The organism is Rhizobium sp. 01T437 (assembly GCF_056398505.1).
In genome coordinates, this window is sequence record NZ_JBFTPM010000012.1 from 1 (window position 1) to 170,178 (window position 170,178).

At 59.0% G+C, this 170,178-nt stretch carries 136 protein-coding genes and 11 pseudogenes; 78 read left to right on the forward strand and 69 right to left on the reverse strand.

Annotated elements, in window-relative coordinates; translation table 11 throughout:
• The coding region (locus tag AC1DM5_RS23530) for an NUDIX hydrolase (RefSeq protein WP_477822461.1) at positions 1–255 on the reverse strand (255 nt) is incomplete at its 3' end.
• Between the two features lie 103 nt (positions 256–358).
• Here AC1DM5_RS23530 and AC1DM5_RS23535 point away from each other — a divergent pair.
• The 15 genes from AC1DM5_RS23535 (at position 359) to nuoG (ending at position 16,721) form a co-directional block, all read left to right on the forward strand.
• Entirely contained in the window at positions 359–1,807 is a 1,449-nt protein-coding gene (locus tag AC1DM5_RS23535) for a CYTH and CHAD domain-containing protein (RefSeq protein ID WP_477822456.1), read from the forward strand.
• A 533-nt stretch (positions 1,808–2,340) separates the two neighbouring features.
• Complete coding sequence (locus AC1DM5_RS23540; RefSeq protein ID WP_477975717.1) at positions 2,341–2,841, forward strand: NADH-quinone oxidoreductase subunit J; 501 nt, start codon at positions 2,341–2,343, stop codon at positions 2,839–2,841.
• Positions 2,841–3,143 (forward strand): NADH-quinone oxidoreductase subunit NuoK, encoded by a 303-nt coding sequence (gene nuoK, locus AC1DM5_RS23545; RefSeq protein WP_477822454.1) that lies wholly within the window; start codon positions 2,841–2,843, stop codon positions 3,141–3,143. The genes AC1DM5_RS23540 and nuoK overlap by 1 nt, the downstream gene beginning before the upstream one ends.
• Positions 3,144–3,148: 5 nt before the next feature.
• Positions 3,149–4,612: a monovalent cation/H+ antiporter subunit D family protein gene (locus tag AC1DM5_RS23550; RefSeq protein ID WP_477822453.1), complete on the forward strand. Its 1,464-nt coding sequence runs from the start codon at positions 3,149–3,151 to the stop codon at positions 4,610–4,612.
• Entirely contained in the window at positions 4,609–4,863 is a 255-nt protein-coding gene (locus tag AC1DM5_RS23555; protein WP_477822452.1) for a hypothetical protein, read from the forward strand. Before AC1DM5_RS23550 ends, AC1DM5_RS23555 begins: the two co-directional genes overlap by 4 nt.
• A complete protein-coding gene (locus AC1DM5_RS23560; RefSeq protein WP_477822451.1) occupies positions 4,856–6,631 on the forward strand; it encodes a Na(+)/H(+) antiporter subunit D in 1,776 nt (591 codons plus the stop codon). Before AC1DM5_RS23555 ends, AC1DM5_RS23560 begins: the two co-directional genes overlap by 8 nt.
• An 8-nt stretch (positions 6,632–6,639) precedes the next feature.
• Complete coding sequence (locus AC1DM5_RS23565) at positions 6,640–8,115, forward strand: NADH-quinone oxidoreductase subunit M (protein WP_477975719.1); 1,476 nt, start codon at positions 6,640–6,642, stop codon at positions 8,113–8,115.
• On the forward strand, positions 8,112–9,551 hold the full coding sequence (locus AC1DM5_RS23570; RefSeq protein ID WP_477822449.1) for an NADH-quinone oxidoreductase subunit N: 1,440 nt from the start codon (positions 8,112–8,114) through the stop codon (positions 9,549–9,551). The genes AC1DM5_RS23565 and AC1DM5_RS23570 overlap by 4 nt, the downstream gene beginning before the upstream one ends.
• 128 nt (positions 9,552–9,679) lie before the next feature.
• Positions 9,680–10,045, forward strand: a complete 366-nt coding sequence (locus tag AC1DM5_RS23575) for an NADH-quinone oxidoreductase subunit A (protein WP_008522877.1) — start codon at positions 9,680–9,682, stop codon at positions 10,043–10,045.
• A complete protein-coding gene (locus AC1DM5_RS23580; RefSeq protein WP_003582024.1) occupies positions 10,033–10,536 on the forward strand; it encodes a NuoB/complex I 20 kDa subunit family protein in 504 nt (167 codons plus the stop codon). The genes AC1DM5_RS23575 and AC1DM5_RS23580 overlap by 13 nt, the downstream gene beginning before the upstream one ends.
• On the forward strand, positions 10,533–11,069 hold the full coding sequence (locus AC1DM5_RS23585; RefSeq protein ID WP_477975721.1) for an NADH-quinone oxidoreductase subunit C: 537 nt from the start codon (positions 10,533–10,535) through the stop codon (positions 11,067–11,069). Before AC1DM5_RS23580 ends, AC1DM5_RS23585 begins: the two co-directional genes overlap by 4 nt.
• Positions 11,070–11,098: 29 nt before the next feature.
• On the forward strand, positions 11,099–12,313 hold the full coding sequence (gene nuoD, locus AC1DM5_RS23590; protein WP_477975723.1) for an NADH dehydrogenase (quinone) subunit D: 1,215 nt from the start codon (positions 11,099–11,101) through the stop codon (positions 12,311–12,313).
• Positions 12,314–12,329: 16 nt separating this feature from the next.
• The gene (gene nuoE / locus AC1DM5_RS23595) at positions 12,330–12,839 is read left to right on the forward strand and encodes an NADH-quinone oxidoreductase subunit NuoE (protein ID WP_477975725.1); all 510 of its coding nucleotides are present in this window, start codon (positions 12,330–12,332) and stop codon (positions 12,837–12,839) included.
• A gap of 4 nt (positions 12,840–12,843) precedes the next feature.
• A complete protein-coding gene (nuoF, locus tag AC1DM5_RS23600; RefSeq protein WP_477975727.1) occupies positions 12,844–14,109 on the forward strand; it encodes an NADH-quinone oxidoreductase subunit NuoF in 1,266 nt (421 codons plus the stop codon).
• Positions 14,110–14,141: 32 nt separating this feature from the next.
• Positions 14,142–16,721 carry an NADH-quinone oxidoreductase subunit NuoG gene (nuoG, locus tag AC1DM5_RS23605; protein ID WP_477975729.1) on the forward strand — a complete coding sequence of 860 codons (2,580 nt, stop codon included), beginning with the start codon at positions 14,142–14,144 and terminating at the stop codon, positions 16,719–16,721.
• 75 nt (positions 16,722–16,796) lie between these two features.
• Here the strand turns inward: nuoG and AC1DM5_RS23610 are convergent, their stop codons facing one another.
• The 4 genes from AC1DM5_RS23610 to AC1DM5_RS23625 form a co-directional block, all read right to left on the reverse strand.
• Positions 16,797–17,237: a CBS domain-containing protein gene (locus AC1DM5_RS23610; RefSeq protein ID WP_477822442.1), complete on the reverse strand. Its 441-nt coding sequence runs from the start codon at positions 17,235–17,237 to the stop codon at positions 16,797–16,799.
• 45 nt (positions 17,238–17,282) lie between these two features.
• Positions 17,283–17,849: an NADH-quinone oxidoreductase subunit I gene (locus AC1DM5_RS23615; protein ID WP_439018546.1), complete on the reverse strand. Its 567-nt coding sequence runs from the start codon at positions 17,847–17,849 to the stop codon at positions 17,283–17,285.
• A 10-nt stretch (positions 17,850–17,859) separates the two neighbouring features.
• Positions 17,860–18,861 carry an NADH-quinone oxidoreductase subunit NuoH gene (gene nuoH, locus AC1DM5_RS23620; protein ID WP_439018547.1) on the reverse strand — a complete coding sequence of 334 codons (1,002 nt, stop codon included), beginning with the start codon at positions 18,859–18,861 and terminating at the stop codon, positions 17,860–17,862.
• A 521-nt stretch (positions 18,862–19,382) separates the two neighbouring features.
• Positions 19,383–20,240 (reverse strand): GNAT family N-acetyltransferase, encoded by an 858-nt coding sequence (locus AC1DM5_RS23625; RefSeq protein WP_477975838.1) that lies wholly within the window; start codon positions 20,238–20,240, stop codon positions 19,383–19,385.
• A gap of 363 nt (positions 20,241–20,603) precedes the next feature.
• On the opposite strand from AC1DM5_RS23625, the gene argE reads away from it, so the two are divergent.
• From argE to AC1DM5_RS23655, 6 genes are all read left to right on the forward strand, one after another.
• Positions 20,604–21,728: an acetylornithine deacetylase gene (argE, locus tag AC1DM5_RS23630; RefSeq protein WP_477975732.1), complete on the forward strand. Its 1,125-nt coding sequence runs from the start codon at positions 20,604–20,606 to the stop codon at positions 21,726–21,728.
• 26 nt (positions 21,729–21,754) lie between these two features.
• Positions 21,755–22,678, forward strand: a complete 924-nt coding sequence (locus AC1DM5_RS23635) for a 2-hydroxyacid dehydrogenase (RefSeq protein ID WP_477975734.1) — start codon at positions 21,755–21,757, stop codon at positions 22,676–22,678.
• A gap of 24 nt (positions 22,679–22,702) precedes the next feature.
• Positions 22,703–23,059, forward strand: a complete 357-nt coding sequence (locus AC1DM5_RS23640) for a cupin domain-containing protein (RefSeq protein ID WP_477822437.1) — start codon at positions 22,703–22,705, stop codon at positions 23,057–23,059.
• A gap of 173 nt (positions 23,060–23,232) precedes the next feature.
• Complete coding sequence (locus AC1DM5_RS23645) at positions 23,233–24,696, forward strand: aldehyde dehydrogenase family protein (protein WP_477975736.1); 1,464 nt, start codon at positions 23,233–23,235, stop codon at positions 24,694–24,696.
• A 13-nt stretch (positions 24,697–24,709) separates the two neighbouring features.
• Complete coding sequence (locus tag AC1DM5_RS23650; protein ID WP_477975738.1) at positions 24,710–25,750, forward strand: tartrate dehydrogenase; 1,041 nt, start codon at positions 24,710–24,712, stop codon at positions 25,748–25,750.
• 23 nt (positions 25,751–25,773) lie between these two features.
• Positions 25,774–27,231, forward strand: coding sequence for an NAD-dependent succinate-semialdehyde dehydrogenase (locus AC1DM5_RS23655; protein ID WP_477975740.1), 1,458 nt, complete (start codon positions 25,774–25,776; stop codon positions 27,229–27,231).
• 69 nt (positions 27,232–27,300) lie between these two features.
• On the opposite strand, the gene AC1DM5_RS23660 is transcribed toward AC1DM5_RS23655, so the two are convergent.
• Both AC1DM5_RS23660 and AC1DM5_RS23665 read right to left on the reverse strand, forming a co-directional pair.
• Positions 27,301–28,575 (reverse strand): NAD(P)/FAD-dependent oxidoreductase, encoded by a 1,275-nt coding sequence (locus AC1DM5_RS23660; protein WP_477975742.1) that lies wholly within the window; start codon positions 28,573–28,575, stop codon positions 27,301–27,303.
• Positions 28,576–28,590: 15 nt separating this feature from the next.
• On the reverse strand, positions 28,591–29,259 hold the full coding sequence (locus tag AC1DM5_RS23665) for a haloacid dehalogenase type II (RefSeq protein ID WP_477822432.1): 669 nt from the start codon (positions 29,257–29,259) through the stop codon (positions 28,591–28,593).
• Positions 29,260–29,574: 315 nt separating this feature from the next.
• Between AC1DM5_RS23665 and AC1DM5_RS23670 the strand changes: the two genes are divergently transcribed.
• The 7 genes from AC1DM5_RS23670 to AC1DM5_RS23700 all read left to right on the forward strand — a co-directional run bounded on the left by AC1DM5_RS23670 (position 29,575) and on the right by AC1DM5_RS23700 (position 37,985).
• Positions 29,575–30,411 (forward strand): GNAT family N-acetyltransferase, encoded by an 837-nt coding sequence (locus AC1DM5_RS23670; RefSeq protein ID WP_477975744.1) that lies wholly within the window; start codon positions 29,575–29,577, stop codon positions 30,409–30,411.
• A 14-nt stretch (positions 30,412–30,425) separates the two neighbouring features.
• On the forward strand, positions 30,426–31,802 hold the full coding sequence (locus AC1DM5_RS23675) for an aminotransferase class III-fold pyridoxal phosphate-dependent enzyme (protein ID WP_477975746.1): 1,377 nt from the start codon (positions 30,426–30,428) through the stop codon (positions 31,800–31,802).
• Between the two features lie 238 nt (positions 31,803–32,040).
• Positions 32,041–32,754: an HAD-IA family hydrolase gene (locus AC1DM5_RS23680; RefSeq protein ID WP_477975748.1), complete on the forward strand. Its 714-nt coding sequence runs from the start codon at positions 32,041–32,043 to the stop codon at positions 32,752–32,754.
• Between the two features lie 78 nt (positions 32,755–32,832).
• Positions 32,833–34,443: an ABC transporter substrate-binding protein gene (locus AC1DM5_RS23685; protein ID WP_477975750.1), complete on the forward strand. Its 1,611-nt coding sequence runs from the start codon at positions 32,833–32,835 to the stop codon at positions 34,441–34,443.
• A gap of 85 nt (positions 34,444–34,528) precedes the next feature.
• Positions 34,529–35,479: an ABC transporter permease gene (locus tag AC1DM5_RS23690; protein ID WP_477975752.1), complete on the forward strand. Its 951-nt coding sequence runs from the start codon at positions 34,529–34,531 to the stop codon at positions 35,477–35,479.
• Complete coding sequence (locus AC1DM5_RS23695; RefSeq protein WP_477975754.1) at positions 35,476–36,330, forward strand: ABC transporter permease; 855 nt, start codon at positions 35,476–35,478, stop codon at positions 36,328–36,330. The genes AC1DM5_RS23690 and AC1DM5_RS23695 overlap by 4 nt, the downstream gene beginning before the upstream one ends.
• The gene (locus AC1DM5_RS23700; protein WP_477975756.1) at positions 36,330–37,985 is read left to right on the forward strand and encodes an ABC transporter ATP-binding protein; all 1,656 of its coding nucleotides are present in this window, start codon (positions 36,330–36,332) and stop codon (positions 37,983–37,985) included. The genes AC1DM5_RS23695 and AC1DM5_RS23700 overlap by 1 nt, the downstream gene beginning before the upstream one ends.
• Positions 37,986–38,030: 45 nt before the next feature.
• On the opposite strand, the gene AC1DM5_RS23705 is transcribed toward AC1DM5_RS23700, so the two are convergent.
• Entirely contained in the window at positions 38,031–38,507 is a 477-nt protein-coding gene (locus tag AC1DM5_RS23705; RefSeq protein WP_113182661.1) for an Lrp/AsnC family transcriptional regulator, read from the reverse strand.
• 233 nt (positions 38,508–38,740) lie between these two features.
• Between AC1DM5_RS23705 and AC1DM5_RS23710 the strand changes: the two genes are divergently transcribed.
• Complete coding sequence (locus tag AC1DM5_RS23710; protein WP_477975758.1) at positions 38,741–40,066, forward strand: NAD(P)/FAD-dependent oxidoreductase; 1,326 nt, start codon at positions 38,741–38,743, stop codon at positions 40,064–40,066.
• 199 nt (positions 40,067–40,265) lie between these two features.
• On the opposite strand, the gene AC1DM5_RS23715 is transcribed toward AC1DM5_RS23710, so the two are convergent.
• The 8 genes from AC1DM5_RS23715 to AC1DM5_RS23750 all read right to left on the reverse strand — a co-directional run bounded on the left by AC1DM5_RS23715 (position 40,266) and on the right by AC1DM5_RS23750 (position 48,047).
• Positions 40,266–41,207 carry an ABC transporter permease gene (locus AC1DM5_RS23715; RefSeq protein ID WP_477975760.1) on the reverse strand — a complete coding sequence of 314 codons (942 nt, stop codon included), beginning with the start codon at positions 41,205–41,207 and terminating at the stop codon, positions 40,266–40,268.
• A 1-nt stretch (position 41,208) separates the two neighbouring features.
• A complete protein-coding gene (locus tag AC1DM5_RS23720) occupies positions 41,209–42,186 on the reverse strand; it encodes an ABC transporter permease (RefSeq protein WP_477975762.1) in 978 nt (325 codons plus the stop codon).
• A 1-nt stretch (position 42,187) separates the two neighbouring features.
• Complete coding sequence (locus AC1DM5_RS23725) at positions 42,188–43,669, reverse strand: sugar ABC transporter ATP-binding protein (protein WP_477975840.1); 1,482 nt, start codon at positions 43,667–43,669, stop codon at positions 42,188–42,190.
• Positions 43,669–44,682: a substrate-binding domain-containing protein gene (locus AC1DM5_RS23730; protein ID WP_477975764.1), complete on the reverse strand. Its 1,014-nt coding sequence runs from the start codon at positions 44,680–44,682 to the stop codon at positions 43,669–43,671. Before AC1DM5_RS23730 ends, AC1DM5_RS23725 begins: the two co-directional genes overlap by 1 nt.
• Positions 44,683–44,829: 147 nt before the next feature.
• Positions 44,830–45,714: an SMP-30/gluconolactonase/LRE family protein gene (locus AC1DM5_RS23735; protein WP_477975766.1), complete on the reverse strand. Its 885-nt coding sequence runs from the start codon at positions 45,712–45,714 to the stop codon at positions 44,830–44,832.
• A gap of 3 nt (positions 45,715–45,717) precedes the next feature.
• Positions 45,718–45,909 carry a tautomerase family protein gene (locus AC1DM5_RS23740; RefSeq protein WP_113321086.1) on the reverse strand — a complete coding sequence of 64 codons (192 nt, stop codon included), beginning with the start codon at positions 45,907–45,909 and terminating at the stop codon, positions 45,718–45,720.
• A 112-nt stretch (positions 45,910–46,021) separates the two neighbouring features.
• Positions 46,022–46,759, reverse strand: coding sequence for a response regulator transcription factor (locus AC1DM5_RS23745; protein ID WP_477975768.1), 738 nt, complete (start codon positions 46,757–46,759; stop codon positions 46,022–46,024).
• A 1-nt stretch (position 46,760) separates the two neighbouring features.
• Entirely contained in the window at positions 46,761–48,047 is a 1,287-nt protein-coding gene (locus tag AC1DM5_RS23750; protein ID WP_477975771.1) for a GAF domain-containing sensor histidine kinase, read from the reverse strand.
• Positions 48,048–48,802: 755 nt separating this feature from the next.
• Between AC1DM5_RS23750 and AC1DM5_RS23755 the strand changes: the two genes are divergently transcribed.
• Positions 48,803–50,524: a flagellin N-terminal helical domain-containing protein gene (locus tag AC1DM5_RS23755; RefSeq protein ID WP_477975773.1), complete on the forward strand. Its 1,722-nt coding sequence runs from the start codon at positions 48,803–48,805 to the stop codon at positions 50,522–50,524.
• A gap of 123 nt (positions 50,525–50,647) precedes the next feature.
• Here the strand turns inward: AC1DM5_RS23755 and AC1DM5_RS23760 are convergent, their stop codons facing one another.
• The 3 genes from AC1DM5_RS23760 to AC1DM5_RS23770 form a co-directional block, all read right to left on the reverse strand.
• Complete coding sequence (locus AC1DM5_RS23760) at positions 50,648–51,379, reverse strand: copper chaperone (protein WP_477975775.1); 732 nt, start codon at positions 51,377–51,379, stop codon at positions 50,648–50,650.
• 1 nt (position 51,380) lies between these two features.
• A complete protein-coding gene (locus AC1DM5_RS23765; RefSeq protein ID WP_477975777.1) occupies positions 51,381–52,973 on the reverse strand; it encodes a tyrosinase family protein in 1,593 nt (530 codons plus the stop codon).
• Between the two features lie 260 nt (positions 52,974–53,233).
• Positions 53,234–53,944 (reverse strand): helix-turn-helix transcriptional regulator, encoded by a 711-nt coding sequence (locus tag AC1DM5_RS23770; protein WP_477975779.1) that lies wholly within the window; start codon positions 53,942–53,944, stop codon positions 53,234–53,236.
• A gap of 78 nt (positions 53,945–54,022) precedes the next feature.
• Here AC1DM5_RS23770 and AC1DM5_RS23775 point away from each other — a divergent pair, with 78 nt between their 5' ends.
• Both AC1DM5_RS23775 and AC1DM5_RS23780 read left to right on the forward strand, forming a co-directional pair.
• Positions 54,023–54,445 (forward strand): VOC family protein, encoded by a 423-nt coding sequence (locus AC1DM5_RS23775; protein ID WP_477975781.1) that lies wholly within the window; start codon positions 54,023–54,025, stop codon positions 54,443–54,445.
• A gap of 36 nt (positions 54,446–54,481) precedes the next feature.
• The gene (locus AC1DM5_RS23780) at positions 54,482–54,901 is read left to right on the forward strand and encodes a DUF1761 domain-containing protein (protein WP_477822412.1); all 420 of its coding nucleotides are present in this window, start codon (positions 54,482–54,484) and stop codon (positions 54,899–54,901) included.
• Positions 54,902–55,096: 195 nt separating this feature from the next.
• Here AC1DM5_RS23780 and AC1DM5_RS23785 read toward each other — a convergent pair whose 3' ends face one another.
• The 9 genes from AC1DM5_RS23785 to AC1DM5_RS23825 all read right to left on the reverse strand — a co-directional run bounded on the left by AC1DM5_RS23785 (position 55,097) and on the right by AC1DM5_RS23825 (position 66,094).
• Positions 55,097–56,872, reverse strand: coding sequence for a methyl-accepting chemotaxis protein (locus AC1DM5_RS23785; RefSeq protein WP_477975783.1), 1,776 nt, complete (start codon positions 56,870–56,872; stop codon positions 55,097–55,099).
• A 316-nt stretch (positions 56,873–57,188) separates the two neighbouring features.
• On the reverse strand, positions 57,189–57,920 hold the full coding sequence (locus AC1DM5_RS23790) for a helix-turn-helix transcriptional regulator (RefSeq protein ID WP_477975785.1): 732 nt from the start codon (positions 57,918–57,920) through the stop codon (positions 57,189–57,191).
• 1,070 nt (positions 57,921–58,990) lie between these two features.
• Positions 58,991–59,860 carry a D-psicose 3-epimerase gene (locus AC1DM5_RS23795; RefSeq protein WP_477975787.1) on the reverse strand — a complete coding sequence of 290 codons (870 nt, stop codon included), beginning with the start codon at positions 59,858–59,860 and terminating at the stop codon, positions 58,991–58,993.
• Positions 59,861–59,952: 92 nt separating this feature from the next.
• Entirely contained in the window at positions 59,953–60,600 is a 648-nt protein-coding gene (locus tag AC1DM5_RS23800; protein ID WP_477822458.1) for a nucleoside triphosphate hydrolase, read from the reverse strand.
• Between the two features lie 69 nt (positions 60,601–60,669).
• On the reverse strand, positions 60,670–61,518 hold the full coding sequence (locus AC1DM5_RS23805; protein ID WP_477822457.1) for a sugar phosphate isomerase/epimerase family protein: 849 nt from the start codon (positions 61,516–61,518) through the stop codon (positions 60,670–60,672).
• Between the two features lie 2 nt (positions 61,519–61,520).
• The gene (locus tag AC1DM5_RS23810) at positions 61,521–62,516 is read right to left on the reverse strand and encodes an ABC transporter permease (RefSeq protein WP_113182401.1); all 996 of its coding nucleotides are present in this window, start codon (positions 62,514–62,516) and stop codon (positions 61,521–61,523) included.
• Positions 62,513–63,529, reverse strand: coding sequence for an ABC transporter permease (locus tag AC1DM5_RS23815; RefSeq protein WP_477975790.1), 1,017 nt, complete (start codon positions 63,527–63,529; stop codon positions 62,513–62,515). The genes AC1DM5_RS23810 and AC1DM5_RS23815 overlap by 4 nt, the downstream gene beginning before the upstream one ends.
• Positions 63,522–65,012, reverse strand: a complete 1,491-nt coding sequence (locus tag AC1DM5_RS23820; protein WP_477975792.1) for a sugar ABC transporter ATP-binding protein — start codon at positions 65,010–65,012, stop codon at positions 63,522–63,524. Before AC1DM5_RS23820 ends, AC1DM5_RS23815 begins: the two co-directional genes overlap by 8 nt.
• A 113-nt stretch (positions 65,013–65,125) precedes the next feature.
• Complete coding sequence (locus AC1DM5_RS23825; protein WP_037107027.1) at positions 65,126–66,094, reverse strand: substrate-binding domain-containing protein; 969 nt, start codon at positions 66,092–66,094, stop codon at positions 65,126–65,128.
• 243 nt (positions 66,095–66,337) lie between these two features.
• On the opposite strand from AC1DM5_RS23825, the gene AC1DM5_RS23830 reads away from it, so the two are divergent.
• Positions 66,338–67,411 (forward strand): LacI family DNA-binding transcriptional regulator, encoded by a 1,074-nt coding sequence (locus tag AC1DM5_RS23830; RefSeq protein WP_477975794.1) that lies wholly within the window; start codon positions 66,338–66,340, stop codon positions 67,409–67,411.
• Between the two features lie 193 nt (positions 67,412–67,604).
• Here the strand turns inward: AC1DM5_RS23830 and dnaE2 are convergent.
• The 3 genes and pseudogenes from dnaE2 to AC1DM5_RS23845 form a co-directional block, all read right to left on the reverse strand.
• Positions 67,605–68,144 (reverse strand): annotated as a pseudogene (dnaE2, locus tag AC1DM5_RS23835) (error-prone DNA polymerase); the annotation flags it as partial.
• 395 nt (positions 68,145–68,539) lie between these two features.
• Positions 68,540–70,957 (reverse strand): hypothetical protein, encoded by a 2,418-nt coding sequence (locus AC1DM5_RS23840; RefSeq protein ID WP_477975796.1) that lies wholly within the window; start codon positions 70,955–70,957, stop codon positions 68,540–68,542.
• Positions 70,958–71,241: 284 nt separating this feature from the next.
• A complete protein-coding gene (locus AC1DM5_RS23845) occupies positions 71,242–72,273 on the reverse strand; it encodes a DUF3616 domain-containing protein (protein WP_477975798.1) in 1,032 nt (343 codons plus the stop codon).
• A gap of 849 nt (positions 72,274–73,122) precedes the next feature.
• On the opposite strand from AC1DM5_RS23845, the gene AC1DM5_RS23850 reads away from it, so the two are divergent.
• From AC1DM5_RS23850 to AC1DM5_RS23870, 5 genes are all read left to right on the forward strand, one after another.
• Positions 73,123–76,797 carry a S8 family serine peptidase gene (locus tag AC1DM5_RS23850; RefSeq protein WP_477975800.1) on the forward strand — a complete coding sequence of 1,225 codons (3,675 nt, stop codon included), beginning with the start codon at positions 73,123–73,125 and terminating at the stop codon, positions 76,795–76,797.
• A complete protein-coding gene (locus AC1DM5_RS23855; protein ID WP_477824138.1) occupies positions 76,790–78,334 on the forward strand; it encodes a hypothetical protein in 1,545 nt (514 codons plus the stop codon). Before AC1DM5_RS23850 ends, AC1DM5_RS23855 begins: the two co-directional genes overlap by 8 nt.
• Complete coding sequence (locus AC1DM5_RS23860) at positions 78,327–79,229, forward strand: hypothetical protein (protein WP_477824139.1); 903 nt, start codon at positions 78,327–78,329, stop codon at positions 79,227–79,229. The genes AC1DM5_RS23855 and AC1DM5_RS23860 overlap by 8 nt, the downstream gene beginning before the upstream one ends.
• Positions 79,230–79,464: 235 nt before the next feature.
• Complete coding sequence (locus tag AC1DM5_RS23865; protein WP_477824140.1) at positions 79,465–80,217, forward strand: hypothetical protein; 753 nt, start codon at positions 79,465–79,467, stop codon at positions 80,215–80,217.
• 27 nt (positions 80,218–80,244) lie between these two features.
• Positions 80,245–81,213, forward strand: a complete 969-nt coding sequence (locus AC1DM5_RS23870) for a hypothetical protein (protein ID WP_477824141.1) — start codon at positions 80,245–80,247, stop codon at positions 81,211–81,213.
• A 98-nt stretch (positions 81,214–81,311) separates the two neighbouring features.
• Here AC1DM5_RS23870 and AC1DM5_RS23875 read toward each other — a convergent pair whose 3' ends face one another.
• A complete protein-coding gene (locus AC1DM5_RS23875; RefSeq protein ID WP_477824142.1) occupies positions 81,312–81,524 on the reverse strand; it encodes a hypothetical protein in 213 nt (70 codons plus the stop codon).
• A gap of 189 nt (positions 81,525–81,713) precedes the next feature.
• Positions 81,714–84,923, reverse strand: a complete 3,210-nt coding sequence (locus AC1DM5_RS23880) for an NACHT domain-containing protein (protein ID WP_477824143.1) — start codon at positions 84,921–84,923, stop codon at positions 81,714–81,716.
• 234 nt (positions 84,924–85,157) lie between these two features.
• On the opposite strand from AC1DM5_RS23880, the pseudogene AC1DM5_RS23885 reads away from it, so the two are divergent.
• The 5 genes and pseudogenes from AC1DM5_RS23885 to AC1DM5_RS23905 all read left to right on the forward strand — a co-directional run.
• A pseudogene (locus AC1DM5_RS23885) lies at positions 85,158–85,427 on the forward strand (hypothetical protein); the annotation flags it as partial.
• An 813-nt stretch (positions 85,428–86,240) separates the two neighbouring features.
• On the forward strand, positions 86,241–86,858 hold the full coding sequence (locus tag AC1DM5_RS23890; protein WP_477975802.1) for a glycoside hydrolase family 25 protein: 618 nt from the start codon (positions 86,241–86,243) through the stop codon (positions 86,856–86,858).
• 54 nt (positions 86,859–86,912) lie between these two features.
• Positions 86,913–88,298, forward strand: a complete 1,386-nt coding sequence (locus tag AC1DM5_RS23895; RefSeq protein WP_477824077.1) for a hypothetical protein — start codon at positions 86,913–86,915, stop codon at positions 88,296–88,298.
• Between the two features lie 12 nt (positions 88,299–88,310).
• A complete protein-coding gene (locus AC1DM5_RS23900) occupies positions 88,311–88,790 on the forward strand; it encodes a hypothetical protein (protein ID WP_477824076.1) in 480 nt (159 codons plus the stop codon).
• 484 nt (positions 88,791–89,274) lie between these two features.
• Positions 89,275–90,375, forward strand: a complete 1,101-nt coding sequence (locus AC1DM5_RS23905; RefSeq protein ID WP_477824075.1) for a pentapeptide repeat-containing protein — start codon at positions 89,275–89,277, stop codon at positions 90,373–90,375.
• A 105-nt stretch (positions 90,376–90,480) separates the two neighbouring features.
• Here the strand turns inward: AC1DM5_RS23905 and AC1DM5_RS23910 are convergent.
• Positions 90,481–90,558 (reverse strand): annotated as a pseudogene (locus tag AC1DM5_RS23910) (LysR family substrate-binding domain-containing protein); the annotation flags it as partial.
• Between the two features lie 289 nt (positions 90,559–90,847).
• A pseudogene (locus AC1DM5_RS23915) lies at positions 90,848–91,174 on the reverse strand (transposase); the annotation flags it as partial.
• A gap of 5 nt (positions 91,175–91,179) precedes the next feature.
• Here AC1DM5_RS23915 and AC1DM5_RS23920 point away from each other — a divergent pair.
• The 3 genes and pseudogenes from AC1DM5_RS23920 to AC1DM5_RS23930 form a co-directional block, all read left to right on the forward strand.
• A pseudogene (locus tag AC1DM5_RS23920) lies at positions 91,180–91,470 on the forward strand (nucleotidyl transferase AbiEii/AbiGii toxin family protein); the annotation flags it as partial.
• Between the two features lie 21 nt (positions 91,471–91,491).
• Positions 91,492–92,166, forward strand: coding sequence for a hypothetical protein (locus tag AC1DM5_RS23925; protein ID WP_477824074.1), 675 nt, complete (start codon positions 91,492–91,494; stop codon positions 92,164–92,166).
• A gap of 393 nt (positions 92,167–92,559) precedes the next feature.
• Positions 92,560–94,911, forward strand: coding sequence for a methyl-accepting chemotaxis protein (locus AC1DM5_RS23930; protein WP_477824073.1), 2,352 nt, complete (start codon positions 92,560–92,562; stop codon positions 94,909–94,911).
• A gap of 333 nt (positions 94,912–95,244) precedes the next feature.
• Here the strand turns inward: AC1DM5_RS23930 and AC1DM5_RS23935 are convergent.
• Positions 95,245–95,436, reverse strand: a pseudogene (locus AC1DM5_RS23935) (LysR family transcriptional regulator); the annotation flags it as partial.
• Positions 95,437–95,696: 260 nt separating this feature from the next.
• Here AC1DM5_RS23935 and AC1DM5_RS23940 point away from each other — a divergent pair.
• Positions 95,697–95,921 (forward strand): hypothetical protein, encoded by a 225-nt coding sequence (locus AC1DM5_RS23940; RefSeq protein ID WP_477975804.1) that lies wholly within the window; start codon positions 95,697–95,699, stop codon positions 95,919–95,921.
• On the opposite strand, the gene AC1DM5_RS23945 is transcribed toward AC1DM5_RS23940, so the two are convergent.
• From AC1DM5_RS23945 to AC1DM5_RS23965, 5 genes and pseudogenes are all read right to left on the reverse strand, one after another.
• Positions 95,900–97,186, reverse strand: a complete 1,287-nt coding sequence (locus AC1DM5_RS23945) for a lanthionine synthetase LanC family protein (RefSeq protein WP_477824072.1) — start codon at positions 97,184–97,186, stop codon at positions 95,900–95,902. The genes AC1DM5_RS23940 and AC1DM5_RS23945 overlap by 22 nt on opposite strands.
• Positions 97,168–97,992 carry a T3SS effector HopA1 family protein gene (locus AC1DM5_RS23950; RefSeq protein ID WP_477824071.1) on the reverse strand — a complete coding sequence of 275 codons (825 nt, stop codon included), beginning with the start codon at positions 97,990–97,992 and terminating at the stop codon, positions 97,168–97,170. Before AC1DM5_RS23950 ends, AC1DM5_RS23945 begins: the two co-directional genes overlap by 19 nt.
• Positions 97,993–98,045: 53 nt before the next feature.
• The gene (locus AC1DM5_RS23955; protein ID WP_477824070.1) at positions 98,046–99,056 is read right to left on the reverse strand and encodes a phosphotransferase; all 1,011 of its coding nucleotides are present in this window, start codon (positions 99,054–99,056) and stop codon (positions 98,046–98,048) included.
• Positions 99,040–100,881, reverse strand: coding sequence for a S8 family serine peptidase (locus tag AC1DM5_RS23960; RefSeq protein WP_477824069.1), 1,842 nt, complete (start codon positions 100,879–100,881; stop codon positions 99,040–99,042). Before AC1DM5_RS23960 ends, AC1DM5_RS23955 begins: the two co-directional genes overlap by 17 nt.
• Positions 100,882–101,048: 167 nt before the next feature.
• A pseudogene (locus AC1DM5_RS23965) lies at positions 101,049–101,363 on the reverse strand (hypothetical protein); the annotation flags it as partial.
• 101 nt (positions 101,364–101,464) lie between these two features.
• Here AC1DM5_RS23965 and AC1DM5_RS23970 point away from each other — a divergent pair.
• The 10 genes from AC1DM5_RS23970 to AC1DM5_RS24015 all read left to right on the forward strand — a co-directional run bounded on the left by AC1DM5_RS23970 (position 101,465) and on the right by AC1DM5_RS24015 (position 112,168).
• Complete coding sequence (locus AC1DM5_RS23970) at positions 101,465–102,235, forward strand: SDR family NAD(P)-dependent oxidoreductase (protein ID WP_477824068.1); 771 nt, start codon at positions 101,465–101,467, stop codon at positions 102,233–102,235.
• A 283-nt stretch (positions 102,236–102,518) separates the two neighbouring features.
• Positions 102,519–103,847: a histidinol dehydrogenase gene (hisD, locus tag AC1DM5_RS23975; protein WP_477824067.1), complete on the forward strand. Its 1,329-nt coding sequence runs from the start codon at positions 102,519–102,521 to the stop codon at positions 103,845–103,847.
• Between the two features lie 4 nt (positions 103,848–103,851).
• Positions 103,852–104,865, forward strand: coding sequence for a zinc-dependent alcohol dehydrogenase (locus tag AC1DM5_RS23980; RefSeq protein ID WP_477975806.1), 1,014 nt, complete (start codon positions 103,852–103,854; stop codon positions 104,863–104,865).
• A 36-nt stretch (positions 104,866–104,901) separates the two neighbouring features.
• Positions 104,902–105,633 (forward strand): histidine utilization repressor, encoded by a 732-nt coding sequence (hutC, locus tag AC1DM5_RS23985; RefSeq protein ID WP_025670198.1) that lies wholly within the window; start codon positions 104,902–104,904, stop codon positions 105,631–105,633.
• Between the two features lie 35 nt (positions 105,634–105,668).
• Positions 105,669–106,958, forward strand: a complete 1,290-nt coding sequence (locus tag AC1DM5_RS23990; protein ID WP_477824065.1) for a hypothetical protein — start codon at positions 105,669–105,671, stop codon at positions 106,956–106,958.
• 3 nt (positions 106,959–106,961) lie between these two features.
• Positions 106,962–108,107, forward strand: coding sequence for an alpha-hydroxy acid oxidase (locus AC1DM5_RS23995; RefSeq protein WP_477824064.1), 1,146 nt, complete (start codon positions 106,962–106,964; stop codon positions 108,105–108,107).
• 132 nt (positions 108,108–108,239) lie between these two features.
• Positions 108,240–109,256: an ABC transporter substrate-binding protein gene (locus tag AC1DM5_RS24000; protein ID WP_477824063.1), complete on the forward strand. Its 1,017-nt coding sequence runs from the start codon at positions 108,240–108,242 to the stop codon at positions 109,254–109,256.
• A gap of 24 nt (positions 109,257–109,280) precedes the next feature.
• Positions 109,281–110,141 carry an ABC transporter permease gene (locus AC1DM5_RS24005; protein WP_477824062.1) on the forward strand — a complete coding sequence of 287 codons (861 nt, stop codon included), beginning with the start codon at positions 109,281–109,283 and terminating at the stop codon, positions 110,139–110,141.
• 1 nt (position 110,142) lies between these two features.
• Complete coding sequence (locus AC1DM5_RS24010) at positions 110,143–110,925, forward strand: ABC transporter ATP-binding protein (protein ID WP_477824061.1); 783 nt, start codon at positions 110,143–110,145, stop codon at positions 110,923–110,925.
• Positions 110,926–110,986: 61 nt separating this feature from the next.
• Positions 110,987–112,168 (forward strand): amino acid aminotransferase, encoded by a 1,182-nt coding sequence (locus AC1DM5_RS24015; protein ID WP_477824060.1) that lies wholly within the window; start codon positions 110,987–110,989, stop codon positions 112,166–112,168.
• Between the two features lie 250 nt (positions 112,169–112,418).
• Here AC1DM5_RS24015 and AC1DM5_RS24020 read toward each other — a convergent pair whose 3' ends face one another.
• From AC1DM5_RS24020 to AC1DM5_RS24030, 3 genes are read right to left on the reverse strand one after another with little or no spacing between them, the layout of a single operon-like run.
• Positions 112,419–115,682, reverse strand: a complete 3,264-nt coding sequence (locus AC1DM5_RS24020) for an error-prone DNA polymerase (RefSeq protein WP_477824338.1) — start codon at positions 115,680–115,682, stop codon at positions 112,419–112,421.
• Positions 115,682–117,196 carry a Y-family DNA polymerase gene (locus tag AC1DM5_RS24025; protein WP_477824335.1) on the reverse strand — a complete coding sequence of 505 codons (1,515 nt, stop codon included), beginning with the start codon at positions 117,194–117,196 and terminating at the stop codon, positions 115,682–115,684. The genes AC1DM5_RS24020 and AC1DM5_RS24025 overlap by 1 nt, the downstream gene beginning before the upstream one ends.
• The gene (locus AC1DM5_RS24030) at positions 117,117–117,875 is read right to left on the reverse strand and encodes an ImuA family protein (protein WP_477975808.1); all 759 of its coding nucleotides are present in this window, start codon (positions 117,873–117,875) and stop codon (positions 117,117–117,119) included. Before AC1DM5_RS24030 ends, AC1DM5_RS24025 begins: the two co-directional genes overlap by 80 nt.
• 175 nt (positions 117,876–118,050) lie before the next feature.
• Between AC1DM5_RS24030 and AC1DM5_RS24035 the strand changes: the two are divergent.
• Together AC1DM5_RS24035 and dinB are read left to right on the forward strand one after the other, a co-directional pair.
• A pseudogene (locus AC1DM5_RS24035) lies at positions 118,051–118,312 on the forward strand (hypothetical protein).
• Positions 118,313–118,315: 3 nt separating this feature from the next.
• Positions 118,316–119,407, forward strand: a complete 1,092-nt coding sequence (gene dinB / locus AC1DM5_RS24040) for a DNA polymerase IV (RefSeq protein ID WP_477824339.1) — start codon at positions 118,316–118,318, stop codon at positions 119,405–119,407.
• Here dinB and AC1DM5_RS24045 read toward each other — a convergent pair.
• Entirely contained in the window at positions 119,404–119,901 is a 498-nt protein-coding gene (locus AC1DM5_RS24045; protein ID WP_477824337.1) for an SOS response-associated peptidase family protein, read from the reverse strand. The genes dinB and AC1DM5_RS24045 overlap by 4 nt on opposite strands.
• A gap of 57 nt (positions 119,902–119,958) precedes the next feature.
• Between AC1DM5_RS24045 and AC1DM5_RS24050 the strand changes: the two genes are divergently transcribed.
• From AC1DM5_RS24050 to AC1DM5_RS24070, 5 genes are all read left to right on the forward strand, one after another.
• On the forward strand, positions 119,959–120,549 hold the full coding sequence (locus tag AC1DM5_RS24050) for an SOS response-associated peptidase (protein ID WP_477975810.1): 591 nt from the start codon (positions 119,959–119,961) through the stop codon (positions 120,547–120,549).
• A gap of 360 nt (positions 120,550–120,909) precedes the next feature.
• Entirely contained in the window at positions 120,910–122,574 is a 1,665-nt protein-coding gene (locus AC1DM5_RS24055; RefSeq protein ID WP_477821821.1) for a P-loop ATPase, Sll1717 family, read from the forward strand.
• Complete coding sequence (locus AC1DM5_RS24060) at positions 122,558–123,361, forward strand: FRG domain-containing protein (protein WP_477821820.1); 804 nt, start codon at positions 122,558–122,560, stop codon at positions 123,359–123,361. The genes AC1DM5_RS24055 and AC1DM5_RS24060 overlap by 17 nt, the downstream gene beginning before the upstream one ends.
• A 716-nt stretch (positions 123,362–124,077) precedes the next feature.
• The gene (locus AC1DM5_RS24065) at positions 124,078–124,710 is read left to right on the forward strand and encodes a glucosaminidase domain-containing protein (RefSeq protein ID WP_477821819.1); all 633 of its coding nucleotides are present in this window, start codon (positions 124,078–124,080) and stop codon (positions 124,708–124,710) included.
• Positions 124,707–125,555: a hypothetical protein gene (locus AC1DM5_RS24070; RefSeq protein WP_477821818.1), complete on the forward strand. Its 849-nt coding sequence runs from the start codon at positions 124,707–124,709 to the stop codon at positions 125,553–125,555. Before AC1DM5_RS24065 ends, AC1DM5_RS24070 begins: the two co-directional genes overlap by 4 nt.
• A 228-nt stretch (positions 125,556–125,783) precedes the next feature.
• Here the strand turns inward: AC1DM5_RS24070 and AC1DM5_RS24075 are convergent.
• From AC1DM5_RS24075 to AC1DM5_RS24100, 6 genes and pseudogenes are all read right to left on the reverse strand, one after another.
• Positions 125,784–126,117, reverse strand: a pseudogene (locus AC1DM5_RS24075) (LysR family transcriptional regulator); the annotation flags it as partial.
• A gap of 307 nt (positions 126,118–126,424) precedes the next feature.
• Complete coding sequence (locus AC1DM5_RS24080) at positions 126,425–127,741, reverse strand: HlyD family type I secretion periplasmic adaptor subunit (protein ID WP_477975812.1); 1,317 nt, start codon at positions 127,739–127,741, stop codon at positions 126,425–126,427.
• Positions 127,734–129,503: a type I secretion system permease/ATPase gene (locus AC1DM5_RS24085; RefSeq protein WP_477975814.1), complete on the reverse strand. Its 1,770-nt coding sequence runs from the start codon at positions 129,501–129,503 to the stop codon at positions 127,734–127,736. The genes AC1DM5_RS24080 and AC1DM5_RS24085 overlap by 8 nt, the downstream gene beginning before the upstream one ends.
• A 69-nt stretch (positions 129,504–129,572) precedes the next feature.
• The gene (locus AC1DM5_RS24090) at positions 129,573–138,044 is read right to left on the reverse strand and encodes a beta strand repeat-containing protein (RefSeq protein ID WP_477975816.1); all 8,472 of its coding nucleotides are present in this window, start codon (positions 138,042–138,044) and stop codon (positions 129,573–129,575) included.
• A 151-nt stretch (positions 138,045–138,195) separates the two neighbouring features.
• On the reverse strand, positions 138,196–138,933 hold the full coding sequence (locus tag AC1DM5_RS24095) for a helix-turn-helix transcriptional regulator (RefSeq protein ID WP_477975818.1): 738 nt from the start codon (positions 138,931–138,933) through the stop codon (positions 138,196–138,198).
• Positions 138,934–139,575: 642 nt separating this feature from the next.
• Positions 139,576–139,725 (reverse strand): annotated as a pseudogene (locus tag AC1DM5_RS24100) (helix-turn-helix domain-containing protein); the annotation flags it as partial.
• A gap of 309 nt (positions 139,726–140,034) precedes the next feature.
• Here AC1DM5_RS24100 and AC1DM5_RS24105 point away from each other — a divergent pair.
• Entirely contained in the window at positions 140,035–142,323 is a 2,289-nt protein-coding gene (locus tag AC1DM5_RS24105) for a transporter substrate-binding protein (protein ID WP_477975842.1), read from the forward strand.
• Between the two features lie 498 nt (positions 142,324–142,821).
• Here the strand turns inward: AC1DM5_RS24105 and AC1DM5_RS24110 are convergent, their stop codons facing one another.
• A complete protein-coding gene (locus AC1DM5_RS24110) occupies positions 142,822–143,712 on the reverse strand; it encodes a LysR family transcriptional regulator (RefSeq protein WP_477975820.1) in 891 nt (296 codons plus the stop codon).
• A 198-nt stretch (positions 143,713–143,910) separates the two neighbouring features.
• On the opposite strand from AC1DM5_RS24110, the gene AC1DM5_RS24115 reads away from it, so the two are divergent.
• The gene (locus tag AC1DM5_RS24115; protein ID WP_477975822.1) at positions 143,911–144,156 is read left to right on the forward strand and encodes a helix-turn-helix domain-containing protein; all 246 of its coding nucleotides are present in this window, start codon (positions 143,911–143,913) and stop codon (positions 144,154–144,156) included.
• A 433-nt stretch (positions 144,157–144,589) separates the two neighbouring features.
• Here AC1DM5_RS24115 and AC1DM5_RS24120 read toward each other — a convergent pair whose 3' ends face one another.
• The 7 genes from AC1DM5_RS24120 to AC1DM5_RS24150 form a co-directional block, all read right to left on the reverse strand.
• Positions 144,590–145,573, reverse strand: coding sequence for a GlxA family transcriptional regulator (locus AC1DM5_RS24120; protein WP_164043001.1), 984 nt, complete (start codon positions 145,571–145,573; stop codon positions 144,590–144,592).
• A 142-nt stretch (positions 145,574–145,715) separates the two neighbouring features.
• On the reverse strand, positions 145,716–146,345 hold the full coding sequence (locus AC1DM5_RS24125; RefSeq protein WP_164043004.1) for an HD domain-containing protein: 630 nt from the start codon (positions 146,343–146,345) through the stop codon (positions 145,716–145,718).
• A 96-nt stretch (positions 146,346–146,441) separates the two neighbouring features.
• Positions 146,442–147,200 carry a GNAT family N-acetyltransferase gene (locus tag AC1DM5_RS24130; RefSeq protein ID WP_164043006.1) on the reverse strand — a complete coding sequence of 253 codons (759 nt, stop codon included), beginning with the start codon at positions 147,198–147,200 and terminating at the stop codon, positions 146,442–146,444.
• Entirely contained in the window at positions 147,197–147,904 is a 708-nt protein-coding gene (locus AC1DM5_RS24135; protein WP_164043009.1) for a DJ-1/PfpI family protein, read from the reverse strand. The genes AC1DM5_RS24130 and AC1DM5_RS24135 overlap by 4 nt, the downstream gene beginning before the upstream one ends.
• A 10-nt stretch (positions 147,905–147,914) precedes the next feature.
• Positions 147,915–148,529 carry a carbonic anhydrase gene (locus AC1DM5_RS24140; protein ID WP_164043011.1) on the reverse strand — a complete coding sequence of 205 codons (615 nt, stop codon included), beginning with the start codon at positions 148,527–148,529 and terminating at the stop codon, positions 147,915–147,917.
• Between the two features lie 315 nt (positions 148,530–148,844).
• Positions 148,845–149,849: an alpha/beta fold hydrolase gene (locus AC1DM5_RS24145; protein WP_442082855.1), complete on the reverse strand. Its 1,005-nt coding sequence runs from the start codon at positions 149,847–149,849 to the stop codon at positions 148,845–148,847.
• A 519-nt stretch (positions 149,850–150,368) separates the two neighbouring features.
• On the reverse strand, positions 150,369–151,271 hold the full coding sequence (locus AC1DM5_RS24150) for an AraC family transcriptional regulator (RefSeq protein ID WP_164043015.1): 903 nt from the start codon (positions 151,269–151,271) through the stop codon (positions 150,369–150,371).
• Between the two features lie 426 nt (positions 151,272–151,697).
• Between AC1DM5_RS24150 and AC1DM5_RS24155 the strand changes: the two genes are divergently transcribed.
• From AC1DM5_RS24155 to AC1DM5_RS24170, 4 genes are all read left to right on the forward strand, one after another.
• Positions 151,698–152,579: an NmrA family NAD(P)-binding protein gene (locus tag AC1DM5_RS24155; protein WP_164043016.1), complete on the forward strand. Its 882-nt coding sequence runs from the start codon at positions 151,698–151,700 to the stop codon at positions 152,577–152,579.
• A 31-nt stretch (positions 152,580–152,610) separates the two neighbouring features.
• Positions 152,611–152,985 (forward strand): hypothetical protein, encoded by a 375-nt coding sequence (locus AC1DM5_RS24160; RefSeq protein WP_164043018.1) that lies wholly within the window; start codon positions 152,611–152,613, stop codon positions 152,983–152,985.
• Positions 152,986–153,048: 63 nt separating this feature from the next.
• The gene (locus AC1DM5_RS24165; RefSeq protein ID WP_164043020.1) at positions 153,049–153,765 is read left to right on the forward strand and encodes an SDR family oxidoreductase; all 717 of its coding nucleotides are present in this window, start codon (positions 153,049–153,051) and stop codon (positions 153,763–153,765) included.
• A gap of 160 nt (positions 153,766–153,925) precedes the next feature.
• A complete protein-coding gene (locus AC1DM5_RS24170) occupies positions 153,926–154,336 on the forward strand; it encodes a MarR family winged helix-turn-helix transcriptional regulator (protein ID WP_442085793.1) in 411 nt (136 codons plus the stop codon).
• Between the two features lie 256 nt (positions 154,337–154,592).
• On the opposite strand, the gene AC1DM5_RS24175 is transcribed toward AC1DM5_RS24170, so the two are convergent.
• A complete protein-coding gene (locus tag AC1DM5_RS24175; protein WP_164043022.1) occupies positions 154,593–155,159 on the reverse strand; it encodes a hypothetical protein in 567 nt (188 codons plus the stop codon).
• Between the two features lie 128 nt (positions 155,160–155,287).
• Positions 155,288–155,962: a transcriptional regulator gene (locus AC1DM5_RS24180; protein WP_442082854.1), complete on the reverse strand. Its 675-nt coding sequence runs from the start codon at positions 155,960–155,962 to the stop codon at positions 155,288–155,290.
• A 603-nt stretch (positions 155,963–156,565) separates the two neighbouring features.
• Between AC1DM5_RS24180 and AC1DM5_RS24185 the strand changes: the two genes are divergently transcribed.
• The 5 genes from AC1DM5_RS24185 to AC1DM5_RS24205 all read left to right on the forward strand — a co-directional run bounded on the left by AC1DM5_RS24185 (position 156,566) and on the right by AC1DM5_RS24205 (position 160,476).
• Positions 156,566–156,946, forward strand: coding sequence for a winged helix-turn-helix transcriptional regulator (locus AC1DM5_RS24185; RefSeq protein ID WP_442082853.1), 381 nt, complete (start codon positions 156,566–156,568; stop codon positions 156,944–156,946).
• Between the two features lie 336 nt (positions 156,947–157,282).
• Positions 157,283–158,035 (forward strand): SDR family NAD(P)-dependent oxidoreductase, encoded by a 753-nt coding sequence (locus AC1DM5_RS24190; RefSeq protein ID WP_130685661.1) that lies wholly within the window; start codon positions 157,283–157,285, stop codon positions 158,033–158,035.
• A gap of 73 nt (positions 158,036–158,108) precedes the next feature.
• Positions 158,109–158,528, forward strand: coding sequence for a nuclear transport factor 2 family protein (locus tag AC1DM5_RS24195; protein WP_130685662.1), 420 nt, complete (start codon positions 158,109–158,111; stop codon positions 158,526–158,528).
• Between the two features lie 58 nt (positions 158,529–158,586).
• Positions 158,587–159,885, forward strand: a complete 1,299-nt coding sequence (locus AC1DM5_RS24200) for an epoxide hydrolase family protein (RefSeq protein WP_477975830.1) — start codon at positions 158,587–158,589, stop codon at positions 159,883–159,885.
• A 189-nt stretch (positions 159,886–160,074) separates the two neighbouring features.
• A complete protein-coding gene (locus AC1DM5_RS24205; protein ID WP_130693339.1) occupies positions 160,075–160,476 on the forward strand; it encodes a DoxX family protein in 402 nt (133 codons plus the stop codon).
• 194 nt (positions 160,477–160,670) lie between these two features.
• On the opposite strand, the pseudogene bioD reads toward AC1DM5_RS24205, so the two are convergent.
• The 8 genes and pseudogenes from bioD to AC1DM5_RS24245 form a co-directional block, all read right to left on the reverse strand.
• A pseudogene (gene bioD, locus AC1DM5_RS24210) lies at positions 160,671–160,940 on the reverse strand (ATP-dependent dethiobiotin synthetase BioD); the annotation flags it as partial.
• 224 nt (positions 160,941–161,164) lie between these two features.
• Positions 161,165–161,656 carry a c-type cytochrome gene (locus tag AC1DM5_RS24215; protein ID WP_130685699.1) on the reverse strand — a complete coding sequence of 164 codons (492 nt, stop codon included), beginning with the start codon at positions 161,654–161,656 and terminating at the stop codon, positions 161,165–161,167.
• Between the two features lie 323 nt (positions 161,657–161,979).
• Positions 161,980–162,288, reverse strand: a complete 309-nt coding sequence (locus AC1DM5_RS24220; protein ID WP_442082851.1) for a hypothetical protein — start codon at positions 162,286–162,288, stop codon at positions 161,980–161,982.
• Positions 162,289–162,604: 316 nt separating this feature from the next.
• Positions 162,605–163,126, reverse strand: coding sequence for a cupin domain-containing protein (locus tag AC1DM5_RS24225; protein WP_130685665.1), 522 nt, complete (start codon positions 163,124–163,126; stop codon positions 162,605–162,607).
• A gap of 689 nt (positions 163,127–163,815) precedes the next feature.
• Positions 163,816–164,217 carry a hypothetical protein gene (locus tag AC1DM5_RS24230; RefSeq protein WP_130685666.1) on the reverse strand — a complete coding sequence of 134 codons (402 nt, stop codon included), beginning with the start codon at positions 164,215–164,217 and terminating at the stop codon, positions 163,816–163,818.
• A gap of 672 nt (positions 164,218–164,889) precedes the next feature.
• Complete coding sequence (locus AC1DM5_RS24235) at positions 164,890–165,612, reverse strand: winged helix-turn-helix domain-containing protein (protein WP_163884378.1); 723 nt, start codon at positions 165,610–165,612, stop codon at positions 164,890–164,892.
• 155 nt (positions 165,613–165,767) lie between these two features.
• Positions 165,768–167,102, reverse strand: coding sequence for a GAF domain-containing protein (locus AC1DM5_RS24240; RefSeq protein WP_130685667.1), 1,335 nt, complete (start codon positions 167,100–167,102; stop codon positions 165,768–165,770).
• The gene (locus AC1DM5_RS24245; RefSeq protein WP_442082849.1) at positions 167,083–167,574 is read right to left on the reverse strand and encodes a hypothetical protein; all 492 of its coding nucleotides are present in this window, start codon (positions 167,572–167,574) and stop codon (positions 167,083–167,085) included. Before AC1DM5_RS24245 ends, AC1DM5_RS24240 begins: the two co-directional genes overlap by 20 nt.
• A gap of 305 nt (positions 167,575–167,879) precedes the next feature.
• On the opposite strand from AC1DM5_RS24245, the gene tnpA reads away from it, so the two are divergent.
• The 3 genes from tnpA to tnpC all read left to right on the forward strand — a co-directional run.
• Positions 167,880–168,269: an IS66-like element accessory protein TnpA gene (tnpA, locus tag AC1DM5_RS24250; RefSeq protein ID WP_157629649.1), complete on the forward strand. Its 390-nt coding sequence runs from the start codon at positions 167,880–167,882 to the stop codon at positions 168,267–168,269.
• Complete coding sequence (tnpB, locus tag AC1DM5_RS24255; protein ID WP_477975834.1) at positions 168,266–168,613, forward strand: IS66 family insertion sequence element accessory protein TnpB; 348 nt, start codon at positions 168,266–168,268, stop codon at positions 168,611–168,613. The genes tnpA and tnpB overlap by 4 nt, the downstream gene beginning before the upstream one ends.
• A gap of 66 nt (positions 168,614–168,679) precedes the next feature.
• The coding region (gene tnpC, locus AC1DM5_RS24260) for an IS66 family transposase (RefSeq protein ID WP_477975836.1) at positions 168,680–170,178 on the forward strand (1,499 nt) is incomplete at its 3' end.

A 170,178-nucleotide genomic window follows, 5' to 3' on the forward strand; every position in this document is an offset into this window, starting at 1 on the left:
TGACCCGAAGACTTCCGGATCGACCTCTCCGGCGACGCCAGCCTCTTCGAACGCTTCCCGCAAAGCAGCGACAGAGCTGGTCTCGCCCGGATCGAGATGCCCTTTTGGGATGCCCCATCGGCCGTTCCGCAGGCTTGCGACCAGAAGCACCCGCAGCCGGCCACTTCCGTTGCGACGATAGCAGATGGCTCCTGCCTGCTGCAGGTCGCAGCCGGCATTGCCGGAACGCGATGCTTTGAGGTCCTTGGCAAGCATGGAGGTTGTCGATTTTCGATTTTGTTTCATGAAATCGCTGTATCATCGCACTATGACAGCACGCTCAGCGTTGAGGACCGCCCGCCAACAGCCGGAGTTCATCTTGTCATCGGAAATCGAAATCAAGCTCGATCTGTCAACGGAAGCCGTGAACGCTCTTCTCAGTTCCGATCTTCTTGGGAAACCCGACAAAGTTTTAAATCAAAAGTCGACTTACTTCGATACGGTCGATCGCACCCTATGGCGGAACGGATACACGCTGCGCATCCGGCAGGTTGGGGCGGCGCGGACCCAGACGGTGAAGGCCAGCGGTCCCAGCAGATCACTGTTTGCCCGTTTCGAATGGGAGACGCCCGTCGAGGGAGAAGAACCCGTCCTTGATCACACGAGCCCGCTGGTTGGAGAGTTCGGCGATAACCTGAGCCTCGAGCCCGTGTTCGACGTCGCAATCGAGCGGCAATTGTGGAACGTCGAGGAGAATGGCTCCCGGATCGAGGTCGTCATCGATACCGGCGAGGCGAATTCCGGCGACCGGAGTTCGTCGATCCGCGAAGCCGAGCTGGAACTGAAGGAGGGTGATCCAAGCGACCTTTTCGTCTTTGCCCGCAGGATCGATGCGGTTGCCGCATTCAGGTTCGGCATCCGCTCAAAGGCTGAAAGAGGCTTCGTTCTCATCGAAGCGCAGAAACCGGCCTACAAGGCCGAAAGTCTTCATCTTGACCGCGACATGACGGCCGTTACTGCTTTCCAGGCAATTGCGAGTTCCTGCCTCCGGCATTTCCGTCTGAACGAAGACGCTCTCCTTGAAAAGCGCAAGCCTGAAGCCCTGCACCAGGCTCGGGTGGCCCTGCGGCGTCTCCGCTCGGGATTCTCTCTCTTCAAGCCGATCGTCTGGGGTGACGAACCGGTGCGCCTCAACGGCGAACTGCGCTGGCTGGCTATGGTGTTGGGCGAGGCCCGCAACGTGGATGTCCTGCTGAGCAAGGCGCGGGACGCCGATCTCATCTCCAAGCTGAAGGCAGCCCGCCAGGCCACATATGAGGAAGCGATCGAAGCGTTGAATTCCACAAGGGCAAGAGCCCTGATGCTCGATTTACGCGAATGGCTCCAGTGCGCCGACCATCTTGCAAACAGCGGGCTCGTCCCGTCGGAAGTCCCAACTGCGCAGGATTTCGCTGCGCGCGTCCTGGAGAAGAGGCGCAAACGGCTGAAGAAGGACGGAAAGGCGCTTTCGACGATAGACGACGAGCACCGGCACGAAGTTCGCAAGGATGCCAAGAAATTCAGGTATGCGGCGGAGTTCTTCGGGTCGCTCTTCGATGACAAGCGCGGGGCACGCCGGCACAGGAAGTTTCTGAGCGCGATGGAAATGCTGCAGGACGATCTCGGCGCTCTGAACGACCTCGCGACTGCTCCTCACGTCCTGGAAAAGCACGGTCTGGCCGAACATCCAGCAAGAGACAGTGTCGTTCCGCATGCCGACAAGCAGGTTCTCATCGAAAAGGCACAGGCTTCGCTCGACGACGTGCTGGACACAAAGCGGTTCTGGTGATGATAAGCCTCCAGCGTAAACCGTCGTCGCTCATGTCGTGACCCTATGTCTTTCTCAATCGGGATTTACCGTCGGCGGCGGCCGCATGTCGGTGGGCGATCCAGGTTTGGCGCCATCGCCGCTCCTCAAGCTGAGGCAAAGCGGACTCTGACGATGGGGTCATCGAGATATGACCGTTACATCTGCTCGTGAGCCTGCCCACTTTCCGAAAACGCGCGATAGCGTGCAAGATCGGGGTCCCATCCATGTAGAGGTCGATGAAGCCTCGGTAGCCGAAGTCGCCCAGTCGGCCCGGAACGGTCTGCCCCAAACAGCCACGCTAGATCCACTTGCTATGGCGCTTTCGAGAGAGCGTGCTTCGCGAGCGGCCTTTACCACATCCGGACTGGTCGGGTTTTGCTCCGCCGATGACAATAATCTTGTGAAAAATCCGATACTAGGGCACAATTTGCGAAGGCATCTGAAGTTGCGGCGCAGTCTCAATTCCGGCCGTCTCGCGCCGAGTGACAGTTCGCGTCGGAGGGTCGGCGTCGATGGATCAGGGGTTCTTTCTTCTGTTCGCTACGGTATCCGTGATCACGGCCCTGACGGTGGTCCTGGCGCGCAATCCGGTTCACAGCGCATTGGCGCTGATGGCGTGTTTCCTGCAGGTCTCGGCAATCTTCGTCTTGCTCGAGGCACCGTTGCTCGCGGTCATCCAGATCTTCGTCTATGTCGGCGCGATCATGGTCCTGTTCCTGTTCGTGATCATGATGATCGATGTGCGCGAAGCAGTGTTGCAGCGGTTCTTGCCGGGCGGCAACCTCCCGGCTCTGGTACTGCTCGTCCTGCTCGGGCTCGAGATGCTCGTGCTGGTGCTCTGGAGCGACCGCTTTTCGCTCATGGAGCCCGTCGCCATGGGTGGCGGCGATGACGTCAGGCAGCTTAGCACAGCCCTTTTCGCCGACTATCTCCTGCCGTTTGAAACCGCCTCCGTAATCCTGCTGGCGGCCCTGGTCGGCGCCATCATGCTGGCGCGGAAGGAGCAGGGGTGATGGTTCCGCTCTGGTGGCATATTGTGCTCGGAGTGGTCCTGTTCGTGATCGGAGCGGCGGGCGTGCTGCTCAGGCGCAATATTCTCGTCGTCCTGATGTCGCTGGAGCTGCTGCTCAACTCGGTCAACATCAATTTCATCGCTTTCGGGCGTTACCACGCCGATTTCCGCGGGCAGATCTTCGCGATCTTCGTCATCGCAATCACCGCGGCAGAGGTTGCCGTCGCCCTCGGTATCCTGGTCGCCCTCGTGAGGAACAAATCCACCCTCAAGGTCGACGACGTGACGGTGATGAAAGGATAGCGGCTTTGGACCCGGTTGTATCGATCCGGCCGTTGCTTGCCATCACCGTCGCCGGTCTGGCGGCCCTAGCCGTTCTCCTTTTGAACAACCGCGAGCGACTTCGCGATCTGGTTTCGCCGTTGGCCGCGATCGCCATGTTCGCGATTGTCATGTCGATGGCGCCCACGGTGCTTTCGGGCGGGACGGTCGAATTGCGCCTGTTCGAGATTCTGCCGGGGATTGACTTTGCTTTCCGGGTCGATGCGCTCGGCATGGTGTTTGCCACCGTCTCGTCGCTGCTGTGGATCGTCGCGGCGATCTATTCCATCGGCTATATGCGGCATTTGAACGAGCATGCGCAGACCCGGTTCTTCGCCTGCTTCGCCAGCAGTCTTGCGGCCGCCGCCGGGGGCGCCTTCGCCGCCAATCTGTTTACGCTGGTGATCTTCTACGAAGTGCTCAGCCTCGTTACCTATCCGCTCGTCTACCACCACGAGGACGAAGAGGGCTGGAGGGGCGGTCGCAAGTACCTCGTCTATCTGATGGGCGCCTCGAAAAGCGCGCTGCTCGCCGCACTGGCGCTGACCTACCATATTGCGGGGTCGCTCGACTTTGTCGCGGGGGGGCTGCTGGCGAGGAGCGATGCCTCGGCGGCGCTGCTGACGGCCGTCTATTTCTGCTATCTTTTCGGCTTCGCCAAGGCCGCTGTGATGCCGATGCACGCCTGGCTGCCCGCCGCGATGGTCGCGCCGACACCGGTCAGCGCGCTTTTGCATGCAGTGGCAGTGGTCAAGATGGGCGTGTTCTGCGTGCTGCGGGTGGTGTTCCATGTCTTCGGCACGGGACTGGTGGGCGGGCTGGGCCTCGGCATCGCCACGGCCTATCTGGCATCGTTCACGATCCTGATGGCGTCGATTTACGCCCTGACGCGGGACGACCTGAAGGCCAGGCTCGCCTATTCGACGGTCAGCCAGCTCTCCTACATCGTGCTGGGCGCGGTTCTGTTGTCGCCGGTCGCGATGGTCGGCGGGATCATCCACATCGCGGCGCACGCATTCTCCAAGATCACGCTCTTTTTCTGCGCCGGGTCGATCTATTGCGCGTCGGGCAAGCGCAACATTAGCGACATGGCCGGTATCGGGCGCAGGCTGCCCTGGACGATGGGGGCATTTTTCGTCGCCTCGCTCAGCATGATTGGCGTGCCGCCAACTGCGGGCTTCGTCAGCAAGTGGTATCTGGCGAAGGGCGCCGTGGCGGCGGGAGAGACCGCGTTCCTGGTCGTGCTCCTGGTGAGCTCGATCCTGAACGCCGCCTATTTCCTGCCGATCAGCTATGCCGCCTTCTTCCAGGCGGAGAAGCAGGAGAGCCGCACAACGGTCCGTGAAATTCCGCTGGTCACGATTCCGCTGGTCGCAACGGCGATCCTGTCGGTGCTGATGGGCATTTTCCCGGGCTATTTTCTCACCCTGGCAGACGGAGTGATCCGATGATCAAGCGTGTCGTCGACTTCTTTGGTGACGAGCAATATGCGAGGCCGCGCCGCCGACTGTTCTACGTCGTGCTCGTCCTGATCGTCGTCGCCGACTTTCTGGTTTCTCGCGAACACGCCGAATATCTGTGGGACAGCCTGCCGGGCTGGTCGGCCGTCTACGGCTTCGTCTCCTGCGTCCTGCTTATCTTCGTTTCCAAGTTTCTCGGCCATCGGGTCGGGCTGATGCGGCGCGAGGACTATTATGACTGACTTCATCCATCCGGCTCTGCTCTTTATTGTCGGCGCCCTGCCGATCCCGTTCCTCAGCGGATCGGTCCGCAAGGCCTATCTGGTTCTGATCCCTGCGCTGGCGATCCTTGCCGTGCTTGCGATGGAGCCGGGCAGCTATGGCGAAACGCGGTTCATCGGGCAGGAGATCCTGATCGCGAAGGTGGACAAGCTCAGCATCGTCTTCGCCACCGTTTTCACCATCATGGCGCTGATCGGCATGGTCTACGCGCTGCATCTGACGGATGCCGGCCAGCACGTGGCCGCATTCGTCTATGTCGGCAGCGCGCTTGGCGTGGTGTTTGCCGGTGACTACCTGACCCTCTACCTGTTCTGGGAGGGCATGGCATTTGCTTCCGCCTATCTGGTCTTCGCGCAGCGTGGTGGGCCGGCGATCCGGGCCGGCTTCCGCTATCTCATGGTCCATATCACCGGCGGCGTCGTCCTGCTCGGCGGCATCATTTCCCACGGGCTCGCCACCGGTTCGCTGCTTTTCGGCCCGATCGGGGGCCCCCTCACCAACGGGGGAATGGGGGTCGGCGACTACCTGATCCTCGCCGGCTTCATCCTCAACGCGGCCGTGCCGCCGCTCAATGCCTGGCTGACCGATGCCTATCCGGAGGCGACCGTCACCGGGGCGGTGTTCATGAGCGCGTTTACCACCAAGACCGCCGTCTATGTGCTGGCGCGGGCGTTTCCGGGGACCGAGCTCCTGGTCTGGCTCGGCACCATCATGGCGCTCTACGGCGTCATCTACGCGGTGCTGGAGAACGATTGCCGGCGGCTTCTCGCCTATCACATCGTCAGCCAGGTGGGCTATATGATCGCGGGTATCGGCATCGGGACCGAGATGGCGGTAAACGGAGCCGCCAGCCACGCTTTCGCGCATATCCTCTACAAGGCGCTGCTGTTCATGGGTGCCGGGGCAGTCATCTACGTCACCGGCCGACGCAAGCTCACCGAGCTCGGCGGGCTTTACAAGACTATGCCGCTCACCGTGGCGCTTTACATGGTCGGCGCCTTGGCGATCTCGGCCTTCCCGTTCTTCTCGGGTTTCGTCACCAAATCGATGGTGATAGCGGCTGCAGGAGCAGATCACCGCGCGGTTGTGGTGCTGGCGCTGACGATGGCATCGTCCGGGACGTTCCTGCACACCGGCCTCAAGCTTCCCTACTACATGTTCTTCGGGACGGACCGGAAACTGGAGGCGCGGGAGCCGCCGCGCAACATGCTGATTGCCATGGGCATGGCGGCGGTGCTCTGCATTGCGATCGGGGTGTTCCCCCAGCCGCTTTATGCGCTTCTGCCCTATCCGGTGGATTTCGAACCCTATACGGGCTCGCATGTCATGGAGAGCCTCGGGCTGCTGATGTTCACCGCCCTGGGGTTCGTGCTGTTCCTCTGGGCGCTCGATCCGGAGAAGACGATCAGCCTCGACACCGACTGGTTTTATCGCAAGGGCGCGCGGGCTTTCATGTGGCTCGCCGAAAGGCCGCTGGCGCGCTATGAGCAGGCGGTGAGCAATGTCTCCGAGACCGCGGCGCTGCCCTTGCTGCACGGCGCGGCGCGGGCAGGACTCCGGCTCGATCTTGCCGGCGTGGATGCCGTCGTGAATGGCATTGCCCACTCGATCCTGCACAGCGGCGGGCGGCTCAGGCGGCTCCAGACGGGTGTCGTGACCCATTACGTGCTGGCGATGGTCGTCGGTCTGATCGCAGCCACCGCCGTCTTCGTCGTGGCGTGGCGGTAGGGGGTGCCATGGGCTTCCCGCTGCTCAGCCTCATCATATTCACACCCGTCGCCGGGGCCGCGGTTTTGATGTTCCTGCGCGCTGACGATGCGGCGCGGTGGACTGCGCTCTCTTTCACCGTCCTCGACCTTGCTCTCTGCATCGCCATGCTGACGGGCTTCGACACCACGACCCATGCCATGCAGTTCACCGAGACGCGCCCCTGGGTGCCCGCGCTCGGGATCAATTATGCGCTTGGCATCGACGGAATCAGCGCGCTCTTCGTGTTCCTGACCGCACTGTTGGCGTCGATCTGCGTGCTCGCCTCCTGGGTCGCGATCGACCGCAAGGTCAAGGAATTCATGATCTGCCTGCTCTCCATGCAGGCGCTGATGCTCGGGGTCTTCTGCGCGCTCGATCTGTTCCTCTTCTACGTCTTTTGGGAGGCGATGCTGATCCCGATGTATCTCATCATCGGCGTCTGGGGCGGCGAGGGTCGGGTCTATGCGGCGATCAAGTTTTTCCTCTATACGCTGGCGGGCAGCCTCCTGTTCCTGATCGGTGTCATCGTGCTCTATTTCTACGGTGGCAGGACCTTCGATATCCTCGCTTTGACAGAGCAGGACTTGCCGTTCCGGATCCAGTCCTGGCTGTTCTTCGCCTTCCTGATCGCTTTTGCGGTCAAGGTGCCGATGGTGCCGGTCCATACCTGGCTGCCGGACGCCCATGTGCAGGCGCCGACGGCGGGCAGCATTATCCTCGCCGGCGTGCTCCTGAAGATGGGCGCCTACGGATTCCTGCGGTTCTCGCTGCCGATGCTGCCGGAGGCATCGATGTATTATTCGACGCTGATGCTGGCGCTTTCGGTGCTTGCGATCGTCTATGGCGGGTTGCTCGCGCTGGCGCAGGACGATCTGAAGAAGCTGGTGGCCTATTCCAGCATCAGCCACATGGGCTTCGTGACGCTGGGGATTTTTGCGCTGAACCTCCGTGGGCTCGAGGGCGGGATCCTGCAGATGTTCAATCACGGCGTCACGACAGGCGCCCTGTTCCTGTTCGTCGGGCTGATTTACGAGCGGACCCATACCCGCAGCATCGCCGACTATGGCGGGTTGATGAAGGTGGCGCCGGTCTACACCACGTTTCTGGCACTGTTTACCCTGTCGTCGATGGCGCTGCCGGGAACGAATTCGTTCGTCGGCGAGTTGCTGGTGCTGTCAGGCGGGTTTGCGGCCAACCTGGTCGCCGGCTCGGCCGCCGTTTTGGGCGCATTGCTGGGGGCTGCCTATCTGCTTGGCATGTATGGGAAAGTCGCGCTCGGCCCGACCAGCGTCGGCGCCCGGTTGACGATACGCGACGTGAACGCCCGTGAGATGGCTGCGATCCTGCCGCTGGCCGTCTTCGTGCTCTGGGTTGGGCTCTATCCAAAACCCTTTCTCAACATAATCGATGCCTCGGTGAAGCATCTGCTGACGCAGGTGCAAAGTAGAGGGAGCGGCCCATGACCGCCGCCACGCTTTTCCAGTCGGCCCTGGCGAGCCTGCCCGAGATCGTGGTGATCACCGGCGCCTGCATCCTGCTGATCCTGGGACAGTTTGTGCGCAAGGGACAGGAACATTTCCTTGTCTGGGCGTCGGTCGCGGTCGTGTTGATTGCCGCCTTGGCGACACTGATGCTGGCAAGCGAGGTGCGGCCGGCCTACACGGGCATGTTCATCGCCGACCGCTTCGCGGTCTTCTTCAAGTTCGTTTTCTACCTGGCCACCGTTCTGACATTCCTCCTTTCGCGAAAATATGCCGATATCGAAGGGATCGGCAGCAGCGAATACTATGTCCTGCTGCTCTTGGCGCTTTCGGGCATGATGATCATGGCCTCGGCGACCGATCTCCTGTCGATCTATGTGGGCATCGAACTAATGGTGATTTGCACCTATGTGCTGACCGGCTTCCTGCGGCGTGAGCGGCGGTCGAACGAAGCAGCCCTGAAATACGTAATCCTTGGCGCGGTCTCGACCGGGATTTTCCTTTACGGCGTTTCGCTGGTCTACGGGCTCACCGGCACAACTCAATTGGACGGGATGGCTGCGGCCGTGACCGGCGATCGGCTCGATCCCGGATTGTTGCTGGCGGTGGTCTTCATCGTCGCGGGGCTGGTCTTCAAGGTCGGCGCGGTTCCCTTCCATATGTGGCTGCCGGACGTCTATGAAGGCGCGCCGACGACGATCACCGCCTTCATGTCGGTGGGGCCCAAGGCGGCGGGGTTCGCGGTGATCCTGCGGGTGTTCCTCAACCCTCTGGTCGCAGCCTCGGACGTCTGGATCATCCTCGCCGTCATTGCGGTGGTGACGATGGCGCTCGGCAGTTTCGTGGCGCTGGTCCAGGATAATTTCAAGCGTCTCCTGGCCTATTCCAGCATCGCCCATGCCGGCTTCGCCATTTTCGGCGTGGCCGCTGGCGGGGTCGATGGGATCGCCAGCGTGATGCTTTACCTACTGATCTACGCTTTCATGAATCTCGGCATTTTCGGCACCGTCATCATGATGCGGAACGGCGATTTCTCGGGCGAGGTCATCGAAGACTATGCGGGTTTTGCCAAGTCACATCCGGGGCTGGGACTTCTGATGCTGCTCTTTCTCTTCTCGCTGGCCGGCATTCCGCCGACGGCCGGGTTCTTCGCCAAGTTTTACGTGCTGGTCGCCCTCGTCGAGCGTGGTTTCGTCATGCTGGCGGTAATCGCAGTGCTGCTCAGCGCCGTCGCCGCCTATTTCTACATCCGCATCGTCATGGTGATCTACATGCGCGAGCCGAAGAGAGCGTTCGCCCCGGCGCTGACGCCTCTGGTCGGCGTGACACTCGCCGTTACCGCCGCCGGCACCATCGGCATCGGCCTGTTTCCGTCGTGGTTTCTGAAGCTTGCCCAAGATTCAGTCTTTGGTGGGTGAGCGATTGGATTTGCAATGATCACACCGACGGAATAGACTTGAAAGCGGAGAAAGGATTGCCCAAGTCGCGCCGCGGCGGACCGATTTACCGGTTCGCGACGAGGTCGGTGGGCAACCGGTGCAGTGATATGACTGCAATGGAATTCTTGCCCGTTCTTTTCATGGTCGCCGGAGTCGTTCTGGTGGTGGGGGTGACGTTGTTCGTTTCCTCGCTGCTGCGCCCATCCAATCCCTATCCCGCCAAGAACATGCCCTATGAATGCGGCATGGATGCAGCGGGCGAAGCGGCGGCGGGCCGCTTCAGGGTGCCGTTCTTTATCCTCGCGATCCTGCTGGTCGTTTTCGATGTCGAAGCGATGTTCCTCTTTCCCTGGGCCGTCGTCCTGAAAGAGATCGGGCTGGTCGGCTATGTCGAGATGATCGTCTTCATGGTGCTGCTTCTCGTGGGCTTCGCCTACGCCTGGCTGAAAGGAGCGCTGGAATGGGAGGCGTAAACAACGCGATCCGCGACAGCGTACTGTTCACCACGGCCGACAGCATCATCAGTTGGAGCCGGAGATCGGCGCTGTGGCCGGAGACCTTCGGCATTGCCTGCTGCGCCATCGAGATGATCTCGGCCGGTTGCGCCCGCTACGATCTCGACCGGTTCGGCGTGGTGTTCCGCCCTTCGCCGAGACAATCCGACGTCATGATCATCGCCGGCACCGTGACCCGGAAATTCGCGCCCGTTGTGCGGCGGCTCTACGACCAGATGCCGGAACCGCGCTGGGTGATCGCCATGGGCACCTGCGCTATTTCGGGCGGGGTCTACAACACCTATGCCGTGGTGCAGGGATCGGAAACCTTCGTGCCCGTCGATGTGCATGTGCCCGGCTGTCCGCCCCGGCCCGAGGCGCTGATGCACGGCTTCCTCCTGCTTCAAGAAAAGATCAAGAGATCCCGGGCGCTGGCCGGCACACCCCTGGATCGGGTTATAGCGTCATGAGTGCGAAGCCGTCCCTCAATCGCGCTTTGATCATGGAGCGCTTCGGAGAAACAATCGAGGACCTCGGCACTGCGCACGGTATCGACGCCTTTGCCGTTCCGCCGGAGAGGATCGTCGAGTTCTGCCGGTTCCTGAAAGAGCATCCGGCGCTGCAATTCAATTTCCTCTCGGACATTTGCGGGGTCGATCACTATCCCGAAACGCCGCGGTTCGAGGCGGTCTACCATCTTTATTCGCTGCCCAACAGGTGGCGGGTCCGCATCAAGTGCCGGCTTGGCGATCCTCCTGAAGTGCCTTCGGTCACGGGAGTCTGGCGCACCGCCAACTGGCATGAGCGTGAGGCCTGGGACATGTATGGCATCCGGTTCGAGGGACATCCCGATCTGCGCCGGATCTACATGTGGGAAGGCTTCGAGGGCTTTCCCCAGCGCAAGGATTTCCCCTTAAGGGGCTATAGGGACACGTTGAACCCCTTCGGGGCCGAAGGTCCGCCGCCAACGCAGCCCGACCTTGCCACCAGGGACATTCCGTAAGGGAGGCCGTTCTACGCCGGAACGTTGAGATGACCGAAGTCACCGAGCTCAGCAGGCCTGAGGGCGAAGCGCTCAATACCAGGGAAGTGCTTCTCAACCTCGGTCCGCAGCACCCCAGCACGCATGGGGTTCTTCGGCTCGTCCTCGAACTGGACGGCGAGTTCGTCGAGCGCGTCGATCCGCATATCGGCTACCTCCATCGCGGCACCGAAAAACTGGCGGAGAGCTTCACCTATACCCAGATTTTCCCGCTGACGGACCGGCTCGACTATCTCTGTCCGCCCTCGAACAACCTCGCCTTCGCGCTGGCGGTGGAGAAACTCCTCGGCATAGAAGCACCGATCCGGGCGCAATATATCCGCGTGATGATGGCCGAGCTGGCACGGATCTCCGGTCACCTCCTGATCACCGGCGCGCTGCCGATGGATCTCGGCGCCATGACCGCGCTGCTTTACGTCATGCGCGAGCGCGAAATGATCATGGACCTCCTGGAAATGATCACCGGTGCGCGCATGCACACGTCCTTCTGCCGGGTCGGCGGGGTGCGCGAGGACCTGCCTGACGGGTTCTTCCCCAAGATCCGGGAGTTTTGCGACATCTTCCCGAACCGGATCCGCGACTATGAGCGACTGCTCGAAAACAACCGGGTGTTTCTCAATCGCACGAAGGGGATCGGCGTGATCTCCGCCGAGGATGCTGTCGATCTCGGCCTCAGCGGCCCGAACCTGCGTGCTTCCGGTGTCGACTGGGACATCCGGCGCGATGAGCCCTACGAGATCTACGACCGGCTCGATTTCAACGTCATCACCCGTAACGAGGGCGATTGTTATGCACGCTGGCGATGCCGCGTCGACGAGATGCGCGAAAGCATGAGGATCATCGAACAGTGCATCGACCAGATGCCTGAGGGGCCGTTCCAGATCGACAATCCGACAATCGCCTTCCCGCTCAACAAGGATCGGGTGCATTGCTCGATGGAGGCGCTGATCCAGCATTTCGACCTGTCGGCCTACGGCTTCAAGGTGCCGAAGGGCGAGGTCTATTCGGCGATCGAGGCGCCAAAGGGCGAGCTTGGCTTCTACATCATCAGCGACGGGTCGCCAAAACCGTTCCGCATGAAGGTGCGGGCACCCTCGTTCGTCAATCTTCAGGCCCTCTTCGGGGTCACCAACGCCCGCTATCTGGCCGACATGATCGCCGTGCTCGGCAGCCTCGACCCTGTGATGGCGGAGGTGGACAAGTAGCAAGGATTTGAATGCGATGACCATGCGCGAAAAGATCGAAGAGGCGGCGGCGCGCTATCCCGACCAGCGCTCTGCGATCATGCCCGCGCTGCTGATCGCGCAGGAAGAACATGGCCATCTGCCTGGGCCAGTGTTGGAAGAGGTCGCCGACATTCTCAAAGTCGCGCGGATCTGGGTCTACGAGTTGGCGACTTTCTACACCCTCTTCCACACCGAGCCGGTGGGAATGTTCCACCTGCAGCTCTGTGACAATGTTTCCTGCATGCTGTGCGGATCAGAGGAGCTGCTAAACCACCTGGAAACGGTGCTGGGGATCAGGAAAGGCGAGACCACCCCGGACGGGCTGTTCACGCTTTCGACCGTCGAATGCCTCGGCGCCTGCGAGATGGCTCCGGTGATGCAAGTCGGCGACGATTACCACGCCAACCTTGATGTGGCGCGGATAAACGCACTGTTGGACAGCCTGCGGGCGACAGTGGGAGCGCCGAGCGTCGAGCACGCCTCTGCGCGGCTGCCGGGGGAGTAGCGCCATGTTCGAGCCGGTTCTTCTCAAAAATGTCGATGTGGCCGACAATCATTTGGTGTCGACCTACGAGGCTGGCGGCGGCTACCAGGCGCTGGAAAAGGCGCTGCGCGAGTACACGCCTGACGAGGTTGTCGACCTCGTCAAACGGTCCAACCTGCGCGGTCGCGGCGGTGCCGGATTCCCAACGGGCATGAAATGGGGTTTCGTGCCGAAGCGCACCGACAAGCCGACATATCTGTGCTGCAACGCCGATGAGGGCGAGCCGGGCACGTTCAAGGACCGGATCATCATGGAGCGCGACCCGCATCAACTGATCGAGGGGCTGGCGGTCAGTGCATACGCGATCGGGGCCGAAACCGCCTATGTCTACATTCGCGGAGAATATGTGACGGCGACCCGTCGTCTGGAGCAGGCGATCGCCGAGGCCCACGCAAAGGGCTATCTCGGAAAGCGCATTCTGGGCTCGGATTTCAATTTCGCCGTCCACATCCACTGCGGCGCCGGCGCCTATATCTGCGGCGAGGAGACTGCGATGCTCGAATCGCTCGAGGGCAAGCGGGCGCAGCCGCGATTGAAGCCACCATTTCCGGCCGTGGCCGGGCTCTACGCCAGCCCGACAGTGATCAACAATGTCGAGACGCTCGCTTGCGTGCCGCATATCGTCATATGGGGGTCGGACTGGTTTCGGGGCATCGGCCCGGACAAGAGCCCCGGCCCGAAGCTCTACTGCCTCAGTGGGCAGGTGCGCAAACCCGGCCTCTACGAGTTGCCGATGGGCATACCGCTGCGCGAACTGGTCGAGAACCACGCCGGCGGCGCGCTGCCGGGACGCAAAATCAAGGCGGTGATCCCGGGCGGGGTCTCAGCGCCGGTCATACCGGAGCACGGGCTGGAGGTGAGGATGGATTTCGACTCGCTGGCTGCCGCCGGCTCGATGCTCGGTTCGGCTGGCGTTATCGTGATCGACGACTCGACCTGCATGGTCAAGGTCGCCACCCGGATCATCGAATTCTTCCATCATGAGTCCTGCGGCAAGTGCACGCCATGCCGGGAAGGATTGAACTGGGTCGTCAAGGTCCTGCGCCGGATCGAGGCCGGCGAAGGTGCGCCCGGCGATCTGGAGCAGTTGGAGATGCTCTGCAAAGGCATTTTCGGCAATACGTTTTGTGCCTTGGGTGACGGGGCGGCGATGGGGTTGCGGGCGGCACTCGGCCATTTTCGCGATGAGTTCGTTGCCCATATCGAGGACCGCAGGTGCCCCTTTCACTGAAGGCGTGCGCTGCGACAGGACTGCGAGGAAGTATGGTTAGCATCACGATCGATGGACAAACGCTGGAAGTTGAGGCTGGCTCGACAGTGCTGCAGGCCGCCCAGCGTTTGGGCATCGATATCCCGACCTTCTGCTATCTGAAGCGTCTGCCGGCGCTGGCCTCCTGTCGCATGTGCCTGGTGGAGATCGAGGGGCAGCGGCGGCTGCAGCCATCCTGCGCCACCGCCGTCACCGAGGGTATGGTGGTGCGGGCGAACACAGCTCTGATCGAGGAAACGCGCTCTTCCATGCTCGATATGCTGCTCGCCAACCACCCCCTCGACTGTCCGATCTGCGACAAGGGCGGCGAATGCGAGCTTCAGAACATGGTGATGGCCTACGGGCCCCGCGAGAGCCGATTCCGCGATGACAAGCGTGTGTTCCACTCCGAGGACATCCGTCTGAGCCCGGTCATCATCATGAACGTCAACCGCTGCATCCAGTGCCAGCGCTGTGTCCGGATGTGTGAGGAGGTCGTCGGCGCGGTCGCCCTCGGCACCATCGAAAAAGGCATGGATACCGCCGTCACCGGCTTCGAGGGCAGTCTCGCGGCTTGTGACCAATGCGGCAATTGCGTCGAGGTCTGCCCGGTCGGCGCGCTGATGAGCTTCCCCTATCGCTACAAGGCGCGGCCCTGGGATCTCATCGAGACCGACACGGTCTGCCCGCATTGTGGCACCGGTTGCCAGCTGACGGTGGGCACACGCAAGGGCGAGTTCATGCGGGTGCGCTCGAAATGGGACGAGGGGGTCAACCGCGAAACGCTCTGCGTTCGGGGACGCTTCGGCCTCGATTTCGTCGCGAGCCGGGACCGGATCAGGCGACCGATGATCCGTCGTGATGGCGCCCTGGTTCCGGTTTCCTGGGATGAGGCTGGGGACTATCTGCGCCGGCGGCTATCGGCCGTCGAGGGCAAGGCTGCCGGCGGGCTGGCCTCGCCCCGCCTCCCCAACGAGATGCTCTATCAGTTTCAGAAGCTGATGCGGACGGCATTCCGGACCAACAACATTGATTGTTCGTCACGCTGGTCCACGCCCTTCGATACGCTCGGCCCGCTACTGGCAGCCTTCAACAGCCGCGCACCGCTGGACGAAGTGATCGGCAACGACTGCGTGCTCGTCGTCGGCGGCAACGTCACCGAGGAGAACCCGGTCACCGAATACCTGCTGCGGGATGGCGTGCGGCGGCGGCAGACCGGATTGCTCTTGCTCTCGGCGCGGCCATCCCGTCTGGATGCCGATGCCAGGGTGGTGGTTCGCGTGCCGCCGGGCGGAGAAGCGGCAAGCCTTGCAGCGGTAGTGGCCGGTCTCGCAGCGGCAGTCGGTCAGGCCTTGCCGGACGACGTTCTTGCAGGCATCGCCGCGACAATCGGCAAACCGGCGGCCGAAACCGGCATTGACGGGTCGGATCGTCTGGCCGCGGCACTCAAGGAAGGCCGCAGCGTCACCGTGCTTGTCAGCGTCGACCTCCTGAGATCACCCGAAGCGCGCGCGACGCTGCAGCAGATCAATAACCTGCTGCAAGTTCTGCGCCTGCTCGGCAAGGGCCTGGCGATGCAGTTCCTCTTCGACCGTGCCAACCAGATGGGCGCCTGGGACATGGGAGTTCTGCCGGCGGCTCTGCCGGGGCTGCGGGCGGTCGCCGACGATGTGGCGCGCACAAGTCTTGCGCGGAACTGGGGCGCCGAAATCCCGTCTGACCCTGGCGCGGATCTCGACGCCATTCTGGAGCTCTGCGTCGGCGGGCGGATGGGCGCTCTCTACATCGTCGGAACCGACCCCCTGATCGCCTATCCCGACAGGGATTTCGTGACGCGGGCGCTTGGCGCCGCCGATCTCCTGATCGTGCAGGACGCCTTCCTCACGGATACGGCGGGCCTTGCCGAGGTCGTCCTGCCCGCGGCAGGTTACGGCGAGGAAACCGGTACGTTCACCAACAACGAGGGCCGGACCCAGACGGTCCGCAAATTCCGCGAACCCGCCTTCGAGGCGCGGAGCAATCTGGCGATTTTCGACTTCGTCGCAGCGCTTCGCAACCAGGCACTGCGGCCGTCGACGCAAGGCGAAATTTTCGACGAGATTGCACGGCTGGTTCCAGCCTATCAGGGCTTGACGCAGGGCGGACTTGGCGCCGACGGCGCATTTACCAAGGCGGTGCCGACGCCACCTGTGGCCAGGTTCTTTGCGCCGCCGCCCGTCCCGCCAGCAGCCGACCGGCTCATGCTGATCACCGGCGACTGCCTGTTCCACAACGGATATCTTTCCGAACGGTCGGACATCTTAAACACGGTCGCCAATGATCCCTATGTCGCGATGAGCGCGCAGGATACCGCACAGCTCGACCTTTTAGATGGCGATCAGGTCATTGTGCGTTCGGCCCAGGGCGAACTCACGGCGCAGCTCAAGGTCGACAGGCGGTTTCCCAAGGGCCTCGTCTTCGTTCCGGAAAACTATCGAGCCTTGCGTCTCAACGGCCTGATGCGGCGGGGCGAATACCCATGCCCGGTGAAGGTCCAGAAGGTGCAGGCCACTCTTGAGGCCGACCGCACGAGCCGGATCTGGCGTGGGGTCTGAAGATTTGGGGTCGGGGCGCCGCAGGCCACCCGGCAGGCTGCCCTGCCCCAGCGTCTTCACATCAAGCTGGCGACGTCAGTGATACCTGGTCCCGCAGATGTAATCCTGCAGATCCTGCTCTGTGCGCTGCGCCTCGTCGAGCCTGTGTTTAACCACGTCGCCGATACTGACCACGCCGACAACGTCGCCTCCATCCAGGACCAGCACATGACGCGTACGCCGCTGGGTCATGATCCCCATCGCAACAGGTAGCAAATCCCGTGTCGAACAGGTCGCCACATTGCGGTTCATGACATCCGCGACCCGCATCATCGCCGCCTCGGCCCCGTATTCCGCCACCGCATTGCAGCAATCCCGCTCCGATAGCGAACCCAGGTACTCGTCGTTCGATTGGCTGACGACGACGAAGCCGATATTGTTGTCGCGAAACAGCCTCAAGACTTCCACCATCGTCTGATCGGGAGCGACAGCGATGACACCGACACCCTTGTTCTTCATAATTTCGCCGACAAGCATCTGAGCCTCCTGTCTGCGCGCTCCGGCTTGACGGATGGCGCGCGTTCACGTTCGCCGGATATTCCGCCACCAGTTGTAGCCCTGCATCTCTTTCGTCTCGACGAGCACGTCCTTCTGTGTATTCAGGCGCGCGGCGACCACGCCGCCGCCGGTTTCAGCCTTGCCCGGCTTGGCGAGCAGGTCGTCGCGCCCGATCACCAGGTCACGCGAGGAAAAACTCGAAAATTCGTACTGCTGGCCAAGCGCGATTGCATCCGCTGGGCAGGCGTCCTCGCACAGCCCGCAGAACAGGCAGCGAGCCGTGTCGATCTCGAATTTGGCCGGGTGCCGGTTGCCCTTCTCGTCCTCGTAGGGGACGACTTCGATACAGTCGCAGGGGCAGATCCGCGCGCAGAGTTCGCAGGCCACGCACTTGATCTCGCCCTCTTCATCACGCGTCAGGAAGTGATGCCCGCGATAGCGTGAGTAGGGTAGCCATTTTTCCTTGTCCGGATATTGCATGGTTACGGTTCTGGAGAACAGGTAGCCGAAGGTCAGAGCCAACGCATTCGCCAGGTCGGCGAAGAACGCCCAGCCAATCCATGTTCCAACTCTGTCCTGCGCGCGCGACATCGCCGCCTCGCTACGGAGCCGCTACGGCCCCTAAAAGTACACCGGTTATAATTATGTTCGCCATCGACAGAGGAAGCAAGACTTTCCATCCGATCGCCATCAGTTGGTCGTAGCGGTAGCGGGGGAAAGTGAAGCGGACCCAGATAAACACATAGACGAAGAATGCGACCTTGAGCACAAACCAGAGGAGTGGTGGCAAGGGGATCAGTACACCGTTCCAGCCGCCGAAAAACAGGATCACCACCAGGACCGATACCAGCAACACGATGGCATATTCGCTGACCATGAAAAACGCAAAGCGGATACCGCTGTATTCGGTATGGAAGCCGGCCCCGAGATCTCCCTCCGCTTCCGAAAGATCGAAGGGAATACGCTGCGCTTCGGCCAATCCGGCGACGAAGAACACGAAGAAGCCTACCGGTTGGTAGACGATGTTCCAGACATCGGTCTGGGCCCGCACGATGTCGAGCAGGCTCATGGATTGCGCCAACATGACCACCCCGATCACCGCAAACCCCATCGGAATCTCGTAGCTGATCATCTGCGCGCAGGTCCTGAGGCTGCCGAGGACCGCGTATTTGCTGTTGGCGGCCCAGCCACCGAAGATGACGCCATAGACCTCGATCCCGATCACCGCAAAGATGAAGAGTAGCGCCACATTCATGTTGGAGACGTAAAGCGTGATCTCGGCGCCGAGGACCGAGATGCTTTCGCCGAAGGGGATCGCGACGAACACCACAAAGGGCGGGGTGAGCGCCAGGATCGGCGCCAGTTTGAACAGGAAGCGATCGGCCTCGGCCGGGATGTGGTCCTCTTTGGTCAAGAGCTTTATTCCGTCCGCCACCGGCTGCAGCAGCCCGTGCCACCCGACGCGCATCGGCCCCATCCGTTGCTGGATGTGCCCGGCGATCTTGCGTTCGAGCCAGGTTAGCGGCAACGGCAGCAGCAGCAGGATCGCAATCAGAAACGCGACCTTGAAGACAATCAGGCCAAGGGCGACGATAAGTTCCATGATCCGCGGCCACTTATTCATCGGGTTGAAGCGTGCGACCGGACTTTGGCTCCGGCTATAGACCGAGCACTTTGCGCAACCGTCAGGCTCCATGGTACAACGGCGACGCACCTCATACAATGCCATCGCAGTTTGCTCTTCGGCCGAACATTCGATGCGGAATATGTGTCTAGTCGGAGGTTTTTGAGACTATTCCGAACGCGCTGCGATCTCGCAGGCGCCTTCCACAACAATGAAGCGTATCGGAGCTTTCAGCATGGCGGCCGCACCATGGAGGGCGGGAAAGCGGGAATTCGCGTCACACGAGGGCGTGAGAAAAGGCAGCCGCAGGAGCTTCAGCGTCAGCGCTGCGCAGCAGAAGCGGGACCGACTGCCCCACGACCTCGTGTCCCGCTTTAAAGCCAGCGCGTAAACAATCGCCAACATCGCAATCGACGGCCGGCCGTCCCTCCGCTCACCTGCCCGACTAATGAAGCGACAGCCGGGCTCGCCTGCCGGCGATGCAGATCCAAAAATCCGGGTCAGCCAAGCGCGTGACCAGCCAATGCGTATATCTTCGGAGTGTCTGGATGCCCACGTTCCCGGACCGCCAGCCACGGGCGGCCGCGTGACATGGTGGTGACGGTATCGAAAACGGAAAGGCCACAATGGGCGAGGAAGTCGGAAAAAGCTCCGTTTTTCTCACGTGTGTCGAGCCGCAGGAATTTGCCCGTGTGCTCGATGACGTGCGGGCGGATGACGGCGATGGCGTCCGCATCGCTGGCTGCCGCCACCGGGCCGATGACATGTCCGCGGCCAAACTGCCGGCAGAAGGAGAAGGCTTCGATCTTTCCGTTGCGTGTCAACCCGAAGCCGCTGGACGAGGGAAGAATTCGGCTGAGGAGTGCGCTGCGATCCGCTCCGAAGGCCTCTCTATCCAAGGCGGCAATGGCCGTGAGATCGGAGATATCGAGCGTCCGAAGTTCGATGGTGGGCGGCGTTTCCGCAGGAGCGGGAGAACGAGCCTCGCCCTGACATTGGGAGACGACGGCTTCCGTGGTGAAGTCGAGGGATCGATAAAGGCGTCGCGCCGCCCGCGTGGCGTTGAGACCCAGATTGCATTGAGGAACCTGGGTGAGGACGTGGTCCATCAGCCATTGGCCGGCGCCCTGGGCCTGCAGGCGCGGCGAGGTGATAACGAGCCCGATCGTGGCGAAATCCTTGCCATAGGGAAACCACATGGCCGATCCCAAAACGCGCCCGACTTCATCCAGCGCCACGACACCCTTGCCGAGCTCACGAGCAAATTGCCAATCGTCGGCGCGGTGCGGCCAGCCGACGCCAATCGACAGGGCATGCAACTGTTCGAGATCGACCGTATTGATGTCGGTGATGCGCATCTCGAAGCTGTCGACCAGTCTCGATTTCCCAGCGACCACGCGCTTCCTCCAAATTGATCCCCACGGCAGTGCCGGCCAAACCATAGCCGGACGCCCTCTCCCAGCCAGACTATAGGAAACCTTCAAGCAGAAATCGCTGGTGAATCCCATGCCAACGAAACAATCAACCAAATCAGCGACGCTTTCGGCATCCAAAGCCTCGCGTCCTGGAAAAGATTCCAGTCGGCGGTGTCGCCGTTCACTCTAGAGGTTGAGAATGTCTCCCCCCGTCAGCGCTCGCTGCCCTTCCAAGGCTGTGCCGGACACCTCCAGCCTCGCCGCCCGCCTTGATGTCACCAGGGCGAACGGGCCGTGGGGATACCCATGCATGTAGTCGACATCCTCCGCAAGCTGGTCGGCCTCCCCTCGGTCGTCGGCATGTCTAATGGCGCTATCGTCGGTTGGATCGATGCCTATCTCCGCTCCTTCGGCATTGAAGCCCATATTCTTCCCGGTCCCGAGGGCGACCGGGCCAATCTCTTTGCGACCATTGGCCCCTCCGACAAACCGGGCTACATCCTCTCCGGCCATATGGATGTCGTCCCCGCGAATGAAGCGGGCTGGAGCGCCGATCCCTTCGTGTTGAGAGCCGCAGGCGAGCGGCTCTACGGTCGCGGCACCTCCGATATGAAGGGTTTCCTCGCCGCGGTCCTCGCCGCCGTCCCGGCGCTGACGGCGAGCCCCCTTGCCCGCCCGGTCCATCTTGCCTTTTCCTATGACGAGGAGGCCGGCTGCCGCGGCGTGCCCCACCTGCTTGCCCGGCTGCCCGATCTCTGCGCACCGCCGCTCGGCGCGGTGATCGGCGAACCGAGCGGCATGCAGGCCATCCTCGCCCACAAGGGCAAGGCCGCCGCCCGCATCACCATCAAGGGCCGCTCCGGCCATTCCTCCCGGCCCGATCTCGGGCTCAACGCCGTGCATGCCATGGCCGAGGTGCTGAGCGCGGCGATTGAAACGGCGCAGGATCTCTCCCTGGGCCCGTTCGACGATGCATTCGAACCGCCCTACTCATCTCTGCAGGCCGGAACCATCAGCGGCGGTCGGGCCGTCAACATCATTCCCGATCTCTGCACGCTGGAGGTGGAGGCGCGGGCGATATCCGGCATCGATCCCATCTCCCTGCTCGCCCGTCTGCGCGCGGCCGCCGAAGCCCTGAAGGCACGGGGTTTTGCCGTCGAATGGGACATCCTAAGTGCCTATCCGGCTCTCTCGCTGCCGCCGACAGTAGCGCTCGCCGACCTCCTGCGGGAACTGACGGGCAAGACACCCGTTGCGGCAGTCAGCTACGGCACGGAGGCCGGCCTCTACCAGCGCGCGGGCGTGGACGCGATCATCTGCGGTCCCGGCGACATAGCGCGCGCCCATAAGCCCGACGAGTTCATTCTGGCGAGCGAGCTTGCCGCCTGCCAGGCTATGGTAGAGGCGCTCGCCGCCCGCTGCCGCGCCTGAGCTTCCGAGACCAAGGATTCCGGACGATGACCTTTCTCTTCAATTCCGATACCGGCCGCGGCGCCGTCTTCCAGGAGATTTTCGCGCGCGAGCTGCCGGATCTGCCCTTCTCGATGGAGCCGGCGACCGTCGATCCTGACACCGTGCGCTACCTGATCAGCTGGACGGTCCCCGCCGACCTCGCGCGCTACCGCAATCTCGAGGCGCTGTTTTCCATCGGCGCAGGCGTCGATCAGTTAGAGATCGCCGCGGTGCCGGATCATGTGAAGGTGGTGCGCATGGTCGAGGAAGGCATCGTGCGCATGATGCAGGAATATGTGACGCTGGCCGTGCTCGCGCTTCACCGCAACCTGCCCGCCTATCTCGGCCAGCAGCGCGATCGAGTCTGGAAGGCCCTGCCCCAACGTCAGGCTAAGGGGCGTCGCATCGCCGTTCTCGGCCTCGGCGTGCTTGGCCGGGCCGTGCTCGAGGCGCTGAAGCCTTTCGGGTTTCCGCTGTCGGGCTGGAGCCGCTCAGAGCATGACATCGAGGGGGTGACCTGCCACACCGGGGATGCCGGGCGCAACGCCATGCTTGCCGGGACCGACATTTTGGTCTGCCTCCTGCCGCTGACCGATGAAACCCGCGGCTTCCTCAATGCCGATCTCTTCACCCGCCTGCCGCAGGGAGCGGCGATCGTACATGCCGGCCGTGGGCCACAGCTCGACCATGAGGCCCTGATTGTGGCACTGGATCGTGGTCATCTTTCCGGCGCCGTGATCGACGTGACCGATCCGGAACCGCTGCCGGCGAGCCACGCCTTTTGGAGCCACCCCGGCATATTGCTCACGCCCCATGTCGCAAGCGTCACCCAGCCCGATAGCGCTGCCCGCGCCGTCACTGAAAACATCAAGCGTATGCGCGCCGGCCTGGATCCGATCGGATTGATAGACCGCCGTCGCGGCTATTGACATTAATCCTCGAAAGGAAAAACCATGCCGCTTCTCAAGACCATCGACCCCAACCCTTCCTTTGCGCCGCGTGAAAACCTGCCGCTGCCGGAGCGGCTGATCTCAGGCAGTCCCGAGTTCAAGACCTGGGCGCAGGACGTTGCCCGCGGCGAGATGATCCATACCGGCATCTGGGAAGCCACTCCCGGCGTCACGCGCTCGACCAAGGGCGAGACATTCGAATTCTGCCACATCCTGTCCGGCATCGTCGAAATCACACCGGAGGGCGGCGATCCCGTCGTCTACAAGACGGGCGATAGTTTCGTCATGAAGCCCGGTTTCGTCGGTGTCTGGAAGACCATCGAAACGGTCCGCAAGATTTACGTCACCGTCATGGCCTGAAGGCTCGTGCGGGAAGCGCTTCGCTGCCGATGACGCCATGCCGATGAAGGCGCCAAACAATAAGCTGTGGGGCGGCGGCAGAACGGGTTTTTCCGCTGTCGTCTCGGCTTCCATCGGATCAAGCTACTTCGGCCGATCGGCTAGCCTTGCTCTCAGTGATGCGAGGTATTGCCATGACGCTGAGTTTCGATCCGGACAGCCTTTCCCTTCCCATCGGGCATCTCATTGGAGATTGCCTCATACCGGCGCAGGGCGTCATTCCCATGCGCCGGCCGTCCGACTCCAAGGCCTATGCAGATTGCCCTGTTGCCGGCGAGGATCTGGTCGATCAGGCCGTCCAATCGGCGAAAGCCGCGCTCAAGGCCAGCAACTGGGGCGGCGTTCGCCCGCGGGAACGCTTGAAGGTGCTGCACCGATGGGCTGACCTGATCGAGCAGGAGGCTCCTGATCTCGCAAGGCTGGAGGCGCTGTCGTCCACCCGTCCCGTCGGCCATCTCTTGGAGGGCGATATTGCGGTTTCGGCCGAACAGATCCGTTTCTTCGCGGAGTTCGCCGACAAGGAAGGAAGCGATCTCGTGCCGACCGACGACGGCAATCTCGGCATGATCATGACGGAACCCTATGGCGTCGTCGGCGCGATCACGCCGTGGAATTTTCCGGTATCGATGGCGGCATGGAAGCTCGGCCCGGCGCTTGCCGCCGGCAATGCCGTTATTCTGAAGCCGTCCGAGATGACGCCGTTTTCGACCATCCGCCTCGCCGAGATCGCGCTTCGCGCCGGCCTGCCGGCCGGGCTGATCAATGTCGTGCTGGGGGACGGCCCGGTCACCGGCACGGCGATAACAGGGCATCCCGGCATCAGCAAGGTGAGCTTCACCGGTTCCACGCGGGCGGGATCGGCGATCATGGAAAACATTGCCCGGAGCGGCATTAAGCCGATGACGCTGGAGCTTGGCGGCAAGAGCCCGCAGCTAGTCTTTGCGGATGCAGATATCGACAAGGCGGCCGCCGCAATTGCCGCCGGCATCATGAGCAACGCCGGCCAAGCATGTGTCGCCGGCTCCCGCCTCATCGTCGAGGAGGCCGGCGCCGGCCCGCTTGTGGAAGCGATCATTGCCCGGATGAAGACCGCCGTTGCCGCTCCGACCTGGGATGGCGCGGCACAATATTCCCCGATCATTTCAGAAAGGCAGCAGCATCGCATTCATTCGATCGTCTCCGCAGCGGTTAAGGCCGGTGGCGAATGCCTGACCGGCGGCAATCCGATGGATGCTCCCGGTTATTTCTACAGGCCTACTCTCATTTCCGGGATCGGCGGGAATTCGCCCGCCATCACCGAAGAGATTTTCGGTCCAGTGCTCACGCTTCAGACATTCCGGGACGAGGAAGAGGCGCTCCTGCTGGCGGACCATCCTACCTACGGTCTGGCGGCGGGGCTCTTCACCCGCGACCTTTCCCGGGCAATCCGGCTCACCCGCCGCCTGCAGGCCGGAACGGTCTGGGTCAATCGATACAACCGCTCACGCGATCATATCCTCCCGACCGGCGGCTACAAGCAGTCGGGCATCGGCAAGGATCTCGGCCGCGAGGCCTATCATGCCAACCGCAAGAGCAAGAGCGTCTTGATCAGCCTTTGAGGAGGATATTGCCATGACAAGCTACCGGATCGCTCTCATTCCCGGCGACGGCATCGGGCGCGATGTCACCGCCGCCGCCTGGACGGTGCTGCAGAAGGCGGCCGACAAGGCCGGCTTTACGCTCGATGGCCAGGAATTCCCCTGGTCCTGCGCCTTCTACAAGCAAACCGGCACGATGATGCTGGCCGACGGTATCGAGACGCTGCGCGGCTTCGACGCCATCCTGCTCGGCGCGGTCGGCTGGCCTGCGGAGGTACCGGATTCGGTATCGCTGCATGGCCTGCTGCTGCCGATCCGCAAGGCTTTCGTGCAATATGCCAATATCCGCCCGCATCGCCTGCTTCGGGGCGTCAAGGGACCGCTGAGGTCCGAGGGCTTCGACATTCTCTGCATCCGCGAAAACACCGAGGGCGAATATTCCGGCGCCGGCGGCCGTGTTCATCAGGGCACGGCGGATGAGGTGGCGGTCGAAACGTCGATCTTCACCCGCACGGGCGTCGAACGCATCCTGCGCTTCGCTTTCGAACAGGCGCGTGCCCGCCGCGGCAAGCTCGCCTCCGTGACGAAATCGAACGCGCAGAAATTTTCGATGGTCTTCTGGGATGAGATCGCCCGCAAGCTTGCCGGCGAATATGCCGATGTCGAGGTCACGAGCTACCATATCGATGCCATGGCGGCCCGCATGGTGATGGCGCCGGAAAGCCTCGACGTGGTCGTCGCTTCCAATCTTTTCGGCGATATCCTCACCGATCTCGGCGCCGCCATTCAGGGCGGGCTGGGCTTTGCGGCCTCCGCCAACATCAATCCGGATCGCAGCGCTCCGTCGATGTTCGAACCCGTGCACGGATCGGCCCCCGACATTGCCCATCTCGGCATTGCCAATCCCATCGCCGCCATCTGGTCCGGCGCCATGATGCTCGACCATCTCGGAGAAGAAGAAGCCGCCGGCGCCATCATTGCCGCGATCGAACGAACGACTGCCGGTGGCGTCGGCACGATCCCGGGCAAGGACAGGACCGAGGCGATCACCGCCGCCATTCTCGCTCAGCTTTAATTTTCTTCACCAGGGACAGATAGATGCAGAACTTGAAGGAAGCCGGCCTCTTTCGGCAACAGGCACTTGTCGGCGGAAGATGGATTCCGGCCGCCTCCGGCAACAGCGTCGACGTCATCGATCCGGCCACCCAGGCGGTCATCGGGACGGTGCCCGACATGGGAGCGGCCGAAACGCGCGCCGCTATCGAGGCCGCGCAAGCGGCCCATGGCCCATGGAAGAAGAAGACGCATGCCGAGCGTGCCGCGCTCCTGGAGGCATGGCACGCCCTGATGATCGACCATATCGAGGATCTGGCGCTGATCCTGACCACGGAACAGGGCAAGCCGCTCGATGAGGCCCGCGGTGAAATCCGCTACGGCGCCTCCTTCGTCAAATGGTTTGCCGAGGAAGCCCGCCGCATCGGCGGCCACACGATCCCCTCGCCAACACCGGACCGCCGCATCGTCGTCTTGAAGGAGCCGGTAGGCGTCTGCGGCATCATCACGCCCTGGAACTTCCCCAATGCGATGATTACCCGGAAAGTCGCACCCGCACTTGCCGCCGGCTGCACCGTCGTCATCAAGCCCTCCGAATTCACGCCCTACTCGGCGCTCGCCATCGGCTGGCTTGCGGAAAAGGCCGGCATTCCCGCCGGCGTGATCAACATCGTCACCGGCTTACCCGCCGGGATAGGCGACGAGATCATGGCCAACGAGACGGTTCGCAAGATTTCCTTCACCGGCTCGACCCGCGTTGGCTCGCTGCTGATGCGCGGTGCTGCCGACAGCGTGAAGCGGCTTTCCCTGGAACTCGGCGGCAATGCCCCTTTCATCGTCTTCGACGACGCCGACATCGACGCCGCCGTCGAGGGAGCGATCGCCTCGAAATTCCGCAACGGCGGCCAGACCTGCGTCTGCGCGAACCGCATTCTCGTCCAGGCCGGCGTCTATGACGCCTTTGCCGAAAAGCTGGCGGCCCGTGTCGACAGGATGAAGGTCGGCCCGGGCACACAAGCAGGCATTGCGATCGGGCCGATGATCAACGAAGCGGCGATCGCCAAGATCAATCGCCATGTCGAGGATGCGCTCGCCAAGGGTGCTGCGATCGTCACCAGAAAGGCGGAGCTGCCGCCCGGCCGGCAATATACCGCGCCCCTGGTGCTGACCGGCGCCACCACCGAAATGCAGCTCGCCAGCGAAGAGACGTTCGGCCCGGTGGCACCTCTCTTCCGCTTCGAGAGCGAGGAAGAAGCGCTCGCGATCGCCAACGGCACGCCTTACGGCCTCGCCGCCTATTTCTATACCGAGAGCCTGAAGCGCGCATGGCGCGTCGGCGAAGCGCTGGAATTCGGTATGGTCGGCCTCAATACCGGCGCCATCTCGACTGAAGTCGCCCCTTTCGGCGGCGTCAAGCAGTCGGGGCTTGGCCGCGAAGGCGCGCAGGCCGGCATCGAGGAATATCTGGAAATGAAGTCCTTCCATATCGGCGGGCTCGCCTGAGCAGGCAAAGTCGAGGGGTTGCGGAGGCAGCCCCTCGATCCGTTCCAAATGGAGAAAGGTGCAGCCGGCTTACCGGATCTTGTCGAGCATCTTGTAATAGAGCCCGACGAGCGGCAAGAACCAGGGTTTGCCGAAATGGCCGGGAACTGCCGGCCATTCCAGTCCCTTGAGCGGATTATGGTCCGGGCGGCCGAGCATCGCGTCGGCGATCGTCATTCCGAGATGGGTGGAGAACTGCGCCCCATGGCCGGAATAACCCATCGCAAACCAGGCACCGTCCTGATATCCGGCGCGCGGATAGCGGTCCTTGGTCATGTCGACCAGCCCGCCCCAGCAATAGTCGATCCCGACATCGGCAAGCTGCGGAAAGATCCGGCTGAGGCTGTCGTGCAATATCGCGCCGCTTTTGGCATCGGAACGCTGATCGGATGTGGCCGAGAAGCGCGCCCTCCCCCCGAAGATCAGCCGGTTATCAGGCGCCAGGCGCCAGTAGTTACCGATGTTCATCGAGTTGACGCAGGTGCGATTGCCGGGCATCGTCGCCGCAATTTCCGTTTCCGTCAGCGGTCGCGTGGCGATGATGAAGCTGCCGACCGGGATGATGCGACGGCGGAAATACCCGAAGTTGGGCGTCGTATAGGCCCCGGTGGCGATCAGCACCTGATCCGCTGTCACCATGCCCTTTATCGTCTTCAGCAGGTGTTTGCCGTCCGCCTGGCGATGGTCGGTGACGGAGGCCTTTTCGGCGATCGTCGCGCCATGGCGCCTGGCGGCCCCCGCCAGTCCGACGACATAGCGCCCCATATGCATCATCGCGCTTTTCCTAGACAGCATCGCGCCATGAAAGACAGAGCCCACCTCGCTTTTCAGGTCGCTCGCCGACAACAGGGCCGTCTCGGCATCCACTTCCGCGTGGACCGCCTCGAAATTGCGGGCGATCGCATCGTAATGCTGCGGCTTGGATGCGAGCTTGAGTTTTCCGGCCCGGCGGAAATTACAGTCGATCCCTTCCTCGGCAATGATCGCCTCGATGGTGTCGATCGAGGCATCGAACGCCCGATAGAGCGCGATGGCGCGCTCCTTGCCGAGCTCGGCCTTGGCGGCAAGGAAGCTATGGGCAAGGCCGTTGTTGAGATGGCCTCCGTTGCGCCCCGAGGCTCCGCATCCGACCCTTTCGGCCTCCAGCACGATGACGCGGACACCCGCCTTGGCGAGCTGGCGCGCCGCGGCAAGCCCGGTAAAGCCGGCGCCGACGACCGCAACGTCATAGTGGCCTTCCACAGGTCCTTGCGTGGCGTTGGCGAAGGGCGGAGCCGTATCGTGCCAGTAGGATTGGAGCTTCATCGCCACGGCTCTCCCTCAGAGCCCGACGACGCCGGGCAAGCCCGAAATATCAGCGATTTCGACATAGCCGTAATAGGGATTGGCAGGCTCGTGGCCGCGATTGACCCAGACCTTGTTCTTGATCCCGAGGTCATGGGCCGACATCAGGTCGTAGCGGAAGGACGACGAGCAATGGAGAATGTCCTCGGGACCGCAGCCCAGCATGTCGAACATGTATTCGAAGGCTTTGAAACGCGGCTTGTAGGCATTGGCCTGCTGAGCGGTATAGACCGCATGGAATGGCGCCCCGAGCTTTTCGACGTTCGACATGATCTGCGCGTTCATGGCGTTGGAGAGGATGACCAGCGGGATTTCCTTGGCGACTTTTGCAAGCCCCTCGGGAACGTCGGCATGCGGTCCCCAGCTCGGCACCCGCTCATAGACCATCCGTGCGGCTTCCTCGCGGAATATTATGCCGTTGCGCTTGCATGCCCGCTCGAGGGAATTGTGCACCACCTCGTTGTAGGGCTTCCAGTCGCCCAGGATCTCGTCGAGACGATAGGCGGCGAAGTTCCTGGTGAACTCCACCATCTGAGGTTCGCTCAGCTGTTCGCCGTAGAGATCGCGAGCGGCTTCGGCCATTTGGAAGTTCGTCAGCGTGCCGTAGCAGTCGAAGGTGATGTATTTCGGACGGAAGTGAGCCATGACGGTGTCCTGAATGTTCCAGCTGTTTCGCCTGCCTTCATCATAGGCTGCGCTCCAGCGGTCCGCTCGACTGAAATCCGGACCGCCGAAGCAGAATGTTTCGTATCGCGAGCCGGCTTTGGCAGAAGGTTGCGTGCGGGCGACGCCGCCAAGGCTCGTTTGCCGGAAAGGTGTGTGAAGCGATTGCGCCTGCCAGCATAAGATGCGGCGGGCCGTCCGGGCAACGCTATAAGATACTGCCGGGACCGGCGCCTTCAGACGATCTGCCGGTCGAACCTGCACCACACTTCCCGGCAAGAGAGGAAGGACATCGCAATGCAGACAAGTCAGATCGATCTCGTGGCATTCGGCCCCGAACACCTGGAGGCCGCCGTCCAGCTCTCCCGGCAAGCGGGCTGGCCGCACCGGCTGGAGGATTGGCAGATGGCCCTTGCCCTCAGCAAAGGCGCCGTTGCGATCGAAGGGGGCCGCGTCGTCGGAACCGTGCTGACGACGATCTACGAGGCCGACTGCGCCGCCATCAACATGGTGATCGTCGACGAAGCCATGCGTGGACGCGGCCTTGGCCGCAAGCTGATGGACGCCGCATTGGAGATTGCGGGCAGCCGCCCCCTCCGGCTGGTTGCGACCGAGCAAGGCCTGCCGCTCTATGAAAGGCTCGGCTTCCAGAAGACGGGCGCCATCCGGCAGCATCAGGGCGTGGCGGGAGAGATTGCCGCTCTTCCGGGGACGGAAGCGGCGGCCGACGGCGACATGGATGCGATCAACGGCCTTGACCGCCGCGCCTTCGGCGCTGATCGCAGGCAATTGCTCGCCTACCTCGCCAAGGCAGGTGAATTTGCGGTGATGCGCCGGGACGGCCGCGTTTGCGGCTTTGCCGCGCTTCGGACTTTCGGCCGCGGCGAGGTCATCGGTCCCGTCGTTGCCGCCGGCCTCGACGATGCCAAAGCCCTTGCCGCCCACTTCATCGCCCGGCGCTCCGGGCAGTTTTTGCGGGTCGATACGACCGTCGATACCGGGCTGGCGCCCTGGCTTGCCGCACAGGGCCTTGCCCATGTCGGAGGCGGGATCGCCATGGCAAAGCCGGCAATCCCACGCGGCGCCGATCCGGCCGCTGCCACTTTCGCACTCGTCAATCAGGCCCTCGGCTGAGGCAGGAGACCTTCATGTACAGCAATTCTCTCATCGCGCTCGACCGCGCCCATCTCGTTCATCCCGTTGCCTCCTATCGCGGCCATGAAGCGCAGGGCGTGCGGGTTCTCGCCTCCGCCAAGGGAGCGACGGTGACCGACGCCTACGGCCGCCAGCTGATCGACGGCTTCGCCGGTCTCTGGTGCGTCAATGCCGGCTACGGCCACCAATCGATCGTCGAGGCCGCAACGCGTCAGATGCGTGAACTGCCTTATGCGACGGCCTATTTCGGCCTGGGTTCGGAACCGGCCATCCGCCTTGCCGCCGAACTCGCCGAGCGCGCGCCGGGAGATCTGAACCACATCTATTTCACGCTCGGCGGTTCCGACGCCGTCGACAGCACCATCCGCTTCATCCGCTACTACTGGATCGCCCGGGGGAAGCCGCAGCGCGACCAGTTCATTTCGATGGAGCAGGGCTATCACGGCTCCTCGACGGCGGGAGCGGGATTGACCGCGCTGCCGAGCTTCCACGCCGGCTTCGGCATTCCCTTCGACTGGCAGCACAAGATTCCATCACCCTACCCCTATCGCAATCCCGTCGGCGACGATCCGCAATCGATCATCGCGGCATCGCTTGCAGCGCTCCGCGCCAAGGTCGAGGCGATCGGTGCGGACCGCGTCGCCGCCTTCTATGCCGAACCGATCCAGGGATCGGGCGGCGTCATCGTGCCGCCCAAGGGCTGGCTGAAGGCCATGCGCGACCTCTGCCGCGAGCTCGACATTCTTTTCGTCGCCGACGAGGTGATCACCGGCTTTGGCCGCACCGGGCCGCTGTTTGCCTGCTCGCAAGAGGAGATCGTTCCCGACTTCATGACAACAGCCAAGGGGCTGACCTCGGGATATGTGCCGATGGGCGCGGTCTTCATGGCCGACCACGTCTACCAGGTGATCGCCGATGGCGCGGGCGCTTCGGCGGTCGGTCACGGCTATACCTATTCCGCCCATCCGGTCAGCGCCGCCGTCGCCCTTGAAGTGCTGAAGCTCTACGAGGGCGGGCTGCTGGAGAACGGCGTCAAATCAGGAGCCCGGCTGATGGCGGGCCTTCAAGCGATGAGGGATCATCCCCTGGTCGGCGACGTGCGCGGTCGGGGCATGCTGGCCGCCATCGAACTCGTGACCGACAAGGCGGCCCGCACGCCGCTTCCCGCCGAGGCGCAGCCTGCCCGGCGCATTTTCGACCGCGCCTGGGAAAACGGTCTGGTGATCCGCGCCTTCGCCAACGGTGTTCTGGGTTACGCCCCCCCGCTTTGCTGCACCGATGCCGATATCGACGCGATCCTGGAAAGAACCCTCAAGACGCTCGACCAGACATTGGAGGACCCCGACGTCAGACGGGCGCTGAGGGATTGAACCGCAGCCGGCGAAATACCGCCGGATGCCGATATTCGGAATTTTGTGCCGCGTCATGGCGCCTATTCGGCGCAAACCATGCGCAGAAGGTGCCAAACTCCACGTGAGCAGAAGTCGAGCCCCCTGAAAAACAGGGGCTCACCATAAGGACCCGGCGCAAAGCCGGGCTGGGAACGACATAGATTTGGCCAAGCGGCTGCCTGCCTTGCCGCTTGCTGCCTGACACTGGGGACACGAAATGACGAAGTCTCTGCCTGAATTCAAATATATGAGTTTCGACGTCGTCGGAACGTTGATCGATTTCGAGAGCGGCCTGACGTCCTGCCTTCAGGAGATCGCCGCCGAAGCGGGTGTGACGATCGATGGCGAGGAGGCACTGTGTCTTTACCGCTCTGCCCGTTACAGCGAGGATGCGTCCCTGTTCCCCGATGATCTCGTGCGGGTCTATCTCGCGATCGCGCCCGATCTCGGACTGCCGGCCGATGAGCGCCATGGCGAGCGCCTGCGCGATTCCGCCAGGACATGGAAGGCATTTCCCGACAGCGCGGCTGCGATGGCGCGGCTTGCCCGCAACTACCGCCTGATCGCCATGACGAATGCCCGCCGCTGGGCTTTCGACCATTTCTCCGCAGAGCTCGGCAACCCGTTCCACGCCGCCTTCACGGCCGACGACACCGGTACGGAAAAGCCGGACCCGGCATTCTTCGAGAGTGTCTTCGACTTCGTGGCCCGCGAGGGCCTGTCCAAAAGCGATATTCTGCACGTGGCCCAGAGCCAATATCATGACATCGGCATCTCGCGCGCGCTCGGCTTGGCCAATTGCTGGATCGAACGCCGCCACGCCCAGACGGGATATGGCGGCACCATCGAACCTGCCGAATTCACGCAACCCGACTACCACTTTACATCAATGGCCGGCCTTGCCGAGGCCGTGGCCGCAGCGCGGAACTGATCTGCGGTAAGACCCGACCAGGGCCAAGCCCGCGTGGAGACGGGCAGCCCCCAACCAGACGACAAAAAGGGGAATGACATGAACGATAGAACCACCAACTGGACTGCGTCGGACGACGCAAAGATCGAAAACGCCATCCGCCGCGGGGCGACCCGGCGGGAGCTTCTTCAGATGATGCTGGCAGGCGGCGTCGCGATGTCGGCCGGCGGGCTGATCCTCGGCCGCGCGTCAAAGGCGGTCGCAGCGACGCCCGTTGCCGGCGGCGCGCTGAAGGCGGCAGGCTGGTCGTCTTCGACGGCCGACACGCTCGACCCGGCCAAGGCCTCACTGTCGACCGACTACGTGCGCTGCTGCTCCTTCTACAATCGCCTGACCTTCCTCGATAAGACGGGCACGCCGCAGATGGAGCTTGCCGAGGCGATCGAATCCAAGGATGCGAAAGTCTGGACCGTCAAGCTGCGCAGCGGCGTGACCTTCCATGACGGAAAGCCCCTGACCGCAGACGACGTCGTCTTCTCGCTGAAGCGTCACCTCGATCCGGCAGTCGGCTCCAAGGTCGCCAAGATCGCCGCGCAGATAACCGACGTAAAAGCGGTGGACAAACAGACCGCGCAGATCACGCTCGCCAATCCGAACGCCGATCTGCCGACGATCCTTTCGATGCACCACTTCATGATCGTCGCCGCCGGCACCACCGATTTTTCCAAGGCCAACGGCACCGGCGCCTTCGTCAGGGAAGTGTTCGAGCCCGGCGTGCGCTCGGTCGGCATCAAGAACAAGAACTACTGGAAATCCGGCCCGAACGTCGATTCCTTCGAATATTTCGCGATCAGCGACGACAATGCCCGCGTCAATGCGCTGCTATCGGGCGACATCCATCTTGCCGCCTCGATCAATCCGCGCTCGATGCGCCTGATCGAGAGCCAGGGCGAAGGCTTCGTGCTGTCGAAGACGACTTCCGGCAACTATACCAATCTCAATATTCGCCTCGACATGGAGCCCGGCAGCAAGCAGTCCTTCATCGAAGGCATGAAATATCTCGTCAATCGCGAGCAGATCGTGAAATCGGCGCTGCGGGGCCTGGGTGAAATCGGCAACGATCAGCCGGTTTCTCCCGTCAACTTCTATCGCGACGCCAATCTCAAGCCGAAATCCTTCGATCCTGACAAGGCGAAGTTCCTCTTCCAGAAGGCCGGGGTCCTCGGACAGTCGATCCCGATCGTCGCTTCGGAAGCGGCGAATTCCTCGATCGACATGGCCATGATCATCCAGGCCTCGGGTGCGGAGATCGGCATGAAGCTCGACGTCCAGCGGGTCCCGTCGGACGGTTACTGGGACAATTACTGGCTCAAGGCGCCGGTCCATTTCGGCAACATCAATCCGCGCCCGACGCCCGACATTCTGTTCTCGCTGCTCTATGCCTCAGACGCGCCCTGGAACGAAAGCCAGTACAAGTCCGAGAAGTTCGACAAGATGCTGCTGGAGGCGCGCGGCCTGCTCGACCAGGAGAAGCGCAAAGCCATCTACAACGAGATGCAGGGCATGATCGCCGAACAGGCCGGCACGATCATTCCGGCCTATCTCTCCAATGTCGATGCGACCACCGCCAAGCTCAAGGGCCTGGAACCCAGCCCGCTCGGCGGCCAGATGGGTTACGCCTTCGCGGAATATGTCTGGCTCGAAGCCTGATAAAGAGAGCAGCCGGGGACGAAAATTGTCCCCGGCCCGCTTTCCCCCGCGTTATATTAGTCTCAATGCCAAAGGGAGCGCGCGCGTGAACAAAGAGGTGCTGTCTCTCATATCGAGCCGGTTGCTCATCGCCCTGATCACCCTGATGATCGTCTCCTTCGCCGTGTTTTTCGCCACGACGATGCTGCCGGGCGACACGGCGACGATCCTGCTCGGGCAAGCGGCGACGCCCGAAGCCGTCGAGGGCCTGCGCAAGGCCATGCATCTGGACCAGCCGGCTATCCTGCGGTTCCTCAGCTGGCTTTTCGGCCTGCTGTCGGGTGATCTCGGCACGTCCTATGCCAACGACATGCCGATCAGCCAGCTGATCGGCGGCCGCTTCGTCAATACGCTGAAACTCGCAGGCGTGACCGCACTGTTTTCCGTGCCGATCGCACTCACGCTCGGTATTACCGCCGCGATGCTGCGCGGCTCCGTTTACGACCGGATCGTAACGATTGTGACTATCGGCGTGATATCCGTGCCCGAGTTCATGGTGGCGACCTCGGCCGTGCTGGTCTTTGCCGTCTATCTCCGCTGGCTGCCGGCGCTGTCGCTTGCCAATGAAGTCCACTCCCTTGCCGATATGCTGCGCGTTTATGCCATGCCTGTCATCACGCTCACCTTCGTCGTTTCCGCGCAGATGATCCGCATGACGCGCGCCGCGGTCGTCGAAACCCTGAACACGCCCTATGTCGAGATGGCCCTCCTGAAAGGCGCGTCGCGAACCCGCATCGTCCTGAGACACGCCCTGCCCAATGCTCTCGGTCCGATCGTCAACGCGATCGCCCTGTCCTTGTCCTATCTCCTCGGAGGGGTGATCATCGTCGAGACCATCTTCAACTATCCCGGCATTGCCAAACTGATGGTCGATGCGGTCGCCACACGCGACCTGCCGCTGATCCAGAGCTGCGCGATGATCTTCTGCCTCGGCTACCTGATCCTCATCACGCTTGCCGACATTGTTGCCATTCTTTCCAATCCGAGGCTGCGATGACATCCCATATCGAACAGCGCCCCGTCGTGACGCGCCGGCCCGGCTACCGCTTCAATCTCGTCGGGCTGCTCGGGCTTGCCGTCATTCTCTTCTGGGCCTTCACCGCGATTTTCGCGCCCTTGCTGATCCCTTACCCCGTCGGCGAGATCGTCGATACCGATTATTTCGGCCCGATATCCCAGCAATTCTGGATGGGGTCGGATTATCTTGGCCGCGATGTCTTCTCGCGCATCGTGATGGGCGCGCGCTATACGGTCGGCATCTCGCTGGCGGCGGTGACCATCGCCTGCTTCAGCGGCGTCGTGCTCGGAATGATCGCGGCGGTCACCGGAGGCTGGCTCGATACCCTGCTCTCCCGCTTCCTCGATGCGCTGAATTCCATCCCGGGCAAGCTCTTCGGTCTCGTCGTGGTCGCGGCCGTCGGTTCGTCGATCCCGGTGCTGATCCTGACGCTTTCGGTGATTTACATACCGGGGTCCTACCGCTTCGCCCGGGCGCTCGCCGTCAACGTCAATTCCATGGACTTCATCACCGTCGCCCGTATCCGCGGCGAAAGCACCCTTTATCTCATCCGCTCGGAAATCCTGCCCAATATCGTGGGTCCGGTGCTTGCCGATCTCGGACTGCGCTTCGTCTTCATCGTTCTCCTGCTTTCCGGCCTTTCCTTCCTTGGGCTTGGCGTGCAACCACCCTATGCGGACTGGGGGGCGCTCGTGCGCGAAAACATCGGCGGCCTGCCTTTCGGGGCTCCCGCCGTCATGTTCCCGTCGCTTGCGATCGCCAGCCTCACGATCAGCGTGAACCTCTTGATCGACAACCTGCCGCAGAAAATCCGAGATCGGAGCGAGTGATGGCCAATCTCGTCGAAATCCGTGACCTCAGGGTCGAAGCGACCACCGATTCCGGCCGTCGCGTCGACATCATCCGGGGCGTCAGCCTCGACATCGCCGAAGGCGAGATCGTCGCGCTGATCGGCGAAAGCGGCTCCGGCAAGACGACGATCGCGCTGAGCCTGATGGGACATTCGCGGCCGGGCTGTCGTATTTCGGGCGGCAGCGTTTCGCTTGCCGGCAAGGACATGGTCCGGCTTGGCGAGAAGCAGCGCGCCAGGTTGCGCGGCACCGAGGTGGCCTACGTCCCGCAATCGGCCGCCGCCGCCTTCAACCCCGCCATCACGATCATGGAACAGGTGATCGAGGTCACCCGCATCCACGGGCTGATGTCGGCCGACGAGGCAAGAAGCCGTGCGGTCGAACTCTTCCGGGCGCTTTCTCTGCCCGAACCGGAGATCATCGGAACACGCTACCCCCACCAGGTCTCCGGCGGCCAGCTGCAGCGCCTTTCGGCGGCGATGGCCCTGATCGGCGACCCGAAGCTGATGATCTTCGACGAGCCGACGACGGCGCTCGACGTGACGACGCAGATCGAAGTGTTGCGCGCCTTCAAGTCGGCCATGAAGAAGGGAGCCATTGCCGGCGTTTACGTCTCGCATGACCTTGCCGTCGTCGCCCAGATCGCCGACCGGATCGTCGTGCTGAAGGGCGGCGAAGTCCAGGAGACCGGCACGACGGAAGAAATCCTGACCGCCGCGAAACATCCCTACACGCGCGAACTGCTCGCCGCTTTCGAGCCGAAGGCACGCAATCCCGACGCCAATGTCAAGGCAGCGCCGGCGGCGCTCTTGACGATCGAAGATGTCGTTGCCGGCTACGGCCGGCGGCAGGCCGACGGCCGGCCCCTGGTCTGTGCCGTCCAGCAGGTGAGCCTCAGGGTCGAGAAAGGGCGCAACCTCGGCATTATCGGCGAATCCGGCTGCGGCAAGTCCACCCTTGCCCGCACCATCGCCGGCATCCTGCCCGCCGCCTTCGGCAAGATCGTCTTCGACGGCAAGGAACTCGGCCACAGCGCTCGCGAACGCTCGCGCGATCAATTACGCGAGATGCAGATCGTCTTCCAATATGCCGATACGGCGCTCAATCCGGCAAAATCGGTCGAGGACATACTCGACCGGCCGCTCGTCTTCTACCATGGCATGCCGGCCAAGGCGCGCAGCGCGCGCATCGACGAATTGATGGACATGGTCCGCCTGCCGCGCAGCCTTCGCCATCGCCGGCCGGGAGAGCTTTCGGGCGGGCAAAAGCAGCGCGTGAATTTCGCCCGGGCGCTTGCCGCCGATCCGAAACTGATCCTGTGCGACGAGATTACCTCGGCTCTCGACACAGTTGTGGCAGCCGCCGTGATCGATCTCCTCAAGGAATTGCAGCGGGAACTCGGCCTCTCCTACATCTTCATCAGCCACGATCTTTCGGTGGTGGAGGCGATCTGCGACGAGATCGTCGTGATGTATGACGGCAGGAAGGTCGAGGAAATCACGCCAGCGAAAATCAAGGCAGCGCAGCATCCCTACTCCCAGCTGCTCTTCTCCTCGGTGCCGAAGCTCGATCCGGCCTGGCTCGACGAGCTGACGCAGGATCCGGAACTGGTGCGTGCCTATAGCAGGGGTTAGGATCGGCGCTGCGATCCCATGCCCCGCGCACCTTGGCCGGACGGCTCAGAGCGGAAACAGGCTCGTCAGCGGCATATGCGCTCTGACGATCGGCGATTTCAGGACGACGAAGCTGAAATATTTGTCGATGCCGACATCCATGTCGGTGAGACGTTCCATGATCGTCTGATATTCGCCGATCCCCGACGTGACGAATTTGACGAGGTAGTCATAGCCACCGGACACCAGATGGCACTCGATGACCTGCTCGACCTTTTCGATCGCCGAAAGGAAGCGGGCAAAATCGATCTGCCGATGGTTCTTCAGGGTGATCTCGGTAAAGACCGTCAGGGTCTGGCCAAGCTTGCCGACGTTGATCTGCGCCGAATAACCTTCGATGTAGCCCTCCGCCTGCAGCTTTTTCACCCGCATCAGGCAAGGGCTCGGGGACAGGGCGACGAGATCGGCCAGTTCCACATTCGTGATGCGCCCGTTCTTTTGCAGTTCGTGGAGGATCTTGACGTCGATTCGATCGAGTTTCACGAAGCACCTTTTCGGGTTGCGACCGCCGGGATGCGGCAGATTATGCTGCAGCCCTGCCTTGATCGAAGGTAACACATTGCCCCTGCCTGTCTATTTCGTTTTGCGTGTTGGCGCCAAGCACAACTGTCTGCCTACTTCCGGCAAGACGGCATGTTCTGCTGCAAGCCGGTCGAACTCCAGCAACGCCGTATCCGCAATCCCCGCTAGATTATGCCGTAACCGGAGAGCGCTTCATGCCAGCACCCCTGAAATTCGTTGAGTCACCCCTTGCACTTCCCGCGGCTGCCGATGCCGTGGTGATAGGCGGCGGCATCATCGGCGTCTTTACCGCATACTACATGGCGCTGCGGGGCCTGAAGGTCGTTCTCGTCGAGAAGGGCCGGATCGGCGCGGAACAGTCGAGCCGGAACTGGGGCTGGTGCCGCCAACAGAACCGCGATGCGCGGGAGCTGCCGATGGCAACGAAGAGCCTCGATCTGTGGGAACGTTTCGCAGCCGAATCCGGTGAGGATCCCGGGTTTCGGCGCTGCGGGCTTCTCTATCTGAGCAACAGCGACGAGGAGCTGGCCGGCTGGGCGCGTTGGCGTGACTTTGCCCGCACGGCCGGTGTCACCACCCATATGCTCGACGGCGCTCAGGCGAACGAGCGCGGCCGTGCGACGGGCAAATCGTGGAAGGGCGGCGTCTTCTCCCCGACGGATGGGACCGCCGACCCGGCGAATGCTGCTCCGGCCGTCGCACGCGCGATCCTGAAGCTCGGGGGCACCGTGCGCCAATCCTGTGCCGCCCGCGGCATCGAAACCGAGGGCGGGCGTCTTTGCGCCGTCGTAACCGAACACGGCACCATTCGCACCAGGACTGCGGTTCTCGCCGGAGGCGCCTGGGCTTCCTCCTTCTGCCATCAGCTCGGCATACGCTTTCCGCAGGCCTCGATCCGCTCGTCGATCCTTTCGGTTTCCCCCCCTGCCGCAGCCCTGCCCGATGCGCTGCACACCTCCGCCGTCTCCGCCACGCGCCGCGGCGACGGCGGTTATACGCTCGCCATTAGCGGCGGCGGTCGCGTCGACCTGACGCCGCAGCAATTGCGTTATGCGCCGCAGTTTCTGCCGATGTTCATCCGGCGTTGGCGAAGCCTGGCCCCCGGCGGATGGGAGGGAATGAGATCCGGCCACGAAACCTTGAGGCGATGGCGGCTGGACGCACCCACCCCGATGGAGCGGATGCGTATTCTCGATCCGAAGGTCGACCAGGCGACGATCCGGCGCACCCATGCGCGCGCACTGGAGCTTCTGCCTGACCTCGAGACGACGCAAATCACCGCCGCCTGGGCAGGCTATGTCGACAGCACGCCGGATGGAGTGCCCGGGATCGGCGAGATCACGTCGATACCTGGCTTCATTCTGGCGGCCGGCTTCAGCGGTCATGGCTTCGGCATCGGTCCCGGCGCCGGCCATCTCATCGCCGATATCGTCAGCGGCAACACGCCGATCGTCGATCCCAGGCCCTATCATCCCGAGCGGTTCAAGAGATCGGTCTGGGGCAAAGTCGCCGATTTTTAGGCGCGCTTTCCGCCAGTCATTTATTCCCCGTCTGCGACGTCCAAATGGCCAGTCGAATCTCGTCTGGTTCGGACTGTATTCTCGTCCAATCCGGATTATTGAAGCGGCCAGATCGGAATGTCACGAGTTCGCGCCTGAGCCAATGATCCCGAAATCTGGGCTTGGGGTCGCTTAGGCGGGGCGCGCGCGCCTGACTATCTTATGAGCGTTTGCCTCCAGCAGCGGTGATGACGCCGACGATGATGAGGCCGGTGAGCAGCAGGCGCACGCCGGCGCTGACGCCGAATGTGTTGAGCATGGTGAGCAGAAGCACGAGGAAAAGGGCAGCCCCCCAGATGCCGGGAACATTGGCCTTGCCGCCCGCCACCGAGGTGCCGCCGATGACGACGACGGCGATCGAGGAAAGCAGATATTCATTGCCGATATCGACATTTGCGCCGCGGAAATAGCCGGCAAGCAGCGCCCCGTTCAGACCGCCGAGCGTACCCGAGAGTGTATAGGTGAGGAAGCGGATGCGCGCGACAGGAACACCCGCAAGCCAGGCGGCGCGGATATTCTGCCCGATCGCCAGCACCGAGCGCCCGTAGATCATCCGATGGAGCGCAACACCGGCGCCCAACGTGAACAGGATGGTGACGAGCGCCAGCACGGGAACGCCGAGAATCTGCAGATTGGTGAATTCGGCAAAACCCGGCGGTGGCTTGATCTGCAGGCCGCGGCCATAGCTGATGTCGATCGACTGGATGATGAAGCTTGCCGAGAGCGTGGCTATGATCGGCGGAATGCGCAGCGCCCAGATCAGCAGGTAATTGGCGGCACCGACCGCAGCACCGCTGGCGAGTGCCGCAAGCAGGCCGATTGCGATCATGCTGTCCTGCCCGTCCATGGTCTTCATCGCGACGGCGCTGGCAAGCCCGATATTGGCCGGCAGCGAGAGATCGACATTGCCGGGGCCGAGCGTGATGACGAACATCTGCCCTGTACCGACGATGACCATGAAGACGGCGAGCGAGAAGGCCGCCGTCAGCATGCCGCCGGCGCCGTATCCGCCGGTAAACGCGATGGTGGCGAGCCAGGCGGCGAGAGCGCCGATGAAGGACCAGATCCAGGCTTTTGCGGCAAGCGCCTTCAATTGCGCCATGTCATGCCTCCTTGCGGCTGATGAGCGCGCGTGCGGCAAGCACGATGATGAGGATCGCGCCATTCGCTGCCACCTGCCAGTCCGGCGGAATATGCATGAAGGTCAGGAGCGACGAGGCGGCGAGCGCCAGCGTCAGCGCGCCGATGACCGCGCCGATCGGCGACACGCGCCCACCCATGAATTCGCCGCCGCCGAGAATGACGCCGGCGATCGATAGCAGCGTATAGCCATTGCCGATATTGGCATCGCCCGACGAGGTAATGCCGATCAGCGTCATGCCGGAGAGCACGCCGAAGCTTCCGGCCAAGGCAAAGAGTGTGATCTTGGTACGCAAGAGCGACCAGCCGGCCCGCGCTAGCGCTGCCGGATTGCCGCCCGAGCCGCGCAGGATGACGCCGTAGGAGGTGCGCATCAGGCCGAAATAGACGACGGCGGCAATGACGATCGCAGCGACGATCGGAAAAGGAATGAAGGGCGGTTTGAAGGAGGTGATCGCCTGCAGCCACTCCGGTGCCTTGCCGCCGGGTTTGGGCAGCACGAGGATCGCCAGCCCCTGCCAGACGAAGCTCATGCCGAGCGTCACGACGATCGACGGCAGGTTGCGCAGGTGGATCAGCGCGCCGAGCAGCGCATAGACACCAATCGAACCAAGCAGCACGACGATGCCGAGCAGCGGCGCGTCGCGCAGCCAGGTGGCGGTGACGCAGCCGACGAAACCGACGAAGGTGCCGATCGAAAGATCGAGCTCGTTGCCGGCGATGACGAACATCTGAGCGATGGTGGCGAGCGCAATCGGGATCGCGAGGTTCAGCATCAGGCTGAAGCCGAAATAGGAGATGGCGCGCGGATTGAGCCAGGCGATCGCAATCAGCACCAGAGCCAGCGAGAGCGCCGGCAGCATGGCGCGCAGGGTGCGTGCCCTTCCGGCGCTGCTGCGGGCCGGGCGCATGAGGGAATTGTTCAGCGAAACGAATGTCATCTCAGCTTGCCTCGACGAAGGAGGATTGGATGATCTTCTCCTCGGTCAGCTCGTCGCGCGTGAGGTTGGCGACGATGCGGCCGTTCTTGAAGACGTAGACATGGTGACAATTGTCGAGCTCTTCCGTCTCGGTCGTATACCAGATGAAGGTGCGGCCATTGGCGGCCTCCTGGCGGATGAGATCGTAGACTTCGAGCTTGGTGCCGATATCGACGCCGCGCATCGGATCGTCCATTAGAATGATCTCGGCATCGGAGCCGAGCGCACGGGCAAAGAGCGCCTTCTGCTGGTTGCCGCCCGAAAGCGACAGGATGTTGTTGTTCATGTCGGGCGTGCGGATGCCGATCCGGCGCTTCCACGCATCGGCAAGCTCGGCCTCGCGCTTTTGCGAGATGAGCAGGCCGGCTCGCAGCCGCTTCAGCGACCGGATGCCGATATTCTCGGCGATCGACCATTGCGGGAAGATACCGTCGGACTGCCGGTCGCCGGCAACAAGGGCCACCGGTGCTGTCACCTCGATACCGATCTTGCTGCGGCGCGCGCCATTGAAGATCGCTAGCAACAGATCGGTCTGGCCGTGACCGGCAAGCCCGGCAAGGCCGATGATGGAACCTGATTGGGCAACGAGTTCGGCGCCATCGCCCTGACGTGCCGGTCGTGCCCGCACGCGCGGCGCACCTGTCGGCTTGGCGGCGACGGTTTGCGTTGCGCCTTTCTCGCGATGGGCAGCCCCACCCATGGTCGCGACCAGCCGGTCGCGGTCATAGGCACGTGCCGCATCGGCGGCCACGACCTTGCCGTCGCGCATGACGACGATGCGGTCGGCATTCTGCAGCACCTCGCCAAGCACATGCGAAATCAGGATGCAGCTGCCGCCGGCCGCAACGAAGCGCCGGACGAAGGCGAGCAGCTGGCCAGCGGTCTGGGCATCGAGCGAAGAGGTCGGCTCGTCGAGGATGACGAGGTTCAGCGGGTCCTCCGTCACCGTGAAGGCGCGGGCGACCTCCACCATCTGCCGTCGCCCGATCGACAGATCCGCGACGATATCGGAGGCATCGATGCCGTGCTCGGGAAAGATCTCGTCGAGCTTGGCGCTAATCAGTTCGGCGGCACGCCCGTGCCAGCCGAAACCGCGCAGTGACGGATGGTTGATGCGGGTATTCTCTGCAACGGAAAGATTGGGACAGAGCGACAGTTCCTGGAAGACGCAGCGGATGCCGAACCTCTGGGCGCGGATGACAGAATAGTTCTCCTTGACCGCCTCGCCGACCGTCATGCTGCCGCGGTCGAGCACCAGCGTTCCCGCCAGCATGTTCATCAGCGTCGACTTGCCGGCGCCGTTATGGCCGACGAGCCCGACGCATTCGCCGGCGCGAACGTCGAAATCGACGCCATCAAGGGCCCTCACGGCGCCGAAATGTTTTTCGGCGCCGCGGAGGCTGACGATGATCCGGTTGGCCACAGCCTGCACCGGCGCGATCATCACTTGATATTGGCCTTTATGGCTTCGATGGCATCGGCTTGCGTATATTCCTTGGTGGCAACGCTGCCGACGGGAATATCCGTCAGATGCTTCTCGAAATCATCCTGCGTAAACGCGAGATAAGGCACCAGGAGATCGTGTGGGATGTCCTTGCGGCCGTCGAGCACCTGCTGGGCGACCCAGAAGGCGAGCGTCGAGACACCGGGCGCGATCGAGGCGGACCAGGTCTTGTAACCGTCCTTGGCCTTCTGCTCCTTCCACCATTGCAGCTCGTCCTGACGGTTCCCCATGATGATGGTCGGGCGCGGCTTGCCGGCGGCGGCAAAGGCCTGAGCCGCGCCGTAGCCGTCGCCGCCCTGGGTGATGACGCCGACGATATCGGGCAGCGAGGGGAGAACGGTCGCGACTGCTTTTTGCGCCGTCGTCTGGTCCCAGTTGCCGGTAACCGAATTGACAATCTTGAATTCCGGATGAGCGGCAACGGCTTCGATCAGGCCCTTGTGGATGGAATCGTCGATCGAGGTGCCGGCAAGGCCGCGGATTTCCAAGAGGTTCCCGCCTTCCGGATGAAACGCCATCATCTGCGCGATTTCCTGTTTGCCCATGTCCTCGAAATCAACGACGACGCGATAGGCGCAAGGCTCGTTGACGATACCATCAAAGGAGACGACGACGATGCCTGCTTCGCAGGCTTGCTTGACGGCGCCGTTCAGCGCATCCGGCGAAGCGGCGTTGATGACGATCGCGTCATAGCCCTGCAGGATGAGGTTCTGGATCTGGGCGGCCTGGGTTGGCACTTCCTGGTCGGCCGTCGTGAAGACGTCGGCCGCGCCCACGACCTTGTCGGCGACGGCCTTCTTGGTCACGATGTCATAGCTCTTGAGCATCGCCTGGCGCCAGGAATTGCCAGCATAATTGTTCGAGAAGGCGATTTTCTTGCCGCTCGTGTCGGCAAAGGCCGTGCCCGATGCGAGCAGTGCGGCAAGGCTGGCAAGTACGAAGACTTTACGCATTTCAATCCTCCCTAAGTTGTTTGGCCTTGAGTGAAAGGCTTTCACCCGGCGCCGGTCATTCTCCGGCAATCCGTCGATCGGATGCTTGGACATCCATGGCGCCGATCCTCCATCGGCAGCCACTCCTGCTAGCCGGTTTCCCGGATGTCAGAACAGTCTTAACCCCGGCACGCGCACCCTCAGCCTGTGCAGCGAACTTGAGGCGGTAATATACAGGCTCTTCAGATCCTCGTCACCGAAGGCGAAATTGGCGGTCGGCTCCGGCGTGCGGATGACGCCGAGCATATGGCCCGAAGGATCGAAGACATGGATGCCGCCCGGCCCGCAGCAATAGACGTTGCCGCAGCTGTCGATCTTCATGCCGTCAGGCGCACCCGGCGCCTCTCCTTTCGTCTCGGCCCAGACCGCCCCGCCCGTGAGCTCGCCCCGCGGCGAGATGGCAAAGACCCGGATATGCTGGCGCTCGGTGTCGTTGACGAAGAGGCGCGATTCATCAAGCGAGAAGCAGAGCCCGTTCGGCTGGGCGAAATCATCCACCAGCAGCGTTAAGTTGGAACCGTCGGGATCGACGCGGTAGACGCCCTGAAAGGAGAGGTCCTGCGGCCGTGGCACGCCATAATATTCCATCCGCCCATAGGTCGGGTCGGTGAAATAGATCGCGCCGCCGGTCGCAACGACGATATCGTTCGGGCTGTTGAGCTCCTTGCCCTTGTAATGCGTGGCGATGACACTCGTCGAACCGTCGCGCTCGAGCCTCGTGACGCGGCTCATCGCATGTTCGCAGGTGAGCAACCGCCCTTCGCGGTCCAGCGTATTGCCGTTCGCCTTGTTGCTCGGCCGGCGAAAATCCTCGATCGCGCCGGAAGGCCGGCGGATATACATGCGGTCTTCGGGCATGTCGCTGAAGACAAGCCATTTCTCGTAAGGATGCCAGACGGGACCTTCGGTGAAGCCGAGACCGTTTGCCAAGGTCTCCAGCGCCCCGTCGCCGACCACGTCGGCAAACCCCGGATCGCGGGTGCTCTTCGCCATGGCTCAGCTCTTCGAGGATTGGACGGATTTTCCGCCGACGAACCAGTCGGACGCCAGGACGTCCTCGAAGACGACCCAGATCGCCTCCTTCGGCAGTTCGGCCAGCTCGCTGACGGCAGCAGTGACGCGCCGCGCGATCTCGTCCTTGCGCTCCTGGGAATGGCCTTTGAGAATCTGGATGTTGACGAAGGGCATCGCGTGTTCTCCCGTCTGCTTTTTATTGCTTGTGCCCGAGTTAGCCACGGATGGAAGGGTTCGGCTACGTTTGAAGACGCAGATTTGAATGTGCAAACACACACTCGGATCTTCAGAGCTCCTTCGGCGGTGAAGCCTGGTCGATCCAGGCGTCGAGGCTCTCCTGCGCGCGCCTCAGCGCATCGACATTGATAAGGCCGCGGGCAAAGGCCAGATAGATCGCCCGCGTGCGGGAATTGAAGAGCGAGCCCTCGCCCGCCCCGTCCTCGGGCACGACGCCGAGCTTTTCGTAGAGATGGCGGATGCGCGCCTGCGCGCCGCGGGTAGAGAGGCCGCGGCGGGCGGCGATCGCCTTGTCCGTCAGCCCGAGCGCGACATCGATCAGGCTTTCATATTCGCTGTCTGTAATGCCCTCCAGGCGATCCTGCACGCGATGCTGGATGCCGCGTACCTCCCGGTCGATGATGCAGTGCCCCTCGGCAAAGACGCCGCGCAGGGCCGAGCGCATGCCCTCCTCTGAGGCCGATTTCAGCACATAGCCGTAGACGGTGCCCGGCGGCACGATACGGGCAACCCCGCGCACGTAGGATTCATCGGCGAAATTCGACCAGAAAAGGATGTGGGTATTGGCCCGTCGGCTCCAGATGGATCGCGCCACCTCGATGCCTGTCGCTTTCGGCAATTGCAGATCGAGCACCACATAGGGCGGCTCGCGGCGTCGCGCGAGATCGATTGCGACGTCGCCACTGCCTGCCTCGATCACCTCGACGTCACCCGGCCACAGATGCTCGATCGTGGCGCGCACGAACGCGCGATGCAACCCGTCATCCTCGGCAATCATCACCAGCATGTCAGAGCCTCCCCGGGGCGTTGGCTGCAGCGACCGCGCCGTCCGGCGGCAGCGTGCCGGTACTTATCGTCTCGCCAGCAAGCGGCACGTCGATTGCCACGCGCGTACCGCCCTTGCGGCTGGAGCGGCCGATGCGAAGCTGCGCGCCGATCAGCGCCGCGCGCGTGTGCATATGGCCGATGCCGCCGCTCGCCTGCGGGTCGGCCTGGACGCAACCTGACCCGTCATCGGTGACAACAATCTTCAGCAGCGACGGCGTCGCTTCGATGCGCACCTCGATGCGCCGCGGCGCTGCGTGCTTGACGGCATTGTTGATCGCCTCCTGGGCGATGCGGTAGATCGCCGTCAGCGTGCGCTCCGGCAGCATGTCGGCGGCGCCTTCGCTGGTATCCTGGATCCGCACCGCAATCGAAGGCGTTGCCCGGCTGACGCTGCGGTTGAGATGCGCCTCTATGGCATCGCGCAAGCCGAAGAGCTCGAGCACGCTCGGCCGCATATCGTCGACGATGTGGCGCAGTTCCGTCAGGCAGTTGACGATTTCCCGCTCGAGATCCGCAAGCTGGCTGACGCCGGCCATGCCATGGCGATGTAACGCGGAGACCTGGCGCACGACGCGGGCGAGGTCGGCGAGTGTCTGGTCGTGCAGGTCCATGGCGATGCGTCGCCGCTCCTGCTCCATGCCTTCGGTCAGCCGAGATGCGCCGACGCGCAGGATCTCTTCGCGATTGCGCGCATCGCTTTCTGCCATCATCGCCCGGCGTGCCTCCTCGCTCTGAATCAGCGCGAAGATATAGGGTGCAATGAATTCGGCGCAGTGCTGGGCGATCTCCAGATCGGCGGGCGTGTAGCAGCCGGGCTCGTGCCTGCTGATGTTAAGGGCGCCGATGATCTCGCCCCTTGCCCGCATCGGCACGACGATGCGGCTGCGTAACCTGGCGGTAAAGATCGGCTCGTCTATTGCGCCCGTGAAATGAAACCGCTCATCTCCGAGCGCATCGTCGCTCAAGAGATATGGCAGCTCGCCTCTGAGCACCGCCCGCACCGGGCTAAGTTCGACCGGCGGTGGACTGAGCGCCAGTTCGCTCCAGCTTGTCTGATAGCCTGTCTCGTAGCAAATGTGGCTCCGGCCACCGTTCAACAGAACGGCGACATCGATATGGTCATGCGGCAGCAACTTGAAGATCTCTGTTGCCGTTGCCCGAAACGCTGCTCCGGTCTCGGTATGTCCGGCAAAGGCACGCGAGATCGCGAGCATCCGGTCGAACAGCTCCGCATCGTGTCTGATCATCGTCACTCCTCCGACAATCGCGCTCCTCCTCGAAGCAAAGCATTAATGCCATGTTCCTCCGGCGATGACACTATTTGCGATCGTCCCTTCCGACACAAGCTGCTTTCCAAGCAGGAGTTTCCGATCGGGGAAAGCTCTACACGCTTCCTTTCAAAGAACATTCTCGCTCTCGATGACATTCACGACGCACATGAAATCGAAAAGAAATTCGTTCAGCTTCCCGCCGGCTTCGAACCCGAGTTGGCATTCGTCGCATCGGTGACACCACGATTCCGACGCTTCGATGGTGGCGCGTGATCACAGGCAAGCATCGCGGCGAAGAGTGATAAGGTAGGATCTTGCCACCCATAGAGAGGTCGCGCCGACGCCAGCACCTATTCGAGACGTTGGGCATACGCCGCCGCTCTCCGTCGAGATGACGTTCGATCGCGTCAACTTAGTTCCACACCCAGGATCTGCTGACGGCATTGGAAAAACGGGCAACCAGGAATAGAATTTTTCGCGCTCCGCGTAGTTGAGCTAACCTTTTTTTAACCATCTCCATTGCAAAAAGGTTCACGAAATTGCCGGTCTGATTGAGCGCCCGGCAATAGCCCTAGCACACTGATTTCGTTCGGTTTTGTGAGGGCGACGGTCCTGCCATGATCGCAGGCACCCTCGTGGTTAACCGTTAAATGTTCCGACATCGCCAGCTTTGTTTGCCGGACTGACGCGCTCAAGTCCGGGGGCTGGCCTATCCTCACGGGGCTTTTAACATGGCCAGCATTTTGACCAACACGTCCGCTATGACAGCGCTCCAGACGTTACGCAGCGTCAACGCCGGTCTCGAGAAGACGCAGCAGCAAGTCAGCTCGGGTCTAAGGGTCCAGAAGGCGTCCGACAATGCGGCTTACTGGGCGATCTCCACGACGATGAGGTCGGACAACAGGGCTTTCTCTGCGGTATCTGATGCCATCGAATTGGGATCGGCCACGGTCAATACCGCCTATGACGCAACCTCGTCCATCATCGATATCCTCAGCGAGTTCAAAGCCAAACTGGTTGCAGCCAAAGAGAATGGCGTCGACAAATCGAAAATCCAGCATGAGCTCGATCAACTAAATGCACAGGCCGAAACAACGGTGATCTCGGCGAGTTTTAGCGGCCAGAACTGGCTGAGCACCAATGCACCAACGCACCTGATGGAAACGATTGACTTCACAACCGACGTGGTCTCGTCATTCGTCCGATCAGAGAACGGAGCAGTGGCGGTTGCAACAAACAAGGTGAACCTCAAGTCGACCAGCATGCTGAACGCTGGAGGAGGCGGCATCCTCCAGAAAGAGATCGGCGGTGTTGGAGACATCGGTGGTTTTCGGAGCACCGGCATCAATTCCGTGGCACATGAGGGCCATGAGAGCCACCTGTTCACTGGTCCAGCGACATTTGGTGCAGCAGACTACATCACATTTGATCTGGTGGTCGACGCGGGGACTCACTCTGCGGGCGTCAGTTTCGCGGGATTGCGGATCGACAAGAGTGTCATAGATGTTGCTCTCGGCACCACGGATGGCACGATCCACGACGGCGCAGAAATGAGAAAGGTCTTGCAGAAGGTCTTCGCAGACAACTCGGTTCCCGCAACAGCCAACGCGACCATGTTCACAGGCTCACTTACAGCTCCAGGTGTCTTTGAAGTCGGCTCGCTTGAGACCTCGGGACATCCAGGCTCCAGCATCGATATCTCCAACGTCATTTCGCATCTCGCAAGCACCTATCCCGCCGGTTTTGCCATGGGCCTCGAAAATCCGCCGAATGCCAATCACGACAACATGTATCCGGAAGCCTTCTTCGATTTCACCAAACCATTCACCGTCTCGCCGAAATCCCAGATTTTCTTTGACGCACAGGTGGGACCGGGAGCTCCTCAATCCTTCACGATCGACCGGGCGACGGTGGATGCGGCCCTTGGAACGACGGATGGCTCTATCGGCAATGCGGCTGACCTTGCGACTGTCATTGGATTCGTCACGGCCGGACTGGGCCTGTCGATAGTCACCTCCGGCAGCCGCCTTACTTTTGCGGCCGACCAGACGGTCTATCCCAACGCGGGAAATCGCGCGGCGCGCGTCATGGTCGGAAACGTCAGCTCAAATCCCACATGGGCATTGGAGTTCGATCTTGCTGAAGTCGATGTCACGTCGTCGAACTTCACGATCGACGAATATCTTGTCGGCATCGAATATATGCTGCACCGGTCAACGACGAGCGGCAGTGTCCTTGGCTCCCTCAACAAGCGGCTCGACATGCAGTCGGATTTCGTTAGCCACCTGCAAGCCAGCATGACATCCGGGATCGGCCGTCTGGTGGATGCGGATATGGAAGAAGAATCCGCCAGGCTAGCAGCACAACAGACCCAGCAGCAGCTTGCCGTCCAGGCTCTTCAGATCGCAAACACGACCCCTGGCACAATCCTGCAGCTTTATTCAGGTCGATAGGCTCGTGTGGGGCACCATCGCGGCGTGCGATAGTGGCGGGGAGCGTCGCCGTGACGTCAAGGAGGTCGACATGGTCGTAGACGGGCATGCCCAATATCATGGAGAACCTCCTCGACACCCGGTTCAGAGCGCCAGCCGGACCCCGTTGAACCATGTTGCAGGCTGGGGGCCGCGTTTTCGCTCGAGAAGAGCAAGGATCATCGTGGCGGCCATGACAGCCCAATGAACGATGCCGCTGGAGACGAGGACCACGAGCATGAAGGCCCAGCAGGTCGCCGCGCATGACAGTCCGCGGGCCACACCAAACCGGAACACGTCGAGGTCGGCCTGCTTGCCGTAGGCCGCAAGCGGCGGCCTGCCATGGCAGGCGTTCAGGAACCATTGCTTGCTCGGCGTCACCTGCCAGACGAAGGCGATCAGCAGCGCGGGCAGGACTGGTGCCAATGCGACAGCCTGGCTCCAGGCATTCAGCACGATGGCGGCAGGAACGAGCATGGTCCCCGCCGCAATCCAGACGAGGAGATAGGCCACGACAAACGCACCGACAGCTCTTGGCCTGCGGCGGCTGAAACTGCGTCGCCAGACATGCAGCAATGGCCCGGCGAGCAGAGGCGGCATCATTGCCAGGATCATCGCGACCCAGGCCAACGCCGTCAAAAACAAGCCTTTGTCTGCGAGGGCGACATCGATCTGGGTCGTCAGTCGGCCTGCCACCGAGGGCGAGGAAAAGCAGAGGTCGGGCATGGCCGGCAAAACCTCTTTGCCCGTCATCACCATCCAGCCGAACAGCGTGGCGAGAAGAAGCGGCTTGGGAAGTCGCGTGATGAGACACCAAACGACGACGACGGTCCGCACCTTACTGCTCCTGTCGGTAGACGCTGATACGCCCGATGGAAATCCCTTCGCTTGTCACCCCCGGCACGGCCGAGACGAGCTTGACCGAAATCTCCTCCGCCAGTCCCTCTTGGGCAAAAGCGGCATCGATGATCCTGGTGATGTCGAAGGAGGCATTGATGCCGCTGCCGCCGGTCGGCCCTTCCCGCTTGCTTGCCTTGCTGACACCGAACATCGACAGGGTGCCGGCGAGATGCTCGGTATCGTCGGATGGATCGGCATCGCCGGGCAGGTTGACATAGACGTAAAACACCGCGGCGTCGGTCGGACTTTTGACATTCTCGAGGTTGAGATAGACCTTGTCCGGTTCCCTCTGGATGCTAGGCGAGATCGACAAGGTGGTGGACAGCCGCTGCTGCTGGTCCTTGTCCAGCCGCACTTTCGTCTCGACGACATCATCGCCAAGTTTGATCGTCCCGTTATTGGCTCCGAGGAGCTCTGCCTGTTTCGGTGGCGCCATTGACATAGCTCCTGCAACCTGGATTGCGACCTGCGGCGTTGCTCCGAGCCGCTCGAGGCGAGCGGCCACCACGGTCGTCAGGTCCTCGCCGGCCGGCTCGTCATCATAGATATAGTTGAGCGACCGCGATTGTGTATCGAGGACGTCCCGCGCCTTGAAATTATAGATCGTGCCATCGACGGCAGGCATCGCAAATTCTCGATCCTGTGGCCCATCGAGCCAGTCCGGATCAGTCGGATCGGCAAACACATCCGCACTGTCGTTCAGACGGCGCTTCTGGCGCAACCAGACATTCCAGAGGCGGTCGATATTGGCATGATGCAGCCAGAAGATCGGATCGAGGGCGGCGGTGTCGGGGTTGGTCATCCAGCCGATTTCCAGCGGATCCTGGCTGAGGCCGTTGCCCTTGAAGCCGCCGCCGACGAGAACATGGACGGGGCCGTGGGGTTGGGTTTCGAGCACGCCGAAGGTGCCGTCATTGCTTTCGTCGCCATGCCAGAAGGGCGTCTTGACGCCCCCGAAGCCCGCCGAACCGCCACCGGCCGAGCCTTCGAAAAACCGTTCGGCGAGCGTGTCGGTGATGGTAACGGCGCGGGGGTCGAGCACGATTGGCGATTGCACCTGAGGCACCTGCCCCGTACCGTAACGCTGGCCCACAAAGAGGTAGTTGCGCTGACCGCCGGCAAGCTTGTCCTTCGCGAAGGCGGGCGGCAATTCGCGGCTGCGCGCATCGGCCGAATAATTCCAGTAGGGGAGCGCCCAATCCTTCGGGCCGCCCAGGTCGATAATGGTGTTGCGGATGATACGCTCGAAGGCAAGCAGATAACCTCTGTGCCAGGGAAGGAAGTACCAGGTCAGATGCTGGCACTGCCGCCAAAGTGCCGTCTGCGCCGGGCCGGCCGGCAAGGCTGCGCCAGACGGGATGACGTTGAAACCTCGCCAGATCGGTTCGTCGATGCCATGCATGGCGGCAAGCGACCACCAGCTCGTGATATCGGAAAATGGCAGTCCCTGAAGACGCTCGACGGCGCGGCCATACCAAAGTAACGTTTGATCGCCACTTGGTAACTTCCAAACATCTTTGCGAACAAACATCATGACCTCCCCCGATCAGGCATTATTCTGGTAGAGTTTTAGGATGTGCTTGGATTATACATGCGGGATGCGGCATTACAATGCTAAATCGCAATCCGCTCATATATTCTATAATAACGCGTATTGAAGCACGCAAAAAGCCGAATGCCGGGCCGTGGCGGCCGGGTCATTGCCGACGGCAATCACCAGCACGCCGTTGTCGAGCGCCGAGCCGATTGCCGCGCGAACAGCTTCATCCTCGCTTGCGATATTGGCCGAGACTATCCCGAAAGTCGCCGTTTTTCATTCTCCTTTGCACTGAGCTTTGTCAGATATTCGCGCAACAAACTCGCCCGCCGGGGACGAAAACTGGCTCCGTTGCTTGAAAGGCTCTCGACCCGGTCGACCCTGAACATACGGAAGTCATCACGCAGACAGCACCACGCCAGAACCGTCAGGGCGTGATCGCTGTACATGATGGCAAGGGGGCGAATGATGCGCTGGCTGGCGGTGCCCGCTTGATCACGATAGCCGATTTCGATCTCCTGTTCCTCCCAACACGCCTGCCGTATCGCTTGCAGATGCGGATGCGAGCCGTAGCGACCACTTGGCCGATAGACATGGGATATTGAATGCAGCAATTGCTGCTCGCGATCGTCCGGCAAGGTTGCGGCAATCTTAGCGAGCACAGCCTCCGCGGCGCGCGCTAAGTCCGGGTCGCCCATCTGGCGCACTTCGCCTAGTCCCACGGTAATCGCCTCGATTTCCAGACGATCGAATGTTTGCGGCGGCAGAGCATAGTCCTCGATCAATCGATAGCCATAGCCGCGTTCTCCCTCAATTTGGGCGCCCGACAGCCGCAACAGTTCGATATCGCGGTAGATCGATCGTACCGACACGCCGCGTTCGACCGCCAGGCGTTCCGCCGTGATCGGAGGCGCCATGACGCGCATAAGCTGAAGAAGGCGCAGCAATCTATCGGGTCCGCTCATCGTCCAACTGCCGTGAAGTGTCAGTTGGGTACATCTATACCCGTTTCATCCATTTCACATAGCCAGAGGGCGAAGACGATGAGCATCCAGACCGTCGCACACATCAATTTCCGGGACGAAGCGCGCCCGGCACTGTCTTTCTACCAATCCGTCTTCGGTGGCGATCTGGTGCTGCTGACCCATGCGCAGATATATGGCACGACCGATCCGGCGGAAGCCGATCTGGTCAGTTGGGGTCGTGTAGTTTCGAAAGACGGCTTTGCCATCATGGCATACGACGCGCCGGCGAGCCGGGCCTACGATCCGGGTCAGAGCCCGTTCTTCATTTCCGTCAGCGGCGATGCCAGCGACGAAATCACCACCTATTGGGACAAGCTCAAGGTTGACGGTGAGATCCTGCAAGACCTTGCGCCGGCTGGCTGGTCCCCGCTCTACGGAATGCTCAAGGACAGATTCGGCATCACCTGGATTCTCGACGTGCAAAGCAGCGACGCCCATTGAGCGTCCCACGACGAGCTTTTAGCAAGAGAGTGAACCATGGTTTTCAGTGCATTTGCCCAGATCAGTCTCTGGGGCGTTCTTGCGGCCTCAGCGTTCGGCTTCGTGTTCGGGGGCGTATACTATGGCGCCCTAGTACCCAAATATTACGCAATAGCGCTGGGACGTGAGACCATGCCAGCCGCCAAGCTGGACATGCTTACCATCCTTGGCCCCTTCGTGTGCAATATCGTTATGATCGTCACGACGGCCGCGATCATGCGCATGATCGGCGTTGTCTCCCTTGCCGATGCCTTGTCGCTCGGGCTGGTGATCGGCGTCGGTTATCTCCTGGCGATGTGCATGACTATCGCGATCAATCCCAATTTCCCCAAGCCGTTCTACTACACAATGGTGAACGCGCCCTATTTTCTGGTCAGCAGTTTGGTGACGAGCGCCGTGCTATTTCTGTTGCAGTAGGCCCATGGAAATCCGTAGTCATTGTTGGCAAGTTCCGTCGTAACTGACATGTCGAGAGAGCCATCCGCCCGGCGAAAGACCCCGTAGATAATCCTGTCGACAATCTCATTATCGGCGTTCCCGCAAACGCAAGAGCAGCTTATCCACTTCGGCTCAATCTTCCGCAATCTCCGAGGTCGGTCATCAGAACTCCTCTCAGCTTTCGGCATTAATGGCGGCATTTCCCTGAAAGGCGTGAACTACCTTGGCAGTCATCTGCCGGACTGGGTTGGCTACCGGTCGGGTTGGCGCTCCCGTCGATCTCGGTGCCGACCGGTGTGAATGCGTTTCGGCACCGACATTAAATTGTGACAGAAGCTGGAACAGTGCTTCAGACTCCCTGGCGAGGCCGTGGGCAGCAGCAGATGTCTCCTCGACCATGGCTGCGTTTTGCTGGGTGCCCTGGTCGATGGTGTTGACGGCGGTGTTGATCTCTTTCAAACCGGTCGCCTGTTCGCGCGAGGCTTCGACAATCGCGCCGACGTTGCTATCGACGTGAACGACCTGTCCGACGATCTCCTCGAGCGCCTTACCGGTCTCGCCGACGAGTGCGACGCCATTCTTGACATGCCCATTGGATGCACCGATCAGATCCTTGATCTCCTTTGCGGCTTTGGCCGAACGCTGGGCAAGTTCGCGCACCTCTTGCGCGACAACCGCAAAGCCTTTGCCGGCATCGCCGGCGCGGGCGGCTTCAACGCCCGCGTTCAATGCGAGCAGGTTCGTCTGGAATGCAATCTCGTCGATGACGCCAATGATGTTGGCGATCTCTGACGCCGACGTCTGGATCTTATCCATCGCTTCGACGGCTTGACGTACCACCAGACCGGAGCGCTCCGCATTCTCTTTGGTCTTTCGCACAAGCTGGCCGGCTTCCTGGGCGCGATGACTGGAATCTGACACGGTTGTCGTGATTTCTTCGAGCGCAGCAGCGGTTTCCTCCACCGAAGCAGCCTGTTGCTCAGTCCGGCGAGAAAGGTCATCGGAGGCGGAACGGATTTCCTGTGACGCGGCGGCAATCGCGCCTGCATTCTGCGCCACGGCTTCCATAGCCGAGCGAAGCTTGGACGCGGCACTGTTGAAGTCGAGGCGGAGTTTTTCCAGTGTTGGCAGAAAGGGTGAGCCGAGTTGCTGGGTCAGATCACCTTCTGCGAGCCATTGCAGCGCAGATGCGAGGTGATCGACGTTTTCGACGCGCGTCGTAACGTCGGTTGCGAACTTGACGACTTTGAAGACCTTGCCGTTCATGTCGAAGATCGGGTTGTACGAGGCTTGGATAAAGACTTTCCTCCCACCCTTTCCAAGACGCAGGAACTCGTCAGCGACATACTCTCCGCCTGCCAGCCGGCTCCAGAAGCGGCGATAGTCGTCGCCGTGGGTATAAGCGGGTTCGCAGAACATCGAGTGATGCTTTCCCTTGATCTCGGACAGTTGATATCCGAGCGTGTTGAGAAAGTTCTTGTTGGCTGCAAGGATTTCGCCCGTAGGTGTGAACTCGATAACGGCTTGGGACCGCGACAGCGCATCGAGCTTGCCAGCGTCTTCGGCGCTCTTCAGCTTCTGGGCGGTAATATCGGTTGCAAATTTGACGACCTTATAGGGTTTGCCTCCCCGGAACACTGGATTGTACGAGGCTTCAATCCAGATCTCCTTGCCGCCCTTGCCGATGCGCTTGAACTGACGCTGGTGGAACTTGCCGGCGGCGAGATCGCTCCAGAACTGCCGGTACTCGGCGCTCGCAGCCTCTATTGGATCGACAAACATTCGATGGTGCTGGCCAACGATCTCGTTCAGTTCGTAACCGAGTGCCGCACAAAAATTCTGGTTGGCGGACCGAATCTTTCCCGTGAGATCGAACTCGATGATCGCTTGCGACTTGCTCATTGCGGCAAGCACGGCACTGGCATCGGACGAGAAACCAAAAGACATCATTCCCAAGATACGCTCCATGTCTGCCGAAGGCTCGTGTCCTGGACGATTTGCTGTCCGTTGGAATTATGGCCATGGCACTTCAGTTAGGATCAAGCCGGCGCTCATTCATCTGAGAGACGATGCCTTCTTTCCGGCACCCCCAGTTTTAGGGGCAAACCCCAAATGAAGTCTTAATGTCAGGAATGGCAGTTGGGCATTCGCTCAAAAAGTGCGCGCCCTGCCCAGAAATCAATCAAAGAATACGGGATAAAGTGCAGCCTCGAAGCCGCCTGCGGGACAGCAGTCGCTGTCGCGTCAATTGTGTTTGCGTTTTTGGCTAATTGATAAGTCCACGGCGGATCGCCTCTGCGATCGCATGAACGCGATTATCCGCGCCGAGCTTACGGATAGCGGTCTTGACATAGCTATTGACGGTGTCTGGTGTGTAACCGCTCGCCGCAGCGATCTCGTCAGTCGTCTTGCCGAGGCTGGCAAATCTCAGGCAGGCGATTTCGCCGTCTATTAATTTGAGAGTCTGTGCTGAGAACTTTTCCATGATTGGCCGCGTGATGACTCGGTGCATGACTTCCGAGATCTCGCCTAGGAAATCGACTTCCTCTCGCGTGAACGGCGCCGCACGCGCAAAGGCCACCGCTCCGAAGACGACGTCACCACGCCTGATGGGGAAGAGCGTTCGGTTAAGCACGCCGAACGTCCTGGCAAGATACTGTAGCCTCTGAGGCGGCGGTGTTTCAGCATAGACCTCCTCCTCAACAACTACCGTTGCCGCCGACATCGATGCTTTCACGAATGGATCTACTTTTAGGAGGTCATCGCCATAATAAGCGTCCAGGAACGCGGGCGGGACATCGGTATCGATGGAGTGTCCACTTCCAAAGCGATAGCCGTCCAGATCCAGCCCGGACACTGCAAAGAAATCGAACTGTACAGCCCCACGCAGTTTCTCGACAAAAGGGTGCGCAATGACCTGCCTTCGCGTAGGAAGCGAACGCAGATCGGGCGCCTCATCAACGGGGCTGCTAAGAGCAAGTGCGCGCGAGAATGGCAATCTCAATTCTCCAAATCGGATGTGACACCAGTTTCTGGAGGTGAATTCTTAATTTTTTCTAAACGCGCAACCCCACGTTTCGCCATGCGCGCGCCGAAAAGTCCCGCGTTCAGGGGCCAAATGCCAGATTGGGCGGACGATGCCGAATGCGAGTTCTTCAGCATCCAGCAATTGGCGCGTCTGAAAAGGAGGCTCGATTATGCCGAACACTGCATGGCCGAAGCTCAACAAGTCCACCTACAAAATTCAACTGTGCGGCATATTCGGCTTTCGGCATAAGACGCTTTGGACAGCTCCGGAGAGCCCGGCGGGCGCGATCTGTCCCACTAACGCCGTGTCAGCTCCCAGCGGAAATCAACAGACTCTGAACCCGGAGCGGCCAGGTCCTCGGCTCGCTGCAAGAAGTCATGGCTTCACAGGGACATTCGCTCTGGCTTGTTTTCCTAGGATGGAGCTGTGTCGGGGTATCTCTTAAACCTCCTGCCAACACCTGCGCGATGGCAATCAGGCCTCAGCGGTTGCACTTTCAGCCCCGATCGAGAAGCCGGACGGCGGCGTAGACGGGGAAGCCTGCCGGATGTCGCCCGGATGGCTTTCCCGTTGCCGTCGTGCGGTAATCAGAACTCTTCCCAACTGTCCGCCGCGCGCGTCCCCCACTTGCAGCTATCCTGAGTTTTGAGGCCGAATTCGGTTGCGAAACGTGTGAGACCGACTGTGCCATTGCTCGAGCCATCTGACGCGGCTCCGTAGTCTGGACTTTGCCGACGCTGAAGCTCTCACGACATCGTCCGACGATCTTTCGTGAGGTCCGACGCAACATGCTCATCGATAAACAGTTGCGCGATCTCAGCAGCTACCATTTTGCGACGGGGCATGGCCGGCCCGCCATGGACGGCCTCGTGCGAGCACTACAGGCGCTGCCCCACCTCACCCGTCGTTCAATCACCTTCGACCGTGGCACGGAGTTCACCGCCACCGACCACGGCTGTAGGATTCAGGCGGCCCGCCTCACTTGCATCTCGTTCAGGTACAGCGATAGCGATGCATGTCGGTTGACAGCGTCGGCCAGGTCAACCGCCGAGCACAAATCGAGAAAATGCCAAAGCGTTCCCCGCATCCTCGTCCATTTTCGCTTCGTCCGCGCCATCGCTTAGATCACGCCACACTCGGATGTCAGACCCGATCGTTCCGCCTGTCTTTACGAACGGTTCCATGACAACGGCACCCGAGTAATTGATATCGCGAAGAGCGAGACCGATCTCGTGCCAAGGTATTCTGCCTTTACCTGGGACGCGGCGATTGCTCTCGCCCGTGTGGAAATGTCCGAGCAACGGACCGGCGGTACGGATCGCCTCTCCGAAGCTGTCCTCCTCGATATTCATGTGGAACGTATCGAGCATCACTTTAACATTCGACTTGCCGACATCGTTCACGAATGCCACGCCTTCGGCGGCGGTGTTGAGAACGTGGTTTTCAAAGCGATTGAGCACCTCGATGCAAAGGTTGATACCCAAGTTTGCAGCGAAGTCTGCAATGCCATGAATGCCCTCGACCCCACGCGCCCGATCGCCCTCCTTGTCGACTGGCTTGGAGTAGTCCACCGGCCAGTAGGAATGGAGCGCACCACCAATTGTCTTGATATCGAGCTTTGCGACATTTGTGAGGGTTTGCTCGAAGAATGCCTTACCCGCCTCGCGCACCGCAATGTCCGGCGACGACAGATTCTTGGTCTTCGAAGGGCCGATCCCAGCCGTCAGGATGATATTGTTGTCCTTGGCAGTCTGTCTGATTTCTGCGAGCTCGGCATCGCTGTATTCATTGATATGATGTGCAGCTACCTCGATGACGTCGAAGCCAAGTTTCGCGACCTTTTCGACATAGGGGCCGAACTTGGCGCTCCACTCATGTTCCCAGTAGGAATAGTAAATCCCGTGTTTCATATGAGTCTCCAAATTTCAGTTGTAGATCCCGCCGATCATCCTTGGCGGGGTTGACGGTGGCCGACCGCAATGACTTCCGGTCGGCGTGGGGATCAGTTGTTGTCGATATGGAGATCGGGCTCGGCGCTTCCGGCTACGATTGCAAGACCGTTCGGCAGATCGTTTTCTTCGACCTTCCGCCGAATTTCCGCAGGGTCCAGGCCGTAGGTCTGCCAGCGGTTTTGAAGTCTCTGCCGCAGACGATCTTTGTCCACGTCAACGAACGCTGTGAAGTCGAAAATCTCCTTGAGCTTGTCCCAAGGAGTCTGTCGTGCAAGCAGGTAGTTGCCCTCGCAGACTATGATCTTTGTAGACTGAGGAATGAGGTTGCCGCCGGCGCGAGCAATCTCGATCGAGCGATCAAATACCGGGACGGCAACGACGTCGTCCTCATTGGCCTTCAGCCGCTTGAGCATGTGGCGCAAACCATGTGCATCGAACGTGTCGATTGCTCCCTTGTAGGGGCGGCGTCCCATCTGCTCCAAGACGGCATCGTCGTAGTGATATCCGTCCATCGGGAACAGAGCCGCTTCCAGATGGTGATCGTTGTTGATTGCCTGAACGGCGCGCTCTGCGAGCGTCGACTTGCCTGAACCCGGTGCACCCGCAATCGCGATAAGAACTCTTCGACCGCCGTTTTCCGCAAAGCGTTGAACCGCGATCTTTGCGATCTTCTGTGCGTTTTCGTCTATTTTGCTCAACAAGTTCCCCCATTGCCTCTTCGCGTTTTCGGCGGCTCACGCCGTCTACAAACGCGGACCATCTCGAAGTCATGCCAGTTGATATTGTGCGGCTTTGTTGCGTAGGAACGAGAGGCCGTTGCCCATGACTTCGTCCTCGTCACGCGCGACCGGGCGCCACGTCGATATGTCGCCGGCCATCTCCGGCGGCATGCTGACGAAGCTCTCCAAGGTCAGCGCCCCCTTGAAGCCGATCGCAGACAGGGCGGCGAAGATCGAATCCCAAGGGACGTTTCCTGCTCCAGGCGTTCCGCGGTCGCTCTCAGACAAATGCATGTACTTGAGATGCTCACGCGCAACGAGAATGCCGTTGGCAGCCCCCTTTTCCTCGATGTTCATGTGGAATGTGTCGAGGTGGACAAAGACGTTATCCATGCCAATGCGTTCGACCAGCGCCACGGCCTGTTCGGCCGAGTTGATCAAATGGCTCTCGTATCGGTTCACCGCTTCCACGCCAAATTGGATACCTTGGGCCTTGGCCTGCTTGGCTGCAGTTCCGAGCGCATGAGCAACGTTGTCATATTCCGCCTGGGTCGGCGGGAGGCCCGTGCGTTCGTTGGTGCCGCCGTAAGTGACGCCCGTAAGCGCCTCGGCTCCCATCAGAGCCGCCTTATCGATCGCCACCTTCAGGTGCTCAATTGCGGCCTCGGGCCGGACGGATGCCCAGGCGGCCTCGGGTAGCACGAGCGAGCATGCCGCACGCATGCCATGCTTTTCCAGGAGGTCACGCGTATGTCTGGCATCAACCGAGGCGGCGTCTGCGAGCGGAATTTCAATGAACTCCATGTTGTACTTGGCTGCACCGGCGATGGCTCGCTCTGCGCCTGCGCGGTCCCAGTTCATTGTCCACATGCTTGCGTGAATACCGAACCCTTGCACAGTCATCCCTTCTTTCTGCTCGACGCGATGTAGGTTGAAACGATGGTTCTTGCGGCCATAACGACGATCATCAGTACGCCCCAGAGGGCTGTTGCGAGGTGCTGGTTTGCGCCCATGAGATTGAGGCCGGAGGAGAGAAGCTGGAGCACGATAAGGGCTACGAACACGGGCAAGACACGGCCAAACCCTCCGAATGGATTGATGCCGCCGAGAAACGCCGCGAGCACCGTGATCAGCAGATAGGATTCGCCGTGGCCGACGCGGACGGAGTTGAAGCGGGCGAGCATGATGACGCCGGCGACCGCACACATGAGGCCCGAAAGCGTATAAACAAGAACGAGGATGCGGCGCGTGTTCAGGCCGGAGTAGCGGGCCGCCTCGATATTTGAACCGACCATCAGCAGCCCGAAGCCGAGTTTGAAGCGTGTCAGCAGGAGTTGCCACAGGCCAACGCAGGCAATGAAGATCAAAAGCGGGATCGGCAATCCCAGGATCGAACCATGCCCGATCGGGGCGATGAAGGAAGGGAACCCGGACACGTCACCGCCGCGGGTCAGAAACTCACCGAGGCCACGCAGGAAGATCATCATTGATAGGGTGACGAGAATTGGATGGGCCCGTGTGTAGGCGATCGCAGCGCCGGTCATGAGACCGGCAGCGCCACCGGTGGCGAGTGCGGCAAGGACACCGAGCAGGAACGCGCCTGGAGACGCGTCGGCCCCGCCGTACATCTGCATCACCGAGGCTGCTGCCAATCCGGAAAGATTTGCCGTGAAGGTGATGGAGAGGTTGATCCCGCCGGTCAGAAGTGGAAGCAGCATGGCGAGCGTGAGAAGCCCGAGTTCGGGAAGCTGGAAGGCAACCGAACCGAATGTTGCAGCGGAGATGAAATTGTTTGCGGCCAGACCGAAGATGACGATCACCGCCACGAATGCGATAGCTGGTCCGGTCATGTCGGCGCCGAAGGTGGCGTTGAACTTTTGAGCCATGGCCTTCATTGGTGCGTGCCCTTCCTCTTGGTGCTATCCGTGGCGAGAAACGGGAAAAGCTTGTCGATCCGTGCGGACGAGAGCGTGATGGCGATGAGGATGATCGCGCCGACGATCATCTTGAATGCAAAGGGCGACACGCCCATGAGGTTGAGACCGTTTTGGGTGATCGAGACCATCAAGACGCCGAGGACGCAGCCGATGACCGAGCCCTTGCCGCCACCGAGCCTCGCACCGCCGAGAACCGTAGCTGCCAGGACATCCAGCTCCCGGCCATAGAGGGCGTTCGGAACGACTTCCTCGGCATAATGGGCTTGCATCAGTCCGGCGATCCCGGCCATGAGCCCCAGCCAGCCGAACGAAATGTAGTGCATCGCTGCAATGTTGATCCCGAAGCGGCGTGCCCCTTCCGGGTTGTCACCAAATGCGTAGAGCTGCCGGCCGATGGTCGTGCGGGAAATCATGAACCAGGTCGCAAGGCAGCAGAGGATCATGACGACGACAGGCAGTGTAAGCTCGATCCAGGAGCCGTCAGCCATCTCGCGTTCGAAAAATACCACGCGCGTCGTCAGCCATTCCGGCAGGTCGTAGATCGACACGCCCTTGGTGAAGAACATCAGCAGCCCGAAGAAGATGTTGAAGGTCGAGATCGTTGCAACGATCGAGATGATATGCAGCCGGTAAACCAGGGCTGCGTTGATCAGACCCAAGCCAATGCCGATGGCGCCGGCGATCATGAAGCCTTCCGCCCAGTTGCCGCCGCCCAATGCGCCAAGGGCCAGCGCGGTAACGTATTGGGCCACCGAGGCGGCGACAGCAAAGGAAATATCGATCCCGCCCGAGATCAGGACGACGAGAAGGCCAACTGCAAAGATGATATTGACGGCCGAGACGTTCAGCACATCGAATGCGTTCGAGATCGTAAAAAACCGATCGGTGGCAAAAGACAGCCCGACGCAAAGCACGACCATGACCGCCAGAAGCGTAAATTCCGTTGTGTGTCCAAGGATCAGCCTACGCATAGACGGCAGACTCCAGTTCGGTGAGCGATAAATGTCGCGGGTCGTAGGTTGCGCGGATCCTGCCCTCGACCATGTGAATGATGCGGTCCGCATTGAAGTAGACTTCCGGCGGCTCGTCGGAGATCAGAATGATCGCAAGGCCCTGAGCGGCAAGCTTGCGCACGATCTCGAAAATGCCTGCGCGTGCGCCGACATCGACACCCACGGTCGGGGCGTCGAGAATGAGGATCTTCGGACCGATCGCGAGCCATTTGGCAATCGCGACGCGTTGCTGGTTGCCGCCCGACAACGTCCGGATGGGGTCGTCGGGTGTGCCGATCTTGACACCCAGCGCCGATATCCAATGGCTGACCACGCTCGCCTTCTTCGCCGGCGAGATCATTCCACCGGACAGAAGCTTATCGAGCGATGCCATGACCAGATTGTCGGCGATCGACTGCGGCTGATTGAGACCGAGAGACAAACGGTCTTCCGAGAGGTAGCCCACGCCGGCGCGAATTGCGTCGCGATTGGAGCTGAACTTGACGGTCTTGCCCTCGATGGCGATTTCCCCGGCCTGCGGACGGTGCATCCCGAAGAGCGTCAGCGCCAATTCGGTCCGGCCGGCGCCGAGGAGGCCGGTAATACCGAGCGTCTCGCCTCGGCGAAGGTCGAACGATATATCTTCGAACTCCGCTGCCCGCGTCAGCCCGCGGACGGAAAGTAGGACCTGCGCGTCGTCGTGATCGGCGGCGACGACGGAACTGTCGAAGTTTCTGCCGGTCATCAGCTCGGTCACCCGTGATTGAGTCATGCCCTCGACCGGGAAGACGCCAACGAGCGCTCCGTCACGAAGCACGGTTATGCGGTCCGAGATTTCGAGCACCTCCGCGAGACGGTGGGACACAAAGACCACGGCCACTCCCGAAGCGGAGAGGTTACGAACGATATCAATCAGATAGTCGGTTTCAGACTGTGTCAGCGAAGCGGTCGGCTCGTCCATGAAGACCAGGCGCGCCTCGCCGACAAGAGCGCGCGCGATCGCTACGATCTGGCGTTGGGCGATCGGCAGTTCCTTCAACGGAAGATGGATATCGATGCTGACGCCGAGACGGCTGAGCGCCTTCCTGGCTGCGTCCTCGATGGCACGTTTGTCGACGAGACCATATTTGCCCTTGAGCGCATACTGAAACCCGATGTTCTCGGCGACTGTCATTTCCCCGAACAGCGCCAGGTCCTGCCAGATCACCTGGATGCCGAGCGATTGCGCCAGCGTGGGCGTCATGGCCGAGATCGCCTTGCCATCGAAAAAGAACTCGGCGCCCTCCTGTGGCTTGTACACACCGGTTATGACCTTGATGAGCGTGCTCTTGCCGCAGCCGTTCTCCCCTGCCAGGCAATGCACCTCCCCCGGGTTTACTTCGAACGACACGCCCTTCAGCGCACGCACGCCGCCGAAGGTCACCTTGATGTTTTTGAGTGAAAGCAGCGGTTCGACGCTCATGGAGTATCCTCCTGTTCAGCCGCTGGAGAACGGCTGGTGCAGGTTTTTCCGATATTCGTAAAGTTGGGGGGCGCGGGAATTGTCCGCGACCCCCGGCTTGGGTCCAGGGAGGATTAGAGGCCCATGCCGACAAGCTTGTCGATGCTGTCCTTGTTGATCGCCAGCAACTGGTCGACGATGATGGTGTTGCCCTCGGGGTTGATCTTACCAAGGCCCTCGATATCGTCGCCGGCCTTCGGCGCCTCACCTTTGGAGATGCGATCGGCAAGCGTCACGAAGACTTCACCCGCCTGCTTGGGGTTCCACATGAAGCCACCGGTAAGCGCGCCGGACTTGATCAGCTTGGCGCCCTGCCCCGGAGAGAACGGACCGATCACGAACACCTTGCCGTCCTTGCGACGTTCTTCAACAGCGCGACCTGCACCGATTGGACCCTGCGAACCGAAGGCCAGGAAACCCGTCAGGTCGGCATTTGCCGCCATCAGGTCGAGCGCGGTCGAGCGGCTCTTGTCGACGTCCTCAGCCACGCCGTAGCGGTCACCGATGAGCTTCATGTCCGGGTAGTTCGCTTTGATATAGGCGATTGCTGCATCGGCCCATGCATTGTGCAGGGGAACGGTCAGCGAGCCGACAAAGACGGCATACGATCCCTTGCCGCCCATCTTCTCAGCGAGCAACTTGCCATGCGCCTCACCGAAGCCCTTGGCGGAGGCGAGCTCGAAATCCCAGTCGGCGCCGACCTGCTTAGGCGATTCATGGGTAATGACCTTAATACCGGCTTCTTGGGCCTTCTTCAAAACAGGTTCGAGAACCTTCGCATCATTCGGGACGACGCCGATATAATCGACCTTCTGAGCAATCAGGTCTTCGATGGCGCGAACCTGCAGCGCAGGGTCGGCGCTGGTCGGACCAACCATGAAGCCTTCAACCCCGAGCTTGGCGCTCTGTTCCTTGATGCCCGCCTCCATGGCATTAAACCACGGGATGCCGCCAATCTTAACGACAACACCAATCTTCGGACCAGCAAATGCCGTTGACGCGAGCAAGGACAGGCCGAGCGTGACCGCAAATAGCTTTTTCATTGGGTATTCCCTCCTCCACTGAGCCGGCAAGGAAGCACCGTTCGCGAAAGCCCCATGCTCTCGCGCTCAACGTTAGCCCCGCATTGCGGAACTCCTCCCTGTCGCTTTCCTCAAAGCCCCATCTCCATGCACAATCGGTCTTGCATTTATGCACCATCGATGGTGCAATTACCCTATCACGGAAAAGACTTTCGTCAAGAGGACTGCTGATCTAGAGAGAAAGAGCCACTGGAAGGTTTGCGGATGTCTGAAAAAGAACGAAAAAAAGCAACCATTTATGATTTGTCCGCCGTGTCAGGAGCATCCCCGTCGACAGTGGCCTCGGTGCTAAACGGCACATGGCGCAAGCGGCGCATCTCCGAAGAGACTGCGGCAAAGATACTGTCACTGGCCAGAGAGCATGACTACAAGGCGAACCTGCAGGCCCGCGCGCTGCGCAGCTCCCGTTCAGGCCTGGTAGGTTTGCTCTTGCCCGTCTACGACAACAGGTTTTTCTCATCGATGGCACAGACCTTCGAGAGCGAAGCGCGAAAACGGGGCCTGCTGCCGATGGTTGTGTCGGGCCGCCGCGACCCCGAGGAAGAACGTCGCACCGTGGAGTCTCTCATCGCCTATGCGATCGACTCGCTGTTCATTGCCGGAGCAACAGATCCGGATGGCGTCCACGAGATCTGCATGCGCGCAGGGCTGCCTCACGTGAACATCGATCTGCCAGGCAAGTTTGCATCATCCGTCATCGCGGATAACCGTCAGGGCGCTGAGGCGTTGACGTCAGCCATCATTCGTCATGCCGAAACATTGGGACCACTTCACTCCGGCGATGTCTACCTATTCGGCGGCCGCAACGACCACGCCAGTCGCGAACGTATCGCCGGTTTCCACGCCGTCAAGCAATCCGTATTTGGAGCGGTCACAAAAGGAGATATCGAGATCACAGGTTACTCGCCTAGCGCGACGGCGCTCGCGTTCGACCGTTTTTTCGACAAGCACGGGAGGCTGCCCAAGTGCTTCTTCATCAACTCATCCATCAACTTTGAGKGGCTATTGCGGTTCATGGGCCGCCACGACGGAGAGACGTTCGGAGATATCGTCGTCGGATGCTTCGACTACGATCCGTTCGCTTCATTCCTGCCCTTTCCTGTTTACATGATCCGGCCGAACATCTCGAAAATGCTGGAGCGGGGTTTTGATCTCCTGGAGGAGCCGAAGCCTCTGACGATCATGATCGAGCCGGAGTTGGTTCCTCCACGCACCGCATTGGAGGGTCCGCTTGATGCATTGAATGATCCTTCACCACCATTTGTGTTTGCCGACTGAACTCTCCAAAGCCTCACCCGAAGACCATCGCAGAGCGCTGATTACGGTGCATCCTTAGGGTCACCATCCCTGACGTAAATCCGGGCTTGAGTGGTTTCCTGCTATGAACGCTTCGCTGGCTTTTTGGAGTTGTTTAAGAATTGCGGCTCTTGATGGGAAGCGAACCCCGGACCCAGACGCAGGCCTTCGGCATTTACTGAAAATTCCAGCTCTTGATCTTCAGGGTATCGATATGAAGATCCGGCACGAACATATCTCTCGCCCGAAGCCCTGGCGCCGGCCGTTCGCGGGAATCCGGACTGCCCGGTGAGCCATGCGCGAACTCGTCGCAGCGCCCGGTCGGCGGCCGGAAGGCGCCATCGCGCTCGGCAAGGCTCGATAGATCGGCCGAGAGATCAAAGAGCTGCTTTGCGACCAGATGAACGACGTCCCCTTCTCGCTGAATCCTGCCATCGATCGCCATCATGCTGGCGCCGAGCACCACCCGGCGCGACCGCTCAAAGAGCTTTGGCCAGACAACGACGTTGGCCGTTTCATCCCCCATGGTGATGAACATCACCCCCTTCGCGGAGCCCGGCCGCTGGCGCACCAGCACCAGGCCGGCCGCCGTCAGCCATTGCCGGTCGCGCCCCGCCATCGCCTCGGCACAGGTGACGATCCGACGCTTAGTGAGATCGGCCCGCAGGAAACTCAAAGGGTGCTGCCGCAACGTCAGGCCGGTATGGTTGTAGTCCGACGACAAAGCGGCCGCAGTACGACGTCCTGTTTCTCCTCGACTGAAAATCAGTTTGTCTTTCCAGTATCACTGGCGATGCACGCCACACCATAGGAGTTTCTGTTGCTGTTAGAATCACGAATCCAGCGCTGCACCATTTCGCCAGCCCGACTGCACGCTTGATAATTATCAAACGGACCAGATTGACTGAGAGAGGGCGAACCGTCGGCCGCAAAGGAAACCATTACTAGAAGCCACTTGGTCATCGGTTTTTCGATCCCTGTTCGATTTACTGCTATCGATTGGCGACCCATTGAAGATCATTCAGTCTCAGGTGACGATGATGATCTGCACCTGGTCGCCCGCGGGCAAAGCGCCATCGCGACCAGCTAGTCAATCCGCTTGATGGGCGGTCAGAAAAGCGGTGGTTGATCAGCATCACGGAAGTCGAAATGCATATAGTCTTTCGTGCTGGTCGACGTGCCCAGCCAGCGAAGACCACCGCCGTCGGCCGCCGCCAGGCCACAAATCACTTCCGCAGGCAGGTTAATGAAGCCATGGCGGGCGGTCGTTGCTGCCGTGCCAGTAACTGCCGGCCTCAGGTTCGGCTTTTGGGACATGGTGAAGACCTGCATGGCATAGACCAGACGATTGGCCATCGCAGCCCGCTTCGAAGCGGCAACCCCGAGCGATGCGATCTTGTCGTTGAGGCCGTTAAGGTCCGGATGTGGTGGTGCCGCCAAAGCCAAAAGCTTGTTGGCATCGGCCGTCGAGATCACCAGCGTCAGAGCCCTCTGGAAACCGGCGCAGACGGCAGTAGCAAGATTGGAAAGGCCTTTGTTTGCTGCAACATAGTCGGCGTTGGCTCTGCAAAGTATGTTCACATCAGGAAGTGAAGCGTCATAGCTGCGGGGTGTTCTAAGCCGTTTGCTTTCATCACCATAGGGTCTAACTCCGCTCAGGAACTCTACCAGATCGGTCCAGCGCGCGAGCTCGGTTTCGGACATCGCCATGTTGGGGTTGATCGACGGATCGAGATCGATCGCAATCCCAAAAGAATGGAGGCTTGGTTTGCTCGCATCGTTGGCGTTTGGACGGATGTTGAAACCACCAATGTCAGAAACGGCAGCAAGCTTGTCAGCGGCCCCCTTGGCTATGATCAGGGACTGCGCCAATTGCATGCGCTGCGCCATCTTGGCATGAACCTTCATCGAGGCGCCGCCCTGCTGCAACTGTCCCAATACAAACGCACCATAATACGCGTTGATCCGCTGAATGGCCTTCGTCGGGTTGGTCGGCGCACCAAAGGCGTTGAGCATCATGCCACGCATGTTTGCCCAGTCCGAGATGCGGCCTTGGCCGATGTTTCGACGTACGAAGTCCGACAGGCTGTTCCATTCAGCAGTCAATGAACTTGGCGCGGCGAGCGCAGTCAGGGACGAGGCGGGCGCAAGCTTTGACCACGCGTGGTCAAAAGCAGCATCGGCGAGTGCACCAATGCCGCCTTTGCTTAGTCCTACGACCGCGCCAGCGAGGTCAGAAGCCGACAGTCCGGGAATGACAGCCGTCGCTGCGTGATCGTGCTGGGCGTGAAGGTTCTCGAGGACGCGCGGCCACATCCAGGCCAATGTCTCACGGTTCCCGGCGACCAGGCTTGCTGCATCGCCAATGATTTTGCTGGATTCGTCGCTCGACGCTACCGACAGTGCGGCGCCCGACAATTGCAGCGCCACTGACTTGCTGAGCGGCCATTTGGACGGCGGCGGCACTGTGGAAGTTATCGCGGCAAGAGCGTTCGCTTTAAGCTTCGGAACGACGGACTTGGGAACGGCCATGCCGTCGGGCGAATTGGCGAGCCGTTGCGCATAAGCTGCAGCGCCAGCGCCCGAGCCATTGTAAGTGCGCCACGCCACCAAAGCCCAATCCGCCCAAGTGATGTTGTTTTTATACGCGGCCTTGAGGTGATCGAAGAATTCGTTGGCTCCAGCCGCGATGTTGGACCTCCAATCCCAGGCCATTGGCGTTGTCAGCTTTGCCGGATTGGTAAATTGCGAAATGCCGACGCCGAAATCGAATGCGGCGACGGGAAAGTTCTGCGGATCGTCGGGCCAGTCGAAAAGCTTCTTGAACCCGTCTTCTCCGAATTTCGTCTGGGTTTGGCGTTTCGGTTCAAACTGCTTCATATTCGCTTCCCAAGCGAATATGGCATTCAACATGTTTTCGAGCGGGGCGGCATTCCGTCCAGCGACGATTTTTTTCACGTTCGACCGAATATCAGCTTCGGTCGGGTTCGTGCCGGTGATGCGTAGATGAACATAATCCTGCAGCCACGAGCCGCTCGGCTTTGCAGCAATAGTAAGCACCGCATGTCCGCCAGCGACACGGTCGTCCAGATTGTCATAGACGAGCCCGGCCGGGATCGCACCATCAGCAAACAATGTAAACGACGCGCTCTCGGACGAGCCACTCCATTCGCTTTGAAGCGGTACGACACGTGACTGGTAATGGTAACTGCCGACATTCTTGAAGCGCGCCAGAACGTGCAATGTTTGGAGACGCCAATAGATCGGCGTCGCCGAGCTTGGCGTGAAGCCCGCGACGTCGCAGTTGACCTTGATTGCCGGCATCTTGGCATCGGCCGAGATCGCCAGGACGTTTCCGTTAAAGTCGACGCCGCGCGGGACGCCGTTTGGCTGGTAGTTCGGCGGATCGGAGCGATCAAAATTGCTCAGTTCCAGGCGGATGCCGTCCTCATTGAGGTGTCGCGCTGGAAGGATGATACCCTTGTCGGCACCAACAAATTTGTCTTCATCGATCACCGGCTTGGCCATCACGTTCCCCATCGCGCGAAATAGTCTTCTCTGAAACTATTATTCCGAACGCCAACGCAACGTCCCCTCGTTGCCAGTCGGCGATAACTTGATTGGCGAAGTCATCCCCTAGATTTGCCTAGGCAAGCTAGGTACTTGAGCCTTTCAATCCGATCCGGTAGCCAGCCGGGAACGTGTTGACGATGGTTCCCTGGATTAACCCTGCGCCAAAAAATCCCCCCGCCCTGTCGTCCAGGAGTGCTGACTTGGGCATAATTGCGGGCTGCCCCGCTTGATACCACCGATTAGCGTGGAACTTCATAGACTGCGGGAGCCCCGTTGTTCGCGCCGTCGGACATGATCAAGACCTTGTAATGATCTGCAGTGGTTTCGAGCACCGTCAACGCTTCGGGCTTGCTGTCGGCCGGGCCAGCTTTTTTGATCTCGCGGCAAAGCTTTGCATCCCCACCCGGCTTCCAGAAACATATTCCTGCAGGGCCTGACATGTCTTTCTCGGGACCCCAAAGGATCAAAAAGCCCTCCCCTGCCGCGGCAATATCGCGAACACCCTGTCCTTTCCCGAGGTCGACAGAATAGGTTTTGAGTTTAGCTTCCGGATTGTCAAAAGCGTCGGAAACACTGAGCGATGCGATAAGTGCCTCTCCGTGAAGGAGCGGTCCCCGAAATCCCAGAAATACGGTGTCACCCGAGACAGCAAGACCTTCAATGTTGATGCCGTCCTTGTCCGGAATGTCCCCCTCATGTTTGGAGAGTTCTGGATCGCTATGGATGATCGCCTTGAGATTTGCGGATCGCTTTACTTGGGCCGATGGCTTTTCCTTCGACCCCAAGTCTGCAGCAAGCCCCGTGTCCGCATCAACGCTGACGCGGTAGATGAAGTATCGAGAGGGTTGAAGGTCCCCGCTCTTATTCAGCCCATGTGAGCCGGTCAGGAAATACGCTCCATTAAAAAAAGCGATACCTTCTCCATCAGTCTCGTCGAATTCCTTGGCTTCCTGACCTTCGGTATATTCCTTGGGCAGAAGAAACAGCTGTTTGCCGGGCACCAACGTGTCGCCCTTGAGGGTGAAGAACCTGGCATATTTCTTTTCGTCACCGATCAGCAGACAAGACGTGCCTTTCTCGCTTATGACGGCGCAAGCCGCTCCGCTGATGTTTTCGGCCTCCTTGGCGTCTGTCAGCGGTGGTTGAACCTGGAGAATTTGCGTCGGCGCCAGAGGCTTCTGAGCCGCGTATGACAAGTCGGCTCCTGCTGCGATAACCGCAGCCGCTACCCAGATCGATGCCGAAATGCCGAATTGATGGTGACGTGCCATGGCAATCCCTCCCCCACGAACGATCACACGCGTCAATATTACAATAGATTGAGCAAAAAGATGAAAGCAATTTACACGATAGGAAGTATTTCTACAATAAGCAGGCCGATATTTCAGTGCAGACCCCCAATATCAAACCTCTTGTCCAGTCTGTTTTCGGTGTTGCTGGATCCATCCGGCCTAAGATCTACGTCTCCCAGATAGAAGGAATTTCCTATTCCACACGAGCTCTGGAGAGATCTTGATCTTAACTAGACACGGCTTTTTTTGAAGTGTCATGAAGGTCTTGGCCAAAATTTCTGGGGCCCGTATTTGTGGCAATTCCAAAATGCAGTCGAATAGGCGGAATATTCGGGCGGCGAAGGCGATCTGAAATATTTCTCCTCGCATGACACGGCAACATCGACATCCCGCCGCTTCGGGCCATATTCACGTCTTAACGGAGGTTCCGAAGCTAGAATATTAGTCAGTGCCGGATTTAGTATTAAAAATAATTCTTGGTATGGATTAGCTGGCCTCTCCAGATGGTTGTGTTTTCATTCGTAATGTACTAAAACGAATATCGTTGGAAGAGGAATATCCATAAACTGACGTATTGACGCGCAATCTTTGGAGTTTGCGCGGTAGAACTTTGTCGTTCAGAGTTCTGAATCACTTCAGACGCACCTTGGTGCTTTGAAATACTTCAAGCGAGTGCGCGGGTGTCGCTGGAAACTCGACCTTTACGCTCTCCGCGCCAATGCACCCGACCAACGCGCGAAGTGATCACGACCACGCGTACGCATATTCGTGCATTCCATACACGAAATGACGCCAATTTCAGACGGCTTGCAACATGAGGAGGTTCCTGTGGCAGACGCTCCAACTTTACTGGTCAAAGTGTCCGGTGATGGAGGTCAGTTCATCAAATCGATGCAGCAATCCAAGGGTGTTGCGTCAATGCGGGCAGAACCAATCCTTACGGTTCCAGCAACAGGCACGCCCGGAGCCCCGCTTGCCGCCGCACCCGCCGGCCCCTCTACATGGCTGCGCATCAGCCAGGCCGACTCGACGGCCGGAAACCCGTGGGACCAGGCACACGCAATTCTCGATGCGGATCAGCCGCTATCGTTTTCAGGGCTTCCTGGCGTAGAGGCAATCGAGCCTGACCTTCCGCAACAGTGGCCGGTCGATCGCCAAAAACCAGGAAGCCCTTTCGCGGCCGCAGCCGATCAGGCAACCCTTTGCAATTTTGATGATCAGGACGGCGGCGGGCGGAAGGCGGTCGGTCCCGATGTCGCCTGGAACTTCGGCGACGACTACAGCCAACTCGCGGCTGCCCGGCAGGCTGTCGGCGTCAAGATGAGCAAGATCCTGATCGCTCACCTCGATACAGGCTACGATCCCTCACATCATCTCACCCAGCCGCAGAACCTGAAACTGGAGTGGCAGAGAAATTTTGTGTCTGGCGAAGGCAATGCGAATGACGCAGGCGACCATATTCCGGCAAACACAGCGCTCGCCAATCATGGACATGGAACCGGCACGCTCAGCCTGCTTGCCGGCAATAAGCTGAACGGCAATTCTCCTGGCTGGAAGTCCTTCAGTGACTACGTGGGAGGCGCGCCGCTCGCCAATATCCTGCCGGTACGCATCGCCGACTGGGTCGTACGCTTCACGACTGGCACAATCGTTCAGGGTCTCGATTATGCGCGTCAGCGAGATGCGAACGTGCTGTCCATGAGCATGGGCGGGTTTTCGTCACAAGCGCTCGCAGACGCCGTGAACCTGGCCTATGAGGCGGGTCTGGTGCTTGTTACGGCCGCCGGCAACAACTTCGTCAACCTGCCAGTGCCTTCGATTGTTTACCCGGCCCGCTTTCGACGGGTCCTTGCTGCATGCGGCGTGATGGCTGACGGTCGCGCTTATACCAATCTTGCACTTGGGACCATGCAGGGCAATTACGGACCTGACAGCAAGATGGACACCGCCCTTGGCGCCTATACGCCCAATGTTCCCTGGGCGCAGATCAGCTGCGGTAATGTCGTTGACATGGATGGCGCGGGAACCTCGGCGGCCACGCCTCAGATTGCTGCTGCTGCCGCTCTCTGGCTTGCTGAGCACTGGGACAAGGTGCAGAACTATTCCGAAAGATGGATGCGCGTTGAAGCGGTCAGGCATGCGCTGTTTACAGCTGCAACCAAGACCACGGCCAAAATGGACACCCAACAAACGAGGAAAACCATCGGTCAAGGCATCATGATGGCGGCCGACGCCCTGAAGATCGAACCGCCCTCAGAAGCGGAGCTCAAAAACAGGAAACTTCCGCCGGCATCCTCTACACTTGGCTGGCTGGACGGCGTCTTTGGCGGCGGCGTATCCGTTGCGCCGGATGATGTTGCGAGCAAACGACAAAAGATGCTGGCTCTCGAATTGACGCAGCTTTGCCAGCGATCCATTGAAGTGGATGGCGCGATCGACGATCCCGACGTTCCAATCGATCAGATCCCGGTCGATGCGCGTAATCGCTTTTTGGAAGCTGCCCTTGATGCAAAGCCATCGCGCAGGCTCGAAGCCTTCCTCACTTCCCTGCTCGGGCGATCCTCAACGGTTTCAATCGCCACGAAGCCGGGCTCCAGCGCAACGCCGGTGAAGCGAAAGGCATGGCGACCGCCGGTGCCAAACAGGCGGCTTCGCGTTTTCGCTCTCGATCCGAGCATTGCCCAGTCGCTTGCGTCAGTTGCGGTCAACGAGACGACCCTGTCGATCCCGTGGGACGACGCACCGGAGACGATTGAGCCGCTGCGTCCTGGCCCGGTCGGTGAATATATCGAGGTGGTCGATGTCGACCCCGCCTCCAATCGGTTCTATGAGCCCGTCGACCTTAATTCAAAGATCCTGCTTGCACAGGACGGGTGGTCACCATCTGAAGGCAATCCGCAGTTCCACCAGCAGATGGTCTATGCGGTCGCGATGACAACGATACGCCATTTCGAGCTTGCCCTCGGCAGGCGCGCGCTCTGGTCTCCACGGTTCGCAAAGATCAATGTCGGCGAGGAGAATGAGCGGCAGGAGATGTATGAGGTTCCGAAACTCAGGATCTATCCTCACGCCTTTCGTGGCCAGAATGCTTATTACAGCCCAGAAAAGAAGGCTCTGCTGTTCGGCTATTTTATCGCGAACTCACGCGAGGGCGATTCCACGCCGACGGGATCAATGGTCTTTTCGTGCCTGTCGAGCGACATCATCGCGCATGAGACGACGCATGCCCTCCTGGATGGCCTGCATCGCCGCTTCCAGGAGGCGTCCAACCCCGACGTCCCGGCGTTTCACGAAGCCTTCGCTGACATTGTCGCCCTGTTTCAGCATTTCAACGTAGCCGAGCTCGTCCGCTTCGAGATAGCACGAGCCAAAGGCAAGTTCGAAGCCCTCGAATTGTTGAGCGGCTTGGCAAAACAGTTCGGTGAGGGTGGGAGCAGAGGCGGGCCGCTCCGCGACTATGCGGATAACGGTCAAAAGCAGATGCGTTATGAGGACACGACGGAACCCCACGAACGCGGATCCATCCTCGTCTTCGCCGTCTATGAAGCGTTTCTCAACATCGTCAACCGCCGTGTCAGCGATCTCTTCCGGATTGCGAGCAATGGGACTGGCATACTGCCTGAGGGCGCGCTCCACCCAGATCTCGTCGACAGGCTGACGACGGAAACCTGTAAGACGGCTCAGCAGGTTCTGCGGATGTGCATTCGGGCGCTCGACTATCTTCCACCCGTCGATGTCACGTTTGGCGAATATTTAAGAGCCTTGATCACTGCCGATGTCGACGTCGTCCCGGACGATCCGTTCGGCTACCGCACGGCTTTCATGGAAGCATTCCGAAATCGCGGGATCCTACCTCGGAACGTCAGGACAATATCTCAGGAGTCCCTCGTTTGGGATTCTGCCTCCGACAGTCAGCCGGCGTGGCTGTCTGCGCTTCTTACGGGTCTCGATCTAAGTTGGGACCAGGGGGCAGACCGCCCCAAGTTGTTCAAGCAGAACCAGGAGAATTGTTGGGCGGTCTGGAACAGGTTGCATAAGATCTTTGCGGCCGATCCCGATGTCATGCAGGAGTTTGGCCTGGCTCCCGACGTCCCACGCTATGAGGAAAATGGCCATATACGCCGTGAGGCAAAGGGTGCCACGACGTTTGAGGTCCACAGCATTCGCCCCGCACGGCGGCTCGGGCCGGACGGCACATTCCTGACCGATGTCATTGCCGTTGTGACGCAGCGCCAGGCAAAAGCCTTTGACGGGCAGAATGTCGACAACGGTTTCTACTGGTTCCGCGGCGGCGCCACGGTCATCATCGAGCAACGCCCCAACCGGCAGCGCATCCGCTACATCGTCCTGAAAAACAGTGCGAGTGCCTCCCGCGATCAGAGGCAACAGGAGACCGTTCGCGACAACATCGGCTCGCCGTTGAGAAGCCTCTACTTCGGACGAACGGAGGCCGAGCCGTTCGCAATTCTTCATGCCGAACACGAGGTGCTCGACCATGGCTAAGACACCAACACACAAGGCGACTGCGACCGCCGACGGAACAAGGGCAGGTGCACTTGATCCCGTTGCACCCGTCATGACGGTCAGACATTATTGCCAGGGTCTCGGTGACTGCCACCTGATCCGCATTAAACGCGACAAACTCGACGACTTTTTCATGCTGATCGATTGCGGTGTCCATAGTTCCGTCAGCGGCGGCCCCGCAACGATCAACGCGATCGTCTCAGACATTTTGAGCGTCACCAAGAAGATCGACGTGCTTGTCGTGACGCATGAACATGTCGATCATGTTTCCGGCTTTCTCTCAGCCGCCGATAAGTTTGCGCAGTTCGCAGAAATCGGCGAAGTCTGGATGGGCTGGACCGAAAACCCCGCGGATCCGCAAGCAAGACAGCTCGACAAATTCAAGGGGCAAGCGCTTGCCCTGCTCAGCCAAGCCAGTCAACGCCTTTCAGCGGTTGGCGGGAATGACGGGTATATGGCGAACGTCCGGGACGGGGTTCAGAGTATCCTTGGGTTCAATTTTGGCGTGAAGGGGGAACGGGTTCGCAGGATGCGCGACGAGGCGGGAAAACTCGCCAAGACACAGCCCCCCGTCTATCTCGAACCCGGCACGCTGCGGCCGACCATCCCCGGTCTGGATGACTTGAGGATCTATGTCCTCGGGCCTCCGCGCGATGCTGCTCTTTTGAAGGTCACCGACCGGCAGTCGGAAATGTATTCACTTGCAAGCGCTTCGGCCGCGCCGATTGCAGCTGCCTTGCAAGGCTCCTTCGCTCTGACCATGGCCGGTGATCAATTCGTCGACGATCCAGCCGCGCCATTCGATTGGAATGTTGGACTTCCTCTCGATGGCCTGATGTCGGCTGAAGCGGATGGCGAGCTCGATCGCGCTGCTGTATCTTTCCTCGCGCAACATTATAGCGGTCAGCTACCCGCGCCGCCACGCACCAAGCGACAACGAAAGCCCGTGGATTCCAATCAAGTGGACCAATCCTGGCGGCGTATCGACCACGACTGGCTTGCCATGAGCTCGACGCTTGCAATGCAGCTTGACGACCAGACCAACAACACCAGCGTCGTCCTCGCCTTCGAGAATACCAAGACAGGGCGCGTTATGTTCTTTGCCGCAGATGCGCAGATTGGAAGCTGGTTGAGCTGGCAAAGCCTAAAATGGGATATCGGAGCAAACTCCGTGACCGGGTCCGATCTTCTGGCGAGAACGGTCTATTACAAGGTGGGCCATCACGGCAGCCAGAACGCGACCGCACAAGCCAAGGGATTGGAGCTGATGACCAGTCCCGATCTATCGGCATTCATTCCGACGAACCAGAAGGACGCGAAGAAAGTCGGATGGGGCGAGATGCCCTTCCACGGCATCCTCGACGCACTTGAGAAGAAGACGAGCGGTCGAACGGTGCGCGCAGACGACGTATGGTTGGGCACCGGTGCCTTCCCCCCTGCCCTGCAGACCCCCACCGGCTCGTTGCAGGCAGTCCGTTCCGGATCGCCGCTTTGGGTGGAGTTCGACATTGCGTGACGCGTCCGGGAAATCTTCTATGGGAAGAATGATCGTACGATACCTGCGTCATGCTGCGAGTGCTGCATTCATAGTGGCCGTACTCTATACGGCGGCCATGGCCGACGTCGCATGGGCGGCGGACGAAGCAACGCCGGCACTGGGGTTGTCGAACCTGGTCTATACGGCATCTGCCAAATCGCTCACCATGCTCTTTGTGACCGCCGTTGTTTTGGAGAGCGCATTTGCCGTCATCTTTAACTGGCGCGTCTTTCTCGCCTATTTCGACACAAAGGGCGTGAAGACCATCGTCATGATCGTGATCTCGGCGATCGTCGTATTCTATTTCAAGCTTGACGTATTTGCGAGCCTGATGGCCGCCTTCAGCCTTCCAAATCCGAGCGCCGATGCTGCCACCGTTGCAGCCAGCCTTCAAAATGAAGTCACAAACACGTCCGATACGTTGTCGAAGCTCATCACGGCTTTGGTGCTGGCCGGAGGCAGCAGTGGTGTTCATAACATGATGTACGCCCTTGGCTTCAGGAGCAACCGGGATACGGAGACAACAACCAAACCTGCACAAGACGAGGCCTGGATTTCAGTATCAGTGACATGCAGGACGGTTGACGGTCCGGTTCAAGTCAGCGTGCAAAAGATCGATGCCGCTCCAGATGGCATCGCTCCGCTCGCCCTAGCCGGTTCGGTCAGATTTCGGCGGCCAGCCCTCAAGGAGCTCTTGATGCGCAATCTCAATCGGTTTCCGCAGAACGGCGGATATGTCGTCGAGCCTGACAAGACCTATGCCATTCAGGCCGTGGGCGACAAACGGGGCGATTCGTCCGTTCAGGTCGCATCGCCTCCGCGATACTACAAATTTGCGCCGCGCGCTGTCGTGGATCTCGACATCGTCATTTAGGCTCTCAGGATGTCAAAGCCCGGTTCGCCTAGGGGCATCCGCTAGCTACTTCTGAGCGATCTTACGCGATCTATTCTCAAAACGGTGACGGAAATATCCAGCAAAAAGGCAAAGCATTTTTTTGCGCACAAGGTATAGGCAAATTACATTTGCCGTGCAATTCTACCGAGTACTGTCGTGGGGTGCCTTTTTTAAGAAATTCATTAGGGCGACAGTGGCCGGGGGGCGTTAAAAAATGCAGTTCTATTTTGTTGGCCATGCGGTACGTGCCGCGTGGAGTAAATCTGTGCATCTTTCAGTTCTCGTGGTGTGTTCAGTTGCTTTAAGCGGCTGTGTCGGCGCCGGTGATGTTGGACAATCTGAACTAGATATTCGGATCCGAAATTCGGATCCATCAATACAAAAGGCGGCATGCAGGAATACCTTTAGCTGCCCCACAATTGATGTTGGTCCTTCTTTTGCCGGGCGCGCCAACTATGCTGCTGCTCTCGCTGGGGAGTATATGCGATTGGCCGACGATGCTTCTCGCACTGAAGATCTTGCCGCGCTCGGTATCATATCGAGCGCTGGGGTGGCAGCGGGAGCTCTTCTCTATGACGCCAACGTCAATCTCCTGAAGGGAGCCGGCTTAAGCGCGGCTATGATCGCCGCTGGTCGCAACTATGCGAAACCGAGCGAGTCGGCTCAGCACCTGCTCAATGCAGCCGAAGGGATGCTTTGCGTGGCTAGCGCCGCCAGATCTACCGACCCTGCGGCCCAAGCCACCGCTGCTGGGCTTGTCGATGATGCGATTAATCGCATCAGGCTCGATTTGAGGAAACGATTGGCGCGGCAGGCGCCGAACTACCGCGACATTGTGGACGCCGCCAAAGCCTACGACGCCGACAAACATAGCGGAAAGCCCATGATGTTTTCGACACCCGAAAGTTTGGCAACAACGCTCGACGCCTGCGTCTCAAAGGTTGTGATCAATGGCGCTGCATCCTAGGCAGCTTGCAAGAAGGGGAGTTTGACCATGAAGCGACTTAGAGCGACCGTTGTGCTTCTACAGCTCGGTCTTTATTCGTCACCCGCGCTGACAGCCGACTTGTGCAATATGACGCAAATCGACACACATCGCGACGATCAACACACCAAGATCTATGCCTCCACGCACAAAGTGCGCTCGCTCTATTACGCCGCCGACATGGCGGTGAATACCGACGGCACACCGCGCTCCTATCATCCGGATGACCCTACCGCAAAAAAAGGACTGGCGTTTAACAACATAGCGAATGCCATTAACCGGCTCTACGACGCGAAAGGGGTTCGAATTACATGCGGTGACGACCCGAAAGATCGGCACGGCGCTTGCTATGAAACTTTTATCACTTCCTTCGAGGATGCTCGAGACTCCAAGTACAACCCATCTGGTCATGCTGTCATAAAGACCAAGGACATAATCCCTTGGAGACACGACGCGGCCTTGGGTCGCGATATGCCCTGCCTGAACACCGTCGAGCCATTTGTCGGTTATTTCATCTCCCAGACGTCGATCTCGGTCGATCCCGCAAAAGACGCCTGCGACCAAGGCCGTTATCTGGATAGTCTGAAATACAGGGCTGTGGTCCTGCCCTTAAAGGTTGACTGGAGAGCAGGCGGCATCAAAACGGATGACGGCGACCTCGTCATTATCAGGGATGTCGAGTCCGGCCGGATCGCCTTCGCCATTAATGGGGACAGGGGGCCGCCGGAAGGTATCGGCGAAGGCACGATTGCGCTCACTTCCTATCTGAGCGGGATAAAGGTTGCCGGGACCGAGACCTATGATGAGATAAAGAAACTCCATCGGGGCCGCGTCCAGTACATCACCTTTCCCGCTGACGACATAAGACCGAAGACCGGTGGTAAGTTCACACAGGATGACATCGATCGCGAAGCCGCCAAGCTCTTCAAAGATTGGGGCGGCGAAGAGCGTCTCAATGCGTGCGCGAAGCTGGATTAGCTGCGGTTATAACGAGACCGGCCATACGTGCTCCCGCTTCGAACCGCGGCGCTAACAGGCGCCTTCAGTTCTATATCGCGCTTCAGAAGGCGTTACGTCTATTTTTCTCGTGAGCCTGAGCAAAGCCACTGGTGGGGCGGGATCGAATATGATTCCATCCTGCCATGCCCGAGCAGATCGGCGACAATGCGCAACAGTTCGGTATAGTCCGATCGATTAATCAGTCCACGTTCTACGAGCGATTGCGTACATTGCAGCTCGTCTTCTACGACCTCTACCTGCTTTTGGGTGGCAGCCTTCTGTTCGCCCAAGCCAGTGAACGTTTGGTCAAGCTGTTCTGCGTTTGTTGCTTCTCGGAACTGGAGTAATCCCTACAGAGATCGACAAACGTCACGCCTTCCAGCCCGCCGATACGCTGGGCCGATCAGATTCGTGCCCGAGCTCCAGACCACGGACAATTGCAGGTCCACTATGCCGATCAATGTTCGAAAGTCGGGCAATTACAAAGAACTCTCATCCAGTTTCTTCAGCACCATCAGCAAATGTTCGACACCATAAGGGCGCTCTTGCGATCGGTTTTGAAGCATTGCGCGCGAAGTCGGAACATCGACAACTGCACTTACGACAGAAGACGCATAAAAGAGTGTGTCGCCGCTCGAGTCGGCCAGAAGGCGCACGCATTCGCCGGTTGACGCTGGCATATTGGCGAGCAGATTGGCGGCAATAATTGTCAGCCACCGAGATCCGTGATGAAACGCTTTCTCTACGAGATTTCGATCGAGACCCAGAGAACTTGCACGTGACCAATCGGGCTTGGAAATATCAGCCTGCCCAAGCTGGAAGAAGAGCGGTATGTGTGGGTTCCGGTCTAACCTGGAAATGATACTTCGGGCTTCTACGGCTAGGTCGACCGCGTCAATCTTTGACAGGCGAACCACCGCAATTACGGCTTCACGCACCGCGGCTTTGTCATATGCCGATTCCCATTTATAAACGTCTCTGGCTTCAACCTCAGCAAAGCCGACGAGGGCGGTGAGCGCGCTGAACTGCAACAGCCGTCGTGGTTCGTGGTCCATCTGTTTGGGCGACGCCGAGCTTCCATCCAAGATGGCCTCAGCTATCGCCCGCATGGCCTTATTGGCGGCCTGGGTCCATTCGTTGGGTTGGAGAAAACTTGCAATTGCGTCGACAGATGGCTGCCGTAAATTATGCGGATGTTGGCGGCTCAAGCCGTGAGCCTGCAGCACGGCCTCGATTTTTCCAATGAAGCCCATGTTGGTGAACGGCACAGCGGAGAAATAGCTTTCGACGAATTCAATCATATGCCCCACTGGCTGCGCTCTTAATGTCGCGATCGCGATGGACTGCAATAAATCCACATCGGTACTGGCTTGATGCGGAGGGAAAAGCCCCTTGAAACTGTACTTTGCTGGCTTGATCGCCAGTTTAAGCGTTCCGAGCACATGTTTAAGCCGGGAAGGATCGTAGAACTCCGCTCCTGCATTCACCGCGCAAGCCCAGGCAACGAGACGGACACTCACATTGTTGTCTTCCAGCCGTTGTGCAGCTAAGGGACCTACCGAATCCGGCCGGTTCTTTGCCAATGCTGCGAGAGCGGCACCAATGGAAAATCTGTCTGTCGAACCTGATGCGATTATAGTAAAGGCGATCGTGGCCAACTCGACGGCCTTGCTGGCATCTACTTCGGCGTCCCGGTCCCCTGCGAGCTCCAGCGCGCGCTCGATTTGACCTGCTCCACCCGAGCGCCACCGATCCACGTAAAGCTGTGCGAGTTCATTGCCGAGCCCAAGCCCACCCGCGAACGCTATCACCTCCTGGTACTCAGGTGCGTCGATGATCCGTTCGGCTTCCTGACGCCAGCCCGGTCCTATTGCGACTAAAAACCGGGCGGCGGCGAACTCCGCGAAGGTTTTGTGGACGAACGTCAGCAATCTTCTGTTCTCGAAGTTGAGTTTCTCGACTACTCCGGCGCGTTCCCAATGCAACAGACTTTGCTCGAACGGTTCCGCCGCACTTAGTGGCGGCAAGCCGAGTTCATTGGCGAGGCGGCTACGGATCTTTGCTTCGGTATCGCCCCAGCTCTGGATCGGATTGCCCGTAAGCTCCCACCCGAGAATGTCGAGGACACGCTCCGCAACCTTCGAGCTCACAACGCCCCTGCCCTCGGCGTCGCGAGCCTCGAAAAGGTCGATCATCGCCTCGTAGAGTTTCGTCTTGGTATCGGGAAGGCGTTTATCCCGGATGATGAGGGCAGCGGCCATTCCAAGCATTAAGGGCCGTGCAGCGATCGCTCTCCTGGCACCAACGGACGATAGTTCGTCTTTGATTTGTTGTCTTAGTGCCTCGTCGCCTTTATCAGCCCCTCCCGCTGCAACGATCAAATCGGCCAGGCTGCCTTCGGGATTATCGTCGCCCAGCGCATCCAGGCGATAATGTCGCCAGTCGGCAAGTCGCTTCGTATCATAGCCAATGGGCCTGGTCGTGACGACGATCGTCGCGCCTGGGTGACCAGCAGCGAAAGCCTCGAGCCTTCTGGCGACTTCGTCGTGAAGTGGGCCCGCTTCGTCCAATCCATCGGCTATCAAGACGAACCGACGAATCGCATAGCGGCGGAAGTCTGAAGCAGAGATATGCGCTCCGTCCAAGCCGTGCGCGAACAATGAGTCAGAAAAAGACCAGCCACCCTTTAACAAGGCGGCAACGCGTTTCAACGAAACGATCAGAACCGGAATGGTGTCGCTTGCGTATTCCCAGGCCAAGCGTTGGGCGAGCGTAGATTTTCCCATGCCTGGTCCGGCGACGATAACATTCAACCGATGGAAGCGCCCGATCCATTCACCATTGAACATCGCCGTGTCCGAACCGTGCTCGTCTCGTTCATGATACTCGAACAATGCAGTCAATGGGTCCCGTGTTTTGGGTACAGAGAGATCGAAGGGAAAAACGACTGGCGGCAGCATCGCAGCCACCTTAAGCTTCGCGACGGCCGCCGGAAGATGAATCGTTCCGTGGATAGTTTCCACCCAGGTAGCGAGCTTGACGATCATTCCCGAAGGAGTCTCGTCGTGTCGCAATCCAATGCCGGCGGCCCGAAGAAGTCTGACGATTGAGGGCAAGGTCCACCGTCCCCTCGCTTTCATCAGGGTTATCGCATCCTCGTAAAGGTGATTGAGGGAGTGCTCCGCATCTTCCTCTTTTAGGCAGACCCAACGCATTGCTTCCAAGGCGTTCCGCCGGTCCGCTCCATCGGTATCGGACACGCGAATGGTGACAATCCGCAGGAACGCGCAATGCGCCGGATTCCGGCCCGTTGCTTTCAGCCTGGCAAGCCACTCGCCGCCAATTTCGCTGAGCGAGCCTTCAACGCCCTGACCGATCTTGACGATGTCCTGCGCAAGTTTGTTCCGAATGTTGCCGCTTGACTCCCCGTTGACCAGTAGAATTCCGCAATCGATTTTCTTTCTGGCAATGCCGTCGACGAGTCCCTCGAGTGCGCCCCAAAGATCGTCCCCCTTCTGCAGGTTTTTCTTCGACTGAACCTCGACTTTTTCGCCCCCTGCCAATTCGAGGCCGATATCATCTCCGGGTCCTCCCGTCTCTGCCGTTATAGCGACCGGGGTGTCGTCAATGACCTTGTTTAGCCAACCAATCCTTGTCCCTCGTAGGAGGTGGGCAGCGGCGATCACCATCGCCTTTGCATGAAGCTCAGTCCCGCCCGCGAGACCAGTCCCACCTCCGCGACGATCCGGCTCTTCCTCTGTAGTTGCGGATGAAGCATCTTGATGATCGTTGCCCTGATGAACCATTCACCCTATTCCCTCCGCACAGCTCGAAATTGGCAGCATTCCGACAGCGCCATCCTGATCAGAATCGAGAGTTGTTTAGCTGCAAATGGTTGAGGATTTTACTGGCCCAAGAACCGGACGGCCTTCTATGGGGCTTGGCGTCTGGCCATCCAGCGCTACGGTATCTATAATCGCTATAGCGGTTGCGGTGCCACCAAAGGGCTATTGCCCCATGGCCCGCATAATGTCCGCGATGTCCTCGCCGCCTACATTCTGAAGCAGACCTGTTCGCATGAACAGGCAAGTTACGCGATCCAAGATACACCGGACATGATCCGGCAGCGCTACGGTCGGTTTTTGCCACAGGATAAGTCGGCGCTTGCAGCCCATATTCTGAATCAAGTCTGAGAGGCCGCCGCTTAACGTCAGCATGAGGGTTCTTGTCTGGAGGAAAGACGCTGTCAGCCTACTCCTGATATAAGCGGTCCTTCGTTTCGATCTTTAACTTATTGTTTTCGTTCATATGCGATCGAACGAAAGGTCGCCATTCTGACAAAACCATGATAAAAAATGAAAGCAGCAAGGGCTCCTCAAATCGCTTGGTTTATTCACGAGGTTGCGGGCAAGGGATCAGTGCCTTCGCTTAGGATCGCAAGGTACCGCCTATAACTGAAGACGCGACCTCGTTTACAGCCGGTCACCTCCTCAACCACACCAAAACCCTCTAAACGGAGGTTTCGACAAAGCGGCCATGCCGCTGACTGGGTTCGGAATCAGACATGGCGCGAGTATGATTTTGAGCCGCTATTTAAGCAAGCCGCCGTCTTTTTTAAATAAGGAAAACGCTAAGGTAAGCAGCCTTAAATAAGCGTCGCCCAATTCGGCAGAGAGCCTCTGACGGGAAAAGGAGATGATCTTCTTGGAGCGCAGCTCCTATACATCGATCTCGCCCTTCAGCGATAACGCACTGTCCTTGGCGACAGCCAGCAAATAGCGCCAGCATTCAGTGGCCAGCGGATCGCCACGCGTTTTTGTCAGTTTGCTGACGTTGTCCTAAAGCCAGAGGTAAGTTGTTACTTCATATCGTGATGACGTACTAAAGCAAAACAACTGGGTTTAAAAATCGAACCCTCTATATCTTCAGATATAACGCATTGACATTGAGTTGTATAAATGTAGATATATGTACAAAATGTATTGGTGCCGCTGGAGATCATTACGATGCAGGGCGCAAATGTTATCCTTGACATATCTCACCACAACGGAAAAGTAAAATTCGATAAACTCGCAGCGTTGGGTATTGTGGGAGTAATCCACAAAGCTACACAGGGACAGTCTGGAGTTGATCCAAATTTCGCTTCCAATAGAGCAAAAGCTCTCAGTGAGGGCTTGTTGTGGGGTTCTTACCACTTTGCAACCGGCAGTGACGGCCTTAAGCAAGCACAACACTTCCTTGATACTGTTCAAGATTTCGACACTACTGTATTGGTGCTCGATTTTGAACCCAACCCGACCGGCCCAAGCATGAGCCTCGAGGAAGCGCGAGCCTTTGTCACCCATGTCAAAGAAGTCACCGGCCGTTATCCGGGATTTTACTCAGGCCACTACATCAAGCAGCTCTTGGGCACAGGCAACGATCCGATCCTCGCACAATGCTGGTTTTGGCTTGCGCAATACGGGCCAACCCCCGTGGTTCCGCCGAACTGGCCAACATGGACGATGTGGCAATATACGGATGGAGCATTCGGTCCCGAGCCGCATGATGTAGGAGGAGTTCGGTTTGACCGCGATACCTTCAATGGAAGCGCGCAAGATTTGAAAAACTTTTGGGGAACTTGAGCAAACGGCACACTGTGAATCGATTTTGCGCCCGGTATCGACTGGAGAAGTAGTTTGCGAGGATTGTTGTGGTCGATTGTGGCCCTCATCGGATTTCAGCCTATCGCTTCTGTGAGCATGGCATCTGAAGGTCCGAATGCTCGGATCCAAGCAGTTTTCTTTGAAGCTCAATATTCGAACGCGGCTAATATTGCGCTCAGATCAATCCTTAGAAAAGATCCGGTCAAATCCTGTACGTTTTTCAATTATCGGATCGCCTGTGTCAGCCGATTTCTAACCGAAAAAGAGTGGGGGAAACTAAGGCATGTAGCGCACAAACTGGCTCCCTTCGCCGCGAGGCAAATCGCTCGCGAGAATGAAGGGCCGCCCTATAACCAGCTGTCCGTCGTCAATGCATGGCAAACTGCAAGCGAAGCACAGCTCGATAATCCGAAGCCTGTACTGGTTCTTCCACCCTATCCAGGGTTTGTGCCGTTTGCCGCGTATGGTGGCAAAATCGATCTCGACTATGAAAAAATGAATCGCGAGATCGGTTATTTGGACGACGCACCCGAGGAAATGCGCCCCGAGATGGAAGCCTTGGGCGAGGATTGGACATTCGGCCGCAGCCTTCTGACAGCAAACAGCGAAAGTCTGCCGGAGCTTAGCGTCACTGCGGGCCCGGACACCTTTGATACCCTTCTACACCATAGCTTTGATTACCGAGGCCATGATCTTTTTGGAGACTTCGCAACCGTCAGCGACGTGGCTGATGGTGACAAGATTGTCCAATTCTGGTCGGATTACGTGCGTTTTTCAGATACGGCTGATCTCAGCAAATGCTCGGAGGCCTGTAGCATAGCTGTCATACTCACCTCCAAGCGTGGCAAAATTCATTCAATTGCCGCCTGCACCGTAACGAGCGTCTCAGGCGTGCCAGGTGGTCCAGAGAACTGCTATACCGTTGTAACCACGGATGGGAAATCGACTTTCATCAGAGCCTCAATCTACCCGAATGCTTTGAACGGGCTCGACGGGATAGGTGGAGATGAACTCGTCTGCAATGCTGGTTCGGAAAAGCACGACATAGATCAACTGGCAACTGAGGTTGCCGACAAGCTCAAATCCGTCAATGGAATCGACCCAGACCCCTCGTACAACGTAGACATCGCGAAAAAGGGGGACCTTCGAACGGTCCTGATGACGAACAGATTTGGACCTTCGAAGTTGCTCGACGAGCACAAAGTTATGTACGAAATTTCGACGACCCGCGTCGATCTTTTTGCTGAAGACAGCGGACTTCAGGCGTCGATCGCGATTTCAGCTTCGGTTTCGCCAACGCACAGTTATTCGCAAGGAGATTACATGACCGTCGCGGACCAGCCGGCTGATAGAATGCGCAGACATATCATTGATCTTCTTAAAGGTTCGTTGACGTGTAAAGTTTCTCGCGGCAATTGATTGGAGAGGGCTATGACAGCCATTGAAGCTAGGCGAAAGCTGATAATATTAAGTCTTCTGACGACTGTAGTCTTCTCCATGTTATTGATAATAGCGCCGCTTTTTACCCCTTTCACCTCCAAGCAGTCACTGCAGGTTGTGCAGATTATTTTTCCAGTATTCGCCGGATATATAGGGGCTGCGGTACTATTTCTGTTTCGCGGGGATCCAAACAAAGGGAACGTCGCGGACCCCACTCTTTTGAAGATACTGATTTACGCGCCGTTCATAGTGTTCTGGTGCATAGCGGCAGCGATATTGATCGATTTCTATGTCTCTAATCAGCCCGGTTTTGGCGAAGGAATGAGCTTTTCGGACTTGACGACCTATGTCACGCTGATCGTATCGTTCATGAATATCACGACAGGAGCGATAGGCGCATTTCTGTTTCAATCTGAAGAATTGAAAGCAAGAGGCGATCAGGTCGGACAGGTCGCCAATCGCAGCGAATGACCTTCCTCGCCCGTGAGCAATTTCGAAATAGTCAGTGGGCTGCCCTCCGCAACTCCTCCGATTTGCGTAGTTGCTAGTTGCCTGATGCTGGTTGATATTGGAGGCACATACCTCCTATGGTCGCAAGTCCCGGCACTATGTTGATATGGGAGCATTGCGGACGTTTGACCTCTTCAACACGCTCTAGACGGATTCCGTGGGCTGGCCTGGTAAAGCAATTTTCTAGCAAAGTGTCTCCGGTGTCGAGCCGAGGCGTTCGACATGAACGAGAGTGCCGATCGCAGTTTTCATGGTTAGTGCGGATGTGCAAGGCGAACCCTATAAACGAAAGAAAGACCTGCGCCGTTACCGGCTTTGCTATCGCCGGCCTCATCGATTGTCTGGGTGCGGCCGACACCGGCATGATCTCGTATATACGCCGCAGGAAGCTGGGGAACGTGTTGGCATGGACACTTTTGAAGCGTGATAGCCGGGGAGAATGACGATGGTCGTAATTTTCGGACGGCTCACCGCGGCTCAAACCGCACTTCGTCAATGGATTTCATGGACACTGCGAAGCTTGCTATCGCTTTTGCGCCGTGTGATCTCACTGCCATTTGTTTGGATTCGGACCATAGCCTCCGAGATCTTGAGCCCAAGCGGATACAAAATGATCGGTGTCTTGTTGACCATCTACGTGTTTTTGTATCAGCAGCGATGGCAGACCTATCTCCTCGAAGTTCAACGCGACGAGCAAGCCTACAACAGCTTTCTTTCACTAGCGGCAAGTGGTGATCAGTCGGCTTTTCCCATCCTCATGCGTAGTGTCTTTGCGAAAGTACAACTTACCAAGCAATCGGCAGAACCCTCATTCTATTGGTGGTGGTGGGACGATACGACCACACAGCCTTACGCAGGCGAGCTCGGGCGATGGGTTGAGGTCCGGCTCGAGACATGTCGCCAGGAAAATTGTGGCGGCACGAGCGGACGACGCGTCGACCTTCGCAAGGCGGACCTTTTCGGAGCGCATCTGGGGGGCACGAACATGTCGCAGGCTGATATTTCGGACGCAATGCTGAGAACTGCCTTGCTCTCAAGCGTGGATTTCTCCGGATCCGATCTCAGCCGCGCCGACCTCGGCTTTACCAGCCTAAGCGATAGCAACTTCACCGGCGCCATCCTGGACTGTGCCGATCTACGCAACTCAACCGCATTGTCCCCCGACGAGGGAGGAGCGCCCCTGCGCTTTACAGACACGAAACTGCGCGGCGCCAACCTGGAGAATGTCGTCTTCACCAGTGCTCATATTGAACGGGCAGATTTCAGCGAAAAGGAATGCGGTCTGTTCAGATTTCAGACAAAACTTTCAAACGCGTCCCTCACCTATGCCGAGGTCATCGATACGTCCTTCAAAGGCGTCGATCTTACCAATGTCGATTTTTCAAACGCCCGCTTCAGGAACGTCAGAATTGCGGAGGCGATTACAGTCGGTACGGTGTGGCCTAAAGATATGGTCACGACGCCGGATGGGATTGCATCGACCAAGCCATGGATTTCGCTTACCAATGCGCTTCCATCGTCTCAGACCGAAAACTCCTCCCGATAGGCACAAATGTGCCCTTACGTGGCATCAGCTCAATTCGCTTCTTGAGTGAAACGATTGGAAGCCATCAGTACGGACAACGGCAATACCGTAGAGCAAAGGCGCCTCTCACCTGCCCGGCCGCACCAACGAGCGAGCGATATCGATGATGTCATCACGCGAAGCGGTCGGATCTTCCCGGTTCCATATGTGGACGGCTCCCACTTGCAAGCTTTTTCTGCAGATATTTTTGATCGGATCGCTTGCGTCCATATGTGCGGCCTTTGTGTGTGTGTGTGGTCTCACATGACCACTGGCCAAGATGGTTTCCGCAACGTGTGTTCCTAACAGGCAAGCGGCCTTGAATGGCCACTGGAACCGGCGGAGTGTCACGCGTTTTGGATCGATCGATCACACCATCTGCTTCTTTCTTGCAAGTTCACTGCTTCAGCTCACCACGGCGCATTTTTATCGTGCTCGCGTGGCGGCCAATTTGCTAAACTACCTGTGTTTGTCCCTCTGTCCGCCGATACGTTTCGCCGCTCACCATGAGCCGCCATGCGATCCGGGCGATCTTGTTGGCGAGCGCTATGGCAACCAACTTCGGTCTCTTCCGTTTCAGGAGTTCGGTGAGCCATTGGGAAGGATGTCTGCTCCGTCCTGCTCTGACATGCCGAAGAACAGCAGTTGCGCCAACAACCAATATGCTCCTCAGCATCTCGTCGCCAGCTCGGGTGATCCCCCCAAGCCTTAGCTTGCCTGCGGTCGAATGGTCTTTGGGCGTCAGCCCAATCCAGGCAGCAAAATCGCGACCCGACTTAAACATTCGACATTGGCCTCGCAGATAGCGCAATCTCCGATCGCGAACTCGCAAATGCGGTCGCCAAGCATAAGTCGATGTTCTTCTCGGAAAAAGCCGCCGACCGATCGCCAATCGACTACGAGACAGCGGTAAACGGCAACCTGATGCCGACGCCGGTCGGCGGGGGACTGAAAGCCCTCAAGGAAGATTACGCCAGGATGGTGGAGGACGGTCTTCTTTTCGATGACGCTGAAACGTTCGACAAGCTGCTCGAACGATGTGCTGCCATCTGTGAGAAGGCGAACGCTGCAGCCTGAGAACTGCTTGAGGGTTTTCGAATGGCAAAGCGCGATATGTCGAGAGAAGAGCTCTTCGGTTTGGTATGGGAACGCCCGACCAGCGAGATCACCAACGAACTCGGCATCTCCGACGTTGCAGTCGGAAAGCTTTGCGAGAAATTGCAGGTTCCCAAGCCTCCGCGGGGATATTGGGCGCGCGTGGAAGCCGGTCAGACGCCGCGGCCTCCGGCTTTGAAAGCATTTCGAGAGGAACTCGAAGCGAAACGCAAAAGCAGGATACAAGCCCGTACCGCCGGACATTTCACGGAACTTCAATCGAAATTCCTGAATGCCGCACTCGATGAACTTCGTAAGCGAGGCGTTGAACATCATGTCGATACCTCACGTCTGAGACATATCTCAAACCTCGATCAGGATATCGCCGCGCAGGTGCTACTTTTGATACAGGGGCAAGCACAAAAGTGGGCGGAGAGTGGTCGGGTTGCCGTCAACTGGGGGACGTCGGTCAGGGCAAGCATCGGAAAACTCGTCGAGCGATTGATGCCGCTTGCCCGTCCGCAGTTGCTGGCTTTCGAGACGGAAGGCAAGCGCCATTCGTTCTCGGCTGCAGGTCCGATTGTATTCGTCAGGTGGACGACAGAACTTCAGACCAGAATAGCAACGCTTGCGGGGAGGCATGATACGATTTTTGGGTGGCAGCCGAGGATTGAGTAGGCCCGGGAAGACATCCAAGAATGGTAGGTACCGTTGGTGGCAGGATAAACTGCACCTATGGAGATCTTGCGTGTCGTCTTGCCGGCGACCGACCGGGCGATCTCGGTCGGCAGGTACACCTCGCTCAAAATCCTGACCGCGCGATCGTGAAAGGCCGCTCCTGATCTATTGCGCGCAATTGGCTCACATTTCTAATTTTCTTAATGCTGTTTCAATGAAACCAGATCTATCCTGCGACACTATTGGACCTGGCCATGATGAGCCTGCGAACGAGTAAGAACTCGGCGGCCAGCGGATTGTCTTTTTTTGAAGCATCGACGCGAGCGGTTCCAGCACATTCAGCTGTCGTGCGCGCACCAGCGAGACGTCAGCCGCAACGCAAGTGGGGCGACTATGACTTTATCTATCCGCAATATCCTGGTTGGAATTTTTCTTCTTCTGAGCGCAGTGATCTGTGTGCTCACCGCGTCATCCGCGATGGACGCATACAACAAACAGCAGGTTTTCAGCGATGTATCGAAGCTTACCGCTCTTGACCGCGCACTTTTCCAGACACTTGCGACCTTTCGCAACGAGCGCGGTGATGGTTCATCCGCAGCAAACATGGAAATCGACGCACTCGCCGGCACGCTGGCTTCGCTGAAAAAGGATCGCGGGCTGGTGGACAGCGCCATGGCTAGCGCCAAGGCGATCTATGCCAATATCGACGACAAGGCGATCAAAGCGCAGATTGCCGACGTCATGAACGCGTTTGACCGGGTGCTGGCGTTTCGGACAAAGCTTGATGATCAGTTGACGAAAAAGCTGGCAGACCGCGACGCTGGACTGCAGGACAATGCCCTTAACCTCGGACAGGAGCTGCTGACGGCGCTGGAAACCGGCTCGACAGCAATCGAAGCCCGAATCCGCGAAAGCGATCCGTCGATGACGGCAATGATCCAGATCCGATCATTGGCATGGTCAACGCGTGCGCTTGCGGGGGCATCGAACCTCCAGCTCAATATCACGCTTGGCGCAGGCGCGACGATGACAGCTGCGGAGCTAGGCAAGATCCAACTCAACGATTATGCCGTAACCTTCGCCTGGAAGCAGGTCGGCGTCCTCGTGAACCACAAGAACACGCTTCAAATCATAAAGGACGCCTACCAGGCCGCAGAGACCGGCTATTTCGGGGGCAATTTTGCTCCCAAGCGCGCAGCACTTCTCGAGACCTTTTCGGCAGGCAAGAAGGCGCCGATGTCCCTCGACGTTTGGCGGCCGATGGGCAATGACGCCCTTCTCTTCATCACCAATACTGCGGCCGCTGCAGCGGACGGCATGGTGGCTGCAGCCGCTGCCAGTGAGTCTCAGGCATTCGCCCAGCTCATTCTCTATACGCTGATCTTCCTCATCGCTGCTATCGTCAGTGTTGTCGGCATCTGCGTCATCATCTTCCGCGTCACCAAGCCGATCGGCGTCATCACGCATTCGATGGCGGCCTTGGCGCAGGGCGATCTGAAGATCGAGGTGGCCGGTGTCGCTCGCCGTGACGAAATTGGCGAAATGGCTCGTTCCGTCGAGGTCTTCCAGCAGGCTGCTATCCGCAATAAGGCACTTGAAGAGCAAACGGCCGAGGCACGGGTTTCCGCAGAGCGCGAGCGTATCGAGATGCAGCGGCGCGCCGAGGCCGAAGCCGAAGAACGCTTGATACAGGCAACAGGCTCGCTCGCTGGAGGCCTGCGCCGTCTCGCAACTGGCGACCTCGTCTGTGAAATCGATACGGCTCTAGCGCCGCAGTTCGAGGCACTCCGTCACGACTTCAATACTTCGGTCAAGCAGCTTCGCGACGCCATGCGGGGCGTCGGTCAGGCTGCGGCATTGGTCAGCAGCGGCAGCGTCGAGATCTCGCAAGCGTCCGACAACCTCTCCAAGCGTACTGAACAGCAAGCCGCTTCGCTCGAGGAAACCGCCGCTGCACTGGAGGAGGTCACCGCCAATGTGCGATCGACCTCCCAGCGTGCCGGAGACGCCCGCGATCTCGTGCGCGGTGCCCGCTCTCGCGCGGAAAACTCAAGCCAGGTCGTTAACAACGCAGTCAGCGCCATGGGCAAAATCGAGCACTCGTCCAGGCAGATCAGCCAGATTATCGGGGTCATCGACGAGATCGCTTTTCAGACCAATCTGCTGGCGTTGAATGCCGGGGTGGAAGCTGCACGTGCCGGTGACGCCGGCAAGGGCTTTGCCGTTGTCGCTCAGGAAGTGCGCGAGTTGGCGCAGCGCTCCGCCAGTGCCGCGAAGGAGATTAAAAGCCTGATCGGCAATTCAGAGGTCGCTGTCAGCGAGGGCGTACGCCTGGTCAACGACACCGGCGAAGGCCTTTCTGCGATTGCCGAACTTGTGCAGCAGATCAACCAGCACATGGACGCTATCGCTACCGCCGCCCAAGAGCAGTCTATGGGGTTGTCGGAGATCAACAGCGCGGTCAACCACATGGACCAGGCGACGCAGCAGAACGCCGCAATGGTCGAACAGATGAACGCCGCCGGCACAGGTCTCGCGCAGGAAAGCAGCCGTCTGGGCGAATTGCTTGGCACTTTCCAGACCGGCGATGGAGGAACAGCCGCCGCCGGGCACCGTGCGTTGGGTCCTTCCAGGACATTGGCGCCAGCCCCCGTTAGAGCGTCAGCGCCTGTCTCTCGCCCGGTGCCTGCCTCACGCGGCAATACAGCGCTCAACAAACTGCAGCAGGAATGGTCGGAATTCTGATCAGAGCCAAGATAGCGCCAGCCCGGGCGGTAATGCCCGGGCTGTGTTCGTTTCAGCAAGCGCCATAGGGCTGCGGCGCGGCTTTGTGTGCTGGTCGCAAGAGAAGATCTGCCCAGCCAGTTTAGCCGCTTACTGGCACTCAACTTTCTTCCCGCGACTTCTCGTCGTGACAGGTGCACCAGTGTCCCGTATGCAGCTACTCCAAGAATCTGCGGCGATTACCTCCAAGCTGCATACCCCGCCTGCGCCACATCAGCGAAGCGTCCGGGAACGTTGCGCATTCCCACGTCTGCGGATTCGCCAATCTCACGGCCGCCTCAAGTAAGGTTCGCTTCACCTGCCTGGCCGCACCAGCGAGCGGGCGATATCGATAATGTCGTCGCGGCCAGCGGTCGGATCCTCCCGGTTCCAGGCAACACCGAGCCCGATCTTGAAATCGATCCCCCTCACCTTCTTCAATTCGAATCCGCGGTTCGGCAGATCCTGTGTCCATTCCGGCACGAAGCCGATGCCAAGGCCGGCCGAGCTGGAGTAGTCTCTCGGATCCCGTCGCTAGGCGGCATTGTCTGGTTGTACTGGCTGGCAAAAGCAGCAGTTACCTCAGACTGGATTCGTACCAACCACCCTCCACTTACGACGACTTCGTCTCAAAGCGGCCAAAATTTGAAGACCCGGTTTGAGAGCCAATTGTCGCGCATGAACTGCCAGAGGTTATCAACCGGCTTGAGTTATTTTCGGGGGGCAGACCACTTTATGGCGCATCCCATGTGGCGTATCGTGCAACCATGAAGCACCGTATCATCATCAGCCTGACGAAGGGTGCCGACGCGGCATCGGTCACACGCGCATTGTTGGCACTTGGCGCTGACGAAGTCACGCCAATGGAGGCTATGCCCGACGTCTTGGTGGCGATCGCGGATGACCGCGTTGCCGATAGCGTGGTAAAGGAAGCGAATAGCCTCGCTGGCGTTCGGCGTGCTGAGTTTGATCAGATGCGATTCACGTCATGATCGACATGAAGCATCGGCTGTCGTCCGGCGAGCATGGGTGAGCCAAGCGCGGCAGGATCAGCAAGACGCATGAATAACGCGGCAAGCCCGGCACGCCCAAGAAACAGCCCTGGCACGTCCCTTCCGCCGGGTAGGCCGACGGTCCAGCAATCGTCGTTATCGGCGCGGAGGCGCAAGATGAGATCACCGACTCGGCGCGCGGCGCGAAGGTGGTCGTTATTCCCAGTTGCTTCATGGGCAATCAGCATAAGTTCCGCCGCGCCCGCAAGCCCGTGACAGAGGGTCATATCCGCGATCTGGCCGACAGGGGTCCGCGCGGCGGCAACGACGGCACGGCGCGCGCGCCAGAGCGAGGCCGTCGCCCGCGCGAGCAATACCGGGTCGGGATTCCGTTGCCAGAGATGCCAGCGCACCGCACCGATGCCGAACGCGCCATGGCACCAAGCGTCCATCCAGCCCGGTGCGGCCGAGACGTCCGACTCGATGGTACGCAGGTCCGGCCATGTGCCTTGTACTGGATCGAACCAGCCATCCTCCCACCGAAGAACTTCCTCTCCCGCTACGCCAAGCCGCGCATCACCAAGGCGCTGTCCGGCTTCGATCAACGACCAGCCGATCCCCGAGGCCCCGTGGCCAAGGCCGCACAGCGCAACACCTGACGAGCCGGCCACGTATCGGCCCCACCAGCCGGATCGGCTGGCCGCGATGAGCTGTTCGCAAAGCAGGCGCGCGGCATCGCGGAATATCGGATCTCCAATCCGCGCATCGAACGCCAATAGGGAAATGATGATGCCGGCATGACCGGCGATAAGGTCCGATTCGACCAAACCTTGACGCCTCGCCTCGGTCGCGGCCTTCGTCAGGAGCCGCGCCGCACGTTTCTTGAGTGTTTTGTCTTCCAGCGCGATCCCGCCCTCCATTGCGGCAAGCGCCACGCCCGATGCGCCGCCATGGAGTGAGAAGGCATGTGCCGCGATCATGGCATCGCCGGCGGCAAGCGCGCCGCCAAGCGCCGCGCGCGCGCTTTCGGCAAGCTCGCTATGGTGAAGCCGACGGGACAGATGCGCGAGCACCCACCCGATGCCGGCGCTACCGCCATATAGATCATGTCCAGCTTCCCCGTGAACGACCACGTGACCGCCATCGGCGGCGGCGACGAGGCGATCGCTGGTCCAAAACACCCCCGATCCACCACAGGCACGCGTCAACTCTTCGGCAATTTCCAGCGCAACCTCGCGATAATGTGTCACGTCGCGCGTCTCCATGGCCTGCCCGCGTCGACACCGGCGTTCTGGAGCGCCGCACGCAACTTGGCGACAAGGTCTTGCAAGTCGGTCCATTCGCCAGCCACGACGGGTGCCAGCAATCGGCATCGGTGTTGGCCAAAGGATTGACCGTCGCCCGGATCCTCCGCGAAGCCCACGCCCGGAGCCAATTCGCGCGTCAGGGACGGCTGGCCGCGCCTCAGCACGGCCGCGAATTGCGCGATACATGCCATGGCGCGGTCTTCGATCGCGGTCCAGCCGGATTGGTCAAAATACAATACGAGCGCATCGGCGCGTGAAAATCCGCGGCTCGTCGCCGGACATTTCAGACTGAAGGGGATTCCATCCTGAACAAGCCATCGCGCCAAGGGCCCGATGGCTTGACCAACATGGGTCGCGGCGACATTCAGATAGAGGCGCACGAGTTGCTCCGGTGGCGGAGCTACGCTCCGCGCCGCCCATTGGCCCGTGGCGGCATCGAGCCAATGGAACAGTACGGGCGCCGCGACGCGATCGCCTGGAACAATTGGCATTCCAGGACGGTCCTTACCGGCAAATTGGCCAAGCGGCAGCAGGCGCTGAACCTGCCCGCGAGCCGCCAATATGGCACCGCCAGGAAGCACCGACTGAGCGATCCAATCATCCGACCAGGGCACCGCATGATCGACAACGGCGCTCAGCGCGCTACTCAAGCTATCGAATGGCGGCGGAGCGGCCTCCGGTTCGAATCCATCTGGTGGTGTCAGATACCAATCGCGATAGAGCCAGTCGGCGAGTGCGGCATCCGCCGCGTTGTCGGCCAGCACTGCGGAGGCTCCCGCTGCCATTGTCGCGAGCCGTTCTAGGTCGGCCTGCGCGCTCACGAGGCGAGTACCGCGGCAACGGAATCCTCGCTGTCGAGCAAAGATCGTGCCTGCTCGAATGCCGCGTCCATGGCATCGGCAAGCTCACAGGTGTCGGCCCATTCGCATGCCACATGAAGAAGCCGCGCCGCTCCAAGATGCACGATGTGGCGCCGCGAGGCGTCTTGATCGAAAGCGATCGGCCCGCCGGCGCGACGATACCCCTCGGCAAGGTCCGTAATCGCGTCCTGCACGTCCGCGGGCCAGACGGTGGCACGCGAGCCGGCGCGCAATCGGTCGAGAGCCGGCTCGACCATCGCGGCTGCAAAGTCCGCCGCGGGATCGCCACCACCCGACATTTCCCAGTCGATGAGGCGCAACGCGCCGTCCGGCATCGCCACCCAATGGTCCGGGCGCAAGTCTCCGTGAATCAGGCTGCGCGACACGTAATTTTCCTTCGCTAAGCGTAGCGACGGCGCGATCACCTCATCGGCCGCGATGCGGTGCATCAGCGCTTGTGTCGCCGGCGGTCGGCCGAGGCCGGTTACTTCGGGATGATCGGCCACTTCGAGAACACCCGCGGCCTGAGACATCGGAATGGCGAGGCCCAGAGTTGCCCCGTGAACGACGGCCAGCGTCTCTCCCGTGCGTCGCCAGAAATCGAGGATCCTGCGCGGCATCGCGCGGTCACGCGCGCCGGCCAGCGCTTCAAGCACCAGGATCTGCGCGGCCTCGTCGATATGCAGGGGCCGCGCCAGCACCCCGTCAAGCGCCGGGATCCAGCTTGCCATGCGGTAGACAAACATTTCCGGCGTCAGACCGCGACTGCCGTCCGCCTTGCGTTGCTTGACGACGGCTTCGGCGCCGTCGCTCCGCGTCGCAAGGTGAACGCTGTGCGAGGATGAGAGGTTTCGAATCCGCACCAGGCTTGCGCCTTCCGCCAGCCAGCCGCAGGCGCGCAACACCGCCGCCGGCGCGCGCACCTGCTCTTCTGGATATAGAACCCGATCCTCAACGCGACTGGTCAATTCCATAGTCCGGCGCATAGGGGTCATCGCTACCCAGTTCCGATGTCATCCCCAAACCACCTTCGCCTGGGAAGCCCGGATCTCCGCAGCGATTGCTGCCTGGATCGCATATCGGCCTTGATGGACACGCGAGATTGGAAGTCTGGCAGGGAACTTGGTTCGAGATGTGGCAAACGATCGACGTCGTGCACCCAAAAGTGTTCGTTGGGCACACCACCAGTGTGGACACTTGGTGGCAGATGATTTGACGGCTACAATTGAGCTGCAGCGTGGGGATGTTCTGACAGCCGGCGATCAGCAGCGAGTTTCGACAGGTGATCGGATTGGTCGTATCGCAGATGATCTGCAGCGAGGGGACCTTCTGACAGGTGATGGGGTTGGTCAGATGGCAGACGATCGCGGCGGAGACCGGTGGCGATGCGCGATTGAGCGCGGCCAGCGCATTGACGCACCCCCAGCCATAATTGTTGTTGGGGATGGGATCGCCCGGATTGTCCCGCAGCGGGTCAGCGGTTTGCCGCAGGATATCCGCGCATTCAGCTGCGGTGAGCGAGGGATTGATCGACAGGATCAACGCTGCGACGCCCGCGACATGCGGGGTTGCCATCGATGTGCCGGACATGGTGGTGAAGCTGTTGTCCCACACTGTGCTCAGGATACCGACGCCAGGCCCGGAAACGTCAATATGAGGTCCGGTCTGAGAGAATGAAGCGCGGTGATCGGACGAATCGATCGCGGCAACAGCAACGACATCGGAATAAGCGGCGGGGAAGCTGATTGGTGCTCCTGCACCCCCGTTGCCCATCGCTGCGCATACTACGACCCCGTGCGCGATCGCATAGGCTATCGCGTCACGCTCAACAAAGGTGTCGCTCGGGCCGCCAAGACTGAGATTGATGACGCGAGCGCCGTGATCGACCGCCCAGCGGATCCCGGCGGCGATATCAGCCGAAGACCCGGTGCCGCGGACGTCGGCTGGATTATTGTTGTTCACGATCCTTGCCAACACGCGCACCGGCATGATCCGGCATTGCCAGGTGACGCCGGCAACCCCGGTCGCGTTGTTGCTGAGGCAGGCGATCGTCCCGGCGACATGGGTGCCGTGACCGACCTCGTCCATCGGATCGTTGTCGACGATGTTGATATCGCCCTCGAAATGGAAGCCCGGCGGGGGTGTCGGCGAAACGCCAAGGTTGACGAGGTCGCGGCCAGGCACAAGCAGGGGTGCGAGTTCGGGATGATCAAGATCGACACCGGTGTCGATGACGGCGACGACGATGCTGTTGCTGCCCCTGCTGCGATCCCATGCCTCCGGGCAATGGATCCGCCTCAGCCCCCATTGCGAGGGGAACTGAGGATCATTCGGCGTCGTCGTGAGGGTCTCGCGATAGCGGATCGCCTCCACCATTTCGACACCTTCTACCGTCGAAAGAGACTCGACGACCTTGTCGACTGTCGTTGAGGCGGCATAGTCAATACGAAATGTTGACGCCATCGGCTCCGCGATCGCCGCGAGAGCGCCCACGGATGGCGCGAATGCCGGTGGGGAAGGCGGGTGCAACCGCGTGATTGAAGTCACCTTGAGGTTCGACAGTGCCTTGTCGAGGGCGGTCACGCCGAAACTCTTGGCCGACGATGCCGTGGCGGCCAAGGCCGGGCTTCGCCCGATATTGCTCGTAATCGCCCCAGCCGTCGCTTGATGAAGCTGCACGATCACCTGGCCGGGGACAATGCTGTTATCGGGCGTCAAGATGGGTTTGAGTATGTCGTCTTTGTTCTCGCCCAGACGAAGACGCCAATTATCGGCTTGAGTAAATGTACCCATTAGAGCCATCCTCCCAAAGATTAGAACGAACGAATATTTCACGCTCACTTCAGCATGTTCAGGTATTATGGGTAGTATTCGTGACAGCCCCTCCGGATATACTACGCCTGTCTAAACGCTACCGCAAGAGGTGCAATCCAATCTCCGCTCGCGCAAGAGTCGCTTCCCTCGATATGGCGGATAATGTCATCGGTGGTGCCGCTTTCGATATGCATGCGGATATCAGGATATTTGCGGGCAATACGCGCAAGGCGCGCAAGGAAGGACGGAAGCACGCCGATGGTGGCGGGATAGACGGTGCCGATCGCAATCTTGCGCGTCGTCTTGCCGGCAACCGAGCGGGCGATCTCGGTCGACAGATCGACTTCGCTGAGGATCCGGACCGAGCGTTCGTAGAAGGCTGCCCCGGCCCGCGTCAGTTCCACCCGTGCGGCTGCCGATCGGGATTTCTGGGCGTAGTGTCCTGTGGCAACTTTTGCCATGGCGCGTCTTTCATGCACAAATCGAACTGTCTCTTTGTCAATACATGTATAGACATCATTGTTGAACGGTGGTTCTATCCTGCAAAAGCAAGGGGATCATCATGGCCAATACGATGTTCGATCTGGCGGGAAGAGTGGCAGTTGTGACCGGTGCGAGCCGCGGCCTGGGCCAATGGATTGCGCTGGCGCTTGCCGAAGCGGGTGCCGATGTTTGCGTTACGGCGCGCGACCAAAATTCGCTAAGTGAAACCAAAGGGAGGATCGAGGCCCTTGGCAGGACCTGCATCACGAGCGCTCAGGATGTGACAGACATCTCGTCCATCGACGAAACGCTAAGCAAGTTCGAAAACATCACTGGCGCTGTCGATATTCTTGTCAATAATGCCGGGTACGAACAGGTCTCTCCCTCACTCGACGTCGACGAACAGATCTGGGACAAGATCATCGGCACCAACCTCAAGGGCGCGTTCTTCTGGTCGCAAGGCGCGGCGCGGCGGATGTCAAAACAGCCTCGGGGCGGAAGCATCATAAACCTTTGCTCACTTACCTCCTATATCGGCATCCCGACGGCCGTGCCCTATGGCTCCTCGAAGTCGGGACTGCTCGGTATGACCCGAGCGCTTTCGGCCGAATGGGCGCCGCTGGGCATCCGCGTGAATGCAGTGGCACCGGGCTATTTCCGCACAGCGATGACCGAGGGTTTTTATCAGGATGAGGGCTGGTCGGCCAAAATGCTGGACAAGATCCCACAAAAACGGTTCGGCGATGGCTCCGACATCGGCGGCGCCGTCGTCTTCCTCGCAAGTGGCGCATCGGCCTACATCACTGGCCAATGCATTCCTGTCGACGGCGGTTTTTTGGCGTCGATCTAGAAACGAAAGATGACGCTTGACAGCACACGAATGATCATATTGTCTATAGATGTATAGACAACTATAGACAATAAAAACGGGAACGAAGTCTTCGGCTTCCTGGGAATTTGCCGGATAACCATATCCGGCGTCCTCGCACGAATAGCTTGCAGGGTATTGCGCCGGTGGCCACCGACTTGCGGTGCGTTTCAGCATGAACTGTGAGCAAGTTGGAACGTCGTGCCGTCAGGGCGCGGACGATTGCCGTCGCGTGCCCCTTTGTGCGCCAAGAAGGATATGAGCAATGACCGAAGTCACTTTTCACGAATATTCGAAGCTTGAGCCCGATGAGAAGGCTGCGCTCTTGCGCCGATCCGAAACGGACATTTCCGGGTTCGTCGAGAAAGTGGCGCCGATCCTCGAGGCTGTGCGCACCGAAGGCGACCGCGCTGTCGCCCGCTTCGGCCGGGAGCTCGACAAGGCGGATATCACAGAAGCAACGATCAAGGTGACCGATGCCGAGTTCGATGCGGCGTTCAAGCTAGTCAGCCAGGACGTGATCGAAGCCATCACCTTCGGAATTCAGAATATCCGCCATTTCCATGAGGAACAGAAACCAGAAGCAATGTGGCTGAAGGAAATAAAGCCGGGCGCCTTCGCTGGCGACCGCTTCACCCCGATCAAGTCCGTTGCGCTCTATGTCCCGCGCGGCAAAGGTTCGTTTCCGTCCGTTACGATGATGACCTCTGTCCCGGCCGTTGTGGCAGGCGTTCCGAACCTGGCGATCGCCACACCGCCAGCCCCGGACGGTCGTGTGGACGCAGCAACGCTGGTGGCAGCACGTCTGGCCGGTGTGGAAACTGTCTACAAGGTCGGCGGCGCTCAGGCGGTTGCAGCCGTCGCCTACGGGACGGAAACGATCAAGCCGGCACTGAAGATCGTCGGGCCGGGAAGCCCTTGGGTGGTCGCAGCCAAGCGAAGCCTATCAGGCATCATCGATACGGGCCTGCCCGCAGGACCTTCGGAAGCGATCATCTTCGCTGACGACACGGTCCATGGCGGCCTCGCAGCACTAGATCTCCTGATCGAGGCCGAGCACGGCCCGGACTCTTCGGCCTATCTCGTGACCCATAGCAGGCGTGTGGCCGAGGAGGCCCTCGCCGCATTGCCCGAACACTGGGCACGCATGACGGAACAGAGGGTTCAGTTCTCGAGCGCAGTCCTTTCAGGCAAATGCGGTGGCATCATCCTCACCTCCTCGGTCGAGGAAAGCTATGACTTCGTCAATGCTTACGCACCCGAGCATCTCGAACTCCTGTCACAGGATCCTTTCGCCCATCTCGGACAGATCACCGAGGCTGCGGAAATCCTCATGGGTCCGCATACGCCCGTCAGCATCGCCAACTTCTGCCTCGGTCCAAACGCCGTGCTGCCGACGAGCCGGTGGGCGCGCACGTTCGGCCCGCTGTCGGTGACCGATTTTGTGAAGCGCAGTTCGATCGGCTACGTGACAGCGTCGGCATATCCCGAGTTTGCGAAGCACGCCCATAAGCTCGCGGAATATGAAGGCTTCTCATCCCACGCGCATGCAGTCTCGGCGGTCCGCGACAACTATCTGCCAAAACGAGGCTGAAAGGATGAAGGCGGTTCGGCTTTACGACGCGTTTGATCTTAGGGTCGAGGAAGTCGACAGACCTCCGCCGCCGCCCCCGGGCTACGTGACGATCGACGTTCGCGCCGCGGGAATCTGCGGCTCGGACGTTCACAACTACCGAACTGGCCAGTGGATCAGCAGACGTCCATCGACGGCCGGGCATGAATTCTGTGGGCGCGTTTGCGCAATTGGCGAGGGCGTCGAAGATCTCGCGATCGGTGACCTCGTCGCAGCTGACTCCCGCTTTTACTGCGGCCAATGTAAAGCATGCAGATCAGGTCGGACCAATATCTGCGAACATCTCGGTTTCGTCGGCGAGGTGTGCGACGGAGGGTTTGCCGAGCAGACCCAACTACCCGCGCGTCTCGTTTACAAGCACGACCCCTCACTTGATCCCGCAGTGGCGGCCATGGCCGAACCTTTGGCCGTCGCCCTTCATGCGGTACGACGGCTCAATCCGCCCCAAGGCGAAGCGATTATTCTCATCGGTTGCGGGACAATCGGCGGTCTCTGCGGTTTGCTGCTTTCACAACTCCACGATGGAAAGCTGTTGTTTGCGGATTTGAATGGCACCCGTGCCGAGATGGTGGCCGGCATCTGCGGAGGATCGGTGGTCGCGCTGGACAAATCGCAGGCAAGGACTGCTCTCGGCAACGCGCGACTGCGTTATGCGGTGGATGCAACGGGAAGCACGAAGGCCATCGCGCAAGGCATCGAACTTCTGGACGGGGGCGGCGCATTCGCTCTCGTGGGCATCAGCCACGGACAGCTAGATCTGGATCCCAATCTCCTGGTCGAGCGCGAGATTTCCCTCGTTGGCTGCCACGCCTTTGAAGACGAACTCGCCGAGGCCATCGCGCTGTTGCCAAAACTGCAGTCCTCACTTTCACAATTCATCGAGGTTCTGAGCTCACTCGACGAAATTCCTGATGCGTATCACCGACTGATCGATGGTCGCTCAACCAAACTAAAAACGATCATTCGAATAGCCGATTGATCGAGCACACGCCTCGGCGTGAGACGGAGATAGAAATTGCCCGGTCTTTCAAACACCGCGCTTCCGCTCTACGAAAAGGTCAAGGACTTCGTCCTCGACAATATCGGAAACGGCAATTGGCCACAGAATGAAAAGCTCCCGTCCGAGCATGAATTGACGTCTTCGCTCGGGGTCTCTCGCATGACGGTCCATCGCGCGCTTCGCGAACTGACCGCTGAAGGCTATCTGCGAAGGGTCCAGGGCGTCGGGACATTCGTGTCGCCTCCCAAGGCACAGTCGACCCTCATCGAGATCAGCAATATCATCACAGAGATCAAAGCGCGTGGAAGTCAACACCGCGCCGAGGTGATCCTGCTCGAGCGGATCGAGCGGCCGGATAAAATGCTATTGGACGCGTTCGAGTTCAAAAAGCTCTGCCCCGTCGATCACTCGATGGTCGTTCACTACGAGAATGGCGTGCCTGTTCAACTGGAGGAGCGATACGTCAATACAGAGCTCGTGAAGAACTATCTTGATCAGGATTTTACGTCCATCGGCACCTACGACTACCTGCAGCACAGTACGCCGCTCACCGAAGTCGAGCATCTCATCAGCGCCATCCCAGCAACGGAGAGACATGCACGCCTCCTGCACATTCGTGAGCGCGACAGTTGTCTGGTGTTGCATCGCAAGACGTGGACGGGGCAGACGATCGCCACGGTCAATACCTTCACCTATGTCGGAAGCCGCTACTCGCTTGGCAGCAGATATTTGCCGCCCAAGAAATGAAAAGTCTTCGCGTCATTCCAGGAGTGAGAGAAATCATGGGGCAGCCCAACAGTCGGACCGCAGCCATTCGGGAGAAAGCCAAGACGCGCGACGGTAGTGCCGAAGCTCTTCTTGCCGACCTGCTGCGAGATTTGTTTGGGGTCGAGGCACATGATCTGGCAATCAACCACGATCAATACAGCCTCAATTCGCTGAACGGTTTCTTTGAGGCCGACGGAAAGCCGTACTTCTTCAAATTCCATCAGGAGGAAAATGAGGAGGAGATGAGCGGCGAGTACTATCGTGCCGATATCCTTGCCAAGGCCGGCCTGCCGGTAGATCAGCCGATCATGATGTCGACCCTTCCGGGCGAGCAGATCCTCGTCTATCGACGCAGGACGGATCCGCGCTTTTCCGATGTTCTGCGCGCGCTCGACGAGCTTCATGATGAGCAAATGGCAAGTCAGGCCGTGGATGCGGAACGCCGGCTCAATGAGGCCGTCCTGTCCGTCTACCTGAAGACGCTGCATCCGGTCACGCCTGATCAAGTCGCAAAAGAGCCGGTCCACCGGCTATTCTACGACCGGCTGGTCACTGCGCCGGACGGAACCTACCCTGGTGGCCGGCTGGCGAGCTTTTACGTCGGCAAGGCGTTCAAACTCCCCGGCGTCACGCTTTCCTGGGACACGCTCTCAAAAGCCCGCTTCGTCATCAATGGCATCGAATACCGCAACACGCTTGGGGAACTGTTCGACGCCGCGCATGAAAGACTGAACCCTGCCCGTCTGGCGGATAGTGGCGGCGTGACGGCACATGGCGACGCCCACAACGCCAATGTCTGGTTCGAACGGCAGCAAGGGCGCACGAGCCTGTCATTCTTTGACCCGGCCTTCGCCGGCGAGCACATCCCGACGCTTCTCGCAGAGGTTAAGACGACCTTCCACAATATCCTTGCTCATCCCTATTGGCTCTATGATCCTGCGATCGCCGAGCAGAAATTCAACGCGACAGCAAGGTACGAGAATGGCCGTCTCTTTGCCGATTTCTATTGGACGCTAAGTCCGGTTCGAGCCGCACTTCTGGAAACGAAGGCCGAGGCGATTTGGAAGCCGTTGCTTGCCGCCCTCAAGCAGCGGAGCATGCTTCCTTCTGACTGGCGAAAGGTCGTCCGGCTCGGGCTTTTCCTCTGCCCGACACTCGTCATGAACCTGCGGGCCGGTGCTACAAGCCACAATCCGACATCCTCCCTGATCGGCCTTTCAGTGGCGATGATGGTAGGGGCGGAGCCTGATGATGGCGCGGACCTGGTAACCCGCTTCCTCGCAAAGATAGATCCGGAGGGGTAGATTGTGACGATCGTCAATATCGATGACCTCCGGCTGGCCGCTCGCAAGCGATTGCCGAAGCTCTTCTTCGATTACATCGACGGCGGCTCTTTTGCGGAGGAAACCTATCGTCGAAACAGGGACGATTTCTCGCTTTTGCGGCTGCGTCAGAACGTTCTCGGCGACTATGCCGAGCCTGATTTGTCGACCGAATACCTCGGACGGCGACATCCTCTTCCCTTTATGCTGGGACCGGTCGGCTTTCTTGGCCTTTACACGAGGAATGGAGAACAAAAGGCAGCCAGCGCCGCTCACGCTGCCGGCATCCCCTTCTGCCTTTCGACCTTCTCGATCGCGTCGCTGGCAGACCTCCGCCAAGCAATTGACGGCGCGTTGCATTTTCAGCTCTATGTGCTCGACGACCGCGCACTCTGCGAGGAACTTCTGAGCGCTGCGGAAGAGGCCGGTGTCGAGGCGCTGTACGTGACCGTCGATACGGCCATCACCGCCATCCGCGAACGCGATGTGCGAAACGGCTTCCGATCTCTTACGCGTATCACACCACGACTGTTCGCGAGTCTATGCCGAAAGCCCGCCTGGTTGTTCGATGTCGGTCGCGGCGGCATGCCTTCCGTTCGGGCGGTGGAGCATCGCACAGACTTCGGGAGAGGAGCGCTCGAACAGGCCGCCAATCTTTCCAGGCGCATCGACAAAAGGCTCGCATGGAAAGACATCGAGGCACTGCGCGACCGGTGGAAAGGCAAGCTGGTCATCAAGGGTATTCTTTCACCAGAGGATGCGACGAAAGCGCAAGCGGTCGGGGTCGACGGCATTGTCATCTCGAACCATGGCGGCCGCCAACTCGACGGTGCCATGAGCACGATCGCCGCACTCCCCGACATCCGGGCCGCGGTCGGACCGGATTTCTCTCTGATGCTCGACGGGGGCGTGCGAAGGGGAAGCGATATCGTCAAGGCAATTGGAATGGGCGCCGACGGCGTCATGTTGGGACGAGCCTATACCTATGGTCTTGCAGCCGCCGGCCAGGCCGGCGTCGACCGTGCGATCGAGACATTGCGCCGCGAGATCTCGATTACCTTGGCTTTGATGGGCGTCGGCTCGATCGCCGACCTCAAGGAACGTGGCTCGCACCTCATACTCAAACAGTAACCGCTTACGCCGGCGAAAGGAGACAAGTACTCATACAGGATGTCCGCCCGCCAAGAGCTTGATGGTCGGGCGTCAAACTTAAGAAGATGCAAGCCATGTGATCCGTTAAAATCATCAAAAGAGGGGTTCCCAATGAACTACAAATCCATCAGCAAGCAGTTTTCCCGCGCAGCGATCGCGCTCGGGATCGTCGGCGTTCTTGCCAGTGCGCAGGCAAACGCCCAGGATCAAATCCCGTCCAAGCCGGAGCCGGGCACCTTCAAGATCGGCATCGAGCCGTGGCTCGGTTACGGTCAATGGCACGTCGCCGCGAGCAAGGACCTGTTCAAGAAAGCTGGCCTCGAGGAAGTCGAGCTTGTCAACTTCAGCGAAGACAAGGACATCAACGCAGCACTTGCCAGCGGTCAGCTCGACGCTGCCAATATCGCCACGCACACGGCCATGGGTATGGTCGCCGCCGGCTTGCCGGTGAAGATCGTCTCGCTGCTTGATTTCAGCCTGAAGGCGGACGCAATCCTTGCCGGAAGCGACATCAAGAGCGTCGCTGACCTTAAAGGAAAGAACATCGCCTTCGAGGAAGGCACGACAAGCGACATCCTGCTGAACTACGCGCTTGCCAGCAACGGCATGACGATCGACGATATCGTCCGCGTGCCAATGCCGGCAGCTGATGCCGGGACGGCACTGATTGCAGGCCGTGTTCCGGTCGCCGTCACCTACGAGCCCTACATTTCAACGGCGCTGACCCAGGACAAGAATATCAAGCTGCTTTTTGAAGCCGGCAAAGATCCGGGCCTAGTCTCCGACGTTCTCGTCGTTCGCGAGGAGGTGCTGAAGCAGAGGCCTGGACAGGTTCTGGCCATGATCAAGGCCTGGGATGCGGCTCTGGCCGACTACAAGGCCAATACGGACGAGGATCGCACCATCATCTCGAAGGCCGTCGGCGCCTCCCCGGATGATCTGAAAACGGCCTTCGACGGTGTCCAATACTATACCTCTGCTGAAGCAGCCAAGGCCTTTGCCGGTGACTTCAAGACCAAGACCTTCGCCGACGTTCTGAAGGCGGCCAAAACAGCCGGCCTCGTGACCCAGGACGTTTCTGCCGACAGCATGATCGACACGTCGTTTGTCGATGCTGCGAACAAGTGACCTCTGGCCACCAACGGGACCGTAATGTCTAGCTCAGAATTGTCGTCGACAGCGAAGGAAAGGCCCCGCGCGCAATCGCGCGCGGGTGTCGGTAGACCACCCAGTGCCTTTCGGATCGGGGATCCGATCAGCGGTCAGTCGTTTTTTATGATTGCAGTTGCCGTTTTTGCCCTGCTCTTCGCCGTGTGGTGGCTTGCTACCGTCACCGGTTGGGTGAAACCGATTTTCCTGCCCTCGCCCGGAGCGGTATGGGCCAAGATGGTGGAATTGGCGGCCGATGGCACGCTGTGGACCGATGCGGGGATCAGTATCTATCGCATGCTCGTCGGTTTTCTGATTGCATCGGCCCTGGCGATCCCGATCGGGATCATGATCGGCTGTTTCAAGACGTGGGAAGCGGCCATCGAGCCCTTCGTCGACTTTGTTCGCTACATGCCGGTTGTCGCCTTCGTTCCGCTCACCATTCTTTGGGCCGGCACAAGCGACATTCAGAAATTCGTCATCATCTTTATCGGAACCTTCTTCCAGCAGGTGCTCATGGTCATGGACAGCGTCAAGCGCGTGCCAACCGACTTCGTCGGACTTGGCCGTACGCTTGGAATGTCAGAAACCAAGATCCTGCGCCGCATCGTCCTGCCGTCCTCCCTACCCGGCATCTGGGACACACTGCGTATCAGCCTTGGCTGGGCCTGGACCTGGCTTGTGCTGGCAGAACTTGTCGCGGCGACATCCGGCCTCGGCTATCGCATCGTCGTCTCTCAGCGATATTTCCAGACGCAGACGATCATTGGTTACATCTTGCTCCTTGGCTTGCTCGGTCTGATCACAGACCAGAGCATGAAGGCCCTCGAGCGCGTCTTCTTCCGTTACGCTTCGAGGCATTGAGATGAGCGATCCCAAACTCAAGATCGAGGGTCTGAACAAATGGTATGGTGGCAGGAAGAGCCGCGTTCATGCCCTCAGCAATATCGATCTGGAACTCGCCGACAACGAGTTCGTTTCCCTGGTCGGTGCTTCCGGCTGTGGCAAAAGTACGCTTCTGTCTATCGTCGCCGGACTTCAGGGCTTCGACAACGGTGTTCTTCTGACGGATGGTTCGCCGATCGTCGGCCCTGGGCTCGATCGCGGCGTTGTCTTCCAATCCTACACGCTGTTGCCGTGGCTGACCGCGCAGCAGAATGTCGAATTCGCCCTGCAGGCGGCCGGGTTGCCGAAGGCCGAGTGCCGGGATGTCGCCCGCCACCACATCGAACTGGTGAAGCTCACCAAGTTCGCCGATGCATTCCCCTCTCAACTGTCGGGGGGCATGAAGCAGCGGGTCGCCATTGCGCGTGCCCTTTCCTATCGACCGAAAATGCTATTGATGGATGAGCCGTTCGGCGCGCTGGACGCTCTGACCCGTCACCAGATGCAGGAACTGCTGACCCAGATCTGGGAAGAGCATCGGCTGACCGTGCTGTTCGTCACGCATGATGTCGAAGAAGCCGTTTACCTGTCCGACCGTATCGTGGCGATGAGCATCAATCCGGGACGCATCAACGCGACCTTCCATGTCGGCCTCGCCCGCCCACGCAACCAGGATATGATTGCCTCGTCAGAATTCGTTGCGCTCCAAAAGCAGGTGCTTTCTGCAATCCGCGCCGGATCGCAAAGTGAGTTGGAGCATTGATTCAGCCAATGCGGGGTGGCTGAAGCAGCTCCGCATTTGACCTCAATTCGAAGGAAAAGCCATGTTCGAAACGCTCACTGCCGCCCCGCCGGACAAGATCCTCAGCCTCTCGATTCTCTATAAGAACGACGAGCGGCCGACGAAAATGGATCTCGGCGTCGGCGTCTACAAGGATTGGCAGGGTGCGACCGTCATCATGCGAGCAGTGCGTGATGCCGAGAAGCGCCTTTATGAAAGCCAGACGACCAAAACCTATGTCGGCATGGCAGGCGATGAAGGTTTCAACAAGGCCATGCTGAGGCTGGTCTTTGGCGAGGAGGCCGATCTCTCGCGCATGTTCGCCTGCCAGACAGCGGGCGGCTCGGGCGCGCTTCGCACGATCGCCGACCTGCTGGTAAGGGCCCGGCCGGACGCCACCGTCTGGCTCTCCGACCCGACCTGGGTGAATCATGTGCCGATCCTGAAGGCTGCTGGTTTCAAAACCGCGACCTATCCCTATTTCGATCCCACCAGCGGCACGGTGAAGGCCGATGCCATGCTCCAGGGATTAAAGCAGGCGAAGGCCGGCGACATCGTCCTGCTGCATGGCTGCTGCCACAACCCGACCGGCGCCAATCTGACGATCGAGCAGTGGGGTCCGGTCGTGAATCTTCTCGTCGAACGCGACCTTTTCCCCTTCATCGATCTTGCCTATCAGGGCTTCGGCGATGGTTTGGAGGAAGACGCCGCCGCTGTTCGCCTGCTCGCAAGCAAGGTGCCGGAAATGGCTGTCGCCACCTCCTGCTCGAAGAATTTTTCGGTCTACCGCGACCGCGTCGGCGCCGTCATCCTGATGGGCAAGGACCCAGAAAGCCTAAAGATCGCAGGCAGTCAGGCGCTCGCCATCACTCGCGTGCTGTATTCCATGCCGCCGGACCATGCCGCTGCCGCCGTCCGCCTTATCCTCGAGGACGATGCACTGCGCGCCGACTGGAAGTCTGAACTCGAAGCTATGCGGCTTCGTATGCTCAACCTGCGCAAGGGCTTTGCCGAGGCGCTCCGTCGCCAGTCCAACTCCTCGCGCTTCGACTTTATTGCCGACCACCGGGGTATGTTCTCGCGGCTCGGCCTGACCGAAGCGCAGGTCAACCGCCTGCGAGATGAGTTCGGCATCTATATGGTCGGTGATTCCCGCTTCAATGTCGCGGGCCTCAGGGAGGACCGGCTCGATGACCTCGCCAAGGCTGTTGTTTCGGTGCTCTGAGCCTAAGACCTTTGCCAGCTCAGTTGATGAAAATATGGCGCGTATTCTGCTGACTAGGACGGATACCTCAGCAAATTGAAGCGCCAACGCCATTCGATATCGTGGCAACCAGCTCTGAAAGCGGGGATCGTCTTAAGTAGATTTGAAGTTCCCGCTCTCCATATCGTTGAATGACGAGCATCGGCGATGCGCCGCAACCCACGCTCTTGATGGGAAGCGAACCCCGGACCCGGACGCAGGCCTTCGGCATTTACTGAAAATTCCAGCTCTTGATCTTCAGGGTATCGATATGAAGATCCGGCACGAACATATCTCTCGCCCGAAGCCCTGGCGCCGGCCGTTCGCGGGAATCCGGACTGCCTGGTGAGCCATGCGCGAACTCGTCGCCGCGCCCGGTCGGCGGCCGGAATGCGCCATCGCGCTCGGCAAGGCTCGATAGATCGGACGAGAGATCAAAGAGCTGCTTTGCGACCAGATGAACGACGTCCCCTTCTCGCTGAATCCTGCCATTGATCGCCATCATGCTGGCGCCGAGCACCACCCGGCGCGACCGCTCAAAGAGCTTTGGCCAGACAACGACGTTGGCCACGCCCGTTTCATCCTCCATGGTGATGAACATCACCCCCTTCGCGGAGCCCGGCCGCTGGCGCACCAGCACCAGGCCGGCGGCCGTCAGCCATTGCCGGTCGCGCGCCGCCATCGCCTCGGCACAGGTGACGATCCGACGCTTGGCGAGATCGGCCCGCAGGAAACTCAAAGGGTGCTGCCGCAACGTCAGGCCGGTATGGTTGTAGTCCTCGACGACGTTGTGGCCTTCGGTCATCTGCCGCAGTTCGATTGTCGGCTCCTGCTGCTCGGCGATGGCCCGCGCCTCCCGCTCCGCTGCAGCGGTGAAGAGAGGCAGCGGCTCGTCGCGCAGCGCCTTGATTGCCCAGAGCGCATCACGACGCTCGAGGCGTAGAGACGGCAGGAAGGCATCGGCTTCGGCAAGCTCGATGAGCGAGGCGACCGGTACGCCGGAGCGCCGCCACATGTCGTCGACGGATGCGAAAGGGTCATCAGCGCGGGCGGCTGCGATGCGCGCAGCGTCGGCGGTCGCCAAACCGCGCACCAGACGCATGCCGAGCCGCACCGCATGCCGGTCGGTATCGTCGATCCGCTCGAGCATGCAGTCCCAGCGCGAGCGGTTGATGCAAACGGGACGTATCTCCACGCCGTGCTTTCTCGCGTCGGCGACGATCTGGGCGGGGGCATAAAAGCCCATCGGCTGCGAGTTCAAAAGCGCCGCGCAGAATACTTCCGGAAAATGGCATTTCACATAGTTTGAGGCATAGGCGATCAGCGCGAAGGAGGCAGCATGGCTTTCGGGGAAGCCATAGGCGCCGAAGCCTTCGAGCTGACTGAATGTCTTCTCGGCAAATTCCGGCGTGTAGCCGTTGCGCACCATTCCCGAGATGAGCTTGTCCTTGAAGCGTGAAACCCCGCCCGTGAACTTGAAGGTCGCCATGGATTTCCGAAGCTGGTCGGCTTCGCCGCCCGTGAATCCCGCACAGACCATCGCCACCTTCATCGCCGACTCCTGAAACAAGGGCACGCCCAGTGTCTTGTGGAGGACCGCCTTCAGTTCGGGTGTCGGGTACTCGACCTTCTCCTTGCCCTCGCGCCGGCGCAGATAGGGATGCACCATGTCGCCCTGGATCGGCCCGGGGCGGACAATGGCGACCTGGATGACGAGATCATAGAAGGTTTCAGGCTTGAGACGTGGCAGCATGGACATCTGGGCGCGCGATTCGATCTGAAACGTCCCCAAGGTGTCGGCCTTGCGGATCATCGCATAGGTCGCCGGGTCCTCCTGCGGGATCGTCGCAAGATCGAGATCATGATGCTTGTGCTCGCGGATCATCGCGAACGCCTTGGCCATGCAGGTCAGCATGCCGAGCGCCAGCACGTCGACCTTCATGAATCTCAACGCCTCGATGTCGTCCTTGTCCCATTCGATCACCTGCCGGTCGACCATGGTCGCCGGTTCGATCGGCACCAGATCGTCGAGCCTGTCATGGGTGAGGACGAAGCCGCCGGGATGCTGGCCGAGGTGACGCGGCGCTCCCATCAGCTGCTGTGCAAGTTTCAGCGTCAGGGCGAGACGTCGGTCTTCCGGATTGAGACCGAGGTCGCGCACCTGCTGCTCGCTGACCTCCTCCGACCAGGACCAGATGCCCGAGGATAGTGCCTTGATCAGGTCCTCCGGCAGGCCCAGCGCCTTGCCGACATCGCGAATGGCACCCTTGGCGCGATAGCGGGTGACGGTCGAGCAGAGTGCTGCCTTGTCGTGGCCATAGGTCTTGTAGATCCACTGGATGACCTCTTCGCGCCGTTCGTGCTCGAAATCGACATCGATATCGGGCGGCTCGTCGCGCTCCTGGGAGACGAACCGCTCAAACAGGAGATCATTGGTCTCGGGGTCGATCGAGGTGACGCCGAGCACATAACAGACGGCGGAATTGGCAGCCGATCCCCTGCCCTGGCATAAAATGCCCTGCGATCGGGCATAACGGACGATTGAGAAGACGGTCAGAAAGTAAGGCGCATATCTCATCGTCTCGATCAGAGCGAGCTCATGGCGAATGGTCTTCTCGACATGGACCGGCAGGCCTTCGGGATAGCGTGTCTTGACGCCCTCCCAGGTGTAATGCTCCAGCGACTGCTGAGCCGTCATGCCTGCGATCAGCGCCTCCTCGGGGTACTGATAGACCAGCTCCTCGAGCGAGAACCTGCAGCGCTCAACGATCTCTATCGTACGTGCCAGGGCCTCCGCGTAGCGGGGAAATAGACGTGCCATTTCTTCCGGCGGCTTCAGATGGCGATCGGCATGCCGCTCGCGCTCAAAGCCGACATCATCGATGGTGGAGCCGGTGCGGATGCAGGTGACGACGTCCTGCAGCTGCCGGCGGCCGGGTTCATGAAACAGCACGTCATTGGTGACGACTGTCTTCACATGGTGTTTCACCGCAAGGTTCGAGATCTCATGCAGTCGCAGTTGGTCGTTGGGACGGCGACGCAGGCAGAGCGAGACATAGGCACGATCGCCAAAGATCTCGGCCATCTTCCTGAGCTGCACGGCGCAGGCGTCATCGGCCAAGTCCGGTACGAGAACGCCGATCAGGCCCTCGGCATAGAGCGCCACATCATCGAGATGCAGGATGCAGTTTGCCTTCCCGCCTCTGCCCTTCCCGAGTGTCAGCAGCCGCGTCAGCCGGGAATAGGCGGCGCGGTCGGTCGGATAGACGAGGATCGACATGCCGTCGGACAAGTCGAGCCGGCAGCCGACGACGAGCCGCAGGCCGGTGGCGCGCGAGGCCTCCAGCGCCCGGACGATGCCGGCCAGGCTGTTGCGGTCGACAATGCCGAGCGCTTCGATGCCCATGAGCTTTGCGGTCGAAAACAGGTCGCCTGCCGAGCTTGCGCCGCGCAGGAACGAGAAATGCGTGGTGACCTGAAGCTCGGCGTAGCGCATCATGCAAACACCCCGTGCAGGAACCATTTATGCGATCCGGTTTCCGCATCGACGCCGTCGCCGGATCGAAAGATCCAGAATCGCTTACCGGTATCGTCCTCGACGACGAAGTAGTCGCGCACCGCGATCCATTCGGCGCTGCGTTTCCACCATTCGCCAAAGATCCGCTCCGGCCCGTCGGCGCGCTTTATCCGCCGCCGCTTGCCGCGCCAGGTAAACGAGACCGGTGGATGATCCGGGAGCAGGGCGATCACTTCGATCAGTTCGGGACGCGCCAGAAGCCAGGGTGGCCGCAGCCAGTGCAGCGGCCAGGTGGCGCCATCCTCGTCGGCCGTAGGCCCGATCCGCTGGACGCTGCGCTCCGGGACATCGCTTGCGACCGGTGCGACGCGGAAAATCCGCTGGCCGCCACGATTGCCGAGCACGTCGATGAGCGGCGTCACATCAGCAATCTGTTCTTCAATGAGCGATGAGACCGACTGCGCCTCGATCAGCGGCTCGGCGAGGACGGCAGCAAGACTGAGCTTCTCGATGCCGAAGCCAGGCTCGATCTTTTCGATGCGATCGCGAAAGAGTTTGGTCAGCCAGGCGATGTCACGGACGGATTTGGCGGTGCCGGCCCGAAGCGCCTGAATGCTATTGTCGACGCGGTGGACGATGAGGTCGGCACGGCGGACGCCCAGCCCACGCTTTTCGAGCTCCAGACAGAGCTGGCGCACGAGGCGGGTGACGTATTTCTCGATTGTCTCGGGCGCTCCGATCGGTTCGGCGAAGGATTTTTGGACCTCGACAAGCTCCGCTGGGCGGATCGGATCAATCGGTTCGGCGATACGGCCGAACATCTGGTCGAGGCGGCGACCGAGCTCGGGACCGAAGCGCAGCGTCAATGGCGCACGTGGGGTGGCGGCAAGATCGCCGATGGTGGCAAAGCCGAGGGTTCGCAGGCTTTCAATGGCGTCGGACGGCAATCGCAGCGACGACAGCGGCAGCCGGTTCACGGCCTTCTGGGTTTCGCCGCGCGCGATTATGACCGTCTCACGCCGGGTGGTGCGGGCGAGCGCATGCGCAGCACCCCACGTGTCGGCGATTGCCGCATGGGCAGCGAGCCCCCGGCCGCGCAAGCGATTGACGAGGCCGGACAGCATCAGCTCCTCGCCGCCCTGGAGATGATCGGCGCCTTCAGTATCCATGGCGATGCCATCGGGAGGATCGATAGTGACGACAGGAGAGTATTGCGACAGCGCCCAGAGCGTCAGCCGTTCCAGCGCTGCAAGGTCTGCCGCGGGATCGGCGTCGATCATCATGAGCCCTTGGACCAGCGCCTGCGCCTTGGCGGCCGGCATGCCGATACGAAGGCCAAGTTTGGCCGCTGCCCGATCGGCTCCGGCAATCCATCGCTTCGAACCACTCCTGGCGATCACCACCAGCGGCGTTTCAACGGATAACGAAGGATCGGCGCGCCTGATCCGGTCGGTCGGCAGCGTCGGAAGAAAGACAGATACGACCCTGGCCATCGCATGCTCCGATAATGAATTCACCTCCCTCGCCGGCCCTGACCCGCATCAGTTCTGCCAACCATCGCGCCCGCCCGACACCCGGCACGGCAAGCGGCTCGGACGGCAGCACCGAGATGCGCCAGCGGGTTGTCGCAGCGCTCGGCATGCCGAAGTCGGAGGCCTCCGCCTGCCGCCTCCACCGGCGGACCACCAGGCCCAATGTCCCCGACTTTTCCGCGGCAAGCTGCAGGCGGCGCGATGCCGCCATCGGCAGACGCACGAGTTCAGCGACGACGACGCCGAGGCCGCCATAACTCAAAGCCTCTTCGAAGCTTGCGAGCACCGTCTCTTGCCTGTCGCACTCAACGAAGATGACGCGGTCGGGGTGAAGGCCGATCTGGGCGAAGGCCGGGAAGAAGAGGTCAAAGCGCGTCAGGCACCACACCACCTTGCCGGTGGTGCGGGCAGCAATGCCGCCGACGAAGAGTGCGGCGGCCACCCCGTCGATCGCCCCATTTCCACCGCCGGCCACTTCATGCAGCGCGCCATAGGCGAGCCCCCCTCCCGGCAGCTGAGCATCGATCTCGCTGACCCCGAACGGCAGGACACTTCGTTGGCGCGAGCCCGCCCCTTCCAGATTGGCGATTTTCTCGCGTAACTCGGTGAGAACTGCATTTGAAGCGACTGCTGAACTCATGATCTCCTTTTGACGGCAACCCGTTTTCGGCTTGAGTAACAGGAATCTGTTCTGTATTTGTTCTTAAGGCATAAATGAGTCAATACGCATATAACCCGCTGAAGTTGAGCACGCGCGCGGGCAAGAAAAATCGCCAGTGGATTCAATCGGATGATGGGGAAGGAATATTTTTCGGATGCGCCGAACGCGGCTTGTGGACGATGCGGTCCCTACACGGAAAGATCACAGGATTCTGGCAGTGGAACTCGTCTGCCCGCCTCCGCGATCGTTGCGCGCCTGGGCGCAAACTGTTGGTGAAAGCATTTGGCGCAAGTGTCAGCTTCGCGGAAATCCGCCGGCGCACGGCCATGGGCTGCCGGCGAACGCAGACGCGCAAGGGTGACAAGTGTGGGGCACACGTCCCATGTTTGGGAAATGGTCCCGCTGATGGAAGCTAGATGATGACAGACGAAGGAAGCCGCGAGCGGCCGCGCAAGATCGTGCATGTCGACATGGACGCCTTCTATGCGTCTGTCGAGCAGCGCGACAATCCCGAACTGCGCGGCCTGCCGGTTGCCGTCGGCAGCCCTGCCGCCCGCGGTGTGGTGGCGGCCGCAAGCTACGAGGCCAGAGCCTTCGGCGTCCATTCCGCCATGTCGTCGGTGACCGCCCGGCGAAAATGCCCCGACCTGATCTTCGTCAAACCCCGCTTCGACGTCTACAAATCTGTCTCCATGCAGATCCGGGCGATCTTTGCCGAATACACGCCGATGATCGAGCCCTTGTCGCTCGACGAGGCCTATCTCGACGTCACCGAAAACCTGAAGGGCATGGAGATTGCAACCGAGATCGCCGAAGAGATCCGCGCCAGGATCAAGGCGGCAACGGGGCTTACCGCGTCAGCTGGAATTTCCTACAACAAGTTTCTGGCCAAGATGGCAAGCGACCTCAACAAACCGAACGGCCAGGCCGTCATCACGCCGAAGAACGGCCCGGCCTTCGTCGAGCAGCTCCCCGTCAAGAAATTCCACGGTGTCGGGCCGGCGACCGCTGAAAAGCTGCATCGGCTCGGAATCGAGACCGGCGCCGACCTCAAGCAGCAATCGCTCGAGTTTCTCACCCAGCATTTCGGGAAATCGGGACCGTATTTCTATGGGATCGCCCGCGGCATCGACAATCGCCAGGTCAGGCCGGATCGGGAGCGCAAATCCATCGGCGCAGAGGATACGTTTTCGCAGGACATTCATTCCTACGAACCCGCCCGCGAAGGGCTTCGGTCGCTGATCGAAAAGGTCTGGGGCTACTGCGAGGCCAATGAAATTGGCGCAAAGACGGTGACGCTCAAGGTCAAATATGCCGACTTCAGCCAGATCACCCGCAGCAAGACAGTTCCGTCAGCTCTTCCGGCGATCACCGATCTCGAGGAGGTCGTCGACCTGCTTCTCGCGCCAATCTTCCCGCCGCAAAAAGGGATCCGTCTGCTCGGCGTGTCGCTGTCTTCGCTGGAACGGCGCGCAGCCCTCACGGAACCCCAGCTGCGGCTGGCGCTTTAGACGGCGAGCATTGTCTGAACAGGAGAGGTCGAATGGCGCCTGACCCGAAATGTCCCTGCCGACAGGGGCCGCAGGATTTCGTCCTCGGGCACAAGTGCGTCGAGCCAGGCCATGCGTTGATCGCGGGTGAGAACCACCATCTGCCGGTCGTGGAACGGCGCGATATCGGCATTCGCCTCGGTCGTCAGGATGGCATAGGCCTCCGGCCAATCGGGGCTCGCAGGCCGCCAGATCCCCGCGAAATAGAACCAGTCGCCGTTGGCGAGCGAGAAGCTGAAGCTCCGATGGCGAAACTGGGACGCCGGCACCAGGCATCGGTGGGTCGGAAACGTCCTTCCCTCCGATCGAATGACGTTCACCGCACGAGGCCCGCCGTCGCGCGGACGCAGACCCCATGGCAGCTCCACCATCTCCACATCGCCGTCATGGCGCCTTATGATGACGCGACGCTCGTCGAGCGGGGCGTCGGACTGGAAAACCTTCGCGCTCATCATAAATAGAACATAGCAGGAACGCGCCTACGAGACAACCAGAACCGAAACGGAGGATACATGTGCAATGATTATCGGCTGATGGTGGATGTCGCCTCGATCGTCGAGGACTTCGCCGACCTCAAGATCAAGATCCGTTTCGGTGAAGGTGCGCCGAACCTCGAAGCGCGTGAGGACATCAAGATTACCGATGTCGGCCCCATTGTGCGAGCGATCGATGGCGCTCCCGATGAGGCAGAACTCGTCCAGCGGTGCTGGAGCTGGCCGGCGCCGAACAAGCGGCCGGTCTATAATTTCCGGTCGGAAGGCCGGGAGTTCACTTCCAACCGTTGCCTGATCATTGCCGACGGCTTCTACGAGTTCACCGACCCCAAGGATTCGACGAAAAAGCGCAAGGACAAGTGGCTCTTCACCAAGAAGGACGAGCCGATCTTCTGCATCGCCGGCATCTGGCGCGAGACGACGGAGGTCGGCCAGGCCTTCACCATGCTGACGATGGAACCGGGGCCGGACATCAGCCCATACCACGACCGACAGATCATCATCCTCGAACGCAGCGCCTGGGCCGACTGGCTCGATCCGACGGTCTCTTCGACGTCGCTGATCAAGCCTCTTCCAGCAGGGACGCTTGCGGTGGAGCAGGTCGGCTAAAAAAGGGGAACTACCAGATTTGGGCGCGGGGTTCCGGTCATTTTCTGTAGAGCGGATGCTCGGTGTGTTCTTGAACAGCATCTACGTCGACCTAACACGTCAACGACGTGGGCTTCTCTCACAGTGGTCAGTCACTGGCAGTCGAGAAGAAGTGCAGTGAGGAGTTGTTCGCGGCACTTCTGCAAGTTGAGTACCAATCACTCTTGCAACGAACGCTCTTTAGTGGTTTCCTGTTATATTATTGAGCGTTAATAATTAAGTTTTATTGGCACTAAGCAATTACGCAAACGCATCGCACACAAGATAACGGTTTAGGTGTAAATCTATCGTACAAACGTCTTTGAAACCTTGGGGGGACAAATGGATGTACATTGGCGGCCGTTAGACAATCCACTCGGCGCTGAAGATGCCGCACGCCGCGATAAGAGCGACGTCTACAATGCTTTCGTCGATGTCCGAGATCTCATAATCCAGCCATACCAAGTAAGTGAAGACATCGAGCACATTCGTGTAGTAGTTGGCAAAAAAGGCTCCGGAAAGACTCACATCCTTCGTTATATTGAGGAGGAAACGAATAAAAGTGGTCGGACTGTTATCTTTGGCGCACTTAGCGACAACGCCATACCTGCGCACCTAGAGCGCCAGTTTGAAACTGGCACCGATCGCCCGCACGCGCGTAGTCATTGGTCTCGTTTGTGGCGAATCGTTATTTCAATCTCGATTCTTTCGAGATTTCTTTCCGACCAATCCGCTCCAAAAGTGAGAAAGGCTGCCCTCAGATTTTTGGAAACCCGCGGTTTTAATTTCGACAACGAGAACTCAAATGACGTGCGCAATGCACTCGTGGGGCACTTCGAGCAGCATTTTTCAGCCGGCATTGACTTCAAGCTCAGCAATCTCCGCGATCTCGCGAATCCGGGCATAATTTTGCATCGGATTCTTGAGCCGATAAACACTCTTGCTCGGCTTCTTCAGTTCCTCGATAGGACCGACCTGGCGTCCCTGGAAGCAGATATCGCTTCGCTCGTGAAGCAGGATCGTCCCGTGCATGTCATTATCGACGGCGTCGATGAAGTGTCATGGCGCCAACCGCGGATGTGGCTCGATTTTCAGGTGGGCCTGTTTGATGCGATTTTCTTCTTTCATGAGGCGCAACGTAATACCAACGACATCGTCGTTACCGCTGCCATAAGAAACTTTGTCTTTGTAGCGGCACGCGAAAGTCCGCATGTAGATCGCATACGAAATCTGCTCTCCCTGAACTGGGAGCCACGTTCGGCAAAGATGTTTCTCAATCGCCGGCTACAACAGATTTCAAATTTGCGTTTTGTCGACTCGGAGAAGCTCAACAGCGATCAGCGGCCACTCGCAGCGTGGCTTGGTTTTTCGCAAGTTCGGGCAAAACGGCGGTTAGGTCCCGAAGATGTCGAGACCTATCTGCTGCGGCATACGCGCCTATCTCCAAGAAACGTCATCCGATTGTTCAACCTTCTTTGCCAGCATAAGACGCGCTTTTATCAATCAAACGAGGTATTTACCGAGAGAGAATTCAAGACCGTCGTTGAAGAGGTAGCTGGAGAAGTGGCTGACCTCATGCTCAAGACGGCGGCCGAGGAAATAATCGCTTTCACGCCGGACATATCGAGTGTCGTTCCCTCAGTGAGAAGTGAGGGAGTTGTAAACTGGGTCGCCACTGAATTGGAAGAAACGATTCGAGATTTTGGCAAAGAAGTCCTGTCGCGAGATGAGTATGATTACTTTCTTGAGACCTTTCTCCGCCGCGTACTTCCCGACGAGGTGTGCACCGAAAAAGGAATTCATCACAACATCAAGCGAACGGAAGCAATACTCTGGCGTAGCAACGTTATTGCATTCTTGGTGAATGAAGGCACTGATTCCAGGTGGGTTTTTTCATGGTCCCCCCAACAACGTGTTCCCGCCAAGCCCGAAATTGTGGGATTTCATTCCTCACTGATCGTGCGTTGTGAACTCGAGGTAAGTGAGGAATATGGCCCGGTCTTTTAGTTCCCGCAGCGGAATCTTTGCCACGGTTGCATGCGCCAATTGGGATGATTTCAGAACTGCGATGCGTTCTGTCTTATTACAAAATATCGGCTTCCAAACGCTCTCCGATAGGTTTGTATTTCGCGGTCAATCTTGCTCGAGTTGGGGCCTTATTTCTAGTTTCGATCGCCTGAACGCTAAACTTTCAACGGCTGATCGCGAGAAAAAATACAAAAACCTCCTAAAGCTCTTTGTCGAGAACTACGAAATTTACGGAAAAATCAGTCCCGATTCGGCTAAAGAATTTGCGGACAAGTTTTCGACCCTAACCGATGGGAATATTGAGGCCATCGCCCAGCATTACGGTCTAAATACGCGACTATTGGATTGGTCATTCAGCCCTTACGTTGCGGCTTTTTTCGCGACCTCTCGAATTGATCAATGCACCACCGGAAACATTTCGATTTGGGCGCTTGATCTAACCGCGACGTCCAAAATCGCAGCGTCCGAGCTGCAATTTAGACGCGATTTGTATCCTGGTAATTCTCGAAACCTGTGGCAGATGGGAGCATTCACACAAAACTTGACATCACGGACTGACTTGGTGGATCTCTTCAAGAGCGCAAGTACCTCTTTTTTACCTGCACTAAATGAAGGACCTCCTTTCCTGATTCGGTTCGATATCCCTGCTGAGTCAGAGGATGAAATTCTTGATGACCTTCAACTAATGCGGATTAATAGTATGACGATTTTTCCCGGCTTGGAGGGCGTCGTTGGCTGGTTGAAAAAGAAAGCCGGGTCTCCATAGAACGTTGACCTGGTCGCCGCAAGTCGTCTCGACCTCAGTTCGATGGCGTACATAGCACCCCGGGCTGCGCGACCACAAAACAAACGGTCAAGTCGACAATGTCGCCGCCCGAAGTGCCCCAATTTCGATTGTTCCAGCCGACGCTTTTTCCGATCTTGTGTTTCGGGATGGAATATTCAGCGCCGATTAATACTCGCCAAAAAATAGGGGTGGGTGTGATTTCCTCATGCGCGATGGTGACGAAGCCACCGCGACAGCGAAGGGTGGATCCGGCTGGGACGCATCTCTCTTGGCTTTAAGCTATTCTACAGCCCGACGATTTGTGGATGGCGGCGGATGAACGCCGTTCGATGGCGGCGAACTGCGTGGTAGCGGCGCCTTGGAGCAGGCCTTCAACCTATGAAAGGGTGCCTTTCGCCCGACGTTCGCCGCTGAACTGCCTCTTCCGGCTTTGCCCTGATCTGGGGCCGACGTGAAGGAGTCGCGCGAAGACTGCTAGTAATGCGAGATGATTACGCAGAGTCCATACTTTGTCAAAAAGAACTCGATGGTTATTTTTGCTTGTGCGCCGGCAGATGTCGCACTGTCGTCATGAGTTTCCACTAACGGTCTTCTTTTGTAAATAAATCAGTTGCAAATTGAAAAGACCTTCCTTTAAGTAGAATTTATATTTTCTACATTTTAGAATTATGTAGCAAAATTCGACCGGGGGATCGATGAAGTATATCGCAATGCACGCAGTGGCGGCAGCTCTTGCGGCCGCCAGCACTTCACTTGCCGCCGACGAGATAAATCGGCCCGGAAAAGGTGATTGGTGTTATTTGGCGGTTCACGCTCCAAGTCCGCTCGAACAAAAGAGTTTCGTAGAAGAAGTAGCAAACGCAGCGAAGGTGTCGGCCATGAAGCACGGGGTGCCTGCCGCGATGGTCGCAGGAATGGCCGTCATTGAATCTGGCTATGGTTTGACCCGTATCGCAATCAAGTCGAACAATATTTTCGCGTTCAAATGGCCTGGCGCCGAATTAGGCAAGGGCTACGAGAAATTCGTACTGTGGTGCCAGCCTGACTGGGATGAAGGGAATGAGTATCCGGCTTTCAAATCTCGAGCAGACGCTGTTGATTTCGTGGCATGGCGCCTCGCCACAAGCCGACATTATAAGCCAGCCACCGACGCTTACCGGGCCGCTATCAAAAACGGAGGCGATAGCCGTAAAGCCGCGATCGCCTGGTTGCAGACAATAGCGCCAACGTACAATTATGACGGCCCAGCCTACGTTCAGAAAGTGTCGGCCGTCGTCCAGAAGCCGATTAAAGACAGCACCGTTTCGATATGGGAGATGACGGAGTGAAAAAGCTCTTAAGTGGAATCACGTTCGCGTCACTCATCGTGTCGGCGCTCGCAGACCCGGTCGCCGCGAAATCGACATTCGACTCCATATTCGAAAAGCTTCAAGACGATAATTTGCGGGGGTCACTCACAAAGGTCATCGCAGCCAAAACGAACCAACCACGATATTTTGAGAAAAACTGTGATCCCACGCTGAGAACCGACAATTCCCTATATCCAGGCGTCCCCTACAAGGAATGCACCTATAAAAAAGGCGGTCTGGACGGATGGGTCCAGTTGGCAGTTATCCCAGCCGACATGATGTCGGGCTGGATTGTGGATGCGTGCTCCAAGTCAATTAAAACCCGCCGATGTGTGGCGCGATTGGCCGCATACGTATGGGAATCCAATCAGTTCTCGTATCCGATTGCGGGAAATATCGTCGAAAATGGAAATTCAGCTGGCGCGTCCTCCAACGACTATCTCAATTTGATTTTCTTACACGGCGTGACGATCCCTTTGCCGGCAGGTATACCCCAGCGTGGATCTGTTTCCGTGTCGAAGCAAAAAGCGATCATAGGTGCTCTTTCCCAAACTGGGACGGTCGACAAGCCGGCGCAGGTCTCAAGGCCCTCTGGGATCAGACGAGAGATCTATTCGAAATATAGCGATCCGGTGAAGCTGGAAAACGGTAAAGCGGTAGACGTTGGCGCGTCGTGTCCCGTAACCGCCAGAAAAGCGGGTTGGCTGGAAGTTTCACGCAGAAGTCTCGTCGAGGCGTGGAATAAGCCACACCACAGGCTACTTGCGGCGACCGCGCAAGCCCTAGAGAAAGATGAGTTCCCGGGTCGGATCTCATGCGATTAGGGCTGTTCTCCGAAGCCACGCATAACTTGTTGAAGTGCCCTGCGACCCGTGTTCCGATTTCGGGCCGGGCTCGCCCCCTCACCTTCTCTATTCGGCGGGTCGAGGTCAAGCTTCGTCGAGTTCCGTCTCCGTCGTAAGGAAATCCATCGCGGGGTCTTGCTTCTCTCCGGGACCGGCCCTGCGGGCCCTCCCACCATGGGGTCAGAAGAATGAAGTAGAACAATCTGCACCAACGTCCTGATCGCCTGCAGCAGCCGATACAATGATGTCATCGGTGGTGCCGCTTTCGATATGCAGGCGGATATCGGGACATTTGCGGGCAATGCGCACAAGGACGGCAGCACGCCGATGGTGCGGGATAGACCGTGCCGATCGCAATCTTCCGCGTCGTCTTGCCGGCAACCGAGCGGGCGATCTCGGTCGACAGGTCGACCTCACTGAGGATCCTCACCGAGCGCTCATAGAAGGCCGCCCCTGCCCGCGTCAGTTCCACCCGCCGTGTCGAGCGGATGAAGAGCTGCACGCCGAGTTTCTTCTCCAGCGCCAGGACCGTGTTCAACAATGCCGGCTGCTCGTCATAACTGGATGCGAGGTCTCCCGTTAATGTTCTCTGGAATTTTCGTGAGCGAAATTGCCGTCCCCGTAGGAAAGGTTCGGGCGGAGAACGAGATGACTTTCGGCTGGTGAAGGTCTCCTAGCCGATCTCGGCCTCGAGAGTGTCGGAGGAAAAACTAGGCCTGACGTAGCTTGCCGGTGCCCATGGGAAACCTCGAATGTGGCCGATTGAACGCGCGTGGCACGATCGCCGTTCAACCCTGTGACCGTTCGCGAATGCCGCCGGCAATATTGAGTTAGAGCGCGATCACCAACTACTTCTCACGGACCGCACGGGAGACGCGATCTCGGATCGGCTCCCAAAGATACTGCGCGAACGTCCTGCTCGACGTTGTGATGAAGACCTCGACCGGCATGCCTGGGACCAGTCGTACGCTGTCGAGCGCGTCGATCTCGCCAGACCCAAGTCGCAGCTCAACCGGATAGTAGGCAACATGCGTCGTCGGATCCTGCGCGAGGTCTGCTCCGACCATCGAGACTTGAGCATGCAGGTCAGGCGTGGTTGAGTGGTTCAGGCCGATGATACGAACGACGGCCTGGTCGTCCAAATGGATGTTGTCGATGTCGTGCGGGTTGATGCGCACCTCAACTTTCAACGGCACGTGCTCCGGCACGATCGTCATCAGGACCTCCCCGGATCCCACAACGCCCCCGACTGTGTGGACGGCAAGCTCGTGCACGAAGCCATCTCTCGGCGCTTTGATCTCCACGCGCTGAAGCGCGTCCATCGCTTGAACCCGTCTGCCTTCCAGCTCGCTGACCTTGGCTTCGACCTCGGCCAGTTCTTTGCTGGCATCAGCCACTGCAACCTGCTCGATGTTCAGTATCTGCAATCTGGTCTCGGCGATCTTTGCCCCCACTTCGGCCGTCGTCGCAAGTATTTCGCCTATTTCACCGTCGAGTTGCGTTGCGGTGCGCTCCAGCGTGTTGACCTGCGCGACGAGGACGAGCTTCTGGTCGAGCAGCCCGTGGAGGCTCTTGAGCTCGTCACCGGCAATCTCCCGCTGGCGCGTCTTGGCCGTCGACTGGACATCAAGGCCCTCGATCTGCTTTTCAAGTTGGTTGATACGTTCGGTAAGTTGGCTCTCCTGACCAAGCCGAGCCTCACGACGAGCCTCCAGCATCCGTTCTTCGCGCTGAAGCAAGGCGTCCTCGAACGCGGACTCTTCGGGCGGAAGGATCGGCGGCGGCGGCGAAAAGCGATCCTGGCCGTCGCGTTCGGCTCGAAGCCGCGCCGCCGTCGTTCTCAGATCGGCGAGTTGGTGAACGACAATCTGCAGCTCGGAGCCGACAGTCGTCGGGTCGAGGCGGATCAATACTTGGTTTTCGGCGACGCGCTGGCCATCCTGTACGAGTATTTCGGAAACGATACCGCCTGTCTTGTGCTGCACCTTCTTGACGCTTCCGTCGACCTCGAAGCGGCCCGAAGCGACAACGGCTCCCGAAAGCGGGACAAGCGCCGACCATGCCCCGAAAGACGATGCGAAGATTGCGATCATTACGAGCCCGGCGAGGCCATAGCGGCGCAAAGACGTGCGGTGATCAACGAATCTCCACTCTTCGCTATCCATTGTCCGCCGAGCCTCCGACCGCTCTCAAGGGCGTAACCTCCGACGGTCTCGATAACGCAGCAAGCACCTCATCCTTCTGACCAAAGAGCTGCACGACCCCGTCCTGAAGAAAGGCAACCTTATTCACCGCGGCGAGCCCTGACGGACGATGCGTGACGACCATAGCTATTCCCGCACGTTCGCGCACGCTCTCAATTGCCTCCGTAAGGGCCATGTCGCCGACGGCGTCCAGGTTTGAATTCGGCTCGTCCAGCACAACGAGAAAGGGATTTCCGTAGAGGGCGCGCGCCAGTCCGATCCGCTGCCGCTGACCACCGGACAACATGACGCCACCCTCACCGATCCGGGTATCATAGCCAAGCGGGAACGACAGGACGAGATCGTGCGCTCCCGCAACGATCGCCGCTTCCATGATCCGTTCCGAGTTTCCGTCCGCCTGGAACCGTGAGATCACATCGGCGACGGTTCCGTCGATCAGCCCGAGGTCCTGCGGAAGGTAGCCGACGTGCCGACCGATGCGTTCCCTGTCCCAATGGGTCAGCGCCGCACGGTCCAGCCGCACGACGCCCTTGGCGGGATTGAGAACGCCGACAATCGCACGCGCTAGCGTAGACTTGCCGCATCCACTTGGGCCAATGATGCCGAGTGCGTCTCCTGCTTTCAGCTCGAAGCTAATATTAGCAAGGATTGGATCGCCGCCGCTTCGCAGGATCGTCAACCCTTCCACCGATAGCTTCGACCGCGGTGGCCTGAGCTCCACCAGTTCGCGCTCGACGGCAATGCCGAGCGACGTCTTCAGCCGCGCATATGCCGCTCGGGCGGCGACGAATCCCTTCCAGTTTGAGAGTGCCGTCTCGATCGGAGCGAGCGCTCGTGCCGTCATGATGGATGCGGCGATCATCGCCCCACCGGAGATTTCCTGATTGATGACAAGATAGGCTCCGGTTCCAAGGATCGCGGACTGGAGGATCGTACGGAAGATCTTGGCGAAGGCGCCGAGCGTGGCAGTTACGTCGCTCGACTTCAGCGTGACATGAACGTGCTCCTGGTTCAGCCGGCGCCATCGGCGATCCAACGCGGCATGTACGCCCATCGCCTCGACGGTCTCGCAGTTTCGACGCGCGCCGTCTGCGAAGACCTGCCTTGCAGCAGCAGTACCGCCCAGCCGGCGGACAGGCTCCCGTAGCCGGGCTTCCGTCGTCAATGCAAGAACGATGATGACGGCACCCCCTCCGATTGCGAGCCAGCCCAGCCAAGGATGCAGGAGGAAGCAGCCGACAACGAACAGTGGCATGAACGGGAGGTCGAAGATCGCCGCGGGTCCTGGTCCGGCGAGAAACCCGCGGACGATATCGAGGTCGCGAATCGGCTGCACAGACTGTTGCGCCGGAGCCCCATGCAACGGAAGAAGGTTGGAGGCACGCAGGCAAAGACTTGAGAGGTCGTCGTCGAACTGAGCTCCGACCCTGCTCAGCATCTTCAACCGGATCGAATCCAGCGAACCTTGCAGGGCAAAGGCGATGAGGGCTACCAGCGACAAGGCGACCAGCGTCTCGACGCTGCGGCTGGCGAGCACGCGGTCATAGACCTGGAGCATATAGAAGGAACCGGTCAAGGTGAGCAGATTGATGACGGCCGAAAAGATGGCGATCAGTCGAAAATCACGCCGCCGCGCGCGCAAAGCATCCCGCGCGGGCTCGTCATCGAATGCCTTTCCGATGCGGCGGTGTTTGACGTATCCGGCTTTCGGCGGCGACTTCATCAGGCAATCCCCACGAGATATCGAAGGTCACAGAACACGAGCGACGAAGCGCCGCCTTCCGTGCACCTCTCATACGACCACGAAGTCCGCAGCGCGAAGGTTCAGACCAGCGTCCAGCGTTGCAAAATGGATCGGATTGCCGCCCGGGGCACTGCCATTGCTGTCATAAGTCAGCCAGCCGGTCGTCGGATCGTAGACGATCCGATCGCTGGCATCCTGTGGCTGTCCGCCATTGGCGACGGCAAACGCAGCATTGGAGAGGGTGCCCTCCGCAAGCTGGCTGAACATGCCGCTGGCGTTGTCCAACACGATGCGGTCGTGAACGCCCGCATTGGCAGCACGGGTGACGAAGTCCGTGATCGTATCGACCCCTGCCGAACCGAAGGCGACGTTGAAGATGAACTGATCTGCGCCTGACCCGCCGGCAAGGACGTCGCTGCCCGCACCTCCGATCAGCAGATCATTTCCTGCCCCGCCATCAAGGTGGTCGCTCCCGGCCCCGCCGCTGATCGTATTGTTCAGGACGTTGCCTATTCCTGTGAAGTTGGTCATCCCGATGTAGACAAGGTTCTCGACATTGTCGGAAAGGGTGAAGCTCGCAAGCGAGGCCTCGACCGTGTCCCTACCCTCGTTGGCATTCTCCTGGATGGTATCGCCTCCGTCATCGACAACATAAGTATCGTTGCCAGTGCCTCCCGACATGCTGTCCGCGCCCGATCCTCCGTCGAGCCGATCTACGCCTGCCAGGCCGATGAGAGTGTCATTGCTCGTTCCTCCGAGCAGAGTGTCGTTACCGCGGTTACCGTTGAGAACGTCGTTTCCGGCACCGCCGCTGAGGATGTTCGATCCGGTGTTTCCCGTAATTGTGTTGTCCGCGTCGTTGCCGGTGCCATCGACATCGCTGTTTCCGGTCAGCACGAGATTTTCGATCTGTCCGAGGACATGCGTTGACGCCGCTAGACTGTAGCCGAGGGATGTCCGGACGGTGTCCAGTCCACCCGCCCGCGCAGTGCTTTCATCGACGATGTCGTTAACGTCATCAACCACATAAGTATCGTTACCGCCCGCTCCTTGCATGATGTCCTGCCCGGCCGCGCCGTCCAGGATATTGTCGCCGCCATTGCCGATAAGCAGGTTGCCGAGAGCGTTGCCTGCCGCATTTATGTTGGCGATACCGACAAGCGTCAGGTTTTCCACCGAGCCCGCGACTCGTCCAGAGGACAGGCTGAAGCCGATCGAGGAGATGATCGTGTCTTGCCCGCCGGCGCCGCTTTCGTCGATCCTGTCGCCAACGGAATCGACGACGTAGGCGTCGTTGCCAGCGCCGCCGCGCATCGTGTCATTGCCCGCCCCGCCATCGAGCGTATCGTTGCCGCCGTTGCCAACCAGGGTGTCGTTGCCGGCACCCCCTTGAATCAGGTTATCTGCATTATTGCCTATCAGGACATTGGCGAGATTGTTGCCGACGGCGTTGATCGCTGCAGAGCCCGTTAGTGTCAGGTCCTCCAGCCCTCCCAGAACGGTGGCCGAAGCGACAAGACTGAAACTGATAGAGGACTGAACCGCGTCTCTGCCGCCTGAACCAGGCACGGATTCGTCGACCGTGTCGCCAGCGTCGTCGACGACATAGGTGTCGGCGCCCGCGCCACCTTGCATCATATCGGCACCGGCGCCGCCGTTTAAAAGATCCGCGCCGGTTCCGCCGACGAGGCGATCGTTTCCTCCAAGGCCATTGAGCGTGTCGTTTCCCGCAAGGCCGCTGATCGTGTCAGGGCCGGGCGTGCCGTTCAGTGTGTCACCACCAGCGGTCCCGTTGATGACGCTCCCGCCTTCTGCAACATTGGTTACCGTGATCGCGACCGCTTGAGGGGTGGCGAAGGTGCCATCGGACGCGGTTACGACGATGTCATAGACGTTGCTTGCACCGGCATCGCCGGGAGCTTCGAAGTCTGGCGGTGCTATGAAAGTCACCACGCCTGCGCTGTCGATTGCAAAACGGGCAGCATCTGTACCGCTCAGCACATATGTCACGCCCGCGCCGTCGGCGTCGGTCGCATTGGCATCGTAAACGGTGCCGGTGGCGTTTTCCGCGAAGGTTGCCGTGCCGCCCGAGACGAAGACGGGCGCGTTGTCGTTGAGGTTGGAGACGGTTATGGCCACGGTGCGGTTTGTCGCCTGTGTGCCGTCCGACGCCGTGACGACGATGTCGTAGACATTGTCGGCATTCGCATCCAGAGGCGCTTCGAAATTCGGCGCAGCCTTGAAACTGACCATTCCCGACACGGCATCGATGTCGAAACGCGCCGCGTCGGTTCCGCTGAGGGAATATGAGAGAGCCCCAAGACCATCGGCTTCCTCGGCGTCAGCGTCGTAAGCGACGCCGCCTGAATTCTCCTGGACGTTCGCGACCGTACCGGAGGTGAAGACCGGAGCGCTGTCGTTCAGGTTCGCGACCGAGACCGCGATTGACTGGGTATCGACGCCGCCGAGCCCGTCCGAAACCTGGACTACAACCTCGTAAAGATTGTCCCCATTGACGTCGCCGGGCGACTCGTAGTCAGGCGCGGAGACGAAGCTGAGGTTTCCGGTCGTTGCGTCAATTGTGAATTTGCCGGCGTCGTTGGCGCCGGCGATCGCGAATGACAAGGTGTCGCCGGCGTTCGGGTCGGTTGCGACGATCGTGCTCACGACCGTCTGGTTCTCATTGACCACGGCGGCGGCAGTATCGCCGCCAGCGATCGATGGCGGCGCGTTGACTGATCCGGCCACCGTGCGGTCGGCGAATTTGAGGAATTCGATCTCCCAGACGGTATCGCGCCCATCCGGGGTTCCGGCGCGTAGGTCCGCGACGGTCATGCTGCCGTCGCCGTTGTCTGTGATCAGGTAATCTGAGCGATTGCCGGTGTAGTCCGCTGTATCAGTCCCCGCGCCGCCATAAAGATTATCATCGTCGACACCCCCATGAAGAAAATCGTCGCCTGCTCCGGCCTTTATCGTGTTGGCATGGTTGCCGCCGTAAATTATGTCGGCAAATGCAGTACCGATGACATGTCGGACGTTCGGAATCTTGTCTTTGTAGCCGAACGTGTCGATTGCTTCATCGGCAAGAAGATCATATTGGTTCAGCGGGCCGTCGCCGAGGAGGTTCACTATCACGCCACGATCGCCGCCTTCCGCGCCGTAATCGACGGTGTCGAGGCCCCCGCCACCATCCATAGTGTCTTCGCCCCGTCCACCGATCAGGGTGTCGCTGCCGTCACCGCCGAAGAGACTGTCGTTGCCGTCTCCGCCTCTCAGCGTGTTCGACTGACCGTTGCCGATCAGGTAGTCAGCGAATGCCGACCCCGTCACGTTCTCAATGTCGACCAGTGTGTCTATGTCTCCATAGAGGCCGATCGCGCTTCGCGGTCCAACGGTACCCATCGTAGTCGTGAACGTCTGGCCGGACAGGTTGACGAGCGCCCCGTGGGTGGCCGTCCCATTATCGTCGAAGCTGTAATCGACGGTATCCACCCCATCGCCGCCGTCAAGAACGTCGTTGTCGAGACCTCCGATGAGAAGGTCGTCGCCAGCTCCGGCTTCAATTGTATTGGCATGGTTGCCGCCGTAGATAACATCGGCAAACTGTGTACCAATGACGTTTCTGATGTTGGCGACGGTATCCGTGTCGCCAAAGGAATCGATGGCGGTGTCCGCTGCAAGATTGACCCGCGGCGCGTTCCCGAGCAGGTTGACCGTTACGCCGTGTGTCGCTCCGGCTTCGACATCGCGACTGTAATCGACAGTATCGAGGCCGCCGCCGCCGTCCATCACGTCGCTGCCGCGCCCGCCAATGAGCGTATCGTCGCCACCGCCGCCCAAGAGCGTGTCGTCGCCGGCTCTGCCGTCGAGCGTGTTCGACTGTCCGTTTCCAATCAGGTAGTCACCCAAGGCGGATCCGGTCGCATTCTCGATACTGATGAAAGTATCGGCATCGCCGAACAGCCCGATGGCGCTGCGCGGCCCGACTGTCCCGAGCGCCGTCGTGAAAGTCTGGCCGGACAGGTTGACGAGCGCACCGTGCGTGGCCGTCCCATCATCGTCGAAGCGGTAGTTGACGGTATCTATCCCATCGCCGCCGTCGACGACGTCGTCGCCATCACCAAGTTCGAATTGATTGTCGTTCTCGTTTCCGTAGATCACATCGTTGAAGGCCGTACCCTTGACGCTGTCTACGCCAACCAGGCTGTCCAATGACGCGAAGCCATCGGTCGCACTGTGAGCGGCCTGACCGCCCTGCAGGGTGCCGGAAATGTTGACGATAACGCCATTCCTGCCGCCGCGCGACGCATCTTCGTCATAGTAGACCCAGGTGTTTGCTCCGCCACCTATGATCGTGTCGCTACCCGCCAGACCCCAGAAGCCCTGATACTTGTCCGGGCTCGCCTCCCCGATCAACACGTCGTCAAATTCCGACCCGATCGCCTCCTCGATGTCGAGCAAAGTGTCGATATCTCCGTAGAGGCCGATGGCGCTGTGGGCGGCGGCGGTTCCAAGCTGTGCCGACGTCGCAAAATTCGACAGATTGACGAGGACGCCGTGCGTGGCTGTGCCATCATTGTCGAAACTATAGCTGACGGTATCGTTGCCGTCGCCACCGTCCACGAAGTCGTTCCCAGCGCTGAGCTCGAACTGGTTGTCCTTCTGATCGCCATAGAAGATGTCTGCCGAAGCCGTCCCCTTCACGCTGCCGACGTTGATAAGCGTATCTGTCGCGCCAAAGCCGTCTGTCGCACTATGGGCCGCCTGGCCGCCCCGCTCAGTGTCGGAGAGGTTGACTGTCACTCCTCCCAAGCCGCCAAATCTTGCGTCGTCAAAATAGTAGACCCAGGAATTCTTTCCGCCGCCGATGATCGTATCGTTTCCCGCATAGCCCCAGAAGCCCTGGTACTTGTCGGGCGCATTTTCTGCGACGAGCACGTCGTCGAACTCGGATCCCTCGGCGTTTTCGACGCTGGTGAGGGAATCTGTGTTGCCGTAGAGGTCAATGGCGCTATGAGGACCGACAGTGCCGAGAAATGAGGTTTGCACGTCATCCGACAGGTTGACGAACGCGCCATGGCTGGCGGTTCCATCATTGTCATAGGCATAGATGATGGAATCCTCGCCGTCACCGCCATCAACGATATCGTCTCCTGCTCCGAGTTCGAACATGTTCCGTTCTTGGTTGCCATAGATAACGTCTGCGGCGTGGGTGCCCTGGATGCCGCCGACATTCGTAAGACTGTCGGTGTCGCCAAAACCGTCGGCCGCACTATGCGCTGCCTGGCCGCCCCGCTCGGTGTCGGAGAGGTTGACGATCACCCCCGAGGAGCCGCCAAATCTCGCATCGTCAGAATAGTAGACCCAGGTATTTTCTCCGCCACCGGTGATGATGTCGTTGCCAGCAAGCCCCCAAAATCCCTGATAGGGCTCGGGAGCATCATTACCTATGAGAACATCGGCAAACTCCGAGCCCTTGGCCTCCTCGATGCTGAGGAGCGTGTCGGCATCGCCAAAGAGGCCAATCGCACTATGGGCCGCGACGGTCCCGAGAAAAGACGCCTGTGCCTGCCCTGAAAGATTGATGAAAGCGCCATGCAGCGCGCCGCCGGAGCGATTGTCGCCGCTATAGTCGACGAGATCGCTTCCATCGCCACCGTCAACGAAGTCGTTGCCCGCCAGCATCTGGAAGTGGTTTGCCTCGTCGTTTCCGTAGAAGACGTCGGCTTGAACGGTACCGCGCACGCGGTTGACGTCAGTGATCGTGTCGGTGCTGCCGAAACCGTCCTTGGCGGTGTGGGCTGCTTGCGCGCCCTGCTGCACGTCCGAGAGGTTGACGATGACGCCGCCCGTTCCACCGAAATCCTGATCTCGGTGATAATAGACCCAAGTATTTCCGCCGGAACCGACGATCGTATCGTTGCCGCCCAGGCCGCGGAAAGCATTGTAGGAGGCGCCCGATTCGCTGACGAAGACGTCATCGCGCATCGTTCCGAAGATGTCCTCGATCGACGTCAAGCTGTCGGTACCGCCAGAGGTGTCGGTCGCGGTATGGGCTGCCTGCGAGCCATATTGCTCGTTCGAAAGATTGACCGTGACGCCCTGATTGCCGGTCTCCCCTGTCGACGTATAGTCGACGGTGTCGTCGCCGCTACCACCATCGATCTGGTCGTTCCCCGCACCACCGATAAGGTAGTCGTCTCCCTCATGACCAAGAATGACGTCATCGCCACCTAAGCCATAGAGCTCGTCATCGCCTGGCGTTCCTTCCAGCGTCTCCGGACCGTTCGTGCCATTGATGACGACACCCACCTGCTCTATCGAGAGGCTGGCATAGACCGCCCCGGAATCGTCGTTCGTAACACTTGGATCAGTTTCGGGCTTAATCGACAGCGCGCCGGCGATCACGCCCGAGAGTGTGATCATGCTCTCAAAGACACCGTCACCGTCGGAGTCAATCTGGACGAGCGTGTCGGTGGCCGTATGCTCGAGGCGATAGGCGCCTTCCGCCGTCGGGCCGCCTGCAATGAGGATCCTCTCGCCGTACTCGTAGTCCGCGATCCGGTCGCCCTTCAATTCGGCGATGGTGCCGCTGAAGGCATCCATGCCAATGCCACCGGTGAGCACGTCCGCGTCCGATTGCCCTGCAAGGAAGTCGTTGCCATCGCCTCCATTGACGACATCCTTCCCAGGCCCGCCGAAAAGGACGTTGTCGTGCGCGTTTCCGGCCACCAGATTATCAAGCTCATTACCCAATGCTTTCCGTGCTGCATCGGTGAGGAATATCGCTTCCACGTTAGAGGGCAATTTGAAATCCGCCGATGCGACCACGGCATCGTATCCGCCGTTTGCGGGCTCCGACACGAGAGCCGCAGAACTCGACACCAGAAACAGATTGTCGCCTCCATCGCCATCGAACGTCTGGCCACCGTCCTGACTATCAACACTGCTCAACGGCGGTGGTGCGCGCTCAAGATTGTCGTAATTCAGCAATATCAAATGGGAGACCGCATCCTTCAGGTACGGAGCCAAGAATTTTTCGTAGACATATGCCGTAGCTAGTCCGGCGCCCACGGTGGCAAGAACTGGGAGCGCGGTTCCCGTTAGTCCGAATGCGACAATGATTTCGGCCGCGACAACCGAACTTCCGAATTCACCAAAGGCAACTGCGGAGGTCTTATCGAAAAAGTCAACGACCGCACGAATTGCTGCAATTTGGTTCAGCTGAGTCTGGTTCGGTTTGCCCTCTGCCTCGCTTCTGTCATTGAGGTAGTTTGCGACGATTGGAGCGGTGTTCAGTCCGACTGTCAGCACATGTGCTGATTTCTCAATGGAGTCGGCGAACTTGGAGTAGTCGGGATCCTGGGAATATTTAAGTAGGCTCTTTATGAATTCGTTTTTAACGCCGAGAATCTTTTCCAAGATCTCCGTTGCTTCGGTCATGTCACCCTTTTTGTCCAGATATCGGACGATCGAGTCCTTGACGTTCGCATCGATGGTGGTGGTGGTTTCACCGGCCTGGCCGAAATAGACCTTTTCGTCAGCGGACGGAATCGCCGTGACCGTAAAGGAAATTTTCTCCGTGAGTTCGCCATGGTGGTCGTCGGTCGCTTGGAGGACCTTCACCCGAGCCCCAGTCGTGCCGGCTGGTATGATGACCTGAGGAAGGTTGACCTCGTCATGCGCCGCCGGATCGCTCGGGGTGAAAATGAGCTCTATGTTATATGGCACCGCCTGCGACAGCGTGACGTCTGCCCACCCGTAGTCGTAGCCCTCGTAGGCAATTATTCCCGATCCCTCGATAGGCTTTACCGTGATGATTGGGCCGTCATCGTTGATGATCTGAATTTCAGACGTTGTCGTGCCGAATTCACTCGAAGCCATCACAGTGACGTTCTCGAAATTTTTCGACAGATCTGTTGGCGAGGCCTCGCGAATGTAGTCGTCGACTAGTCCGAGTTTGACACTGACAATTTGGCTCATCGCAGGCATGACGACGTCATAGGTCGTCGGCTCGACGTCACCAATTCCTCCAACCACGACATGCATCGTGTAGTCGAAGGTCGCCGGGTGGTCCGCTGTAATAGTCAGCATCGGGGGAGACTTCTTGTCGTCCTCCCTGATCGATAGTTCGTGAATTTCCAGCTTCGGGATGTCCGCGGAATCGTCGATATTGACGGTTATAACGCCTGAATACGGAGTCACGACGGGAACCGGAGGATCTCCGTCCTCTAAGGTCGTGATCGCGGCGGTATAGTCGATGAAGAACGTCTCGGCAGTCTTTCCTTCATAGACCTCGTCGTCGACGGTCTTGATGGGGAGAGAGAATTCACCCGAGCCACCACCCGACTGATGCAGAGCAGCATAGTCATCCGTGCCGTCAGGTGTCCCCACCGCCAACTTGGCCGTTCCGTCCCTGCTTTCCACAGAGTAGGTGTACGATTCGACTTCATCGTCGGCGATTGCCAAATTGATGGTTCCACCTTCCACAACAGTGAACTCGCGATTTATCGTCGGCATGGCACGTCCCCCACTTCGGCATTGATCCCCGGATACAGACCTGCCAGAATATTCTTTGCCGGCGCAGCGCGCATGACCCAGTTGGGAGGGGATGAAGGCCCGTGATTGGATGGTCGCCCATTCCCCGCATCGTAGATAAGCGAACTCCAGCTCAGAAAAGGTCGAGTGGTGTTGCAATGCTGACCAACGCCGCGATCAGGTCGGACTGGCTGTTGATGCCCAGCTTCGCAAAGATGCTCTTCAGGTGATTTCGACCCGTCTCGTAGGAGAAGCCTCCGCTCACGGCGACATCGTGGAGCTTGTGTCCGGTGGCCAGTCGATGAGCGAGTCTTGCCTCGGTAGGCGTAAGTGGGAATAGCTTTTGCAAAATGTCGGGCGACGGTATTCTACGTTCCATAGGGTCGATCAGGATCACAAATGCCTGGCACGGCGAGAATAGGTCGAGCGCGACGCCTCTTGCCTGAGTGACGAAGGCAACGATCACGCCGCCGTTCTGACGGGAAACCCTTATCGGATGAAGAAACTCGCTCCCCGGTTCGGACATGCAAACGGAGTGGACGGCCGCGTCCAAGGTTCGCCTTGCGGTAGGGTCGCGACAGGTCAAATGCTTGTTGCTGATCTGAAGATCATCACAAACAAATCGCTCGGCCGCTCGGTTGAGCAGGATCGCCTCGCCAGAGCGGTTTAGTATGACGACTGCTTTGTTGGAGATGTCAAACGCCTGGAGCGCCGCTTTGGCCCTTGCGAATCCCAGTGCGCTCCCCACCGCGACGGCCGAAGAAACTCCTCGCGATAGAAGCCGGAGCTGATCCACTTCCGCATCGGTGAACGGCCCCCGCGCTTCGGAGCGCTGAACGGATAGCGCGAATTCGTCCTCGCCTGCCTTCACGTGAGCCCCCGCAAACCACTTCAAACGAAGGGCCGCAGCCATTCTTGATAGTAAGGATGATGCCGAATGGCGTCGGTCGTTATAAAATCGAGATCGGTGGCGACTCCTTTCCTCAGCATGGTGCCCACGCCTTGAAATCGGATGTCGCGATTCATCCAGCAACGGCTTCCTCAAACGACGAACTCGTTGGCAGCTCGAGGGAGGCGTCTTTCAGCGGGACGATGGTAACGTCAGCTGCGCCGGGACGATCGCTCGCGACGCCAGCCACGCACACGGCACTCAGATTCCAGTCGGCTGACATCAAGTCCCCTAGCCGTGCCGAACCCTTTCGGCATTGCCGAATGACGGAGATTAGCCAAGCAGCTCGACGCTTACAACCTAAACGAAATACGTAGGGGCCCTACACCACCCCAGTGCCTTTTCGCTTGGACAGCCACCGAAACCTTGCAGTCACCGCCTGACTTTGGCATAAGCCAACGAAACTTCGTGACCGGAGAGTTTGACCTCATCCTCTGAAGACATCACCAACCCGTCTTAAGTGCTTGAAAATTCTCACCCCTGAATGTCGCGCCCGCAAGCGTGGACATGAAGTTGAGCCATTGAAACGTCGAAGGTGCTGCCGTGGCAGCGTCAGCCGTGCAAGAGCTGCACGCCGAGTTCCTTCTCCAACGCCAGCACCGTGTTCGACAAAGCCGGCTGGGCGATATGCACCTTGGCTGCCGCTCTGCCGAAGAGCGAACGACCGACGCGGCTCGCAAAAGCGACATCATACGCATCTCCGGACGCCGACACGCGCTCCGGGACGGATGGACGTATCGAGAACTACGATAAAACCATCCGGTTTCCGCGCTTAAGATGGCTTCGCCATCGGAACTCATCAAAGCATCATCTCAATAACATTGACCTGCCAAGCGAAATGAGGGGCACTCGACCAAATCAATATTACTTCGCAGCTCAAAGCGATTACATAATCCATTTGAAGACAAAGGCATATTTTTCCTGGTTTTGCTTAAACCTTCTTGCCGACACCGAAAATATCGTATTCCATAGGTTGCACGATCGCCGGCGGAGTGGGGAGGATTGACCGTGAGCGCGAGATGGATGGCCTGGAAATGCCTAGTCCTCGGCATCGCTTCCTTGGTTTCCGGAGGGGGGCTTCCCTTTGCGAGCTTTGCTCAAGAACCTATAAAGGTCGGCATACTGCATTCTTTATCGGGATCTATGGCACCAGACGAAAGGCGTCTCAAGGACGTCCTGATGATGATGATCGAGGACCAAAACGAGCGGGGCGGTGTTCTAGGACGCCAGATCCTGCCCATCGTCGAAGATGCGAAATCCGAGTGGCCGACCTACGCGGAAATCGCGGATGAAATGCTATCGAAGGAAGGTGTCTCTGTCATTTTCGGAGGCTGGACGTCAAGTTCGAGGAAGGCGATGATACCAGTCCTTGACGAGCACAAAGGTCTTCTAATCTATCCTGCACAATTCGAGGGAGAAGAGGACGACCCGAACATCGTCTACGCTGGCAGTCCGCCTTCACAACAGACAATCGCGGCGGTTTCGTATCTGCTTGAGCGCACGAAAGCACAGAGATGGGTTCTTGTCGGGACCGATTATGTGTTCCCACGCGTATCAAACCAGGTAGCCCGAGGCTTTTTGAAATCGCATGGCGTTGCGGAAGACGACATTATGGAACTTTACGTTCCCTTCGGATTTAGCGATTGGTCTAAAATTGGCAAGTCGATCGGAGCCTTTGTGTCTGGAGACAAGACAGCGGCAATCATCTCCACGGTCGCGGGTCAAGACAGCCTCGGCTTGTTTGATGAGCTTCATCGCATGGCGATCGACGAATCTCGAGTTCCAATGCTTTCGCTCTCTTTGGGAGAGGAAAATCTCCCCGGGACCAGCGATTTCTCCTTTGTAGGGCAGCTTGCAGCTCGCACGTATTTCAACTCGATCCCAACAGAACTCAACTTGGGTTTTCAAAAACGTTGGAGTAGCTTCAAGGGGGCGGAGGGTGGCCCTGTAACGGAAGGAATGGCCAACTATTACTCCGCCTTTCAGGCCTGGGTGAAAGCGGTCGAGACGGCCGGTTCCTCGGATCCCGATAAGGTAAAGCATGCGCTCCCAGGCATCTCCGTAGCAAATCTTGCGGGAGGCGTAACAACGGTACAGAGCAATCTTTACACGACTAAGGCAGTTTTATTCGGCAAAGCGGAAAAAGATGCTACGTTTTCGGTTGTCGCGCAGACGCCACCACTCGTGGTCGAAGCGAGCTTCAGCGACTATCTACCTGACTCCGGTCATTTGGTATCGGATTGGCGGTCACCATTTGAATGCGCCTCATTCAATGTCCAGACAGGAAAGTGCGAAAAGGCCGTTGAGACCAATGATGCGCGCACCTTGAAAATTCTCTATGCGACGACGCGGGAGCAAATCGTGAGGGATAACTGGATCGCCTACGGAAACAACCGTGCAAAGCTTTCCTACGGCGCAATCGAAGTACAAATTCCGGAAACACATAAATTTGGCGCCGTCGCAGACAAGTCATGGTCGTTCCAAAACCTGTTCCAATTCCAAAGGCAACCGAACGGAGAGTTTCAGCTCAAAACAGTTTCGAGATTGGGCGAGGAAGAATTCAGGCGAACGATCGACGATGGTAACGACACAACTGCGCTGATATTCGTCCATGGCTTCAATAACACCTTCGAGGGTGCCGCCTTCCGGTTCGCGCAACTAATATGGGATTCTCAGTATGCTGGGATCCCGGTGATGTACGCTTGGCCTTCATTGGGAAGTCCGCTCGCGTACTCGCAGGACAATGAGAATTCTCGATACGCAGCGTTGGGATTTCACGAATTGATCGAGACACTTCGGAAAACAAAGGTGACCACTATCAACGTGATCGCTCATAGTATGGGTAGCCAAGTGGTCATCAGCGGGTTAAATGAGTTCGGGAGCTGGTCGGGGAACAGGCCGGTCAACGAACTCATTTTCGCGGCGCCTGATTTTGACAGGGGAACGTTTGAGAACATTGCTCCCATCATGGAGCAAGTTGTGTCGGGAATAACACTTTACGCCTCCCGGAACGACAAAGCGCTAATTATGTCCAAACGCCACTGGAGATACCCCCGTGCCGGCGACGCGTCCGCGCCACTTGGGCCGCTGGTAGCTGCAGGCATGGACACGATCGATGTCAGTTCCATAGGCGACGATGTTTTTGGATTAAACCACAGCACGTACGCTTACCAGATGCCTTTACTGAACGACATTGCGGTGATTCTTAACAGCGGCCTCCGTCCGCCATCGAAACGATCACCGATAATCAGAGGAGTTCCGGAGGGGGTTTCGAGCCCAAGTTACTGGTCTTTTCCCCCCTCTTCGAATTGAAGAGCCTCCGCGTCGTTTTTCTGATTTAAATGCTTGTCATATATGTCTGCTAGGTCGGGCCATGGCGGAGCGTGCCCGGGATAGCTCTCCACCGTTTCTCTGACTAGTGTCACAGCTTCCAGCCCGGYACACCGAAACCAGCGTTCGCTCACCCGCATTGCTTGCGGTCCCAAGTCGTTGGCGATATCCTCGCCGAGCCGTTCCGGCTGAAGGGCATACCGAGCGAAGCACGCCAGGCACGAGCTGTCGAGGTTCTCGCCAACTTCATCAAGTCCGGTAATTCGCGTCACACGAGGGCGTGAGGAAGGGCAGCCGCAGGAGCGTCAGCGTGAGCGGTCCGAAGGAGACGCGGGACCGACTGCCTCACGCACTCGCGTTCCGCTTTTAGGCTGACCTCGCAGCCAGTCGCGATCCTCATAATCTAAGACGGCTCCTCTTTCGCTTCACCAGATCCGGGGCCGCACCGAAGTCGGTATCGAAGGCCCGCTGCCGATTCCCTCACCTGCCCGGCCGCACCAGCGATCGTGCGATATCGATGATGTCGTCACGCGAGGCGGTCGGATCCTCCCTGTTCCAGGCGACACCGAGCCCGATCTTGAAGTCGACGCCACGCACCTTCTTCAGCTCGAATCCGCGGTTCGGCAAATCCTGCGTCCATTCCGGCACGAAGCCGATGCCAAGCCCGGCTGAGACCAGCGACACCAAAGAGAACGTGTCGTCGCAGGTATAGGCGACATTGTCGGTCAGATCGTGCTCCTCGAATTTTGCCGCGAAATACCGTTCGCTGTAGGAGAGGTTCTGGCGGGTAAACGAGATGATCTTCTCGCCGCGCAGATCCTCGAGATCGATCTCGCTCTTCAAGGACAGCGGACTGTCCTTGGCCACAGCCAGCAGGTAGCGTTCATGAGCAATCGAGAAGAAGCGCAGCGAGCCGATATTCTCCACCGGCCGGATGAAGCCGAGATTGATGCGGCCGGCCTCGATATGGCGGATGATGTCATCGGTGGTGCCGCTTTCGATATGCAGGCGGATGTCGGGATATTTGCGGGCAATGCGTGACAGGAACGCCGGCAGCACGCCGATCGTGGCGGGATAGACGGTGCCGATCGCAATCTTCCGCGTCGTCTTGCCGGCCACCGAGCGGGCGATCTCGGTCGACAGATCGACTTCGCTGAGGATCCTGACCGAGCGCTCGTAGAAGGCCGCCCCTGCCCGCGTCAGTTCCACCCGCCTGGTCGAGCGGATGAAGAGCTGCACGCCGAGCTCCTTCTCGAGCGCCATTACCTGGTTCGACAGCGCCGGCTGGGCGATATGCACCTTGGCTGCCGCCCTGCCGAAATGCAGCTCCTCGGCCACCGCAACGAAGTAGGATAGCTGGCGTAGTTCCATGTGACCACCGGAACAAAATAACGACAATGCGCTTCCGCACGCGAGAACGGCGGAGTCGAGACGGATTTCAGGTGCAGAAAGGCGCGGTTGCTCTAGCTAAATTGCCATGCAATGCCTACAAGCGTAGTCATAGATGCTTGGCGAACGCAGGTCAAGCACTTTTCGCTACACCTGTATTCATTTTTTTGGTCCAGCTAAATGGCAGCACTCACTCCGGAGGCAAACAGGGCAGCCCGCGCTATCCTTAAATGGTCGGTAAGAGAGCTCGCTGACCATGCCGGAGTTGCTTTCTCGACGGTGCATCGATTTGAAGCTACTGGAGTCGCGACCGAAACGACGAAAGATAAAATCAAGGCGGCGTACGCTTTGCACGGTGTCGAGATAACTAATGGCGACTACACGGGCGCGCGTCTGCTGCTCAAACGAAAATCGGAACTGGAGTAACCCCTTGGGTCCTGTTCACCAAGCGGCTTCATGGAGTTGGGCGCGTGGTCGTAAGCGCACTGGTCGCCTTGAAGGGATGTGAACCTGCGACCCATGGCCATTGACGGCAAGTCTCTGATTTTATGGGACAATGTCCTTTGCCCCGTATAGGAGGAAATGATACCGGTCCCGTTGCCGCGTATTCCGGCGGTCGATGAAGAGCCGCTTGAGAAGCTGCGCGAACATCGGCGGGCGAACCCACGTCCGTTATCGCCTTGTGTCGATCAAACGCATACCGAAATTGCAGGATATTACCGCGCTGTAGAGATCGGAGGGGTAGTGGCGATCCGGCACACCCAGGGACATACGCCGCGTTATGATATCGGCATTGTGGAAGGGTGCGACGAGCGACGTGGGATTGTCTACGTCCAAGGGCGTCACCGAAACACTATGCTTACCCGAAGCGACTTCGATAATCCTGAGGAGAGACGCCGTAGGCCTTCATAAAGGCGCGCCGCATGCGCTCGTCGTCCCCGAATCCAACCCGATGCGCTATGCGTTGAATAGAGTCCGGAGCCGCTTCAAGCAGCCGTCTGGCAGCTTCGACGCGAAACTGCTCGACAGCACGAGCGGGGCTCTCGCCGGTATCACGATGATAGACGCGGGCAAAATTGCGAGGGCTCATCCTTGCTTCGGCGGCTAGCGCAGCAACTGATAGGTCGCTCCCAATATTTGCCCGCATCCAAGTATGAAGATCGTCGAAACGGCCGCGAGCGTCGTGCATCTGGCGCCGGAGTTCGACGCTAAACTGTGACTGGCCGCCTGGGCGCTTCAGGAAGAGAACCAATCGACGCGCCAGCGCCAGCGCTGTGACATGACCGAGGTCATCTTCGACCATAGCCAAGGCCATATCAATCCCTGCGGATACGCCGGCAGATGTCCAGATTCCATCTGACAAGACAAATATCGAATCGGGTCTGACAATGACCGAAGGGTAATCGCGCTGCAGATTTCTGCATTTTTCCCAATGCGTCGTAGCCTCACGACCATCGAGTACGCCGAGTTCCGCGAGGATAAACGCTCCAACGCAAATCGAACCGATCCTGCGTGGATGGTCGAGGTACTTCGCCAGGCATGAGCGCAGCGACGCGGTTGCAGCTGTCGACTGCGCTGGCGCGCCACCGGTAATCAGCAATGTATCGATCGGGCCGGCCATCACGTCATCGATCCGTTCAGAATCCAACGTCACGCCCGTGTCCGTGGTGACTGGCCCACCTGTTTCAGATGCCAGGATGACCTCGTAGGCTGGATTGCCATCCTCCAGACGAGCATCGTTGAACACCTGAAGTGGTCCGGTCACATCAAGCATTTTGGAGCGATCGAAAATGACAAGAACGACTTTGCGACGCTCTTTCCAGGTTGGCTTGGCAGAATTCATGGGCATGCGGTCATACGTGCCATTCGTGGTGTGAGTGTCAATAGAGCGGAACCCTATCCCTACGGGTACTCGCCCACCGCTCTACTTTTGCGGATCGGCAATCAACGTGTCGAGTAAGTCAAGGTGTCGATCGAACAGCCGCCTACTCGTCGAACGGAGCGCCGTCCAACCAGACTTGCGGGTCGGGTATATCGAGTTTCCCGTTCCGCTGATGCTCAATGCAGGTGCACATATGAAAGCGGTGCGGATACGGCTGTTTGCTGTCGAGTTCTTCGCGATGCATTTCATAGAAGCCCCGCTTGAATCCCAATCGTGGGTATCGCCGCACCACCTCGGTTACATCGTCAGGATCTAGCTTTATTTCGGGTGGCAAGGCGATGACGTCATAAAGGATGCCGAGCTGCGTTATGCGTGCTTCATCCTCCTTGAAGAGATTGAGATCCCAGGTATGGGCGGCAATCGTGGTCCACACCTGCCAAGTCCGGTCGTCGGCGACGCCGTGGTCCTTGAGGAAGCGGCGTGCTGCATGCGCACCCTCGATCTCAAAGCGATTTGGGCCGCGGCCAACGTCGGTGAATCCAAGATCGTGCAGCGTCGCCGAAAGGAAAATCATCTCGCGGTCCGCTTTCGAGTTTTCTTTCTGCGCGAGAAGCTCGGCGAAATAATAGCAACGCATGAGGTGGTTAAAGAGCATGTCATTGGACACCGATCGAACGAAGTCCACGGCTTTGCGGACAATATCGGTGTCCGGAGCTTTGATTTCCGAGAGCATTGCTTTTCTCCAAGGATATTCCGACCGACGGTGGACCGGCCTAAGTGACTCGTTGCCACATTGGCAGCTAAAACATTCCGACCTCTAATCCAGCAGCTATTCCTTGATAGGGTCGGCCGGTGCGGGGGAGAGGCCGGTAACGTGCAATCGTCGGCGTTTGACGAATCCGAGTTTTTCATAGAGCGCGATCGCAGATTGGTTTCCCGCATAAACATGAAGAAATGGAATGCCGCCATTTGACCTGATGCGCGTGCAAAGCTCGACAGTTAGCATTTGTGCCAGTCGCTTTCCCCTGTGGTCGGGGTGGACGCAAACCGCGCTGACCTCCACCAGACCACCGAACCGCATGCGTTCACCGACCATCGCCACCAGCGTGCCTTGCTGGCGAATTCCAAGATAACGCCCAAGCTCAATGGTCCGAGCTGTAAAGGGACCAGGCTTCGTCAGGTTCACCAATTCCTGCATGTCAGGGACATCTGCTGGGGCTAGGTCGAAACATTGGAGCGTCATCTCTGGCGCCCGCTCCGGGATGCTTTGGGCTACCATCTGATAGCCTTCGCCCAACACGGACGCTTCAAATGAGGTCGGCGGATCGAGACGTTGCGTCGTAAACAAGGCAACCTGGTCAGCGCTGGTCAGCAGCGTGCCGAGCTCAGCGTAAGCATCCGGAGTTGCTTGCTCCATCGCGGCGAATACCGAAAGTGCCGGTTCATAGCGGCGAGCAAGCCTTCCGCCTTTGGACACCGTCTGCTGGTCCATCGTCAGTGCCGACCAAATTGGATTATCAAGCATAGCGACCTGAGCGTCCCGCAACTTACCCTCCTTGGAAAACGATCGAATGGTCGTCGTGCTCATTGTACCGTGGCCCCCAAGGCGACCATAAGATCGGCTGCTGCACGCTCGACTATTGCCTGGCCGTCAGGCGCCGCGGCAGCTATGCGTGCGATCACCGCATCGCGAATATTCGGCGCCGCGGCCTCCGGGCGCCCCGAGCCGAATGGTGGTTCCGGTGCATATTCGAGGTTCAACTGCACCGCCTCAGCCACTTCGTGTCCTGCGAGTTCCGCTATCATGACCAATGCGAAATCGATGCCCGCCGTGACGCCGCCGCCGGTAATGATCCGGCCGTCACGGACGACCCGAGAGTCATCGGGGATCGCGCCGAACAAAGGAAGCATATCCCGGAACGCCCAGTGGCAGGCCGCGCGTTTTCCTCCAAGGAGCCCTGCAGCGCCCAGGATCAGCGACCCCGAGCAAACGGAAGTCACATAGCGGGAACTGCCGGCCAAGCGCCTGATCTCATCCATGTAACGGCCGTTTTCAATCGCGGCGAAGCAACCGCTTCCGCCGGGCACGCAGAGAATGTCGCAACGATCAACCGCTTCGAGGTCCTCAAGAGAACTGAACGTTAGGCCGTCAGCGGTCACTGGCTCTGCGTTGACGGAGGCGACCAAAACCTTCGCGTTTGGAATTCTCGAGAGGAACTGGTGCGGGCCAGTAAAATCGAGGTGGGTCATGCGATCAAAGATCGGCATGACGACGGTTAGATGATCGACCATGGAAGCCTTCCTAGGCCAAAGCTGCGGCAGACGCGGGAATGTCACGCGCCACCTCGGTCAACGCGCCCGAATTGATTTCATAGAAGAAGCCGTAGAGCTTGACGTTCTTCGGCACTGCCGGGCTGGCGCGAAGCAGCTCGACGTCATGCCTTATGGATTTCTCGAAATCGGTAATGGCAAGGCTGTCGTGATCAAACAGCGTCGAGATGTCCGCGTGATGGTGCTCGTGGAAATCGCCGATGAGGAGCTCCGGCGTGAAAGCAGTCGCGCCACAGAAGGAGTGATGCACCACAACCACCTTCTGAACTTTGAAGAGATAGTCCATGGTCGCGACCGATTGCAGCGCCGCAAGCGCACGGCCGCCAGCGTTTGACACTGCAAACAAAGTTTGCGTGTGGCCGACCCGGTTTCCGGCTTCATCGAGAATGTTCTCGCCCGGATAGACCTCATCCCCGAAATGGTCGGCGACTGCCTTAGGAATTTCAGACGCGCGGGGATCAATGCAGTGGATCACGATCGTCTTCATAGGGATGAACTGGCTAAATCCCTGGAAATTGGCTTGATCGAACCATGACTGGTCGAACCATGGCTGTGTTCTGAACTCGAATTCACTGTATTTCGTCATATCCTCGTTCCACTTTCTCGGCGGTCGATTTGAGGGCTCGAGCGCTGTTTCCGCGCTTCAATCGCCGCCGAATATAGATCGTCGTATCGCGGCGGAAATGACATAGTGCCCTCGATTTCTGCCAATCATTAGTTGCTCAGCCTCATGCGGGACCAGCGGATCGAGGCCGCCGGAAGATCGACAGACCTTGGTTAGGTCCTGGGCCTGATTGTCGCTGAAGGCCGCTGCACGACCCGCTTGACCAACGCTCCTTGACACTACCTCCAGGGGGGAATTCAAGCGTCAGCTATACGCGAGGCGCCTCGGTGCGCCGGCTTACGCCTCTGCAAGTAAGAGCCGAGCAACCTCCTCCGGCTTGTCGATGATCAGCCAATGACCGGCCTCTACTGACTTGACCGTGGCATGCGGAAAGTTCGCGGCGATCGCATCCGCAGCTTCCGGCGTCAGATAGGGATCTTCAGTGCCCCAAATGAGAGTCACCTTAGGCGCGAATTTGCGGACGTCAGGCAGTCGGGTCGTATTGTACGCAACGTTTTCCCGTACCTGAGACGTCATCTGTCGAAAAGCCGGCCCCGCACCGCTCGCGAAGTTGTCCCGAACAATCGGCCGTAAAATGCCTGTGAAGCGGTCTTTGAGAGCGGGAGGCATTTTGGCTTGGAAATGATTGTCCTGAAAGGTTAGCAGCCAATTCATCATCTCCGGCGTGTTTAGAAATTCTTGCGCGAGGTCCTTGAGCCCTGGGTCACCAAAGACTTCGATGATTTCGGGAAGCCGTAACGTCGGCGATTCTGCGTAATAGCAGTTCATCAGGCAAAGCCAGGCAATCCGATCTGGATGGTCAATCGAATAGTTGATGGCGCAGGGGCCTCCTGCGTCGTGGCCCACCGGAACGAACTTGTCGAGCTTCAGCGCGTCGGCCACGGCCGCTAAATCGCCCACCTGTTGTTCGAAGGTGTACGGATAATTCTTCTGCGTGATCTTTTCCGACTGCCCAAATCCAAGAAAGTCGAACACGACAACCCGCCGGCCGGCCTTCGCCAGATAGGGAACCACATAATCGTAGATGTGGAGATTGTCAGGAAAACCGTGCATCATGACGTAAGCTGGATCTTGCCCCGGATATTCACGGGCGTAGACCACGTGGCCGTCATGTATTATGTGATGCTCGACATATTTAACCGCCGAGGCCATTGGAGGCTCAAGACCGCCTGAAGCTGCTGCGGCGCGCTTCGAAATCGCCAGGGAGAATACCAGACCGCCGGCGGCCGCGCACAGCATATCGCGACGAGACTTCAGGATTTGGTCTGCTGGATGGGTCATTTGAAAGTTCCTCATTTGGACAGACTAAATGCTGATGTTGGCTAAGTGACATCACAGCGGCATGCTTCGCCGCGAGTCTGCTCGTCCCTATGTCTGCGAAATGGGCTGATGACCGTCGAAAACGCGCTTCCAGACGCTTCCAGACTGGGGCTGCAACGATTGGAGTGGCGTCCATTACCAAGCAACGCCCAGTCGATCGCGTGGCGTACGGCGCCGCACATGCATCCGCTCGATATTTGATCGGGCCCTTGGGGCTCGCTGGCTTTGCGGTTGTTTCCGGGTCACATATCCCTCGTTGCGTGTCTTGTGGACAAATCCCGGAACTCGCTTCGGGTTTTGAGCAACGTAGTGACACGGGGGATTGGGCTCTAGTATTGAACCATCCTCTTTGGGACGATCCGACAGTGTTGATCACATCGTCCCCGCAAAACCTTCGCCAGCCTCGTCGAGTTGTGCGGGATTGCGAGTTTGATAGCGCTTTTGCAGCCCGGAGGTCCGAGATTGTTCAGGGTTGAAACGCTACTCTGAGTGCCGCCGCCGGCGCCACTGGGCGGGACTGATGCCGTCCAGCCTGAGGAAATGCCGCCCCAGATGACTTTGGTCGACGAACCCACACATGATGGCGATCTCGGCCAGGCTTTCCATGGTCTGGACCATCAACGATTTTGCCCGCTCGATCCTACGACTTGTGATCCACTGGTGAGGCGTCATGCCGAGCGTGACGCGAAAGGCTCGCGCAAAATAGCTCGCGGATATACCGCACTCCCGACTTAGCTCAGCAATGGAGGGATCGTCAGCGAGATTCGCCTCGATGAAGTCGCAGGCGCGACGGACTTGCCACGGTGTCAGTCCGCCGCTTGCGCGAGCGCCTCTGCGAATGTCGCCATAGGTATAAATGACGTGATCATGCAATGCTAAAGCAATATACTCCATAAAAGCTGTGGTTACCGGCACCGAATGGAGAATTGCGGGCCGTAGTGTGAGAGCTAGATGATAAAGAACCGCATCGTCTTGTCCGAGGCAAAGGGCCCGGAGACCTCCGACGCGGGGAAGGCCTTTCTCATAAGCCATGCAGTCGATGGCAGTTTGTGGCAGATGAATGCGTATGCTGTCGTAAGTCGTGTCCAGACTAACTTCGTTTCTCGAAGTTAGATCGAATAAATAAGCCTTTCCCGGATCCTGAACGACGGATTGCCGCCTGCCATCGATCGACACGATCGGATAGCGTGCAGGTGCCAATGGGACATTGAAGACGAAAGCCTCCTCGCGGGGAGATGGCACAGACAGGCCAGGCTGAGGTTCTAGGCTCTTGAAGTGCGAAAACGCAATTTCCGACGCACCTGCAATTCGAGCGGCGACGGTTGGAGGCGGCGGGATGTTGTATCCCCTGCCAATGGCGACGGACACCCGATCGGCGAGCACGCGAACCTCCTATCCGGTCTCGATCCTCTTTGGATCTCCTCGATCCGCTCCCCGAGACTTGCCACGCGAAGGAAATGAGAGACATCCACCAAAGTGCAAAACGATGTCGGATGGATGATACCAACTTAGGCGCCTTCCTACCAGATCCCATCCCACCACGGCCCTATCATCCGACAAACGCAAGTGTCCGCAATAAGCAGCAGGTCCCGAGTAGCCTAGTAAGGGCCCCAGGCAGAACCGAGCGAGACTAATCGTGCCCGCGACCATCCGAGCGATACATCCCCGTGATGCATCGTTTGAGTAGAGCGCGCGAAGCCATCAGAGGAAGCGTCAACAGATTAAGAGCATATGCTCTCTTGAACATGAGAGCATATGCTCTTATATCCTATCTCAAGCGAATTCTCCTGAACAGGAAAGGAACAGGTTATGAGCGAGGCAACCATCCTCATCAGCGGTGCAACCGGGCGGACCGGTGGCGCGGCGATCGACGAGCTCCTCAAGATCGGCAAGCACGTGCGCGCTTATGTGCGCTCGGATGACGAACGTGCGGCAGCCCTCAGACAGCGCGGGGTCGAAATCGCCGTCGGTGATTTCACCGACATCGATGACATCAGGGCTGCGATGGAGGGCGTCACGTCGGCCTATTTCCTGCACCCGATCGCACCCGGCATCATCGGCGCCGCCGCGTATTTCGCGCAGGCGGCAAAGGAGGCTGGTGTCTCGGCGATCGTCAACATGTCGCAGATTTCGGCACGGCGCGAATCGGCAAGCCACGCCGCCCAGGATCACTGGGTTTCGGAGCGCGTCTTCGACTGGTCGGGCGTGGCGACCACCCACCTGCGTCCCACCTTCTTTGCGGACTGGCTCGTCTATCCGCATTTCGCCAAGGAGATCTGGGCAAAGAAAAAGATCGAGTTTCCGTTCGAGAACGGCCGTCATGCGCCGATCGCTACCGATGATCAGGGCCGTGTCATCGCCCATATCCTGGCCAATCCGGAAGGCCATGGGGGCAAGACCTACACGCTCACCGGCCCGATCGAACTAAACCACGCCGAGATCGCCGCGGCCATGAGCGAGGTTCTCGGCGCGAAGATCGAATACGCGCCGACCTCCATCGACCAGTTCCGCGGCAATATGGAGAATGTCTACAAATTTCCGCCCTTCCTGACCCAGCATCTCGTCGAAGTCGCTCAGAATTACCGTGACGGAATTTTTTCGGGCGCCAACGATGCGGTCGAGGAGATCACCGGAACACCGGCTCTCTCTGTGCAACAATTCATCGCTCAGAATCGGGTTGTTTTTGCCTGAGCGCGGGCTCGAACCAATAGAGGGTTGAATTATGTCGAATACTCAGGATCAGCGCCACCCTTTCCTCGACGATCTGACTGTGGACGCGGAGCTGACCAGCTCCGTGCTGCGAGGTTCCGTCATCGGACGCGACGAGATTAAGCTGGCCGTCAACACGGTCGGGACCTTCTACGCTTCGCAAAATCCCACCTTTCTCGAGACTGTTGGCTCGCGCCTCTTTCTCGAATACGAGGCGGTCCTGACAAGCGGGGAGAGCCTTAACGCCGTCGTCGTTGTCGACCGGAATCCCGATGGTTCGGTGCCACGCGTCAGCGTGCGGATGAGCCCGCTTGGTGCTGTGTTGTCACTCGCCGCCAATCTTCGCGAGGCACTGTCCGACCAGTTGCCGGAGAACCTTTTTCTTTAAACCCAATGCGCGCAGGCGGGCTATTGGATGCCCTGATCTGTGGCCTTAGAGAGGTAATCTGTCATGGATGTCACCAACGCCACCGTCTTCACCACCGGGGCCAATCGCGGCCTGGGCCGAGCCTTTGCACGCGAGGCCCGCCGCCGCGGAGCGAAGAAGGTCTATGCAGGCATGCGCAATACGACGGACTTCGACGAACCGGGCATCATCCCCGTCCGGATCGATGTCACGGATAAGGCATCAATCGCAGCAGCAGCGGAATTGGCGGCGGATACTGATCTGCTGATCAACAACGCGGGCATCGCTGCTCTTATCGACGGGCCTCTGGCAAACGATGTCGAAGAGCAGTCGCAGCGTCTATTCAATACCAACTATTATGGCGTCGTCCGCGTCACGCAGGCCTTCGAGCAGATCCTGTCGGCCAAGCCGCGTGCTGCCATCATCAACGTGCTATCCGATATCGTGTGGCTTCCGCGGCCTATCTTGACACCCTATGCTGCATCAAAGGCGGCGGCATGGAGCTTCACGAACCAGCTTCGCTTTCACTTTCAAGATCGTAGCATCCAGGTTCTCGGTTTGCATGTCGGTTTCGTGGACACCGACCTGACCAATGGCATCGATGTGCCGAAGGCCAGCCCAGAGGATGTGGTGCGCCAGACCTATGACGCACTCGCCGCTGGCAAGAGCGAAATCATGGCCGACCAGGGAACGGCACTACTGAAGAGCACGCTTTCAGCCGAGGTGCCCGGTTATATCACACCGCCGCCAGGATTGTTCTAAGCGCCAAGATGTTAGAGAAACCGCCAAGCCGCAGGCTATGTGATGCGGAGTCTTGGACATTGCGCCATACAGCCTGCGGACAATAAGCAGGATTCGAAAGGAAAACGATTTGTTGTCGGCGAACCAACCGCTTGGAATCGATCAATGCAATTGCTCCGCCATGAGAAAGGCGAGCCGACAGATCACGCGGTTCTATGATGCCCATCTTGGGCCTGTCGGGCTGCGTATCACGCAGTTCCTGACCCTGGCGGCTCTCGACGAGGCTGACGGTGCCGCTGTCAACGCTCTTGCCGAACGGCTCGATATCGAGCGGACGGCGATGGGAAAGATGGTTGGCGTCCTGGAACGCGACGGCTTCGTCACGATCAAGCCATCACCCGTGGACGGCCGAGTTCGTATCATTGAACTCACGGACGAAGGCCGACGCTTGCATGAAAGAGCGGCTCCTCTCTGGCAGGATGCGCAGCAAGAATTCGAGCGACTGAACGGTAACGCCAGCGTCGCAACGCTCCGGCACAGCCTGAGAGAGATCGTCGTTGGCGACTTGCCGGCCCTCTCGCCCGGAGACTGAGCCTTCGGAAGAGATCCGCCGATGACGGACCAATCAAATGGACGAACGCCAACCGTCTTTGCCTATATCCTTCGGCAGGGGCTCTTCAGCAAACACGCACATCGTTCGAGAGCCTAGCTGTCGGCCACGGCGCGTTGCAGGACCAACATTCGTGCTCTTGAACAGAATCGAACCGGCGACACCTTATTCAAATCTGAGATTGTTCACTTGCAACAGGCTTGCAGTCGATCCTTGACTCAAAAGCACCGCAACATTTTCACCGTTCAAACCGCTCCAGCATTTTTCTTAACTGCGCATTTTGCAGCTTCAGCTTTCCGGCCAGCTGACCCCTGAGCACCCTGATCTCTTCATCCAGGTTCATTTCATCTGCAGCGTGCACGATCTGGGAGGCCTGGGAACCGTTCGAAATCGCCACCGCTTCTTTGCCGCGACTTCTTTGCTTGCGCGGTGCGACTTTGACAGTTCGCCTGATCTGCGTAGCATCATCATGTGCAGCGGTAACGTCGATGCCAGTACCGCCGGATAAAGCCGGATGAGCGGCCCCGACGGGTTTGATATCTTCGAGATCGACCTTATCGCCGCCACCGTTTACGGCTTCTTCGGAATGCACAGGCTCGACGGAAATTGCAGCGACTTGACCGTGACGAGATAGCTCTTCGCTTGCCGGTCGATCAGTGCCATTCACGCTCTCCTCGGCAGGCGCTTCAGTCGGACCCGCTATAGCCAACGCGTCCGGCGTAGCCTTCGTGGTCGAGCCGTTTTCTCGCTTTTGTTCTCGCCCCGGTGAGATCAGTCGGGCAAGAATTTTCCACGGAGACGCCATCTATCCGACCTCGTGCTTTATCCCGCAAGCAGGCAGTGAGTTTTAGTTCCGGCAACGGCATCCACCGCCGCCAAAATGTATGCTGGATAAGCATGGAAATGCGGCCGGCGGTTGACCGGCTGCCTATATCAATCGAGCTTGAGCCGCTTGCGCAGATCGGCATTTTCAGCGCGAAGCTTTTCAGCCAGAAGCTTGCGCAGCCGCTGATTTTCCTCTTCCAACTGCAAGAGATCTGCGATCTCGTCGATCGCCGTCATCGGCGCGGCCGGCGCTGTCTGCACAGCCTTTGGAGCACGGCGCACAGGTGCGCGTTTGGCGCTCGCCGTAGGTTCGATCACCCTTGCCTTGCGCCCTCTCCTCTTCACACCACCGGCCCCGGCCAGAGCAGCTGCTGGCTCTGCCATAGCGCCAGCTGACGCGGTCTCGAGTGCCGCCGCTTTCTTGGCGCGGGGTTTGCGCTGTTTCTTCGGCGCAATAGGCGTTTCAACAACGATCGGCGCATCGGCACTGGTTGCTGTATCAGTCTCGTCGGCCATGCTCATCTCCTGTGTATCTGATGCAGTTGTCGACGCCCCGAGAGGCGGTGTCAACAACGCCTCGGCTTGATCTGGTTCCGGTAAAGACATCTCATTGTTGGATTTGCCACTCTGAGAGCTCCCCGACAGAAACGGCAATGCCTCTTCCTCCAGGTCACGGGCGACGGACTTTAGATCCATGTTGCCCCAGATCGAGTTCGACCTGGTATCAAGCTTTCGCCTGCCGCTTTTGTACTCGACGGCAAAACTGCGTTGCACTTTTTTCAATATAGGAGGGCCTTGGAGGATCCGCGGGATGGTTTGGTGAAATGCTGGTATACCCGCAATAACGGTTAGCGTGCTGCCAGTCTATAGGCATGCTCATATCAGATCCACCGCACCATTCCGGGAGCAGAATTTGTAGCCAATCGAATGGAAGCTGACGGCATTCTATACGCTCAACGCTCTGGAAAGGAAACGGCTACCAGCAGTTCGTCCCGAGACGTTTTCACAGGTTCCCGACGATCCATTATGCGATCTGCCTGGCTTAAAACGTGAACCCCATAGCAACAAGTCGGACGCTGGCCTCGAAGCTCTCGCCCTGCCAGAATCATTGACCCCGCTCTTCAGGGTCAGTGGCGTAAAGGGTATTTATGGAACTCGGGACTGAAGGTGGAAAGCCGAAGTCCGGTTGATCGCGTCATTTGACATGCGATCGTCGCGGTTTAACCGTAGCCTCCCACACCGCGTGACACCTTGCCTTCGTCGCGGACGTCAACCTTCAAGCCCAAACCTAACCACGCATTACTTTCCATACCTCCACTTTTCCTTGCGGCTAATACTTGCGAAGCGTATTAAACCTGGCAAGTAGGATGAATTTGCAGAGGTAGTATGAAAAACCAGACTATAGCGGCACGAGTTTACGGGGAAGATTGTGAAGGCTGCGTGGGACCCGAACAAATCGACGTTATGCGTTTCCAGCGGGCAATTGGGGCTATCACCGGCAAGTGGAAAATCGAGATCGTATGCAGCCTGATCAATGGTTCGATGCGTTTCGGCGAACTTCGCCGTTCCCTGCCCGGTATAACTCAGCATATGCTGACCGAGCAGCTCCGTGACCTTGCTTGCAACGGCATCGTCATTCGCACCGCGTATGCCGAGATCCCTCCACGGGTCGAATACGCGTTATCCCAGGCCGGCATCGACCTCATGCCGACCTTCGCGACGTTGCGCGATTGGGCCTTGCGTTACGAAAATCAGTTGGCGGAGTAAGATCGCAAACCTTCATCTGTGTGACGGGTTCCTTTCGCTTGGCTTTCACATGTGTGCTTGGTATCGCTCGTGAAACGTTTGGCAGCTGTCGGTCACCCGAAGGCGACAGCTCGACCAGCGATCGACTGCAAGCCTAGCCGCTCAAGAACTGCCGCCGTTCAACTGAGTTTTCGACTTCGGCTTAGGCACGGCCCGTCAACCATCCATCAAAGCCAACGCCCATCATCGTTCGTCCTGTAGAACGCTAAGTGCAGGATTTGCAGACTACAGCCCCCATCGTTCTTGTTGCACATATGAAGACGACGGCGCTTCGCCGTAACTTCAAGGAGAAAGACGATGACGGACAGGTTTAAAGACAAGGTCGTAGTGATCACGGGCGGCTCGAGCGGTATCGGTCTTGCGGCGGCGAAGGCATTTTCCGCCGAGGGTGCGTCAGTATTCATCACGGGCCGCCGCCAGGACGCACTGGACGCAGCGGTGAAGCAGATCGGCGGCCGAGTCACTGCGGTCCGTGGCGATACGGCTGACCTTGCTGATATCGATCGCCTTTACGACGCTGTTCAGCAAAAGCATGCACAGATTGACATATTGTTCGCCAATGCGGGCGGAGGAGAAATGGTTGCACTCGGCGCGATTACTGAGGAGCACTATCAGCAGACGTTCGACTCGAATGTAAAGGGGGTCCTTTTCACAGTTCAAAAGGCGCTGCCGCTTCTGAAAGACGGCGCCTCCGTTATTCTTACAAGCTCTACCACAAGCATTTCCGGCACGCCGGCCTTCAGCGTCTATTCGGCGACAAAGGCAGCGGTGCGCAACTTCGCCCGCAACTGGATGCTCGATCTTAAGGACCGGCACATCCGCGTCAATGCGATCAGCCCAGGAGTGACCGATACTGCAGGACTCGACCAGTTGTTCGGCGGTGGCGCGCAGGCGCAGGGAACCAAAGACTACCTGGCGGGCCTCATCCCCGCAGGCCGCGTCGGCCAACCTGAAGAGATCGCAAAGTCCGTGCTGTTCCTTGCGTCCGATGACGCTAGCTTCATCAACGGAATCGAACTCTTCGTCGATGGTGGCTTGGCTCAAATCTGAAGTTCCACGTGTCGCTAAAAACCTCGGCGCAATCCCGTAGCCGAGGTTCGGCGTCCTCTCAAGGAAAGATGTCATGATACAGTCTGACGAATCTGCGGCGCGAATCCGCGAGTTGCTCGACCGGAACCTTCAGGAGGTTTTCGGCGAAAACGATGGCGTGCGGCGGCGCGCGGCGATCGGCGAGCTTTGGGCAGCGGACGCCATTCTCTACGTGCCCCCTGGTGCAATCACCGGGCACGACGCGATCGATAAGTTCGCTAGCGATCTGCGGGAGACGCATCCCCACTACGTCTACACACCGCATGGCAATCCTCAAGTGCTCCATAATGCGGGGCGATTGGCTTGGGGTTCCGGACCACGTGGTGAGACGCCTGAATATACCGGCTGGGATGTCATCACTGTCCGCGATGGCAAGATCACGGCACTCTACGTCTTCCTCGACGAGACCTCGGATGAGTTTCGCCGGGCCAGCGGTGAACCATCTACCTTGTAATCCAGCCCTAACGACATCCGGCTTGCCATAGTCGTTCGCAATTCTAAGGAGTTATACCGTGAACGCGAAATCATTTCCTCACCAAATCGAATCTGCTTCGAGGAGGCAAGTGCTGCTCAGCCTTGCGAAAGGCTTGGTAGTCGCGACGATGGGCGGACTTTCGTCGAGGGCGCTCGCACAGAACTCGTCATCTTCAATCGCCCCTGCGACGTCAGCGATTGTTCCTTTTCGTGTCTCCGTCCCGCAAGAAGCGATAGACGATCTCAAGCTGCGCCTCCGTATAGCGCGCTTCCCTGAGCAGGAAACTGCGCCCGATTGGGCCCAGGGCGTCCCGTTGGAAAAGGCCGAGGCGCTTATCGATTATTGGCGTGACAACTATGACTGGCGGCGCTTCGAGCGGCGTATCAATGCTGTTCCGCAGTACCGCACTGAAATCGACGGCCTTGGCATCCACTTCATCCATGTGCGATCAAAACATGCAGGGGCGCTACCGATGATTTTGACGCATGGCTGGCCGGGGTCGATCGTGGAGTTCTTAGATGTAATCGGCCCGCTCACCGATCCGACGAAGCATGGCGGCCTCGCGGAGGACGCATTCGATGTGGTAATTCCCTCGTTGCCGGGTTTTGCCTGGTCAGACAAGCCTAGCGAGACCGGTTGGACCGTTGAGCGGACGGCCCGCGCATGGGCCACGCTGATGCAACGACTCGGGTATACGCGCTGGGTGGCCCAAGGCGGAGACTGGGGTTCCGGGGTCACGCATGCCCTTGGCCACCTTCGGCCCGAAGGGCTGATCGCGGCGCACGTCAACTGGCAGTTCGTCGTGCCCGAGACGCTGCCCACACATCCGACACCAGAGGAGCAAACAGCCATTAATGGCGTCAAACGCTTTACGGGAGACGGCTACGGGTATTTCCGCGAACAAGCCACCCGGCCGCAGACGATCGGGTACGGACTGGCGGGTTCTCCCGTCGGACAGGCGATGTGGATCTACGAGAAATTTCAAGCTTGGACCGACAATAAAGGCCAGCCCGAGGATGCGCTGAGTATGGACGGAATGCTTGACGACATCTCGGTCTACTGGTTCACCAACTCAGCGGCATCGTCGGCCAGATTCTACTGGGAGAACGCGCGCAACGGACGCGGTGCCAATGCCGGTCGCATCGAACTACCGATGGCCGCGACAGTGTTCCCGCACGAGATATTTACGACAACCAAGGCATGGGCTCAGGCGCTCTGGCCCAACCTGTTCTACTGGAACAAGGTCGATCGCGGGGGGCACTTCGCAGCCTTCGAACAGCCAGCGCTTTTCACGGATGAGATGCGCAAAACATTCCGGACCATCCGCCGCGAATAGTCCCAGGCCTCGTTCCCGAGCCGGTAATCTTAACAGCGCTAGCATCGCGCTCCTCAAACGTATCCACAGCTGCCGGGCATGTCCGGTTCGGCGGCGCTACAGTAATGCTCGGACACAACCCACTAACTCAGAAAAAACTGGAGTTCAAACATGAATACCCAACCCTTTGCCGCCGATGTCCAGGCCTCGATGAGCGGCAACCAGATACCTGCGATCGTACCAGCCGCGGGGCGCGCGATGATTAGTGCGATTTTCATCCTATCCGGTCTGTCAAAGATCGCAGCTCCAGCAATGACGATCGGATACATCCAATCGGTCGGGCTGCCGTTGCCGACCATTGCTTTTGCCCTTTCGGCTTTCGTCGAGATTGTCGGCGGCATTGCGCTGCTGCTTGGTTATCGCACCCGTGTAGTCGCTGGCGTCCTGGCGCTGTTCTCACTTGCTACTGCTATGATTTTCCATAGCGCGCTTAGCGACCAGAACCAATTCATCCACTTCTTCAAGAATATTGCGATGGCCGGCGGCTTGCTTCACGTCATAGCGTTCGGCGGTGGACGGATCAGCATCGATGCCCGCGGCAATCGCAGGTGATCGCATCCGGAGCGGTCCTACGCCGCTCCGGCCAGCTTCATAGCTGAAGCCAGATTTGCAGAAGGAGAACGTCTGCTTAGTGCCAGCAGCGGGGCCGGAATGATCAGTGCACTGATCTTCCGCGTTTAAATCTCTAACAAGATGCGATCGTATGGTCGCTTCTCGATTCGCTAACGACAACGAAAGAGCGATAGCCCTTCGACGACCAAGGGTGCGTCTCGTGCGGGCAGGACAAGTTGGGCGGTGTCGATCACAACACCGTCCAGTTGGGCTGAGAGATGCGGCGATGCTGGAGTGGACAGACGATAGGCCTCCGGCAAGATCCGCTCGCTGGAAATTCCACTGAGCCGAAGCACGGTTTTGCAGTCGGTCTCTTCATAGAGGCCCGACTGAATCGGCTTCCAATAGTCGGCGCCGAGAGCGACGGTCAGCGCAGTCGAGAAAACCGTCTTGCCGACCCCGGTATGTCCTCATGCAAATCTAATCATAGTAGATATGTGTCCAAAATTATCTATTATTTCTCGGCACGCGAGCCCAGTGGAGATCCGGGCTTGGAATCGCGTAAATATGGGCAAACTGTCTAGTTCGATTTCACATCGAGCGACGAGGCGTGAAGGCATCCATCTGCCGTTCGTCACCCAAAAATTCGCGCGCAAGACAGCCGAATGCCCCTGGTTTATCGCACCGTTTAATTCGCCGAAGGATCCGGCGCCACAACTCTTAGAGTGGGTACGGTGACGCGCTCTGATGGGCCAAAGGGGCCGGGTACAGCGCTGTGAACTGGTGGGAGTGATTTAAGGTAAGCTGCTATTGCTTGAGCGTCCGCTTTCGTCAAATTGACAAATGCTGACCATGGCATAACCGGAGCAAGTTCTCTACCGTCTGGAGTCAATCCTTTTTGGAGAGCATTCACGATGTCATCTTCGGACCATTTCCCGATTCCGGTTTCTGTATCGGAAGTGATGTTCGGACCTACAAATGTCCCGAGATTGGGTACGAAAAAGCCCACATCGGAGCCACCGAGATATCTACTTGTATCAGATTTTCCGAGGAAATAGCCGGGAGTATGACAGTCGTTGCAGCCGCCAAGCTGCACGAGATACTTCCCTCGTTTGATATCACCAGTGGCATGCACGAGTGATGGTAGTGTGCATATGCTGAGCAAAATAACGGCAGTCATTTTGTGAATTTTGGAAAGAAATATCGGCATGATCGTCCTGCTGTGTTGACGCGGAGATTCTGGTATTCCGCTCACACAATATCGTGCCGAATTATGAGCTTGATTACTGAAAGGCTCGAGAGTGTTTCATTTGAAATCTCGGTCGCCTTCCGATTTCGCCCGGTACCGGCGTTGCAGAGCGGGACTRCAAGCGACGCTATACCGGCATCTATCCACGCTAACGACGAACGTGATTACGGACTAAGAGTAGGCATTTAAATTTTTGATCTGTGAAGCGCCAAAATGGAAAAACGCAATCGATACCCGTCTCGAACATCGCACGTTCAGATGTACAGGACGGAAAACCTATCTCGAAGCTGAAGACGCAACACTTTTTTCCTCCACGCGTAAAGCATTACCCTTGTCCCCGCCTGGACGGTCTCTCCTGACGACGGCCGTGAGCGGCCATATCCGGCAATAGAATTATTGTTGTCGTACGGGATCGCGATCGGCGCTCGACAGTACCACGCGAAGAATTTATCTACAGAAGCATGATCACCACCGAAGACACGATCGCATACCGCATCAGCCCCAGCTTGCTGCTGACGCCTTGCGAGATGCCGAGATTGCTCGCGGAGATCGACGATCTTCACATGGTAGGCTCCCGATTCCTATTCCTGGAGGGGCACATGGATTTCGCAGCACCGAGGTTTGACGCAGACCACGAAGTGGTGCTCCAGCATCTCCGGTCCCTGTTGAAACCTGAATATCGACGTGTGCCGGAGATGGTCGAGGTTGCCAACTCCTCAACTCAACTTCATTAGTCTGGATGACAGAACATGTTCTGCAGGGGCTGAAATTCAACACCTACCCTTGCGAACATCGGGCTGTAGTAATCGTCGTTACGGATCATGGTTGCGATGGCCGGCCGCCACTGGTGCGGCTCGACCTTGCTCTGTTCATCCGACGTTAGGCGATCCGCTCGCCACGGAAGATCGCATCCGCTTCATCCGCGGTCAAAGGCGGGCCGACGATGTCCATCCCGGCACTGTTGGCGACGGCTGTCAGATCCTCTACATCGCTCACAGTTAGCCCCCGCCGGGCGATCTCAGAAAAAAAGGTCTGAAACTCACCAGGCGACGTGATGACCTGCAATTGCACATCTTCATCGCCGGAGGACCGCCAAGTATGTGCAATGCCCTTGGGCAGCATTACCAAGTCACCTGGAAGCGCCGTCCCGCACTGATGCGGGGACCACAATGCGATACGGCCCTTTTGCACTAAGAAGATCTCTTCGTCGTTACGATGAATATGACGTGGAGGACTGAAACCCGCTGGTGCGCGATAATCCATGACGACAAGCGAGCTCGTGGCGGTTTCTGACGCCAGTCGGATACGGCCCATCTCACCCCATGAAGTTATCGCTATGCCCCCATCGGAGGGTCGATCGACGATCAAGTTACGGGCTTGCATGCCGTCTAGAATTTTCATGTTACTCTCTCTGTTGATTAGTTGACGTTGCTCAACGGTCTGAATCAAGGGAAACACCCCGAATGGACGAGTCGATTATGACGGAGCAAATTTTCTCGTTTTGTTTCCGTTTCTGGTATTCGACTACATCTGCAATATCCCGCCGCTTTGTGGTCGGCGCCGGGTAGGCCCGAACGACGCGCGTGACGTAAAAAGTAACACCACGTAGCGTAATCGCTCGGCGCCTGGCCCAAGCGGCGGCCACCCACTCTATGCCCTGCCAGTTGTGGCACAGTGCCTAAAGCCTAGGGAGAACCGCTGAAGTACTCCGGATACCGAGGCTTCCATGGGTGGCTAACCGTGGGTGATGCATTTGCTAGCGGTCTGATCTACAGGAAATCGCGACCCAGATCCGAACATAACAGTGACAGGTCGAATTATTACTCGATCTGCGCCGGGGCAGCCCACCCTGGCCGTGTCATCAATAAGATCAGCCACAGCGAACGCCGTTGCACCATCGCAAATGATCTCAATGCGAATCATGTCCGTGAAATCGGACTCGCATTCGATCCCCCGCCGGTGCAAGGATCGCGAGCTTCCGTGATAGACGCGGACGCCAGACCAAAAGAATTCGATGACCTCGATATCCGACATTGCCTCGTAAATCTCGGCCATCCTGAATGGCTCGACTGTCGCTTCGAAATATACGTTCACGGCAGCCATGTGTTGCGCGTCCCGTCTAGCGTCTGGCGATTGACGCCGATGCCTAGCAATGGCTGGTCCGACGTAGCGGCGAGGTGCGCGTGCAGCTTTTCGACGGTCCCACAGCAGTCCTGCGCAGAACTATTCTCGGTTGCCTGCCCCGCGAACAGGGTGCCCATTGCCTCAACCGTAATCGCCCCAACGTAAAAAGCGTCAGCAGCCAGTCCGAACGATTGCCAGAGACGGCTGATGAATCCCGCCTTGGGCGGGGTTTCTGGAACATGAAAGAAATCTGCGTAAGTAAGCAGCCCTTCATCCTCGATAACATTCAAAGAGTTACAGTTGTCTATGACGAGTTTGAGATAAACCGGCTGGCCGGTTGAAGCTGAAGACAGCAAGGGTTGAAACATTTTGATCTCCGAAAGTGACTTTGCAGTCACTAGCTACGGAGTCCCTGTTACAGCCCGGTAGGTCCGAACTCAGATTTGCCTACACCTGTAACGAGCCTCAATGGCCTCAGCGCACGGGGGTCAGCGTGACTCCGTTCGCAATTAAAACGCACAAGCCGTCGCCATTCCGAAGGTACTGCGTGATCGCCGCTTGGCTCGATCGCCGATCCTAACCGGACGGCTATGGCCTACATGTTCAAACTCGAGGATGAATTCCGGCCGTTCCTCAATGACGCTTGCGTCGATTTCGATTAAAATCGGGTCGAACCCTTGCTTGTCTGCGCGAGCTGCTCATCGCCCTCTCACTCGGGTGATCTCAGCTCAAGATCAAAAGAGCGTTGCCCTGATTCCGTAGGCCTGCGCCAAACGGACCACCGCCTCACAATTAGGCGAGTTAGGGGACACCCTAGCGTGCCCACTGGGCTTGCAGCACGCCCGTATTTCGACCCCTGAAACTGCATAGTCACCGGGACCGAGACGCCGCATACGCTTAACCAAGCGGCGCTCGATCTGTCTTTTGGGTGGCCGGCGGAGGGAGAGACGGTTGCCGTATAGCCGTGGCGTTTGATGTGGCTTGTTTCGCGGCTACACTTGAGGGGGCGTGTCGTTACAAGCTCTGCTGCGTTCACAATGCTAATACGAGCCTATATTAATCCCGAGGGGCAGTCGCTTCATCGTCACATCGGCATCGAAAAAGTACCCAGCGCCTCGCTCTGTCTTTATAAACTGATGTTTCGACTCCCGTTGTAGCTTTCGTCTCAACCGTAGAATATGCACGTCAATAGTGCGGTCGAATATCTCATCATCATGCATTCTAATTGCTGATATTAATTGCTCGCGAGAGAGCACTCTCCTAGGCGAACTGAGGAATGCGGTGAGCAGATTGAACTCTCCCGCGGTAAGTTTTATCTCGCTACCACTTGGACTGATAAGTTGCCGTTGTGCTGGGAGCAGCGCCCACTCCATGAAAGTGAAAACTCTGTTGTCTCGGCCAACGGAATGCTCAAGGGTGCTGCGTAGGCTTACCCGAATACGAGCAAGAAGCTCTTTGTTTCCAAATGGCTTAGTGATGTAGTCGGCAGCGCCAAGCTCGAGACCTACAACCTTATCGGTTTCATCGAGACGGGAACCGCTGATGATGATGATCGGAACTGCAAATGCCTCCGATGTGGCCTTCACCAGGTCTAGGCCGTCTTCATGCCCGAGGTTGAGATCGATCAGTATCAAGTCGACATCGTCATTGCGAAGAACTTCCGTAGCAGCGCGACCCGTTGCTGTCGCCGTTACACGGAGCTCGTGTGCTACAAGATAGTCCGTGAGGAAATTTCGAACTGATTCATCGTCATCGACGACCATAACGTGCTTAATGACTGCCTCCTGATCCAAAAATGGATTTGTAAAGCGTCACATGCATAGGCGAGCATGCTAGAAACGATACCTAAATGAATCCTAAAAAGCGGGCTTGTTCCTAAATATTTCCTAAGTCATCGATCTCGTCTTCGCGCCTTTTCCTAATCTTCAACAACGAGGTTAAGCCGGCCTCGGATCTCCAAGAGTAGCTTCCCTCGCCCGGTACGCAAAAGTCGCAATGGTAGTTCCAGCTCATCCAGCCGACGACGCAGCAGAAGAAGTCGCGTTTCCAGGTTGTCCTTGAATTCAGGAAGTACGTTCGAAAGGGAAGCCCGAAGCTCACGATTGGTGAATTCAAAGTCGCTAGCGGCGAGCCCGCGCTGCAGCATGTGTAGTAGAATTCTCGCGGCAACACCTTTTATGACATAGCGCCGAGCGATAAAAATGCTGTGGTCAAAGTTATGGTATACAGCATCAATGCTGAGGTCTGAGGTATCTGTCGTTGCAAGCGCTCGGCGCGAAGGCAACTCAGCCGTTCCGTCGGCGAGTAGCTCATTTAACGCCAGCAACACAGCTGCGTGGCGAGCAAGGATCTCAAGGCCGGATGTCACGGCATTATCGAATGCAAAGCGCTCTTCACTCTCGACAAACAAAACACCTTGTATCGCTGAAGACACGTTGAGAGGGATGGCAATTTGACTCATTGCATCGGCTAGGCCTGGAAGCGTAACTTCTCGCGTGAAAGGGTCTTCGGGCGATGTTTCAGTTATCGCCCCGCCCATGCGTCGCATACGGCTGAGGTCATTAATCCGTAATGTTGAGCCTGAAGCGGCGGCTTGACCTATCAGCCCAACGGACAGAGGCACTTCCGCACCAACGAGGTTTTGATTGTACCCAATCGCGTCCACTGCAGCTAAAACACCGCGTGCTTCGTCACTCAGCAATATCATCGCGTGCCGAAACTCGAAGACTGACAGCACGGCATCTAGCAACTTGGCAACTATTTCGCCGGAGTCGCTAAGGTCCGCAAGTTGGTGAGTGACCGCTGCCACCATCGTAATGTCGGGCTTAACCTTGGCCTGCGTTCGCGCTAAACGGGGAGCACCTACCGTTACGATCTCGTTGACTTTGAATAGCTCAATCGTCCGGAGACGCATTACATCGCTTAGGCCGGCTTGAGCGCTACTGACCTTCAGCTGCATGGCGATCGAGTCAAAGACCGAGCCATGATCAGAGGACGACTCCCAGGTAGCTAAGAGTTGATATTGCTGGCCACTCTGCGGATCCACGACGAGAAAAGTGACATGCGGGTCCGATCGGATATTCGCCGCAGTTTTGGCAAAAAACTGGTTCGAAATAGCGATCCGCTCGAGATCGACCGGAAGAATATGCGATAAATATGATATATTAGGCATTCCATCGGCGCTACGGGTGGCGATGATCGACGGATAGACGCCTTCAAAGCAGCTCGTAATATCAGAAAGTGTAATCGTCATTGATTTGATTCACGGCCTTCCCGGCGCGCAGACCTGGCGTTTGCTCATACATCTCTGAGACCAATATCCTTGCCTTCAGCAACGATTCGCCGCCAATCCACTCGTCGATAGCATTGGGGGTTGCTCCTGCAGCCTGAAAAAAATGCAATATCTTTGTTCGATAATCGGACACAAAAGATACATCTTCTGGATCCAGTCCCATCAGCAAAGCAGGTCCCTTGAACTGATACGAACGATAATCGCGAAGGCGCGTCACGGTCACGGCCATTCTGGATTTACGGGGGAATTCTGGTAGGACGTCTGGAAAGCGGCTCTGTGAAAAAAAGAGATCCAACGTGTGATCGTCGAAAGAGCGCAGACCTAACCCGCGTCCGATCGACGGCCACAGCGTGGATTTTTCAGTGCTGAAGATGAGCATAACGGGATCCGAAAGAAGTTCTCGGAGTTGCAATGTCAAGTTCGGTCCACTCATAGATACTCCTGTGTCTGAAACTCGCACACCCAGATGGAAACTAACTGGATGCTCCGAGAACGCAAACACACTACATTCGCAAGGCATTCCGCGCGGGCAATAGCGCCCGAAGGCCGAAGGTTAGCCTAGTGAAAAGCAACAAACTTGAAAACCGCAAATGTGGTCAATCAATCAGCATTCGTGCAGAACCCCTTCTTCTAAAGTAAGCGTCCGGTGAAGCCGTCTTTGAGATTTCCAGCGAACACCTGAAGTTACGTCACTAATTCCGTCATTAGAGACGTCATCAGGGATAAACTATGGGCCGCATGGAGATTTTGACGGGCGTCGAGCGTCGGCGTGATTGGTCGGACGACGAGAAGCTTTCGATACTGGAGGCGGCGGCGGAGCCGGGTGCCAGGATTGCCGACGTGGCTCGGCGGCACGATATCAAACCCCAGCAGATTTATGCCTGGAGGCGGAAGTTCGCGGCGGCGCAGGCTGAGCCGGTCGTTTCGTTTTTGCCGGTCGCATTGATCGCCACGGAAGCGAGCGACAACGCTGAGCGATCTGCTCCGGCGGACAAGCCTGCAGCGAAGCGGTCGGCACGCCCCACACGGATCGAGATCGGCTGCAAGGGCGGCCGTGTCTTGAAGGTCGAGGCCAATATAGCGCCTGACGTCCTGAAAGCGCTGATCCGCTCGGTGGAAGACGCATGATTGCGCCAGGCGCAAATGTGCGCGTCTATCTCGCCTGCGGCGTGACGGACATGCGCAAAGGGATCGATGGGCTGGTGGCGCTGGTGCAGTCGTCGCTTCGCCAGAAGCCCACGTCCGGTTCGGTGTTCGCGTTCCGGGGCCGTCGCGGTGATCGCATCAAGCTTTTGTTCTGGGATGGTCAGGGGTTTTGTCTTTATTACAAAATCCTGGAGAAGGGCCGCTTTCCCTGGCCGTCTGCGACCGATGGCACTGCCCGGCTGACATCGGCGCAGCTATCGATGCTGTGGGAGGGTATCGACTGGCGACGTCCGGCCTGGACATCTGCGCCGACACGGGTGGCGTAGAGCAGACGTCAATCTTTACAGTTAGATAGGTGGTGATCTGACGCCAAATCAGGTATAGATTTGGGCATGGAAACGAGCCACTCGATCCTACCTGATGATGTAGATGTGTTGCGAGCCATTATCGCTGCGCAGGCAGATCAACTGGCTGAACAGGCTCGAAAGCTCCAATCCCGCGACACGCTGATCGACAAATTGAAGGCGCAGCTTGCGGTTCTCAAACGGGCACGGTTCGGCTCGTCGTCCGAGAAGATGGACCGCGCCATCGAACAGCTCGAACTGGCGCTGGAAGATATCGAGGCGGCCGAGGCGGAAGCCATGACCCCGGCACTGTCGTCGACTGCCGGGGCGGCAAAAGCCAAACCGAGCCGTCAGCCATTGCCTGATCATCTGCCACGCTATGACGTAACACACCTGGCAACTTGTTCATGCCCGGTCTGCGGCGGCTTCGACTTCATCCGTGCAGGCGAGACCATCAGCGAGATTCTCGATTATGTCCCGGCCTCCTTCCGTGTCGTGCGCCATATCCAGCCGCGCTTCACCTGCAAAGGCTGCGATACACAGGTCCGTGCCGAGATGCCGTCACTGCCCATCGAACGCGGCAAGCCGGGACCGGGTCTGGTCGCCCATGTGCTGATCGCCAAATACTGCGATCACCTGCCGCTCTATCGGCAGTCCGAGATTTACGCGCGGGAGGGCGTCGACCTTTCCCGCTCGACCATGGCGGACTGGATCGGCAAGGCCAGCACATTGCTGGAGCCGCTGCTGGTGAAGATCAGGGACCATGTGTTCGCTGGCCATCGACTTCATGGTGACGACACGCCCGTTCCGGTCCTGGAGCCAGGCAAGGGCAAAACCAGGACGGGCCGGTTGTGGACTTATGTTCGCGACGGCCGTCCCCATGGTGACACGACCCCACCGGCCGTCTGCTACTTATTCAGTCCGGATCGCAAGGGACAGCATCCCAGGCAGCATCTGGCCACCTTCTCCGGCGTATTGCATGCCGATGGCTATGCGGGCTTCCGTGATCTCTACGAACCACACAAGCCAGGCAGTCCACCAAGCATTCTGGAAGCCGCCTGCTGGGCGCATGCAAGACGCAAGTTCTTCGATCTGACGGTATCCGGCAAAGTACCCATTGCCGAGGAAGCCCTGCGTCGGATCGGCGAACTCTACGACATCGAAAAGGCCATTCGTGGGGAACCGCCAGACGTGCGGAAAGCTGCGCGGCAACATGGCAGCACTCCTAAGGTCGAAGCCCTGCACTTATGGCTGGACGACAACCTCAAACACCTGCCGCAAAAATCCGGAACAGCGGAAGCAATCCGATATGCGCTTTCCCGTTGGAAATCGCTTTGCCGGTTCCTTGATGATGGCACTATCGAGATCGACAACAATGCCGCCGAACGGGCAATCCGACCGATTGCCGGACCTGAGTCATTGTGCGCTCCTTCTCTAAGTATCTGTAAACATTGGAAGCGTCTCCGTGTCAGCAATGCGACACGGGCGGCCCTTCAGGGCTATCGCGGCTTGGACCGTCGCAGAAGCCAGGTCGCTGACCCTGATTT

Coding starts and splice junctions, on each gene's coding strand:
- AC1DM5_RS23720 (WP_477975762.1), bottom strand. CDS start 42,186: ATGACATTCGTTTCGCTGAACAATTCCCTCATGCGCCCGGCCCGCAGC.
- AC1DM5_RS23775 (WP_477975781.1), top strand. CDS start 54,023: ATGAGCATCCAGACCGTCGCACACATCAATTTCCGGGACGAAGCGCGC.
- AC1DM5_RS24005 (WP_477824062.1), top strand. CDS start 109,281: ATGTCTAGCTCAGAATTGTCGTCGACAGCGAAGGAAAGGCCCCGCGCG.
- AC1DM5_RS23645 (WP_477975736.1), top strand. CDS start 23,233: ATGACGCTGAGTTTCGATCCGGACAGCCTTTCCCTTCCCATCGGGCAT.
- nuoH (WP_439018547.1), bottom strand. CDS start 18,861: ATGGAACTTATCGTCGCCCTTGGCCTGATTGTCTTCAAGGTCGCGTTT.
- AC1DM5_RS23770 (WP_477975779.1), bottom strand. CDS start 53,944: ATGAGCGGACCCGATAGATTGCTGCGCCTTCTTCAGCTTATGCGCGTC.
- dinB (WP_477824339.1), top strand. CDS start 118,316: ATGACAGACGAAGGAAGCCGCGAGCGGCCGCGCAAGATCGTGCATGTC.
- AC1DM5_RS23960 (WP_477824069.1), bottom strand. CDS start 100,881: ATGGGTACATTTACTCAAGCCGATAATTGGCGTCTTCGTCTGGGCGAG.
- AC1DM5_RS24140 (WP_164043011.1), bottom strand. CDS start 148,529: ATGACGAAATACAGTGAATTCGAGTTCAGAACACAGCCATGGTTCGAC.
- AC1DM5_RS23865 (WP_477824140.1), top strand. CDS start 79,465: ATGCAGTTCTATTTTGTTGGCCATGCGGTACGTGCCGCGTGGAGTAAA.
- AC1DM5_RS23785 (WP_477975783.1), bottom strand. CDS start 56,872: ATGATGTCTTTTGGTTTCTCGTCCGATGCCAGTGCCGTGCTTGCCGCA.
- AC1DM5_RS24125 (WP_164043004.1), bottom strand. CDS start 146,345: ATGCTCTCGGAAATCAAAGCTCCGGACACCGATATTGTCCGCAAAGCC.
- AC1DM5_RS23555 (WP_477822452.1), top strand. CDS start 4,609: ATGATCAAGCGTGTCGTCGACTTCTTTGGTGACGAGCAATATGCGAGG.
- AC1DM5_RS23625 (WP_477975838.1), bottom strand. CDS start 20,240: ATGCGCATCACCGACATCAATACGGTCGATCTCGAACAGTTGCATGCC.
- tnpA (WP_157629649.1), top strand. CDS start 167,880: ATGGAGATTTTGACGGGCGTCGAGCGTCGGCGTGATTGGTCGGACGAC.
- nuoK (WP_477822454.1), top strand. CDS start 2,841: ATGGTTCCGCTCTGGTGGCATATTGTGCTCGGAGTGGTCCTGTTCGTG.
- AC1DM5_RS23820 (WP_477975792.1), bottom strand. CDS start 65,012: ATGAGCGTCGAACCGCTGCTTTCACTCAAAAACATCAAGGTGACCTTC.
- AC1DM5_RS23990 (WP_477824065.1), top strand. CDS start 105,669: ATGGGGCAGCCCAACAGTCGGACCGCAGCCATTCGGGAGAAAGCCAAG.
- AC1DM5_RS23940 (WP_477975804.1), top strand. CDS start 95,697: ATGAAGCACCGTATCATCATCAGCCTGACGAAGGGTGCCGACGCGGCA.
- AC1DM5_RS24090 (WP_477975816.1), bottom strand. CDS start 138,044: ATGCCGACGATAAATCGCGAGTTCACTGTTGTGGAAGGTGGAACCATC.
- AC1DM5_RS24230 (WP_130685666.1), bottom strand. CDS start 164,217: ATGTTTCAACCCTTGCTGTCTTCAGCTTCAACCGGCCAGCCGGTTTAT.
- AC1DM5_RS24225 (WP_130685665.1), bottom strand. CDS start 163,126: ATGAAAATTCTAGACGGCATGCAAGCCCGTAACTTGATCGTCGATCGA.
- AC1DM5_RS23755 (WP_477975773.1), top strand. CDS start 48,803: ATGGCCAGCATTTTGACCAACACGTCCGCTATGACAGCGCTCCAGACG.
- AC1DM5_RS23855 (WP_477824138.1), top strand. CDS start 76,790: ATGGCTAAGACACCAACACACAAGGCGACTGCGACCGCCGACGGAACA.
- AC1DM5_RS24160 (WP_164043018.1), top strand. CDS start 152,611: ATGTCGAATACTCAGGATCAGCGCCACCCTTTCCTCGACGATCTGACT.
- AC1DM5_RS24185 (WP_442082853.1), top strand. CDS start 156,566: ATGAAAAACCAGACTATAGCGGCACGAGTTTACGGGGAAGATTGTGAA.
- AC1DM5_RS23585 (WP_477975721.1), top strand. CDS start 10,533: ATGAGTGCGAAGCCGTCCCTCAATCGCGCTTTGATCATGGAGCGCTTC.
- AC1DM5_RS23765 (WP_477975777.1), bottom strand. CDS start 52,973: ATGTTTGTTCGCAAAGATGTTTGGAAGTTACCAAGTGGCGATCAAACG.
- AC1DM5_RS23740 (WP_113321086.1), bottom strand. CDS start 45,909: ATGCCCTTCGTCAACATCCAGATTCTCAAAGGCCATTCCCAGGAGCGC.
- AC1DM5_RS23665 (WP_477822432.1), bottom strand. CDS start 29,259: ATGGCTCACTTCCGTCCGAAATACATCACCTTCGACTGCTACGGCACG.
- hisD (WP_477824067.1), top strand. CDS start 102,519: ATGACCGAAGTCACTTTTCACGAATATTCGAAGCTTGAGCCCGATGAG.
- AC1DM5_RS24170 (WP_442085793.1), top strand. CDS start 153,926: ATGAGAAAGGCGAGCCGACAGATCACGCGGTTCTATGATGCCCATCTT.
- AC1DM5_RS23905 (WP_477824075.1), top strand. CDS start 89,275: ATGGTCGTAATTTTCGGACGGCTCACCGCGGCTCAAACCGCACTTCGT.
- AC1DM5_RS24245 (WP_442082849.1), bottom strand. CDS start 167,574: ATGAGTGGACCGAACTTGACATTGCAACTCCGAGAACTTCTTTCGGAT.
- AC1DM5_RS24055 (WP_477821821.1), top strand. CDS start 120,910: ATGGATGTACATTGGCGGCCGTTAGACAATCCACTCGGCGCTGAAGAT.
- AC1DM5_RS23795 (WP_477975787.1), bottom strand. CDS start 59,860: ATGAAACACGGGATTTACTATTCCTACTGGGAACATGAGTGGAGCGCC.
- AC1DM5_RS24190 (WP_130685661.1), top strand. CDS start 157,283: ATGACGGACAGGTTTAAAGACAAGGTCGTAGTGATCACGGGCGGCTCG.
- AC1DM5_RS23610 (WP_477822442.1), bottom strand. CDS start 17,237: ATGCTTGTCGGCGAAATTATGAAGAACAAGGGTGTCGGTGTCATCGCT.
- AC1DM5_RS23640 (WP_477822437.1), top strand. CDS start 22,703: ATGCCGCTTCTCAAGACCATCGACCCCAACCCTTCCTTTGCGCCGCGT.
- AC1DM5_RS24175 (WP_164043022.1), bottom strand. CDS start 155,159: ATGGCGTCTCCGTGGAAAATTCTTGCCCGACTGATCTCACCGGGGCGA.
- AC1DM5_RS24240 (WP_130685667.1), bottom strand. CDS start 167,102: ATGACGATTACACTTTCTGATATTACGAGCTGCTTTGAAGGCGTCTAT.
- nuoG (WP_477975729.1), top strand. CDS start 14,142: ATGGTTAGCATCACGATCGATGGACAAACGCTGGAAGTTGAGGCTGGC.
- AC1DM5_RS24205 (WP_130693339.1), top strand. CDS start 160,075: ATGAGCGGCAACCAGATACCTGCGATCGTACCAGCCGCGGGGCGCGCG.
- AC1DM5_RS24050 (WP_477975810.1), top strand. CDS start 119,959: ATGTGCAATGATTATCGGCTGATGGTGGATGTCGCCTCGATCGTCGAG.
- nuoF (WP_477975727.1), top strand. CDS start 12,844: ATGTTCGAGCCGGTTCTTCTCAAAAATGTCGATGTGGCCGACAATCAT.
- AC1DM5_RS23580 (WP_003582024.1), top strand. CDS start 10,033: ATGGGAGGCGTAAACAACGCGATCCGCGACAGCGTACTGTTCACCACG.
- AC1DM5_RS23930 (WP_477824073.1), top strand. CDS start 92,560: ATGACTTTATCTATCCGCAATATCCTGGTTGGAATTTTTCTTCTTCTG.
- AC1DM5_RS23815 (WP_477975790.1), bottom strand. CDS start 63,529: ATGCGTAGGCTGATCCTTGGACACACAACGGAATTTACGCTTCTGGCG.
- AC1DM5_RS23575 (WP_008522877.1), top strand. CDS start 9,680: ATGACTGCAATGGAATTCTTGCCCGTTCTTTTCATGGTCGCCGGAGTC.
- AC1DM5_RS23655 (WP_477975740.1), top strand. CDS start 25,774: ATGCAGAACTTGAAGGAAGCCGGCCTCTTTCGGCAACAGGCACTTGTC.
- AC1DM5_RS24060 (WP_477821820.1), top strand. CDS start 122,558: ATGGCCCGGTCTTTTAGTTCCCGCAGCGGAATCTTTGCCACGGTTGCA.
- AC1DM5_RS23615 (WP_439018546.1), bottom strand. CDS start 17,849: ATGTCGCGCGCGCAGGACAGAGTTGGAACATGGATTGGCTGGGCGTTC.
- AC1DM5_RS24030 (WP_477975808.1), bottom strand. CDS start 117,875: ATGAGTTCAGCAGTCGCTTCAAATGCAGTTCTCACCGAGTTACGCGAG.
- AC1DM5_RS24045 (WP_477824337.1), bottom strand. CDS start 119,901: ATGATGAGCGCGAAGGTTTTCCAGTCCGACGCCCCGCTCGACGAGCGT.
- AC1DM5_RS23560 (WP_477822451.1), top strand. CDS start 4,856: ATGACTGACTTCATCCATCCGGCTCTGCTCTTTATTGTCGGCGCCCTG.
- AC1DM5_RS24235 (WP_163884378.1), bottom strand. CDS start 165,612: ATGGTCGTCGATGACGATGAATCAGTTCGAAATTTCCTCACGGACTAT.
- AC1DM5_RS24165 (WP_164043020.1), top strand. CDS start 153,049: ATGGATGTCACCAACGCCACCGTCTTCACCACCGGGGCCAATCGCGGC.
- AC1DM5_RS23650 (WP_477975738.1), top strand. CDS start 24,710: ATGACAAGCTACCGGATCGCTCTCATTCCCGGCGACGGCATCGGGCGC.
- AC1DM5_RS23825 (WP_037107027.1), bottom strand. CDS start 66,094: ATGAAAAAGCTATTTGCGGTCACGCTCGGCCTGTCCTTGCTCGCGTCA.
- AC1DM5_RS23750 (WP_477975771.1), bottom strand. CDS start 48,047: ATGATCAGACACGATGCGGAGCTGTTCGACCGGATGCTCGCGATCTCG.
- AC1DM5_RS23970 (WP_477824068.1), top strand. CDS start 101,465: ATGGCCAATACGATGTTCGATCTGGCGGGAAGAGTGGCAGTTGTGACC.
- AC1DM5_RS24065 (WP_477821819.1), top strand. CDS start 124,078: ATGAAGTATATCGCAATGCACGCAGTGGCGGCAGCTCTTGCGGCCGCC.
- AC1DM5_RS23870 (WP_477824141.1), top strand. CDS start 80,245: ATGAAGCGACTTAGAGCGACCGTTGTGCTTCTACAGCTCGGTCTTTAT.
- tnpB (WP_477975834.1), top strand. CDS start 168,266: ATGATTGCGCCAGGCGCAAATGTGCGCGTCTATCTCGCCTGCGGCGTG.
- AC1DM5_RS23695 (WP_477975754.1), top strand. CDS start 35,476: ATGACATCCCATATCGAACAGCGCCCCGTCGTGACGCGCCGGCCCGGC.
- AC1DM5_RS23735 (WP_477975766.1), bottom strand. CDS start 45,714: ATGGCGAAGAGCACCCGCGATCCGGGGTTTGCCGACGTGGTCGGCGAC.
- AC1DM5_RS23980 (WP_477975806.1), top strand. CDS start 103,852: ATGAAGGCGGTTCGGCTTTACGACGCGTTTGATCTTAGGGTCGAGGAA.
- AC1DM5_RS23890 (WP_477975802.1), top strand. CDS start 86,241: ATGCAGGGCGCAAATGTTATCCTTGACATATCTCACCACAACGGAAAA.
- AC1DM5_RS23715 (WP_477975760.1), bottom strand. CDS start 41,207: ATGGCGCAATTGAAGGCGCTTGCCGCAAAAGCCTGGATCTGGTCCTTC.
- AC1DM5_RS23810 (WP_113182401.1), bottom strand. CDS start 62,516: ATGAAGGCCATGGCTCAAAAGTTCAACGCCACCTTCGGCGCCGACATG.
- AC1DM5_RS24010 (WP_477824061.1), top strand. CDS start 110,143: ATGAGCGATCCCAAACTCAAGATCGAGGGTCTGAACAAATGGTATGGT.
- AC1DM5_RS24015 (WP_477824060.1), top strand. CDS start 110,987: ATGTTCGAAACGCTCACTGCCGCCCCGCCGGACAAGATCCTCAGCCTC.
- argE (WP_477975732.1), top strand. CDS start 20,604: ATGCATGTAGTCGACATCCTCCGCAAGCTGGTCGGCCTCCCCTCGGTC.
- AC1DM5_RS23710 (WP_477975758.1), top strand. CDS start 38,741: ATGCCAGCACCCCTGAAATTCGTTGAGTCACCCCTTGCACTTCCCGCG.
- AC1DM5_RS24080 (WP_477975812.1), bottom strand. CDS start 127,741: ATGGATAGCGAAGAGTGGAGATTCGTTGATCACCGCACGTCTTTGCGC.
- AC1DM5_RS23660 (WP_477975742.1), bottom strand. CDS start 28,575: ATGAAGCTCCAATCCTACTGGCACGATACGGCTCCGCCCTTCGCCAAC.
- AC1DM5_RS23540 (WP_477975717.1), top strand. CDS start 2,341: ATGGATCAGGGGTTCTTTCTTCTGTTCGCTACGGTATCCGTGATCACG.
- nuoE (WP_477975725.1), top strand. CDS start 12,330: ATGACCATGCGCGAAAAGATCGAAGAGGCGGCGGCGCGCTATCCCGAC.
- AC1DM5_RS23675 (WP_477975746.1), top strand. CDS start 30,426: ATGTACAGCAATTCTCTCATCGCGCTCGACCGCGCCCATCTCGTTCAT.
- AC1DM5_RS23945 (WP_477824072.1), bottom strand. CDS start 97,186: ATGGAGACGCGCGACGTGACACATTATCGCGAGGTTGCGCTGGAAATT.
- AC1DM5_RS23730 (WP_477975764.1), bottom strand. CDS start 44,682: ATGCGTAAAGTCTTCGTACTTGCCAGCCTTGCCGCACTGCTCGCATCG.
- AC1DM5_RS24130 (WP_164043006.1), bottom strand. CDS start 147,200: ATGAGCACGACGACCATTCGATCGTTTTCCAAGGAGGGTAAGTTGCGG.
- AC1DM5_RS24020 (WP_477824338.1), bottom strand. CDS start 115,682: ATGCGCTACGCCGAGCTTCAGGTCACCACGCATTTCTCGTTCCTGCGC.
- AC1DM5_RS23745 (WP_477975768.1), bottom strand. CDS start 46,759: ATGCTGGTGATGATTGCCGAGGATGACGGGTTGCATCGCGCGTTCGTG.
- AC1DM5_RS23725 (WP_477975840.1), bottom strand. CDS start 43,669: ATGATCGCGCCGGTGCAGGCTGTGGCCAACCGGATCATCGTCAGCCTC.
- AC1DM5_RS23685 (WP_477975750.1), top strand. CDS start 32,833: ATGAACGATAGAACCACCAACTGGACTGCGTCGGACGACGCAAAGATC.
- AC1DM5_RS24215 (WP_130685699.1), bottom strand. CDS start 161,656: ATGACTGCCGTTATTTTGCTCAGCATATGCACACTACCATCACTCGTG.
- AC1DM5_RS23840 (WP_477975796.1), bottom strand. CDS start 70,957: ATGGCCAAGCCGGTGATCGATGAAGACAAATTTGTTGGTGCCGACAAG.
- AC1DM5_RS24085 (WP_477975814.1), bottom strand. CDS start 129,503: ATGAAGTCGCCGCCGAAAGCCGGATACGTCAAACACCGCCGCATCGGA.
- AC1DM5_RS23700 (WP_477975756.1), top strand. CDS start 36,330: ATGGCCAATCTCGTCGAAATCCGTGACCTCAGGGTCGAAGCGACCACC.
- AC1DM5_RS23925 (WP_477824074.1), top strand. CDS start 91,492: ATGGCAAAGCGCGATATGTCGAGAGAAGAGCTCTTCGGTTTGGTATGG.
- AC1DM5_RS23570 (WP_477822449.1), top strand. CDS start 8,112: ATGACCGCCGCCACGCTTTTCCAGTCGGCCCTGGCGAGCCTGCCCGAG.
- AC1DM5_RS24120 (WP_164043001.1), bottom strand. CDS start 145,573: ATGAATTCTGCCAAGCCAACCTGGAAAGAGCGTCGCAAAGTCGTTCTT.
- nuoD (WP_477975723.1), top strand. CDS start 11,099: ATGACCGAAGTCACCGAGCTCAGCAGGCCTGAGGGCGAAGCGCTCAAT.
- AC1DM5_RS24000 (WP_477824063.1), top strand. CDS start 108,240: ATGAACTACAAATCCATCAGCAAGCAGTTTTCCCGCGCAGCGATCGCG.
- AC1DM5_RS23635 (WP_477975734.1), top strand. CDS start 21,755: ATGACCTTTCTCTTCAATTCCGATACCGGCCGCGGCGCCGTCTTCCAG.
- AC1DM5_RS24135 (WP_164043009.1), bottom strand. CDS start 147,904: ATGGTCGATCATCTAACCGTCGTCATGCCGATCTTTGATCGCATGACC.
- AC1DM5_RS24110 (WP_477975820.1), bottom strand. CDS start 143,712: ATGGAACTACGCCAGCTATCCTACTTCGTTGCGGTGGCCGAGGAGCTG.
- AC1DM5_RS23900 (WP_477824076.1), top strand. CDS start 88,311: ATGACAGCCATTGAAGCTAGGCGAAAGCTGATAATATTAAGTCTTCTG.
- AC1DM5_RS24115 (WP_477975822.1), top strand. CDS start 143,911: ATGGCAGCACTCACTCCGGAGGCAAACAGGGCAGCCCGCGCTATCCTT.
- AC1DM5_RS23670 (WP_477975744.1), top strand. CDS start 29,575: ATGCAGACAAGTCAGATCGATCTCGTGGCATTCGGCCCCGAACACCTG.
- AC1DM5_RS23780 (WP_477822412.1), top strand. CDS start 54,482: ATGGTTTTCAGTGCATTTGCCCAGATCAGTCTCTGGGGCGTTCTTGCG.
- AC1DM5_RS24155 (WP_164043016.1), top strand. CDS start 151,698: ATGAGCGAGGCAACCATCCTCATCAGCGGTGCAACCGGGCGGACCGGT.
- AC1DM5_RS24145 (WP_442082855.1), bottom strand. CDS start 149,849: ATGACCCATCCAGCAGACCAAATCCTGAAGTCTCGTCGCGATATGCTG.
- AC1DM5_RS24025 (WP_477824335.1), bottom strand. CDS start 117,196: ATGGCCAGGGTCGTATCTGTCTTTCTTCCGACGCTGCCGACCGACCGG.
- AC1DM5_RS24105 (WP_477975842.1), top strand. CDS start 140,035: ATGGCCTGGAAATGCCTAGTCCTCGGCATCGCTTCCTTGGTTTCCGGA.
- AC1DM5_RS23680 (WP_477975748.1), top strand. CDS start 32,041: ATGACGAAGTCTCTGCCTGAATTCAAATATATGAGTTTCGACGTCGTC.
- AC1DM5_RS23880 (WP_477824143.1), bottom strand. CDS start 84,923: ATGGTGATCGCCGCTGCCCACCTCCTACGAGGGACAAGGATTGGTTGG.
- AC1DM5_RS24195 (WP_130685662.1), top strand. CDS start 158,109: ATGATACAGTCTGACGAATCTGCGGCGCGAATCCGCGAGTTGCTCGAC.
- AC1DM5_RS23845 (WP_477975798.1), bottom strand. CDS start 72,273: ATGGCACGTCACCATCAATTCGGCATTTCGGCATCGATCTGGGTAGCG.
- AC1DM5_RS23565 (WP_477975719.1), top strand. CDS start 6,640: ATGGGCTTCCCGCTGCTCAGCCTCATCATATTCACACCCGTCGCCGGG.